The organism is Minwuia sp. (assembly GCF_048263705.1).
GTDB lineage: Bacteria > Pseudomonadota > Alphaproteobacteria > Minwuiales > Minwuiaceae > Minwuia.
On record NZ_JBLXDV010000003.1, the window covers coordinates 169,273 to 398,149 of the forward strand.

Annotated in this window: 211 protein-coding genes, 4 tRNA genes and 1 riboswitch (2 of these 216 running past the window's edge); of the genes, 78 read left to right on the forward strand and 137 right to left on the reverse strand. The window is 63.6% G+C overall.

Going from position 1 to position 228,877, the window contains the following annotated elements; all coding sequences use genetic code 11:
* Both gltX (ACN0X7_RS05650) and ACN0X7_RS05655 read right to left on the reverse strand, forming a co-directional pair.
* Window positions 1–832 carry the 5' portion of a glutamate--tRNA ligase gene (gene gltX, locus ACN0X7_RS05650; RefSeq protein ID WP_417515003.1) on the reverse strand. Its footprint begins 503 nt before the window's first position, so the window shows 832 of its 1,335 coding nt (coding positions 1–832); it begins with the start codon at window positions 830–832; its stop codon lies off the left edge, out of view.
* On the reverse strand, window positions 829–2,490 hold the full coding sequence (locus ACN0X7_RS05655; protein ID WP_417515005.1) for an NAD+ synthase: 1,662 nt from the start codon (window positions 2,488–2,490) through the stop codon (window positions 829–831). Before ACN0X7_RS05655 ends, gltX (ACN0X7_RS05650) begins: the two co-directional genes overlap by 4 nt.
* Before the next feature lie 147 nt (window positions 2,491–2,637).
* On the opposite strand from ACN0X7_RS05655, the gene ACN0X7_RS05660 reads away from it, so the two are divergent.
* Window positions 2,638–4,527, forward strand: a complete 1,890-nt coding sequence (locus ACN0X7_RS05660; RefSeq protein ID WP_417515007.1) for a PhoX family protein — start codon at window positions 2,638–2,640, stop codon at window positions 4,525–4,527.
* A gap of 168 nt (window positions 4,528–4,695) precedes the next feature.
* Here ACN0X7_RS05660 and ACN0X7_RS05665 read toward each other — a convergent pair whose 3' ends face one another.
* The 6 genes from ACN0X7_RS05665 to epsC are packed head-to-tail and all read right to left on the reverse strand — an operon-like array spanning window position 4,696 to window position 9,569.
* Entirely contained in the window at window positions 4,696–5,502 is an 807-nt protein-coding gene (locus ACN0X7_RS05665; RefSeq protein ID WP_417515009.1) for an alpha/beta fold hydrolase, read from the reverse strand.
* A gap of 20 nt (window positions 5,503–5,522) precedes the next feature.
* Entirely contained in the window at window positions 5,523–6,185 is a 663-nt protein-coding gene (tenA, locus tag ACN0X7_RS05670; RefSeq protein ID WP_417515011.1) for a thiaminase II, read from the reverse strand.
* Entirely contained in the window at window positions 6,182–6,514 is a 333-nt protein-coding gene (locus tag ACN0X7_RS05675) for a ferredoxin family 2Fe-2S iron-sulfur cluster binding protein (protein ID WP_417515013.1), read from the reverse strand. Before ACN0X7_RS05675 ends, tenA begins: the two co-directional genes overlap by 4 nt.
* Entirely contained in the window at window positions 6,511–7,653 is a 1,143-nt protein-coding gene (locus ACN0X7_RS05680) for a cysteine desulfurase family protein (RefSeq protein WP_417515015.1), read from the reverse strand. The genes ACN0X7_RS05675 and ACN0X7_RS05680 overlap by 4 nt, the downstream gene beginning before the upstream one ends.
* A complete protein-coding gene (locus ACN0X7_RS05685; protein WP_417515017.1) occupies window positions 7,650–8,768 on the reverse strand; it encodes a cysteine desulfurase family protein in 1,119 nt (372 codons plus the stop codon). The genes ACN0X7_RS05680 and ACN0X7_RS05685 overlap by 4 nt, the downstream gene beginning before the upstream one ends.
* 12 nt (window positions 8,769–8,780) lie before the next feature.
* Complete coding sequence (epsC, locus tag ACN0X7_RS05690; RefSeq protein ID WP_417515578.1) at window positions 8,781–9,569, reverse strand: serine O-acetyltransferase EpsC; 789 nt, start codon at window positions 9,567–9,569, stop codon at window positions 8,781–8,783.
* A 131-nt stretch (window positions 9,570–9,700) separates the two neighbouring features.
* On the opposite strand from epsC, the gene ACN0X7_RS05695 reads away from it, so the two are divergent.
* The gene (locus tag ACN0X7_RS05695; protein ID WP_417515019.1) at window positions 9,701–10,354 is read left to right on the forward strand and encodes an alpha/beta hydrolase; all 654 of its coding nucleotides are present in this window, start codon (window positions 9,701–9,703) and stop codon (window positions 10,352–10,354) included.
* Here ACN0X7_RS05695 and ACN0X7_RS05700 read toward each other — a convergent pair.
* Window positions 10,315–11,382, reverse strand: coding sequence for an anhydro-N-acetylmuramic acid kinase (locus ACN0X7_RS05700; RefSeq protein ID WP_417515021.1), 1,068 nt, complete (start codon window positions 11,380–11,382; stop codon window positions 10,315–10,317). The two genes, ACN0X7_RS05695 and ACN0X7_RS05700, sit on opposite strands and share 40 nt — an antisense overlap.
* Window positions 11,383–11,485: 103 nt before the next feature.
* On the opposite strand from ACN0X7_RS05700, the gene tyrS reads away from it, so the two are divergent.
* Both tyrS and ACN0X7_RS05710 read left to right on the forward strand, forming a co-directional pair.
* Entirely contained in the window at window positions 11,486–12,739 is a 1,254-nt protein-coding gene (tyrS, locus tag ACN0X7_RS05705) for a tyrosine--tRNA ligase (protein ID WP_417515023.1), read from the forward strand.
* Window positions 12,740–12,846: 107 nt separating this feature from the next.
* Window positions 12,847–13,734 carry a hypothetical protein gene (locus tag ACN0X7_RS05710; RefSeq protein WP_417515025.1) on the forward strand — a complete coding sequence of 296 codons (888 nt, stop codon included), beginning with the start codon at window positions 12,847–12,849 and terminating at the stop codon, window positions 13,732–13,734.
* Here ACN0X7_RS05710 and ACN0X7_RS05715 read toward each other — a convergent pair.
* The gene (locus ACN0X7_RS05715; protein WP_417515027.1) at window positions 13,704–14,189 is read right to left on the reverse strand and encodes an acyl-CoA thioesterase; all 486 of its coding nucleotides are present in this window, start codon (window positions 14,187–14,189) and stop codon (window positions 13,704–13,706) included. The genes ACN0X7_RS05710 and ACN0X7_RS05715 overlap by 31 nt on opposite strands.
* 218 nt (window positions 14,190–14,407) lie before the next feature.
* On the opposite strand from ACN0X7_RS05715, the gene betB reads away from it, so the two are divergent.
* Window positions 14,408–15,895, forward strand: a complete 1,488-nt coding sequence (gene betB, locus ACN0X7_RS05720) for a betaine-aldehyde dehydrogenase (protein ID WP_417515029.1) — start codon at window positions 14,408–14,410, stop codon at window positions 15,893–15,895.
* Window positions 15,896–16,133: 238 nt separating this feature from the next.
* Here the strand turns inward: betB and ACN0X7_RS05725 are convergent, their stop codons facing one another.
* On the reverse strand, window positions 16,134–17,960 hold the full coding sequence (locus ACN0X7_RS05725; protein WP_417515031.1) for an ABCB family ABC transporter ATP-binding protein/permease: 1,827 nt from the start codon (window positions 17,958–17,960) through the stop codon (window positions 16,134–16,136).
* Between the two features lie 190 nt (window positions 17,961–18,150).
* Here ACN0X7_RS05725 and ACN0X7_RS05730 point away from each other — a divergent pair, with 190 nt between their 5' ends.
* Window positions 18,151–19,344, forward strand: a complete 1,194-nt coding sequence (locus tag ACN0X7_RS05730; RefSeq protein ID WP_417515033.1) for an aromatic ring-hydroxylating oxygenase subunit alpha — start codon at window positions 18,151–18,153, stop codon at window positions 19,342–19,344.
* 9 nt (window positions 19,345–19,353) lie between these two features.
* Here ACN0X7_RS05730 and ACN0X7_RS05735 read toward each other — a convergent pair whose 3' ends face one another.
* A complete protein-coding gene (locus ACN0X7_RS05735; protein ID WP_417515034.1) occupies window positions 19,354–20,139 on the reverse strand; it encodes an enoyl-CoA hydratase/isomerase family protein in 786 nt (261 codons plus the stop codon).
* 67 nt (window positions 20,140–20,206) lie between these two features.
* Here ACN0X7_RS05735 and ACN0X7_RS05740 point away from each other — a divergent pair, with 67 nt between their 5' ends.
* Window positions 20,207–20,494 (forward strand): DUF1330 domain-containing protein, encoded by a 288-nt coding sequence (locus tag ACN0X7_RS05740; RefSeq protein ID WP_417515036.1) that lies wholly within the window; start codon window positions 20,207–20,209, stop codon window positions 20,492–20,494.
* Between the two features lie 3 nt (window positions 20,495–20,497).
* Entirely contained in the window at window positions 20,498–21,493 is a 996-nt protein-coding gene (locus tag ACN0X7_RS05745; RefSeq protein WP_417515038.1) for an NAD-dependent epimerase/dehydratase family protein, read from the forward strand.
* Here the strand turns inward: ACN0X7_RS05745 and ACN0X7_RS05750 are convergent.
* A complete protein-coding gene (locus tag ACN0X7_RS05750) occupies window positions 21,481–21,963 on the reverse strand; it encodes a MarR family winged helix-turn-helix transcriptional regulator (protein WP_417515040.1) in 483 nt (160 codons plus the stop codon). The genes ACN0X7_RS05745 and ACN0X7_RS05750 overlap by 13 nt on opposite strands.
* Before the next feature lie 82 nt (window positions 21,964–22,045).
* Between ACN0X7_RS05750 and panB the strand changes: the two genes are divergently transcribed.
* From panB to ACN0X7_RS05770, 4 genes are read left to right on the forward strand one after another with little or no spacing between them, the layout of a single operon-like run.
* Window positions 22,046–22,912: a 3-methyl-2-oxobutanoate hydroxymethyltransferase gene (panB, locus tag ACN0X7_RS05755; protein WP_417515042.1), complete on the forward strand. Its 867-nt coding sequence runs from the start codon at window positions 22,046–22,048 to the stop codon at window positions 22,910–22,912.
* Complete coding sequence (locus ACN0X7_RS05760) at window positions 22,909–23,745, forward strand: phytanoyl-CoA dioxygenase family protein (RefSeq protein ID WP_417515044.1); 837 nt, start codon at window positions 22,909–22,911, stop codon at window positions 23,743–23,745. The genes panB and ACN0X7_RS05760 overlap by 4 nt, the downstream gene beginning before the upstream one ends.
* A gap of 27 nt (window positions 23,746–23,772) precedes the next feature.
* Window positions 23,773–24,669: a phytanoyl-CoA dioxygenase family protein gene (locus ACN0X7_RS05765; protein WP_417515046.1), complete on the forward strand. Its 897-nt coding sequence runs from the start codon at window positions 23,773–23,775 to the stop codon at window positions 24,667–24,669.
* Complete coding sequence (locus ACN0X7_RS05770; protein ID WP_417515048.1) at window positions 24,666–25,520, forward strand: HpcH/HpaI aldolase/citrate lyase family protein; 855 nt, start codon at window positions 24,666–24,668, stop codon at window positions 25,518–25,520. The genes ACN0X7_RS05765 and ACN0X7_RS05770 overlap by 4 nt, the downstream gene beginning before the upstream one ends.
* 3 nt (window positions 25,521–25,523) lie before the next feature.
* Here the strand turns inward: ACN0X7_RS05770 and ACN0X7_RS05775 are convergent, their stop codons facing one another.
* Window positions 25,524–27,989: a vitamin K epoxide reductase family protein gene (locus ACN0X7_RS05775; protein ID WP_417515050.1), complete on the reverse strand. Its 2,466-nt coding sequence runs from the start codon at window positions 27,987–27,989 to the stop codon at window positions 25,524–25,526.
* A gap of 190 nt (window positions 27,990–28,179) precedes the next feature.
* On the opposite strand from ACN0X7_RS05775, the gene fumC reads away from it, so the two are divergent.
* Window positions 28,180–29,583 carry a class II fumarate hydratase gene (gene fumC, locus ACN0X7_RS05780; RefSeq protein ID WP_417515052.1) on the forward strand — a complete coding sequence of 468 codons (1,404 nt, stop codon included), beginning with the start codon at window positions 28,180–28,182 and terminating at the stop codon, window positions 29,581–29,583.
* Window positions 29,584–29,825: 242 nt separating this feature from the next.
* Window positions 29,826–31,025, forward strand: coding sequence for a mandelate racemase/muconate lactonizing enzyme family protein (locus ACN0X7_RS05785; RefSeq protein WP_417515054.1), 1,200 nt, complete (start codon window positions 29,826–29,828; stop codon window positions 31,023–31,025).
* Window positions 31,026–31,040: 15 nt separating this feature from the next.
* Here ACN0X7_RS05785 and ACN0X7_RS05790 read toward each other — a convergent pair whose 3' ends face one another.
* Entirely contained in the window at window positions 31,041–31,505 is a 465-nt protein-coding gene (locus tag ACN0X7_RS05790; RefSeq protein WP_417515056.1) for a PAS domain-containing protein, read from the reverse strand.
* Between the two features lie 151 nt (window positions 31,506–31,656).
* Between ACN0X7_RS05790 and ACN0X7_RS05795 the strand changes: the two genes are divergently transcribed.
* The 3 genes from ACN0X7_RS05795 to ACN0X7_RS05805 are packed head-to-tail and all read left to right on the forward strand — an operon-like array spanning window position 31,657 to window position 36,585.
* Window positions 31,657–32,193: a PadR family transcriptional regulator gene (locus ACN0X7_RS05795; protein ID WP_417515058.1), complete on the forward strand. Its 537-nt coding sequence runs from the start codon at window positions 31,657–31,659 to the stop codon at window positions 32,191–32,193.
* Window positions 32,194–32,216: 23 nt separating this feature from the next.
* On the forward strand, window positions 32,217–33,374 hold the full coding sequence (locus tag ACN0X7_RS05800; RefSeq protein WP_417515060.1) for an efflux RND transporter periplasmic adaptor subunit: 1,158 nt from the start codon (window positions 32,217–32,219) through the stop codon (window positions 33,372–33,374).
* 31 nt (window positions 33,375–33,405) lie between these two features.
* Window positions 33,406–36,585, forward strand: a complete 3,180-nt coding sequence (locus ACN0X7_RS05805; RefSeq protein ID WP_417515062.1) for an efflux RND transporter permease subunit — start codon at window positions 33,406–33,408, stop codon at window positions 36,583–36,585.
* A 72-nt stretch (window positions 36,586–36,657) separates the two neighbouring features.
* Here the strand turns inward: ACN0X7_RS05805 and ACN0X7_RS05810 are convergent, their stop codons facing one another.
* Together ACN0X7_RS05810 and ACN0X7_RS05815 are read right to left on the reverse strand one after the other, a co-directional pair.
* On the reverse strand, window positions 36,658–37,476 hold the full coding sequence (locus ACN0X7_RS05810) for a flagellin (RefSeq protein WP_417515064.1): 819 nt from the start codon (window positions 37,474–37,476) through the stop codon (window positions 36,658–36,660).
* 251 nt (window positions 37,477–37,727) lie between these two features.
* Window positions 37,728–38,789, reverse strand: a complete 1,062-nt coding sequence (locus ACN0X7_RS05815) for a phosphotransferase (protein WP_417515066.1) — start codon at window positions 38,787–38,789, stop codon at window positions 37,728–37,730.
* 114 nt (window positions 38,790–38,903) lie between these two features.
* Between ACN0X7_RS05815 and ACN0X7_RS05820 the strand changes: the two genes are divergently transcribed.
* Genes ACN0X7_RS05820 through ACN0X7_RS05830 form a run of 3 tightly spaced genes read left to right on the forward strand, consistent with a single transcriptional unit; the run spans window position 38,904 to window position 40,054 of the window.
* The gene (locus tag ACN0X7_RS05820) at window positions 38,904–39,401 is read left to right on the forward strand and encodes a GNAT family N-acetyltransferase (protein ID WP_417515068.1); all 498 of its coding nucleotides are present in this window, start codon (window positions 38,904–38,906) and stop codon (window positions 39,399–39,401) included.
* A 48-nt stretch (window positions 39,402–39,449) separates the two neighbouring features.
* A complete protein-coding gene (locus tag ACN0X7_RS05825; RefSeq protein ID WP_417515070.1) occupies window positions 39,450–39,644 on the forward strand; it encodes a type II toxin-antitoxin system HicA family toxin in 195 nt (64 codons plus the stop codon).
* A complete protein-coding gene (locus ACN0X7_RS05830) occupies window positions 39,641–40,054 on the forward strand; it encodes a type II toxin-antitoxin system HicB family antitoxin (protein ID WP_417515072.1) in 414 nt (137 codons plus the stop codon). Before ACN0X7_RS05825 ends, ACN0X7_RS05830 begins: the two co-directional genes overlap by 4 nt.
* Window positions 40,055–40,228: 174 nt before the next feature.
* Here the strand turns inward: ACN0X7_RS05830 and ACN0X7_RS05835 are convergent, their stop codons facing one another.
* The 3 genes from ACN0X7_RS05835 to ACN0X7_RS05845 form a co-directional block, all read right to left on the reverse strand.
* Window positions 40,229–41,434: a cytochrome P450 gene (locus tag ACN0X7_RS05835; protein ID WP_417515074.1), complete on the reverse strand. Its 1,206-nt coding sequence runs from the start codon at window positions 41,432–41,434 to the stop codon at window positions 40,229–40,231.
* Between the two features lie 3 nt (window positions 41,435–41,437).
* Entirely contained in the window at window positions 41,438–41,635 is a 198-nt protein-coding gene (locus ACN0X7_RS05840; protein WP_417515076.1) for a ferredoxin, read from the reverse strand.
* A 63-nt stretch (window positions 41,636–41,698) separates the two neighbouring features.
* Window positions 41,699–42,502 carry an enoyl-CoA hydratase/isomerase family protein gene (locus tag ACN0X7_RS05845; protein WP_417515078.1) on the reverse strand — a complete coding sequence of 268 codons (804 nt, stop codon included), beginning with the start codon at window positions 42,500–42,502 and terminating at the stop codon, window positions 41,699–41,701.
* A gap of 72 nt (window positions 42,503–42,574) precedes the next feature.
* Between ACN0X7_RS05845 and ACN0X7_RS05850 the strand changes: the two genes are divergently transcribed.
* A complete protein-coding gene (locus tag ACN0X7_RS05850) occupies window positions 42,575–43,447 on the forward strand; it encodes an alpha/beta fold hydrolase (protein ID WP_417515080.1) in 873 nt (290 codons plus the stop codon).
* A 210-nt stretch (window positions 43,448–43,657) separates the two neighbouring features.
* A riboswitch (FMN riboswitch) is annotated at window positions 43,658–43,815 on the forward strand.
* 119 nt (window positions 43,816–43,934) lie between these two features.
* Window positions 43,935–44,612 carry a 3,4-dihydroxy-2-butanone-4-phosphate synthase gene (ribB, locus tag ACN0X7_RS05855; protein WP_417515082.1) on the forward strand — a complete coding sequence of 226 codons (678 nt, stop codon included), beginning with the start codon at window positions 43,935–43,937 and terminating at the stop codon, window positions 44,610–44,612.
* Here the strand turns inward: ribB and ACN0X7_RS05860 are convergent.
* Window positions 44,609–45,226, reverse strand: coding sequence for an Asp/Glu racemase (locus ACN0X7_RS05860; protein ID WP_417515084.1), 618 nt, complete (start codon window positions 45,224–45,226; stop codon window positions 44,609–44,611). The genes ribB and ACN0X7_RS05860 overlap by 4 nt on opposite strands.
* Window positions 45,227–45,258: 32 nt before the next feature.
* Between ACN0X7_RS05860 and ACN0X7_RS05865 the strand changes: the two genes are divergently transcribed.
* From ACN0X7_RS05865 to ACN0X7_RS05875, 3 genes are read left to right on the forward strand one after another with little or no spacing between them, the layout of a single operon-like run.
* Window positions 45,259–46,140, forward strand: coding sequence for a DMT family transporter (locus ACN0X7_RS05865; RefSeq protein WP_417515086.1), 882 nt, complete (start codon window positions 45,259–45,261; stop codon window positions 46,138–46,140).
* Between the two features lie 12 nt (window positions 46,141–46,152).
* Window positions 46,153–46,947: a class I SAM-dependent methyltransferase gene (locus ACN0X7_RS05870; protein WP_417515088.1), complete on the forward strand. Its 795-nt coding sequence runs from the start codon at window positions 46,153–46,155 to the stop codon at window positions 46,945–46,947.
* Window positions 46,929–47,768 carry a TauD/TfdA dioxygenase family protein gene (locus ACN0X7_RS05875; RefSeq protein WP_417515090.1) on the forward strand — a complete coding sequence of 280 codons (840 nt, stop codon included), beginning with the start codon at window positions 46,929–46,931 and terminating at the stop codon, window positions 47,766–47,768. Before ACN0X7_RS05870 ends, ACN0X7_RS05875 begins: the two co-directional genes overlap by 19 nt.
* On the opposite strand, the gene ACN0X7_RS05880 is transcribed toward ACN0X7_RS05875, so the two are convergent.
* The 9 genes from ACN0X7_RS05880 to ACN0X7_RS05920 form a co-directional block, all read right to left on the reverse strand.
* A complete protein-coding gene (locus ACN0X7_RS05880; RefSeq protein ID WP_417515092.1) occupies window positions 47,746–48,795 on the reverse strand; it encodes a VanZ family protein in 1,050 nt (349 codons plus the stop codon). The genes ACN0X7_RS05875 and ACN0X7_RS05880 overlap by 23 nt on opposite strands.
* A 4-nt stretch (window positions 48,796–48,799) precedes the next feature.
* Window positions 48,800–50,002: a glycosyltransferase family 4 protein gene (locus tag ACN0X7_RS05885; RefSeq protein WP_417515094.1), complete on the reverse strand. Its 1,203-nt coding sequence runs from the start codon at window positions 50,000–50,002 to the stop codon at window positions 48,800–48,802.
* A gap of 133 nt (window positions 50,003–50,135) precedes the next feature.
* Entirely contained in the window at window positions 50,136–50,708 is a 573-nt protein-coding gene (locus ACN0X7_RS05890; protein ID WP_417515096.1) for a hypothetical protein, read from the reverse strand.
* 94 nt (window positions 50,709–50,802) lie between these two features.
* Window positions 50,803–51,369, reverse strand: a complete 567-nt coding sequence (locus ACN0X7_RS05895) for a hypothetical protein (protein WP_417515098.1) — start codon at window positions 51,367–51,369, stop codon at window positions 50,803–50,805.
* 165 nt (window positions 51,370–51,534) lie between these two features.
* A complete protein-coding gene (locus ACN0X7_RS05900; RefSeq protein ID WP_417515100.1) occupies window positions 51,535–52,179 on the reverse strand; it encodes a hypothetical protein in 645 nt (214 codons plus the stop codon).
* 110 nt (window positions 52,180–52,289) lie between these two features.
* Window positions 52,290–52,556 (reverse strand): hypothetical protein, encoded by a 267-nt coding sequence (locus tag ACN0X7_RS05905; RefSeq protein ID WP_417515101.1) that lies wholly within the window; start codon window positions 52,554–52,556, stop codon window positions 52,290–52,292.
* Window positions 52,557–52,598: 42 nt separating this feature from the next.
* Window positions 52,599–52,814, reverse strand: coding sequence for a hypothetical protein (locus tag ACN0X7_RS05910; protein WP_417515103.1), 216 nt, complete (start codon window positions 52,812–52,814; stop codon window positions 52,599–52,601).
* 89 nt (window positions 52,815–52,903) lie between these two features.
* Entirely contained in the window at window positions 52,904–54,262 is a 1,359-nt protein-coding gene (locus ACN0X7_RS05915; RefSeq protein WP_417515105.1) for an HlyD family type I secretion periplasmic adaptor subunit, read from the reverse strand.
* Window positions 54,259–55,956, reverse strand: coding sequence for a type I secretion system permease/ATPase (locus tag ACN0X7_RS05920; RefSeq protein WP_417515107.1), 1,698 nt, complete (start codon window positions 55,954–55,956; stop codon window positions 54,259–54,261). The genes ACN0X7_RS05915 and ACN0X7_RS05920 overlap by 4 nt, the downstream gene beginning before the upstream one ends.
* A gap of 214 nt (window positions 55,957–56,170) precedes the next feature.
* On the opposite strand from ACN0X7_RS05920, the gene ACN0X7_RS05925 reads away from it, so the two are divergent.
* Both ACN0X7_RS05925 and ACN0X7_RS05930 read left to right on the forward strand, forming a co-directional pair.
* The gene (locus tag ACN0X7_RS05925) at window positions 56,171–57,568 is read left to right on the forward strand and encodes an L-serine ammonia-lyase (protein WP_417515109.1); all 1,398 of its coding nucleotides are present in this window, start codon (window positions 56,171–56,173) and stop codon (window positions 57,566–57,568) included.
* 71 nt (window positions 57,569–57,639) lie between these two features.
* Window positions 57,640–58,050 (forward strand): DUF805 domain-containing protein, encoded by a 411-nt coding sequence (locus ACN0X7_RS05930; RefSeq protein WP_417515111.1) that lies wholly within the window; start codon window positions 57,640–57,642, stop codon window positions 58,048–58,050.
* Between the two features lie 18 nt (window positions 58,051–58,068).
* Here the strand turns inward: ACN0X7_RS05930 and ACN0X7_RS05935 are convergent, their stop codons facing one another.
* On the reverse strand, window positions 58,069–59,616 hold the full coding sequence (locus ACN0X7_RS05935) for an AMP-binding protein (protein WP_417515113.1): 1,548 nt from the start codon (window positions 59,614–59,616) through the stop codon (window positions 58,069–58,071).
* A 73-nt stretch (window positions 59,617–59,689) separates the two neighbouring features.
* Between ACN0X7_RS05935 and ACN0X7_RS05940 the strand changes: the two genes are divergently transcribed.
* On the forward strand, window positions 59,690–60,295 hold the full coding sequence (locus tag ACN0X7_RS05940; RefSeq protein ID WP_417515115.1) for a 2-hydroxychromene-2-carboxylate isomerase: 606 nt from the start codon (window positions 59,690–59,692) through the stop codon (window positions 60,293–60,295).
* A gap of 6 nt (window positions 60,296–60,301) precedes the next feature.
* On the opposite strand, the gene ACN0X7_RS05945 is transcribed toward ACN0X7_RS05940, so the two are convergent.
* Together ACN0X7_RS05945 and ACN0X7_RS05950 are read right to left on the reverse strand one after the other, a co-directional pair.
* Window positions 60,302–61,294 carry an NAD-dependent epimerase/dehydratase family protein gene (locus ACN0X7_RS05945; protein WP_417515117.1) on the reverse strand — a complete coding sequence of 331 codons (993 nt, stop codon included), beginning with the start codon at window positions 61,292–61,294 and terminating at the stop codon, window positions 60,302–60,304.
* Between the two features lie 41 nt (window positions 61,295–61,335).
* Window positions 61,336–62,562 carry a DUF2336 domain-containing protein gene (locus ACN0X7_RS05950; RefSeq protein ID WP_417515119.1) on the reverse strand — a complete coding sequence of 409 codons (1,227 nt, stop codon included), beginning with the start codon at window positions 62,560–62,562 and terminating at the stop codon, window positions 61,336–61,338.
* A 106-nt stretch (window positions 62,563–62,668) separates the two neighbouring features.
* Between ACN0X7_RS05950 and ACN0X7_RS05955 the strand changes: the two genes are divergently transcribed.
* Window positions 62,669–63,376, forward strand: coding sequence for a pyrimidine 5'-nucleotidase (locus ACN0X7_RS05955; RefSeq protein WP_417515121.1), 708 nt, complete (start codon window positions 62,669–62,671; stop codon window positions 63,374–63,376).
* Between the two features lie 13 nt (window positions 63,377–63,389).
* Window positions 63,390–64,895: a M81 family metallopeptidase gene (locus tag ACN0X7_RS05960; RefSeq protein ID WP_417515123.1), complete on the forward strand. Its 1,506-nt coding sequence runs from the start codon at window positions 63,390–63,392 to the stop codon at window positions 64,893–64,895.
* A gap of 3 nt (window positions 64,896–64,898) precedes the next feature.
* Here the strand turns inward: ACN0X7_RS05960 and ACN0X7_RS05965 are convergent, their stop codons facing one another.
* From ACN0X7_RS05965 to ACN0X7_RS05995, 7 genes are all read right to left on the reverse strand, one after another.
* The gene (locus ACN0X7_RS05965) at window positions 64,899–66,908 is read right to left on the reverse strand and encodes an acetyl/propionyl/methylcrotonyl-CoA carboxylase subunit alpha (RefSeq protein WP_417515580.1); all 2,010 of its coding nucleotides are present in this window, start codon (window positions 66,906–66,908) and stop codon (window positions 64,899–64,901) included.
* A 15-nt stretch (window positions 66,909–66,923) separates the two neighbouring features.
* Complete coding sequence (locus tag ACN0X7_RS05970) at window positions 66,924–68,531, reverse strand: carboxyl transferase domain-containing protein (protein WP_417515125.1); 1,608 nt, start codon at window positions 68,529–68,531, stop codon at window positions 66,924–66,926.
* 72 nt (window positions 68,532–68,603) lie between these two features.
* Complete coding sequence (locus ACN0X7_RS05975) at window positions 68,604–69,008, reverse strand: type II toxin-antitoxin system VapC family toxin (protein ID WP_417515127.1); 405 nt, start codon at window positions 69,006–69,008, stop codon at window positions 68,604–68,606.
* On the reverse strand, window positions 69,005–69,259 hold the full coding sequence (locus ACN0X7_RS05980) for a type II toxin-antitoxin system Phd/YefM family antitoxin (protein WP_417515129.1): 255 nt from the start codon (window positions 69,257–69,259) through the stop codon (window positions 69,005–69,007). The genes ACN0X7_RS05975 and ACN0X7_RS05980 overlap by 4 nt, the downstream gene beginning before the upstream one ends.
* A 57-nt stretch (window positions 69,260–69,316) precedes the next feature.
* Window positions 69,317–69,763: a nuclear transport factor 2 family protein gene (locus ACN0X7_RS05985; protein WP_417515131.1), complete on the reverse strand. Its 447-nt coding sequence runs from the start codon at window positions 69,761–69,763 to the stop codon at window positions 69,317–69,319.
* Window positions 69,760–70,467, reverse strand: a complete 708-nt coding sequence (locus ACN0X7_RS05990) for an SDR family NAD(P)-dependent oxidoreductase (RefSeq protein ID WP_417515133.1) — start codon at window positions 70,465–70,467, stop codon at window positions 69,760–69,762. Before ACN0X7_RS05990 ends, ACN0X7_RS05985 begins: the two co-directional genes overlap by 4 nt.
* Window positions 70,464–71,834, reverse strand: coding sequence for an aspartate aminotransferase family protein (locus ACN0X7_RS05995; RefSeq protein ID WP_417515135.1), 1,371 nt, complete (start codon window positions 71,832–71,834; stop codon window positions 70,464–70,466). The genes ACN0X7_RS05990 and ACN0X7_RS05995 overlap by 4 nt, the downstream gene beginning before the upstream one ends.
* 130 nt (window positions 71,835–71,964) lie before the next feature.
* Here ACN0X7_RS05995 and ACN0X7_RS06000 point away from each other — a divergent pair, with 130 nt between their 5' ends.
* Complete coding sequence (locus ACN0X7_RS06000; protein WP_417515137.1) at window positions 71,965–73,323, forward strand: YjgN family protein; 1,359 nt, start codon at window positions 71,965–71,967, stop codon at window positions 73,321–73,323.
* Window positions 73,324–73,327: 4 nt separating this feature from the next.
* Window positions 73,328–74,446 (forward strand): M48 family metallopeptidase, encoded by a 1,119-nt coding sequence (locus tag ACN0X7_RS06005; RefSeq protein ID WP_417515139.1) that lies wholly within the window; start codon window positions 73,328–73,330, stop codon window positions 74,444–74,446.
* Window positions 74,447–74,450: 4 nt separating this feature from the next.
* Here ACN0X7_RS06005 and ACN0X7_RS06010 read toward each other — a convergent pair whose 3' ends face one another.
* From ACN0X7_RS06010 to ACN0X7_RS06030, 5 genes are read right to left on the reverse strand one after another with little or no spacing between them, the layout of a single operon-like run.
* Window positions 74,451–75,635 (reverse strand): CaiB/BaiF CoA transferase family protein, encoded by a 1,185-nt coding sequence (locus tag ACN0X7_RS06010; RefSeq protein WP_417515141.1) that lies wholly within the window; start codon window positions 75,633–75,635, stop codon window positions 74,451–74,453.
* Between the two features lie 25 nt (window positions 75,636–75,660).
* Complete coding sequence (locus ACN0X7_RS06015; protein WP_417515143.1) at window positions 75,661–77,040, reverse strand: cytochrome P450; 1,380 nt, start codon at window positions 77,038–77,040, stop codon at window positions 75,661–75,663.
* A complete protein-coding gene (der, locus tag ACN0X7_RS06020) occupies window positions 77,037–78,389 on the reverse strand; it encodes a ribosome biogenesis GTPase Der (RefSeq protein WP_417515145.1) in 1,353 nt (450 codons plus the stop codon). The genes ACN0X7_RS06015 and der overlap by 4 nt, the downstream gene beginning before the upstream one ends.
* Window positions 78,390–78,403: 14 nt before the next feature.
* Window positions 78,404–79,741 carry a PQQ-binding-like beta-propeller repeat protein gene (locus tag ACN0X7_RS06025; RefSeq protein ID WP_417515147.1) on the reverse strand — a complete coding sequence of 446 codons (1,338 nt, stop codon included), beginning with the start codon at window positions 79,739–79,741 and terminating at the stop codon, window positions 78,404–78,406.
* Window positions 79,741–80,391 (reverse strand): tetratricopeptide repeat protein, encoded by a 651-nt coding sequence (locus ACN0X7_RS06030; protein ID WP_417515149.1) that lies wholly within the window; start codon window positions 80,389–80,391, stop codon window positions 79,741–79,743. The genes ACN0X7_RS06025 and ACN0X7_RS06030 overlap by 1 nt, the downstream gene beginning before the upstream one ends.
* Window positions 80,392–80,597: 206 nt before the next feature.
* On the opposite strand from ACN0X7_RS06030, the gene ACN0X7_RS06035 reads away from it, so the two are divergent.
* The 6 genes from ACN0X7_RS06035 to lexA all read left to right on the forward strand — a co-directional run bounded on the left by ACN0X7_RS06035 (window position 80,598) and on the right by lexA (window position 85,517).
* A complete protein-coding gene (locus ACN0X7_RS06035) occupies window positions 80,598–81,176 on the forward strand; it encodes an anthranilate synthase component II (RefSeq protein WP_417515151.1) in 579 nt (192 codons plus the stop codon).
* Window positions 81,177–81,181: 5 nt separating this feature from the next.
* Window positions 81,182–82,207, forward strand: coding sequence for an anthranilate phosphoribosyltransferase (trpD, locus tag ACN0X7_RS06040; RefSeq protein ID WP_417515582.1), 1,026 nt, complete (start codon window positions 81,182–81,184; stop codon window positions 82,205–82,207).
* The gene (gene trpC / locus ACN0X7_RS06045) at window positions 82,207–83,022 is read left to right on the forward strand and encodes an indole-3-glycerol phosphate synthase TrpC (RefSeq protein ID WP_417515153.1); all 816 of its coding nucleotides are present in this window, start codon (window positions 82,207–82,209) and stop codon (window positions 83,020–83,022) included. The genes trpD and trpC overlap by 1 nt, the downstream gene beginning before the upstream one ends.
* Before the next feature lies 1 nt (window position 83,023).
* Entirely contained in the window at window positions 83,024–83,500 is a 477-nt protein-coding gene (gene moaC / locus ACN0X7_RS06050) for a cyclic pyranopterin monophosphate synthase MoaC (protein WP_417515155.1), read from the forward strand.
* Window positions 83,497–84,702: a gephyrin-like molybdotransferase Glp gene (gene glp, locus ACN0X7_RS06055; protein ID WP_417515157.1), complete on the forward strand. Its 1,206-nt coding sequence runs from the start codon at window positions 83,497–83,499 to the stop codon at window positions 84,700–84,702. Before moaC ends, glp begins: the two co-directional genes overlap by 4 nt.
* Before the next feature lie 98 nt (window positions 84,703–84,800).
* Window positions 84,801–85,517: a transcriptional repressor LexA gene (gene lexA / locus ACN0X7_RS06060; RefSeq protein ID WP_417515159.1), complete on the forward strand. Its 717-nt coding sequence runs from the start codon at window positions 84,801–84,803 to the stop codon at window positions 85,515–85,517.
* On the opposite strand, the gene ACN0X7_RS06065 is transcribed toward lexA, so the two are convergent.
* Window positions 85,481–87,646, reverse strand: a complete 2,166-nt coding sequence (locus tag ACN0X7_RS06065) for a ComEC/Rec2 family competence protein (protein ID WP_417515161.1) — start codon at window positions 87,644–87,646, stop codon at window positions 85,481–85,483. The two genes, lexA and ACN0X7_RS06065, sit on opposite strands and share 37 nt — an antisense overlap.
* A gap of 54 nt (window positions 87,647–87,700) precedes the next feature.
* Here ACN0X7_RS06065 and gltX (ACN0X7_RS06070) point away from each other — a divergent pair, with 54 nt between their 5' ends.
* Together gltX (ACN0X7_RS06070) and gltA are read left to right on the forward strand one after the other, a co-directional pair.
* Window positions 87,701–89,104: a glutamate--tRNA ligase gene (gene gltX / locus ACN0X7_RS06070; protein ID WP_417515163.1), complete on the forward strand. Its 1,404-nt coding sequence runs from the start codon at window positions 87,701–87,703 to the stop codon at window positions 89,102–89,104.
* 116 nt (window positions 89,105–89,220) lie between these two features.
* Window positions 89,221–90,531, forward strand: a complete 1,311-nt coding sequence (gltA, locus tag ACN0X7_RS06075; RefSeq protein WP_417515165.1) for a citrate synthase — start codon at window positions 89,221–89,223, stop codon at window positions 90,529–90,531.
* 80 nt (window positions 90,532–90,611) lie between these two features.
* On the opposite strand, the gene gloA is transcribed toward gltA, so the two are convergent.
* The 23 genes from gloA to alr all read right to left on the reverse strand — a co-directional run bounded on the left by gloA (window position 90,612) and on the right by alr (window position 115,565).
* Window positions 90,612–91,013, reverse strand: coding sequence for a lactoylglutathione lyase (gloA, locus tag ACN0X7_RS06080; RefSeq protein WP_417515167.1), 402 nt, complete (start codon window positions 91,011–91,013; stop codon window positions 90,612–90,614).
* Window positions 91,010–92,179: a lipid-A-disaccharide synthase gene (gene lpxB / locus ACN0X7_RS06085; RefSeq protein WP_417515169.1), complete on the reverse strand. Its 1,170-nt coding sequence runs from the start codon at window positions 92,177–92,179 to the stop codon at window positions 91,010–91,012. Before lpxB ends, gloA begins: the two co-directional genes overlap by 4 nt.
* A 1-nt stretch (window position 92,180) precedes the next feature.
* A complete protein-coding gene (locus tag ACN0X7_RS06090; RefSeq protein ID WP_417515171.1) occupies window positions 92,181–93,062 on the reverse strand; it encodes an LpxI family protein in 882 nt (293 codons plus the stop codon).
* Entirely contained in the window at window positions 93,013–93,813 is an 801-nt protein-coding gene (gene lpxA, locus ACN0X7_RS06095) for an acyl-ACP--UDP-N-acetylglucosamine O-acyltransferase (protein WP_417515173.1), read from the reverse strand. Before lpxA ends, ACN0X7_RS06090 begins: the two co-directional genes overlap by 50 nt.
* A gap of 1 nt (window position 93,814) precedes the next feature.
* The gene (gene fabZ / locus ACN0X7_RS06100) at window positions 93,815–94,288 is read right to left on the reverse strand and encodes a 3-hydroxyacyl-ACP dehydratase FabZ (protein WP_417515175.1); all 474 of its coding nucleotides are present in this window, start codon (window positions 94,286–94,288) and stop codon (window positions 93,815–93,817) included.
* Window positions 94,288–95,316, reverse strand: a complete 1,029-nt coding sequence (gene lpxD, locus ACN0X7_RS06105) for a UDP-3-O-(3-hydroxymyristoyl)glucosamine N-acyltransferase (RefSeq protein WP_417515177.1) — start codon at window positions 95,314–95,316, stop codon at window positions 94,288–94,290. Before lpxD ends, fabZ begins: the two co-directional genes overlap by 1 nt.
* Window positions 95,316–95,876: an OmpH family outer membrane protein gene (locus ACN0X7_RS06110; protein WP_417515179.1), complete on the reverse strand. Its 561-nt coding sequence runs from the start codon at window positions 95,874–95,876 to the stop codon at window positions 95,316–95,318. Before ACN0X7_RS06110 ends, lpxD begins: the two co-directional genes overlap by 1 nt.
* Before the next feature lie 9 nt (window positions 95,877–95,885).
* A complete protein-coding gene (gene bamA / locus ACN0X7_RS06115; RefSeq protein WP_417515181.1) occupies window positions 95,886–98,141 on the reverse strand; it encodes an outer membrane protein assembly factor BamA in 2,256 nt (751 codons plus the stop codon).
* Between the two features lie 41 nt (window positions 98,142–98,182).
* Window positions 98,183–99,304 (reverse strand): RIP metalloprotease RseP, encoded by a 1,122-nt coding sequence (rseP, locus tag ACN0X7_RS06120; RefSeq protein WP_417515183.1) that lies wholly within the window; start codon window positions 99,302–99,304, stop codon window positions 98,183–98,185.
* Entirely contained in the window at window positions 99,301–100,512 is a 1,212-nt protein-coding gene (locus ACN0X7_RS06125) for a 1-deoxy-D-xylulose-5-phosphate reductoisomerase (protein WP_417515185.1), read from the reverse strand. The genes rseP and ACN0X7_RS06125 overlap by 4 nt, the downstream gene beginning before the upstream one ends.
* Window positions 100,509–101,309 (reverse strand): phosphatidate cytidylyltransferase, encoded by an 801-nt coding sequence (locus tag ACN0X7_RS06130; protein ID WP_417515187.1) that lies wholly within the window; start codon window positions 101,307–101,309, stop codon window positions 100,509–100,511. The genes ACN0X7_RS06125 and ACN0X7_RS06130 overlap by 4 nt, the downstream gene beginning before the upstream one ends.
* Window positions 101,302–102,036: an isoprenyl transferase gene (locus ACN0X7_RS06135; RefSeq protein ID WP_417515189.1), complete on the reverse strand. Its 735-nt coding sequence runs from the start codon at window positions 102,034–102,036 to the stop codon at window positions 101,302–101,304. The genes ACN0X7_RS06130 and ACN0X7_RS06135 overlap by 8 nt, the downstream gene beginning before the upstream one ends.
* Complete coding sequence (gene frr, locus ACN0X7_RS06140) at window positions 102,036–102,596, reverse strand: ribosome recycling factor (protein WP_417515191.1); 561 nt, start codon at window positions 102,594–102,596, stop codon at window positions 102,036–102,038. Before frr ends, ACN0X7_RS06135 begins: the two co-directional genes overlap by 1 nt.
* Before the next feature lie 43 nt (window positions 102,597–102,639).
* On the reverse strand, window positions 102,640–103,362 hold the full coding sequence (gene pyrH / locus ACN0X7_RS06145) for a UMP kinase (protein ID WP_417515193.1): 723 nt from the start codon (window positions 103,360–103,362) through the stop codon (window positions 102,640–102,642).
* Between the two features lie 25 nt (window positions 103,363–103,387).
* Window positions 103,388–104,314 carry a translation elongation factor Ts gene (tsf, locus tag ACN0X7_RS06150; protein ID WP_417515195.1) on the reverse strand — a complete coding sequence of 309 codons (927 nt, stop codon included), beginning with the start codon at window positions 104,312–104,314 and terminating at the stop codon, window positions 103,388–103,390.
* 72 nt (window positions 104,315–104,386) lie between these two features.
* Complete coding sequence (gene rpsB, locus ACN0X7_RS06155) at window positions 104,387–105,340, reverse strand: 30S ribosomal protein S2 (RefSeq protein ID WP_417515197.1); 954 nt, start codon at window positions 105,338–105,340, stop codon at window positions 104,387–104,389.
* 177 nt (window positions 105,341–105,517) lie between these two features.
* Entirely contained in the window at window positions 105,518–108,985 is a 3,468-nt protein-coding gene (gene dnaE, locus ACN0X7_RS06160) for a DNA polymerase III subunit alpha (RefSeq protein ID WP_417515199.1), read from the reverse strand.
* 312 nt (window positions 108,986–109,297) lie between these two features.
* Window positions 109,298–110,845 (reverse strand): amidophosphoribosyltransferase, encoded by a 1,548-nt coding sequence (purF, locus tag ACN0X7_RS06165; protein ID WP_417515201.1) that lies wholly within the window; start codon window positions 110,843–110,845, stop codon window positions 109,298–109,300.
* Between the two features lie 5 nt (window positions 110,846–110,850).
* Complete coding sequence (locus ACN0X7_RS06170; protein WP_417515203.1) at window positions 110,851–111,507, reverse strand: CvpA family protein; 657 nt, start codon at window positions 111,505–111,507, stop codon at window positions 110,851–110,853.
* Window positions 111,507–112,874, reverse strand: a complete 1,368-nt coding sequence (gene radA / locus ACN0X7_RS06175; protein ID WP_417515205.1) for a DNA repair protein RadA — start codon at window positions 112,872–112,874, stop codon at window positions 111,507–111,509. The genes ACN0X7_RS06170 and radA overlap by 1 nt, the downstream gene beginning before the upstream one ends.
* The gene (locus ACN0X7_RS06180; protein ID WP_417515207.1) at window positions 112,874–113,650 is read right to left on the reverse strand and encodes an ABC transporter ATP-binding protein; all 777 of its coding nucleotides are present in this window, start codon (window positions 113,648–113,650) and stop codon (window positions 112,874–112,876) included. The genes radA and ACN0X7_RS06180 overlap by 1 nt, the downstream gene beginning before the upstream one ends.
* On the reverse strand, window positions 113,647–114,432 hold the full coding sequence (locus ACN0X7_RS06185; protein ID WP_417515209.1) for an MlaE family ABC transporter permease: 786 nt from the start codon (window positions 114,430–114,432) through the stop codon (window positions 113,647–113,649). Before ACN0X7_RS06185 ends, ACN0X7_RS06180 begins: the two co-directional genes overlap by 4 nt.
* Window positions 114,429–115,565: an alanine racemase gene (gene alr / locus ACN0X7_RS06190; protein ID WP_417515211.1), complete on the reverse strand. Its 1,137-nt coding sequence runs from the start codon at window positions 115,563–115,565 to the stop codon at window positions 114,429–114,431. The genes ACN0X7_RS06185 and alr overlap by 4 nt, the downstream gene beginning before the upstream one ends.
* Window positions 115,566–115,681: 116 nt before the next feature.
* Here alr and ACN0X7_RS06195 point away from each other — a divergent pair, with 116 nt between their 5' ends.
* Complete coding sequence (locus tag ACN0X7_RS06195; protein WP_417515213.1) at window positions 115,682–116,434, forward strand: SDR family NAD(P)-dependent oxidoreductase; 753 nt, start codon at window positions 115,682–115,684, stop codon at window positions 116,432–116,434.
* Between the two features lie 73 nt (window positions 116,435–116,507).
* The gene (locus tag ACN0X7_RS06200) at window positions 116,508–117,533 is read left to right on the forward strand and encodes an NADP-dependent oxidoreductase (protein ID WP_417515215.1); all 1,026 of its coding nucleotides are present in this window, start codon (window positions 116,508–116,510) and stop codon (window positions 117,531–117,533) included.
* 43 nt (window positions 117,534–117,576) lie between these two features.
* Here ACN0X7_RS06200 and ACN0X7_RS06205 read toward each other — a convergent pair whose 3' ends face one another.
* The 33 genes from ACN0X7_RS06205 to ACN0X7_RS06365 form a co-directional block, all read right to left on the reverse strand.
* Window positions 117,577–118,368 carry an MBL fold metallo-hydrolase gene (locus ACN0X7_RS06205; RefSeq protein WP_417515584.1) on the reverse strand — a complete coding sequence of 264 codons (792 nt, stop codon included), beginning with the start codon at window positions 118,366–118,368 and terminating at the stop codon, window positions 117,577–117,579.
* Between the two features lie 88 nt (window positions 118,369–118,456).
* Entirely contained in the window at window positions 118,457–118,729 is a 273-nt protein-coding gene (locus ACN0X7_RS06210; protein WP_417515217.1) for a DUF1467 family protein, read from the reverse strand.
* Window positions 118,730–118,732: 3 nt separating this feature from the next.
* Entirely contained in the window at window positions 118,733–119,137 is a 405-nt protein-coding gene (mce, locus tag ACN0X7_RS06215) for a methylmalonyl-CoA epimerase (RefSeq protein WP_417515219.1), read from the reverse strand.
* Window positions 119,137–120,852, reverse strand: coding sequence for a ribonuclease J (locus ACN0X7_RS06220; protein WP_417515221.1), 1,716 nt, complete (start codon window positions 120,850–120,852; stop codon window positions 119,137–119,139). The genes mce and ACN0X7_RS06220 overlap by 1 nt, the downstream gene beginning before the upstream one ends.
* Window positions 120,849–121,628 carry a type III pantothenate kinase gene (locus tag ACN0X7_RS06225; protein WP_417515223.1) on the reverse strand — a complete coding sequence of 260 codons (780 nt, stop codon included), beginning with the start codon at window positions 121,626–121,628 and terminating at the stop codon, window positions 120,849–120,851. Before ACN0X7_RS06225 ends, ACN0X7_RS06220 begins: the two co-directional genes overlap by 4 nt.
* 9 nt (window positions 121,629–121,637) lie before the next feature.
* On the reverse strand, window positions 121,638–122,399 hold the full coding sequence (locus ACN0X7_RS06230; RefSeq protein WP_417515225.1) for a biotin--[acetyl-CoA-carboxylase] ligase: 762 nt from the start codon (window positions 122,397–122,399) through the stop codon (window positions 121,638–121,640).
* Window positions 122,399–122,881, reverse strand: coding sequence for a GNAT family N-acetyltransferase (locus ACN0X7_RS06235; RefSeq protein ID WP_417515227.1), 483 nt, complete (start codon window positions 122,879–122,881; stop codon window positions 122,399–122,401). The genes ACN0X7_RS06230 and ACN0X7_RS06235 overlap by 1 nt, the downstream gene beginning before the upstream one ends.
* On the reverse strand, window positions 122,881–124,320 hold the full coding sequence (nuoN, locus tag ACN0X7_RS06240) for an NADH-quinone oxidoreductase subunit NuoN (RefSeq protein WP_417515229.1): 1,440 nt from the start codon (window positions 124,318–124,320) through the stop codon (window positions 122,881–122,883). Before nuoN ends, ACN0X7_RS06235 begins: the two co-directional genes overlap by 1 nt.
* Window positions 124,320–125,879 (reverse strand): NADH-quinone oxidoreductase subunit M, encoded by a 1,560-nt coding sequence (locus tag ACN0X7_RS06245; RefSeq protein WP_417515231.1) that lies wholly within the window; start codon window positions 125,877–125,879, stop codon window positions 124,320–124,322. Before ACN0X7_RS06245 ends, nuoN begins: the two co-directional genes overlap by 1 nt.
* Window positions 125,880–125,884: 5 nt before the next feature.
* Entirely contained in the window at window positions 125,885–127,852 is a 1,968-nt protein-coding gene (gene nuoL / locus ACN0X7_RS06250; RefSeq protein WP_417515233.1) for an NADH-quinone oxidoreductase subunit L, read from the reverse strand.
* Window positions 127,853–127,862: 10 nt separating this feature from the next.
* Window positions 127,863–128,171 (reverse strand): NADH-quinone oxidoreductase subunit NuoK, encoded by a 309-nt coding sequence (nuoK, locus tag ACN0X7_RS06255; RefSeq protein ID WP_417515235.1) that lies wholly within the window; start codon window positions 128,169–128,171, stop codon window positions 127,863–127,865.
* A gap of 20 nt (window positions 128,172–128,191) precedes the next feature.
* Window positions 128,192–128,806, reverse strand: coding sequence for an NADH-quinone oxidoreductase subunit J (locus ACN0X7_RS06260; RefSeq protein WP_417515237.1), 615 nt, complete (start codon window positions 128,804–128,806; stop codon window positions 128,192–128,194).
* A gap of 45 nt (window positions 128,807–128,851) precedes the next feature.
* Window positions 128,852–129,340, reverse strand: coding sequence for an NADH-quinone oxidoreductase subunit NuoI (gene nuoI, locus ACN0X7_RS06265; RefSeq protein ID WP_417515239.1), 489 nt, complete (start codon window positions 129,338–129,340; stop codon window positions 128,852–128,854).
* 13 nt (window positions 129,341–129,353) lie between these two features.
* A complete protein-coding gene (nuoH, locus tag ACN0X7_RS06270; protein ID WP_417515241.1) occupies window positions 129,354–130,412 on the reverse strand; it encodes an NADH-quinone oxidoreductase subunit NuoH in 1,059 nt (352 codons plus the stop codon).
* Complete coding sequence (gene nuoG, locus ACN0X7_RS06275; protein ID WP_417515243.1) at window positions 130,405–132,477, reverse strand: NADH-quinone oxidoreductase subunit NuoG; 2,073 nt, start codon at window positions 132,475–132,477, stop codon at window positions 130,405–130,407. The genes nuoH and nuoG overlap by 8 nt, the downstream gene beginning before the upstream one ends.
* Window positions 132,478–132,527: 50 nt before the next feature.
* A complete protein-coding gene (gene nuoF, locus ACN0X7_RS06280) occupies window positions 132,528–133,805 on the reverse strand; it encodes an NADH-quinone oxidoreductase subunit NuoF (RefSeq protein ID WP_417515245.1) in 1,278 nt (425 codons plus the stop codon).
* Window positions 133,805–134,422, reverse strand: coding sequence for an NADH-quinone oxidoreductase subunit NuoE (gene nuoE, locus ACN0X7_RS06285; RefSeq protein WP_417515247.1), 618 nt, complete (start codon window positions 134,420–134,422; stop codon window positions 133,805–133,807). The genes nuoF and nuoE overlap by 1 nt, the downstream gene beginning before the upstream one ends.
* Window positions 134,419–135,594: an NADH-quinone oxidoreductase subunit D gene (locus ACN0X7_RS06290; RefSeq protein ID WP_417515249.1), complete on the reverse strand. Its 1,176-nt coding sequence runs from the start codon at window positions 135,592–135,594 to the stop codon at window positions 134,419–134,421. Before ACN0X7_RS06290 ends, nuoE begins: the two co-directional genes overlap by 4 nt.
* A 2-nt stretch (window positions 135,595–135,596) precedes the next feature.
* The gene (locus tag ACN0X7_RS06295; RefSeq protein ID WP_417515251.1) at window positions 135,597–136,217 is read right to left on the reverse strand and encodes an NADH-quinone oxidoreductase subunit C; all 621 of its coding nucleotides are present in this window, start codon (window positions 136,215–136,217) and stop codon (window positions 135,597–135,599) included.
* 28 nt (window positions 136,218–136,245) lie between these two features.
* Window positions 136,246–136,812, reverse strand: a complete 567-nt coding sequence (locus ACN0X7_RS06300; protein ID WP_417515253.1) for a NuoB/complex I 20 kDa subunit family protein — start codon at window positions 136,810–136,812, stop codon at window positions 136,246–136,248.
* The gene (locus ACN0X7_RS06305) at window positions 136,782–137,156 is read right to left on the reverse strand and encodes an NADH-quinone oxidoreductase subunit A (RefSeq protein ID WP_417515255.1); all 375 of its coding nucleotides are present in this window, start codon (window positions 137,154–137,156) and stop codon (window positions 136,782–136,784) included. Before ACN0X7_RS06305 ends, ACN0X7_RS06300 begins: the two co-directional genes overlap by 31 nt.
* Window positions 137,157–137,309: 153 nt before the next feature.
* Window positions 137,310–137,386: transfer RNA gene (locus ACN0X7_RS06310), tRNA-Asp, on the reverse strand.
* A gap of 141 nt (window positions 137,387–137,527) precedes the next feature.
* Window positions 137,528–137,603 (reverse strand) — tRNA-Val (locus tag ACN0X7_RS06315).
* Between the two features lie 104 nt (window positions 137,604–137,707).
* Window positions 137,708–137,983 (reverse strand): HU family DNA-binding protein, encoded by a 276-nt coding sequence (locus ACN0X7_RS06320; RefSeq protein WP_417515257.1) that lies wholly within the window; start codon window positions 137,981–137,983, stop codon window positions 137,708–137,710.
* Between the two features lie 148 nt (window positions 137,984–138,131).
* Window positions 138,132–140,543, reverse strand: coding sequence for an endopeptidase La (gene lon, locus ACN0X7_RS06325; protein ID WP_417515259.1), 2,412 nt, complete (start codon window positions 140,541–140,543; stop codon window positions 138,132–138,134).
* Window positions 140,544–140,673: 130 nt separating this feature from the next.
* Window positions 140,674–141,939 carry an ATP-dependent Clp protease ATP-binding subunit ClpX gene (gene clpX, locus ACN0X7_RS06330; RefSeq protein ID WP_417515261.1) on the reverse strand — a complete coding sequence of 422 codons (1,266 nt, stop codon included), beginning with the start codon at window positions 141,937–141,939 and terminating at the stop codon, window positions 140,674–140,676.
* A gap of 153 nt (window positions 141,940–142,092) precedes the next feature.
* Window positions 142,093–142,737 carry an ATP-dependent Clp endopeptidase proteolytic subunit ClpP gene (gene clpP / locus ACN0X7_RS06335; protein ID WP_417515263.1) on the reverse strand — a complete coding sequence of 215 codons (645 nt, stop codon included), beginning with the start codon at window positions 142,735–142,737 and terminating at the stop codon, window positions 142,093–142,095.
* Between the two features lie 113 nt (window positions 142,738–142,850).
* Complete coding sequence (gene tig, locus ACN0X7_RS06340; RefSeq protein WP_417515265.1) at window positions 142,851–144,245, reverse strand: trigger factor; 1,395 nt, start codon at window positions 144,243–144,245, stop codon at window positions 142,851–142,853.
* Window positions 144,246–144,367: 122 nt separating this feature from the next.
* Window positions 144,368–144,452: transfer RNA gene (locus ACN0X7_RS06345), tRNA-Leu, on the reverse strand.
* A 129-nt stretch (window positions 144,453–144,581) separates the two neighbouring features.
* Window positions 144,582–144,827: a hypothetical protein gene (locus ACN0X7_RS06350; RefSeq protein WP_417515267.1), complete on the reverse strand. Its 246-nt coding sequence runs from the start codon at window positions 144,825–144,827 to the stop codon at window positions 144,582–144,584.
* A gap of 111 nt (window positions 144,828–144,938) precedes the next feature.
* A complete protein-coding gene (locus ACN0X7_RS06355; RefSeq protein WP_417515269.1) occupies window positions 144,939–146,351 on the reverse strand; it encodes a malonyl-CoA decarboxylase domain-containing protein in 1,413 nt (470 codons plus the stop codon).
* 22 nt (window positions 146,352–146,373) lie between these two features.
* Window positions 146,374–147,843, reverse strand: a complete 1,470-nt coding sequence (locus ACN0X7_RS06360) for an NAD(P)H-hydrate dehydratase (RefSeq protein WP_417515271.1) — start codon at window positions 147,841–147,843, stop codon at window positions 146,374–146,376.
* 2 nt (window positions 147,844–147,845) lie between these two features.
* On the reverse strand, window positions 147,846–149,252 hold the full coding sequence (locus ACN0X7_RS06365; protein ID WP_417515273.1) for an amidase: 1,407 nt from the start codon (window positions 149,250–149,252) through the stop codon (window positions 147,846–147,848).
* Between the two features lie 122 nt (window positions 149,253–149,374).
* Between ACN0X7_RS06365 and ACN0X7_RS06370 the strand changes: the two genes are divergently transcribed.
* The 4 genes from ACN0X7_RS06370 to ACN0X7_RS06385 all read left to right on the forward strand — a co-directional run bounded on the left by ACN0X7_RS06370 (window position 149,375) and on the right by ACN0X7_RS06385 (window position 153,310).
* Window positions 149,375–149,818 carry a methyltransferase family protein gene (locus ACN0X7_RS06370; protein WP_417515275.1) on the forward strand — a complete coding sequence of 148 codons (444 nt, stop codon included), beginning with the start codon at window positions 149,375–149,377 and terminating at the stop codon, window positions 149,816–149,818.
* Between the two features lie 62 nt (window positions 149,819–149,880).
* On the forward strand, window positions 149,881–151,020 hold the full coding sequence (locus ACN0X7_RS06375; RefSeq protein ID WP_417515277.1) for an NAD(P)/FAD-dependent oxidoreductase: 1,140 nt from the start codon (window positions 149,881–149,883) through the stop codon (window positions 151,018–151,020).
* A gap of 22 nt (window positions 151,021–151,042) precedes the next feature.
* Window positions 151,043–152,077 (forward strand): cyclase family protein, encoded by a 1,035-nt coding sequence (locus tag ACN0X7_RS06380; RefSeq protein ID WP_417515279.1) that lies wholly within the window; start codon window positions 151,043–151,045, stop codon window positions 152,075–152,077.
* Window positions 152,078–152,245: 168 nt separating this feature from the next.
* The gene (locus tag ACN0X7_RS06385) at window positions 152,246–153,310 is read left to right on the forward strand and encodes an NAD-dependent epimerase/dehydratase family protein (protein ID WP_417515281.1); all 1,065 of its coding nucleotides are present in this window, start codon (window positions 152,246–152,248) and stop codon (window positions 153,308–153,310) included.
* Between the two features lie 6 nt (window positions 153,311–153,316).
* On the opposite strand, the gene ACN0X7_RS06390 is transcribed toward ACN0X7_RS06385, so the two are convergent.
* On the reverse strand, window positions 153,317–157,153 hold the full coding sequence (locus ACN0X7_RS06390; protein ID WP_417515283.1) for a molybdopterin-dependent oxidoreductase: 3,837 nt from the start codon (window positions 157,151–157,153) through the stop codon (window positions 153,317–153,319).
* A gap of 208 nt (window positions 157,154–157,361) precedes the next feature.
* Between ACN0X7_RS06390 and rimO the strand changes: the two genes are divergently transcribed.
* The 4 genes from rimO (at window position 157,362) to ACN0X7_RS06410 (ending at window position 160,756) form a co-directional block, all read left to right on the forward strand.
* Window positions 157,362–158,678, forward strand: coding sequence for a 30S ribosomal protein S12 methylthiotransferase RimO (gene rimO / locus ACN0X7_RS06395; RefSeq protein ID WP_417515285.1), 1,317 nt, complete (start codon window positions 157,362–157,364; stop codon window positions 158,676–158,678).
* On the forward strand, window positions 158,671–159,312 hold the full coding sequence (locus tag ACN0X7_RS06400) for a ferredoxin (RefSeq protein ID WP_417515287.1): 642 nt from the start codon (window positions 158,671–158,673) through the stop codon (window positions 159,310–159,312). The genes rimO and ACN0X7_RS06400 overlap by 8 nt, the downstream gene beginning before the upstream one ends.
* Window positions 159,313–159,589: 277 nt before the next feature.
* On the forward strand, window positions 159,590–160,192 hold the full coding sequence (locus ACN0X7_RS06405; protein ID WP_417515289.1) for a PRC-barrel domain-containing protein: 603 nt from the start codon (window positions 159,590–159,592) through the stop codon (window positions 160,190–160,192).
* 195 nt (window positions 160,193–160,387) lie between these two features.
* Window positions 160,388–160,756: a hypothetical protein gene (locus ACN0X7_RS06410; RefSeq protein WP_417515290.1), complete on the forward strand. Its 369-nt coding sequence runs from the start codon at window positions 160,388–160,390 to the stop codon at window positions 160,754–160,756.
* A 219-nt stretch (window positions 160,757–160,975) separates the two neighbouring features.
* Here ACN0X7_RS06410 and ACN0X7_RS06415 read toward each other — a convergent pair whose 3' ends face one another.
* From ACN0X7_RS06415 to ACN0X7_RS06440, 6 genes are read right to left on the reverse strand one after another with little or no spacing between them, the layout of a single operon-like run.
* Complete coding sequence (locus ACN0X7_RS06415; RefSeq protein ID WP_417515292.1) at window positions 160,976–161,791, reverse strand: 23S rRNA (adenine(2030)-N(6))-methyltransferase RlmJ; 816 nt, start codon at window positions 161,789–161,791, stop codon at window positions 160,976–160,978.
* A 9-nt stretch (window positions 161,792–161,800) separates the two neighbouring features.
* Window positions 161,801–162,571, reverse strand: a complete 771-nt coding sequence (locus tag ACN0X7_RS06420) for a polyphosphate kinase 2 family protein (protein WP_417515294.1) — start codon at window positions 162,569–162,571, stop codon at window positions 161,801–161,803.
* Window positions 162,572–162,587: 16 nt separating this feature from the next.
* A complete protein-coding gene (locus ACN0X7_RS06425; RefSeq protein ID WP_417515296.1) occupies window positions 162,588–162,902 on the reverse strand; it encodes a 2Fe-2S iron-sulfur cluster-binding protein in 315 nt (104 codons plus the stop codon).
* A gap of 38 nt (window positions 162,903–162,940) precedes the next feature.
* The gene (locus ACN0X7_RS06430; RefSeq protein ID WP_417515298.1) at window positions 162,941–164,152 is read right to left on the reverse strand and encodes an NAD(P)/FAD-dependent oxidoreductase; all 1,212 of its coding nucleotides are present in this window, start codon (window positions 164,150–164,152) and stop codon (window positions 162,941–162,943) included.
* Window positions 164,153–164,206: 54 nt separating this feature from the next.
* Window positions 164,207–165,208, reverse strand: coding sequence for a nickel/cobalt transporter (locus ACN0X7_RS06435; RefSeq protein ID WP_417515300.1), 1,002 nt, complete (start codon window positions 165,206–165,208; stop codon window positions 164,207–164,209).
* Window positions 165,196–165,837 (reverse strand): DUF1007 family protein, encoded by a 642-nt coding sequence (locus ACN0X7_RS06440; RefSeq protein WP_417515302.1) that lies wholly within the window; start codon window positions 165,835–165,837, stop codon window positions 165,196–165,198. The genes ACN0X7_RS06435 and ACN0X7_RS06440 overlap by 13 nt, the downstream gene beginning before the upstream one ends.
* Before the next feature lie 249 nt (window positions 165,838–166,086).
* Here ACN0X7_RS06440 and wrbA point away from each other — a divergent pair, with 249 nt between their 5' ends.
* The gene (wrbA, locus tag ACN0X7_RS06445) at window positions 166,087–166,689 is read left to right on the forward strand and encodes an NAD(P)H:quinone oxidoreductase (RefSeq protein WP_417515304.1); all 603 of its coding nucleotides are present in this window, start codon (window positions 166,087–166,089) and stop codon (window positions 166,687–166,689) included.
* A gap of 12 nt (window positions 166,690–166,701) precedes the next feature.
* On the opposite strand, the gene ACN0X7_RS06450 is transcribed toward wrbA, so the two are convergent.
* A complete protein-coding gene (locus ACN0X7_RS06450) occupies window positions 166,702–167,142 on the reverse strand; it encodes a hypothetical protein (protein WP_417515306.1) in 441 nt (146 codons plus the stop codon).
* A gap of 53 nt (window positions 167,143–167,195) precedes the next feature.
* Here ACN0X7_RS06450 and ACN0X7_RS06455 point away from each other — a divergent pair, with 53 nt between their 5' ends.
* Entirely contained in the window at window positions 167,196–168,221 is a 1,026-nt protein-coding gene (locus ACN0X7_RS06455) for a hydroxyacid dehydrogenase (RefSeq protein ID WP_417515308.1), read from the forward strand.
* A gap of 34 nt (window positions 168,222–168,255) precedes the next feature.
* Entirely contained in the window at window positions 168,256–168,738 is a 483-nt protein-coding gene (locus ACN0X7_RS06460) for a nuclear transport factor 2 family protein (protein WP_417515310.1), read from the forward strand.
* 174 nt (window positions 168,739–168,912) lie between these two features.
* On the opposite strand, the gene ACN0X7_RS06465 is transcribed toward ACN0X7_RS06460, so the two are convergent.
* The 3 genes from ACN0X7_RS06465 to purD are packed head-to-tail and all read right to left on the reverse strand — an operon-like array spanning window position 168,913 to window position 172,964.
* A complete protein-coding gene (locus ACN0X7_RS06465) occupies window positions 168,913–170,517 on the reverse strand; it encodes a gamma-glutamyltransferase family protein (RefSeq protein WP_417515312.1) in 1,605 nt (534 codons plus the stop codon).
* Between the two features lie 56 nt (window positions 170,518–170,573).
* Window positions 170,574–171,650 carry a phosphotransferase family protein gene (locus tag ACN0X7_RS06470; protein WP_417515314.1) on the reverse strand — a complete coding sequence of 359 codons (1,077 nt, stop codon included), beginning with the start codon at window positions 171,648–171,650 and terminating at the stop codon, window positions 170,574–170,576.
* A gap of 33 nt (window positions 171,651–171,683) precedes the next feature.
* On the reverse strand, window positions 171,684–172,964 hold the full coding sequence (gene purD, locus ACN0X7_RS06475) for a phosphoribosylamine--glycine ligase (RefSeq protein WP_417515316.1): 1,281 nt from the start codon (window positions 172,962–172,964) through the stop codon (window positions 171,684–171,686).
* A gap of 155 nt (window positions 172,965–173,119) precedes the next feature.
* Between purD and ACN0X7_RS06480 the strand changes: the two genes are divergently transcribed.
* Both ACN0X7_RS06480 and ACN0X7_RS06485 read left to right on the forward strand, forming a co-directional pair.
* Window positions 173,120–173,431: a hypothetical protein gene (locus ACN0X7_RS06480; protein WP_417515318.1), complete on the forward strand. Its 312-nt coding sequence runs from the start codon at window positions 173,120–173,122 to the stop codon at window positions 173,429–173,431.
* Window positions 173,432–173,624: 193 nt separating this feature from the next.
* Window positions 173,625–174,065, forward strand: coding sequence for a glyoxalase superfamily protein (locus ACN0X7_RS06485; RefSeq protein ID WP_417515320.1), 441 nt, complete (start codon window positions 173,625–173,627; stop codon window positions 174,063–174,065).
* 20 nt (window positions 174,066–174,085) lie between these two features.
* Here the strand turns inward: ACN0X7_RS06485 and ACN0X7_RS06490 are convergent, their stop codons facing one another.
* Window positions 174,086–175,345, reverse strand: coding sequence for an alkyl sulfatase dimerization domain-containing protein (locus ACN0X7_RS06490; protein ID WP_417515322.1), 1,260 nt, complete (start codon window positions 175,343–175,345; stop codon window positions 174,086–174,088).
* Between the two features lie 72 nt (window positions 175,346–175,417).
* Window positions 175,418–176,182: a sulfite exporter TauE/SafE family protein gene (locus ACN0X7_RS06495; RefSeq protein WP_417515324.1), complete on the reverse strand. Its 765-nt coding sequence runs from the start codon at window positions 176,180–176,182 to the stop codon at window positions 175,418–175,420.
* Window positions 176,183–176,287: 105 nt separating this feature from the next.
* On the opposite strand from ACN0X7_RS06495, the gene ACN0X7_RS06500 reads away from it, so the two are divergent.
* From ACN0X7_RS06500 to ACN0X7_RS06545, 10 genes are all read left to right on the forward strand, one after another.
* On the forward strand, window positions 176,288–177,481 hold the full coding sequence (locus tag ACN0X7_RS06500; RefSeq protein ID WP_417515326.1) for a M24 family metallopeptidase: 1,194 nt from the start codon (window positions 176,288–176,290) through the stop codon (window positions 177,479–177,481).
* The gene (gene argE, locus ACN0X7_RS06505) at window positions 177,478–178,638 is read left to right on the forward strand and encodes an acetylornithine deacetylase (RefSeq protein ID WP_417515328.1); all 1,161 of its coding nucleotides are present in this window, start codon (window positions 177,478–177,480) and stop codon (window positions 178,636–178,638) included. The genes ACN0X7_RS06500 and argE overlap by 4 nt, the downstream gene beginning before the upstream one ends.
* Window positions 178,639–178,675: 37 nt before the next feature.
* Window positions 178,676–179,083: a cupin domain-containing protein gene (locus tag ACN0X7_RS06510; RefSeq protein WP_417515330.1), complete on the forward strand. Its 408-nt coding sequence runs from the start codon at window positions 178,676–178,678 to the stop codon at window positions 179,081–179,083.
* A 77-nt stretch (window positions 179,084–179,160) separates the two neighbouring features.
* Window positions 179,161–179,790 carry a carbonic anhydrase gene (locus ACN0X7_RS06515; protein WP_417515332.1) on the forward strand — a complete coding sequence of 210 codons (630 nt, stop codon included), beginning with the start codon at window positions 179,161–179,163 and terminating at the stop codon, window positions 179,788–179,790.
* A 110-nt stretch (window positions 179,791–179,900) separates the two neighbouring features.
* Window positions 179,901–180,251 (forward strand): YciI family protein, encoded by a 351-nt coding sequence (locus ACN0X7_RS06520; RefSeq protein ID WP_417515334.1) that lies wholly within the window; start codon window positions 179,901–179,903, stop codon window positions 180,249–180,251.
* Complete coding sequence (locus tag ACN0X7_RS06525) at window positions 180,251–181,492, forward strand: RNA polymerase sigma factor (RefSeq protein ID WP_417515336.1); 1,242 nt, start codon at window positions 180,251–180,253, stop codon at window positions 181,490–181,492. The genes ACN0X7_RS06520 and ACN0X7_RS06525 overlap by 1 nt, the downstream gene beginning before the upstream one ends.
* Window positions 181,493–181,544: 52 nt before the next feature.
* Window positions 181,545–182,384 carry a helix-turn-helix domain-containing protein gene (locus ACN0X7_RS06530; RefSeq protein ID WP_417515338.1) on the forward strand — a complete coding sequence of 280 codons (840 nt, stop codon included), beginning with the start codon at window positions 181,545–181,547 and terminating at the stop codon, window positions 182,382–182,384.
* A gap of 48 nt (window positions 182,385–182,432) precedes the next feature.
* Window positions 182,433–182,864, forward strand: a complete 432-nt coding sequence (locus tag ACN0X7_RS06535) for a VOC family protein (RefSeq protein ID WP_417515340.1) — start codon at window positions 182,433–182,435, stop codon at window positions 182,862–182,864.
* A gap of 63 nt (window positions 182,865–182,927) precedes the next feature.
* Window positions 182,928–184,088, forward strand: coding sequence for an aromatic ring-hydroxylating oxygenase subunit alpha (locus ACN0X7_RS06540; RefSeq protein ID WP_417515342.1), 1,161 nt, complete (start codon window positions 182,928–182,930; stop codon window positions 184,086–184,088).
* Between the two features lies 1 nt (window position 184,089).
* Entirely contained in the window at window positions 184,090–185,220 is a 1,131-nt protein-coding gene (locus ACN0X7_RS06545; protein ID WP_417515345.1) for an aromatic ring-hydroxylating oxygenase subunit alpha, read from the forward strand.
* Window positions 185,221–185,228: 8 nt separating this feature from the next.
* Here ACN0X7_RS06545 and ACN0X7_RS06550 read toward each other — a convergent pair whose 3' ends face one another.
* The 4 genes from ACN0X7_RS06550 to ACN0X7_RS06565 are packed head-to-tail and all read right to left on the reverse strand — an operon-like array spanning window position 185,229 to window position 191,290.
* The gene (locus tag ACN0X7_RS06550) at window positions 185,229–185,981 is read right to left on the reverse strand and encodes an Asp/Glu racemase (protein WP_417515347.1); all 753 of its coding nucleotides are present in this window, start codon (window positions 185,979–185,981) and stop codon (window positions 185,229–185,231) included.
* The gene (locus ACN0X7_RS06555) at window positions 185,978–187,114 is read right to left on the reverse strand and encodes a M24 family metallopeptidase (RefSeq protein WP_417515349.1); all 1,137 of its coding nucleotides are present in this window, start codon (window positions 187,112–187,114) and stop codon (window positions 185,978–185,980) included. The genes ACN0X7_RS06550 and ACN0X7_RS06555 overlap by 4 nt, the downstream gene beginning before the upstream one ends.
* Window positions 187,101–188,168, reverse strand: coding sequence for a pyridoxal-phosphate dependent enzyme (locus ACN0X7_RS06560; RefSeq protein WP_417515351.1), 1,068 nt, complete (start codon window positions 188,166–188,168; stop codon window positions 187,101–187,103). The genes ACN0X7_RS06555 and ACN0X7_RS06560 overlap by 14 nt, the downstream gene beginning before the upstream one ends.
* Window positions 188,165–191,290, reverse strand: coding sequence for an AsmA-like C-terminal domain-containing protein (locus ACN0X7_RS06565; protein ID WP_417515353.1), 3,126 nt, complete (start codon window positions 191,288–191,290; stop codon window positions 188,165–188,167). Before ACN0X7_RS06565 ends, ACN0X7_RS06560 begins: the two co-directional genes overlap by 4 nt.
* 91 nt (window positions 191,291–191,381) lie before the next feature.
* Here ACN0X7_RS06565 and ACN0X7_RS06570 point away from each other — a divergent pair, with 91 nt between their 5' ends.
* The 8 genes from ACN0X7_RS06570 (at window position 191,382) to polA (ending at window position 202,381) form a co-directional block, all read left to right on the forward strand.
* Entirely contained in the window at window positions 191,382–194,324 is a 2,943-nt protein-coding gene (locus tag ACN0X7_RS06570; RefSeq protein WP_417515355.1) for a bifunctional [glutamine synthetase] adenylyltransferase/[glutamine synthetase]-adenylyl-L-tyrosine phosphorylase, read from the forward strand.
* A gap of 20 nt (window positions 194,325–194,344) precedes the next feature.
* Complete coding sequence (locus ACN0X7_RS06575; protein WP_417515357.1) at window positions 194,345–194,815, forward strand: peroxiredoxin; 471 nt, start codon at window positions 194,345–194,347, stop codon at window positions 194,813–194,815.
* The gene (locus ACN0X7_RS06580) at window positions 194,812–195,636 is read left to right on the forward strand and encodes a ferritin-like domain-containing protein (protein ID WP_417515359.1); all 825 of its coding nucleotides are present in this window, start codon (window positions 194,812–194,814) and stop codon (window positions 195,634–195,636) included. The genes ACN0X7_RS06575 and ACN0X7_RS06580 overlap by 4 nt, the downstream gene beginning before the upstream one ends.
* 218 nt (window positions 195,637–195,854) lie before the next feature.
* Entirely contained in the window at window positions 195,855–197,399 is a 1,545-nt protein-coding gene (locus ACN0X7_RS06585; protein WP_417515361.1) for a peptidoglycan DD-metalloendopeptidase family protein, read from the forward strand.
* Complete coding sequence (locus ACN0X7_RS06590; RefSeq protein ID WP_417515363.1) at window positions 197,368–197,844, forward strand: bactofilin family protein; 477 nt, start codon at window positions 197,368–197,370, stop codon at window positions 197,842–197,844. Before ACN0X7_RS06585 ends, ACN0X7_RS06590 begins: the two co-directional genes overlap by 32 nt.
* Before the next feature lie 12 nt (window positions 197,845–197,856).
* Entirely contained in the window at window positions 197,857–198,714 is an 858-nt protein-coding gene (gene panC / locus ACN0X7_RS06595; RefSeq protein WP_417515365.1) for a pantoate--beta-alanine ligase, read from the forward strand.
* A complete protein-coding gene (locus tag ACN0X7_RS06600) occupies window positions 198,711–199,514 on the forward strand; it encodes an alpha/beta fold hydrolase (RefSeq protein WP_417515367.1) in 804 nt (267 codons plus the stop codon). The genes panC and ACN0X7_RS06600 overlap by 4 nt, the downstream gene beginning before the upstream one ends.
* Before the next feature lie 77 nt (window positions 199,515–199,591).
* Window positions 199,592–202,381: a DNA polymerase I gene (gene polA / locus ACN0X7_RS06605; protein ID WP_417515369.1), complete on the forward strand. Its 2,790-nt coding sequence runs from the start codon at window positions 199,592–199,594 to the stop codon at window positions 202,379–202,381.
* A gap of 14 nt (window positions 202,382–202,395) precedes the next feature.
* Here polA and ACN0X7_RS06610 read toward each other — a convergent pair whose 3' ends face one another.
* Both ACN0X7_RS06610 and ACN0X7_RS06615 read right to left on the reverse strand, forming a co-directional pair.
* Window positions 202,396–203,346, reverse strand: a complete 951-nt coding sequence (locus tag ACN0X7_RS06610; RefSeq protein ID WP_417515371.1) for a 2OG-Fe(II) oxygenase family protein — start codon at window positions 203,344–203,346, stop codon at window positions 202,396–202,398.
* Between the two features lie 85 nt (window positions 203,347–203,431).
* Window positions 203,432–204,325, reverse strand: a complete 894-nt coding sequence (locus ACN0X7_RS06615; protein ID WP_417515373.1) for an alpha/beta hydrolase — start codon at window positions 204,323–204,325, stop codon at window positions 203,432–203,434.
* Between the two features lie 329 nt (window positions 204,326–204,654).
* On the opposite strand from ACN0X7_RS06615, the gene ACN0X7_RS06620 reads away from it, so the two are divergent.
* Together ACN0X7_RS06620 and ACN0X7_RS06625 are read left to right on the forward strand one after the other, a co-directional pair.
* Window positions 204,655–205,947, forward strand: a complete 1,293-nt coding sequence (locus ACN0X7_RS06620) for an O-acetylhomoserine aminocarboxypropyltransferase/cysteine synthase family protein (protein ID WP_417515375.1) — start codon at window positions 204,655–204,657, stop codon at window positions 205,945–205,947.
* 78 nt (window positions 205,948–206,025) lie between these two features.
* A tRNA-Ala gene (locus ACN0X7_RS06625) sits at window positions 206,026–206,101 on the forward strand.
* 312 nt (window positions 206,102–206,413) lie between these two features.
* Here the strand turns inward: ACN0X7_RS06625 and ACN0X7_RS06630 are convergent.
* The 10 genes from ACN0X7_RS06630 to ACN0X7_RS06675 all read right to left on the reverse strand — a co-directional run bounded on the left by ACN0X7_RS06630 (window position 206,414) and on the right by ACN0X7_RS06675 (window position 217,433).
* Window positions 206,414–207,601, reverse strand: coding sequence for an NnrS family protein (locus ACN0X7_RS06630; RefSeq protein WP_417515377.1), 1,188 nt, complete (start codon window positions 207,599–207,601; stop codon window positions 206,414–206,416).
* A 99-nt stretch (window positions 207,602–207,700) separates the two neighbouring features.
* A complete protein-coding gene (locus ACN0X7_RS06635) occupies window positions 207,701–208,426 on the reverse strand; it encodes an SIMPL domain-containing protein (RefSeq protein WP_417515379.1) in 726 nt (241 codons plus the stop codon).
* A gap of 119 nt (window positions 208,427–208,545) precedes the next feature.
* Entirely contained in the window at window positions 208,546–209,853 is a 1,308-nt protein-coding gene (locus tag ACN0X7_RS06640; protein WP_417515381.1) for a TRAP transporter large permease, read from the reverse strand.
* On the reverse strand, window positions 209,850–210,380 hold the full coding sequence (locus ACN0X7_RS06645) for a TRAP transporter small permease (RefSeq protein ID WP_417515383.1): 531 nt from the start codon (window positions 210,378–210,380) through the stop codon (window positions 209,850–209,852). The genes ACN0X7_RS06640 and ACN0X7_RS06645 overlap by 4 nt, the downstream gene beginning before the upstream one ends.
* Window positions 210,381–210,479: 99 nt before the next feature.
* Window positions 210,480–211,613 (reverse strand): C4-dicarboxylate TRAP transporter substrate-binding protein, encoded by a 1,134-nt coding sequence (locus ACN0X7_RS06650; protein WP_417515385.1) that lies wholly within the window; start codon window positions 211,611–211,613, stop codon window positions 210,480–210,482.
* A 76-nt stretch (window positions 211,614–211,689) separates the two neighbouring features.
* Window positions 211,690–213,228: an acyl-CoA carboxylase subunit beta gene (locus tag ACN0X7_RS06655; protein WP_417515387.1), complete on the reverse strand. Its 1,539-nt coding sequence runs from the start codon at window positions 213,226–213,228 to the stop codon at window positions 211,690–211,692.
* A 28-nt stretch (window positions 213,229–213,256) separates the two neighbouring features.
* On the reverse strand, window positions 213,257–214,894 hold the full coding sequence (locus tag ACN0X7_RS06660) for an AMP-binding protein (protein ID WP_417515389.1): 1,638 nt from the start codon (window positions 214,892–214,894) through the stop codon (window positions 213,257–213,259).
* A 76-nt stretch (window positions 214,895–214,970) separates the two neighbouring features.
* The gene (locus ACN0X7_RS06665; protein WP_417515391.1) at window positions 214,971–216,536 is read right to left on the reverse strand and encodes an acyl-CoA carboxylase subunit beta; all 1,566 of its coding nucleotides are present in this window, start codon (window positions 216,534–216,536) and stop codon (window positions 214,971–214,973) included.
* Between the two features lie 2 nt (window positions 216,537–216,538).
* Entirely contained in the window at window positions 216,539–216,751 is a 213-nt protein-coding gene (locus tag ACN0X7_RS06670) for an acetyl-CoA carboxylase biotin carboxyl carrier protein subunit (RefSeq protein ID WP_417515393.1), read from the reverse strand.
* 43 nt (window positions 216,752–216,794) lie between these two features.
* Entirely contained in the window at window positions 216,795–217,433 is a 639-nt protein-coding gene (locus tag ACN0X7_RS06675; protein WP_417515395.1) for a TetR/AcrR family transcriptional regulator, read from the reverse strand.
* A gap of 255 nt (window positions 217,434–217,688) precedes the next feature.
* Here ACN0X7_RS06675 and ACN0X7_RS06680 point away from each other — a divergent pair, with 255 nt between their 5' ends.
* Entirely contained in the window at window positions 217,689–218,891 is a 1,203-nt protein-coding gene (locus ACN0X7_RS06680) for a CaiB/BaiF CoA transferase family protein (RefSeq protein ID WP_417515397.1), read from the forward strand.
* Window positions 218,892–218,895: 4 nt separating this feature from the next.
* Here the strand turns inward: ACN0X7_RS06680 and ACN0X7_RS06685 are convergent, their stop codons facing one another.
* From ACN0X7_RS06685 to ACN0X7_RS06705, 5 genes are all read right to left on the reverse strand, one after another.
* Entirely contained in the window at window positions 218,896–219,969 is a 1,074-nt protein-coding gene (locus tag ACN0X7_RS06685; protein WP_417515399.1) for a DUF1513 domain-containing protein, read from the reverse strand.
* Between the two features lie 2 nt (window positions 219,970–219,971).
* On the reverse strand, window positions 219,972–221,063 hold the full coding sequence (locus ACN0X7_RS06690) for an imelysin family protein (protein ID WP_417515401.1): 1,092 nt from the start codon (window positions 221,061–221,063) through the stop codon (window positions 219,972–219,974).
* 2 nt (window positions 221,064–221,065) lie between these two features.
* The gene (locus ACN0X7_RS06695) at window positions 221,066–222,553 is read right to left on the reverse strand and encodes a di-heme oxidoredictase family protein (RefSeq protein ID WP_417515402.1); all 1,488 of its coding nucleotides are present in this window, start codon (window positions 222,551–222,553) and stop codon (window positions 221,066–221,068) included.
* Between the two features lie 111 nt (window positions 222,554–222,664).
* On the reverse strand, window positions 222,665–223,954 hold the full coding sequence (locus tag ACN0X7_RS06700) for an imelysin family protein (RefSeq protein WP_417515404.1): 1,290 nt from the start codon (window positions 223,952–223,954) through the stop codon (window positions 222,665–222,667).
* Window positions 223,955–224,001: 47 nt separating this feature from the next.
* Entirely contained in the window at window positions 224,002–225,090 is a 1,089-nt protein-coding gene (locus tag ACN0X7_RS06705) for a hypothetical protein (RefSeq protein ID WP_417515406.1), read from the reverse strand.
* Between the two features lie 226 nt (window positions 225,091–225,316).
* Here ACN0X7_RS06705 and ACN0X7_RS06710 point away from each other — a divergent pair, with 226 nt between their 5' ends.
* Both ACN0X7_RS06710 and ACN0X7_RS06715 read left to right on the forward strand, forming a co-directional pair.
* On the forward strand, window positions 225,317–226,597 hold the full coding sequence (locus tag ACN0X7_RS06710; RefSeq protein ID WP_417515408.1) for a beta-ketoacyl-[acyl-carrier-protein] synthase family protein: 1,281 nt from the start codon (window positions 225,317–225,319) through the stop codon (window positions 226,595–226,597).
* 12 nt (window positions 226,598–226,609) lie between these two features.
* Window positions 226,610–228,103 carry a class I adenylate-forming enzyme family protein gene (locus ACN0X7_RS06715; protein ID WP_417515410.1) on the forward strand — a complete coding sequence of 498 codons (1,494 nt, stop codon included), beginning with the start codon at window positions 226,610–226,612 and terminating at the stop codon, window positions 228,101–228,103.
* Window positions 228,104–228,109: 6 nt separating this feature from the next.
* Here the strand turns inward: ACN0X7_RS06715 and ACN0X7_RS06720 are convergent, their stop codons facing one another.
* Window positions 228,110–228,877, reverse strand: partial view of a polysaccharide deacetylase family protein gene (locus ACN0X7_RS06720; protein WP_417515412.1) — the 3' portion only. Its footprint extends 153 nt past the window's final position; the window shows 768 of its 921 coding nt (coding positions 154–921); its start codon lies off the right edge, out of view; it ends in the stop codon at window positions 228,110–228,112.

Genomic DNA, 228,877 nt, shown 5'->3' on the forward strand with positions numbered 1-228,877 from the left:
GTTCGACCGGCTGCGACGTGCCCAGCCGTGCGAGCAGGCTGACGATCGCCTGAGGCTCGATCTCCCGGTCGCGGAAGTGTTCGACGGTCAGACTGCCGGCCCGCTTCGACAGCGGTGCGCCGTCGGCATCGACGATCAGCGGAAAGTGCCCGAAGACTGGCACGGGATGGCCGAGCGCCTGAAACAGGTGCACCTGGGCGGCCGTGTTGGCGACGTGATCCTCACCGCGGATGATGTGACTGACGCCGAGTTCGCCGTCATCGACCACCGAAGTCAGCGTGTAGAGCGGCCGTCCATCGGCGCGAATCAGAACCGGATCGGAAAGCGAAGCTGCATCGATCTCCTGATGCCCCCGGATCAGGTCGTCCCAGACCACCCGCTCCGCCCTCAGCCTGAACCGCCAGTGGGGTTTTCGGCCCTCGGCCTCGTAGGCGGTACGCTGTTCATCGGACAGGTTCAGCCCGGCCCGATCATAAACCGGGGGACGCCCGGCTGCGCGCTGCAGGCCGCGTTTCCGCTCAAGTTCTTCCGGGGTCTCGTAACAGGCATAGAGGTGCCCGTCAGATTTCAGCTTTTCGATGGCTGCTTCATAGCGGTCGTTGCGATCCGACTGGCGCGCAAACCGGTCCCAGTCCAGTCCCAGCCAGGTCAGATCGCGCAGGATCGCGTCCTCGAAGGCCTTCGTCGAACGGTCCGCGTCCGTGTCGTCGATCCGCAGCAGGAACGCCGCGCCGGTCTTGCGGGCATACAGCCAGTTGATCACCGCCGCCTTGATGTTCCCCAGATGCAACAGCCCGGTCGGGCTGGGCGCAAAGCGGACGAGACCGGTCACACCGCGTCCCGGAAGCGGTTCGTGATCGGGTAGCGGCGGTCGCGGCCGAAACTCCGGGACGTGATCTTCACCCCCGGGGGCGCCTGACGACGCTTGTACTCGGCGATATAGAGCAGATGCTCGATCCGCTTCACGGTCGCCGGATCGTGCCCGCGGGCCAGAATGTCCTCGAACGCCATTTCCTTCTCGATCAGGGATTCCAGAATGTCGTCCAGCACCTCGTAGGGCGGCAGGCTGTCCTCGTCCTTCTGATCGGGGCGCAGTTCGGCGCTCGGCGGCTTCGTGATGATATTCTGCGGCATCACCGGCCCGTCCGGACCCAGCCCGTCCGACGGCCTGTGCTTGTTCCGCCAGTCCGACAGCGCAAACACCGTCATCTTGTAGAGGTCCTTCAGCACCGAATAACCGCCCGCCATGTCGCCGTAGATCGTGGCGTAGCCGACCGACATCTCGGACTTGTTACCGGTCGTCAGCAGCATGTGACCGAACTTGTTGGAGATCGCCATCAGCAGCAGGCCGCGCGCACGGGACTGGATGTTCTCTTCCGTGATGTCGGGCTGTTTCTCGGCAAACACGTCGCCCAGCGCGCCCTCCAGCGCATCGACGCTTTCGGCGATCGATACCGTATCCAGCTTCGCCCCCATCATGCGCGAGGCCTCGGCAGCATCGTCCAGGCTTTCCTGACCGGTGTATTTCGACGGCAGCATCACGCACCAGACCCGGTCCGGCCCCAGCGCATCCACAGCCATCGCCGCGCTCAGGGCGCTGTCGATGCCACCCGACATGCCCAGCACCACGCCGGGAAAGCCGTTCTTGTTCACGTAATCCCTTAGGCCCAGCATGCAGGCGCGGTAGATACCTTCCAGCCGGCTGCGCGGTGGCACGTCCTGCCCCTTCGCGCAGACCCAGCCGTCGTCGCCGCGCTGCCACTCGGTCATGGTCAGCGCGCTTTCGAACTCCGGCATATGGATGGCAACGGTCCGGTCAGCATTCAGCACGAACGAGCCGCCGTCGAACACCAGTTCGTCCTGGGCTCCGACCTGATTGAGATAGATCATCGGCAGGCCGCATTCGGAAACCCGCGAGACCACATGGTTCAGGCGCACGTCGGACTTGTCGACCTCATAGGGCGAGGCGTTCGGCACGATGATGATCTCCGCGCCGGTCTCTTCCAGACACTCGACGACATCCGGCTTCCAGATGTCCTCGCAAATCGGCACACCAAGCCGCACGCCCCGGAAATTGATCGGTCCCGGCAGCGGTCCCTGCGCGAACAGCCGCTTCTCGTCGAAGACGCCATAGTTCGGCAGGTCGTGCTTGTGGCGGGCCGCCTGGACCTTGCCCTGATCCAGCAGCAGCGCCGAATTGTACAGCTTCCCGCCCTCCCGCCAGCAGGTGGAGATCAGCATCGCCGGCCCGTTGTCGGCGGTTTCCGTCGCCAGCGTCTGCGCCGCCTTGATGGCGTCGTTCTGAAACGCCTGTTTCAGGACCAGGTCCTCGGGCGGATAGCCGATCAGGAACAGTTCCGGGAACACGACGAGGTCGGCGCCCATCGTCTGGGCTTCAGCGCGGAGCTGCCGGGCCAGAGCCATGTTGCCGACCACATCCCCAACCGTCGGGTTGGCCTGTGCCAGCACTATGCGAAGCGTGTCAGTCATGCGGTCTCTTTAGCCACAGCGGTGAGAGCCAGCAAGGGGACATGCTGTCATTCAACTGAAGCAATGGCGTTGTAGGACGCGCGTCATGCCTGCGAGGATGGGGATCCGCCGCGGCGTCACATACAGAAGCATCTTCAGGAGACCACCATGTCGGATGTTGCCAGCAGCGAGTTGTCGTTCGACGAATTCGACGAGATCACCCGCCCGCCTGCCGAAACCACAGACTTCGACCGCGTCGTTGAGCGCCGCATGAGCCGGCGCGGATTTCTGGGCGGTGCGGTAACGTTCGGCGCGACGGCGTTTGTCATGGGGTCGACTTCCCTGACACGCCCGGCGCATTCGGCAGCGCGTCTGGGGTTCGAACCTGTGGCGGCCAACAGCCGCGACACGGTCACCTTGCCGGACGGCTATCGCTGGCACACAGTGGTCCGCTGGGGCGATCCGATGTTTTCGGACGTGGCCGAGTTCGACCCACAGACCCGCAGCACACCGGACAGTCAGGCGCACTCCTTCGGCGACAACAACGACGGCATGGCCATGTTCGTGAAGGACGGTCGCACGGTGCTGGCGGTGAACAACGAATATACCAACCGCGGGATCATGTTCGGCAACAACGCGAGCGGCAAGCCGGAGACCGTGGACGACGCGAAGAAGGGCATGATGGCGCACGGCGTGTCGATCATCGAGGTTGCCCGCCGCGACGGCCGGTGGGCGATGGTGAAGGATGCCGACGTCAACCGTCGCATCACGCCGATGACCGAAATGCAGATCACCGGTCCCGCGGCAGGCCACGATCTGCTGAAGACCGAAGCAGACCCGACGGGCACGAAATCGTTCGGCACCTGGAACAACTGCGGCAACGGGCGCACACCCTGGGGCACCTATCTGACCTGCGAGGAAAACTTCAACGGCTACTTCTCCACCGCCGACGAAGGCTTCGAACCCACTGCCGCCATGAAACGATATGGCATCGGTGCCAGGGACTGGGGCTACGGCTGGGCCATGGCCGATGAACGCTTCGATGTCGCGAAGCACCCGAACGAGGCGAACCGCGCCGGCTACATCGTCGAGATCGATCCCTTCGATCCGGCCTCAACACCTAAGAAGCGTACCGCGCTGGGCCGCTTCAAGCACGAGAACGCCGAGCTGGTAATTGCGAACAACGGTCATGTCGTCGTCTACCTGGGCGATGACGAGCGCGGCGAGTTTCTCTATCGCTTCATTTCGGAAGGAAAATATTCGGTCGGCGGCGACAATGCTGACCTGCTGGAGAACGGCAGACTGTCCGTCGCAAAGTTCAACGACGATGGCCGGGGCACCTGGATCGACCTCGATCCCGACACCACGGGCATGACCGACGCCGAAGTCCGCATCCATACGCGGATGGCCGCCTCGAAGGTCGGCGCGACGACGATGGACCGCCCGGAATGGGTCGCGGCCAACCCGAACAGGGTCGAGGCCTACTGCTGTCTGACCAACAACAAGAACCGGGGCAAGAAACCAAACGCCGGCGGCGACGCGACACCTGTAAACGGTCCCAACCCGCGCGAGGCGAACAATTATGGTCAGATCGTGCGCTGGGCCGCGGACGACGATGACCATACCGCCGAAGGCTTCGCCTGGGATCTGTATGTCGTCGCAGGAAACCCGACCGTGCACGATGACGCCTATGCCGGTTCGGACAACATCACGCCCGACAACATGTTCAATTCACCCGACGGGCTTGCCTTCGACAGTACCGGCCTGCTTTGGATCCAGACCGACGGCAAATACTCGAACGAGGGCGATTTCGCCGGCATGGGCAACAACCAGATGCTGATCGGCAATCCTGCGACCGGCGAGATCCGCCGCTTCATGGTCGGGCCGAACGAATGCGAAGTCACGGGGCTCACCTTTTCGCCCGACCGCCGTACGATGTTCGTCGGCATCCAGCACCCCGGCGAAAAGGGCAACAGCCACTGGCCCGGCGGCGGCGATTCCCTGCCCCGCTCCGCCGTGATCGCGATCGACCGTGAAGACGGCGGCGTGATCGGATAGAGCCGTCCCGTCTTTCGCTGAATCACCGGCTCCCGGACGGTCGCCCCCGTCCCGTGCGTTTGGCCGCTTCAATCAAATGCCGGAGCGTTCTAGAATACGGATTCGTAGCGTGGCCGGGGCCGGGCAGTCGAGGGGGGCTGTCCGGCCCCGACGCTTGCGTCGCCGGGATCAGCTCGCCTTGAAGAACGCGATCAGGTCGTCATAGGCCTCCGGCACCTGAATGAAGAACATGTGCCCGCCGTCGTAGAGCCTGAGTTCCGCATTCGGCATGCGTTCGGCCAGGTTCCGCATGGCCTCCGGCGTCGCGATGTCGTCGTTCGTCCCGCCACCGCACAGTGCGGGCGTGTCTATCCCGGCCAGTGCCTCCCAGCAGTCATGGTGCTTCCGCGCCTGGATCTGCATCGCCATGCCGTGCTGGTAGTTGTGCTCGCCATAGAACTCGGTCTTGTCGGCGCGCTTCCTCAGCACTTCGACCTTCTCGACATCCTTCTCGAACCAGTCGTCGGTGACCCGGTTGTCCGACAGCTTGATCATGGTGCGGAACTTCTCTTCCTGCGTCAGATCCGGCGAGAGCGTATCCAGCGGATAGGACGCCCCGCCCGCCCCGCCAGGCGACGTGCACCACAGCGCCGCGCGGCTGACCTTGCCGGGATGCCGGGCCATCAGGTTCTGCAGCACCATGCCGCCGAACGAGATACCCAGCACCGGGCAGGGTGCAAGTTCCAGCGCATCCATGATCGCAGCCGCGTCATCGGCGTAGGCTTCCATGGTGTAGCCGTCGTCGGGCTTGCTGGTCTGCCCCAGGCCGCGCTGGTCGTAGGTCGTGACCCGGAAATGTTTCGTCAGCGGGCTGTCCAGCGGAGTCGGCGGACGGCGCAGATCGCTGCCCGTGCCGGTGATGACCAGAACATCCGGCCCTTCGCCCTTCTGATCGTAGTAGACCTGATCCAGATCCCGGATTTTGAGTGTTGGCATGTGTTCCTCCCCGAACCGTCCTATGCCGCGTCCAGCCCCATCTGCCAGAACGCCGTTTCCAGCCGTGTGGCCTGCGAAAATATCCGTGTCAGCCTTTCAAACCGCGCGTCGGTCAACCGGCCTTCGGCCAGCACGTCCAGATGCGACAGCGCACCCTGCATCACATCAGCATACTCGTCGCCCGCATACATCTCGATCCATGAAAGGTAGGGGTTGCCATCCCGCTTCGTTGCGGCGTCCGCCGCCAGCCGCGCACCAATCTCGCCATAGCCGATCACGCACGGTGCGAGCGCCACATGCAGGTCCAGCACATCGCCCGCCAGCCCGGTTTCCAGCACATAGCGCGTGTAGGCCATGGTGGCGACGTCTTCGGGGGCGGCTTCCATTTCCGCCGGTCCGATGCCGAATCCCGCGCAATAGTCGATGTGCAGCTTCATCTCGACGTTCAGGATGCCGTTCACGACCTCGGATGCGGCACGCATATCGACCAGATTGTCAGCCTTGTAGACGGCCAGCGCCCAGGCCCGCGCGAAGTGGATCAGGAACAGGTAGTCCTGGACCAGATAATGGCGGAAGGCCGGTTCCGGCAGGCTTCCGTCCGCCAACCCGGCAACGAAGCGATGGCCGACATAGTCCTGCCAGTCGGTGCCGGCGGCTTCTTTCAGGCGATTGAACAGCTTCATCCGATCAGCAGGTTCCGTGTGTTGCGCGGCAACTGGAACTCGATCCCGTCGAGTTCCTCGGTCAGATTGATCTGGCAGCCCAGCCGCGACGTCTCCTGCAGGTCGAAGGCGAGGTCCAGCATGTCGTCCTCTTCCTCACGCGAGTCCGGCAGCTTGTCGAACCAGGGATCAAGCACGATCACATGGCAGGTTGAACAGGCCATGGATCCTTCGCAAGCCCCCTCGATGTCGATGTCGTGCCGGTTGGCGACGTCCAGCACGGAATCGCCCGGTTTGGCATCCACCGTCTGACGCTCGCCCTTAGGACTGATGAAATGGACCGTGATCATGCCCTCGCCTTTCCGATCGCCCGCGCGATGGCCTCGACCGCCGTCGCGATGTCTTCCTCGTTGTTCATGCGCCCGATGCCGATGCGTATCGACGATCGTATCTCCGGTTCGCTCAAGCCGATGGCCTGAAGCACATGAGATGGTGACGAAGATACCGATGAACAGGCCGAACCCGTCGAGACGGCAATTTCCGACGCCTCGCGTATCACATCGTCCGCATCCACACCGTCGATACGGAAATTGATGTTGCCCGGCAGGCGCATGATCTCCGATCCGTTCAGATGCACACCGTCCACGCGGACCCGCAGGCCGGTCCAGAAAAGGTCGCGCAGTGTCGCCAGATGGCGGCGCTCGTCCACCAGAATCGCACCCGCCTTGCGGGCCGCCGCGCCGAACCCGACGGCCAGCGGCGTGGGAACCGTACCCGATCGCAGACCCTCCTGCTGTCCGCCGCCATGGATCAGGGGCGGCAGGATGGCCCGCGCGCGTTCACCTACGACAAGTGCGCCGATTCCTTTCGGGCCGTGGAACTTGTGCGCCGTCAGGCTCATGAGGTCGGCGCCCAGCCGCGCGAAACTGACCGGTATGCGACCGACCGCCTGTGCGGCGTCGCAGTGCAACAATGCATCCGTCTCCCGCACCATCCGCCCGATGGCGGCAACGGGTTCGATGGTGCCGATCTCGTTGTTCGCCAGCATGACCGACACCAGGCCGACATCACCTTTTTCCAGTTCGGCGCGTACGGCATCGGGACCGACCCCGCCGCCGGCATCGACCGGCAGGATCGTCACCGGACGACCGGTCGCCGCCGCACTTTCCAGCACACAAGGGTGTTCGATGGCCGACACCACGATGCGGGACCGGCGGGCATCCAGCACACTGGCGATACCCTTGATGGCCCAGTTGTTGGATTCCGTTGCACCGCTGGTGAAAAAGACATCGTCTTCGGACGCATCGATCAGGGCTGCGATCTCGGACCGCGCCAGATCGACGGCGGCTTCCGCGGACCAGCCATGTTCATGGTGGCGCGAATGCGGATTGCCCGGCTGCTCGGTGAACCAGGGCAACATCTCGGCCAGCACGTCCGGATCGACTGGCGTTGTGGCGTGATTGTCCAGATAGATCGAGTTGCGGATCATGCGGCCCGTTTCCGCCGCCACAGGGCGGTCCAGGCATCGATGCAGGCGTCGACATCGGCATCCGTGGTGTTCCAGCCGAGCGAGATGCGGATCGCCTCCCCCGCTGCCCTCCTGCCGACCCCCATGGCCAGCAGGACGTGAGACGCGGTGACCTTGCCCGAACTGCACGCAGACCCGGCGCTGACCGAAACACCCGCGAGATCGAGCGCCATGACCTGGGTCTCGGCGGCGACACCCGGCATCCGGATGCACGTGGTGTTCGGTGCGCGAGAGACATCCTGCCCGAACACTTCCGCATCTTTGTCACGAGCGCACAAAGCGCTTTCCAGGCGATCGCGCAGTTCCGACAGGCGGCTGCGCTCCGAGCGGCCTTCCTGCGAGACCGCCTCCGCCGCGGCACCGAAGCCGGCGATGCCGATCAGGTTCTCCGTTCCCGCGCGCCTGCGCTGTTCCTGTCCGCCGCCACGGATCAGGGGGTCCGGGTCCAGCGCCCCCATGACCAGCAGGGCACCGCATCCCGCCGGTCCGCCCAGCTTATGGGCGGAGAGGCTGATCAGATCGGCCAACGCCGCGATGGATTCGGGATCGATCTTGCCCGGTGCCTGCACCGCATCGACGTGCAGCAGCACATCGTGCCTGCGGCATATCGCGGAGATTTCCTCAAGCGGCTGGATCACGCCGGTTTCATTGTTCACGGCCATCACCGAAACCAGCGTGGCATTGCGATTCGTGATCAGGCGGGACAGTTCATGCATGTCGACCAGCCCGTTGCCATCGACGGGAAGACCGATGATCTCATTGTCGGCATTCAGGGTTGAATCGTGCGATGTGGCCGCCACGAGTTTGCCGCCCGCAACGGCCGAAAGCGCCCAGTTGTTGGCCTCCGTGCCGCTGGCGGTGAAATGCACGGTCGACGGTCGGACCTTCATCAGATCGGCAACCTGACGCCGTGATGCGTCCACCAGGGCACGGGCGGTACGGCCCTCCGCATGCACGCTCGACGCGTTTCCGGTGATGTCCATCGCATCCCGCATCGCGGCCTTCGCTTCGGGACGCAGCGGTGCCGTCGCGTTGCAGTCTAGATAATGACGGATCGGCGGTGTCTTGGCCTGCATGGGGCCGGTGTATCAGTCCTCGCCGCCGGAGACGACCCTGACTTTGGGTTCCCTGTCGGCAAGCTTCTGTTCCAGTTCCGCGATCCGGCCCTGCATCTGCTCCATGTCGTGGAGCATCTCGCTCATCCGGACGTGCAGCGGATTGGACACACCGTCCTGCGGCATGCCGTAGGCGGCAAAGGCGCGCCCGATGTTCTCGGCGCTGTCGACCAGGCGCGGTCTGGACTTGCCAACCACCTCGGCGGGAATGCCGACCACCGTCGCGCCCGGCGGAACTTCCTTCACGACCACCGCGTTCGCGCCGACCCGCCCGCCGGCACGCACGGTGATGGGACCAAGTACCTGAGCGCCCGAACCGACGATCACGTCATCCTCCAGTGTCGGGTGCCGCTTCTGCCCGACCTGGGAAGCGGAATCCACCGAGGGCGCGACGCCACCAAGCGTGACGTCGTGATACAGCGTTACATTGTTGCCGATCTCGGCGGTCTCGCCGATCACCACACCCATGCCGTGATCGATGAAAAAGCGCTTGCCGATCTTCGCGCCGGGATGAATCTCGATCCCGGTCATGAAGCGGCCAATCTGCGAGATATAACGTCCGGCCAGGAAGAACTTCCGCCGCCACAGCGCGTTCGACAGGCGATAGAACAGCACGGCATGGAAGCTGGGATAGCAGAGCACGATTTCCAGCGTGGACTTTGCTGCCGGGTCGCGTTCCTTGACCGCTTCGATATCGTCTTTCAGTGCCTGCCACATGCCGGTTTCTCCCTGAGTCCGGTGGCTGATGTTGCTAGTGAATATATTTCACATGGAAAAAGCGTCAATAAGGCCACGCCCTACAAATACTGGCGCGAGAGGCAATATAACTATATGTACACGCCGGAACCGGTCGCCGGTGCCCGCCTCAGCTTCAAACATTCAGTCGAGAAATCATGCCCGAAGTCATCTTCAACGGACCCGATGGGCGGCTGGAAGGCCGCTACCACCATGTCGAGGACGAGAATGCTCCGATCGCGCTGATCCTGCATCCGCATCCGCAGTTCGGCGGGAACATGAACCACAAGCTGGTCTATAATCTGTTCCAGCTCTTCAAGGACCGCGGTTTTGCGGTGCTGCGGTTCAACTTCCGTGGCGTGGGCCGCAGCCAGGGCGAGTTCGACCAGGGCGTCGGTGAACTTTCCGATGCGGCTTCGGCACTGGACTGGATGCAGCAGATCAAGCCGGATGCGCAGGCATGCTGGATTGCCGGCTATTCGTTCGGTGCCTGGATCGGGATGCAGCTTCTGATGCGCCGCCCGGAAGTCGAGGGCTTCATCTCCGTCTCACCGCCCGCCAACATGTTCGATTTTACCTTCCTGGCGCCCTGCCCGTCATCGGGCATCATCGTGCATGGTACCGACGACGATGTGGTCCCGGAAGCCGACGTGCAGAAGCTGGTCGACAAGCTGAAGTCGCAGAAGGGTATCGTCATCGACTATCAGCAGATCGAAGGTGCCAGCCATTTCTACGAGAAGGAAATGGACGAGGTGCACCAGATCACGGGCGACTATGTGGACCGCCGCCGCGCCGAAATACTCGCCGGCTGAACCAGCACGCCGCCCGTCATCGGTTCAGGCACGTTCGTCGTCGATGGCAGGCTGAGCGGCAGCCCGTCCAGCGACCGCACGGCAAGCCAGGCGAAAGCCTGAGCCTCCAGTGCATCGCCCTGCCATCCGGCGGCCTCGACCGGCTCGACCGTTGCACGCAGTTCCTGACCCAGCCTGCGCATCAGGTGCGCATTGTGCCGCCCACCGCCGGTAACCAGCCAGCGTGCGGGCCTTGCCGGCATGTGTTCCAGCGCGCGCACCACCGACAGGATCGTGAATTCCGCCAGGGTCGCCGCACCGTCCGCCACATTCATGCCCTCGACCGAAACAACAAAATCGTTCCGGTCCAGAGACTTGGGCGGCTCCTTCGAGAAGTAATCCTGTTCGAGCCATTCGGAAACGCGCGTCCGGTCCGCCGTGCCCGACGCCGCCGTCGCGCCATCGCGGTCAAAGGGCTCGCCGGTCCGGGCAAGCATCCAGTCGTCCATCAGGGCACTGGCCGGTCCCGTGTCGAACGCAAGAACCGCGTCATCATCCCCGATCCAGGTGACATTGCCGACCCCGCCCAGATTCAGCACGCAGAGCGGTTTCGGCAGATCGGCCGCCAGCGCGACGTGGTAGAGCGACGCGAACGGTGCGCCCTCTCCACCCGCCGCGACGTCCGCCGAGCGGAAGTCATGCACCACCGGGATCGAAAAGCGATCGGCCAGATACGCGGCATCGCCGATCTGCACCGTGATCCGGTTCGCCGGGTCGTGAAAAATGGTCTGCCCGTGAAAACCGATCAGGTCGAGGTTCTCGCGCAGGCCCTCGTGCGACGCGAGGAACCGGTCAATCGCGCGCGCATGCGCCGCCGTCACGGCACTCACCGCCGTATCGTCCGCCTGCCGCTGTCCCAGCACCGCGCGCACCGCCTCACGTTCGTCCGGTTGATAGGGATACCCGCCCGCAGGGCCCGCCTCGATACGGGAACGGCCATCCGTCCGCAGCCAGGCCACATCGACGGCATCCATCGAAGTGCCGCTCATCAACCCGATCACGTTCCTGATCATGCCTGCCAAACCTTGCCCTTCCTGACCAGTGTGCTACACGCCGCGCGCTGATCCCAATCGCTTTCCAGAAGCCTGTCCCATGACCGACACACGCTCAGAATTCCTCACAACTCTCTACGAACGCGGGTTCGTGCACCAGTGCACAGATGTCGCCGCGCTGGACGACACGCTCGGCAAGGGTGTGGTCACGGCCTATATCGGGTTCGACTGCACGGCGGACAGCCTGCATGTTGGCAGCCTGCTGCCGATCATGATCCTGCGCTGGCTGCAGAAGACCGGCCACAAGCCGGTCGTCCTGATGGGCGGCGGCACCACCAAGGTCGGCGATCCGTCGGGCAAGGACGCCGCACGGCAGCTGCTGACCGACGAGATCATCGAACAGAACATGGCCGGCATCCGCACCGTCTTCGAGAAGTTCCTGACCTTCGGCGACGGACCGACCGACGCCATCATGGTTAACAATGCCGACTGGCTGGACGAACTGGCCTATATCCCGTTCCTGCGTGACATGGGGCGGCATTTCTCGGTCAACCGCATGCTCAGCTTCGATTCCGTGAAGCTGCGCCTTGACCGGGAACAGAACCTGTCGTTCCTCGAATTCAACTACATGATCCTGCAGGCGTATGATTTCCTTGAACTTTCACGCCGGATGGATTGCAGGCTGCAGATGGGCGGTTCGGACCAGTGGGGCAATATCGTCAACGGTGTCGAACTGGGACGCCGGGTGGACGGGACCGAGCTGTTCGGCCTGACGTCCCCGTTGCTGACGACCGCCAGCGGCCAGAAGATGGGCAAGACCCATGACGGCGCGGTCTGGCTGAACGCTGATCGGCTGAGCGCCTATGACTATTGGCAGTTCTGGCGCAACACCGCCGACGCCGACGTGGGCCGGTTCCTGCGGCTGTTCACCGAACTGCCGCTGGACGAGATCGAACGTCTGGAAGCGCTGGACGGTCAGGAGATCAACGAGGCCAAGAAGGTGCTGGCCGACGCGGCCACCGCGATGGCACATGGCGCGGAAGCCGCGCGGGTGGCGGCAGAGACCTCCCGGAAGGCCTTCGAAGAGGGTGCCGCCGCCGAAGGTCTGCCCGTCGTCCGGATCGACGCGGCTGAGCTGTCCGGTGGTATCGGTATCCTCGACGCCTTCGTGCGTTCCGGGCTTGCGAAGTCCAATTCCGAGGCGCGCAAGCTGATCCAGAACGGCGGGGCGCGGTTGAACGACGAAAAGGTCAGCGATCCCAGGGCGATGCTGACATCAGCGGATCTGGTTCAGGACGGCGCGGCGAAACTCTCGTCCGGCAAGAAGAAGCACGTCCTGCTGCGGGCACGATAGTCCCCCGGAAAACGTACCGAACGCACCCGACGGTCAGATCTGCCCTTCCGCTCGGCTTCCGGTCACCTATCTAACGCCAATGCCATTTCGGCAATTGGAGTAGTTTGATGATCAGATCCCTCGTTCTTGCCGGCCTTGTGCTGGGCGCATCGCCCGCGCTGGCGCAATCCCTGCCCGATCTGGAACGCACCGCCACGAGCACGGTCGAGCTTTCCAACCCGCACGATCTGAAGCTGTCGCCCGACGCCAGCTATCTGGCCGTTTCGGACGTGGGCAACAATCGCGTGGTGCTGCTTGATCCGGTCACGCTAGAGCTGCTCGGCAGTTTCGGAACCGACGAGCAGTCCGGCACGCACGACATCGACTTCGATGCCGAGGGCCGCATGTATGTCGCCGACACCCACAATCACCGCATCGCGATCTACGAGATGAACGGTGTCGAGGCCCGGTTCGAGGGCGAGATTGCCGGGCTGTTCACCAAGCCCGAGGGCGTTCTGGTGCATCCCGACGGTATCGTGTTCGTCGCGGGTGCCGGATCCGACAATGTCGTGGCGTTCCGGGATGGCGAGGCCATTGCCGAACTGAAAGGCCTCAATTCACCGCACGATCTGGAACTCGCGCCGGACGGTACGATCTGGCTGGCGGACGCGGGCAACGATCGCCTGCTGCAGCTTTCGACCGACCTGGAAATCATGAACGAACTGTCGGGATCGCCCTATGATTTCAATGGTGTACGTTACCTGGATATCCTGCCCAATGGCACGATCATCGCCGCCGACAAATATACCCACAGCGTCAAGTTCATCGCCCCTGACGGCAGTCTTCTGAAGGTTCTCGGCGACGGCACCGCGGGCAGCGAGAACGGGCGATTCAGGACCCCCGAAGGCGTCGAAAGCTGGGGCGAACTGCTCTGGCTGGCCGACTCCGGAAACAACCGGATCGTGAAGTTCCAGATGGCATTTCCTCAGCCGATGGGCGGAAAACTGGAAGAATAGTCCTCCAGCAGGGGTCGCCAGTCGTCGGGGATGCCGGCGGCGCTGATCCTGCCGGGCCCGTCGTGGTTGATGAAGACACCGATCAGCTTGCCGGTAAAGCAGACGTCACCGTGCTCATCCAGGGAACGGAACTGCAGCGTAAAGGACGATCTGCCGACCTCCGGCACGAAAAGCTGGATGCTGATCGGCCGGCCCGCCTCCACCGGTTTCTGGAAATCCATCGAGGCGTGCACCATCGGCGTACCGGTGCCGCGCGTGGTCTGCATGTCACGCCAGTGGATTCCGGTCAGATGAACGAAGAAATCCTCCGCTGTTTCAACCATGTAGTCCAGATACGCGCCGGTATAGATGATGCCTGCGGGATCGGAATCGCCCCAGCGCACCAGACGCCCCACGGTGAAGGGGCCGGTTCCGGTGACGTTGGGCAGGCGCGGGTCTGGAGCGTTCTCGTTCACAATACTGGCTTCCGGTTGCTGTCCGACTTCCCGATCCTAGTGCGGAAAGGCGTCCTTTGGAATCGACAAGCACTGTTTCAGGACAGGCGCGGCCGAAGCGGGTTGCGCTGCGGAAGATCGGTGCGCTTCAGTCATGCGATGGAATGCCGTGGAGCGTCGGGAAATTAGGTGCTATCGACGGCTGGAGCGCGGAACAGACAACAGAATCGGAATCCGGCATGGCCGAGACCTACAACCGTGACAGCGTGCTGCCTGTGCAGCGCCTTCATATCGACGGCTCCCATTACAATGCGTCGTCGGAAGAGACATTCCAGAACATCAATCCGGCCACGAACAATGCGATCTGCGATGTTCAAGTGGCCAACGAGGCCGACATCGATGTCGCCGTCGCTGCGGCGACCAAGGCCTTTCAGACATGGTCACGCACCCCGGCGCGAGAGCGGGCCCGGATCATGCTGCGGGCAGCGGCGATCCTGCGCGAGCGCAACGACGAACTGGCGGCGCTGGAGACCCTCGACACCGGCAAGCCCATCGCCGAGACCTCGACGGTGGATGTCATTTCCGGCGCGGAAGTCCTCGAATATTACGCCGGCCTCGCGCCGTCCCTGCATGGCGAACACTTCGACCTGCCGCCGGATGCCTTCGCCATCGTACGCCGCGAACCCCTTGGTGTCTGCGCCGGTATCGGCGCGTGGAACTACCCGATCCAGATCGCCCTCTGGAAATCCGCGCCGGCCATTGCCTGCGGCAACACGATGATCTTCAAGCCCGCGGAACTGACCCCGCTCACGGCGCTGAAACTGGCCGAGATCTACACCGAAGCCGGACTGCCCGACGGCGTCTTCAACGTCGTGCAGGGCGACGGCAGGACCGGCCAGATGCTGGTGAAACACCTCGGCATCGCCAAGGTCAGCCTCACAGGTGAAGTGGGCACCGGCAGGAAGATCATGGCCGACGCCGCCGAGACCTTGAAGCACGTAACGTTCGAACTGGGCGGCAAGTCACCGCTGATCATCTTCGCCGATGCGGATTTCGACAGCGCCGTGAACGCGGCACTGAACGCGAACTTCTATTCCGGCGGCGAGATCTGCTCCAACGGCACGCGGGTCTTCGTCGAACGTCCGATCTACAACAAGTTCCTGAAGCAGATGGAGGCGCGCGTGCCCGCCATCCGCGTCGGCGACCCGTTCGACCCCGAAACCCGGATCGGCGCCCTGATCAACACCGCGCACATGAAAAAGGTCCTGGGCTATATCGATCTGGCGCTGGAATCGAACGCGCTGCATGTGGTCGGCGGTACCATTCCGACCGATCCTGCCCTTCAGGACGGCAACTTCCTGCATCCGGCGGTCTTTGCCGACTGCACCGACGACATGCCGTTCGTGCGCGAGGAAATCTTCGGTGCGATGATGGCCGTGCTGCCTTTCGAGAGTGAGGAAGAAGTCCTGAAACGCGCCAACGATACGATCTACGGACTCTCGGGCGCGGTTTTCACGCAGGACTTCGCCCGTGCGCACCGCGTGGCCAACGCCATCCAGGCCGGATCGGTCTGGATCAACGAATACAACATCACGCCGCCCGAGGTGCCGTTCGGCGGTCAGAAGCAGTCGGGCATCGGGCGCGAGAACGGGCTGGAAACCATCAACCAGTTCACCCAGTCCAAGACGATCTACGCCAGCATGGCACCCGTCGAGCCGTATTTTTGACTCGACGCGAGGTTCCATCGATCCGGCCATGTGGACCGGCTGTCACCCCCCGGTTTTGTCCCGCTGCTGTCAGGTCAGGACTGTGCACCCGTCCACAACTCACTGACGGGACCAGTCTTCGCATTGCCTTGGTCAGGTGAACACGGGTAGCGACAAATCCACGGACCGTTCCGGGACTTGATCCCGGAACGCAGCAGCGACACAGGTCATTCCGGCTCGACCCACGTCCGGGAACCGTCTACTCCGCCGCTTCGATCACCGGCGCTTCGGCTTTCTCTTTCTCGGCCTGCTGGCGCTGCCACATCTGCGCATAGACGCCGTTCGCCGCGACAAGGTCGGCATGGCGTCCGCGCTCGACGATGCGCCCCTCCGACAGCACGACGATCTCGTCGGCATCGACGACGGTCGACAGCCGATGCGCGATGATCAGGGTGGTGCGGCCTTCGGAAACGGCGTTCAGCGCCTTCTGGATCTCGCGCTCGGTGGCGGTATCCAGCGCCGACGTCGCCTCGTCGAAGATCATGATGCCGGGGTTCTTCAGCATCATGCGCGCGATGGCGACACGCTGTTTCTCGCCGCCGGAAAGCTTCAGCCCGCGCTCGCCCACCATCGACTTCAGGCCGTCCGGCAGATTGCCGATCAGGGGGCGAAGCTGCGCGCTGTCGATGGCGGCGTTGAGCTGTTCATCGCTCGTCTCCAGATCGCCATAGCGGATGTTGTGCTCCAGCGTGTCGTTGAACAGCACGACGTCCTGGGGCACGACACCCAGCGTCGCCTTCAGCGATGCCTGCGTGACGTCGCGGATGTCCTGCCCGTCGATGCGGATCGCACCGCCGGTCACATCGAAGAAGCGGAACAGCAGGCGCGTGATGGTGGACTTGCCGCCGCCGGATCCGCCGACGACCGCTATCGTCTTGCCCCGCGGCACGGTGAAACTGATGCCCTGAATGACCTCCCGGCGCGGGTCATAGCCGAAGCGCACATCGTCGAAGACGATTTCCCCGCCATCGAACGCCAGCGCCTTGGCGTCTGGCTTGTCCTCGACCTCGACCTCCCGGTCCAGCAGCGCGAACATCTTCTGCATGTCGGCAAGGCTCTGCTTGACCTCGCGATAGACCATGCCGAGCAGGTTCAGCGGCTGATAGAGCTGGATCAGGAAGGCATTCACCAGCACGAAGTCGCCGATGGTCATGGTGCCGTCCGCAACGCCATAGGCCGCCATGGCCATGACGATGACCAGTCCGGCGGACACGATCACGCCTTGCCCGGTGTTCAGGAATGCGAGGCTGACCTGCGACTTCACGGCGGCCTTCTCGTAGCGCGCGAGACGCTGGTCGAAACGGTCTGTCTCATAGGGTTCATTGCCGAAATAACGGACCGTCTCGAAGTTCAGCAGGCTGTCGATGGACGACGCATTCGCCTGCTCGTCGCGCTTGTTCATCTCGCGGCGGATGCCGATGCGCCATTCGGTGACGATGAAGGTGAAGGCGATGTAGCCGACGACCGTGCCCAGCGTGGCCACGGCAAACCAGGGATCGTATTCCAGCAGCAGGATCACGCAGAAGATCAAGGCCTGAGCGACCACGGGTATGACGTTGAAAAGCGCCATCCTGAGCAGGAAGTCGATGGCCTTCGCGCCGCGGTCGATGACCTGATGCAGCGCGCCCGTGCGGCGTTCGGTATGGAAGCGGTAGGAAAGCTCGTGCAGCCGTTCGAACACGCGGCGCGCGACCAGCCGGGCCGCCCGCTGTCCGACGGCGGAAAACACCGCGTCCCGCGCCTGTGCCAGTCCCTGCTGCAGCACCCGGCCCGCGCCATAGGCCAGCACGAAGGCGATGGCCACACCGATGGCGATGGTCTCGGCACCGTCCAGCGCGTCGACCGCATACTTCAGCAGGAACGGCACCGCGGCACCCGCCGCGATGGAAGCCGCCAGACATCCAGCGGCTATGAAGATCCTGATCTTCGGTGCCCAGTTGTCCTTCGGCCACATGTAGGGCCACAGGCGACGGAGCACCGCCCAGTCGGCGGGTCCGGCGGGTTCGCTGGATGTGAAACTTCTCAAGTAATGCGATCCTCGCAGGCTGTCTGTCTTTGGCGTTCAGACGTCTAAAGAGAGTGTCGTGTCGCGTCCGGTCAAGCACAATACGCCACTTTCGCCAGCCCGGATCGTCGGCATCGACCCGCAATGGCTTTCGGGAACTAGTACGCTAGTGTACTGTCTCAATCTCAAATATCCGTTCGGGAGAGGCACCATGAAACAGCCGCGAGACCTTCAGGAACGCCTGTTTCGCGAGGCCATCAAGCGGATCGAGACCCGGTCGCCACCGCTGGCGCAATCGTCGGCGCAGGTCAGCGCCGAACGCTACGTCAGCCCGGATTTCCTTGACCGCGAACTTGCAACGATCTTCCGGCAGAATCCGGTCTATTGCGGCCTGACCGGCGAAGTGCCGGAGCCGGGCGACTATCTCACCCGCGAGTTGCCCGGCCTGTCGCTGCTGATCGTCCGCGGGCAGGACCAAACGGTACGGGCCTTCCGCAACCGCTGCCGCCACCGTGGCACGCGTGTCGCCGAGGGCGCGGGTAATGCCCGGCACTTCGTCTGCCCCTATCACGCGTGGACATATGGCACGGACGGCGTTCTCTCCGCCGTTGCGGAAGCAGACGCATTCCCGGATGTCGAGGTGGGCCGCGACGGCCTGTGTCCGGTTCCCCTGATCGAATGGGGCGGGCTTCTGTTCGTGCAACCGACCGATGTCAGCGCGGCGCAGGCCCGCGACATGCTGCGGCCCATCATGGAAGAGCTTGAGGGGTTCGCGTTTGCCGACTATCGCGTCCGCCGCACCTTCGAATGCGAGAAGCCGACCAACTGGAAGATGGGCGTCGACACGTTCCTTGAAGCCTACCATGTGCCGGTGCTGCATTCGGCCACCATCGGGCGGACGCTGATTGGCGGTTTTGCCCTGTACGAACCGTTGCGCCCGCACGCCCGGCTGGTGGCGCCCCGGCGTCCGATCATGAAGCTGACCGATGCGCAGATCGCCGCCGATCCGCTGCACCGCCATGCGATCATCGTATACCGGCTGTTCCCCAACACGGTCTTCGTGTCGATGGAGACCCATGTCGAAATCCACCGCTTCGATCCGGTGCCTGGCAAGCCGAACCGCATGCGCTGGAGCCTGGTGGTGGCAGCTTCTCCCCTGGGACAATCGCAGGAACCGGACTGGGACCAGATCCTCGATCTCGCCGCTGGAGTGGTCGAGCGGGAGGATCTGGTGATGATGGCGCAGATCCAGAAGAATCTGGACGACGAAGGCCCGGATGCGCCGGTCATCTTCGGCCGGAACGAACCGGCGCTGCAGGATTTCCACGCCGAGATCGATATCGCCATGGGTGCGCAGAAGCCCCTGCGCCGTCCGGAAGCACCGCTCGCCGAGGCTGCCGAATAAGTACTGCGGTCAGCGTCCCTTGTAGACGGCCGGGCGTTTCTCAAGGAAGGACTGCACACCTTCCCGGTAATCCTCCGAGGTCTGCGACAGCAGGAACTGATCGGTATCCATGAAACTGGTGGCGTGGTTCAGCGCCTTGGCGGCCATGTCTACATCCTTCTTGCACATGCGCACCTGAACGGGCGGCATCGCGGCGATCCGCTCGGCCAGTTCCATGGCCTTCGCGACCGCCCCACCCTTCGGCGCGATCTCGTCGGCCAGGCCCCATTCCTTCGCCAGTGCCGCGTCGACCTTCTCGGCCATTACGACCACGCGCTTGGTCCGCGCCGGACCGCACAGATTGACGAAGCGCGGTACCGAGTTCCACGACATGTTCATGCCGCGCTCGATCTCTGAGACATACAGTGTCGCGCCTTCGCCCATCACGCGCAGGTCCAGCGCCGTGGCCAGGGCTACGCCGCCGCCGACGCACCAGCCCTCGATGGCGCAGATGGTCATCTGTTCCAGTTCTTCCCACGCCTTGCACAACCGGGGCCCGCGCTGGATGGCGCGGCGTTTCTGCATCAGGCCCGCGTCCGGGTCGCGGCCCTCCTTCAGGTCGAAACCCATGGAGAAATTGTCGGCACGGCCCGTCAGCACGATCACCGACGTCTCCAGATCCTCGTCCAGCCAGCGCGCGACGTCGGTCAGTTCCTTCATCAGCGCGTCCGACATTGGGTTGGCCGGCATCCCCCGATCGAAGCTGACGGTGACGATGCGGCCCTGCTTTTCGACGGTGCAGAATTCCCAATCCATGATGTCCTCCCCGGAATCTTTCGTTAACGTGGCCACAGACTAGAGCTTATTGGGGAGGATAGAAGCCATGACCGCCTATGTGATCGCCCGCGTGAACGTCACCGATCCGGACAAGTACGAGAACTACAAGGCACTGGCGCCCGCCGCGATCAAGAAATACGGCGGCGAGTATCTGGCACGTGGTGGCGCTGTGGAACTGCTGGAAGGTCCCGACGAGACGCGCCGCGTGGTGATATTGAGTTTCCCCGACATGGACGCCGCGCGCGGCTTCTACAACTCGCCCGAATATCAGGCTGCAAAGAAGGAGCGTGAAGGCGCAGCGGAAGGTCAGTTCCTGATTGTCGAAGGGCTGTAGGTCTTGGCAAGAACGGTCTGCGTCGCCGGGGTCAGCGGGCTGGTCGGCGCGAACATCACCAAAGCGCTTCTGGCCGGGGGCTATCGCGTCAACGGCGTGATGCGCGACGCGGACGATCCCCGGAAAGCCCCCTTCCTGCGCGCCCTGCCCGGCGCGGCGGAGCGGCTGACCCTGTTCAGCGCCGACATGGCGGATGACGGAAGCTTCGACACGGCGGTGCATGGCTGCGATGCGGTCTTCATCGCCTGCCTGATCCCGACCTATGTCGGCCCGTCCGGCGTCCGGGCGACCGAGATGGACGACGCACAGGGTTATGCCGAGATCATCATGCCCACCGTCAACGGCTGCCTGAACATCATGCGGTCGGCGGCGAAGGCCGAGGTGCCGAACGTGCTGATCTGTTCCAGTACCAGCAGCACGAACCCGGTTCCGCCGGTCGAGAACAAGAATGAGGTCGATCACTGGTCCGATCCCGATCAGCAATGCGCGCAGAAGAAATATACCTCGGCCACCAAGGCTGTGATGGAGAAGGCGGCGATGGCCTGCGCCGCCGAGAACGGCATGCGGCTGTGCATCTTCCTGCCGACCCTGATGCTGGGTCCGATGGTCCTGCCCACGCACATGGACGAAGGCTTCATGGCAGTGCTGCGCCGCCTCACCCGCGGCGAGAAGGGCCGCCATGACAGGGTACCGAACGATTCCACCTCCATGGCGCACATCGACGACGTCGCAGCGCTGTTTCTCGCGGCCTATGAGAACCCCGAGGCGCAGGGCCGCTATTTCGCCATGAAGGAAAGCTGGCCCTGGCAGGACATCTATGCCGAGCTTCAGAAACTGATCCCCGACATGGTGATGCCGGAACCGCTGAACGAACCTGCGAAACCGGCTACCACCTTCGATTTCACCCGCCGCGACAGTCTGGGCGTGCAGATGCGCAGCGTTCCGGAAATCCTGGAAGCGGCTGTGCGTTTCGCCCGGAACCCGATCTACGGTGCATGAGCTGACGCCAGGGTGGCGCTGTAGAGCTTGTCCAGAAGGGCGTCGAGCTGACGCCTTTCACCCACATTCAGGACGCCGAGAAGCTGTTCCTGACGTGCCTCGAACAGTGGCAGGATTTCCCGGACCAGATTCCGCCCTGAGTCGGTGATCGTCAGGGTGGCCTGCCGTCCGTCATCCGGATCGGGGACACGCCGGACATACCCGCCTTCCACCATCCGGTGAACCGCGCGCGAGATGGAATTGCGGGGCCGCCCGCTCATCCGCGCCACTTCCTGCGCCGTCATTTCCGGCACGATCGACAGCGAATGGATCAGCAGATACTCACCGCGGTTCAAACCATGGCGGCGCTTGATCTGCTCATAGACCGGCAGGACCAGAGAGTTGGCCATGAAGGAAATGCGGAACGTGTCGCCAATGGGCCGCTGGGTGTAGATCGCGCCCAGATCGCTGGTCCTCTGATCGTCAGCCATACCGTCCCTGAAATCCTGTTGCGTGGGCCATTTCGTTCAGGTATTTTGTTCCAAATGGAACAATAATGCAATCGGGATGGACATGGCTGACCAGGCCCCGCGACAGAAACTGACGATCCCCGATCTGGCGCGGAAGAAAGCGGCGGGTGAGCGGCTGGTGATGGTCGCCGTCGGCGAATATCTGTCGGCGCAATGGGCGGAACGCGGCGGCGTCGATATCGTCGGCGTCGGCGACAGTCTGGGCATGACGCTGTATGGCCACGAGACCACGCTTCCGATGACCGTCGAGCAGATGATCGAGCATACGAAGGCCGTGCGCCGTGGCGCGCCGAACACCTTCTGCCTCGTATCCATGCCGTATGGATCCTATGCGACGAAGGACATCGCGGTCACCAACGCGGTGAAGATGATGAAGGAGTCCGGTGCCGATGCCCTGAAGATGCAGGGCGGGCGCGAGATGTTCGATATCATCAGGGCCGTTGCCGATGCGGGCGTGCCGATCATGAGCCACGTCGGCCTGACGCCGCACTTCGTGCACAAGCTCGGCGGCTTCAGGATGCAGGGCCGCACGGCGGACGAAGCCCTGAAGATCATCGACAATGCGAAAGCCATCGAGGAAGCCGGTGCCATCGGTCTGGAGATCGAGGCCCTGCCCTATCTGGTCGGCAAGGCGGTGGAGGAGGCCGTGAGCATCTTCACCTTCTCCATCGGCGCGGGCGCGGCAGGCACGTGCCAGTTGCTCAATGGCTACGACCTGATCGGCGGATTCGACACCTTCAAGCCGAAATTCGCCAAACGCTATGGCAATGTGAACGAGGTCGCGGTCAAGGCGTTCACCGACTACGCGGCGGACGTGCGTGCCGGGGCCTTCCCAGACGACGACCACACCTACAAGATGAATGCCGAGGAAGCGCGCAAGCTGAGAGAAGCACTGGAGGCCGGACAATGAATGTACAGGCATCGAACCCGATCAACGACGCCTATCAACGCGACGGGTTCTACTTCCCCGTCCGGGCCATGAGCGCCGAGGATGCCGCAGTCTATCGCGCGAAACTGGAAACTTTCGAGAGGGCCAACGGCGGACCGCTGAAGTCGGCCATGCGCACGGACGTGCATCTGCTGTTCACCTGGGCCGACGAACTGATCCGCAACGAGAAGATACTGGATGCGGTCGAGGCCGTGATCGGTCCGAATATCCTCTGCTGGATCACCAACTTCTTTATCAAGGAACCGAAGGACGGCAACTTCGTGAGCTGGCATCAGGACGCGACCTACTGGGGTCTGGAGCCGCACGATCAGGTGCTGACGGCCTGGCTCGCGCTCTCCGACGCACCCGTCGAAAGCGGTGCCATGAAGTTCCTCGCGGGCAGCCATCGCGGAGGCCTGCACGACCACGCCGACACATTCCACAAGTCGAACCTGCTGAGCCGGGGCCAGGAGATCCAGGTCGAGGTCAACGAGGCCGACGCAACCGACATCCCGCTGAAGGCAGGTGAGTTCTCCTTGCATCATGTACTGACGGCCCACGGCTCGCATCCGAACACGACCGACGACCGCCGGATCGGCCTCGCCATCCGCTACATCCCGACGACCGTGCGCCAGACCAAGGTGCGGGATACGGCGGTGCTGGTGCGTGGCGTGGACGAATACGGCCATTTCGACCTGCTGGACGGCCCCGACGCGGACATGAGCGAAACCGCGCTCGCCACCCACAAGGACGCGAACGAGCGGCTGGTGAAAGCCCTGCTGAGTGGCACCGACAAGCAGCAATTGAGAGACTGAACGTCGAAATCTTCAGGGAGGAAAACCATGACACCCGAAGACATCCTCAAGGAACCCGCCCGGGCGCTGACCCAGTCCCAGCGGGAATTCTATTTCGAGCAGGGCTACCTGTGCATCGAAAGCTTCGTGCCCAGGGAAACCGTAGCCGAGATGGTTGCGATCACCGATGCCTTCGTCGAGGCCAGTCGCAGGGAAACAGAACCCGGCAGCACCTTCGACATCGCGCCGAACCACACCGCTGAACATCCGGTCGTGCGGCGCATCAAGCGACCCGACGACCAGCACGAAGGCTACTGGGATTTCGCGAAGGGCCTGATCGCCGACGTCGCCGCGGACCTGCTGGGACCGGACGTGCTGTTCCATCATTCGAAGCTGAACTTCAAATGGCCGGACGCGACCAGCGAGGTGAAGTGGCACCAGGACATCCAGTTCTACCCGCACACCAACTACAATGTGCTCGCGATCGGCTGTTATCTCGCGGATACGGACATGAGCAACGGTGCCGTCGGCGTCCTGCCCGGCAGCCACAACGGGCCGCTGTACGACCAGTATGATGCGAACGGCAACTGGACCGGCATGCTGAACGATGCCGACAACGCCGCCATCGACATGTCCAAGGCCCGCTACATGACGGGCCCCGCCGGCTCGATCACCATCCACAACTGCCGGACCGTGCATTATTCGGTCGCCAGCAAATCGCCGAACCCCCGCCCCCTGCTGCTCAACAGCTATTCCTCGGCGGATGCGAAGGCCTACACGCCGCACCCGGACCCGTCCTCACACGCCTACGAGGTCGTGCGCGGCCAGACATCGCGATGGGCCGCCCACGACCCCCGACCCTGCCAGATTCCGCCGGACTGGTCGGGTGGCTATACCTCGATCTTCGCGGCCCAGGCCGGTGAGAACGAGGGGAAGGCAGCGTGAGTGAACGTGTAATCCGCCCGCGTCGCAGCTTTATCTTCTCGCCGGGGCTCAGGCCCGACATGTATCCGAAGGCGCTGAAATCCGGCACGGACATCGTCTGCGTGGAACTGGAAGACGGCATTGCGCCGAAGGACAAGGACGAGGCCCGGCAGAAAGGTCTTGCGCTGTTTGCCAAACCGCAGGCCGACGATGGCGTGGAACGCATAGTCCGCATCAACTGCCTGCGCGAGGCGTTCGGGCTGGCGGACGTGCAGGCCGTGCTTGCGACAGGCACGCCACCGCCTGCCCTGATGCTGCCCAAGGTCCGCACGCCGGAGGAAGTGATCTGGCTGGACGACCTGTTGACCGAGCGCGGGCACGACACGCGCCTGCACATCATCATCGAGACCAATCCGGCCCTGGAAGCCGCCTACGAGATCGCGCAATGCAGCCCGCGCATCGACGCGCTGTTCTTCGGCGGTGTCGATATGGCCGCCGAGCTTCGCTGCGTGAACACCTGGGAGAACATGCTCTACGCGCGCAGCCGGGTGGTCCACGCCGCCGCCGCAGCCGGTATCGACGCCATCGACGTGCCCTGGCTGGATCTGGAGGATATGGACGGTCTGAAACGCGCTGCCGAGCAGGCCCGCGATCTGGGCTTCTCGGGCAAGGGCTCGATCCACCCGAAGCAGATTCCGGTCATCAACGCCGTCTTCACGCCGTCGGAAGAAGCCGTCGCGCGCGCCCGCCGCATCGTCGATGCCTTCGCCGAAGCCGACACCGGGCTGGTCGTGATCGACGGCAAGCTGATCGAGAAACCCGTGCTGCGCGACATGCACCGGATCATTGCGGTCGCGGAAAGGGCCAGTTGACGGCTATCGGATGAACCGGTCCCACGAGCCGTAGGACTGGTCCACATGCCCCCTGCGCACCGAGAAGATCATCAGCACCAGCGCGCTGCCAACGCTCGACAGCGTCCCTGCCAGGCCTGCATCCGCCATGAAGGGCGCGGCCAGCAGGCAGACCGCGAATATCCAGTTCAGGAAACGAGCAAGGCGGGCAACGACGGCGAAGGCCGTGACGGTGACGGTGAGGACAAGCGCGCCGATGAGATGGCTGACATCCGCCATTACGCCTTCAAGCCCCAGTGTCAGCGGAGTCGCCATCAGCCACACGCCGGTCAGCAGGCAGAGCGCGAGATTCCACGGAATGGACACGCCGCCGCCCAGCATGTCCGCGACAATGGCGCGTGGGGGCTGTTCGAAATCGTCCGTATCCTTCCGGTTGTCGCCGTCGTCGGTATCACCGGTGAAGAAGATGCGCAGAACCGGCGCGCCGGCCCGCTTGCGGCGGGCGAGGAACTGACCGGTCGCCACCAGTTCGTCCAGCGAATAGGGAATCTGGATCAGCATCGCCGCCGCGGCCAGCAGGCAGAGCGCGCAGTAGGTGCCCAGCATGATCGGCTGGATGATGATGAAGAAGATCGACACGGCACCCAGCGGCACGATCATCACGCCGAAGACCACCACCAGCCAGGGCATCGTGCGCCAGCGCCGCGTGGAGCCGATCAGGCCGACCAGAATCTCCAGGGCATAGGTCAGCGCACCCAGCCCCGCGTCCGGGACCGGCCAGGCCTCGGAGACGCGGGAGGTGATGATCGATTCCGTACCGTTCTTGCCGGGCTCCGTTCCGGGAAAGAACGGATCCCAGACGCCGGGAATGCTCTCCAGCTGATAGGCCGTCAGATAGCGCGACACCAGCAGGCCGACCACGGCAAGCACGATGATCGGAATTCTCTGGAACCAGCTTGACGGACTGAAGGCCCATCCCTTCGGAATGTCCGGGCCGGTGCGTGCGGCAACGGGCGAAACGCCCGGCGCCGGCGGCAGGGCGACGGCAAACCCGGCGATCAGCAGGCCGACCAGCGTACCGTTCAGATAGGCCGTTCCGGTCGGCGCCCAGAAGACCAGCGGCGCGAACATGACCCAGACGCCCAGTCCGGCTGTCAGCCAGCGGACCACGCCGATTCGCCACGAAAGGCAGAGAAACGAAAGCATCAGCAGCAGGCCGCCGGAAATCACGTCGCTCCACATCATCAGCGGATCGGCGTATCCCAGCAGTGGTGGCGACGTCATCAGCCACAGCGCGAGGCCCATGTTGGCCCAGTGGCTCCACAGACCCCTGCGGTGGGCCCTCCGGTACTCGGCTTCATGATCCGCCCTGATGCTGTCGGCATCGTCGGACTTGCGATCCGCCTCTTCCAGCCAGTGGGGCTTGAGGATGCCGTTGCGATCGTACCAGCCGGCAGGATCGTCCTTCAGACTGTCGATCAGCTTCGGCAGTTCGTCGCGTATCCGTCGTTTCGCGCGCCAGCCCAGCAGGTCGAATGCCTTCTCGGTATTCAACATGAAATGATCGCTGGCCATCTCCACCATGAACGGGCGGATGAAGGGCGGTTCGCCCTGATCGAAATCGTCGGGCACGATGGGTTCCGATTTCACCTCGACCCAGGCACCGGCCTTCGCCACCGCACCGGGTACGGTCAGGGTCGCCCAGTCGGCCTCGCCGTGGATCTGTTCACCGATCTCCTTCTGCAGGTCGGCATAGCTCATGACTTCGGTTTCGCCGGCCAGTATCGGGCACCATGCGGGCAGGTCGCCGCGGTGTGCCACCGTCAGGCGGGTCAGTTCGATCAGGTCTTCCTCGTGGATCAGGGCCTGTCCGGCGCGCTGATCGCCGGCGTACAGGTGGCTCTTGGGATCGCGCTCATAGATCCGCGCGATCTGATGCGACAGGGTCGGTATGGCCGACTCCGGCCCGTAAAGGCCGGCCAACCTCAACAGCACGACAGGAATGTCGCCACGGGTTTCGGCGATGGCTTCCTCGGCTTCGGCCTTCGAGATCGGATACGCCCAGCCGGGCTCGATCGGTGACTGCTCGTCGATCATCGCACCCAGCTCGCAGGGCGCATGCACCAGCATCGTGCTGAAATAGACGAACTGATCGACCTCGAAGTCCCGAAGCGCCTTGAGCACGCGCCGCGTCCCATCAACGTTCACCGCGTCGTAGAGCGGGTTTTTCTCCCCCGTAAAATCGAAATAGGCCGCCAGATGGATGACGGATGCGATGCGATCGCCATGCCTTTCACGAAATCTATCGAAAGCATCCGAAACCGACACGTCATCGGTCAGATCGATACCGATCAGCGACGTGCCCCGGACCAGATCGGGCAGATCCATGCCGACGACATGGTATGCGTCGGACATGGCGTCGGACAGGGCGGATCCGATGCCGCCCGCTGCCCCGGTAATCAGGATGACCGGCTTGTCGTTCTTGTTCATTCGTCTCACCCACGCTTCGGGATCAGGCACGCGATCATCGCCCCCAACTGAGGTCCCGCGCCACGATTTTGAATGCGAGGAACCGACGCAGATGACAGATTCTGCTGGGCTGCCACCGCATGCAAACCTTGTATCCGGCATGCAAAGCCCGAACTTAAGTCAATCGGGCGCGTGAGAGAGGACATGGAAAATGACCGGTACCAGACGCACGGAATCCGACTCCTTCGGGGATATCGAAGTTCCTTCGGATCGATACTGGGGCGCCCAGACGCAGCGCAGCCTGCAGAATTTCGCGATTGGAGACGAACGGTTTCCCGCGCCGTTCATCCGGGCGCTGGGCCTGGTGAAATGGGCCGCCGCACAGACCAACATGGATTTCGACCTGCTGGAACCCGATGTCGGCAGTGCGATCATCACGGCGGCGCAGGAAGTCGCCGAAAACAGGTGGGACGATCATTTTCCGCTGGTCGTCTGGCAGACGGGGTCGGGCACGCAGACCAACATGAACGCCAACGAGGTGATCGCGAACCGCGCGATCGAGTTGCTGGGCGGGACCATCGGCTCCAAGGATCCGGTGCACCCCAACGACCACGTCAACCGCTCCCAGTCTTCGAACGACACGATCCCGACCGCCATGCACGTCGCGGCCGTCGAGCAGGCGCGGCGCGCCCTGATCCCGGCGCTGGGTGTGCTGCAACAGGCACTGGCGGACAAGGCGAAGGAATTCAGGGAGATCGTGAAGATCGGCCGGACCCATGTCCAGGACGCCACACCGATGACGCTGGGGCAGGAATTTTCGGGCTATGCCGCACAGGTGGAACTAGGCCTGGACCGCGTCCGTGCCGCCCTGCCCCGCCTGTACCCGCTGGCACAGGGCGGCACGGCGGTCGGCACCGGCCTCAACAGTCCGCAGGGCTTTGGCGAGAACTTCTCGGCGCGCATGGCCGAGATCACCTATCTGCCGTTCGACACCGCGCGCAACAAGTTCGAGGCGCTGGCCACCCACGACGCGCTGGTGGAATTCTCCGGCGTGCTGAACACGATTGCCGTCGGTCTGTTCAAGATCGCCCAGGACATCCGCTTCCTCGGCTCCGGACCCCGCTCGGGTCTCGGCGAGTTGCTGCTGCCGCAGAACGAGCCGGGCTCATCGATCATGCCGGGGAAGGTCAACCCGACCCAGTGCGAAGCGCTGACCATGGTCTGCACACAGGTGATGGGCAACCACACCGCCGTCACGGTCGCGGGCTCTCAGGGCAACTTCGAACTGAATGTCTTCAAGCCGGTCATCGCCCACAATGTGCTGCAGTCGATCCGGCTGCTGACGGACGCCGCCCGTTCGTTCACCGACCATTGCGTCGTCGGGATCGAACCCGACCGGGAACGCATCAGCCAGTTGATGGAGCAGTCGCTGATGCTGGTGACTGCCCTGGCACCGCATATCGGCTACGACGCGGCCGCGAAGATCGCGAAACGGGCGCACGAAAGCGGCTCCACGCTGCGGGAAGCCGCAATCGAGAGCGGCAAGGTGACAGAGGAAGAGTTCGAGCGATGGGTGAATCCGATCGCGATGACGCGCGCCGATCCCGTCGACTGAGCGCTCAACCGGTCAACGCCTGAACGCCATCAGATCCCCGTTCGACGAGAAAGGCAGCACCTCGAAACCGGTGCGTCACGGGAGCCCCGCCGGGTGTCGATCAACAGGTCCTGCGCGAAGGCGCATGGCGAGAAGATAGCTTGTCTCCGAGGCCGTCAGCCGACATCGTTGGGGAAGCATGTGCATCGTTCGAACGCGTGGCCGAAATTTGACGTGCACCATCGATTGCGAGGGGGAATGCAATGAGGATCGCACGGATCGAGACGCTCCGGCTGGAGGAATTTCCCAACCTGTTCTGGGTCCGTCTCACCGCAGATGATGGCACCGAAGGCGTCGGCGAAGCCTTCTACGGATCTCGCGCGGCAGTCGCCTACATCCACGAGACCGCAGCCGACATCATTCTCGGACGCGACCCGCGCCGGATCAACGCCATCAACCGCGATATCACACCCTATGTCGGCTATTCGGGATCGGGCGCGGAGACGCGCGGACGATCCGCCATCGACATGGCACTCTACGATCTTGTCGGCCGGGCTACCGGCCAGCCCATGCACGATCTGCTGGGTGGCCTCTCGCGACCGTCGATACGGGTCTACAACACCTGCGCCGGATACCGCTACGTCCGCGAGTCGCCGATGCAGGAGACCGCGAACTGGGGCCTGAAAGGCGACGACGAGGGGCCGTATGAGGACCTTGATGCCTTCCTGAACAATGCCGGCGAACTGGCCGAGAGCCTGGTGGACATGGGTGTCACCGGGATGAAGATCTGGCCCTTCGACTTTGCCGCCGAACGGACGAACGGTTTCGACATTTCACCGGACGAGATGCAGCGCGCCATCGAACCCTTCGCGAAGATCCGGGACGCTGTCGGCGATCGCATCGATATCATGTGCGAATTGCACGGCCTCTGGTCCCCGCCCGTCGCCGCACGCATCGCCGAAGCGCTCAAACCCTACAGTCCGTTCTGGATCGAGGACTCGGTGCGGGCCGACAATTTCGAGGGCCTTGCACGCCTGCGCCATGCCACCAATGCCCAGATCACCGCATCGGAGACGGTCGGCGGCCTGCGTGACTGGACGCGGCTGCTGAACAGCGGACTGGTCGATATCGCGATGCCAGACCTGGGATGGTGCGGCGGCCTGACGGAAGCGTGCAAGATCGCGGCCGTCGCCGAAGCACACGGCATTCCGATGGCACCGCACGACTGCACGGGACCGCTGCAGTTCGCGGCTTCGGTCCAGTTCGTGTTGGCCACGCCGAACGCGCTGATCCAGGAGTTCGTGCGGGCGTTCTATTTCGGCTGGTACAACGAGATCGCCGAAAACCTGCCCGAAGTCGTCAACGGGACTGTGTCGCCCCCTTCCGGACATGGTCTCGGCACCCGGCTGAAGCACGGCGTGTTCGATCGCGCGGATGCGGAGGTGCGGTCCCAGTCGCTCTGAGGCAACTCGGTCACGTCAGTCACGCGCGATGGCCGCCCCAAGCAGCATGTCGACCGAGGTACCGTCGGCGGCGAGCGGCAGCAGAAGACGGCTGTAGGAGTACCTCTGTCCGCTGGGTTCCAGCAGAACGCTGTTCACGGTGAGACATGGGCGCTTCCTGTCGATCACATAGCGGTAGTCTTTCAGAACGTCATCCCAGTCACGGCCGGCATAGGCATTCGAGACCAGTTGACCGGTCATGTCGTAGCCCATCTCCTCGACGATCGCAGTGCCGACGAGCCGATAACGGAACCCGCCTTCACCGTGCACGTCGATCAGGAACACCCAGGGCAGCACCGGCTTGAGCTCCTCCGGCTCAATCATCATGCGCGACGGCAGTGCGTGTCCGTCACACAGCCCGCGCCAGTAGCTCCACAGGGCGACCATGCGGGCATCGCCCAGTTCCGCTTCAGACGGATGATGAAAGACTTCCAGACTCACGACTTTTCGGCTCTGGGTTGCATCACGGGTAGACCATAACCCGCTTTCATTGATATTTCTTTAACACTATGGCAATGCAAGCCTTCGCACTTGCGAGATTATATCAGATCTATATATATCGGTTTGGAATTTTCGATGAGACGAGACGAGTATGGATATCCGCACGCTTTGCCTGGGCATTCTGACCATGTCGGATGCCACGGGCTATGAGATCAAGAAGACCTTCGAACAGGATCTCAGCCATTTCTACGACGCCAGTTTCGGTTCGATCTATCCCGCGCTCACGAAAATGACCGACGAGGGGCTGATGACCTGCACCGAGCAGTCGCAGGAAGGCCGCCCCGACAAGAAAATCTATTCGATCACCGCTGCGGGCCGGATCGCCTTCATGGATGCGCTTTCGGCCAAGCCGCGGAAGGACCGGATACGGTCGGAGTTCCTGGCGATGCTGATGTTCTCCGACCTGCTTTCGCCGGCGCGGGTCGCACAGCTGATCGACGACCGTATGAAGGAACTGGATGACGAGATCGACAACCTGCAGAACTGCAGCGAGTCCGAAACATCCAACGCCCAGAAGTTCATGCGCGGTTTCGGGATCGCGATCTATCGCGCCGAGCAGGAATATCTGACCGAGAACCGCCATCTGCTGGAAGCCGAGGCGCTTCTGGCCCGTGCTGCGGCTCACTGAAGCCGGACCGAAGGAGACACGCCGTGAACCGTTCGATCATCATTGCCATCGTCATTGCCGTTCTGGCGGTGGGCTGGCTCGCGTCAGGTGTCTTCAAGGAAGAAATCGCACAGATCATCGGCGGATCCCAGGGCAACGCTGCCGAAAGCGAGGCCGAGACCGTCAGCACCGTCAGTGAGCCCGCAGCGGAGCCGGCACGCAAACCTTCGTCCGAAGCGACCGAGCATCGCGACACGATGAAGGTGCAGACCGAGGTCTTCCGTGCCCAGCCGCGCTCGGTGGATATCGTGCTGCGCGGCCGGACGGATTCCGTGCGTACGGTCGAACTGATGGCCGAGACCAGCGGGACGGTGGTCGACCTCTACAAGAAGAAGGGCGAGACCGTGAAACGCGGTGACCGGATCGCACGCCTCAGCGTGCAGGACCGCGAGGCGCGCCGCCTGGAAGCCGTCGCCCTGGTGAAGCAGCGGGAGATCGAGCATGAAGGGGCCGTGAAGCTCGCGGCCAAGGGTTTCAAGTCCGAAACCGCGGTTGCCGCGGCCGCCGCGCTGCTCGATGCCGCGCGCGCCGCGCGGAAGCGGGTCGAGGTGGAGATCGCCCAGTTGACCCTGCGCGCACCGTTCGACGGAACCATCGCAAAACGCCATGTTCAGTTGGGTACATTCGTCGGGATCGGCGATCCCGTGGCCACCATCGTCGATCTTGACCCGATCCTGGTCGTCGGCAACGTCTCCGAGCGGGAGATCGGCCAGATCGCCGTCGGCGCCCCGGCCCGCGCGGTCCTGGTCGGCGGCACCGAGGTGACCGGCACGGTCCGCTTCATCGCGCCGACCGCCGAAGCAGCGACACGCACCTTCCGCGTGGAGGTCGAGGTCGACAATCCGGACGGTGCGATCCGCGACGGCATCACCGCAGAGATCATGCTGCGCGCGGGCGAAGCGCCGGCACATCTGCTGTCGCCCGCCATACTGACCCTGAACAGCGCCGGTGAAGTCGGTGTCCGCGTCATCGACCATCGTGGCATCGTCCAGTTCATGCCGGTGAACATTCTGGCGGACGGCTCGGATGGTGTCTGGGTGACCGGCCTGCCCTCAGAAATCGAGGTGATCACGGTCGGCCAGGAGTTCGTGCGCGAAGGCGAACCCGTCGAGGTCGCCCGGGCTCCGGATACAGACCAGTGAGTCGGACCAGCAACAGAAACGGACCGCCATCATGAACGCCCTGATTGATGCTGCCATCAGCCGTGCCAGAACGGTCATTGCAACCCTGCTGCTGATCCTGCTGGCAGGCGCGGCCGCCTATGTGGCGATCCCCAAGGAGTCCGACCCGGATATCAACATTCCGATCATCTATGTGTCGATGACCCACGAGGGCATCAGCCCCGAGGATGCCTCCCGGCTGCTGATCCGGCCCATGGAGCAGGAACTGCAGGGCATCGAGGGGCTGAAGGAGATGCGCTCGATCGCGGCGGACGGGTTCGGCTCGGTCGTTCTTGAATTCGATGCCGGCTTCGATGCCGACGAGGCCCTGGACGACGTGCGCGAGAAGGTTGACCTGGGCAAGACCGAACTGCCGGAAGATACCGACGAACCGCAGGTCAATGAAGTGAACTTCAGCCTGTTCCCGGTGCTTGTCGTGACCCTGTCGGGTGATATCCCCGAACGCGCCCTGTTCAAGCTGTCGCGCGATCTGCAGGACAGGATCGAAGGCCTGCCCAACGTGCTGGGCGTCGATATGGCCGGCGACCGCGACGAGATGCTGGAAATCCAGATCGATCCGTCGAAGCTGGAAAGCTATCAGATCGACCAGCAGCAGCTGATCCAGACCATGACGCTGAACAACCGGGTCGCGGCCGTCGGCGCGCTGGACACCGGCAAGGGCCGCAACCCGATCAAGATCCCCGCCCTGTTCAAGACCGCCAAGGACGTGCTGACGCTGCCGATCAAGACCGACGGCGACGCGGTGGTCACGCTGGCCGACGTCTCGACGATCAGGCGCACATTCAAGGATGTCGAGAACTTCGCCCGCCTGGATGGCAAGCCCGCCGTCGCGCTGGAGGTCAAGAAGCGGCTGGGTGCCAACATCATCGACACGATCGATCAGGTCCGGACCCTGGTGGACGCCACATCGACGCAGTGGCCCGCCGGTGTCGAGGTCTCGTTCAGCCAGGACCGCTCGGAACAGATCCGGACCATGCTGACCGACCTGCAGAACAACGTGATCTCCGCCGTTCTTCTGGTGATGATCGTCGTCGTTGCCGCGCTGGGTCTGCGCTCCGCCCTGCTCGTGGGCGTCGCCATCCCCGGCTCTTTCCTGATCGGGATCCTGTACCTGTACCTGTTCGGGTTCACGATCAACATCGTGGTCCTGTTCGCCCTGATCCTTGCCGTCGGAATGCTGGTCGACGGTGCCATCGTCGTCACCGAGTTCGCCGACCGGAAGATGGCCGAGGGCGAGCACCGCCGAAAGGCCTACGCCCTGGCCGCGAAGCGCATGGCCTGGCCGATCATCGCCTCCACCGCAACGACCCTGGCAGCCTTCATGCCGCTGCTGTTCTGGCCCGGCGTCGTCGGCGAGTTCATGCAGTTCCTGCCCCTGACCCTGATCACGACGCTGTCGGGGTCGCTGCTGATGGCGCTGATTTTCGTGCCGACGCTGGGATCTCTGTTCGGCAAGAGTACGGCTGGCGCGAACAGCGCGGTGGCCGCTGCCGAGACCGGCTCGATCAAGGAAATCCCCGGCCTGACCGGCGTGTACGCCCGCTTCCTTGCCCGGCTGCTCAAGCGTCCGATCCTCTGGCCGTCCGTCGTGGTGCTGATCGCGGTGACGTCGCTGATCGGTGCGAACATGGCGTACGGCACCTTCGGCAAGGGTGTCGAGTTCTTCCCCGATGTCGAGCCGGAACAGGCGCTCGTCTACGTCCACGCGCGCGGCAACCTGTCGGTCGTCGAACAGGACGCACTGGTGAAGCGGGTCGAGAAGCGCATCCTCGCATTCGACGATTTCGAATCCGTCTACACCCGATCAGGAAAACGCAACAATGACGGGTCGGATATCTCGGAAGATGTCATCGGCATCATTCAGCTTGAGCTGAAGGACTGGGAAGACCGCCGTCCGGTGGACGAGATCTTCCCGAACATCCGCGCGGCAACGGCCGATATCGCCGGCATCATCGTGGAACCGCGCAAGCCGGAAGCCGGCCCGCCGACGGGCAAGGCGATTCAGGTTCAGGTGACCTCGGTCTATCGCGAGAAGCTCGAACCCGTCGCTGCCGCAATCCGCGAACATCTGGAAACCGTGGACGGTCTGCAGGATATCGAGGACTCGCGGCCCCTGCCCGGCATCCAGTGGGAATATATCGTCGATCGTGCGCAGGCCGGCCGCTTCGGCACCGATGTCGCCTCCATCGGTGCCATGATCCAGTTCGTGACCAACGGCGTGCTGGTCGATGACTACCTGCCCGACGATGCCGAGGAAGACGTCGATATCCGTGTCCGTTTCCCGCTGGAGTACCGCAACCTCGACCAGCTTGACGATCTGACGATCAACACGCCGAACGGCATGGTGCCGCTCTCGAACTTCGTCACCCGGAAGGCCGAGCCGAAAGTCGGATCGATCGAACGTGTCGACGGCAAGTTCAGGCTGATGGTGAAGGCGAACGTCGCCGAAGGTCTGCTGGTCGATGACAAGGTCCAGGAAATCAAGGGCTGGCTGGATGACCAGACATTCGATCCGAACGTCGAGATCACCTTCCGGGGCGCGGACGAGGAACAGGCCAAGTCGATGGCATTCCTGGTGCAGGCTTTCGTCATCGCGCTGTTCGTCATGGGTATCATTCTGGTCACCCAGTTCAACAGCTTCTACCGGGCGTTCCTGATCCTGACGGCGGTGATCATGTCGACCATCGGCGTCATGCTGGGGCTGCTGATCATGGGACAGCCGTTCGGCGTGGTCATGACGGGAGTCGGCGTGATTTCTCTCGCCGGCATCGTCGTGAACAACAACATCGTGCTGATCGATACCTACGCACATCTGGAAAAACAGGGCATGGACCGCTACGAAGCGATCGTCCGCACCGGCGCGCAGCGTCTGCGTCCCGTTCTGCTGACCACCGTGACGACGATCTGCGGGCTGATGCCGATGGTGTTCCAGGCGAACATCGACTTCTTCAGCCGCACGATCTCGGTCGGCGCGCCGTCGACGCAATGGTGGGTCCAGCTTGCCAGCGCGGTGGCCTTCGGTCTCAGTTTCGCGACCCTCCTGACGCTGATCGTGACGCCGTGCCTTCTGGCGCTCGGCGCGGCGGTCGGCCAGAAGGTCTTCGGTACCGGCGAGAAGCGCAAGAAGGAAAGCTCCGCAACCCCTGAAATGGATCTGGCACCCTCCGAGTAGACGGTCGCTGAATCACAAAAGCCCCCGGATTTCTCCGGGGGCTCAGGTGAACCTTGGACTTGCTGGAAGGCGTTAGCCGAACAGTGACAGGATGGTCTGCGGTGCCTGGTTGGCAATCGACAGGGCCTGCGTACCGAGCTGCTGCTTGATCTGAAGGGCCTGCAATCTGGCGCTTTCCTTGGCCAGATCGGCATCCACCAGGTTGCCCACGCCGGTCGTCAGACTGTCGATCAGCTTGTCGACGAACCCGTTGTGGATTTCCAGTGTCTTGGCACGGGTACCCAGCACTGCGAGCTGCTGATTGGCGGTGTCAATCGCGGCATCGATGCCCGACCGGGCAGCCGCCGCGTTGGTGGCCGTGGCCAGCGACAGCGCGCTGATATCCAGACCCGCCGTACCGGTCGCCATGTTCTGGCTGCTGACGGTGATGGTGTCGCCATCGGGGTTGGAGAGCACGGCCAGCGATGACGAGGAACCGTCCAGAATATTGAAGCCGTTGAATTCCGTATTGGAGACGATCGTCGAAATCTGATCACGCAGAGCGAGGAAATCGTTCTGCAGTGCGTTTCGGCTGGAGGTTTCCAGGCTCTGGTCGAGCGCGGCAACCGCCTTCTCCTTCATCTCGATCAGCAGATCCGAGATCGACTGACCGGCGGCCAGGCCGACATCGACGACGCTGACGGCATTGTCCAGGGCGGTCTTCACCGCCTCGAAGCCCGCGATCTCGCCGCGCATGTTCTGCGCAATGGCATAGACCGCGCCATTGTCCTTGGGACCGGCGACCTTCAGGCCGGTGCTGATGCGTGTCTGGACCTCGGTCAGGTCCCGATTGGTGGCGTTGAGCTGCTGCAAGGCAATCATCGCGCCTGTATTGGTGTTTACCGAAAGCATTTCTTTCTCCTGTTCAGACGGGCTGCCTTCATGAGCCCTGCGGTTCACCCACAAACGCCGCTGGGGCGCAGCCAGAACAACTCAATGGCTGTGCCAGTTTCCCGAAACAGGATTAACTTGTTGAAAATAAAGTATTTTACGAAAAGCCTTCCAGGAAGACCCATCGGGGACCGGCAGCTTTTACCGGCCCGGTGCGCGCCGACGCATGGTTAACAGGTCACTTATTGCCGGGTACGGGGGCCAGTGGCCGGTCAGACCACACCCGCCCTGCGCAACACGTCCATGCCCCATCTGGCGCGCTGGGCGGCAAAGCCCGCGAAGTTCTTCGCCGCGTCCGAACTGGCGTTGCCATCCAGGCCGCGCTTGTAGACGCCCTGCACGATGGCAGCCGACCGGAACATCGTGTAGGCGATGTAGAAGGGCCAGTTCTCGATGGCGCCCTGCCCCGTGATCTCGGCATAGCGCTTCAGGAACTGCTGCTCGTTGGGAATGCCGATGGTGGTGGGGTCGATATCGGCAAATCCGCCTTCCGCCGCATGTCCGTAATATTCCTGTGCGACATAGGCGACGTCGGCCAGCGGATGGCCCAGCGTCGACAGTTCCCAGTCCAGCACGGCCACGATCTTCGGTTCCGTCGGGTGCAGCACGCAGTTCCCGATCCGATAGTCGCCATGCACGATGCTGACCTCTTCGGCGTCCGGCGTGTTGGCCGGCAGCCATTCCATCAGGAAATCCATGTCCGGGATCTCTTCGGTGACCGACGCGACATACTGCTTCGACCAGCGCGATATCTGCCGGGCGTAATAGTTACCGGGCCGTCCGAAATCGCCGAGCCCGACGGCCTCGTGATCGACCATATGCAGATGCGCCAGCACCTCGGTGAAATGGTCGTAGAGTTTCGTGCGCTCGTCATTCGACATCGACGGCACCGCCGGGTCGATCAGCACGCGCCCGTCGACATGCTCCATCACGTAGAACGCCTGTCCGATCACCTCGTCGTCCATGCACAGGCACAGCATCTCGGGCACCGGCACCGGCGTATCAGCCAGCGCCTGCATCACACGGTGTTCGCGATCGACCTGATGCGCGGATTTGAGCAGTTCGCCCGGCGGCTTCTTGCGCATGACGTAGCGTCGGGAAGGCGTATCCAGAAAGAACGTCGGATTGGACATGCCGCCCTGGAACTGGCGGATGGTCAACGGTCCCCTGAAACCGTCCACGTTCGCGGTCAGATAGGCTTCCAGTGCCTTCTCGTCGAAACGATGATGCGGACGCACGTCGCCAATTTCGACGTCGGATACAATTTCGGTCACAGCGCTGATCCCTCCCCGGATGACAGGCCGAGTATAGTCAGCCCCGACAAGCTGACAAACCCTGCCGAACCGACAGGTGTTCCGCAATGCACCTTTCAGACCTATCCTTCATGCATGGAGATCAGGACGGAACAGCCCGGCGAAGCAGCCGCCATTCACCGGCTGACACGAGAGGCTTTCGCGACCATGCCGTTCAGCAACGGCTCGGAAGCGCCGATCATTGATCGACTGAGAGAAGATGGCGATCTTGTCCTGTCGCTGGTCGCGGTGGATGGCGACGCGATTGTCGGACATATCGCCTTTTCGCCCGTGACCGTCGGCGAGAGCGACGCTGGCTGGTACGGGCTCGGCCCCGTCTCCGTGCGCCCCGATCTGCAACGGCGCGGCATCGGCAGTCATCTTGTAACGGAAGGTCTGGACCGGATCCGCAAGATGGGCGCGAAGGGCTGTGTGCTGGTCGGAGACCCGGCCTACTACAGCCGCTTCGGATTCCGCAGCGATGGCGATCTGACGTATGCCGATGTGCCAGCCGAATATGTGCAGTGGATGGCCTTCGGCACGCACCGGGCGCGTGGCGCGCTGAAATACGCGCCAGCGTTCGAGAGTGCCTGATCGACGCCAACTTGAAAGACGGTGAAGTGTGTATTATTATGCTTACCAGTGCCGCATTTCGAAAAAGACAGCCGGAAGATCAGATCGCTTCTTATCAAAGACGGGTTTGAGTTGGTCGGCAGTCGCGGATCCCATCAGAAGTTTCGGAAGGACGGCAGAACCGTTGTCCTTCCGCACCCGAAGAAGGATCTTCCGCACGGCACCGTTCGAAGCATCTATCGTCAGGCGGGGTGGATCAAATGACCAGGCGCGCGAGACTTTATATTGGCGTTGTACACCATGATGGAGACGCCTACGGGGTGCATTTCCCCGACCTGCCCGGTTGCTTCTCAGCTGCCGACGAACAGGAAAACCTGATCGCCGAGTGTCATGAGGCGATTGCGCTGCGTCTGGAAGACACGGACGAATGGCCTGAATCCCGAGCCTTGAAAGAACTTCGCAGCGATCCTGACGTGGCGCGTGATCTGTCAGAAGGCGCGTTCCTGATCGCCGTGCCGTTTGCGGGTCACGAAGGCCGCACGCGTCGCCTCAACATCAGCATGGACGCGGCACTGGTGGATGCGATGGACATGCTGGCCGAACAGCGAAACCTCACCCGTTCGGCGCTGCTCGCCGATCTGGCCCGAAAGGAACTCTCCGGCCAGACCGGCTGAAAAGGTTCGCCCCGTTCCGTCTTTGGCTGAGTCGCCGATTCCCGCACTGTCACCCCCGGTTTGTCCGGGGGACCTTCCTGAATGGCGGCGTTCGCTGGGACCTCCGTTGCCCTCGCACGGCGGCGGGGATGACGCCCCATACATTTGGCCGTTTCAATCCAAAGCTGGCAAACCCTAGAACCGCACCGGCACCGTGCGCGGGCCGCGGACCTGGCCGCCGGCCCATGTGACCTTCTCCGGATCGGACAGTTCGAATTCCGGCATCCGCTCGAACCAGACCCGCAGCGCGACGTCCATTTCCATACGGGCCAGGTTTGAGCCAGCGCAGCGGTGAATGCCCGCACCGAAGGCGATATGGCGGTTCTTCTGGCGGTCGATGACCACCTTGTCCGCATCCTCGAACATGTCCGGATCGTGGCAGGCACCGGGAAAGTTCATCAGAACCTTGTCGCCTTCCTTGATGGTGACGCCCTTGTATTCGATGTCCTCGGTCGCGACGCGCGCCATGGTGACCGGCGCGTAATAGCGCAGCATTTCCTCGATGGCTGTCGGGAACAGGCTGTGGTCTGCGGAAAGACGCTTGCGGTCGTCTTCATGGGCCGCAAAGTGCCAGAGCGCGGCGCCGATGGAACTCCAGGTCGTGTCGATCCCGGCGACCAGCAGCAGGTTGCACATGGACACGATCTGGTTGTCGTCCAGCTTCCGGCCATCGACCTCGGACAGGATCAGCTTCGAGATCAGATCCTCGTCGCCCATGTTCTTCCGGCGATCGGCCACGGTCTCGAAGAAGAAGTCACGGATCACCACGCGATATTTCATGCGCAGGTCGATATCTGTCAGGCCGAACTCCAGCACATTGCGCACCCACTGGGTGAACTCGTCGGTACGGTTCGGATCGATCCCCAGCATGTGCCCGATCACGCGCGGCGGGATCTGTTGCGCGTAGTCGGCGGCAGCATCGGCCTTGCCGGTGTTGTGGAAGCGGTTGATCAGGTCATGGCACAGGTCTTCGGTGAACTGGCGGTGCTTGGCAACCGCCTTGACCGTGAAGAAGGGCAGGATCGCACGGCGATAGGCGTTCTGCTGCGGCGGGTCTGCAGTGATGGGCGGCGCGCCGCCATCGGCACCGCGTTCCTCGTCGGAAATATCCATGGGCGGCACGACGATGGGGTCCTTGGACGACAGCGCCGGCACCATGCCGACGAACGCCTGCAGATCCTCGAACTTCGTCGGCAACCAGGATCCCTCCATCCGCTCGGTATGGGCGATGGGACACTTGTCGCGAAGCTCGGCCCAGACCTCGGTCGGATTCTCGACATAATGCTTGTCGAAGATGTCGTAGTCGGTGGCCCAGTCGGTGACGGGCTTGCGTTCCTGCATGACCTATTCCTCCACGATTTCGATGGCGAATTCAGGGCAGTTGTCGATGGCGAGCTTCGCATCGTCCTTCATGTCGTCAGGCACCACGCCTCCGTTTGCCGCCGATGCATTGCCAACGTCGTCAACCTCGAACAGGTCCGGTGCCACGGCGTAGCAGCGATTGTGTCCCTGGCACTTGTCAGGATTAACCCGAATTTTCATGCGATCTCTCCCCTGTCACGCGCGCAGCATACCTCAAACGCGCACAATTCTGAATTCATATTCTTATTTCATGGCATCCCAGTCGTACAGGCGCGGTTCCTTCTCCACGAACCGGCGCACGGCCTCCTTGTGGAAATCGGTCGTGAACATCAGCGCCTGACCGTTGGCTTCGGCATCGACCAGATCGCGATAGCTCATCTCGTAGGATCCGTTGACCGTGCGCTTGGTGATCGCCATGGCGGCCTTCGATCCCTTCGCCAGGCGTGCGGCGAAACTCTCGGCCGCGCCCATCAGGTCCGCCGAGGCATAGATCGAATGCACGATCCCCATGTCCTTCGCCTCGTCCGCATCGAAGCTGCGGGCCGTGTACATCAGCTCTTTCGCGGTCGCCATGCCGACAATGCGCGGCAGCGTGTACAGCACGCCCAGGTCAGGCATCAGGCCGATCCGACCGAACACACAACAGAACCGCGCCTTCGGGCTGGCCATCACGAAATCCGCCAGCAGACAGAAGGACAGGCCGCCGCCGAAGGCCAGACCATCGACCGCGGCGATCACCGGGCAGTCCATGTTGTAGAGCCGCTCGACCCACTCATGCGCAGACACCAGCCGGTTCCGCGACGCATGCGCATCGAACGTGCGGTTCACCATGCCCTTCACGTTGCCGCCGGCCGAGAACGCCCTGCCTTCGCCGGCCATGATCAGCGCCCGCACGTCCGGATTGCCCTGTACGCGGTCCACCAGCGTGTTGAAGTCGCTGTTCAGGTCGTCTGTCAGCGGGTTCATGATCTCCGGACAAGTCATGGTCCAGATCGCCACGCCATTGTCCGCCAGCTCGAACTTCGAGGCTTTCCACTGTTCGGTCATCGTCTATCCTCCCCTTCGCGATCTCGGCTGCCTGCAGTATGAAGGAAGTCGAGACGCTTTGGGGAGACAAACATGAGCAACTGGCGTGAGAGCGCGCCCGACTGGTTTATCCAGGCGGTCGACAGCCCGTGGGAGCAACGCTTTGCGGAAAGCGGCGGCGCGAAGATTCACTATCGGGTGCGCGGCGAGGAAGGCGCGCCCGGCATCGTGCTCTGTCACGGCAATGCGGCGCACAGCGGCTGGTGGGATTTCATCGCGCCTGCGCTGGCCGAAGACTACCGCGTCGCGGCGCTGGACTTCGCGGGCATGGGCGATTCGGAAGAACGGCAGCTGGTGACACCTGACGGGTTCGCCAACGACATCGTCGCCGTCATCAGGGACATGGGTTTCGACAGCCCGCCGCTGCTGATCGGGCACAGTTTCGGGGGCGGCATGTCGATGCGTGTCGCCGTCGATCATCCCGACCTGATCCGGGGCCTCGTGATGGTGGATTCGCCGGTCTACCGCCCCGACACCGACCGCCCCGGCCCGCCCCGCGTCGCCAAGCGCGCCTACCCGTCGATGGAGATCGCGCTGGAGCGGTTCCGGCTAATCCCGGAACAGCCGGTCGTCACGCCCTACGCGGTCGCCTACATCGCCGAGACCGGCGTCATGGAAACCCGCAAGGGCTGGACCTGGAAGGCGCGCACCAACATCTTTGGCCACCCCGCGTTCGCCAAGCATTTCTGGGAGGAGCAAGCAGGTTACTTCCCGCGTATCGAGATTCCGGCGACCAAGCTCTGGGGCAGTCTCAGCGCACTGTGCACGCCCGAGACGATGGCCTTCATGCAGGAGATCGCGCCGTCGCACGTGACGTTCGTCGAGATGGAAGACGCCTATCACCACCTGCTGCTCGACCGCCCGCAGGAAACGATCAGGGTGCTGAAGGAAATCGCGGCGACGTAGAGAAACGTCATCCCCGTCAGCGCATCGCGCTGCGCGGGGATCGGGCTGAACCAGCCACTTCCTGAAACCGATCCCCGTGTTTGCTGCGCAAAACGGGGATGACACTTTCACCGGCATGCAATGTCGTGATGTCGAAAGCGCAGTTGACGAAAACGCTCTGTCGCATCATTTCTGGGGCGCGGCTTTCGAGTCGCGAAATTCGAATAGGTGACGCTTTCTCAGGGCAGGGTGAAATTCCTGACCGGCGGTAACGGGGTTCGCCCCGAAGCCCGCGAGCGCCTCGGCGGTTCTTCGGAACCGCCTTGGGTCAAGCAGATCTGGTGAAATTCCAGAGCCGACGGTTAAAGTCCGGATGGGAGAGAGAGCGATGCAAGCCACACCGCAAGGCGTGGTGCGCGTTGAATGCAGCCGTCTGTCGGCTGTACGCCCTGAGCATGAGTCTCCGCAATGACATCTGCGGGAGGACAACATGCAGACCGAGACTTCAATGAGAAATTCCATAGGCCACGAGTCCCTGCTGGCGCAGTTCGGCACACCCGTCGAGCGCGTCGAGAAGGCGCTTGAAGCCTTCCGGCTGGGCAACGGCGTGCTGGTGGTCGATGACGAGGACCGGGAGAACGAAGGCGATCTGATCTTCGCCGCCGAAACCGTCAGCGAGCGGCAGATGGCGACGCTGATCCGGGAATGCAGCGGCATCGTCTGCCTGCCGATGCGGGGCGACCTGCTCGACCGCCTCGACCTGCCGCCGATGGTCGCCGACAACACCTCGTCGATGGGCACCGCCTTCACGGTCTCCATCGAGGCCCGCGAAGGCGTGACGACCGGCGTTTCGGCCACGGATCGGGTGACGACGGTCCGGGCAGCCATCGCGCCACAGGCCCGCGCTGCCGATCTGGCACGTCCGGGGCACATCTTCCCGTTGCGAGCGTCGGAAGGCGGCGTGCTGGCCCGGCGCGGCCACACGGAAGCCAGCGTCGACCTGGCCACGATGGCCGGGTTCAAGCCCGCCGCGGTGCTGTGCGAAGTCACAAACCCGGATGGCACCATGGCGCGCCTGCCGGAGATCTGCGCCTTCGGAAGGGCCAATGGCTATCCCGTGCTGTCGATCGAGGATCTGGTGGCCTATCGCCTGCAGGACTCAGCTGAGATGAAACGCGCGGGTTAGCCCTTCATCCGCGCGAAGACCGCGCCCGGCGACGTCAGCACCTTGCGCTGGCAGAGCCGGGCGGCGGGTGCCATCGACGCCTGTGCCAATGCGATCGCATCGAAGCCGGAATCGAGCGCGGCCGCCCGATCGGCAATCGCCTGAAAATAACCGTCGGCATCGCCCGCCCTGAACTTTTCCCAGGCACCTGCAACGTGCACCATCTCGATGGAGGCTCGCGGGTTCATCTGCTCTGCGACGCGCTCGAACAGATCGCGGGTCGGCCCCTCTGTCGTTTCGACCGCGAACAGCACCGCGACACGGGATGCCCCTTTCACCGCCGCCTCTGCCAGCGCCCTGTCGACACGGACCACGTCCATCCCCTCGGCGCTCAGATCGTCTGCGCCGGGCCCGATGGTCGAACATGTGCACACCAGCGCACCGGTCAGTTCCCGACGCATCGCATCTGCGGAACGCTGCCGGATTTCATCCGTCAGGCCACCGGCATCTTCAGCGGCCCTCAGCAGGTCCGCCCGCACGACATGACGCATCGACCGACCAAATCCCGCCGCCTGCGCCGCCGCATCGAACACCGCGACATTGCTTTCGGCGGTATGAAATAGGACAAGTGTCATTCGATCTCTCTCCAGAAGGCTCGGGCGACAGAATGACGGCGAACCGCTCCCGCGCAACCCTGATCGGCATCGGTGCCATCCTGCTCTGGGCATTACTGGCGCTGTTCACCGCCGCGACGGGCGACGTCCCGCCCCTGCAGCTGACAGCGATGAGTTTCCTCGTCGCCTTCGTCATTGCGCTGGGCATCTGGATCGCGCGTGGCGAGAACCCGCTGCGCAGACTCCGGCATCCGGCGGGTGCCTGGATTCTGGGTGTCGCCGGGCTGTTCGGCTATCACGCCATGTACTTCGTGGCGCTGCGCAACGCGCCGGTCGTGGATGCCAGCCTGATTGCCTATCTCTGGCCCCTGCTGATCGTGCTGTTTTCGGCACTGCTTCCGGGCGAGCGGTTGCGCTGGTTTCATGTCCTCGGCGCGCTGTCGGGGTTTGCCGGGGCTGTCCTGATCGTTGCAGCCAAGGGGGTCAGCTTTGCCAGCCTGTCATCGGGCTATTTCGCCGCCATGGCCTGCGCCCTGATCTGGTCGGGGTATTCGGTCCTGAACCGGCGCTACAAGAATGTCCCGACGGACGCGGTCGGCGGATTCTGCGGTGTGACGGCCATCCTCGCCTTCGTTCTGCACCTCATGCTGGAGCAGACGGTCTGGCCGGACGGCATCCTGGAATGGCTGTCCGTGCTCGCGCTGGGCCTCGGCCCGGTCGGCGGTGCGTTCTTCCTCTGGGATCACGGCACCAAGCACGGCGACATCCGGGTGCTGGGCGCCGCCGCCTATCTGGCACCGCTGCTGTCGACCATCGTGCTGGTTCTGGCGGGCAAGGCGATGCTGACATGGATCATCGCAATCGCCTGTCTGCTGATCACCGGCGGCGCGCTGCTGGCGGCCAAGGAAATGCTGCGGCCCCGTCTGAAAACATGATAAAAAAGCGTCATGTGGCGTCCTGACATCGTCGATCTTGGCCAGTTCTATCAAAGCCATCTGGGGCAGGTGACAAGCCGTCATCTGACAACGGACATCCGGGCGTTCTGGCCGAACGTGTCCGGACAGCGCGTGCTGGGCATCGGCTATGCCACACCGTTCCTGCGCCCTTATCTGGACGAGGCCGAACGCGTGGTCGCGCTGATGCCCGCCAATCAGGGTGTCCGGTTCTGGCCACGCGAGGGGCCGAACCGCGTGCTGCTGGCCGACGAACTGGAACTGCCGCTGACCGACCAGAGTTTCGAACGCATCCTGGTCGTGCACGCCCTTGAGACCAGCGAGACCGTGCGCCCGTTCCTGCGCGAGATCTGGCGAGTGCTGAACGCCGGCGGCAGCGCCCTGTTCATCGTGCCCAACCGGCGCGGCCTGTGGAGCCGGGCGGAGGCAACACCCTTCGGACACGGCCATCCCTATTCGCAGGGGCAGATGATCCGTCTGCTGCGGTCGAGCATGTTTCAGTCCGATCGCGTGGAAAGCGGATTGCATTTTCCGCCGGTCGGCTGGCGCCCGATCCTGCGGGCCAGCCGGGTGATGGAACGGGTCGGCACCCGGCTCTGGCCCGGGTTTGCCGGCGTGACCATGATCGAGGCACAGAAACAGATCTACGCGGCCACGCCCATTGCCGAACCGAAACGGCGCAGGCGCAGAAGCACTGCCAGGGCTGGTGTTGCCGCCTCGGCGCGAAGCGAATATGCCAGAGAGGCACAGAAGAACGCGGGAGAGACCCCATGCAGACTCGCGACCTGACCCCGGTCATCGGCACGGAGATCTCGGGCATCGACGTGAGCGCCCTCGAAGATGCCGACTTCGCCCGGATCCGGCAGGCCTGGCTGGACCGCTGTCTGATCGTTATCCGGGACCAGCACCTGACACCCGAACAGCTCTGCGATTTCAGCCGCCGCTTCGGCGAACTGGAACCGCCGCCCGCGAGCGAGGCCCGCAAGCGCGACGAAGAAGCCGCCGAGATGTGGGTGATCTCCAACGTGGTCGAGAACGGCAAGCCCATCGGCGCGCTCGGCAGCGGTGAGGCCGAATGGCACACGGACATGTCCTACATCCCTGCCCCGCCCTCGGCCTCGGTGCTGTATGGCCGCGAGGTCGTGACCGATGGCGGCAACACATGGTTCGGCAACATGTACGTCGCGCTGGAAGAATTGCCGGCTGACCTGCGCGATGCGATTGCGGGGCGTCAGGTCAACCATGATTCCACCTACACGTCGGCAGGCGATCTGCGCAAGGGCATGTCTGAGGTGGTCGATGTGACCAGGGCCCCCGGCGCCCGCCACCAGATCATCCGCAAGCATCCCGTCACCGGTCGCGACGCCCTTTATCTGGGGCGCCGGACCAACGGCTGGGTGGTCGGCCTGGATGTCGAGGCAAGCGACCGGCTGCTGGACGATCTGTGGGCCTGGTGCACACAGGACCGGTTCACCTACGCGCACACCTGGTCACCGGACGATCTGCTGGTGTGGGACAATCGCTCCACCATTCACCGCCGCGAGTCCTTCGACGCCTCCGCGCGCCGGGTGATGTGGCGCTGTCAGGTCAGGGACGAAATCGCGGCCTGAGAACAGGTATCCGAAGCAGCACCCAGGACAGGCCGAAACCGGCCGTCGCGCTGACGCTGTTCAGCATCAGGTCGAACCCGGCGGGGGCCCGGTTGGGGCTGTAGAGCTGCAGCATCTCGCACAGACATGCGTAGCCGACCGCAAGCAGCCATATCCCGACCGTGGAAGACCGTCCGCGCGCCAGTCCGATCGCGAAGCCGACGCCGAGGAACATGATCACATGACCCAGCTTGGCGATGGAGAACATGTTGCTGGATACGGCGGCGGTCTTCTCCTGCACCGTCGCGGTTTCACTGGCCACCAGATCCACAGCCTTGACCGCGACCGCCCCGGCCGCAGCAGTGGTGTCCGCAGGCAGCACGCTGAGGATCAGGACGGGCGCACAGACCAGCCACGCCAGTCCGGTCAGCCATCGCCCCCGGCGAACGCGCCGCCAGACCCACCAGCTTGCGCCAAGTCCGAGCGCGATCCATCCGGCCAGAAGCGCGTTCAGCGCCGCGCGGAAACCATGCGCCTCCCGCATCGGGGTAGCCGTCAGGCTGTAGACCTTCAGCGTTCCGGTCGCCTTCAGCAGTTCGAGACGCGCGGTGAGCGCCGAGGCCTCGCGGTCGCTGCGGAAGATCTCGGTGAACGTCCACCTGACGGGATTGCCCTTCAACAGGGCGACGACATGCGGCAGGTCCCAGATGTGGCGGCCCTGCGGGTCGCTGCGCAGAAAGACGATCCGCCCCCGGTGCCAGGCGCGACCGCCGGGTACGATGTCGAAACCCTCGGCGACGGCTGTCAGACGAATGAACTGCATATCGGGATCCAGCGGCACCGGAAACTCACGCCGCGCGATTCCATCCGGCGCGTCATTGGTCAGAACCACGCCCCCGGCCGGCAGCACCGACACCGTGCCGCCTGCGACGGCGTACCGGTCCAGCACGAAGAAATTCAGGACTGTCAGCAAGGTCAACAGCACCGCCGCTGCGATCAGGACCGGGCCAAGGATGTCCGGCTGCCGTGCCGCGACCGCCCGCGCCAAGGCGCTACCTTCCTTCGAAAAGCTGGTCGTAGGCGGCCAGCAGCCTCGGCACCTCGTGATCCCAGCTCAGGACGTCGACCACGCGCTGACGCCCGACGCGGCCCATTTCCGCCCGCTTCTCCGGATCGGCGAGCAGTTCCAGGATCTTGGCCGCCAGGTCCTTCGGATCGTTCTTCGCCGCATAGAGCGAGGCGTCCTGCGCCGAGAAGCGTCCCTCGGTCAGGTCGAACTGCACGATGGGTTTGCCCAGCGCCATATATTCCACGATCTTGTTCATCGTGGACTTGTCGTTCATCTCGTTCCAGGTGTCGGGATTTACGCAGACCTCCGCCGTGTTCAGCATCTCCAGCAGTTCCTGATCCGGCGCGCGACCGGTGAAGGTCACGAAGTCGGCGATATCGAGATCGATGGCCATCCGTTTCAGCTCGTCCAGCTCGGGCCCGCCGCCGACCAGCCCGAACTGAATGTCCGTGCGGCCCAGATCGTGAACGATGTGGCGGACGGCTTCCAGCAACAGGTCCAGCCCCTCCTGCGCGCCCATCACGCCGACATAGCCGACCAGATACGCCCGGCCCTTCTTCAGTTCCGGCACGGGGTCGATGATCCGCATGCGCTCCAGCGACGGACCGGACCGCACGACATGGACACGGTCCGGGTCCATGCCGCCGCGCTCGATGGCGATCTTCCTGTAGCTCTCGTTCGTGGCGATCGAGACGTCGGCGGTGCGGAAGGTCCAGCGCTCCCACGCCAGCATCACCCTGTAGAAGAAGTCGCGCCGTCCGAACTTGGCTTCATAGAGTTCCGGATTGATGTCGTGGTGATCGAACAGGAACTTCCGGCGGAACAGCAGTTTGAAGAACCCGCCGATCAGAAAGATGTTGTCGGGCGGGTTGCAGGCGTGGATCGCATCGAAGCCCCGCGTCAGGAAGACCCGCCACGCCAGCACGAACTCCCAGAACAGCGCCGCCGAATATTCGACCGCATAGCCCTTCGCTCCCTTGGCATCCAGCGGCAGGTTGTGGCGATAGATATGGATGCCGTCGATCAGTTCGTATTTCTGCTCGTAGCCCTTGCCGGTCGGGCAGATGATCGAGACCTCATAGCCATGCTGCTGCAACGTCGTCGCTTCCTGCCAGACGCGCCGGTCGAACGGACTCGGCAGGTTCTCGACGATGAACAATACACGGCGTGTCTTCGGCGCAGTCATTCCGGGGTTCTTCCCTCAAACGGATCCTGCAAGAGACCTAGCCTCATTGCGCACGCGGGGAAAGTGTTCCGGTTCGGTTGCCGAATGGACAGCCCGACCGATCCCACCGCACGGACTGCCAAACGATCAATCATCACCCCATAACGAATATGATGATCAGGAACAGATAATAGTAGAGTGGCACGATCAGCACGGCCACCAGCACATATCGATACAGAAAGCCGTAAGGCCATAGCCTGGGGCCGTTGGGCATGAACCATCTGAACGAACAGAGCAGAAGAGCCGTCACCACATGAAAACCGATCGCAAGCGCTTCATTCAAGTTCGGGGACTCAAAAGGCCGCGCTCGCGCATAGAAGAACTCGACGACCGGTTCACCCGGCAGGCTCCAGTCGTATAACCCCACCAGAACGAGCGGGCCCATGACGATGATGAACCCGGCCAGCAGCGCCTTGTCGAAGCGATGCCAGGGTCGGAATTTTGGATAGTCGAGAAGAACGGCGAAGATCCCGGCGGTCGTCAGGACCGCCCAGGCCAGCGGAATCAGATACCAGAACCCCGGACGCTCGTGAAATGGCGTAGGAAATCTTTCATGTGGAAATGCGCTGCTTAACACCGCATGGAGTGCAAAGGACAAGAGCAGCACTGATGCGAGCCCAGCCGCAAAGCGCAGCACAGCGAAAAGAACCCGCAGCCAGAACGACATCAATCGGCCTCCCGATGCTGCCAACAGCCATGATCAACCCGGCGTGGCATGAACAGCAAACCTGACAATACCGGTAAAAATATATATTTACCGGTTATCGACCCATGACGAAAATGATGGTCAGGTAAAGATAGCTATAGAGAAGTACAACCAGCACGGCCACCAGCACGTATCGATACAGAAAGCCGTAGGGCCAGAGCCTGGGACCATTGGGCATGAACCATCTGAACGAACAGAGCAGAAGAGCCGTCACCACATGAAAACCGATCGCAAGCGCGTGATTGAGGCTGGCAGATTCAAAAAATCGCACCCGTGCGCGAAAGAAGGACACGACCGGTTCACCCGGCAGGCTCCAGTCGTATAACCCCACCAGAACGAGCGGGCCCATGACGATGATGAACCCGGCCAGCAGCGCTTTGTCGAAGCGATGCCAGGGTCGGAATTTTGGATAGTCGAGAATGACCGCGAAAACGAATGAGGTCGTCAGGACCGCCCAGGCCAGAGGGATCAGATACCAGAGCCCGGGCCATTCAACATATGGCCTGGGTGGAAAAGGTTTCTCCAACTCCGGCAGGTCAGAAAGGTAGTGCACAAGCATCGACGCCGCGAATGCGAAGAACAGGAAGATCAGGAACCGCAGCGTCGCAACCAACTTGCCCATCCACGCAATGTCATGAACCGTCAACGAGGATAAAAACATGACTACTTTGGAACAAAATGAATATCAACCCGGAATTTATCCGGAAATATATCACGCGAATCCGCGATCATATACCTGAGAAAGGATACATGAGCGCGAATGAAAAAACTCAGGTGCCGGATGAGGTTAGCCCTCAGATGATGGCGGAGTTTGAGGCTCTGTTCGATCGGTGGGCAAGTTCGTTTCCGACGTGTGATCTTCTTGAGATGGGGACAGGAGACCTGCCAGCCCTAGCGGGTGCGTGTCTGGATTGGGCGCGAACCGCAGCAACGCCCCAGCAAGAGAATTCCGGGGAATGATGGCGACCTTTTCGCCCATCTCGATCAAGAGGTCGGTTGCGTCCACGATCTCGCGATATTTTGTATGGAACTCAGATGTGTCCCATCGTGTTTCGGGGAATTTGAGGTCGCCTTTCGCTTTGGTTACAAGAAATTCAACAATCAGGTCTTCCTGATCCAGCGGCCCAAACGCATTGTGTGCGAGCATATTGCGCCAGACCGCTTGATCTTTGATCTTGTTCAATCGTTTCTGGAAGTGGGTGCGTTGATCATTATCCAGGAACGGAGCGACTGATACCGTGGTCTTTGCGATATAGATCTTGTCGGCAAATTTCAGGTTTGCGCAGATGATTGCTTCGGCCATCTGTTCAAGTTTGAGGGCTTTGCCGATCAGGGAGTTGAGTTGGAGTTCCATGCCAGCCCAGTGATAGAAATACGTGCCCACTTGGCGGCAGGCTTCGGGCAGATGCTGCATTTCATAGCTGAGAGTCATGTCTGACAAATCCGATGATGAGAAACGAGACGAAGTGTTGAGGCGGATGCTTGAGACGCCGCCGAAGCCGCACAAGCCTATCAACCCGGATGGCCGGGACAAACCGCCGTCTAAGGAAGACTGAGAACTATGGCAACCACAGCCGCAATAGCAGCAATCATCGCCGCGATCGCCGCCGTCCATGCGGCGTTTTTCGCGCTTCGTGCGATGCGCCTTTGTTCAAAGCTGTCCGCATCATTGCGGGATGCTTCTTGACTGCGGAGCCATTCTTGAGCGGCTACGAGGTTTCTGCCCGCATATGCCTTCATCACTATGCGCTTGCGCACAGCTTCCTCGCCTAGTTCATCGAACTTTAACCAGATTTCCGGATCGCTCATTGCTTCCTCCGACGCCATCGTAAGAAGCGGCGCGCTTTCTGCCTAGGCAGCTTGGGCTTCGTCAGTCCGCCGATAGGTCAGGCGCTTGCCGCCGATGCCCTTGAGGGTCTGCATGGCGCGTTCCTGATCGGTGACCTTGCGGGTCGACGGCGACTTCGGACCCAGGACGCAGAAGCGCGCCCGCGATACGCTTGCCAGGTTCGGCAGCCAGCCGCTGATCGGCGAAACGGCGCGCGCCCTTGACGACGAAAAGGACAACACACCCGGTTTCAGCGGTTCAGACGTCGCGGCGCCCGATTTTCCGACAGCGTTCCCGGTGTGAGGCGGACATCCGGCTCACTTCACGCTCAACTCTCCCGCATGGCGCGGCGCAGCGAAATGCGGATGGGTTCCAGCAGATATTGAAGCGGCGTCTGTTCGCCGGTGACGATCATGACCTCGGCGGCCATGCCGGGCTGAAGCTCCGCGCCCTCAGGCAGCGGCGACAGGTCCGACAGCTCGATCCGCGCGACGTAGAAGGACTCGCCGGTGCGCTCGTCGGTCAGCGCATCCGCCGATACGGTCCGGACGACACCGTCCAGAATGGGGTTCTCCGCGATCTTGAAGGCCGAGATCCGTACCTGCGCGGGCAGCCCCGCGTGCACGACATCGATGTCTCCCGGCAGGACGCGCGCCTCCACGGTCAGCCCACCCGCCGCCGGGACAATATCCAGCAGCGGCTGGCCGGGCGAGATCACGCCGCCGGTCGTGTTCACCTGAATGTTGACGACAATGCCGCGTACCGGAGAGACCACCGCGGTCCGCCGGATGACGTCATCGGCGGCGGACAGCCGGTCCCGCAGATCGGCGATTTCACCCTGCACCTGCTGCAACTGGCCGACGACCTCGTTCAGGAAGCGGGTGCGCACGTCCAGGATGGTCAGCTCGGTCTCGCCGATCTGCTGCTGCGCCCGGGCGATGGCCGCCTTGTTGCGCGCCAGATCGCCATTCAGGTTCGCCTGCTGGCGCTGCAGTTCCAGAAGCTGCGGCTTCCGGGCCAGCCCCTTCTCCACCAGGCTGGAAAGCCCCCTCTCCTCCTCACCGATCAGGTCGAGTTGGCGGTTCAGGGCGACAACCTCCTCGCGCAGCCCGGTGATCTCGGAACGCAACTGGGCAATGCGCTGACGGTTGATGCTGGTCTGGCTGTCCAGGAAATTGCGGCGTTCCTCGAACACCGTCATCTCGCCTTCCAGCAGTGACAGACGTTCTTCCTCGTCGGGGATCATGCGGTCGATCTCCGCCGGAAACGCCACGCCGTCAGCCCCGTCACGTTCTGCGGCCAGTCGTGCGCGCGTCACCAGCGCAGCCCCCATCCGGCCGCGCAGCAGATTCACGTCCGAGCGCGCGCGGATGTCGTCCAGAACGATCAGCACCTCACCCTGCTCGACGACCTGTCCTTCCTTCACCGGGATCTCGCGCACGATTCCGCCTTCCAGATGCTGGATGGTCTTGCGACGGCCGTCGACCGTCACCGTCCCCTGCGCGATCGCCGCGCTTTTCAGCGGCACGAAGGTGGCCCATCCGCCAAGTCCCAGGAAGAATGCGGCGATGATCAGCCCGCCGATCAGGGTCAGACGCCCGATCCCCAGTTTCGGATCGCGGTCCAGCGGGCCGGGTTCGGGTGCTGCGCCCCTCGCCGGTTCGATCTGCCCGAGCGCCATGCTCATGGCTTCGGCTCAGCCGGATGAACCTGCCGGATCGCCGGTTTCTGCGCGGCGGTCCCGAACTTGGCCATGACCTCCTTGGCGTCGCCGAAATCGCTGACCTGGCCGTTCTGCATCACCATGATCATGTCGACGGCCGACAGCAGGCTGGGTTTGTGAGAGATCAGCAGGATGGTGTGGCCCGCCTGTTTCAGGTCGGTCACCGCCTTGACCAGCGCATCCTCGCCCTCGGCGTCCAGATTGGCGTTCGGTTCGTCGAGCACGATCAGGCGCGGTCGCCGGAAGACGGCCCGGGCCAGCCCGATACGCTGCCGCTGGCCGCCCGAGAGCGCGGCACCGCGTTCGCCGATCGGCGTCTCATAGGCCTGCGGCAGTTTCAGGATCATGTCGTGCACGCCTGCCAGCTGGGCTGCCTCGATGACCTCGGCATCCTCGGCTTCGCCCAGGCGCGCGATGTTCTCTTTCACGGTGCCGTCGAACAGTTCGATGTCCTGCGGCAGATATCCGACATGCCGCCCGCGATCCAGCGGGTCCCAGACCGAGACATCCGCGTTGTCCAGCCGTATCGCACCACGCTGCGGCATGCGTGTGCCGACAATGGCCCGCGCGAGGGTGGTCTTGCCGGAACCGGTCGGCCCGATGATCCCGACAGCCGTCCCCGCAGGGATGCGGAAACTGATACCGCGCAGGATGGGTTCGGCGGCCCCCTTGGGCTGATAGATCACGCCATCGGCGACCAGTTCGCCCTTGGGTTCGGGCAGGTGTGTCCCCTCACCCAGGGCCGGGCGGTTCGCGAGCAGATCCTTCAGACGACGCCAGGCCGCCTGTGCGTTCACCAGCCCCTGCCAGGCCGAGATCGCCTGTTCGACAGGGGCGAGCGCGCGCGACATCATGATCGAGGCGGCAATCATCATGCCCGGGGTCAGTTCGCCACGCAGCACCAGCCAGGCCCCCGCCCCCAGAATGACCGACTGCAGCAGCAGCCTGAGCCCCTTCGCCGACGCGCCCAGCATGCCCGACCGCCCGCCCGCGCGCAGTTGCAGCATCCGCCAGCGTTCCGCCGAGTCGTCGATGCGGCGGGCCAGCGCCGGCATCATCGCCATTGCGGCAATGACATCGGCATTGCGCACCGCGGCGTCGGCGGCGTTGAAGGTCTTCGAAGAAGCACCCGACGCCTGCTGCAGGGCCTTGCGTGTCACCAGTTCATTCGCCAGCGCAATCAGGAACAGGATCACCGCGCCGGCGGTCGCGATGATGCCCAGCAAGGGATGCATGATGAACAGGATCAGCAGGAAGAAGGGCGCGATCGGCGCATCGAACAGCGGAAAAATCGCCGGAGACGCCAGATAGCTGCGCACGGCGGTGACATCGCGCAGGCCCTGCGCCGATGCGGCCTCGCCGTTCAGCGCGTTCGCGATGCCGCCGGCCAGTGCCGGTCCGAAAAGCTTCCGGTCGAGCCAGACGCCAACCCGCTGCGCCACCAGCGTCCGCAGTCCCTCCAGCAAGGCAAAGACGCCCAGCGCCAGCACCAGCATGGCCGAGATCGCAATCAGCGTATCGACATTGCCCGTATTGATGACCCGGTCGTAGATCTGCAGCATGTAAAGCGGGCCGGCCAGCATCAGCAGGCTGGTACAGACACTGAAAACGCCGATCACCACGAAGCTCTTCACGAAGACGGATCGCGTCTGTTCCATCAGTGACGGCTGTTGTGACACGGTTTTTTCTGCGGCTCCTGATTAGGATCTGTCGTGCGCTTTGATCGGGAAAACCTGAATAGCACACGCAGAAAGTGGTTAACATGTCGTTTTCCCGTGCCTTCTCCGACGCAGATTTCGCGTCAGGGAAATGCGCCAGCGGCTACAAGTCGGTGGCGACACGACGTCCGGAGAACATGAAAGGGAAACAGACATGGCGATCAGCGTATTCGATCTGTTCAAGGTCGGTATCGGGCCATCCAGTTCCCATACGGTCGGGCCGATGTGGGCGGCCCATCGGTTTCTCAGCCGGTTGCAGGATCACGGCGTTCTGGACCTGGTCGCACGCATCCGCGTTGACCTTTACGGATCGCTGGCGCTGACGGGTCTGGGCCACGCGACCGACAAGGCATTGATTCTGGGACTGGCCGGCGAGATCCCCGACACCGTCAGGCCCGAAACCGCGGACACGCTGGTCTTCAACGTCCGCCAATACAAAAAACTGCTCCTGAACGGCGGTCGCGAGATCGATTTCGATCCCCGCACCGATCTCGACTTTCTGGTCAACGAGATGCTGCCGGAACATCCCAACGGCATGATCTTCCACGCCTTCGATGTCGACGGCGCGAAGCTGGCGGAGGAGACGCTGTTCTCGGTCGGGGGCGGCTTCGTGCAGGATCAGGCCGAGATGCAGGGCGACGCGCCGCCTCTGGCCGGACACAACGTCAAGGTGCCCTACGAGTTCGCCAGCGCGGCGGAACTGCTGGCGCACTGTCTGGCAGACGACATTCCCATCTCGGAAGCCATGCGGCTGAACGAACGCGCCCTCAACCCCGATGGTGCCGTGCGCGAGCGGCTGGTGGGCATCTGGAACATCATGGAGGACGCGATCGAGCGCGGCTGCCGCGAAGGCGGTCTGCTGCCCGGTGCCCTGAAAGTGCGCCGCCGCGCCAAGGCGATCCGCGAGAGCCTGATCGAAAAGCCGGAAGCTTCACTCCGCGATCCGCTGACCGTGATGGACTGGATCAACCTCTACGCATTGGCCGTGAACGAGGAGAATGCTGCGGGCGGGCGCGTCGTGACGGCACCGACGAACGGCGCGGCGGGCGTCATTCCCGCCGTCCTCGCCTATTACGTCCGCTTCGTGCCGGGCGCGAATGACGAAGGCATCGCACGGTTCCTGCTGACGGCCGCCGCCATCGGCGCGCTCTACAAGATGAATGCCTCGATCTCGGCGGCCGAGGTCGGATGCCAGGGCGAGGTGGGTGTTGCCTGTTCGATGGCCGCCGGCGCGCTGACCGAAGTCCTGGGCGGCAACGTCAAGCAGGTGGAGAACGCCGCTGAGATCGGCATGGAGCACAATCTGGGCCTGACCTGCGATCCCATCGGCGGCCTGGTGCAGGTGCCCTGCATCGAACGCAACACCATGGGCGCGGTAAAGGCGATCAACGCCGCACGGCTGGCGCTGAAGGGCGACGGCGAACACTTCGTCAGCCTGGATCAGGTCATCGACACCATGCGCGAGACCGGGCGCGACATGATGGCGACCTACAAGGAGACCTCGAAAGGCGGACTTGCGCTGCAGATCCCGGTAACCGTGCCGGAATGCTGACGCGCACCGCAGGTTGCAAAACCCCGGAAAGCGCGTAGCATTTTCGCTCTGTCTCGATTCAGGAGGTCACGATGAACTGGTATCTGATGGCTTGGAAGAAGTTCGCGGTCTTCAGCGGACGTTCGCGTCGGAAGGAATACTGGATGTTCGTGCTGATCAATTTGATCATCAGCTTCATCCTGACCTTCATCGACCGGATGCTGGGATTCGGCACCATCGACCCCAACGGTGTCCCGACACAGCCGATCCTCAGTTCGATCTATTCGCTTGCCATACTGGTCCCGTCGATTGCCGTGACCGTGCGGCGTCTGCACGACATCGGAAAATCCGGCTGGTGGATCCTGATCGGCCTGATCCCGCTGATTGGTATGGTCGTCCTGATCGTCTTCGCCTGCTTCGACAGCGAGGAAGGCGACAACAGGTTCGGCCCCAACCCGAAGACCGGTGCCCCGCAGCCCGGATCGGGTCCGCTGCCTGTCTGACGCCGGGAGGAAGCCGGATCAGATGATCCGGCTGTCCTTCTTGCCCCAGTAACGGTCCTTCAGCAGGCGCTTGTAGAGCTTGCCGTTGGCGTGGCGCGGCAGTTCGTCCATGAAGTCGATGCTTTTCGGTGTCTTGATGGCGCTGAGTTCGGCGCGGCACCAGGCGATCAGCTTCTCCGCCATTGCGTCGCCCGCGTGCGTGGTGTTCTTCAGTTGCACCACACCCTTGACGGCCTCGCCGAAATCCTTGTCCGGAACGCCGATGACCGCCGCATCCATCACGTCAGGATGGGTGATCAGCCGGTCCTCGATCTCCTGGGGATAGATGTTCACGCCGCCGGAGATGATCATGAACGCCTTGCGGTCAGTCAGGTGCAGGAAGCCATCGTCGGTCAGATATCCGATGTCACCGAGTGTCGTCCAGCCTTTGGAATTCCGGCTTTCGGCAGTCTTCTGCGCGTCATTGTGGTAGGCAAAGGCGGGTCCGTTGGCGAAGAAGATCTGACCGATCTCGCCCTGCGGCACCTCGATCTCGGGATTGTCCTGATCCATGATCTTCAGCTCACCGACGATCGCGCGCCCGACGGTGCCCGGATGCGCGAGCCATTCCTGCGGATTGGCGGCGACGAAGCCCGAACCTTCCGTGCCCGCGTAATATTCGTAGATCACCGGTCCCCACCAGTCCATCATCGCCTGCTTGACCTCGACAGGGCACGGCGCGGCGGCGTGGATGGCCACCTTCATCGACGACACATCGTATTTTGCGCGGACCTCCTCGGGCAGTTTCATGAAGCGCACGAACATGGTCGGCACCCACTGGCTGTGGGTGACCCGGTGCTCCTCGATCAGTTGCAGTGCCCGTTCCGGGTCGAAGCGTTCCATGATGATCGTCGTCGCGCCCACCCGGTTCATCAGCAGGTTGTAGCGCAGCGGGGCCGCGTGATAGAGCGGCGCGGGCGAGAGGTAGATGGTCTCCTCGCTGATGCCGTAGAGCGCCATGATCGCCTGCATCGACGGGCGCACCTCGCCCAGTTTCCGGTTCTCCAGATCGATCTTGATGCCCTTCGGTCGTCCGGTCGTGCCGGATGAGTAGAGCATGTCGTGCCCTTCCCATTCATCGGCGATGGGCGTGTCCGGCATGTCGGCGATGGCGGCGTCCCAGTCCTCGAATCCCTCGATCGGGTCACCGACCATCAGGCAGGTATGGATATTCGGCGTCTGGACCGGCACGTCCTTCGCGACATCCGCCTTTGCGACCGACGAGATGAAGACCTGTGCCGCGCAGTCGTTGACGATATAGGCGACTTCCGGTGCGGTCAGGTACGACGACGTGCACGCGTAGTAGAGCCCGGCGCGATGCGCCGCCCAGCAGATCTCAAGGAAGTGCCGGTTGTTCTCCATGCAGATCGCGATGGCGTCGCCGTGCTGCAAACCCAGAGACCGGAAATAGTGCGCGCCCTTGTTCGACCGCCTGTCCAGATCGCCATGGGTCACCACCTCACCGGTGGATGCCATGATGTAGGCCGGTTTGTCGGGCCGCTCGGCACCGTTGATCCCTGGATGCATATTCTGGTCTCCTCCCCTGTAACGTCGCGCTAGAATAGTGAGAATCCGTTGCAGCAAAAGGGGAGGTTTGCAGATGGCCAGGCTTGAGGTGTTTTTCGACTGTTCGTCACCGTGGACATATCTGGCGATCGCGAAGATCGGCGATGTCGCACGCAGGCACGACGCCGAGCTGGTCTGGCGTCCGATCCTGGTCGGCGGCGTGTTCAATCAGGTGAACAAGCAGGTTTATGAGAACCGCGCCAATCCGGACCATCCCAAATACCGCTACATGCGCAAGGACCTGATGAACTGGGCCGCCTACCATGAAGTGACGATCAACTGGCCGTCGATCTTTCCGGTCAACTCGGTGAAGGCCATGCGTGCCTGCATCGCGGCGCTGGACGACGGCAAGGTCGAACCGTTCGCAATCGAGATCTGCGATGCCTACTGGGGCCGCGATCTGGATATCAGCCAGGAGGACGTGGTGGCGCAATGCGCCGAGGCGGTCGGTCTGGACGCCGCGTCCGTGGTCGAACGTTGCGCCGATCCCGGCATCAAGCAGCGGCTGAAGAACTACACGCAGGAAGTGATCGACCGGGGCGGATTCGGCAGCCCGACCATGTTCATCAACGACGCGGACATGTATTTCGGTCAGGACCGGCTGCCGCTGATCGACGACGCGCTGAAACGCGCCGGATGAGAACGGTCACCTGATCAGGTTCACCTTCATCAGCCATTTGTAGCAATCGTTGACGGCGGTTCTGAGGGACGACGGCGCGTAGTCGAGTTCGTCCTCCGCCCTGCTCGAGGCAATGGTCACGCGGCTGCAGACCATCTCGACGGCCTCAGGCGTGACCTGGGGCTGGCGCCCCGTGAAGGCGGCGACGCTCTCCTCGATGCGCCCCATCGTGCGCAGCATGAAGGCGGGTGTCGGGGAGCGCGGCACCTTCGGCTGCCCGGCCAGACCGGCGACCAGGTGAACCAGTTCCAGGAACGTCGCATGCGGTCCACCCAGCAGGTAATTCTCGCCGGACCTGCCTTTTTCCACGGCCGCGATGTGCGCCCGCGCCACGGCCTCGCCATGGGCGAAGTCGCCCGCGCCCGGCGGCACCCCGGGCAGCCGTCCCATGGCCGCCATCGCCACCAGCCGGGCCCAGTTGTGGCGGTCGTGGCGGCCCAGAATATGGCTCGGGTTCAGGATCACCGCATCAAGACCGTCGTTTGCAACCGCGTCCAGAACGACCTCTTCGGCCTCATGCTTGGTCCGGTTGTAGCTGATCCAGGATGATGTCCCCGCCTTGGGCGTCTCTTCCGAGATCCGTTCATCCGACCAGTCATAGACGTTCCAGGTCGAGGTATGGACCAGCCGTCCCGCCCCGCGTTTCAGCGCCGCGTGCACGACACTCGCTGTCCCGTCGACATTGACCGCCTTCTGTTCGGCGGCCTGCTTCTTCCACATGGATGTCATGGCAGCGACGTGAAACACGGCATCGCACCCGTCGGGCATGGCCGCGACGATCGAGTCCCGGTCGGTCACATCGCCCGCTACCAGATCGACGTCGTGTGCTTCCAGGAAAGCTGTGTCCGCATCGGGACGGTGAAGGGCCGTGATCTGCCAGCCCGCGTCGGCGAGCTGCTCGATCAGGTTCTGTCCCAGAAATCCGGTGCCACCGGTCACGAAGGCTTTGCGATCCGTCATCATCCGAGTTTCAGGCAGCGCGGACCGCCGATCAACGGATTTCAGTCGGTGATGTGCGCGATCTGGATATCCATCTCGTCCGGCGTCATCGGGAAATCGACCCCATTGCGCGCAGGCACGATCTGGCTGGGCGAGACCTTGGCAATCCGCTGCTGCATCAGCAGCGCCGTACGCATCGACAGTCCGGCCTGATAGACCAGCGCGGTGGTCGCCTTGCCGTTGCGCATCTTCAGGATCTTCTCGACCCCGGCGTCCGACCGTTCGGACATCAGAGCGAGCGCATGGACCACGAAGCTGCGCCGGTTCTTCTCGATGGCCCCCTGGATCACCTCATCGTTCAGCTTGCCCTGCGAGGCCAGGTGATCGGCGAAGTCGGCGTCCAGTTTCGTGTCGGCATCGCGATCTTCGGCCAGCCGTTCGCTGACGGCCTCGGCGATCACGCGCCGCGTGCGGTTGTCCAGACCGCCCCGGTCGGAAAGCTGGTTCAGCAGCGCGCGGGAAATGAAGCTGGAGATGCGGCGCATGGCCCGTTGCGACAGTTCCGGTCGCACGGTCAGCGGCTCATGCAGTTCCTCGATCTTCTCCGCATCGAAGGCCACGCCGTCCAGGGTCTCTTCCTGGATTTTCGCAGACTTGTTGCGCAGCAGCGCCGCGATGGACGGCATGTCGGCACTGGCAACGACCGCGTCGCTCACCGCTTCGCCGATGCCGTGCCGGCGCGCGATCGCAGGCAACGCACCCAGCGTGACACCCGCGGCCATCAGTTCCACCAGATCGGCATCGTTCAGCAGCGGCGAATATTCGAGCACGGGCGCGGAGACGATCTCCTCCACGTCGCGCGCGAGTTGCAGGATCACATCCTTCGGCACATCGGGCATCGCCTTGATGGTCTCGGACAGGGCCGCGCGCACCACGGGCAGTTGATCCTCGGCGAGTCGCTCCAGCGCCTGAATGGTCATTTCACGCAGTTTGGTCTGCCGGGTCTGTTTCAGACCGGGCATCAGCCGCCCGATCTTGCGCGCCAGTTCCACGCGAACCTCGTCGTCCTCATCCTCGACAAGGATGAGGTTGGCCTGCCCGGGCGTCGATTCATTGCCCGCGACCGCCAGCCGGACGTGCTGGTCTTCATCGTCGACCAGATAGTAGAGCACCTCCGGCTGCGTATCCGGATTGGTGGCCAGGGCCTGCCGTGCGGCGGCATCGGTGCTGCTCAGCACGGGCGCAGCGGCGCTGTAGTCAGGGTTGGCAGTGCGCTTGTCGTCGGCCACAGGCAGACTCCGTTGCTTCCACAGAGAGATCGCAACGGTCGCAGAAATTGCCTAATCGACGGTTAATCGTTGCCCTCGCCCCACCCGCCTCGGCTATAACGGCCAGATGCAGAAACGTACCAGCACCGCGCCCGATCTTCGCCACATCGATACCTGGGTCTTCGATCTCGACAACACGCTCTATCCGGCCAGTTCGGACCTGTTCTCACAGGTTTCGGACCGGATGCGCTATTTCATCTGCGATCTGCTGAAGGTCGAGGAGGATGAGGCGCACCGGCTGCAGAAGGGATATTTCATGTCCCACGGCACGACGCTGAAGGGTCTGATCGACCATCACGGCATCGATCCGAAGGACTTTCTCGACTATGTCCACAAGATCGACCTGTCGCCGATCCCCCCCAATCCCGAACTGCCCGTGATACTGGAACGGCTGCCGGGCCGCCGCCTGATCTTCACCAACGGCTCGGTCGATCACGCCATGAACATCATGACCCATCTGGGCATCGACAAATGCTTCGAAGGCATCTTCGACATCGTGCATTCCGATTACATGCCCAAGAAGCACGTCGAGCCATACCACCAGTTCGTCGAGAAGCACGACATACAGCCGAAGAGCGCCGCCATGTTCGAGGACATGGCCCGCAACCTGGCACCCGCCCACGAGATCGGCATGACCACGGTCTGGATTCCCGGCATTTCGGAGTGGAGCTTCGAAGCGTCCGAAGGGGAACACATCCACCACGTCGCCGAAGACCTGAACAGTTTCCTGCTCGCCGCCCTCGATGTCATCGAAGGCCGCACCGAACCCGCCTGAGGAGTCCTGCCCCATGGCCAGAATCGCCATCGCCGGTTTCATGCATGAAACCAACACGTTCGCCCCGGTCCTGACCACCTATGAACATTTCGCCCGCAGCGAGGGCTGGCCCGGGCTGACCGCCGGTGAGGCGATGCTGACGGTCTTCCCGCCGATCAACATCGGCACGGGCGGCTTCATCACCGAGGCGCAGAAGCAGGGCCACGACCTGGTGCCGGTCTGCTGGTCTGCCGCGGTGCCTGCTGGATACGTCACCGAGGACGCCTACGAGCGGATCACGAAGATGATCGTCGACGGCATCGGCGCTGCGGCCGACAGCGGGATCGATGCGGTCTATCTGGACCTGCACGGCGCGATGGTCGCCGAGCACCATGAGGACGGCGAAGGCGAACTGCTGGAGCGGCTGCGCGCCCGGATCGGCGGCGACATCCCCGTTGTCGTCAGCCTGGACCTGCATGTGAACATCACCGAACGCATGGTGGCACTTTCGGACGCGCTGATCGCCTACCGCACCTATCCGCACATCGACATGGCCGAGACCGGGCGGCGCTCGGCGCAGCATCTCGACCGCATGCTGAACGGCCTGCCGAAGCAGGCGAAGGCCTTCATCAAGCTGGATTTCCTGCCGCCGCTCACCGGTCAGTGCACGATGGTCGAGCCATCGAAGTCCGTCTACGAACTGGTGGCGAAGCTCGAAACCGGCAATGTGTCATCGACCAGCTACACACCCGGCTTTCACCCCGCCGACATCCATGAATGCGGGCCCGCCATCGTGGCCTATGCCGACGATCAGGAAAGCGCGGACGCTGCCGCCCGCGAGATCGCCGACTATGTGCTGTCGCGCGAGGGCGAATTCGCTGAACCGATGCTGGAACCCGGCGCGGCGGTGGCCGAGGCACGGCGGCTGTCCAACTCGGCGACCAAAACCATCGTGCTGTGCGATGCACAGGACAATTCGGGCGCGGGCGGCACCTCGGACACGACCGGCCTGCTGCGCGCCCTGGTCGAGGGCGAGGCGCGCGGTGCCGTGCTCGGCCATCTGACCGATCCCGAGGCCGCACAGGCCGCGCACGAGGCGGGCGTCGGCGCCACCCTGCGGCTGGCGCTGGGCGGCAAACTGTTCACGGCAGGCGATCCGCCCTTCGAGGCCGATTACACGGTCGTCGCCCTGTCCGACGGCAAGTTCCTGTGCACCGGACCGTTCTACGGCGGCACGAACGCCAATCTGGGCCTGACCGCCGTTCTGGAAACCGGCGGCGTGCGCGTGGTGGTCTGCGAGAACCGGATGCAGGCCGCCGACAAGGAAATGTTTCGCCACATCGGCATCGAACCCGAGGAGGTGAAGATCCTGGGCCTGAAGTCATCGGTGCACTTCCGGGGCGATTTCACGGACATCGCCGAGACGATCATCATCGCCGAAGCGCCCGGTGCCTTCATCGATCGCCCGATCAAGAACCCCTACCGCAACCTGCGCGCGGGGGTCCGCCTTGGCCCGCTGGGGCCGGAGCATCAGCCCTGAGGACTACGCCGTCTCCAGCGCGATGAGGGTCGTGCCCTCTTCCACCTGATCGCCTTCGGCGAAGTTGACTTCCGCCACCTTGCCCGCGGTCGAGGCCGAGATGGTGTGTTCCATCTTCATGGCTTCGAGGATCATCAGCGGATCGCCCTTCTTCACGTCGTCGCCGGGCTTGACCGAAACCTTGATGATCTTGCCCGGCAGCGGTGCCGTGATCGCCCCACCCACCCCTTCGTCGCCCATGTCGGCTTCCATCGGATCAACGACATGGAACGCCAGCAGCGCGCCGTCGTGGATCAGGGTCAGTGACGGCGCATTCAGGTGATAGGCCAGTGCCGCGCGGTCGCCGTTCAAGGTCGCCGTCAGCTCACCGCGCTGCTGACGCGCGAAGCTCGCCTGCCAGCTCTCGCCGCCCGCATCGACCTTCAGACCGCCACCCGCCTGATAGTGCACGAGGACATCGGTCTCCGTCTCGCCATGGCGCAGTTTGACGACCTCCCGGCCCTCGTCGTTCAGCCGCCAGCCGTCGATGGCATCCCACGGGCTGAAGGGATCGCCGTCATGGGATGCCGTATGCGCGGCCTGCCGCTCGGCGAGGATCGCCAGCACCCCCAGCGCCATCGAACGGGCATCGGGTTCGGCCTTCGGCGGAATCAGGTCCGCCTCGAACCGTTCGATGAAGCCGGTATCCAGATCCGCCCTGTCGAAGGCCGCATGGGTGATGACCTTCTTCAGGAAGAACACGTTGGTCGTCAGTCCGATCACGCGGGTCCGGTCGAGCATCCCGGCCAGCTTGCGGTTGGCCTCGGCGCGGTCGCGGCCATGCGCGATCAGCTTGGCGATCATCGGGTCGTAGAACGGCGTGACGCTGTCGCCTTCCCGCACGCCGGTGTCCACGCGCACGCCCTCGCCCTCATCGGGGAAGCGGAGCATATCCAGCCGTCCGGTGGCGGGCAGGAACATGCGCTGCGGATTTTCCGCATAGAGACGTGCCTCGACCGCATGACCGTTGATGGCGAGATCTTCCTGCGCCAGGGGCAGCTTCTCGCCCGCCGCGACCCGGATCTGCCATTCCACCAGATCCTGACCCGAGATCATCTCGGAAACCGGATGTTCCACTTGAAGACGGGTGTTCATCTCCATGAAATAGAAGCGATCTTCTCTCAACCCTTCGGAAACGTCAGCGATGAATTCGATGGTGCCCGCGCCGCGATAATCGATGGCACGTGCGGCCGCGACTGCCGCCTCACCCATGGCCTTGCGCATCGCGTCCGTCATGCCGGGTGCCGGGGCTTCCTCGATCACCTTCTGGTGGCGGCGCTGGATCGAACAGTCGCGCTCGAACACGTAGACCGCGTTGCCGTGGGTGTCGCCGAAGACCTGCACCTCGATATGGCGCGGCTTGACCAGATACTTCTCGATCAGCACCCGTTCCTCACCGAAGGCGTTCTTCGCCTCACGCTGCGCGCCTTCCAGCGCCTTCTGGAAGTCCTTGGCCGCATCGACACGGCGCATGCCCTTGCCGCCACCGCCCGCGACCGCCTTGATCAGCACGGGATAGCCGATCCGTTCGGCTTCCTTCGCCAGTTCCGCGGGGTCCTGCCCGTCACCGTGATAGCCGGGCACGACGGGCACATTGGCCTCTTCCATGATGGCCTTGGCGGCGTCCTTCAGGCCCATCCGGCGGATGGAATCAGCCGTCGGGCCGATGAAAGTCAGCCCGGCCTTCTCCACCGCCTCGGCGAACTTCGCATTCTCCGACAGGAAGCCATAACCGGGATGGATGGCCTCCGCGCCGGTGCGCCTTGCCGCCTCCAGGATGACGTCGCCCAGCAGATAGCTCTTCGTCACTTCAGCCTCGCCGATGCGGCAGGCTTCGTCCGCCATCTGCACGTGCATGGCGTTGGCGTCGGCGTCCGAGTGGACCGCGACGGTGCGGATGCCCATACGGCGGGCCGTACGGATGACGCGACAGGCGATCTCGCCCCGGTTCGCGATCAGGATTTTTTCAAACAGAGCCATGGTACCGCCTCACATCCTGAACACGCCGAATTTCGTATCCTCGACGGGCCGGTTCAGCGCCGCCGAGATCGCAAGCCCGAGGGTCATGCGCGCATCGACCGGGTCGAGCAGCCCGTCGTCCCACAGCCGCGAGGTCGCGAAATACGGGTCCGACTGCTCCTCGAACTGGTCGATGATGGGCTGCTTGAACTCGGCCTCTTCCGCCGCCGACCAGTCCTTGCCCTGGCGTTCGTAGTTGGCGCGGGTGACCGTCGCCAGCACGCCCGCCGCCTGCTCGGGGCCCATCAGGGCCAGCCGCGCGCTGGGCCACATCCAGAGGAACCGCGGTCCGTAGGCACGGCCGCACATGCCATAGTTGCCCGCCCCGTAGGAGCCGCCGACGACCATGGTGAACTTGGGCACCTTCGTGGTGGAGACGGCCGTCACCAGCTTGGCGCCGTCCTTGGCGATCCCGCCGGCCTCATACTTTCGTCCGACCATGAAGCCGGAGATGTTCTGCAGGAAGATCAGCGGGATATGACGCTGGCTGCACAGTTCGATGAAATGCGCGCCCTTCTGGGCCGATTCCGAGAACAGGATGCCGTTGTTGGCGACGATGCCCACGGGATAGCCCAGAATGCGGGCAAAGCCGCAGACCAGAGTCTGACCGAACAGCTTCTTGAACTCGTCGAATTCGGACCCGTCGACCATGCGTGCGATCAGTTCGCGCACATCGTAGGGCTGCCGCACATCCTTCGGCAGCACGCCGTAGAGTTCCGTCGGATCGTAGGCTGGCGCGACAGGTGCCTCCAACTTGATCGAGGCCGGCTTCACCCGGTTCAGGTTGGCGACGATGTTGCGGGCGATGGCCAGCGCATGGGCGTCGTTCATGGCGTAGTGGTCGGTCACGCCGGAGGTGCGCGAATGCACATCCGCGCCACCCAGATCCTCTGCCGAGACGACTTCACCCGTCGCGGCCTTCACCAGCGGCGGCCCGCCCAGGAAGATCGTGCCCTGCTGGCGAACGATGATCGCGTCGTCGGACATGGCGGGCACATAGGCACCACCCGCAGTGCAACTGCCCATGACCACGGCGATCTGAGGGATGCCGGCGGCGGACATGTTCGCCTGATTGTAGAAGATGCGCCCGAAATGCTCCTTGTCGGGGAAGACATCGGGCCACTGCGGCAGGTTCGCACCGCCCGAATCGACCAGATAGACGCACGGCAGACCGTTCTCCATGGCGACTTCCTGCGCCCGGATGTGCTTCTTCACGGTCTCGCGGTAGTAGGTGCCGCCCTTCACCGTCGCGTCGTTGCAGACGATGACGCATTCCAGTCCCGAGACGCGCCCGATACCGGTGATGACGCCGCCGGAAGGCACCTCCCCGTCGTACTGACCGAAGGCCGCAAGCTGGCTGAACTCCAGGAACGGCGCACCCGGATCGACCAGCGCGCGGATGCGGTCGCGGGGCAGCATCTTGCCGCGTTCCAGATGCCGCTGCCGGGACCGTTCACCGCCGCCCAGCTTGATCTCCGCCACGCGGTCCTTCAGCCGCGCGACTTCGCCCCGCCAGAATTCGGCATTGCCCTTGAACGCGTCGGATCGCGTGTTGAGTTCGGATTTCAGTACCGGCATGCGGTGCGGCTCCCCTGACCGTTCTTCGTTGCACTGAAATTGAGCATGTTTGGCGACGCCGGGGAAGCCCGCTCAGGCGAACAATGCCACGCCTGCCCCCGATGCGGCATCGGCAAGCCGCCGGTCCAGCGTTGCCAGCGGCAGTTTCTCGCGCAGGGCAAGATCAACATATGCGGCATCATAGAATGAAAGGTCGCAGGTTCGGCAGATGCGGATGATTTCGTTCAGGCTTCCGTTCTTTCCCTCAACGATGGGCAGATTCGTCAGCATGGCGACCGCCTGCGGCGTTTCTTCATCCGTCAAACGCCCTCGCCTGAACGATGACCGGATGAGATTGCCAACTTCGTAGAACCAGATCGCCGGCACTGTGGCCTCAAGGTCTTCGAGCATGCCCAGAACCCTGATCGACAGATCGTTCTCTTCATCGCTCAGTATCCAGGGACCAACGACGGACGTATCAATCACCAGCCCCGTCAAACCCGGCGACCCTCATCGCGCATCTCAAGAATATCGGCGACGGAGACACGCTGGGATGGCTTGTGGCGCATGAAGGCGCGCACGGCTTCGACAGCTGCCTGGCGTCCGGAAGCCGATTCATCACCGTTCTGAGGCACCAAGGTGGCGACCACCTTTCCGTGCCGTGTGATCTGCACCTTCTCTCCGCGTTCGACATCGGAAAGAAGTTCCGAGAATCTGGCCTTCGCTTCGGTCGCGCTAACGTGCTTCATCATCATTCCAGTCATTTTGACCGGTCAGAATGTATCATCCGGCCAGATTGCCTGCAATCAGGCTCCGCGTGAAAAGTCCACACCGATCTCGCGGCGGCTGAACCGCCATCCGTCATCGGTCCGGACGAATGTGTCACGGTATTCACCGACGATTTCGGGCACTTCGGACGGCCGGACCGACGCGTCAGCCTTGTCGTCATGACGGTAGAGCGTGAGATAGACCACGCCCGTCGCCGTCCCGGCATCCTGCACGTCGATCAGAAGATTGGTGCAGACATGACGCGATCTGCGATGCGTGGCATTCTGACGACGCTGAAATCCTGCCCGGATCTCATCGATGCCGGTCATGGTGTTGTCGGGCGACGTCCAGACACCATCTTCGGTGAACAGGTCGGCAATCCGGACCGCCTCGCCGCGATCGACGAAGTGGCAATATTGCTGGACCAGCCGGTCGCAGGCGCGCTCGATCAGCATGCGGTCGACGTCTGTCAGGATCTCGGTCATCGGGGTCTTACCTCACGGTCGAATGCGACGTTCTCTTCATCAAAAATCCGGTATTCCTGTTCGTTCCAGAACACGCGCCCCGTCGGGCCATCCGGTTTGAAACCGGCCATCCACCGAGCGGTCGGATAGACATCCGCAGGATCCTGCGGCGCTTTCGGGTTCATGCCCGATTTCGTCGGTCCCGGAATCAGCCCGTTGACCAGAACGCCGGCATCCATGGCCTCGCGCGCGGCGCTGCGGGTCAGCGTGTACAGCGCAGCTTTCGAGGCACCATAGGCCGCAAAGCCCTTGCCGCCCACTTCGGCTGCCCGCGACAGCGTGTTGACGATATGCCCGCCGCCCTGGTTGCGCATGATCGGCAGGGCCGCGCGGATGCCATAATAGGGACCGAACAGGTTGACCCGGATCAGGTGCTCGAACTGGTCTTCCGCATAGTCCTCGATGCCCGCACAAATCCCCAGCCCCGCGTTGTTGAACAGCATGTCCAGGCGTCCGTAGGTCTGCGCCACACTGCGGACGAGGCCGGCGATCTCGGTCTTTATCGATACGTCGCACATCTGCATCTCGAACGGCCAGTCGTTGCCCTGGCCGGATACATCCGCGCCGACAATGATCGCGCCGTCGCGATGGAAACCGTCCGCCAGGGCGCGGCCAATGCCGCTCGCCGCCCCCGTGATCAGGATGACCTTCCCCTTCACACTCATGGCATTGCCGTCCGCGCGGTCGGCGCAAAATCCGACAGCCCCTGTCGCAGCAGGTCGATGATCAGATCGATCTCCTCCGACGTGACGTTCAGCGGCGGCGTGACCAGAAAATGATCGCCCCGCGCACCGCCGAGCATGCGCCTGGAATAGATGATCAGCCCCCGGTCGTAGCAGGCCTGCGCGATGGCATGGCCCGCATTCAGTTCAGGCGGCAGCGGGATGCGCTTCTTCCGGTCCGCCATGACGTCGAAGCCCAGCATCAGGCCACGCCCCCGCACCTCGCCGATGAAGGGAAATTCGTCCATCAGGCGTTCCAGTTTCGCCTTCAGGATCTGGCCTTTCGCCGCAGCGTTGGCGATCAGGTCGTTCTGGAACAACACGTCCATCACGGCCAGCCCCGCAGCACAGGCCAGCGGTCCCGCCGAGTAGGTGTGGCCGTGAGCATAGCCGCCAGCGTCATCGACAGCCTGCACGATGTCACCCCGCGCCAGCACCGCCCCCAGCGGCACGTAGCCCGCCGCCAGCCCCTTGGCCATGGCAATGATGTCCGGTTTCGCATTCCAGTGTTCGGCGGCAAGATATTTACCCGTCCGCCCCGACCCGCACATCACCTCGTCATAGATCAGCAGCAGACCGTAGCGGTCGCAGATCTCGCGCACCTTCTCGTAATAGATGTCAGGCGCGACCAGTCCGCCGGTCGCGGCACCGCCCACCGGCTCGACGATGAAGGCCAGCACTGTCTCGGCACCCTGCGCGATGATCGCATCTTCCAGCATGAGCGCGTAGCGGAGCGCCGCCGCGTCTTCGCTCTCGCCGTCCGGCCGTTCGATCACGAAGGGCGCGGGAATCTTCGGATGGGTCTGCATCATGGGCGCGAACGGGCCGAACATCTGAGGGTCGCCCGTCAGCGACAGCGCCCCCAGGGTCGAACCGTGATAGGACGGCAGCCGTGAGATGATCTTGTAGCGCGTCGCCTCACCCTTCGCGATCGCGTACTGACGGGCCAGTTTGATGGCTCCCTCGACGGCCTCCGAACCGCCGGAACAGAAGAACGCACGCGTCAGACCCAGGTCTGCGCCCAGATCGGCCAGACGGTCGGCCAGCCGCTCCGCCGGACCGTTCTTGAAGTGGGAGCGGAAGGCAAAGCAGATGTCATCCATCTGCGCCCGCATGGCCGCGACGACATAGCGGTTGTTGTGCCCGATATTGGTGGTCTGCGGTCCGCAGGAGGCATCGACATAGCGCCGCCCCTCGTCGTCCCAGATGAAGATGCCCTCACCGCGCGCCGCCATCGGTCTGTCCTCGGTCGGCCAGAAGAACATGGATGACGGTTCGTTGCGCCCGTGACGCGGTGACTGATCGTTCATCGAGACCTCCCCAAGCTGGTCTGCAACCCTACGTCGATTGAGACTGTACGAAAAGCGCCACCCTGTGCCAGTAGTGATGCCGTAACCCGGTGCGATAGAATTGCGATACACGATCTTTGGGGGCAAGGGGATGCAGGACGACAAACCCGCCGACTTCTCGAACGGCATGATCCAGGTCGATCCGGCTGCCGCGCCCCCGGCCGAAACACTGCCGCCCGAGTCCGTCGAGGAAACCCCGGACGAAGGCATCGAACTCACCTATCAGGGACGCTGGCAGGACGTCGCCTCGCTGGCGCTGACCAATGCGCTTCTCAGTTTCATCACCTTCGGCATCTATTCGTTCTGGGGGCGCACGCGGATCCGGCGCTATCTGTGGTCGCACACCTCGGCGAACGGTTCGCCGCTGGAATATCACGGCACCGGCGGGCAGATATTCCTCGGCTTCATCATCATCACCGTGATCTTCGGCATCATCAACGCGATCTTCCAGTTCGTTCAGACAGCCCTGGTCAACGCCGCCGTCAGCGCCGGAGATCCTGCCGTGATCGGCGTCATCTTCGCGGTCTCGTCCTTTGTCTTCATGGTCTTCTATCTGACCTTCTTCGCCTACATCACCTATTCGGTGCGTCGCTACTGGCTGGCCGTGACCTCTTGGCGGGGCATCCGGCTGTGGCAGGGCGGAACACGCGGCACCTTGCTGCGCATGGCGTTCCCCCGATCCCTGCTGACGGTGGTCACTGCCGGGCTGTGCTATCCGTGGCTGATCCTGAAGACCGAGGGCTATGCCTACAGCCAGAGCCACGTCGGCGACCAGCAGTTCAGCTTCGGCGCGAAAGCAGGCCCGCTGCTCCGGGGCTGGCTGCCGCTCTGGGCCAGCTATTTCCTGCTGGTGCTGGGCCCGATCGCCGCGCTCTTCCTGTTCAGCTTCACGGCAGCGATGTCCGGTGACGCGGAGGCCGCGAGCGACATCTTCCCGTCCTGGATCGCCGACATGGGGAAAGCGGGCGCTATCGCGTTCGCAACGGGGTTCGGCGTGGCCATACTCATCGCCGCTGCGGCATACGGCTTCTGGCGCGCGCGGCTGTTCAACGTCGCCGTCAGCGGCATTTCGATCGGCAATCTGCGCTTCATTGGCCGGATTCGCACCATGACCTTCATATCCGCCTACGTCCGCGCGTTCCTGCTGGCAGGCATCATCATCGCCGTCCCCGGGATGCTGATCGCCACAATGCTGGGGGCCTTTTCCGTCGGCAGCGGAAGCCCCTTTGCCGGCTTCTTCAGCTTCCTGCTGATTTTCCTGCTGTTCTTCGTGGTCTGGGGCTTCGTGCGCAACGTCATCATCGTGCACGGGCTCTGGAAGGCGCGGGTCGAGGCGACCAGCACCGAGGGCACTGTCAACGTCGGCATCATCCGACAGGCCCAGGTCCGGCGGATGCGCCAGGGCGAAGGCTTCGGCATGGCGTTCGATGCCGGATTCGGCGAGGCCTGATCGCTTGACGGAAACCCTCAACGCCCGCTTCTCCGACGGTCAGACCGCACTTGAACACCGGATCGAGGTTCGCGTGTCGAACACCGGGCTGGCTTTCGCGGCAGCCGGCATGAACCACATCTGGCCCGCCGAAGGGCTTCTGCTGCTGGAGCGTGCCGCAGACCGTCCGCGCGTGGCCCACGAAAGCTTCGGGGAAGCGCGGATCGTCTTCGACGATGCGCAGGCAGGGGCTGTCCTGAACCGGCACCTGCCCGACATCATGAGCAGGAGCCAGGATCGGCTCTCGCTGGACCTGCGCCGGTTTGCGATGTTCGGGGGGACGGCACTGGCGCTGGCGGTCGTCGTCTTCCTCAGCCTCAACGCCATTGCCGGTCTGCTCACGACACTCGTTCCCCTATCCTACGAGAAGGAACTGGGGGAGCAGACACTCACAACCCTGGACGGCTTTCTGGATGGCGTCTCGGAACGATGCGAAACGCCTGAGGGACTGGCGGCACTGGACAGGATGACAACCCGTCTGACGGGCGATCGGGAGTTGCGCGTCCCCGTCGAGGTCCGCGTGGTCCCGGTCGACATGGTCAACGCCATCGCCCTGCCCGGGGGTTTCGTGCTGATCTTCGAAGGCCTGCTGAAACAGGCCGGCAGCGCCGAAGAAGTCGCAGGCGTGCTGGCGCATGAGATCGGCCACACGCAGTACCGGCACGGCATGCAGCGGCTGATCTGGAGCGAAGGTCTGGCGATCCTGATCAATATCGTCTCGCCCGGCGACCTGGGCCGTATCGGCCGGGACGCGGGCGCGCTGCTGCTGTCGCTGTCCTACAGCCGAGACGCCGAACGCGAAGCCGACGATTATGCCATCGACAATCTGAACCGGATCGGTGTCACCAGCGCGGGCATGGCGGAATTCTTCGAGCGCGCGGGCGGCCTGCATGAGGCCGGGGAAACGGATGCCGAAGGGAATTCGGATGTCGCGGCACTGCTGAAGTATCTGTCCACTCATCCGGATTCCGCCGAACGGGTCGCGACGATCCGCGCCGAGGGTAAGGGCACCGGCACGATCCTGAGCGATCCCGAATGGGATGCGCTCAGGACGATATGCGGTCCGGACGACGCCGAAGAGTGATCGGTCAGACGATCCGTTTCTCGCGCAGTTCCGCGATGCGGGCCTTGTCGATCCCGAGTTCGTTCAGGATTTCGTCCGTGTGCTCGCCCAGAACCGGCGCGCGGTGGCGGATACCGCCCGGTGTGCCGGTCAGGTTGATCGGCGCGGACGCCACCGGCGCGGGGTGCGGCAGGTTCGGGAAATCGACCGGCTCCAGGAAGCCCATCGCCTTGATGTGCTCGTCGTCCAGCGCCTGCTGCGGACTGAGCAGCGCGCTCGACGGGACCGACGCGGCGGCGTAATCGGCCAGCACCTCGTCCGTGCTCTTGTCCTTCGCGTGCTCGCGGGCGATTTCGGACAGGATCTCGCTGTTGTCGCCGCGATCCAGATCGGATGTGAAACGCGGATCGTCCTTCAGTTCCGGCCGCCCCATCATGTCGCACCAGCGCTCGAACAGTGGCCGTCCGACCACCTGCACGATGACCCAGCCGTCCTTCGTCGGGATGATGTCGGACGGTCCGGCCGTCTGCCCGCGGTTCATGGTCGGCTTGCGGTTGATCTGGGTCATCGCCTGTTCGATCAGGGCAGCATTGCCGATGGTCAGCGCCGAACGCACCAGCGCGCCTTCGACCATCTGGCCCTCGCCCGTTTCCTTGCGGTGCATCAGCGCGACCAGCGTGCCGATGGCCGACATCATCGCCGTCGTGAAATCCACCCACGGCGCGGCGAACTTCACCGGCTGATCCTCGGAGCCCGACATGTAGGTGCTGCCCGACATGACCTGGCCGATCCCGTCGAAGCCGACACGGTCGCTGTAGGGACCGCCGTGGCCGTAGGCTGAAACGGTCGTCAGAATGATGTCTTTCTTGATCTTGCGCAGGCTCTCCAGGTCCAGACCCATCGCCTTCAGGCCCTGCGGCGGCAGGTTGGCGACCACGACATCAGCCGTTTCGACCAGCCTGGCCACGATCTCCCGGCCTTCGGGCTTCATGGGGTTCAGGGTCATGCCGCGCTTGTTGCGGTTGATCTGCAGGAACAGCGCGCCGATGCCGTCGTCGTTCACCGGTGTGGTCCAGCGGTCTTCCGACCCGGCCAGCTTCTCGATGCGGATCACATCCGCGCCGAACTCGGCCAGCAACGTGGCGCAATACGGCCCGGCGATATAACGCCCGAAATCCAGAACCCGATAGCCGCTCAATACTCCCGACATGCTTCCCTCCCCCGGAATCGTCAGATCATCTTTTCTCTATACGCATTTTCATACCGAAGCGCGGACGCAACGTCACCCTTCCCTGCGGCTGCACAGGGTGGCCCTGCTTCAGACGCAGGCGGTAGCGCTGCCCGATCACGGCCATGGCCATGCGGCCTTCGGTCTGCGCAAAGCCCGAGCCGATGCAGATGCGCTGCCCGGCACCGAACGGGAAATAGGCGTGCTTGTGGCGCTCGTGCACTTCGTGATCGGCGAACCGTTCGGGATCGAACCGGTCGGGCTCGGGCCACAGCTTCGGATTGCGGTGCGTGATGTAGGGCGTGGCCGAGACGATGGCCCCTTTCGGAACCGCCAGTTCGTCACACAGCCGATCCGCCTTCTCCGCCGTCCGGCTGATCGAAAAGGCCGGCGGAAACAGGCGCAGCGTCTCGTCAAAGATCATCCGCGTTCGCTCCAGCGTCCGCATATCGTCGAACGTGGGACGTCGTCCGGCCAGAACCGTGTCCAGTTCCGCATGGAACCGGGCTTCCTCGTCCGGGTGCTGGGACAGCAGATAGAACGCCCACGTCAGCGCCTGCGCCGTCGTCTCGTGTCCCGCCGCGAAAAGCGTCAGCACCTCGTCGCGCAACTGCCGGTCGGTCATGGCTTCCCCGGTTTCCGGGTCGCGGGCATCCAGCAGCATCTGCAGCAGGTCCTCGCGCGCGCCCGCGCCCTCGCCCCGGCGCTGCTCGATGATGCCGAAGATCATCTCGTCCAGTGTCTTCAAGGCCTGCTTCACCCGCGGATCGCGGAAGCGCGGCATCCATTCGGGCAGACCCAGCAGATCGACCGCCGACATGCGGCCCAGATGCTCGATCAGGATACCGACCGCATCCCCCAGTTCGTCGATCCGCTGGCGCAGATCGGACGAAAACAGCGTCCGCGCCACGATCTCCATCGTCAGGCGCATCATCTCGTGGGCGATATCGATATGGCGTCCGGTATCCGCGTGCGATTCCCAGCGGTCGGCCAGCTCGCAGGCGCAGTCGGTCATCGCCTCGGCCAGCAGCTGCAGCTTGCGGAAATGGAAGGCCGGGGCGGCGATGCGCCTCTGCCTGCGCCAGAAAGCCCCTTCCGAGGTCAGCAGCCCGTTGCCCAGCGCCGGACCGAGGATCTGACGGTTCAGACGCCCCTTGCTGTAGATGTCGGTCTTATCGACCAGCATCTCCCGGATCATGTCGGGACGGTTGATGATGATGAAGGTCTGGAACGCGAACCGCCGGATCGAATAGTCCTTGTCGAAGATGTACGGCGGATACAGCGCGACGACGTTGTCCTGCATCGTGCGAAAGCTCTCGATCAGGCCCATCCGCCGTTCCGGTCCGAGGTGGGGATGCAGCGGTTCCTGATCGTCGGCAATGCTCATTTGCGCCTGTTGCTCCTGCCCTCGTAGGGGTTCTTGCTCTTCCGCAGGTTGATGCGCACGGGCACGCCCTTCAACCCGAAATGATCCCGCAGGCCATTGATCAGATAGCGTTCATAGCTTTCCGGCAGTTCCCCGCCGGAGGATGTGAACAGCGCAAAGGTCGGCGGGCGCGCCTTGGCTTGCGTCATGTAGCGGATCTTGAAGCGGCGGCCCGCCACCAGCGGCGGCGGGTGCTTTGCGACCATCTCCTCCAGCCACTCGTTGATGCGGGCGGTCGGCACGCGCAGGTTCCAGGCGTGATCGGCTTTCAGGACGGCGGGCATCAGCTTGTCGATGCCCCGACCCGTGATTGCCGACAGGGTTACGATGGGTACGCCCCGCGCCTGCGCGAGCTGATGCTCCAGGCGGTAGCGAATGCCCTTCAGCAGTTCGGTGCCGTTCTCGACCAGATCCCACTTGTTGATACCGATGACCAGCGCGCGGCCTTCATCGAAGGTCTGACGCGCAATGGCCAGATCCTGCTTCTCCAGCGGCTGAAGCGCATCGACCAGCAGAACGACGACCTCGGCGAACTGCAGCGCGCGACGTCCGTCGGCCACCGCCAGTTTCTCCAGCTTCTTGTCCACCTTCGCGCGCCGGCGCATGCCTGCCGTGTCGAACAGCCGGATCGCCCGGTCGCGATAGGTCCAGTTGATCGAGATGGCGTCGCGCGTGATCCCGGCTTCGGGGCCGGTCAGCAGGCGATCCTGTCCGATCAGCCGGTTGATCAGCGTCGACTTGCCCGCGTTCGGACGGCCGACAACGGCCAGCATCAGCGGCTTTTCGGTCTCTTCCTCACGCCACGCATCTGAATCCGGCGGTACCGCCGCCTCGATCGCATCGCAGAGATCGAGCAGACCCATGCCGTGTTCGGCGGAAATGCCGATCGGCTCGCCCAGTCCGAGTTCGTAGGCTTCGAGGCGCCCGTTCTCCCCGACATTGCCTTCGCACTTGTTGGCACAGAGGATCACCGGCGTCGTCTGTTCACGCAGCCAGCCGGAGAAATGCTTGTCCAGCGGGGTGACGCCGGCCCGGGCATCGACCAGCATCAGGGCGACGTCCGCTTCGGCCAGCGCGGCCTCGGTCTGCTGGCGCATGCGGGCTTCGAGACTGTCATCGAAGGCTTCCTCCAGCCCCGCCGTATCGATCACGCGGAAGGTCAGGTCGCCGATGTGCCCCTCGCCCTCCCGGCGGTCGCGTGTCACACCGGGCAGATCATCGACCAGCGCCAGTCGCTTGCCCACAAGCCGATTGAAAAGCGTCGACTTGCCGACGTTGGGACGGCCCAGAATGGCAACGGTCATGGTCATGCGTTTGCGATCTATCAGCGGTAGGCGATCAGGTCGCCGTCATCGGTCAGGACATAGAGGCCGTTGTTCACGACAATCGGCGCGACGCTGATGCCGGCATCAAGCTTCACCTGACCCAGTGTCGTGCCGTCATAGGGCGATATCGACCAGAGCGACCCTTCGCTGCCGCCGATGATCAGACGGTCGCCCGCCAGTACCGGACCGACCCAGGTAACCCGGTCGCCCTCGTCGTTCGGCTTGGTGTATTTCGGCATCTGGGTCACCCAGCGGATGCCGCCGTCCAGCGCCGAGAGGCAGACCAGTTCGGATTCCGATGTCATCAGATAGAGGAAGTCGCCCGCGATCCAGGGCGTTTCCCGGCCCGCCATGTCCTGATCCCAGACCCGGTTGCCGCGCCTCAGATCGATCGAGGCCAGAAACCCGCCCTGGCTGATGACATAGACCCGTTCGCCGTCGATGACCGGCATTCCGTCGACATCATTGATCGAGCCCAGCGGCGTGATGCGGCGGGCACGCACGAGCTGATCGGACCAGATCGACTGGCCTGTATCGGCACGCAGTGCATAGATCTCACCGGAGGAATAAGGTGCCAGAATGAACGGCCCGCTGGAGGTCGGGCTGGGTGCGCCGATCAGTTCCGCCGATTCGAGCAGACCCTGATGGGTCCAGATTTCTTCGCCCGTGCGCAGGTCCAGCGCCTTCAGCCGGTTCTCGGAGGCGAGAAAATAGACGCGGTCGTTGGCAACCAGCGGCGCACCCCGGATCGGTCCGTCGATATCGACGCGCCAGAAATACTGGCCGCTGGCGGGGTCGATGGCATAGACCTCGCCGTAGGCCGTGGTGGCCACCAGCACGCCGCTGCCCACCGCAAGACCGCCGCCGATCTCGCCCAGTTCCTCGCCCCGGCGCGCCAGTCCGACGCGCCAGCGGCGTTCGCCCGTTGTCTGGTCGAAGGCCGAAACCAGCGCGCGGCTGTCCATGGTGTAGATCGTGCCGCCGGCCGCGACAGGCCGCGCGACGATCTTTTCCTCGTCATCGGCGCCTTCGCCGATGTCCGAACGCCAGACCTCGTTGATCGACGCCGGCAGCGCCGTGTGCTGCATGGCAGCCGTCGGCGCGCCACCGGCCTGCGGCCATTCGGTGTTCACATAGGGTTCGGGCAGGGCCACGGTCAGATCCTGGACGGACTGATCGGGCTCCAGCTTGCTTTCAAGCTCAAGCACCGAGATCCGTTCGCCGGGCAGCTTCGGTTTCTCGCTCTCGAACCAGCCGTTGATCGTGTCGCAACCCGCCAGCAGAAAGACCGACGCCACGACAGTTGCCCCTATGCGAAAGCCTGCGGCCACGGTCATCAGCCTCCGAGAGACAGAAGGAAACGGCTGACCCGGTCGCGCTGGGCGGCGGTCGCGGTTTCATCCTCGGCGATCGCCCTGAGCGCGGAGATGGCGCCCTCGCGGTCCCCGCTGGCCAGCAGCGCGGTGGCGCGGATTTCGCGCGCCGCATTGCGGAAGACACTGTTTCCGTCCGGCAGATCGCCGAGGCGCTGGATGGCGGCGTCGCTGCCCTCGACCTCCAGCGCAAGCAGCGCTGCTTTCATGCGGATGATGTCCTGCTGACGCTCCGTGCCCAGGCCCGTCTCGATCATGCGGTCGTAGGCCGAAAGGGCCGCCTCGCCCTCACCGGCCTTCGCGCGCGCAGCGGCTGCCTGAATGGTGGCCAGAACTTCGTAGCCGTCATTGCCCTCGGCGGCGAGCTGTTCGAACGCGGCTGCGCCTTCGGCGAACTGCTCCTGCTCGACCAGGGCAAGCGCGGCCTCGAAGCGGGCACCCTGCTCCTCGCGTTCGGTCTTCTGGTAATCCTTCCAGTAGACCGAGCCGGCAACGATGGCGACGATCAGAACGGCAATGCCAAGCGCCAGACCGCCATAGCGTTTCCAGACAGCTTCCATGCGTTCGCGACGGACGTCCTCGTCCACCTCGCGGAATATCAGATCGTCACTCACACCAGCATATCCGTCGTTGAGGTCTGCGGCGGCTCTTACCGGGACCGGTTGAAATCAGACGTCTAGATAGACCCTGATGCCGGTGGATGCAAACCAACCGGACGTGTTTGACAACGGAATCGCATGCATCCTTCGCTTGACGGTTGCCGGGCACGCTGTTTTGTTGCCGCCGCATATCAATCTGCCCGAAGGGTGGCGCGCCTCCGATGATCCTGCTGATCGATAATTACGACAGTTTCACCTACAATCTGGTCCACTATCTGGGCGAGTTGGGTGCGGATGTGACCGTGCGGCGCAACGACGTCCTGAGCGTCGATGAGGCGCTGGCGATGAAGCCGGATGCGATCGTGCTCTCACCCGGCCCCGGACGCCCGGAAACCGCCGGAATCTCGCTGGATCTGCTGGCCAGGGCACCCGAGGACCTGCCGGTCTTCGGGGTATGTCTGGGCCATCAGACCATCGGCCAGGCTTTCGGCGGCAAGGTCGTGCTGGCCAGTGAACTGATGCATGGCAAGACGTCCGGCATCCGGCACACCGATGGCGGGGTGTTTGAAGGGCTGCCTGAGGGTTTCGAGGCCACCCGTTATCATTCGCTGACCGTCGAGCGGGGATCATTGCCTGACGAACTGATGATCACCGCCGAAACCGAAGACGGACACATCATGGGGCTGCGGCACCGTTCACGCCCCGTGTTCGGCGTGCAGTTTCATCCCGAAAGCATCGCTTCCGAGCACGGGCATGCGCTGCTCAAGAACTTCCTGAAGATCGCCGGACTGACGCAATGAACGACATGGACACCTTCAAGGCCCTGATCGGCCGGGTCGCCGACGGCGAGCACCTGCCCGTCCAGGACGCACAGACCGCCTTCGAGATCATGATGTCCGGCAACGCGACGCCCTCGCAGATGGGGGCGTTCCTGATGGCGTTGCGTGTCCGGGGTGAGACCGTCGAGGAGATCACCGGCGGCGCCATGGCCATGCGTGCCAAGGCCGATGCGGTCAGGGCACCGGCGAACGCGATCGACACCTGCGGCACGGGCGGCGACGCCAAGGGGACGTGGAATGTCTCGACCGCCGCCGCGCTGGTACTTGCGGCCAACGGGATTCCGGTCGCCAAGCACGGCAACCGCGCGCTGTCATCCAAGACCGGTGCCGCGGACGTGCTGGGCGCGCTGGGCGTGAATATCGACTGTCCCTTCAGCCTGATCGAGAAAGCCCTCAACGAAGCGAATATCGGTTTTCTGATGGCGCCGCGTCATCACGGTGCCATGCGCCATGTCGGACCGACCCGCGTCGAACTGGGCACCCGTACGATCTTCAACCTGCTGGGCCCCCTGTCCAATCCGGCGGGCGCAAAACGCCAGCTGATCGGGGTCTTTGCGGACCGCTGGGTCGAGCCGCTGGCCCACGTGCTGAAGGCGCTGGGTGCCGAGAAGGTCTGGATCGTCCACGGGTCCGACGGCATGGACGAACTGACCACGACAGGTCCGTCGCACGTGGCGGAACTCGCCAACGGCGAAGTCCGCTCGTTCGAGGTCAGCCCAGCCGACGCGGGCCTGCCGATCGCCGCCCCCGAAGACCTGCTCGGCGGCGCACCGGAAGAGAACGCGAAGGCGCTGCGTGCGGTTCTGGATGGCGAACGGAACGCATTCCGCGATATCGTCATCCTGAACACGGCCGCCGGACTGATCGTGGCCGACAAGGCCGGGTCGCTGGCCGAAGGTGCCGAGATGGCAGCGGCTTCGCTGGACAATGGCAGCGCCGCGGCGACACTGGCCGATCTGGCCCGCATCACCAACGAGGGGACGACAGCCTGATGGGCACGGTTCTCGACAGGATCTGCGACGACAAGCGCGAACATATCGCGCGCTGCAAGGCCGAGCGAGCGCTCGCGCAGGTCGAGGCGGCGGCACGGGCCCAGAGCGCACCGCGCGGGTTCGTGAAGGCACTTCGGGCGCACCAGGACGCTGGCCGCTACGGTCTGATCACCGAGATCAAGAAGGCGTCGCCCTCAAAGGGGCTGATCCGCGAGGATTTCGATCCGCCTTCGCTGGCACGCGCCTACGAGGCCGGCGGGGCGAGTTGCCTTTCCGTGCTCACCGATATCCCCTATTTCCAGGGGGCTGACGGCTACATGGTCGCCGCGCGCACAGCCGTGGATATTCCGGTCCTGCGCAAGGACTTCATGCTGGATCCCTATCAGATCGTCGAGTCGCGCGCGCTGGGTGCCGACTGTATCCTGCTGATCATGGCTGCGCTCTCCGATGCGCAGGCTGTGGAACTCGAAGACACTGCCCTCGTCTATGGCATGGACGTGCTGATCGAAGTCCATGATCTCGACGAGCTTGAGCGGGCAAAGTCTCATCTCAAAAGTCAACTGATCGGCGTAAACAACAGAAATCTAAAAACCCTTGATGTCGATCTGGCAACGACCGAAGCCTGCGCCGCCGCATTGCCGGACGATGCCGTCACCGTCAGCGAAAGCGGCCTGTACGACCGCAACGATCTGGACCGGATGGCCCGCGCGGGCTGCCGCAGCTTTCTGATCGGCGAGAGTCTGATGCGGCAGGACGACGTCGAGGGCGCGGTACGTGCCCTGCTCGAACCCGCCGGTCTGAAGGCCGCGTCCTGACATGGCCGGCTTCACCCATTTCGACGAGAGTGGCAGCGCGCGCATGGTCGATGTGGGGGACAAGGAAGCGACCAGCCGTGTCGCCACAGCCGAGGCCCGCATTCTGATGAGCGCCGAGACCCTGGCGCTGATCGTCGAGGGCCGGGCAAAAAAGGGTGACGTGCTGGGGGTTGCCCGGCTGGCCGGGATCATGGGTGCGAAGAAGACGCCCGACCTGATCCCGCTGTGCCATCCATTGGCGCTCAACAATGTGGAGATCGACCTGCAGCCGGTTTCCGATCCGCCCTCCATCGTCATCCAGGCAACCTGCAAGGTGACCGGAAAGACGGGCGTCGAGATGGAAGCCCTGACCGCCGCATCGATTGCCGCCCTTACCGTCTACGACATGTGCAAGGCGGTCCAGCGGGACATGGTGATCAGCGACGTGCGGCTGGTCATGAAGGACGGCGGCAAGTCGGGCCGCTTCGAGAACCCGTGATCCCGGTTTCAGAGGCGCGGGACCGCATCCTCGCAGCGTTGCACGAGATGCCACCGGAATGGGTCGGCCTGGAAAACGCGCGCGACCGCGTGCTCGCCGACGACGCGAAGGCGGCCCGGACGCAGCCGCCCGCGGACCTGTCCGCCATGGACGGCTATGCGGTGCGGGCGGAAGACACGGCTTCCGGTTCGGCACCCCTGCGCATGATCGGTGAATCGGCTGCCGGACATGGGTTCGACGGCGCGATGGGCGCGGGCGAGACCGTGCGCATCTTCACCGGTGCCCCCCTGCCCGAAGGCGCGGACGCGATCCTGATCCAGGAAGACGCCGAGGCGACTGGCGACCGGATCGTACCGAAGGACCCCGTCGCGTCCGGGATCTACGTGCGAAAGGCCGGTCTCGACTTCAGCGCGGGCGATATCGGCCTTCCCTCCGGCAGCATCCTCAGCCCCAGGCGCATCGGGCTGCTGGCCGCGATGAACGTTCCGTGGGTGCCGGTGCGTCGCAGGCCGCGCATTGCACTGCTTTCAACCGGCGATGAGCTGGTGCGTCCCGGCGAACATGTGGGCCGGGACCAGATCATTTCCTCGAACGCCCTGTCTGTCGCAGGCGTGGTGCGCCTGGCCGGCGGGGAGCCCGTGGACCTCGGTATCGCCCCCGACGAACCCGACGCCCTCGCCCGGGCGGCGGACGGGGCCAGTGGCTGCGACATGCTCGTCACGCTGGGCGGCGCATCGGTCGGCGATCACGATCTGGTGCAGGACGTTCTGGCCGACCGGGGACTGGCGCTCGACTTCTGGCGCATCGCCATGCGGCCCGGCAAGCCGCTGATGTTCGGCAGGTTCGGCGAGGTTCCCCTGCTCGGTCTGCCGGGCAATCCGGTCTCCGCACTGGTCTGCGCCGTGATCTTCCTCCGTCCCGCCATCCGGCACATGCTCGGGCTGGAAGACACCCACCCCGAGATCCGGCGGGGTGTGCTCGCGACCGGTCTCAACCAGAACGACCGGCGCGAGGATTACCTGCGCAGCAGCTTCCGCACGGACGAAGACGGGATCGCCACGCTCACACCGTTCTCACGGCAGGACTCCTCCATGCTGTCGGTTCTGGGCCAGGCCAACGCGCTCGCCATCCGCCCGCCGCATGCGCCGGAAGCAAAGCCCGGCGACCCGATAGAATTCATCGCACTCGACGGTGTCGCCTGACCGTTCCGGCACCGAACGCAGCAGAACAATTGACGATTCTTCGGAACTTATTTAGAACATAAAGCGATTCGTTTACAACCAATGGGGTGCGACGCGCCATGCTGACCCGGAAACAACACCAGCTACTGCTGTATGTGCATGAATATCTGAAGGACAATGGAGTCTCTCCGTCCTTCGATGAAATGAAGGATGCGCTGGATCTGAAATCGAAGTCCGGCATTCACCGGCTGATCATGGCCCTGGAGGAGCGCGGATTCATTCGGCGCCTGCCGCATCGCGCACGTGCCCTGGAAGTGGTCAAGCTGCCGGGCTCCGCAACCCCCGAAGGCCGCCGCGACATGGCCGAGAAGCAGAATGCGTTTCAACCGCAACTGGTCTCCAACCAGAACTTCCCGACCAGCCCGCCGCCCCCGCCCTCATCGGGTGCCAACGACATGGTCACGCTGCCGCTCTATGGCCAGATCGCGGCTGGTACGCCGATCGAGGCCCTGCGTGATCACAACAACTACGTCGATATACCGTCCCATGTTCTGGGACGCGGCGAACATTACGCGCTGGAAGTCGCGGGCGACTCCATGATCAACGCGGGCATTCTGGATGGCGACACGGTCGTGATCGAACGCTCGGACACGGCGGAGAACGGTTCCATCGTCGTCGCCCTGGTCGAAGGCGAGGAAGTCACCCTCAAGCGGTTGCGCCGCAAGGGGAATTCCATCGCGCTGGAAGCCGAAAATCCCGACTATGAAACCCGCATCTACCGGGAAGATCAGGTGAAGATTCAGGGACGGCTGGCTGCGCTCTTCCGCCAGTACTGATCCTTTCGCGGTACCGGATCCGGCGTCCAGGGGCGTGTGCCCCGGACGCCGTCCGCAGACCGGATCGAAGGTCCCGACTGCGGGTCCAGCCACAGCGCATGCGCACCGTCGCGCCACAGGTCGAAGCGGTCGATCACATATCGCGCGGAAGGGCAGCGCCCGCGCACCGGTTCCAGACTGATGACCACATCGGCGCGTCTGCAGTCCTCCTGCAGCGCCGCCGGACCTGCGGGCAACGCGATCATCCAGCCCTCGACGCGCAGGATGCAGCCCGCGCTGTCGCACCTCAGACGCCCGTCCGCGCTGACGCCCGCTGCTGGCCAGGCTGTGCCGGCAGCCACTCCATCCCGCGCCAGCCATTGCCGGGCGGTGAACTTCTCACGCCGTGTCGATGACAGCATGGTACCGCCGCTCGCCGTGCGGACAGCAAGGATCCTGCCGTCCGCATCCACCCGCACCAGCGGGCGCTCGGCGATGTGCGGGGAAAGCAACCCCAGCGCGACGACGGCCAGCCCCCAATAGCGCCAGCCCCGGGACATCAGGCACAGCCACAGACCGCCGAGCGTCACCGCGATCAGCCCCCACAGCGGCATGGCGGGAACCAGGCGCACCGCGCCGGGCAGATCGGCGACGGCATAGGCGATGGCCATGACCCCCTCGATGCCCTGTCCCATCATCCACAACGGCACGCCTTCGAGTCCCAGCGGCATCAGCAGCGCGCCGACGGTCGCCCAGGGCATCACCCAGAATGCGACCAGCGGTATGGCTGCGAGGTTTCCCAGAATCCCGTAGTCGGCAAAGCGACCGAAATGATAGATCGCAAACGGTCCCGTCGCCGCCCCCGCGATCAGGGTCGTCACGCCCACACCGACGAGATAGCGGACAATCCGTCTCGGCAGCCCGCCCTGCCCCACGCCGACGCGCCAGCTTTCGCCGAAGCGTTCGTACAGCGCCACCAGCGCCGTCACTGCCGCGAACGACATCTGGAAGCCCGGCTCCACCAGCGCCTCCGGGGTGATCGCCAGCACAAGAAGCGCCGCGATGGCCACCGTGCGCAACGAAATGGCACGCCGGTCGACCAGAACGGCAAGCATCACCAGCGCGACCATGACATAGGCCCTGACCGTGGTCACCGAGCCGCCGGTCAGCACGAGATAACCGAAACCGCCTGACAGGGCCGCGACCGCCGCCCACTTCTTGATCGGCCAGCGGAGGGCCACCCCCGGGAACAGGGCCAGGCCCGCGCGCAGTCCGAAGAACAGGAACCCCGTCACCAGTCCCATGTGCAGGCCGGAAATGGCGAGCAGGTGGGCGAGTCCCGAATCCCTGAGCGCCTGCTGCTGTTCTTCGGTGATGCGGCTGCGATCGCCGGTGATCAGGGCGGCGGCAATACCGCCCGACGGCATCCCCATGACATCGGCAATGCGCGCCGCCAGCCGGTCCCGGAACCGGCTGAAGCGTGCCTCGGCCGGGTTCGTGGACAGGACTTCCGCCGACCCGAGTGCGAAACCATATCCGCCGATGCCCCGATAGAAGGCGTAGCGCTGGAAATCGAACGCGCCAGGTTCGGCAGGCGACGACGGAGGCTGCGCGGAAGCCAGGACCCTGATCCGGTCGCCGGGCTGTACCGGTCCATCCATGGAGCGGACGGAGATACGCAGCGTGCTGGGCAGGTCCTGCGTCCGCAGGCCGCCGAACGATTCCGGCCGGATGACCAGGCGCAGCGCATTGGGGCGGCGCTCGACCTTCCGGACAAGGCCTTCCAGTTGGGCCGGACCGACCTGGGCCGGCAGGATGGGCGCGCGGACCCGCTCTGTCTGCAGCGTCGCCAGCGAAAGCCCGCACGAGGCCAGCAGAAGGGCCATGCAGGCCGGGCGCAACACCGTATGCCTGAGCATCGCAAAGGCGAACAGGCTGAAGCCGGCCGCCGCCAGCACCGCCCCAATCGGCGGTTCGAACGGCAGGGCGAAGTAGAACGCGATCCCCGCCCCGAACAGCACCGGCGCGAAATAGAAGAAGCGTGCGCGCTCGGCCTGCAGCGCACCGAGCAGCAGCCCAAACGGGTCCCGCAGCATCGCCAGAACGGCAATGCCGACCCGTCTCGTCAGCCGCGCGGGGATGTGATACATCGACGCCTCCTCATACGATGCTACGGCATTCCCGACTGAACGGAGAGATTTTCCATGGCCGAACAGGGCGTTGTCACGCGCTTCGCACCGTCACCAACCGGCTTCCTGCATATCGGAGGCGCCAGAACCGCCCTGTTCAACTGGCTGTTCGCCCGCGCCAACGGCGGCACCTACCTGCTCCGGATCGAGGACACCGACCGCAAACGCTCCACCGACGCAGCCATCGACGCCATCTTCGACGGCCTGAACTGGCTGGGGCTGCAGTCCGACGAGGAACCGGTGTTCCAGTTCTCACGCCTTTCCCGTCATGCCGAGGTCGCCCAGGCGCTGCTGGACAGCGGGCACGCCTATCATTGCTACGCGACGCCCGACGAACTGAACGAGATGCGCGAACAGCAGCGCGCCGAAGGCAAGCCGGTGCGCTATGATGGACGCTGGCGGGACCGCGACCCTGCCGAGGCACCGGCGGATGTGAAGCCCGCGGTCCGCCTGAAAGCCCCGCAGGACGGCGAAACCATTGTGCGCGATCTGGTTCAGGGGGATGTCACCTTCCGGAACGACCAGCTGGACGACATGATCCTGTTGCGCGCCGACGGCACGCCGACCTACATGCTGTCGGTCGTCGTCGATGACCATGACATGAACATCACCCATATCATCCGGGGCGACGATCATCTGGTGAACGCGGCGCGCCAGAGCCTGATCTTTCAGGCGATGCAATGGACGATTCCCGCCTTTGCGCACATCCCGCTGATCCACGGACCGGATGGTGCGAAGCTGTCGAAGCGGCACGGCGCGCTGGGTGTCGATACCTATCGGGACATGGGCTATCTGCCCGAAGCCATGCGCAACTATCTGGTCCGTCTGGGCTGGTCGCATGGCGACGAGGAGATATTCACGACCGAGCAGGCGATCGCATGGTTCGGGCTGGACAGCGTCGGCAAGGGTGCCGCGCGCTTCGATTTCCAGAAGCTGGAACATCTCAACGGGCATTATGTGCGCGAGGCGGACGATTCCAGACTGACGGATCTTGTCTGCGAACGGCTGCAGACCGAGGGCGAAACGATATCCGAAACCGGTCGCGAACGGATAGGCGCCCTGATGCCGGGACTGAAGGAACGTGCGAAGACAATCGTCGAACTGGCTGACAGCGCCAGATTTCTGCTAAAGTCGAGGCCGCTGACACCGGATGCGAAAGCTGCCAAGCTGCTGTCCGGCGACGCGCCACAGATACTGGCCGGACTGCGCGAGAAGCTCGCCGGACTGGAACAATGGTCGGTGGAGAGCATTGAAGGCGCGGTGCGAGACCATGCCGACGCGCATGAGCTGAAGCTGGGCAAGGTCGCACAGCCGTTGCGCGCCGCGCTGACCGGCACGAACACATCACCCGGCATCTTCGATGTCCTGGCCGTTCTGGGCCGTGAGGAGACGCTGGGCCGACTGGACGACTGCGTCTGACGCAGGGCATCACCGGATTTTAACCGGAACCGTTTTGGCTATACTGCCAGCCGGATTTGGGGAACAACGCTGCTGCCCGTGACGGCGCAGCCAACTGCAAGTGGAAGGGGATCAGAATGTCTGAAGCAAAAACCAACGGAAAAGCGGGGATTTCCGTCAAGGGGTCCAAGACCGATATCGAAGTCGATGTGCTCTCGGGCACGGTCGGGCCCGACGTCATCGACATCCGCAAGCTTTACGGCGATACGGGCTATTTCACCTATGATCCCGGCTTCACCGCCACGGCGAGCTGCCAGTCCGCAATCTCCTACATCGACGGCGATGAGGGCATCCTGCTGCATCGCGGCTACGCCATCGACGAACTGGCCGAGCATTCCGACTACATGGAGGTCTGCTATCTGCTGCTGAACGGTGAACTGCCGTCAGCGGAAGAGAAGACGAAGTTCGTGGACACCGTCACGCGGCACACGATGCTGCATGACCAGATGAACAACTTCTTCCGCGGGTTCCGCCGCGACGCGCACCCGATGGCCATCATGGTCGGCGTCGTCGGCGCCATGAGCGCCTTCTACCACGACTCGACCGACATCGATGACCCCTTCCAGCGCACGGTCGCGTCCTATCGCCTGGTCGCCAAGATGCCGACCATCGCCGCCTGGGCCTACAAGTACTCGATCGGACAGCCCTTCGTGTATCCGAAGAACGACCTGTCCTATTCCGAGCGCTTCCTGGACATGATGTTCGCCGTCCCGGCCGAGAAATACCGGGTCGATCCGATCCTGGCCAAGGCCATGGACCGCATCTTCATCCTGCACGCCGATCACGAGCAGAACGCATCGACATCGACGGTGCGGCTGGCCGGTTCCTCCGGTGCCAACCCCTTCGCCTGCATCGCCGCCGGTATCGCCAGCCTATGGGGCCCCGCCCACGGCGGCGCCAACGAGGCCGTGCTGAAGATGCTTGAGGAGATCGGGTCGGCGGATCGCGTCGGCGAATATGTGAAGAAGGCGCAGGACAAGGACGATCCGTTCCGCCTGATGGGCTTCGGTCACCGGGTCTACAAGAACTACGACCCGCGCGCCAAGGTCATGCAGGTCACCTGCCACGAGGTTCTGGACCAGCTCGGCATCAAGGACGATCCGCTGCTTGAAATCGCCATGAAACTGGAGAAGGTCGCGCTCGAAGACGATTATTTCGTCGAGAAGAAGCTGTATCCGAACGTCGATTTCTACTCCGGCATCATCCTGAAAGCCATGGGCTTCCCGGTGGACATGTTCACCGTTCTGTTCGCGCTCGCCCGGACGGTCGGCTGGGTCGCCCAGTGGAACGAGATGATCCAGGATCCGCACCAGAAGATCGGTCGCCCGCGTCAGCTCTACACGGGCCCGGCGCAGCGTCCCTATGTGCCGATCCACAAACGCGACTGAACGACGGCTTCACGACCCACGAAAAAGGGCTGCGGCGCACTCTGTGCCGCAGCCCTTTTTTCATGACGCCCGAGGAAACCTCAGCCGTTCTTGCGCTCGATCAGTTCGATCTTGTATCCGTCCGGATCCTCGATGAAGGCAATCACCGAACCGCCGTGCTTCATCGGGCCGGGCGAGCGCGGGATCGGCACGCCTTCCTTCTCCAGCACCTCGCATGTGCCGTAGATGTCCGGCACGCCGATGGCGAGATGCCCGAAACCATTGCCGAGGTCATAATCCTCTTCCTGCCCCCAGTTGTGGGTCAGTTCGATCACCGTGCTGTTCTTCTCATCGCCGTAGCCGACAAATGCCAGGGTGAAATCCCCGGTGGGGAAATCCTGCTTGCGCAGCTGGTTCATGCCCAGCAGGCGCGTGTAGAAGTCCAGCGACTTGTCGAGATCCTTCACCCGGATCATCGTGTGCAACAACCGCGCGTCTTTCATGAGCGTTCTCCCGCTTTCTGGTCTGCCAGGTTCAGTATCACACGGGCCGCCTTCGCCGAAGGCCAAAGCGAACCCGGCTTGAGCATCTGCCTGACCACGTTCCCCGCCTCGATCTGCTGATCGCGATGTATCGGATCGCTCAGCACCTGTTCCAGCGTGTGCGCGATTTCCCCCGCGTTGCAGCGGTCTTGGATCAGTTCGGGCACGACAGGCTTATCCAGCAGGATATTGATCAGATTGGCATATTCGATCCGGATCAGGCGCTTGGCGATCATCGCGGTCAGTCCGTTCAGCCGGTAGGCAACCACCGTCGGCAGGCCCGCTATCCCGGTTTCAAGCGCGACCGTGCCGGATGCTGCGATCGCGGCATCGGCGGCGTGAAAGCTGTCCATCTTCGCTTCGGGACCGACGACCGTCGCAGGCATGGGCTGCCCGGCCAGCAGGCGCTCCACGTCGGCACGCAGATGCGGCAGCGTCGGCGAGATGACCCGGGCACCGGGCACTTTCCCGTCCAGCCGCCGCAAAGCATCGACGAAGGTCGGCCCCAGCCTTTTCACCTCCCCCCTGCGGCTGCCGAAAAGCACGTTGATCAGCGGCGCATGCGAAGGAATGTCGAGCGACGTGCGGAAAGCGCGCGGATCGCCGTCATATCGCTTCTCGGCCTCCACGGCGGGATGTCCGACGAACGTCGCGGCCAGCCCCTCCTTCTCGAACAGCGGCGGCTCGAACGGCAGCAGGGTCAGCAGGTGATCGAACAGCTGCGCCATCACCTCGGCCCTCTTCGGCCGCCACGCCCAGACGCTGGGGGCCACATAGTGCACCTTGACGGTATCCAGATCCTGCAGGCGCCTGATCAGCCGCTTGTTGAACCCCGGTGAATCGATGGTGAGGATCAGATCGGGACCCGTCGATCTGGCGAACGCCTCGGCCTGACGCAGACATCGCAGGATCGCGGGCGCACGCGGTGCGACCTCGAACAGTCCCATCACCGAAAGGGTCGAGATCGGGAAAAGGGTGTCCAGGCCCTCCGCGATCATCTGGTCCCCGCCGATGCCGACCAGCTTCACGCGGTCCCCGGCCAGCGCCCTGATAGCCCGCATCAGGTGCGCGCCCAGCACATCGCCCGACGGTTCTCCCGCAACCAGCATGATCGTGCGTGACGTCATGTCAGCCGCCTGCCGGGCGCTCGACCCCGACGATGAAGATGCCCGCGCGATCCGCTGCGGCGATGGTGCTGCCGCGGTCGATGACCAGCGCCGCCCCCGCCTCGACGGCAATGCCGTTCAGGCCCGCCCGTGCGGCACCTTCAACCGTGGTCACGCCGATGGTCGGCAGATCGATCCGGTGATCCTGGCCCGGCTTGGTCAGCTTCACCAGCACGCCGCCGTGGCCCTTCACCAGCCCGACACAGCGTTCCAGCATCAGGTCCGTGCCTTCGGCAGCCTCCACAGCCAGCACCAGCCCCTGCTGGACGACGGCCCCCTGGCCGATGTCCAGCCCGCCGATCGCATCGACCACCTCGATCCCCTTTGTGATGTCGATGTCATCGGCCAGCGTCGGCCTGCACGATCCCAGCACGCCGGCCTCGACCAGCACATCACCGGCGATCTCATGGGCACCGAGGACCCGGAATCCCTTCTTCTGAAAGAAATCGACCAGCACCTGCAGCAGCGCGTCATCCCCCTGCGAGGCGGCCTTGATCACTTTCGGCAGCAGGCTGATGCCCGCAAGATCAGGACGCAGCTTGCCGAAGTCCGGGCGCGCGACCTTGCCGACCATGCAGACGCTGTCGCAACGGTTCTTCTTCAGGGCGTCGACGGTACCACCGACCTTGTCGAAACGTATGAAACTGTGCGGGAAGCGCGCCAGCAGATCTGCATCCGTGACCCCTTCGAAGGCCAGGACATGGACGTCCATTCCGGCCTCGACCGCGGCATCGGCGACGTTTCCCGGCACATCGCCACCGCCGGCGATCAGGCCCAGTCGTTCCGGTGGCTGTTCAGGCGGCATCCAGAGCCGGCGTGCAAAGACCGCGGGAGCCGCTCTCACGAACGAACTCGAGAACCTCGCTTACGCCTTCCTCCCCGGAAAAGAGCTTCTCGGCATCCACCAGTTTCTCTTCCATCGTGCCTTCGGGGCCGAACAGGAAGCGGTAGGCACGGCGCAACGTCTGGATCTGGTCACGGCTGAAATTCCGGCGCCGCAGCCCGATCAGGTTGAGCCCGTCGAGAACGGCCAGATTGCCCCGCGCCAGGCCATAGGGAATGACATCGCCACCCAGCGCCGAGGCCCCGCCGATCATCGCGTGGCGTCCGACCTTCACGAACTGGTGGACCGCCGTCATGCCGCCCACGATCGCCCAGTCGCCGATCTCGACATGGCCGCCCAGGGTCACATTGTTCACCAGAATGCAGTCGCTGCCGATCTGGCAATCGTGCGCGATGTGCGTGCCGATCATGACGAGGGTCCGGTCGCCAACCCGCGTGTGCAGACCGCCGCTCTCGGTACCCGGATTCATTGTCACATGCTCACGGACCACGCAGTTCTCGCCGATCTCCAGATAGGAGACCTCGCCGCCGAACTTCTGGTCCTGGGGCTCATGCCCGATCGATGCGAAGGGAAATATCCGGGTGCCGGCACCGACCTTCGTATGACCGGCGATCGAGACATGTGATTTCAATTCCACGCCGTCGCCGATGTGGACCTGCCCCTCAAGCACGCAGAACGGCCCGATCCGGACGTCGTCTCCCAGCGTCACATCCGGGCCAACGATGGCTGAGGCGTGAATGTCAGCGGCCATCTCAGATGTTTTCCTGGATCATGGCCGCGAATTCGGCTTCCGCAGCAAGGTGTTCATCGACATATGCCTCGCCCTTCATGCGCCAGATCAGGGTGCCCCTGCCCCGCAGCTTCCTGACGTGGACCTTCAACTGGTCGCCGGGCACCACCGGACGCCTGAACCGGCAATTGTCGATCGTCATGAAGTAGACGACCTTGCCTTCCATCTCCTTGCCCAGGGTCTCGGCGAACAGGACGGCCGACGTCTGCGCCATTGATTCGATGATCAGCACGCCCGGCATCACGGGAGAGACCGGAAAATGGCCGACGAAATGCGGTTCGTTCACCGTCACGTTCTTGGTACCGACGGCGCTGACATCGGGGATGATGTCGCTCACCCGATCTACCATCAGCATCGGATAGCGATGCGGTATCATCTCCATGATCCGGTTGATTCCGACAGGCCCCACTTCGGCAACAGCATCCGCTTGAGACATTAGGCTTTCCCCTTCCTCGATCCGAGCCGGCGGATCGCAGCAAGCTGACGCCAGAACTCCTTCACCGGTATCGCGGGCTGTCCGATGACAGTTGCACCGCTCTCCAGATCCCCCATGACACCCGACTTCGCGCCGATACGCACCTGATCGCCAACCGTGATGTGTCCGGCCAGTCCCGACTGCCCGCCCATCTGCACGAACCGGCCGATCTTCGCCGATCCCGCGATCCCGACCTGTCCCACCAGGATCGAGCCGTCGCCGATCTCCACGTTGTGCGCAACCTGTACAAGATTGTCGATCCAGACGTTGCGGCCAAGCACCGTGTCATGCCCGGAACCGCATGCAATGCATGTGTTCGCACCGATATGGCAGTCGTCGCCGATCAACACCCGGCCAAGCTGCGGCACGACCTGATGCCTTTCCGGATGCGGCGCGAAGCCGAAGCCGGGCATGCCGATCGCAGCGCCGGCCTGTACGTCGACGCGGTCCCCCAGGATACATGTTTCAAGCGATACGTTGGCGGCAATCCTGCAGGACTTCCCGACCACCACATTCCGTCCGATCGTCGCGTTCGCGCCTACGCGGGTTCCGTCGCCCACTTTGGCGCCCGCTTCGACGACGGCGTTTGCGCCGATCTCCACCCCGTTGCCCAGCTTGGCCGACGGATCGACGGATGCCGTCGCATGCACACCACCGGAAACATCCCGTCCGGGGTAGAAGGCCTGTGCGATCAGGGCATAGGCCAGATACGGATGCGGGGTCGGCAAAGCGATCATGCCTTCAGGTGCACGATCCGCCATCTCGGGTTCCAGCACACAGAAGCCCGCTGCGCTTTCGCCCAACTGCGGCAGATACTTGCGATTCTCCAGGAAGCTCAGGTCGTCGGCTGTCGCACTTTCCAGGGGTGCGACATCGCTGACCACGCGAGCCGGATCGACGCCCTCGGGTATGCCGAACAGGCCGGTCTGCTGCGCCAGATCGCCAATGGTGAACGGCCCCTGCCGATGATGAAACCGGCTGTCCGCCATCAGGTGCCCTCGGGGCGCGAGACCTTCACCGAAGGCAGCCGCTTGTCCAGACGGCGCACGATCTCCTGCGTGATGTCCAGTTCGGGCGACACCCACGAATAGGAGGACCGGTCCAGCACCAGATTGAACTTCCGTTCCTTCTGAAGCTCTTCGATGATCTCCAGAATCTGCGCCTTGATCACTTCGAGGGCCTGCTGCCTGGACTTGTCGATCGCGATGCGCCGGTCCTGGACCATCCGCTGGGCGTCGTTGAAATTCTTCTGCAGTTCAAGGCGGCGCTGCTCAAGGGCTTCGGGTGCCAGAATCGCGCTCTGCTTGCGCAATTCCTGCTGGCGCTTGCGAAGGCTTTCCTCCTCGCGCTTCAGGACACCCTGGAAGCCGTCGATGAATCCCTTGATCTGCTTGGCGACGCTTTGTCCGGCCTTGGCATCGCGCAGGATCCGCTGGCTGTCCATCACGGCAATCACGGCGGGCGGATTGGCCTGGGCCAGCGCTGCGGTCTGTACCGATACGGTCAGGATCGCAATCGCCGAAAGGAGAAGTGTCAGAGTACGCAACATGGGATACCTCTAGAAACGTGTGCCGAAGCTGAAGCGGAAAACTTCGGTTTCATCGAAATCGTTCTTGATCACCGCCTGCGAAAGATCGAACAGCATCGGTCCGAACGGAGACTTCCACGTTATGCCGACACCGACCGCGAGCCGGGGTGCCGGATCATCTTCCACGCCACCGTTGGCCACCACACCGAAGGCGGTACCGTAGTCGGCGAAAATGCGACCGGACAACCCGAGTTCCTCGGGCAGACCGACGGGAAAGCGGAGTTCGGTCGTGCCGACGGCGAAGAACTCGCCGCCCAATGCGTCGCCGGTGGCGACGTCACGCGGCCCGACGCCGCTGGCTGCGAAACCGCGGAAGGAGTCGCCGCCGACGAAGAAACGGCGATTGATCCTGAGATCCTTGCCGATCCCGACAATGGCACCGCCACGACCCGAGACCTGCAGGACGACATCGTCCCAGAGACTGAGGAAGTGAGCGTGCCGGACCTGCGTCTTCAGATCCCGCACATTGCCGCCAAGGCCGGCAAATTCCTGTTCGAACGTTGTGACGAACCCTTCGTTCGGCGTGATCGGATCGTCCGTCGCGTCATAGCGCAGCGTGTAACCGGTCGATGAGATCACGGCGACGCCCTGTTGCTGCTTGATGAACAGCGAAGCGTTGTTGCCGACGTTCTTGATGTTGTCGCGACGCAACTGATAGTTGACGTTCAGCCGCAGCTTTTCGCTGAGCGACAGGCCGCTGCGCAGCTTGAAGCCGGTCGTGTTCTGGTCAAACGAGGATTCATCCTGGAAATCCAGGTTCGTGTTGAAGATATCGAAGCCGGCGGCAATCGGCATGTCGAGGAAATAGGGCTCGGTAAAGGCCAGGTCGATCTCCCGGCGGCGCAGCGAGAGCGACAGTCCCAGCTTGATATCCTGCCCCCGGCCCAGCAGGTTCCGCTCGCGGATCGAGATGTCGCCGATCAGTGCCTCGCTCGTCGAGAAGCCCGCGCCCAGCGACAGTTCACCGGTCGGCTGTTCCTCGACCGCGATCTTGACGACCGCCCGGTCCTCACGCGTGCCCTGTTCGGGCTTGATGTCGATGCTGGAGAAGTAATCGATCGCCCGCAGCCGCCGGCGCGACTGTTCCAGTTTCGCGGTGTCGAAGGCATCGCCCTCGATCAGGCGCATCTCTCGGCGAATGACCGAGTCCAGCGTCCGCGTGTTGCCTTCGATATCGATACGCTCGACATAGACCCTGCGGCCTTCGCTGATGCTGTAGGTCAGGTCGATGGTGCGCTCTTCCCGGTTGCGCTTGGTACGCGGACGCACCTCGACGAAGGCAAAGCCCTGCTCGCCCAGTGCAAACTTGATATCCTGAACCGCCTCCTCGACGCCCCGGGCGCTGTAAATCTCACCAGCCTGGTCGGCGACCTTGGCCCGCATCTCCTCGGGATCGACATTTCGCAGGTCCACCTGCACGTCGGCTGAGGCGATCTTGTACTGCTCGCCCTCATCCACCGTGAAGGTGATGAAGAAATCCTTCCGGTCGGGCGTCAGCTCTGCAACCGCGGAAAGCACCCGGAAATCGACGTAGCCCTCGTTCAGGTAGTGCTGGCGCAGCCGCTCGCGATCGAGCGCGAGCAGGTCGGGGTCATAGTGATCCGTGGTGGAGAAAATCCGGTACCACGCGCTTTCCTCGGTGGCGACGACCTTGCGGAGGTCTGCGTCATCGAACACGCGGTTGCCGAGAAAGCGAATGGCGCGCACGCTGGTCGGCGCGCCCTCCTCGATCTCGAAGACCAGATTGATGCGGTTCTGGGGCAACTGGATGATCTTCGGCTCGATCACCGCGGCGAAGCGGCCGCTCGCCCGATAGAGCTGCAACAGGCGCTGCACGTCGCTCTGCACTCGGGAGCGCGTGTAGACGATGCGGGGGCGAAGCTGCACCTCGGAATCGAGCGTGTCGTCGTCGATCGCCTTGTTCCCCTCGAAGGCGATCTGATTGATGATCGGGTTTTCGACGATGCTGACGACCAGCACATCGGCCTGGCGGCGGAAGGTGACATCCGCGAACAGGCCGGTGTCATAGAGGCGCTTCAGCGCCTGATCCAGTTCGCTCAGTTCGAATGCGGTTCCCGGTTCGACGCGCATGTAGGAGCGCACGGTCTCCGCCGAGATCCGCTGGTTGCCCTCGACCGCGATGTCCTGGATGAAGACCTGCTGGGCCGACACACTGAACGGCAGCAGAACCGCAAACGAGATGATAATGGCAAGCCGACGTAACACGTTCTGTGTCTCACTCCTTCGCGACAACCGGCGCAAACCGGTCAGGAAAACAGACCACCGACAAATGTGCCCAGCCAGGTCTGTTCAAAGTCGTTGAATGTCGCGACGACCATCAGCGTGACAACCAGGCCCAGACCGATGCGATAGCCGATCTCCTGGGTCGATTCACGCAGTGGTCGCCCGCGCACCGCCTCGACGGCATAAAACAATAGATGTCCGCCGTCCAGCATGGGGATCGGAAACAGGTTGATCAGACCCAGACTGATGGAAAGAAATGCAGCAAGGTTGATGAGCGGCACAGTTCCCAGTTCGGCCACCTCTCCGGTCAACTGGACGATGCCGACGGGCCCGCGCAGTTCGGCCACCGAACGATCGCCGACGATCATGTCGCCAATCGCGATCAGCGAGCCGGTCAGCGTCTCCCAGACCTGTTCGACGGCCTCGACCGTCGCCGCCACAAGGCCGAGCTGCCTGAACTCCCGCTCGGGCACCGGCGTCACGCCGATCCGCCCGATCCGGCTGCTGCGCCCAAAACCGTCATCCTGCTCGATCACTTCCGGCCGCAGGCCGATGCTCACCGCCTGCGCATCACGTTCGACAATCAGTTGCAGTTCGCGATCCAGATTGAGCGCGACAACGCGGCGCAGATCGCTGAAGCCGTCAATGCGCTCGCCATTCGCCTCGACAATCAGGTCACCGGACTGAAGACCGGCGACCGCAGCGGGACTGTCGGGCAGCACCTTGTCGACGCGGGCGGGCATGTGGGGCTGCCCCAGCGTCAGGAACATCGTCATGAAGATGGCGATCGCCAGCAGGAAGTTGGCGGCGGGGCCTGCAAAGACAACCGCCGCGCGCTGCCAGAGCGGCTTGTTCTGGAACATCGTCGGATCTGCGGCATCGATCCGGTCGAAATCCGGCGTGCTGGCCGCGTTCGCATCGCCGGCAAACTTTACGTAGCCACCGAACGGCAGCCAGGCGACACGCCAGCGGGTGCCCGACCTGTCGTTCCAGCCGAAGACCTCACGACCGAAGCCGATCGAGAAGGTCTCGACCGCGACACCGCACCAGCGCGCCACCAGATAGTGGCCCATCTCGTGGATGAAGATCAGCACCGTCATGATCACGATGACGGAGAAGATATTGTTGACCAGGACGTCGATCATGATGCGATTTTTCCAGTCTTGATCAGGTCTGCGGTGATCCGGCGGGCCTCGGCGTCGAGCGCGAACACATCATCCAGCGTCGTCGTGGACCAGCCGGATATGGTCTCGAGTGCCAGCTCTACAACCGTCGCGATCTGCAGAAAACCCAGCCGCCGCGCCAGAAATGCGGCGACAGCGATTTCGTTGGCGGCATTCAGGACCGTCGCGGCCTCGCTGCCCGCTTCCAGGCAGTGACGCGCCAGCCGCAGGGCGGGAAACCTGCTTTCGTCCGGACGTTCGAACGTCAGTTGTCCCAGTTCGGCCAGATCCAGCTTGGGCGACGGTGCGGAAATCCGCTCGGGCCAGGCCAGGCAGCTTGCGATCGGTGTCCGCATGTCCGGACTGCCAAGCTGCGCCAGCGTCGACCCGTCGATATATTCCACCATCGAATGGATCACCGACTGCGGGTGAACCAGCACATCGACCTGCGAGGGCGAGACGGGGAACAGGTGGTAGGCCTCGATCATCTCCAGGCCCTTGTTCATCATGGTGGCCGAATCCACCGAGATTTTCGCGCCCATCGACCAGTTGGGGTGCGCGACCGCGGCCTCGGGTGTCGCGGACGCCATGGCGTCCCGGGTCCAGGTCCGGAAAGGCCCGCCCGACGCGGTCAGCACGATGCGCGCCACACTGTCCGCGCGTGCCTCGTCGAAGACCTGGAAGATCGCGTTGTGCTCGGAATCGACCGGCAACAGGTGTCCGCCCGACCGCGCGACCTCGGCCATCACGATATCGCCCGCGCAGACCAGGCATTCCTTGTTGGCCAGTCCGACGTCGGCGCCGCGCCGGATGGCTGCCATGGTCGGTGCCAGGCCGGCTGATCCGACGATGCCGGCCATCACGAAGTCCGCATCGCCCATCGCAGCCTCGACGAGCGCGTCAGGTCCGGCAGAAACGGCGATGCCGGTCCCTCGGAGCGCGGCTTTCAAGTCATCGTAGAGCGACGCGTCGGAGATGACCGCACGCGCCGCCCCGTGCTGCACTGCCAGCTTCGCAAGATCGGCGACGTTGGTGTGCGCGGTCAGGGCGTCGATCGAGAACCGGTCCGGATGACGGCCGACCAGATCAAGCGTGCTGAGCCCGATCGAGCCGGTGGCACCGAGAACGGAGATACGCTTGCTTTCCCCGGCCGCCGGGCGCGTCGGGACGGAGGCTGTTGCACTCTTCAAAATGTCACCCTTTCGAACACGACGAGCCCCCAAAGAACCAGAGATGCCGAAACCAGACTGTCGAGCCGATCCATAACACCGCCGTGGCCCGGTATGATACTGCCCGTGTCCTTAACATTGAAATGACGTTTCCATGCCGATTCAGCCAGATCGCCCAATTGTCCCGAAACGGACACAAGCAACGAGATCAGGACCAGAGCCGGAAGCGCATCGGGCACGTCGAACAGCCGCAGCACCAGGGCACCCGCGAGGGAGCCGACAACCGCTCCGCCCAGTGCACCGGACCACGTCTTGTTCGGACTGACACTTGGCCAGAGTTTGGGGCCGCGAAGCTGGCTGCCCACGAAATAGGCCCCTGTATCGGTGGCCCAGATCACAAGGAACATCCACACGATGATCTCGAACCCCTGCTCCCGCAGGGCGACAAGGGCCAGCGCCGGCGCAATGACATAGAGCGTACCGGCGACCGACCAGACAACCGAACGCCCGCGCCATAGCGGCAGGAGGGCTGCCGCCAGAAGCGAGGCGGCGAAGAATATCCAGGCGACGGGCTGCGCATCCAGCCATGCCGCCACGATGGCCACCCAGCCCAGGCCCAGCAGAATGAAGGAGAGCGGCATCGGCGGTGCCTGCGTGATCCGGTGCAACTCCCGATGAACCAGCGCCGTGAAGATCAGCACCAGCGCGAGGAAGGCCAGCCCGCCCATCACGGTTGCCAGCAGCGCGGCGATGATCAGTACGATCGCCGAGAATATCCTGAGTCCGATCGTGCGCCTGCGGCCCTTGAGATCAGCCAACTTGTCCGCCGAAGCGCCGTTCGCGGCCGCAGAAGGTGGCGATGGCCTTCTCCAGATTCCGACCGTCGAAATCGGGCCACAGCACATCGTCGAAGACCAGCTCGGAATAGGCACACTGCCAGAGCATGAAATTGCTCAGACGCTGTTCGCCGCTGGTACGCAACAGCAGTTCGGGCACGGGAATATCGGGGGCGTAGAGGTGATCGGAGATCGCGTCTTCATCGATATCCTCGACCTTGATCTCGCCGGCCAGCGCGCGCGCCGCAAGACGCCGTGCCGCCGACGCGATCTCCGCCTGTCCCCCGTAGTTCAGTGCGATGATCAGCGTGATGCGCCGGTTGTCCCGGGTGGTCGTCTCCGCCTGCTGGATCAGGGCGCGGATATCGTCGGCGAGGCCGTCGCGCTCACCAATGACACGGACCCGCACGCCGTTGCCGTGGAGTTCCGCCAGTTCACGTCGCAGATAAAGCCGCAACAGCCCCATGAGGTCGTCGACTTCCTGCAGCGGGCGGTTCCAGTTCTCGGAGGAAAAGGCAAACAGCGTCAGATATTCGATCCCCAGTTCGCCAGCGGCCTTCACGGTCGCGCGCACGGCCTCGGCACCGCGCCGATGCCCCTCGACGCGCGGCATGTTCCGCTGGCGTGCCCAGCGCCTGTTGCCATCCATGATGATGGCAACATGGCGCGGCGGTGCTGCCGACTGCTGCTGGGGTTCGGCGTGTGCCATCAGACCTGCATGATCTCCGCCTGCTTCTGTTCCAGCAGGCTGTCGATTTCCTTGATCGTGCGGTCGGTCATCTCCTGGACCTCGTCGCCGTACAGACGCTGGTCATCCTGGCTGATCTCGCCGGCCTTTTCCTGCTTCTTCAGTTCGTCCATCGCATGCCGGCGAATGTTGCGCACGGCGATGCGGCCGTTTTCCGCATAGTTTCCGGCCACCTTCGTGTAGTCGCGGCGCCGTTCTTCGGTCAGGTCGGGAATGGGCACGCGAATCAGGCTGCCTTCCGCCGCCGGGTTCAGGCCCAGACCGGAATTGCGGATCGCCTTCTCGGCGGCCGATGTGTTGTTGCTGTCCCAGACCTGAACCGAAATCAGCCGGGCCTCGGGCACGCTGACGGTCGCGATCTGGTTCAGCGGCATGTCGGCACCGTAGACGTTGACCGTCACGGTATCGAGCATGCCGGGAGAGGCACGACCGGTCCTCAGACCGGAGAGTTCCTTGCGCAGCGCATCGACCGCGCCATCCATGCGTCGCTGCAGATCGTCGAGATCCAGTTCTTCAGCCATCTCACCTACCCCTTGAGCGTCCGTTCTCGGTCGCGTGCCGTCGTCAATCGTCCGTGATCGTTGTCGACAGACCCCGGCCCGTCAATGCCGCAGCGAAGCCGCCCTGCTGATGTAAGTCGAAAACCATGACCGGAATGTGGTTTTCGCGCGTCAAGGCGATGGCGGCAGTGTCCATGACCTCCAGTCCGCGCCGCAGGACTTCCCCGTGGCTCAGCCGGTCAAACCGGGTCGCCGACGGATCCTTCTTCGGATCGGCGCTGTAGACGCCATCGACCTGCGTCCCCTTCGCCAGCAGGTCGCAGCCCAGTTCCGCGGCGCGCAGCGCGGCCGCCGTATCCGTGGTGAAGAAGGGATTGCCCGTCCCGCCCGTCGAGATCACGACTTGCCCGGCCGCCAGCGCAGCCATCGCATCGCGCCGCGTGTAGGAAGGACAGACGGTCGGCATCGGAATGGCCGACATCGACACGGCATCCGTGCCGCCACGTTTCAGCGCGTCCGCCAGCGCGAGGCCGTTCATCACGGTGGCGAGCATGCCCAACGAATCGGCGCTTGGCCGGTCCATGCCACTGGCCGCCGTGCGTACCCCGCGAAACAGATTGCCGCCGCCGACGACGACGCCGACCTGGACACCCGAGGCCGCAACCTCGGCAATGTCACCGGCGATACGTTCCAGCGCGGCGAAATCGATGCCGAACGCCCCGTCGCCCATCAACGCCTCTCCCGAACACTTCAGGAGAACACGTTTCCAGGGGCTGGCGTCCGGCATCTTGTCGGTTCCCTCGAAGCGCCGGTCAGCCCGACGTGGCCGCGGCAACCTCGGCGGCGAAATCGGATTCTTCGCGTTCGATTCCCTCGCCCAGCGCGAAGCGGACGAACCCCTTTACCGCGACCGGCGCACCGATGCCGGCCTCTGCGTTCTTCACCGCCTTCTTCACAACGGTCTCGCCGTCGATCACGAAGGTCTGCTCCATCAGGACAACTTCCTGGTAGAACTTCCGGATCCGCCCTTCGACCATCTTGTCGACGATCTCGGCCGGCTTGCCCGAGGCCAGCGCCTGATCGCGCAGCACCGTGCGCTCGCGCTCGACCGTATCCTGATCCATGTCCTCGGCGGAAATGGCCTGGGGGTTGGCCGCCGCGACATGCATGGCCAGCTGCTTGCCAAGTTCGTCCAGCTTGGCCTGATCGCCGGTGGATTCCAGCGCCACCAGCACACCCATCTTGCCAAGACCGTCGGCCACCGCGTTATGCACATAGCTGGACACGACACCGCTGGACACCGACAGGCCCGCCGCGCGGCGCAGGGACATGTTCTCGCCGATGGTCGCAATGGCGTTGGTCAGTTCTTCCTCGACATTGCGGTCCGAACCCGGATAGGCGGCGGCCTTGACCGCGGCCAGGTCACCGTCGTTCTTCAGGGCGATCGCCGTCAGGTTATTGACGATGTTCTGGAACTTGTCGTTCCGGGCCACGAAGTCCGTTTCCGAATTCAGTTCGACCATCGCGCCCCTGGTACCCTCGGTGGCGACGCCGATCAGGCCCTCTGCCGCCGTGCGGCCGGCCTTCTTCGCAGCCGCCGCCAGGCCCTTCTTGCGCAGCCAGTCTACCGCCGCCTCCAGGTCGCCGTCCGTTTCCTGCAGCGCCTTCTTGCAATCCATCATGCCGCCACCGGTCTTCTCGCGAAGTTCCTTGACCAGCCCTGCTGTGATCTGAGCCATGATCAGCTCCTCCAACTCGTATCAATCATATTGTGCCGAAGCCGCGCCCGCCGATGTGACGGGCGGTGCGCCTCAGGCCTTGCTGTCAGCTTCGCCTTCGGTCGGGCTGACCTCGGCCACGTCGCCGGCCGGTGTCGGCTCGGCGGCTTCAGCGGCCTTCACGGCCTCTTCCGCAGCTGCGGCGTCCGACGAAACCGGGGCGGCCTGTTCAGGCGCCTCGGGCTCGGCACTTGCGGGTTCGGTACTTTCGGGTTCGGCCGCTGCCGCGACTTCCGCCTCGGCAGGGACATCGATGATGGGCTCTTCCATCTCACCCATGTCCTGGTCGCTGCCCCCCATCTCGGCCTGGATGCCATCCAGAACCGCCTGGCTGAACAGCTCGCAATACAGGTTGATGGCGCGCAGCGCGTCATCGTTCGCCGGGATCGGGAAATCGATGTGGGTCGGATCGGCGTTCGTGTCGCAGATGCCGACGACCGGGATGCCCAGCTTCTTGGCTTCGGCGACCGCGATCTTCTCCTTGCCGGTGTCGATCACGATCATGACGTCCGGCAGGCCGCCCATTTCCTTGATCCCGCCCAGCGAGCGGTCCAGCTTGTCGCGTTCGCGCGTCAGCTGCAGCAGTTCCTTCTTGGTCAGACCGGTCTCGTCCTTGACCAGCAGCTCTTCCAGTTCACGCAGGCGGCGGATCGAATTCGAAACCGTCTTCCAGTTCGTCAGCGTGCCGCCCAGCCAGCGGTGATTGACATAGAACTGCGCGCACCGCTTCGACGAATCGGCGACGGCCTGCGACGCCTGACGCTTGGTGCCGACGAACAGCACGCGTCCGCCGCCGGCGACGATGTCGCGGACGATCTTCAGGGACTGATGCAGCAGGGGTGCCGTCTGGGACAGGTCGATGACGTGAACGCCATTGCGTGCGCCAAAGATGTATTGCCCCATGCGGGGGTTCCAGCGCTGTGTCTGGTGGCCGAAATGAACACCAGCTTCGAGCAGCTGACGCATTGAAAAATCAGGCAATGCCATGGCCTGTAACTCCTATTGATCCGGTTTCGCCTCCGCGGGTACGTCGGTCCATGCCTCAGCAGGGACACCGGAATGGAGTGCGGGGCTTTTTATCCGCAGCCCTGACCCGCGTGTGTGATCGCGGCGGGGAATACGCCCCTGCGCATATAAAAGCAACCCTTCGCGTCGCGCGGGCGGTCAGATTTCGGCCACGTCCACCACGCCGGGCATGGATTTCAGCGACTGGCGCAGCGCGCGATCGACCTTGAACGTCTCGACGGGGTCGATCTCGATCTCACGGGTCTGGCCGTGCGGGCGCAGCACCAGCCGGATCAGTCCCCGCCCCTCGCCCGCCAGATCCAGCACCTTGCGCACCGGCTGCAGCGCCTCCGGTTCGGACAGCACGATGCGCGCGCCCGCCTCGGCGTCCGCGACATAGCTGTCGAGATCCCGGAAATCGGTCAGCACCAGCGTCGGCTCCTCCCGGTCGCGCATGATATCGACATAGAAGACGGCGTTTCGTCCTGCTTCCAGATCATCGCGGAACCGGTTGAGCACCTCGGAAAAACAAAGGCATTCGCATTCGCCGCTGGGGTCGGACAGGCCTATGAAGGCGTAGGAGTTGCCCTTCGCATTGCGGCGGATCTGGACCGCCGAAATGGTTCCCGCCAGCCCGATGTTCGCCTTCTGCTGGCCGACCGCCTCGGCGAGGTTCTCGATACGCGTGATGCCTTTCTGCGCCAGACGCTTCTGATAGTCGTCCAGCGGATGGCCCGACAGATAGAACCCGATCGCCGCGCGTTCCTCGGCCAGCCGTTCCAGATCGTCGAACGGGGCCACCACGGGCAGCGGCGGACGGTCGCCGCCGCCATCCTCATCGCCGCCGCCGAACAGGCCCATCTGGCCGCTGGCCCGGTCGGCGGCCTGCTGCTGTGCATAGCGGCCCAGAATATCCACCGATGCCAGCACCCGGCGCCGGTTGGCGTCCAGCCCGTCCAGCGCCCCCGCGCGCGTCAGATTCTCGAACTGGCGCTTGTTCAGGCCCGAGCCGCCGGTCCGCAACGCGAAGTCGAACAGATCGGCAAAGTCGCCGCCTTCCTGCCGCGCCCGGACGATGCCGGCCATCGCGTCGCGCCCCACGTTCTTGATCGCGGCGAGCGCATAGCGGATACCGGCGACGTCGCCCGCATCGTCACGTTCGACATTGAAGCTGACCTCGGACCGGTTCACATCCGGCGGCAACAGCGGGATGGCGAGCCGTTTCATCTCGCGCTTGAACACATCCAGCTTGTCGGTGTTCCCCATGTCCAGCGTCATGGAGGCGGCCAGGAATTCTGCGGGGAAGTTGGCTTTCAGCCAGGCGGTCTGCCAGGCAATCAGGGCATAGGCGGCGGCGTGCGACTTGTTGAAGCCATAGCCGGCAAACTTGCCGATCAGATCGAAGATCTGGTTGGCCTGTTCGGCCGGCACGTCGTTCTCCGCCGCACCCTCGACGAAGCGCGCCCGCTGGGCGTCCATCTCGGACTGGATCTTCTTGCCCATGGCCCGCCGCAGCAGGTCGGCCTCGCCCAGGCTGTAGCCCGACAGGACCTGGGCCATCTGCATGACCTGTTCCTGGTAGACCGGGATACCGTAGGTCTCGGCCAGGATCGGTTCCAGCATCGGGTGCGGATAGGTCGCCTGCTCACGCCCGTGCTTGGTCGAGATGTAGGTCGGGATGTTGTCCATCGGACCGGGCCGGTAGAGCGCCACGATGGCGATGATGTCCTCGAACTTGTCGGGCTTCATCTGCCGCAGCACATCGCGCATGCCCGAACTTTCCAGCTGGAACACGCCCACCGTATCCCCCTTGCCGAGCATCTCGAAGGTCAGGTCGTCGCCTTCGGGAATCTGCGCCAGATCGAAATCGGGCAGCGGTCCCTGCCGCACGAAGGCGACGGCCCGGTCCAGCACCGTGAGGGTCTTCAGGCCCAGGAAGTCGAACTTCACCAGCCCGGCGGACTCGACGTACTTCATCGAAAACTGGGTGACCGGCATGTCCGACTTCGGATCGCGATAGAGCGGCACGAGCTGTTCCAGAGGACGGTCGCCGATCACCACACCGGCGGCGTGGGTCGAGGCGTGGCGGTACAGCCCCTCCAGCTGCAGGGCCAGATCGATCAGGTGCTTGACCGCCGGTTCGTCCCGATATTCGTGCCCCAGCCGCGGTTCGCTTTCCAGCGCCTGTTTCAGCGTGACCGGATTGGCCGGGTTGTTCGGTACCAGCTTGGAGATGCGGTCGACCTGGCCGTAGGGCATCTGCAGCACGCGCCCGACATCGCGCAGGACCGCGCGCGCCTGAAGCTTCCCGAACGTGATGATCTGGGCCACCTTGTCGTGACCGTACTTGTCCTGAACATAGCCGATCACGGCATCCCGCCGGTCCTGGCAGAAGTCGATGTCGAAGTCGGGCATGGACACGCGTTCGGGATTGAGAAACCGCTCGAAAAGAAGCCCGTAACGTATTGGATCGAGGTCGGTAATCGTCAAAGCATAGGCGACCAGGGAGCCTGCGCCCGACCCGCGTCCCGGCCCCACGGGAATGCCCTGCGCCTTGGTCCACTGGATGAAGTCGGCGACGATCAGGAAATAGCCCGGGAAATCCATCTGGATGATGATGTCGAGCTCGAGGCGCAACCGGTCGCGGTAGACCTGCTCATCCGGATCCTGACCTTTCGAACGCAGGAACGCTAGCCGCTCGGTCAGTCCGTCTTCGGACATCACGCGCAGTTCGTCGGCTTCGGTACGGCCTTCCGTCGTTGGAAAACGCGGCAGGATGGGTCCCCGTCGCGGCGCCGCAAAGCCGCACCGGCGTGCGATCGCCAGCGTGTTGGAGATCGCTTCCGGCAGATCGGCGAACAGCGTCTTCATCTCCTCGGCGGACTTGAAGCGGTGCTCGCGGGTCAGCCGTCGCCGCTCGTCCTGCGCAACGTAGGCCCCTTCCGCGACACAGATCAGCGCATCGTGCGCCTCATGCATCGCCTCATCCAGGAAATAGCAGTCATTGGTGGCGACCAGCGGCAGGTCCATCTCGTAGGCGAGGTCGATCATCGCCGCCTCGACGCGATCCTCTTCCGCCAGACCGTGCCGGTAGATCTCCACGTACAGCCGGTCCCCGAACCCCGCCTTCATGTCCTGCAGCCACTGCCGTGCCGCCGCCGTCTCGCCATCAGCGAGCAGACGGCCAAGCGGTCCCGACGCCCCGCCGGTCAGTGCGATCACACCGTCGCAATGGTTCTCCATCCTGCCGGTGGGCAGATAGGTCGCGAAGGCCGGGTCGGACTGCAGAAAGGCCGCCGAAACCAGCCCCATCAGATTCGCGTAGCCGGCCTCGTTCTGCGCCAGCAGCACGACCGGCGCGAACAGCGGGCGCACGGTGCCGGCGGGGGCCCGGCTGTCGTTGCCGAACTGGACGTCGAGCTGGCAGCCGATGATGGGCTGCACGCCGGCACCGCCCATCGCAGGGCCGAACTCCATCGCACCGAACATGTTGTTGGTATCGGTCATGGCGACCGCCGGCATGGCCGCCTTCGCCGCCGCCTTCGCCAGATCGCCGATGCGGATCGCCCCTTCGGACAGCGAATAGGCGGTGTGAAGCCTCAGATGAACGAAATCGGCGTGTGACATGAGATGCCCCCAAAACTGGCCCGGCCCCGATCAGCGCAGCGGAATCGCCGGTCCATCCCATTCTCTCAGAGGTAGCCCCTCATGTCCGCCGGGCGGTGCCAGAAATCTGTGGATAACCTGTTCTCAACCCACCATGCCCAGCACACCGACAACCTGCGTCCAGGCGATCAGTACGCCCCAGCATCCGACAAGCGCCAGCAGCGCACCCGCATCCTTCAACCAGTCCATCACAACCTCCTGCCTGTTTGCAGGAAGTATGTTCTTTTATTGTTCTATTATTGTCAACACATGTTCTCATCACAGGAACATCGTTCAGTTCCCAAATTCGCGGAAGAGGTCCTTCTGCTTGGAGTCCGTGATGGAATTATCAACCAGCTCAATGGGATAGCTGCCGGTGAAGCAGGCGTCGCAGTAGCCCGCCCGCGCCCCGCACTCGCTCTCGTCCTCGGGGATGTCCTGCTGCCCGACGGCGCGGTACATGCCAGGCACCGACAGATAGCGCAGGCTGTCGACGCCCAGATGCCGTTCCATCTGTTCGATCGTCGCGTACTGGTTGTAGATCAGTTCGCCCTTGGAAGGCGTATCGACACCATAGTAGCAGGGGCTTTTCGTCGGCGGGCTGGCGATCCGCATGTGCACCTCCCGCACGCCGGCGTCACGGAACATGCGGACCAGAATCTTCGAGGTCGTGCCGCGCACGATGGAATCGTCGACCAGAACCACGCGCTTGCCGCGCACCATGTCGCGGTTCACGTTCAGCTTGCGCCGGACCACCTGCTCGCGGCTTTCCTGATCGGGCTCGATGAAGCTGCGTCCGGCAAGCTGGCTTCGCGTGACCGCCAGTTCGAACGGAATGCCGCTCTGCCGGGCATAGCCGATGGCGGCGGGCGTACCCGAGTCGGGCACCGGCACCACCATGTCGGCGCTGTGGGTCTCCTCGCGTGCCAGTTCCTGACCGATCGCCTGCCGGATGGCATAGACGTTGTTGCCTTCGACGAAGGAATCCGGGCGCGAGAAATAGATGTATTCGAAAATGCAGAACCGGTGCGGCGCGGGTGCGAAGGGCCGGAACGTCTGCAGACCGTCCTCGTCGATCACCACCATCTCGCCGGGATCGATGTCGCGCACATAGGTGGCCCCGACAATGTCCAGCGCACAGGTTTCCGAGCAGATGATCCAGGCATTGTCCAGCCGGCCCAGCACCAGCGGACGCACACCCGAAGGATCGCGTACGCCGATCAGCTTCTTGGCGGACAGGCCGACGATGGAATAGGCGCCGACCACCCGGCTGAGCGCGTCGATCAGGCGGCTGGCCAGCCGCCGTTCGCGGCTGCGCGCCATCAGGTCCAGGATAACCTCGGTATCGACCGTGGACTGGAACCGCCGCCCTTCAGCCCGCAGGTCGGCCTTCAGCGTGTTCGCATTGGTCAGATTGCCGTTGTGCGCCAGCGCAAATCCGCCGGTTTCGTCCAGATCGGTCCAGAGGGGCTGGATGTTGCGGATCGGTGCCGGCCCCTCGCCCTTGCCGGAGGTCGCGTAGCGCGTATGCCCGATGGCCGCGTCACCCGTCAGCCGCAGCAGCGGGCCCGAGCGCCCGTCGTCCGCCTTGCCCTTGCCGAAAACGTCGCCGACCAGCCCGATGGCCCGATGCACCAGAAACCGACCCTGATTGAAGGCCACGATGCCGCAGGCTTCCTGCCCGCGATGCTGCAGCGCGTGCAGCCCGGTCGCCGTGATCGTGGCCGCCTTGGAAGGTTCGTCTTCGTCCGCGTCGGCGCCCCAGATACCGAAGACGGCGCATTCCTCGTGGAAATGATCGTCATGGGACTGAAACGGATGTGTTGTCTGCAGGTCGAACATGGGGTCTAGCGATCCTCGGTCGTATTCTCGATCATGCGTTCAAGCTGGCGGCTGTCTTCCGCCCTGTAGCCCTTCTCCTCGTCGCCGTCCTGTCCGCGAAGCCGCTGACCCGCGTCGAGCATGTCCCGCGCCGCGCCGGCCTTGTCAGACGTTCCGTCCGCAGTCGAACGGGCGCGATCACGCAGGGCCTGGGGAACTTTCGAAAGCACGAAGGCGGCAGCTTCCTTCACATAGGGCAGCGAACGGGAGTCCCGCACGGTCGCGGGCGGGTCCCTGGGCGCGGCATAGTCGATCACCAGCCAGATGGCAATGACCACAAGCGCGCCGCGCGCCGCGCCGAACAGCAGTCCCAGAACACGGTCGGCGATGCTGATGGCACCGTTGCGGCGGACCCGCGACGAAATCATCTGGGTCAGGATCATCAGGACGACCAGAGCGGCGATGAAGAGCACCAACGCGGTGATGATGTCGCTGGCCAGCCCGTAGCCGAGATGCTCCTCGACAAAGGGGCTGACGTATGGAAATCCGAAATAGGCGGCCAGCCCCGCCCCGATCCAGCTGCTGAAGAACAGCACCTCCCAGACGAAGCCGAAGAAGAAGCTGAACAGGATCGAGACCCCGATGATCCCGAAGACGATGATATCGGCGAAGGTGAATTCCATCAGCGGTCGTCCAGCGGGAACAGGCTGAGCAGTTTTTCAAGCCCGCCGACCTCGGTCGTCCGGATCAGGTCCTTGCCTTCGGAACCGGCGGGAACGATGGCGTGCTCGAATCCGAGTTTGGAGGACTCCTTCAGCCGCGCCTCGGAACGGGCGACACGGCGCACGGCACCGGACAGGCCGACCTCGCCGAAGATGACGGTCGCCGGGGCCACCGAATGTCCGCTCAGCGACGACAACAGCGCTGCGGCCACCGCCAGATCGGCAGCCGGTTCGGAAATGCGCAGCCCGCCGGCCACGTTCAGGTAAACCTCGTTCTGCCCCAGCGAGAGGCCCAGCCGGGTGTCCAGGACCGCAAGGATCATCGCCAGACGTCCGCTGTCCCAGCCGACGACGGCGCGGCGTGGCGTGGCCAGCGGAGACGGCGCGACCAGCGCCTGTATCTCGACCAGGATCGGGCGCGACCCCTCCATGCCGGCAAAGATCGCCGCGCCGGGCACCGGTTCGTCGCGGTCCCCCAGAAACAGGGCGGACGGATTGGGTGTCTCGATCAGCCCCTGCTCCGCCATCTCGAAGACCCCGATCTCGTCGGCAGACCCGAAGCGGTTCTTGACCGACCGCAGGATGCGGAAGTGATGGCTGCGATCGCCTTCGAAATAGAGCACCGTATCGACCATATGCTCCAGGACGCGCGGACCGGCGATCTGCCCGTCCTTCGTCACATGTCCGACCAGGAAAACGGCGGCCCCGGACTGCTTGGCGTATTGCACCAGTTCATGACCGCAGGCGCGCACCTGCGCCACCGTCCCCGGCGCACTGTCCAGATTCTCGGAAAACACGGTCTGGATGGAATCGATGATCAGCAGATCGGGCGGCGGACCGGCATCCAGCGCGGCCATGATCTCCCCCAGCGCGTTGGCGTTGGCGACCTGCACGGCGGCACCGTCGACGCCCAGCCGGCGCGCGCGCATGGCGATCTGCGCGGTGGCTTCCTCGCCCGACACATAGACGACCCGCCCGCCTGTTCCGGCCAGCCGCGCCGCGGCCTGCAGCAGCAATGTCGACTTGCCAATCCCGGGATCACCACCGATCAGGACCGCGGAATTGCGCACCAGTCCGCCACCCAGCACGCGGTCCAGTTCGTCCATCCCGCTCGACCGGCGCGGCTCGTCCAGCGTCTGGACCGACAGATCGCTCATCACGGCGGGTTTTGACTTGCCGCCCTGCACAACACCGAACGCCTTGGGGCGCACGGCGAAGACTTCTTCCTCGATGGAATCGGCGGTGCCGCATGCATCACAGAAACCGCGCCATTTTGGAAAGCTCGCGCCGCACTCACGGCAGACATATCGGCGCGTCGCCTTGGCCATCAGGTCTTCAGCACCTGCATCTGGATTGGACCCTCAGCCCGTCCGTGGACGAACTGATCGACATGGTCGTTGCCCGGGTCGTCGATCTGGGACGCCGGGCCGGACCAGATGATACGCCCCTCATAGATCATGGCGATCCGGTCCGCGATCTTGCGCGCGGAGGCCATGTCGTGGGTGATCGACAGCGTCGTCGCGCCCAGTTCCTTGGTGCATTTGACGATCAGGTCGTTGATCACATCGGCCATGATCGGATCCAGACCGGTGGTGGGCTCGTCGAAGAAGATGATCTCGGGGTCCGTTGCGATGGCGCGCGCCAGACCGACACGCTTCTGCATGCCGCCCGACAGCTCGGCCGGGAAAAGATCCGCGACGTCTTCGCTCAGGCCGACCTGGCCCAGTTTGGTGATCGCCACCTCATGGGCCTCATCGCGGCCCATGTGCTTGCCCTGCATCAGGCCGAACGACACGTTCTCCCAGACCTTCAGGCTGTCGAACAGGGCACCGCCCTGGAACAGCATGCCCATCTTCGACAGCTGTTCGGCACGCTCCCCCGCACTGGCTTTCAGCATGTCCTGTCCGTCGATCAGGATCGCGCCCTCCTCAGGCTTCACGATACCCAGGATCGATTTCAGCATCACCGACTTGCCGCTGCCCGATCCCCCGATGACCACCAGCGACTCGCCGGGTGCCACCTCCAGATCGATGCCGCGGAGCACTTCCTTGCGGCCGAACCGCTTCTTCACACCCTGCATGGCGATTTTGGGCTGTCCGGTCATGTCGCGAAAAACAACTCCGTCACGATGTAGTTGGCCACCAGGATCAGGATCGACGCGGTCACGACGGCATTCGTCGTCGCACGGCCCACGCCCTGGGCACCGCCCTTGCTCATGAAGCCGTGGTAACAGCCCATCAGCGAAATAATGAACCCGAAGATCGACGCTTTCACCAGCCCCGAGACCACGTCATCGGTGTGCAGGAAATCGATCGTGCTGTTGATGTAGTTGCCGGGATTGAAACCCAGCTTGGACGTGCCCACGACGAAACCGCCAAAGACGCCGATGATGTCGGCAACCAGCACCAGCAGCGGCAGCATGGTCGCGCCCGCGATCAGGCGCGGCGCGACCAGATACTTGAACGGATTGGTCGACAGGGTCGTCAGCGCGTCGATCTGCTCGGTCACGCGCATGGTGCCAATCTCGGCAGCCATGGCGGCGCTGACACGGCCCGCGACCATCAGGCCGCCGATGACGGGACCCAGTTCCCGCGTGATGCCCAGCACGACGATGGACGAGACCAGGCTTTCGGCATTGAAGCGGTTGCCGCCGATATAGATCTGCAGCGCCAGCACCGCGCCCGTGAAGAAGGCGGTCAGACCGATCACCGGCAGCGAGAAATAGCCGATCTGGATCATCTGACGCAGCAGCAGCCGCGGATACCAGGGAGGCGTCACGCAATGACGCAGGCCCTGCCCCATGAAAACACAGAGTCGACCGATGGCGGCGAGAAATTCGAGGATAACCCGTCCGACCAGCGCAACTGGATTCAGACCAATGTTCAAGCCGCAACTCCATTGAGATATCGACGCGCGAACCGGTTTCCGAGACCGGTCAGCAGTTCATAAGCGATCGTGCCGCCCAATGCAGCAAGTTCATCTATATCAACGCCGCCGCCGATGATCGATATCTCACTTTCGGGGCCGATATCATGTTCCGGCACGTCCGTGATGTCGAACGTGATCAGGTCCATGGAAACCCGTCCCACCAGCGGCACCCGGTGCCCGGCGAGCATGCCATAGCCCAGATTGCTGAGCGATCGCATGTATCCGTCGGCGTAACCGACACCGCAGGTCGCGATCCGTCGCCCGACGGGAACCGGATGCGTTGCGCCATAGCCGACGAAGCGGGGACGATCGATATCATGAACCTGCAGGATACGGGCGCTCAGGTGGACCACTTCGTCCATCGGCGCACCCGTCATCGCGTCCGGATTGGATCCGTAGAGCGCGATGCCCGGCCGGCACAGGTCCATGTGCCAGTCCGGTCCCAGGAAGATTCCCGCCGAATTGGCGAAACTGAGCCGCGCCGCAGGCAGACCGGCAACGCGCGCCAGAAACAGGCTCCGTTGTTCCTGATTCAGCGGATGGTCGGGATGATCGGCACAGGACGGATGCGTGATCCACAACTGAACGTCCAGCCCGTCCAGCAGATCGGGCGATTCGGTCAGGCGTTCGACATCCCGGCCCAGCAGCCCCAGCCGGGTCATGCCCGTATCGATCTGGATGGCGCAGGGCAACCGTCTGCCCCGCGCTTTCGCATGCGCTCGCCAGCGTTCGATCTGTCCCGGTTCACAGAGAACCGGGCGCAGCCCGTGGGCCTCATAGTCCCGTGCAGCCCCGTGCGGCAATCCGTTCAGCACATAGATATCGCTGCCAGTCTGAACGTCCCGCGCGGTACATTCCGTCAGAGCCGCACGTGCGGCAATCCCCTCGGACGGATGCGCAACGAAGAAGGTCCTGCACCCCGCGCCGTGCAACGCGTTCACGGCCGGCCCGATGCCGATGCCGTATGCGTTCGCCTTGACCGCGGCCCCGGTCTCCGCCGCGCCGGTCATGGCGTCCAGCCGCTGCCAGTTGCGCGCCAGTGCCGCGACATCAATCGACAGCGTGGATGTGAAAAACGAAGGCGACAGCATAGGCAACGCATCGCACTGCAATCGGGCAAATTCAAGACAGCGGCTTTGCTTTCGCCCAAGAGTCGGGCAAACCTGCATTTTCCAGATTCCGGCGGACAGACAGAGGTGCCCCTCGCATGACCGAAACCCCGACACTGAAACGGCTTGAAGGTCGAATCGCCCTTGTCACCGGCGCATCGAAAGGCATCGGACGCAGCATCGCCAGGCGCTATGCCGCCGAGGGCGCACATGTGATCGCCGTGGCCCGCGGCACCGGCAAGCTGGAGGAACTGGACGACGAGATATCCGGTCTGGGGGGCTCGGCAACGCTGGTCCCGCTCGACCTGGAGAAGTGGGAGAGCATCGACGGGCTGGCCGCGCCGCTGGCGGAACGGTTCGGCAAGCTGGACATTCTGGTCGGCAATGCCGCGATCCTGGGCACGCTGACGCCCGTCCAGGACATCGATCCGAAGGAATGGGAACGCGCCTTCCGGATCAACGTGCATGCGAACTGGCGGCTGCTGCGGGCGCTCGACCCGCTGCTTCGACGGTCGGACGCTGGGCGGGTCATGTTCGTGACATCCGGCATCACCCGGCGGTCCGCACCCTATTGGGGCGTCTATGCCACGACAAAGGCCGCGCTGGAGAAAATGGCGGAGACCTATGCCGCGGAGGTCCAGAAGACGAATGTCCGCGTCAACGTGATCAATCCGGGTGCCACCCGGACCGGGATGCGGGCCAGTGCCTTTCCCGGCGAGGATCCGGAAACGCTGCCGCATCCGGACCAGATCATGGAGGCGTTCGTGGCGGCGGCGGAAGCCGGCTTCGATGGCCATGCGCTCTGGATCGCAGCCGACGAAACCGCCCGGAACGCCGCACCGGGCAACTGAAGCGTTCGCTTTGACTTGCGCGACCGGTCCACTACCCTTCGCGCCGGATCATCTTTCAGGACAGGAAACAACCATGACCGATCAAAACCGCCGCGTACTCTTCGCCAAACGCCCGGAAGGCTGGGTCGATGACAGCTGCTTCAAGATCGAGGACGCCCCGATCCCGGCGCTGGAGGACGGGGACATTCTGGTCCGCAACATCTACATGTCCGTCGATCCCTACATGCGCGGGCGCATGAACGACGCCAAGTCCTACGCCGCCGGTTTCGAGCTGGGCAAGGTGATGCAGTGCGGTGCCATCGGCGAGGTCGTGCAGTCGAAGAACGACAAGATCCCCGAAGGTACCGTCGTCACCGGCATGCTGAACTGGGAAACGCATACGCTGGTAAAGGGCGGTGCCGGCGTGATGCCGGTCGATCCGAAGGCCGCACCACTGGCCTATTACATCAGCGTCCTCGGCATGCCCGGATTCACCGGCTGGTACGGTCTGACCAAGATCGGTGCGCCGAAGGAAGGCGAGACGGTCTATGTCTCCGCTGCATCGGGTGCCGTCGGCCAGGTGGTCGGTCAGGTGGCCAAGCTGAAAGGCGCGCGGGTGATCGGTTCAGCCGGTTCCGATGAGAAATGCGAGTACGTCGTCGACAAGTGCGGCTATGACGCCTGCTTTAACTACAAGAATGTCGACAGCTACGCCAAGGCCATTCACGAGCACTGCCCCGACGGCATCGATGTCTATTTCGAGAATGTCGGCGGCAAGATGCTGGACGCCGTGCTCACGGCGCTCAACCAGCACAGCCGTATCGCGCTGTGCGGCCTGATCAGCCAGTACAACCTGACCAAGCCCGAGGGCATCCACAACATCGCCAGCCTGCTGATCAACAAGGTGAAGCTGCAGGGCTTCATCATCTCCGACCACTACGATGTCTACCCCGAGTTCGTCTCGGAAGTCGCCGGGTGGCTGAAGGAAGGCAAGATGAACTACCGCATCGACGTGGCCGAAGGCATCGACAACGCACCGTCGGCGTTCATCGGCATGCTGAAGGGCGAGAACTTCGGCAAGCAGGTCATCAAACTGGGCGACGATCCCTACGCCAGCTGATCTTCCACTTCAGGGTGTCGCAGAATCCGGGATCGGCTGAGGTTCAGCCGGTCCCGATCTGCATCAGGTCGTGCGAGACCAGAATTTCGCCATCGAAAACATCCCGCGCGTCGGCCGCCCATTCCTCTTCGCGACCGGGCGGCGGCGGCGGCACGAAGTGATTGAGCACCAGTTTGCGCACATCGTTCCGCGCAGCGGTCTCTCCCGCCTGCTTCACGTCCGAATGATAATCGATCACGTCCCGGATGCGCCGGCCCCGCGCATTCGCGATGATATCGCTGCGGATCACGGTCTGCACATAGACATCGGCGTTCTTGCAGATACGGTCGAGCCCCTCGCAGGGCACAGTGTCGCCTGCGATCGCGACAGCCTTTCCGCCGAACTCTATCCGGTAACCCAGCGTCGGATGGACCGGGCTGTGATCGGTAGGCGCGCAGGTGATGCGGACACCGTCCTCCTCCAGAACCAGGCCGTCGCCGTGTTCAAAGACGGCAACGGCAGGCGGCTCGGTCAGGTCGTCGTGGTGTGCAATGCGGTAACCGATATCCTGATCCAGCGCGGCCAGCGTCGCATCCGTGAATTTCCGTGTCCCGACAGGGCCATGCACCTGAAGCGGATTCGGTTGGGGGCTCATGATCCAGCGGGTGGTGATGACATCGTTGAAGTCTGTGGTGTGATCGCTGTGCAGATGGGTAAGGAACTGCGCTGTCAGTCCGGGCGCTGTCATATCAACCGACATTGCCCGCATCAGCACGCCCCGGCCACAGTCGAACAGAAAATCCTTCCCGGCGACGCGAACAAGGGTCGCCGGTCCGGCTCGGTCGGGTTGCGGCATGGGCGAACCGCTGCCCAGAATGATCACTTCGATGGTCAAACCGGTGTCTCCTCGGTCATGCCGTGGTCAGCGGGGGGACCGTTCCCGCTCAGGTCATTTCGGCAATGTCGTACATCAGTTGCCGCCAGTTCACCCAGCCGAAATAGTCGCTGGCCCAGATCAGACCGAAGATTCCGGTGGTGATGGCGGTCGTCAGCCCGAACTTGTAGAGGATGCGGGGCTGCACGGGGGCCCCGTCCGCCTGGCCCGGGACCATCTCCACACCTTCCTCGTACGAGTTGCGGACGCCGATGGGCAGCACCGTGAACAGCACCACCCACCAGACGATCACATAGATGACGATCCCGCCCGCGACAGACATGGGTCAGACCTGCTCCAGTTCGACCAGTGTGCCGCAGAAGTCCTTCGGGTGCAGGAACAGGACCGGCTTGCCGTGCGCGCCGATCTTCGGCTCTCCGCTGCCGAGCACGCGCGCCCCCTCGCTCTTCAGCTGATCGCGGGCCGCGATGATGTCCTCGACCTCGTAGCAGACATGGTGCATGCCGCCAGACGGGTTGTTCTTCAGGAAATTCTCGATCGGCGAATCCGCGCCCAGCGGATGCAGCAGTTCGACCTTGGTGTTGCCCAGATCGACGAAGACCACCGTCACGCCATTGTCAGGCTCCGGCTGCGGGTCCGAAACCCTGGCCCCGAGCGTCTCGCGATAGGTTTTCGATGCCGCTTCCAGATCGGGTACGGCAATGGCGACATGGTTCAAGCGTCCGATCATCAGACGGCCTCCTTCCAGCTTTCGTTGGCAGTTTTCTCGCCCTCTTCCAGGCGTACGACTTCGACTTCCGTCAACGGCCGGCGGCTGGTGACCTGCTTGACGACACGGCGGGCGGCACGCGAGGCGGCCTCGGCCAATGCATCGTCTCCGGCGGGCCTGCGCCCGTTCACCTTGCCCAGCTCCCGCTCGATCGCGACGGCCACATCATTGGTCAGGGCGGCCATCTCGCGGCCTTCGGCAACACCGGCCAGCATGATCCGCGGATCTTCCACCAGTTCGCTGTCGGCATCCACGACCAGCACGATCATCATCACGCCGTTGCCCGCCAGCTTTCGCCGGTGCTGCAGCATGGCCGCGGCCATCACCACCAGTCCGGCGGGATCGACCGCCAGCCGTCCGACCGGCACCTCCGACACGATCTCGGGTTCACCGGGTGCCAGCCGCAGCACATCTCCGTTCAGGATGACCTGGGCGGCCGGCATGCCGCCTTCCTCGACCGCGAACCGGGCCTGCTCGATCAGGTGCCGGGCCTCGCCGTGCACGGGCACGACCAGTTCAGGCCTCACCAGTTCGTACATGCGCTTCAGTTCCTCGCGGGCGGGATGTCCGGAAACATGTACGAAGTGGTCCTTCTCGCTGATCACCTCGATATCGTTCAGCGCCATCGCATTGTGCATGCGGTAGAGCGTCTTCTCGTTTCCGGGAATGATCTTGGAGGAAAAGATGACGGTGTCGCCGGGCCTGAGGTCGATGTTCGGATGATCGTCCATGGCCACGCGTGCCATCGCGCCGCGCGGCTCACCCTGGCACCCCGTACACAGCAGCAGCGTCTTGTTGCGCGGCATTCGCGCCGCATCCTTGTCCGTCAGGGGCGGCTTGATCGTATCCAGATAGCCGACCGCGCGCGCGGCCTGATAGAACTTCCAGAGTGACCGCCCGACCAGCACGAAGGCGCGTCCCGAGGCTTCGGCCGCGCGCGCAACGCTTTCCAGACGCGCCACGTTGGATGCGAAAGTGGTCACGACGATGCGGTTGTCCGGACGCTCCTTCACCAGGTCGATCAGCGCGCGGCGAACGTCCGACTCCGATCCGGATGTGCCCGGATCGAACACATTGGTCGAGTCACAGACCAAGGCCAGAACGCCCTTGTCACCCCAGGCCTTCAGCGCCGCCTCATCCGAGGTCGGCCCCATCAGAGGATCCTTGTCCAGTTTCCAGTCGCCGGTGTGCATGACCGTGCCGTGCCGCGTCTCGATCGCCAGCGCCTTCATTTCCAGCGTCGAGTGCGTCAGGCCGATCGGCGTGATGCGGAACGGATCGAGGTCGATCGCGTCATCGTTCTCGAACACATGCACGGGCACGTCACCCCGCAACCCCGCCTCGTCCAGCTTGGCATTCAGCGACTGCTCGGCAAACGGCGTCACATAGACCGGGCAGCGGAACCGCTCCCAGAGGTGATGGACCGCGCCGATGTGATCTTCATGCGCATGGGTGATGACCAGGCCGACCAGATCCTTCGCCTCGGATTCGATGAAGGTCGGATCGGGCACGATCAGATCAACGCCCGGCAATGATTCGTCGGCGAAGGTCATGCCGCAATCGACCATCAGCCACTTGCCCGCCACTCCGTAGAGCGTGAGGTTCATGCCGATCTCACCACACCCTCCCAGCGGGACGATCACCAGTCCATCACGATGCGGGTGGGTTTTGCTCAAAGCGTTGTCCTCGGGTTGCGGCGGCTGATCTCCAGCAGGCCCCTCATGGTCAGGTCACGATCGATGCTGTCCAGCGCGTCCGTCCCGTCGGAGAACATGACCGCGAGTCCGCCGGTGGCAATCACCTTCATCGGCTTGCCGAAATCCTGCTTGATCCGCGTGACCAGGCCTTCGATCAGACCGACATATCCGTAGTAGACGCCCGACAGCATGGCGGATTCGGTGTCGTCGCCAATCACCTTCGTCGGGCGCTCGATGGCAATGCGCGGCAGTTTCGCCGCCGCCATGTGCAGCGCCTGCAGGCTGAGGTTGATACCGGGCGCGATGACACCGCCGTGGTAGTTGCCGCTCTCGTCGATCACATCGAAAGTGGTTGCCGTTCCGAAGTCCAGAATGATGGCAGGGCCGCCATAGTGGATGTGCGCGCCGACGGCGTTCACAAGTCGGTCCGCACCGACATCGCGGGATTTCTCGATCAGCACCTTGATCCCGATATCGACGTCCGGATCGCCGACGACGATGGGTTCGCAACTGCAATATCGACGACAGAGCGTGCGCAGATTGAACAGGCTCTGCGGGACCACGCTGGCGATGATCGCCGCGTCGATCTTGTCGAAGCCGATATCGACCAGGTTCATCAGGCTGGAGAGCCAGACGGCATATTCGTCAGCCGTCCGCGCCGAGTTCGTGCCGGCACGCCATTCGCCGATGATCTCCTCGCCGTCGAACACGGCGAAGGTCGTATTTGTGTTGCCCGCATCAATGGCGAGAAGCATGCGACTTTCCTATTCCTGCGGATTCGGGCGGAACACGTCCGCAGCGGCGATGCGTACCACGTCCCCCCCTCCGGTTTCCAGCACCAGCGCACCGTCTTCTGCAAGGCCTGCAAAGATGCCATGTACTTCGCGATCCGGCAAACGCGCGACGACTGGTTCTCCCATACCGTCGGCGCGCGCCAGCCATGCTTTCCGGATCGCCTGAAAACCTTCCGATTGCCAGACGGCCACCCAGTCCCGCAGGTGGCCGGACAGCCCCGCCAGCACCGTCTCGACCGCAATGCCGTCAACCAGATCGCCCAACGCCACCGCGGGATAGGGCGTGTCGGCCGGTTTCGATGCGATATTGACGCCGATGCCGACAATCACCGCCAGACGACCGGCTTCCATGGCGGCGGTCTCCAGCAGTATCCCCGAGAGCTTTGCACCATCGATCAGAACATCGTTTGGCCATTTACAGCGCACGGCTCCCGGATCAGGGACATAGTCCCGCGCCATGTCGCACACGGCCAGGGCAGCCACGAAAGAAAGCTCGGGCAATTCACCAACGGGCCTGGCCGGATCGAATGCGAACGACGCATAGAGATTGCCTGGCGGACTGATCCAGTCGCGCCCGCGCCGCCCCCTGCCCTGCAACTGGCGCTCCGCCGTGACGACGAAGGCATGCTCCGCCACATCCGCGATCCGCGATCGGGCCTCGTCGTTCGTCGATCCGGTGTCTTTCAGTGCGATCCGCCGGAAGGTCATGCTGTTTCGGTCGTCGTGAACCATCAGTCCAGCACCCGCATCATGAAGACGCTGTTGGGGTCGGACACATAATCTCCGAACGGTCCGCATTCGTGAAAGCCGTGGCTCAGATAAAGTGCGCGCGCCGCCGCATAGCCATCCATCGTGCCGGTTTCCAGGCGGACGCGTCGAAAACCCCGCCTGCGGGCTTCCGACAGGGCGTGCGCAAGCATTGCCCGCGCGACGCCGCGTCCGCGATGCGCGGTGGCCGTGAACATGGATTTGAGTTCGGCTTCATCCCCGTCCAGCGCTTTCAGGGCACCGCAACCGACAATCTCGCCCGCATCGCGGACCGTCCAGAAGGTCATGCCGGGTTGCGCAAGCTTTTCCGCGTCCAGCGTATGATTGCTGGTCTCCGGGGTCTGCACCCAGGAGTGTGCCAGGTGAGCCGCGAGCAAGGCGCGCGCGGCTGGCGTGCCGGGATCGTCGGGGACAATGTTGAAGTTGGCGCGCCCTGGGGCGTCCATCAGTCGAACAGCGCCTGCGCGGCAGCCGTAGCACTCTGCAGGACCCAGCCGGGCACGATGACGAACACCGCGACCAGTATGGCCGTCGCCCCCATGACCAGCCCCAGATCGGACCCGACCGGCTTGGACAGCGGTTCATCGGCCTCGTCGAAATACATGAACTTGATCAGGCGGAGGTAATAGAAGGCTCCCACCACACTGGCCAGAACACCGATGACAGACAGCACGATCAGGCCGGCATTGATCGCCGCCATGAAGACATAGAACTTGCCGAAGAAACCGGCGAGCGGCGGAATGCCGGCGAGCGAGAACATGAAGATCGCGAGCGCCAGCGCCATACCGGGATGGGTCTTCGCCAGACCTTTCAGATCGGTGATCTTCTCCACCGGCTGCTCCCCGCGCCGCATCGCCAGGATGCAGGCGAAGGTTCCCAGATTCATCACCAGATAGATGACCAGATAGATCAGGACTCCGCGAACCCCTTCGGGCGTCGCCGCAGCCAGTCCGACCAGCGCGTAGCCGACATGACCGATCGAGGAATAGGCCATCAGCCGCTTGATGTTGGTCTGCCCGATGGCGGCGAACGCACCCAGGACCATCGACAGCGCCGCGATCAGCCAGATGATCTGGGTCCAGCTGCTTTCCAGTCCGCCGAACGGTTCCAGCATCGCCCGGATGAACAGCACCAGCGCGGCCACTTTCGGGGCGGTGGCGAAGAAGGTCGTCACCGGCGTCGGCGCGCCTTCGTAGACGTCCGGCGTCCACATGTGAAACGGGACGGCCGAAACCTTGAAGGCCAGCCCCGCGGTCAGGAACACGATGCCGACCACCAGCCCCAGGCCGGCGGTCTCGGAGCCGGCCAGCGCCGCCGCGATTCCCGGAAAGCTGGTTGCCCCCGTGAAGCCGTAGATCATGGAGCAGCCATACAGCAGCATGCCCGACGACAGGGCGCCGAGGACGAAATACTTCAGACCGGCTTCGGTGGCGCGGGTCGAGTCGCGCCGGAAGGCCGCCAGGACGTAGAGCGGCAGGCTCTGCAGTTCGATGCCCATGTAGAGCGACATCAGATCGTTGGCGGAGACCATCATCATCATGCCAAGCGCGGCGATGGTCATCAGCACGGGGAACTCGAAGCGGTTCATCTGATGCGCCGCGTTGAAGCGGATCGACATGATGATCGACAACGCCGTGCCGATCAGGATCAGGACCTTGGCGAAACTGGAGAAGTCGTCCGAGACGAACATGCCTTCGAACGTGACGCCGCTGTCCGTCGCCGTGACCACCAGAATGATGGCAACGATCATCACGACCACCGCCATCCATGCCGTGTTGCGTGCCGCGTTCTCGCCTTTCGAGAAGACGCCGAACATCAGCATCACCATGGAGGCGATGGCGACGAAGATCTCGGGGGTCGCGAGGGCGTAATCGTGCGCGTTCATCAGTTCGTCTCCGCCGGCTGGGCCGCCAGATCGCCAGCCTCACTCATTACTTCCGCCGCCAGCATCGCCTTGTCATGGTTTTCCAGCAGATGCATCACCGACGGCTCCATGATGTCCAGGAACACGGACGGATAGATACCCATCCAGAGCACGGCCACGACCAGCGGGGCGAAGATGGCGATCTCCCGCGGGCTGAGATCCAGCATCTTTTTCAGATCTTCCTTCTCCAGCGCACCGAACACGACACGGCGATAGAGCCACAGCGCATAGGCCGCGCCCAGTATCACGCCGGTGGTCATCAACATGGCCACCCAGGTATTGGCCTCGAAGGCCCCGACGATGACCAGGAACTCGCCCACGAAACCTGCGGTGCCCGGCAACCCGATCGAGGCCATCGTCATCAGCAGGAACACGAACGCGTAGCGCGGCATGGTCTCGACCAGCCCGCCGTACCGGGCGATCTCGCGGGTGTGCAGACGGTCGTAGATCACGCCCACGCACAGGAACAGCGCGCCTGAAATCAACCCGTGCGCCAGCATGACGAAGATCGCGCCTTCGATGCCCTGCGGGTTGAAGGTGAACAGCCCGATGGTGACGAAACCCATGTGCGCGACGGATGAATAGGCGATCAGCTTCTTCATGTCCTGCTGCATCAGCGCGACCAGCGAGGTGTAGATCACCGCGATGACCGACAGCGCGAAGATCAGCGGCGTGAAATCGACCGAGGCGACCGGGAACATCGGCAGGCTGAAACGGATGAAACCGTAACCGCCCAGCTTCAGCAGCACACCGGCCAGGATGACCGAACCGGCGGTCGGCGCTTCCACGTGGGCGTCCGGCAGCCAGGTGTGAACCGGCCACATCGGCATCTTCACGGCGAAGGAGGCGAAGAACGCCAGCCACAGCCAGGTCTGAACGCTGGCCGGTATCGCGGTCTCGGGCGCGGTCGCCCGCGCGATCAGTTCCGGAATGCTGGTGGTCTCGGCGTAGAAGTACATCCACAGGATCGCCAGCAGCATCAGCACCGAACCGGCCAGCGTGTAGAGGAAGAACTTGAACGTCGCATAGATGCGCCGCTGCCCGCCCCAGATGCCGATGATCAGGAACATCGGGATCAGTCCGCCCTCGAAGAACAGGTAGAACAGCACCAGGTCCAGCGCGCAGAACACGCCGATCATCAGCGTTTCCATCAGCAGGAAGGCGACCATGTATTCCTTCACGCGGGTCTGGATCGATTCCCAGCTCGCCAGGATGCAGAGCGGCATCAGGAATGTGGTCAGCATGACCAGCGGCATCGAGATGCCGTCCAGTCCCATCCGGTAGGTGATGCCGAACCCGATCCAGTCGCTTTCCTCGACGAACTGATACTCGTGCGTCGTGCTGTCGAACTGGAACCAGACCACCAGCGACAGGACGAAGGTCGCCCCTGTGGTCCACAGCGCCGCCCAGCGGTAGTTCTTGTTCACGCTCTCATCGTCGCCGCGGATCAGCAGCAGGATGATCAGCGCCCCCGCCAGCGGCGCGAAGGTCAGGATACTGAGAAGAGGAAAGTCGGTCATCTCACTCAAACCCCGATGGCGTAGAAGTAAAAGGTCACCAGCGCGGCCACGCCGATCAGCATGGCAAAGGCATAGTGATAGACGTAGCCGGTCTGCACCGACATCACGCGGCGGGTGGCCTTCAGCACGGTCGACGAGATGCCGTCAGGTCCCAGGCGGTCGATGATCCAGCCGTCCCCGCCCTTCCACAGGATCGTGCCCAGCGCCTTCGCGGGACGAACGAAGATCCAGTCGTACAGTTCGTCGAAATACCACTTGTTCAGCAGGAACAGGTACAGCGGGCGATGGGTCCGCGCTGCGCCCTCGGGCAGATCGGTATTCCGGATGTAGAACAGCCAGGCCAGCGCGATGCCGATCAGCGACATCACCAGCGGCGAGATCTTCACCCAGAACGGCACGCTGTGGGCGGCTTCCATCGCGCCGTGCTCCGGCAGGATCAGGATCGCATCGCCCCAGAAGTCATGCCAGTGGTGCCCGGCCATCGGGGCGGCGAACAGGATGCCCGAGAACACGGCACCGATGCCCAGAATATAGAGCGGGATCATCATCACCGGCGGCGAGTCATGGATGTGCTCCATCGTCTCACGCGGCGCGCGCGGCTTGCCGTGGAAGGTCATGAACAGCAGACGCCAGGAATAGAACGCCGTCATCACCGCCGCCGCCAGCCCCATGATCATGGCGAACTGCCCCAGCGCGTTGCCGGCGCCAAACGCGGACTCGATGATCAGGTCCTTGGAATAGAACCCGGCAAAGCCGAAGACGTATGGAATACCGATACCGGCCAGCGCCAGCGATCCGATCCACATCAGGACGTAGGTCTTGCGGATGTGGCGCGCCAGTCCGCCCATGCGGCGCATGTCCTGCTCGTCGGCGACGGCGTGGATCACCGATCCGGCCCCCAGGAACAGCAGCGCCTTGAAGAAGGCGTGCGTGAACAGGTGGAAGATCGCGATCGGATAGGCCGACAGACCGGCAGCGAAGAACATGTAGCCCAGCTGGGAGCAGGTCGAATAGGCGATGACGCGCTTGATGTCAGTCTGCACCAGCCCGACCGTTGCCGCGAAGAACGCCGTACAGGCTCCGATCACGGTCACGACCGCCAGCGCATCGGGCGAATATTCGAACATGGGCGAGCACCGGGCCACCAGGAAGACACCCGCTGTCACCATGGTCGCGGCGTGGATCAGCGCCGACACCGGCGTCGGCCCTTCCATCGCGTCCGGCAGCCAGGTGTGCAGCGGCAACTGCGCCGACTTGCCCATCGCCCCCATGAACAGCAGCAGACAGATCGTGGTCAGGATATCGACCTGATAGCCCAGGAACTCGAACGTCTGGCCGACCTGATCGGGCGTGGCCGCAAACACCCCGGCGAATGTCACATCGTCATAGACGAGGAAGATTCCGGCAATGCCCAGCGCGAACCCGAAGTCGCCGACGCGGTTGACGATGAAGGCCTTCATGGCCGCGGCATTGGCCGACGGCTTCTTGTACCAGAACCCGATCAGCAGATAGGACGCCAGCCCGACGCCTTCCCAGCCGAAATAGAGCTGCACGAAGTTGTCACTGGTCACCAGCATCAGCATCGCGAACGTGAACAGCGACAGATACGAGAAGAACCGCGCGCGATGCGGATCGTGGCTCATGTAGCCGATCGAGTACCAGTGCACCAGGCAGGACACGGTGTTCACCACGATCAGCATGACGGCCGTCAGACTGTCGATCTGCAGCGCCCAGTTGACCTCGAAATCGCCGGAACGGATCCACGAAAGCAGATCGACCTGTGCGGCGTGGGCGTGCCCGTCCGACGACAGGATCGCGGTGATGTCGAAGAAGACGATCCACGAAAGCACGGCGGCCAGCGTCATCAGTCCGCAGGTCACATACATGGACGCGCGGTCGCCGAGCATCCGCCCGAACAGGCCTGCGAGAATGGCCCCGATCAGAGGCGCGAAGACGATCAGAACATAGATCATGGGATCCGCCTCAGCCCTTCATCATGTTGATGTCTTCAACCGCGATGGAACCGCGGTTGCGGAAATAGACCACAAGGATGGCCAGGCCGATCGCCGCCTCGCCGGCCGCCACCGTGAGCACGAACATCGCGAAGATCTGTCCGACCATGTCGTTCAGATGCGTCGAGAAGGCGACCAGATTGATGTTCACCGCCAGCAGCATCAATTCGACCGACATCAGGATGATGATGACGTTCTTCCGGTTCAGGAAGATGCCGAAAACGCCCAGCGTGAACAGGATCGCCGCAACCGTCAGATAATGTCCGAGACCGATTTCCATAGACTTCCCCTCCGCCCCTCTCAGATGCCCTGACCGGGACGGATTTTCTTGAGTTCGACCGAATCGGACCGGGCACGGCCAACCTGATCGGAGATACGCTGCTTCTTGACGCCGGGCCGGGTGCGCAGCGTCAGCACGATGGCGCCGATCATCGCCACCAGCAGGATCATGCCGGCCGCCTGGAACAGGTAGATGTAGTTCGTGTAGATCAGATCGCCGAGCGCCTTGGTGTTCTCGCGCACGTCCGGCGGGGGCGTTGCCGCCACCGGATTGGCCACGATCTCCGGCGAGATCACCCAGGCTCCGACGACCAGCAGGATTTCCACCAGCAGGATCACGCCGACCAGGAGACCGACCGGCAGGTACTGGATAAAGCCCTGGCGCAGTTCGACGAAATTGATGTCCAGCATCATCACGACGAACATGAACAGCACCGCAACCGCACCGACGTAGACAATCACCAGGATCATCGCCAGGAACTCGGCCCCCATCAGCACGAACAGGCCCGCCGAATTGAAGAAGGCGAGGATCAGGAACAGCACGGAATGTACCGGGTTGCGCGAGACAATGACCATGCACCCGCAGGCCACGGTCATGAACGCGAACAGATAAAATGCGATCGACGGCAAAATCACCGGCCGGTCCCCTCTACAGTTGGTCTCGTCAGCATCCCCGACCGTCTAGCGGTAGGGCGCATCCGCCGCCAGATTGGCAGCAATCTCCCTCTCCCAACGGTCACCGTTCGCAAGCAGCTTGTCCTTGTCGTAGAAAAGCTCCTCGCGAGTTTCCGTCGCGAATTCATAGTTCGGCCCCTCGACAATCGCATCCACCGGACAGGCTTCCTGACAGAAGCCGCAGTAGATGCATTTGGTCATGTCGATGTCATAGCGTGTGGTGCGGCGGCTGCCGTCATCGCGCGGTTCGGCCTCGATCGTGATGGCCAGCGCCGGACAGATCGCCTCGCACAGCTTGCAGGCGATGCAGCGTTCCTCGCCGTTGGCGTAGCGGCGCAGCGCGTGCTCGCCACGGAAGCGCGGGCTCAGCGGGCCTTTCTCATACGGATAGTTCAGCGTCGCCTTCGGCTTGAACATGTATTTCAATGTCAGCCAGAATCCGGCGCGCAGATCCGTCAACAGAATGGAGCGTGCGGTACGATCAAAGACACCCATCGTCCAGCCTCCCTCAGCCTTCCATGCCGGGCAGCCACCCGGCATAGAGCAACACGCCGGCGTAGAATGCGACGGCGAACAGTGAAATCGGCAGGAATACCTTCCAGCCCAGACGCATCAGCTGGTCATAGCGATAGCGCGGCAGCGTCGCGCGCGCCCAGATGAAGACGAACAGCAGCATGCTGATCTTCAGCGCGAACCAGATGATGCCCGGCACGACCGTCTCTCCGGGTATCGGCGAATGCCAGCCCCCCAGGAACAGGATGACGGTCAGGCCGCTCATCAGGATCATGTTCATGTATTCGCCCAGGAAGAAAAGGGCGAAGGTCATCGACGAATATTCGACCTGATAGCCCGCGACCAGTTCGGCTTCCGCCTCCGGCAGGTCGAACGGATGACGGTTGGTCTCCGCCAGTGTCGAGATGAAGAAGATCACGAACATCGGAAACAGCGGGATGAAGTACCAGCCCAGGATACCGCCGTTTTCCAGCCCCAGCAGATGCGCCACGCCGGCATTCGACTGCGCCTCGACAATCCCGGACAGGTTCAGCGTCCCGGCGCACAGCAGCACGGTGACGATCACGAAACCGATCGAGACCTCATAGGAAACCATCTGGGCCGCCGACCGCATGGCCCCCAGGAAGGCGTAGCGTGAATTCGACGCCCAGCCCGCCATGACGATGCCGTAAACGCCCAGCGAGGACACGGCGAACAGGTACAGCACGCCGACATTGATGTCGGCCAGCACCCACCCCTGATCGAAGGGAATCACGGCCCAGCCGATCAGCGCCAGAATGAAGGTCAGCATCGGCGCGATGATGAAGACGGTCTTGTCCGATCCGGTCGGTATGACCGTTTCCTTGAAGAACAGCTTCGCGCCGTCCGCCAGCGGCTGCAGCAACCCGAAGGGGCCTACGACGTTCGGTCCGCGCCGCAGCATGATCCAGCCCATGACCTTGCGCTCGGCCAGGGTCAGATAGGCCATGGCCAGCAGCATCGGTACCGTGATCAGCAGCACCTTGCCCAGAATGATCAGGCCGGGCAGCGCATATCCGCTCCAGAACTCAGCCATCGGTGCCCGTCGCCTCCGTGGTCTGCGCCTTGCCGACCGAATAGAGCGCCGAGCACTCCGCCATGGTCTCGCTGGCGCGCGCGATCGGGTTGGTCAGATAGAAGTCCCCGACCGACGACACGAACGGCGCATCCGACATTTCACCGCCGGCGTGCTCTCCGGTCGCGCCCGGACGCGGGACATCGACCATGTCGATCTCATCGACGATCTGCTTCATGCGGTCGCGCAACCCGCCGATATCGTCGTAGGGCAAGGGATCACCCAGCAAGGTCGACAGCGCGCGGAAGATCTTCCAGTCCTCCCGTGCCTCTCCCGGGGGATGCACGGCGAAGTCCGACATCTGGATCCGGCCTTCGGTATTGATGTAGGTCGCCGATTTCTCGGTATAGGCCGCGCCCGGCAGGATCACATCCGCCGCGTGGGCACCGGCATCGCCATGGCTGCCCTGATAGACCACGAACGCCTTGTCGAGCGACGACATATCGAGTTCGTCGGCACCGAGCAGCCAGACCAGTTCGATCTCTCCGGACGCTGCGGCGGCCAGTATCTCGCGCGTGCCCTTGCCGCCGTCGCCCGGCAGAATGCCGAGTTCAAGCCCGGCAACGCGTGAGGCGGCAGACTGCAGCACGCACAGGCCGTTCCATTCATCACCGATCGCGTCCGCGCCGGTTGCGACCTTTCTGGCGGCATCGAGGACGGCCAGACCGTCTTCGCGCGCCAGTGCGCCCGCGCCGACGATGATCAGCGGGCGCTCGGCCTGCTTCAGGACGTCGGCAAAACTGTGCGAACCGCCCGCGACTTCGGTCAGCGTCTGCGGTCCGGCACCCAGATATTCCGTCGGATAGGTCAGATCCGCGTCCTCGCCGATCACGCCGATCTTCAGCGTGCCGTGAGACTGGACCCAGGCCTTGCGGATGCGCGCGTTCAGCACGGCGGCTTCCTTGCGCGGGTTCGTGCCGATCAGCAGGATCGCGTCGGCATCCTCGACGCCGGCCAGCGTCGCGTTGAACAGGTAATCGCCCCGCGCTCCGCCGCCCACCGGCGAACCGTCCTGACGGCAGTCCACGTTGGCCGACCCGATCGCGGTCATCATATCCTTCATGGCGACCATCTCTTCGGCACCGCAGAGATCGCCGGCAATCGCGGCGACCTTCGCACCGTCGATACCATCGAGCTTCGCCTTGATCGCCTCGAAGGCCTCGGCCCAGCTCGCCGGCTTCAGCTTGCCATCGCCGCGGACGTAGGGACGGTCAAGCCGCTGACGGCCCAGACCGTCGCAGGCATAGCGCGTCTTGTCGGAAATCCATTCCTCGTTCACGTCGTCGTTCAGTCTCGGCAGAACGCGCAGCACTTCCCGGCCCCGCGCATCGACGCGGATGTTCGACCCGACCGCGTCCATCACATCGATGGTCTCGGTCTTGCGCAGTTCCCAGGGGCGCGCTTCGAAGGCGTAGGGGCGCGATGTCAGCGCGCCGACCGGGCACAGATCGATCACATTGCCCGAAAGTTCCGAATCGACCACCTGCTCCAGTGCGGTGATCTCCATGTTCTCGCCACGGAAGACGGCACCGATTTCCGGCACGCCGGCCACTTCCTCGACGAACCGGATGCAACGCGTGCAATGGATGCAGCGCGTCATGATCGTCTTGATCAGCGGTCCCATGTATTTCTCGGGCACGGCACGCTTGTTTTCTTCATAGCGGCTGCCGCCACGGCCGAATGCCATCGCCTGGTCCTGCAGGTCGCACTCGCCGCCCTGATCGCAGATCGGGCAGTCCAGCGGATGGTTGATCAGCAGGAATTCCATCACGCCCTCACGGGCCTTCTTCACGGTCTCCGTCTTGGTGTGGATGACCATGTTGTCGCCTGCGGGCATCGCACAGCTCGCGATCGGCTTGGGCGAGCGTTCCATCTCCACCAGGCACATCCGGCAGTTGCCTGCGATGGACAGGCGCTCGTGATAGCAGAAGCGCGGAATCTCGGCCCCCGCCGCCTCGCAGGCCTGCAGCACCGTCGCCCCCGCCGGGACTTCCACTTCTATTCCGTCAACCGTCAGTTTCGGCATGATATTCCGCCGTTCCCCTCAATAATCCGCTCAGTCATCCGACGCCCCGCTCAGGCCGCCTGCTTGCGAAAATCGATGATCCGCTGCTCCAGCTCCGGCCGGAAATGCCGGATCAGACCCTGGATCGGCCATGCCGCAGCATCGCCCAGCGCACAGATCGTGTGACCTTCCACCTGTTTCGTCACGTCATACAGCTTGTCGATCTCATCGACCGACGCGGCACCGCGCACCATCCGCATCATCACGCGATACATCCAGCCCGTGCCTTCCCGGCAGGGGGTACACTGTCCGCAGCTTTCGTGCATGTAGAAATGTGCGAGATTGGCAATCGCGGCCACGACGTCGGTGGACTTGTCCATCACGATGACGGCGGCCGTGCCCAGACCGGACTGCACTTCCTTCAGGCTGTCGAAGTCCATCAACTGCTCGTCGCAGATCGATTTCGGAATCAGCGGCACCGACGACCCGCCCGGAATCACCGCCAGCAGGTTGTCCCAGCCGCCGCGCACGCCACCGCAATGCTTTTCGAGCAGTTCCTTCAGGGGAATGCCCATCTCTTCCTCGACGTTGCAGGGTGTATTCACGTGTCCCGAAACGCAGAAAAGCTTGGTGCCCGCGTTGTTGGGGCGGCCGAGACCGGCGAACCATTCAGGCCCACGCTTCAGAATTTCGGGCGCAACGGCGATGGATTCGACATTGTTGACCGTCGACGGACAGCCGTAGAGGCCGACGGCAGCCGGGAACGGCGGCTTCAGGCGCGGCTGCCCCTTTTTGCCTTCCAGGCTCTCGATCAGTGCGGTTTCCTCGCCGCAGATGTAGGCACCGGCGCCGCGGTGCAGCACGATGTCGTAGTCATAGCCGGACCCGCAGGCGTTCTTGCCGATCAGCCCGGCGTCGTAGGCTTCATCGATGGCGGCCTGCAGAATTCGGGCTTCCATGACGAATTCGCCGCGGATGTAGATATAGGCCGCCGATGCGTGCATCGCGAAGCCGGCCACCAGGCAGCCCTCCAGAAGCCGGTGCGGATCATTGCGCATGATCTCGCGGTCCTTGCAGGTACCGGGCTCGGATTCATCGGCGTTCACAACCAGGTAGGACGGACGTCCGTCCGATTCCTTGGGCATGAAGGACCATTTCAGGCCGGTCGGAAATCCGGCGCCGCCACGTCCGCGCAGGCCCGATTCCTTGATCTGGTCGATGATCTTGTCCGATCCCATATCCAGCAGACCCTTCGTGCCTTCCCAGACACCGCGCTTGCGGGCATCGGGCAGGTTCCAGGGCTGGTCGCCGTAGACGTTCGTGAAGATGCGATCCTTGTCCTGCAGCATCAGGAGGCCTCCCCGGCCTGTTCCAGCAGGGTCTTGCGACCCTCAGCCGGCGCTGAAAATTTCCGGTCGATGGTCGGGCCGGGCTCGACGGTCTCGCCCGCTGCCAGCTTGTCCAGCAGCGTGACGCAACGGTCGTAGTCCAGATCCTCGTAGAAATCATCGTTGATCTGGATCATGGGTGCGTTGCAGCAGGCACCCAGACATTCGACCTCGACCAGCGAGAACTTGCCGTCATCGCTGGTCCCCGCGACCTCCAGACCGGTGCGGTCCTTGATCGCGCGGCGCAGATCGTCGGCCCCGCGCAGCCAGCAGGGCGTGGTCCGGCAGAGCTGCAGATGGAACTCGCCGACCGGTGCCAGATTGTACATCGTGTAGAAGGTCGCGACCTCGTAGGCGCGGATGAACGGCATGCCCAGCTTGTCGGCAATCGTCCGCACCGCCGCTTTCGGAATCCAGCCATGCTGCCGCTGCGCCAGATCCAGCAGCGGCATCACCGCGCTCTGCTGGCGACCTTCGGGATAGCGGGCGATGATCTTCTCGGCCTCGGCCCACACGTCCGGTTCGAATTCGAAGGATTCGGGCTGCTGTTCATCCGGTGCGACAGGACGCGCGCTCATCGGTCAATCTCCCCGAAAACAACGTCGAGCGAGCCGACGATGGCGACCGTATCGGCCAGCAGATAGCCCTTCGACATGAAATCGGTCGCCTGGAGGTGCCTGAAGCCGGGTGCGGAAATCTTGCATTTGTAGGGCTTGTTGGAGCCGTCCGAGATCAGATAGACGCCAAATTCCCCCTTCGGCGCCTCGACGGCCACGTAGGTTTCGCCTTCGGGCACGTGAAAGCCTTCGGTGTAAAGCTTGAAGTGGTGGATCAGGGCTTCCATCGATGTCTTCATGTCACCACGCCGCGGCGGGGTTACCTTCTTGTCGATCGAGGCGTGCGGGCCGTCCGGCAGGGTCTCGATGACCTGGCGGATGATCTCGATCGACTGCCGCATCTCCTCGACCCGGCAGAGGTAGCGGTCGAAACAGTCACCTGTCTTGCCGACCGGGATGTCGAAATCGTATTTCTCGTAGCCGTCATAAGGCTGAGACTTGCGCAGATCCCACGGCACGCCCGACCCGCGCAGCATCACGCCGGTAAACCCCCAGTCGATCGCATCGTCGGCGGAGATATTGCCGATATCCACATTCCGCTGGCGGAAAATCCGGTTCTCGGTCAGCAGTTCCTCGATATCGTCCAGGAAGGTCAGCTTGTCGGCCCAGTCCAGGATCAATTCAGGCAATTGCGCCGGAATATCCTGATGCACGCCACCGGGGCGGAAATAGGCCGCGTGCATCCGCGCACCCGACGCCATCTCGTAGAACTCCATCAGCTTCTCGCGTTCCTCGAAGCCCCAGAGCGTCGGCGTCATCGCGCCCACATCCATGGCCTGCGTGGTGCAGTTCAGCAGGTGGTTCAGCAGCCGCCCGATCTCGGCGAACAGAACGCGCAGCGCCTGACCGCGCGCGGGCACTTCCAGGCCCAGCAGCTTTTCCGTCGCCAGGCAGAAGGCATGCTCCTGATTCATCGGCGCCACATAGTCCAGCCGGTCGAAATAGGGCATCGCCTGCAGATAGGTCTTGTGCTCGATCAGCTTCTCGGTGCCGCGATGAAGCAGTCCGATGTGCGGATCCGCGCGCTCGACGATCTCGCCGTCCAGTTCCAGCACCAGGCGCAGCACGCCATGCGCCGCCGGATGCTGCGGCCCGAAGTTCATCATGTAGTTCTTGATCTCGACCTCGGCCATGATCAGGACGCTCCTTCAGCCGCATCATCGGCTTTCTCGTCGCCGGGAAGGATGTATTCCGCGCCTTCCCACGGGCTCATGTAGTCGAAGCGGCGGAACTCCTGGACCAGCTTGACGGGCTCGTAAACGACGCGCTTCTGCTCGTCGTCGTAGCGCACCTCGACATAGCCGGTCAGCGGGAAATCCTTGCGCAGCGGATGCCCCTCGAACCCGTAGTCGGACAGGATCCGGCGCAGATCGGGATGGCCCGAGAACATCACGCCGTACATGTCCCACACCTCGCGCTCGAACCAGTTCGCCGCACTGTAGATGTCACAGATGCTCGGCACCGGCGTTTCCTCGTCGGTCCGGATCACGATGCGCACCCGCAGATTGTGCCGGATCGAGAGCAGGTGATAGACCACGTCGAAGCGCGGGCTGCGGCCCGGCCAGTCGACGGCCGTGATATCCATCAGCAACTGGAACATGCAGGACGGATCATCGCGCAGGAACGACATCACCCGCTCCACATGATCGGCGCGAACCCGCAGCGTCAGTTCACCGAGCGATTCGGACCGTTCGATCAGCGAATCGCCGATCGCGCCCTCGATCAGGTCTGCGGTGTCTTTGAGTGCTTCATCCATGATCGATGTCAGGGCCTTACAGTGGAAATCAACGGGCGATGGTACCGGTGCGGCGGATCTTGCGCTGCAGCTGCAGGATGCCATAGACCAGCGCCTCGGCTGTCGGCGGGCATCCCGGTACGTAAATGTCGACCGGCACGATCCGGTCGCACCCGCGCACGACCGAATAGGAATAGTGGTAGTAGCCGCCGCCGTTGGCGCAACTGCCCATCGAGATCACGTACCGCGGCTCTGACATCTGGTCGTAGACCTTCCGCAGGGCCGGTGCCATCTTGTTGGTGAGCGTACCCGCGACGATCATCACGTCGGACTGGCGCGGACTGGCACGCGGCACGACGCCGAACCTGTCCAGATCGTAGCGCGGCATGTAGGCGTGGATCATCTCGACACCGCAGCAGGCCAGACCGAACGTCATCGGCCAGAGGGAGCCGGTACGCGCCCAGTTGACCAGCTTGTCGACCTGGCTGACCACGAAACCCTTTTCCGAGATCTCCTCGCCGACGTCGCGGTAGAAGGCGTCCTGGTCACCGTGCGTCACAGGTGCCGTGCCCGTCGCTCTGGGTTCTACTCCCATTCGAGAGCCCCCTTCTTCCATTCGTAGACAAAACCGATCGTCAGGATGCCGAGGAAGATCATCATTGACCAGAAGCCGAAGGTGCCGATCTCCGCCAGGCTGATGGCCCAAGGAAACAGGAACGCGACTTCGAGATCGAAGATGATGAACAGGATCGCGACCAGGTAGAAGCGGACGTCGAACTGGCGGCGCGCATCGCCGAACGGCTCGAACCCGCATTCATAGGTCGACAGCTTCTCGGCGTCCGGCCGCTGGCGTGCGACGATCAGGGACGCGATCACCATGATGGACGCGAGCCCGATGGCGACGCCCAGGAAAATCATGATCGGCAGGTATTCCACCAGCAGATTGTCGATGCCGGACATGGCGGCTCCTCAAGTGATCCCCTCAGATTCTGGCGCGGAGTATAGGAGCATGCCCCGGCATCCGAAAGCGCCAAACAGCCGCAATCTCAGGAAAAAAATCCGAAATCCGCGGCGATACGCGTGCTGCAATGTCAATCATGCAAAGGGATAAAGTGGCGGGAGTGACGGGACTCGAACCCGCGGCCTCTGGCGTGACAGGCCAGCGCTCTAACCAACTGAGCTACACCCCCGCAATTGGATGAAGCGAGGCGGGAAATACGCGTCCCGACCGCCCCCTGTCAAGCACCGAAACCCAAAACATCCGAATGACATGACAGTTTTGCGGGAATTGTCGATAAATCCCCGGCCAGCACCTGAAGACCGGCCTTGAATGGTGGGCGGTGACAGGCTCGAACTGCCGACCCTCTCGGTGTAAACGAGATGCTCTACCAACTGAGCTAACCGCCCGGCACGCTATTCATCCAGGGGCCGCGCTCGACGACGACAGCCCCGAAAACAGAAACACCGGCCACTCTTGCGAACGGCCGGTGTTCCAGATCCTGAAGCAGGAATCAGCTGTTCACAGCGTCCTTCAGGCCCTTGCCGGCCTTGAATTTCGGCTGGATCGAGGCCGGAATATCAATCTCGGCACCCGTCTGCGGATTGCGGCCCTTCGAGGCAGCGCGCTGGCTGACCGAGAACGTGCCAAATCCGACCAGCCGGACTTCGTCCGACGCCTTCAGGGCGCCCGTGGTTGCGTCGAAAACAGCGTCGACGGCATCGCCCGAGTCGCTTTTCGAAAGACCGGCCTTCTCGGCCACGGCAGCTACCAGCTCGTTCTTGTTCACGTGAAATCCCCTTTTTTGACTGCTTATCTCATCGCCTTCGGTCGGCGTCTGATTCCGCCGCAACCTTATGCACCGCGCCGCGTGCCGTCAAAAGAAAAGCCGCCCTGACGGCGGCTTTTCCCCAAGTTTCGTGACGTCTCTCTCAGGATCAGTGCGTGACGACATCTCCGCGATCCGTATCGCCGCGCGACGCGGCAAGACGCTCCGCCTCATAGGCCGCTTCGTCCCACTCCACCGCCGTCAGCGGACCGGTCAGGGCACGCGGCAACACGTCATCGACGGTGGCCACCGGTACGATCTCGATATCCCTCTTCACGTTGTCGGGGATATCCTGAAGATCCTTCTCGTTGTCGCGCGGGATCAGAACCATCTTGATTCCGGCCCGGTGTGCGGCAAGCAGCTTCTCCTTCAGACCGCCGATCGGCAACACCCTGCCACGCAGGGTCACCTCGCCCGTCATGGCAATGTCGCGACGCACCGGTATCTGTGTCAATACCGAAACAATCGACGTGACCATTGCGATACCGGCCGAGGGACCGTCCTTGGGCGTGGCGCCCTCCGGTACGTGGATGTGAATATCGCGCTTGTCGAAGGTCGGCGGAATGACACCGAATTCGAGTGAGCGTGCGCGCACGAAGGACTTCGCGGCCTGGATGGATTCCTGCATCACGTCGCCCAGCTTGCCGGTGATCGTCATGCGTCCCTTGCCCGGCAGCGTCAGCGCCTCGATCGACAGCAGTTCGCCACCGACCTCGGTCCAGGCCAGCCCGGTGGTCACACCGATCAGGTCTTCCTCTTCCATCATGCCGTAGCGGAAGCGCTTCACGCCCGCGTACTTCTCCACATTCTGGACAGTGACCTTGATCCTCTCGGACTCGCCGCTGACGATCTCCTTCACGGCCTTGCGTACCAGGTTCGCCATTTCGCGTTCCAGGTTACGGACGCCCGCCTCCCGCGTGTAATAGCGGACCACATCGCGAATCGCGTTGTCGGAGATCTCCCACTCGCCCTTCTTCAGACCGTGGTCCTTGACCTGCTTCGGCACCAGGTGCCGCTTGGCGATCTCGATCTTCTCGTCTTCGGTGTAGCCGGACAGACGGATGATCTCCATGCGGTCCAGCAGGGGCTGCGGCATCCGCAAGGTGTTCGCCGTGCAGATGAACATCACGTCCGACAGGTCGTAATCGACCTCCAGATAGTGATCGCTGAAGCTGTTGTTCTGTTCCGGGTCGAGCACTTCCAGCAGGGCCGACGACGGGTCGCCGCGGAAGTCCGCGCCCAGCTTGTCCACCTCGTCCAGCAGGAACAGCGGATTGCTCTTCTTCGCCTTCTTCATCGACTGGATGATCTTGCCGGGCATCGAGCCGATATAGGTCCGCCGATGGCCGCGGATTTCGGCCTCGTCACGCACACCACCCAGTGAAAGGCGCACATATTCGCGCCCCGTCGCATGGGCGATCGATTTGGCCAGCGAGGTCTTGCCCACACCCGGCGGGCCGACGAGGCAGAGAATCGGGCCTTTCAGTTTCTTGGCGCGCTGCTGCACGGCAAGATACTCAAGGATGCGTTCCTTGACCTTCTCGAGTCCGAAATGGTCGTCGTTCAGCACGTTCTCGGCGGCAACAATATCCTTCTTCACCCGGCTGCGCTGGCTCCAGGGGATCGACAGCAGCCAGTCGAGGTAGTTGCGGATGACGGTCGCCTCGGCCGACATCGGGCTCATGGCCTTCAGCTTCTTCAGCTCGGCATCCGCCTTTTCGCGCGCTTCCTTGGTGAACTTGGTCTTCTTGATGCGCTCTTCCAGCTCATCAAGCTCATTGCCACCCTCTTCGCCGTCGCCCAGTTCCCGCTGGATCGCCTTCATCTGCTCGTTCAGATAATACTCGCGCTGGGTCTTCTCCATCTGACGCTTCACGCGTCCGCGGATCTTCTTCTCGACCTGGATGACATCCAGTTCGCCGTCCATCTTGGCCAGGATCTGCTCCAGACGCTCCTGAACACTGAGCTTCTCCAGCAATTCCTGCTTGTCGGACAGTTTGAGCTGCAGGTGCTGCGCGACCGTATCGGCCAGCTTGCCCGGCTCCTCGATCTTCTCGACCGTGGCCAGAACCTCGTTCGGCACCTTGCGGGAAACCTTCACATACTGCTCGAACTGCTCGCGCAGCGAGCGCACGAGCGCCTCCACCGAGTTCGCATCGCCGGGCTCTTCCTCCAGCTGATCGGCAACGGCCTCGAAATAGTCGGGATTGTCGACAAAGTCGGTGATGAGCGCGCGGCGGCGTCCCTCGACCAGCACCTTCACGGTATCATCGGGCAACTTCAGCAGCTGAAGTACGGTGGAAACCGCGCCGTAGCGATAGATGTCGTCCGGCCCCGGGTCATCGACCGCGGCGTCCTTCTGCGCCACCAGCAGGATTTCCTTGTTGCCCTGCATGACGGCTTCAAGCGCGCGCACCGATTTCTCGCGGCCCACGAACAGCGGCACGATCATGTTGGGGAAGACCACGATATCGCGCAACGGCAATACGGGAAGGGCCTGAGAATTTACAGGATCAGACAAAGCAGCCTCCTTCAAACGCGGCGTCAGGACCTCTCATGAGCATCCGGTCCGCTTCGCTTGATCTATACGACAAAAAACAAGCTTCAAGGTTTCGAGCCGAAACCGTGATCGATTCGGTGCGATTCAGCGGTCAGGCCGAGGAATCGAGTTCACCGGAACGGTCTGCGTACAGCTTGAGCGGACTGGCATTGCCTTCAACGACCTCGCCATTGACCACGACCTGTTCGACGCCATCCATGGACGGCAGTTCGTACATCGAATCCAGCAGGATGCTCTCCAGGATCGACCGCAGGCCGCGGGCACCGGTCTTGCGCTGGATGGCGCGCCGGGCGATGGCCTTCAGCGCATCATCGTTGAAGGTCAGTCCGACGTCTTCCATCTCGAACAGGCGCTGATACTGCTTCACCAGGGCGTTCTTCGGCTGGGTCAGAATCTGCACCAGCGCGTCCTCGTCCAGATCACGCAGCGTCGCCAGCACGGGCAGACGACCGACAAATTCCGGGATCAGGCCGAATTTCAGCAGGTCCTCGGGTTCGACTTCCTGCAGGATCTCACCGGTTCCCCTGTCATCGGGTGAGCGAACATCGGCGCCGAAGCCGATGGAGGTGCCCTGCCCGCGCGCGGAGATGATCTTGTCCAGGCCGGCGAACGCGCCGCCGCAGATGAACAGGATGTTGGTCGTGTCCACCTGCAGGAATTCCTGCTGCGGATGCTTGCGCCCGCCCTGGGGCGGCACGCTTGCGACGGTGCCTTCCATGATCTTCAGCAGCGCCTGCTGCACGCCCTCGCCGGAGACATCGCGCGTGATCGAGGGGTTGTCGGACTTGCGGCTGATCTTGTCGACCTCGTCGATGTAGACGATGCCGCGCTGCGCACGCTCGACGTTGTAGTCCGCCGACTGCAGCAGCTTGAGGATGATGTTCTCGACATCCTCACCAACGTATCCCGCCTCTGTCAGCGTGGTCGCGTCGGCCATCGTGAAGGGCACATCCAGGATCCGAGCCAGGGTCTGCGCCAGCAGGGTCTTGCCGCAACCGGTCGGCCCCATCAGCAGGATGTTGGACTTCGCCAGTTCGACGTCACCGTTCTTGGTGCTGTGATTGAGCCGTTTGTAATGGTTGTGGACCGCGACCGAGAGCACCCGCTTCGCATCGAACTGTCCGATCACGTAATCATCCAGGACCGAGCAGATCTCGGCCGGCGTCGGGATGCCGTCACGGGTCTTGACCAGGGACCCCTTGTTCTCCTCACGGATGATATCCATGCACAGCTCGACACACTCATCGCAGATGAAAACGGTCGGGCCTGCAATCAGTTTGCGCACCTCGTGCTGGCTCTTGCCGCAAAACGAGCAATACAGCGTGTTTTTCGAGTCGCCGCCGCTAAGTTTGGTCATATCCGCTCCGATTCCTCATAGTCCCGGCATTCTAGACGAGCGTCTTGCGTCACGTACAGTCCATTACGCTTCACAAAAGGCGCAGATCACACAGCACGGTGCAGGACCGCACTGTAGACCGGTGCCTTCAACTTTGGGTTAACGCCGGGAGTCTCAACTGTCCGCGCCGTCCTTGCCGTCACCGATGACCGGCCGGGTCGCCACGACCTCATCGATCAGGCCAAAGTCCTTCGCCTGCTCCGGCGTCATGAAATTGTCGCGATCCATCGAGTTTTCAATGGTCTTCATGTCCGTGCCCGTGTGCTTCACGTAGATTTCGTTCAGCCGCTGGCGCAGGGCGATGATCTCCCGGGCATGGATTTCGATGTCCGCGGCCTGGCCCTGGAATCCGCCGGACGGCTGATGGATCATGATGCGCGAGTTCGGCAGGCTGAACCTCATGCCTTTCTCGCCGGCGCACAGCAGCAGGGATCCCATGGAAGCGGCCTGGCCGATACAAAGCGTGGCCACCTTGGGGCGGATATACTGCATCGTGTCGTACATCGCGAGACCGGAGGTCACGACGCCACCCGGTGAATTGATGTAGATCGAGATTTCCTTGGTCGGGTTCTCGGCTTCGAGAAACAGCAACTGGGCGGTCACCAGCGATGACACACCGTCATGCACCGGCCCGACGATGAAGATGATCCGTTCCTTCAGCAGCCGTGAATAGATATCGTAGGCACGTTCACCACGGTTGGTCTGCTCGACCACCATCGGAACCAGGGTATTCATGTAGACTTCGCGCGGATCGTGCATCTCGACTCCTTGATCGGCAAGGGAAAGGCGGACGTGAATCACGCCCGCCATCTGGGTGGGTCCATACTATATGGCGCTGTTCGCCGCCGACGCAAAGCCCCGACGGCGCAGGCTCAGCTTTCCGCCGCTTCCTCGGTCTCCGCGTCCGGGTCGGCCGCCAGTTCCTCCGGGCTGACCGAGCGTTCGGAGACCTTGGCCATCTCGGCGATGAAATCGATCACCTTGTCTTCGAAGATCGGCGCGCGCAGGTTCTGCATTGCCTGCGGGTTCTGCTGATAGAACTCCAGAACCTGGCGTTCCTGTCCGGGGAAGTTCCGGGCCATCTTCATGACCTCGCGATTCACCTCGTCGGGGCTGACTTCCAGATTGTTCTCGCGGCCGATCTCGGCAAGCACCAGCCCGAGGCGCACGCGGCGGGTGGCGATGTCGCGATATTCCTGCTTCTTGTCCTCGTCCAGACCTTCGTCCACGGGCTTTTCCTCATGCTCGTGGTCATGGTCATGGTCGTGGTCATGGTCATGGTCGTGGGCCGCCTCTTCGCCCTCGTTGCCTTTGGCTTCGCGGACAATCTGACCGTATTCGGCCTCGACCATGCCGGGCGGCACCTCGAAATCGTGCTTCTCGGCCAGCGCGTCCAGCACTTCGCGCTTCAGACGCATGCGCGTGATCTCGCCATACTCCTCCGAGATGCGCCCCTTCATGGTTTCCTTCAGGGCGGCGAGATCCTCCAGGCCCAACTGCTTGGCGAACTCATCGTTGATCTCGGGATCCTTCGCGGCCCGGATCTCGTGAACCTTCACGTCGAAGGTCGCGTCCTTGCCGGCCAGATTCTCGGCACCGTACTCAGCCGGGAACGTCACCTTGACCTCGACCTCGTCGCCCGCCTTCTTGCCGACCAGCTGTTCCTCGAAACCGGGAATGAACTGGTTCGATCCCAGAACCAGCTGATGACCTTCGCCGGCCCCGCCTTCGAACGGCTCGCCATCGACCTTGCCGAGGAAATCGATCAGCAGCGCATCGCCGTCTTCGGAGGCCCGGTCTTCCTCGATCTTCTCATAGTTCTTCTGATCCTGCGCCAGCCGGCCCAGCGCCTCGTCGACCGTCTCATCGGCAACGTCAGCGACCAGACGCTCGACTTCCAGCGCGCTGAGATCGGTGATCTCGAACTGCGGCAGGATCTCCAGCGACATCTTGTATTCGAGGGCGTCGCCCTCTTCGAATTTCTCGATCTCGATGGACGGCTGCACGGCCGGGCGCACATCATTGTCTTCCAGCGCCTTCTGGCTGGTTTCATTGATGGTCTCTTCCAGAACCTCGCCCATCACGTTCTTGCCGTACATCTGACGGATCAGCTTCGGCGGCACCTTGCCGGGACGGAAGCCCTTCATCTGAACCTGCTGGCTCAGCTCCTTGAGCTTTGCGGAGACTTTTTCTTCAACCTCGTCAGCGGTGACAACAATCTTGTATTCCCGCTTCAGACCTTCCGAGACCAGCTGTTCGACCTGCATCGACGCCACTTCCTTCCTTACATCGCCCGTGTTCCAGGGCCTGACTGCCGTTCGGGGAACGGCGAATTCGAATAACCGGGTTCACCGTGATCCCGTTCGAGGGACACGGTGTCCAGAACTGCTGGTACGGGCGGAGGGACTCGAACCCCCACGACTTTCGTCACCAGGACCTAAACCTGGCGCGTCTACCAATTCCGCCACGCCCGCGAATTCCGGCACGGTGCCTGCCATGCGTGAGGCGCGGCAGGCGACCCTTAACCGCGGCGGAGCCATACGCGGACAGCGATGAGCCGTCAAGCGGGTGAGGATGCAAATGAAGTGCGAAGCGGACTTGGGTCAGGCGGCCTGATCGAGCCGGCGGAACTGCTCCAGGAAACACGACAGCGCCAGAACCCTCAACTCGCCGCTGCTTTCACGGCTGCTGTGGAGGTGGGTCAGGCGGTAGTGGACGTGTGGAATACCCATCCCGTCGACCGCAACTTCGATAACTTCCGCCTTCTCGATCGCACGTCCGGAAATCGTCCTGACGTGGCGCGATCCACATTCGGGCTCGGCCTTCGCGCGCTTGCGTGAAAAGAACATGGCAGCTTTCGCCTCCAGGATGAAACTTGCCTGTGATCAATGCGCCACAGATTCCAGAAACCATCTGCCATGTAAAGCCCGAGAGGTTAATAATTTACCAATACTGGAATACTACGTTTCCTTCGCGAGCTTGCGCACCTCAGCCGAGACGAAAACCTGCCCTGTCCCGCGATAGGCCTCGTGATTCTGCTCGATCTCGCTGAGCTTGTAGAGATAGTTGACCATCAGCCCCGCCGACGCCTTCATGCCCGCGGCCGACCGGTTGCCCATCCAGTTGATCCGTTCGATCCGGGCACCGTTGTTGAGGTGGAACCTGGCGACGGGATCGACGGGCCTGCCGCGATCGTCCTTGGCGACCGCCAGGTAGCGGGCACCGGCCCGCATCAGGGGCATTCTGGCCGCTTCCGCCTTCGCATCGTCCGACGGCCAGTCGGGATCATCGACGATCGCCCTCAGCGCCTCGGCGCCACTGTCGGCACCCGACAACGCAGTCAGCGCCTTCTGTTCGCCATCGGTCAGCATGACGGTCTTCTCCTCCAGCTCCGCATCGAGCCAGCGCCGGAAACCGGGCATGGGCGAGAGCGTGGCGAAGTGCTTCAGATTGGGCAGCCGCTGGCTCAATCGGTCCACGACCCGCTTGATCAGGAAATCGCCGAAGCCGACGCCGGCCAGGCCCTTCTGGCAGTTGGAAATGGAGTAGAAAATGGCCGTATCGGCCGTTTCCGGATCGGCGCGGGGCGCGTCCTCATCCAGCAGCGACTGGACATTGCCGGCCATGCCGCTGACCAGGGCGACCTCGACGAAGATCAGCGGCTCCTCGGGCATGTTGGGATGCACGAACGAGAAGCAGCGGCGATCGGAATCGAGCCTGTTCTTCAGGTCGGTCCAGGACTTGATCTCATGCACGGCCTCATACTCGATCAGCTTCTCCAGCAGCGAGGCCGGCGCATTGAAGGTAATCTGCGCCATCTCCAGGAAGCCGATGTCAAACCAGCTTCTCAGCAATTGCTGCAGGTCTTCCTCCAGCGCCCTGAGGCCGGAATGTTCCGGCAGCACCTCCAGCAGATCCGCGCGCATGTCGACCAGGAACTTCACGCCCCGGTCCAGGCTGTTGAACTGCGTCAGCAGATGCACGCGCGGCGCAACCAGCGCGGTTCGCAGACGGCGTCTCGCACGGCGGCGGTCGTCCTCGCCCTCGGCAGCGGACAGGGCGGCACTGGCCTTCGCCACCTCGTCATGATCGACATCATAGTGGCGGGCCAGCACGTTGAAGAACTGAATGCGCCCCGTCGCGTTCAGGTTCAGATAGGCCCGCCCGAGTTCAGCTGCACGCAAACGCGCCGAAACCGCGCCGCCCTTGTGTGCAAGACAGGCATCTATCTGCTGGCGCAGGCGCGGAATTTCGCTGTCGGGCAGATCGGGAGACACCTCCACCGGGCCGATCGGACCGACCGTATTGCCCCGCCAGTTGCGCAGCCGGTCCAGTGTCTGTGTCAGAAATCCACGTTGTGTCGGGGTTGCCATGTCGTCTCCTGCGGAACCGGCTTCAGACTGCCGTCAGTGTCTTGATAACGTCCCGCAAAGCTGGCGGCAGATCTTCCGCGATCAATCCCGGGCCGACGTGACGCGCCGCCGCACCATGCATCCAGACCGCCATGCAGGCGGCCTCGAACGCGGGCACGCCCTGCGCCAGCAGGCCGAGCGCGATCCCTGCCAGAACATCGCCCGACCCGGCCGTCGCCAGCCAGGGTGGTGCATTGTCGTTGATCGCCGCCAGGCCATCGGGTGACGCGATGACGGTATCGGGCCCCTTCAGCACCACGACCGCGCTGCTCTGTGCGGCTGCGGCCCGGGCGATCGAGAGCCTGTCGCCGTCGGTGTCGAACAGTCTGGCGAACTCCCCGGCGTGAGGGGTGAGGATGCAGGGCCCGGCAATCGCCGAGAACAGGGCTTCCGGATCATCCTTGAAGACCGTCAGCGCGTCGGCATCCAGCACGACGGCGCGCCCGGTCGACAGCGCAGCCAGAACGAAGTCCCTGGTGCGCTCACCGGTCCCGTTTCCCGGTCCGGCACAGATCGCGTTGAGACGCTGATCAGCCAGCATATCCTGCCATGCGTCCCGGTCCGCGATGGAGCGGAGCATGATGGCGGTCAGATGGCTGGCATAGACGATGGCCGCCGACGGCGGAACAGCGCAGGTGACCAGCCCCGCCCCCGCGCGCAGCGCCGCCATTGCCGTCAACCGTCCGGCACCGGACGCGGAGATGCCGCCGCCGGCAACGACGGCGTGGCCCCGGCTGTACTTGTGACCCGCTTCGTCCGCCTGCGGGAAGGCGTCCGCCCACAATTGCGGACTGTTGCGCCAGACGCGCACATCGTTCTGCGAAAGCGCTTCCCGGGGGATGCCGATATCGACAATGACCGTCTCGCCGCAGAGCATGCGTCCCGGCATCAGCAGGTGGGCCGGTTTCCGGGCGAAGAAAGATACGGTCAGATCGGCCTGAAAGACCGCCCCCCGATGTTGCCCGGTGTCTCCGTTCAGGCCGCTCGGCACATCGACCGAGACGACCGTCCGATCCTCCGTCACAGCTGCCAGCTCCGCAGCCGCGCCCGACAGGGGCCGCGACAGGCCTGCGCCGAACAGCGCATCTACGACCAGCGTCGCATCGCCGATGCAGTCGGCGGTCAGCGCCTCGATGCCACCCTGCCACCGGTCACGCATGATCGCCGCGTCGCCGTCCAGCCCTTCCGGTTCGCCCAGCAGCGCCAGACGCACCGGCCAGCCCGCCTCCGAGAGCAGCCGCGCCACCACAAAACCGTCACCGCCGTTGTTTCCCGGACCACACAGCACCACAGTCGGTTGATTGGCAAAGCGCTGGCGGATGACGTCTGCCGTGCGCTCTCCCGCAGTCTGCATCAGTTGCGCACCAGGGATGCCGTTGCGCACGGCGAACGCGTCCGCGGCATACATCTGCCGGACGGTGAGCACCGCGTCTGGAGCGGACGGTCGTCTCATGCTCAGAGACCGGGACGCCGTGATGTGGCGACGGGATTGGCCTCCTCGAACGCCAATGCAATCCGAAGCACCGAAACGTCGTCGAACATGCGGCCCACGATCTGCAACCCAACCGGCAGGCCGCCTTCGGTGAACCCGCACGGGATCGAACAGGCCGGCTGCTGGGTGAGGTTGAAGGGATAGCTGAACGGCGTCCACGCGATCCAGCCATTGGTGCTGTTCTCGTCCCATCCCTCCGGCACAAGGCGTCCGACTTCAAACGCCGGTACCGCGAGTGCGGGCGTCAGCAAGGCATCATATCCGGTCATGAACTGCTTCATGGCGCTGCCGTACAGCGCACGCTCCCGCGTCGCGTCCATGTAGTCGCCCAGCGGAATCTTCTCGGCCTGTATCAGGATATCCAGCAGGCCCGGCTCCAGGTCCGCCTTCTGGGCATCGCTGAAATTGCGGAACGCTCCGTGTGCGCCCGACCACCAGTGCAGATTGAAGATGTCCACCGGATCGCCCATGCCGGGGTCGGTCTCGACGATCTCGGCTCCCAGATCTGCCAGCGTCTCCGCTGCCGCACGGACGGACGCCGCCACTTCGGGATCGACCTTCGCATACCCGAGATCCGGGCTGTAGGCGATCTTCATGCCCTTGACCCCGCCAGCAATGGCGCGGCCCTGGATGGGTTCCGAGCGGATCGTCGTCCAGTCCGTCGCATCTTCGCCCATCATGACGTTCAGCATCGAAAGCGCGTCCGAAACGGTACGCGTCATCGGCCCGCCATGAGACAAGGTTCCCATCGGGCTGGGCGGATAGTAGGGCACACGGCCGAAGTGCGGCTTGTGACCGAAGATTCCGGCGAACGCGGCCGGGATGCGGATTGAGCCGCCGCCGTCCGACCCCAGATGCAGCGGCCCCATGCCCGCTGCACAGGCCGCCGACGCACCGCCGGATGACCCACCCGGCGTGGTGTCCGTGTTCCAGGGGTTGCGGGTGATGCCGGTCAGCGGGCTGTCGGTGATGCCCTTCCAGCCGAACTCCGGTGTGTTGGTCTTGCCCGTCAGGACCGCCCCGGCGGCGCGCAACCGTGCCACGGCGGGCGCGTCATGATCCAGCGGTGCCGGCTCCGTGGTCTTCGATCCCTTCCGGCTGGCCATATCCTTCATGTCGAACAGGTCCTTGATCGACGTCGGCACGCCATCGATGGGCGACAGCGGCTCGCCCGCCTTCCAGCGCGCAGCCGACTCGCCGGCGGCCTTCAGCGCCCGCTCCTGGTCCAGTTCACGGAAGCAGTTCAGGGTCCCGTCGACGGCATCTATCCGGGCGTAGACGGCCTCGGCGGCCTCGACGGGCGTGAAATCGCCCTTCTCGAAACCGCGCACCATGTCGGCTGCGCTCATCCAGCTCAGTTCGTCGCTCATCGGATCCTCCCCCATATGGTGCGAGCATCTTAAGGCACCGGCGCACATATTTCATTATCGCGATGCACGCGGATTGCGGCAGGATGCCCCGGATAGTGGTTCACGAAAGGGGCCTCTCGACAATGCGATGGTTTCTGCCGCCCCACCTGTTCGCAGCCTGCGTAATCGTGATGATCGCCTTCGACCGGTTCCTGCTGCCCGGCGACTTCATCCTTTACCCCTGGAAATACGCAGGCATCCTTTTCGTGCTCGGCGGTCTGGCCCTGAACGTCACGGCGGCGGTGACGTTCAAGCGGCTGAAGACGAATATCATCCCGTTCCGCGATCCCGACAGGCTGGTCGACGAGGGTCCTTTCAGGCACACCCGCAATCCGATGTATCTGGGCTTCAGCGTGATTCTTTTCGGGATTGCCATCTATCTGGGCTCGATCGGGCCTTTTCTGGCGGTGCCGGTTTTCGTGGCGATTGCCGACCGCTGGTACATTCCGGACGAAGAGAAGCGCATGAAAGCACTCTTCGGTGCGCAGTATGATGCGTATCGCGCCCGCGTCAGACGCTGGGTCTGACGGGACCGATTGCGAAACCGCGTCTCCACCCGTCATAGTGCGGGCGAGCGAACGGGGGAAACATGTCCAGCTTTGACATCGCAATCATCGGAGGCGGCATCGCAGGTCTGTCTGCGGCGTGCTTCCTGGCAGAAGACCGGGGCGACGGCAGCCGGATCGCCGTGATCGAACGGGAAAGCCAGCCGGGCTACCACACCACCGGACGTTCGGCGGCGATGTACACGGAGGTCTATGGCAACGCGACGATCCGGGCGATGGTGAAGGCTGGCCGCCCCTTCCTGAAGACACCCCACGCGCGCTATTGCGACCGTTCCTTCCTGAGTCCGCGCGGCGCGCTGATGATCGCGCGGGACGATCAGGTACACCGGGTCGGCGAATTCCTGCGCGAGATGAACCGGCCGGATGTGCTCGAACAGGTCGACCGGGACAGGTGCCTGCAGATCAGCCCTGCCCTGGACCCGGACTATGTCGCGGGCGGCGTCCATGAGCCGGATGCCATGGACATTGATGTCCACGCCCTGCTGCAGGGATATGTCAGGGTTTTCCGGGGACTCGGCGGGCAGATCATCGCCGACGCGGAGGTCCGGTCGATCACGCGCCGCAACGGCGTGTTCGCGATCGACGCAGGTGCCGGTCAGATCGAAGCCCCGTTGCTGATCAATGCAGCCGGCGCATGGGGCGACGTCATCGCCGGGATGGCCGGTGCCGCACCGGTGGGCCTCGTGCCGAAGCGCAGGACTGCGATCACGTTCGACGCGCCCGCCGGCACGAACCCGGGGAACTGGCCCCTGACCTTCGATCTGGACGAGCAATGGTATTTCAAACCGGACGCGGGCCGCATTCTGGCATCCCCGGCGGACCAGACGCCGTCCGAGCCCTGTGACGCACAGCCCGAGGAGCTGGACATCGCCATCTGCATCGACCGCATCGAAACCGCCAGCACGCTTGAGGTCCGCCGCCCGGCGAGCAAATGGGCCGGACTGCGCTGTTTCGTGGACGACCACAGCCCGGTCAACGGCTTCGACGACCGGATCGAAGGTCTCTACTGGCTGGTCGGTCAGGGCGGATACGGGATCAAGACATCACCCGTCATGGCACGGATCGCCGTTTCGCAGATCGCGGGACGGCCCATCGATGACGACATTCTGGCGCACGGACTGAGACCCGCGAATCTGGGCGTCGAACGCCTGCGCGGACAATAAGCACCCTGGGGAGGGAATAAGAATGACGGATCGATGGAAGAACCGGCCGGAAGGCTCGGAATGGGGCGAGCACGGTGCCGATGACGAACTGGGCCGCGTCAACCTGATCACGCCAGAGAAGGTGCTGCAGGGTGTCGCCGAAGTGAAGGAAGGCCGCACCTTCAGCCTGAGCCTGCCGCTGGACTACCCGGGCGGTAACATCCTGAACGTGCGCCGCCATCCGCCGCGCTGGGAGCCCACCTATCTGGACGGGCAGCCCTACATCAACTTCCCGCTGAAGCGCCTCGACGGCCAGAACACGGATGTCGTGAGCGATGATCAGGTCACGATCTGCCTGCAGTACTCGACCCAATGGGATGCGTTGAGTCACGTCGGCAGCTTCTTCGATGCCGACAGCGACGGCACGGACGAGAAGGTCTACTTCAACGGCTATCGCGCCGGTGAACATGTGATCGGCCCGCGCTCCTATGACGGTGAGGCAACCACAGACAGTCAGAATGCCGCCCAGCGCCTGGGCATCCAGAACTTCGCACGGCACGGGATGCAGGGCCGCGGCGTCCTGATCGACCTGGAAGCGCATGTCGGGCGCGCGCGAACCTACGTCGGGTTCGACCAGTTGTCCGAGATCATGCAGGCCGACGGCGTCGAGGTGGAACGTGGCGACATGGTGGTTTTCCGTACCGGCTTTGCCGACGAGATCCTGTCGATGAACCGCACGCCGTCCAAGGAGCGCCTGGAGAACAGCTGCGCCGTGCTGGACGGTCGCGACGAACGCCTGCTGGAGTGGGTGTCCGACAGCGGTGCCGCCGCGCTGATCGCGGACAATTACGCCGTCGAAGGCATCCCGCCGCGCCCGAAGGACGGCCCGCGACCGATGCTGCCGCTGCACCATCACTGCCTGTTCAAGCTGGGGCTGCCGCTGGCGGAGCTCTGGTACCTGTCGGAACTGGCGAACTGGTTGCGCGAGAACCGGCGCAATCGCTTCCTGCTGACCGCACCGCCGCTGAACCTGCCGGGCGCTGTCGGCAGCCCGGCAACGCCGGTCGCCACCGTCTGAACGGATCGAATACGGCACACGCCCGGTCGACATGCCCGTCACCGATCAGCTCTTCCCTCCGGAAGACCTGCGAGAACCCGACTTTCCCTGACGCCGCCTTGATCGGGGGCGGACAAAAGCCACATGCAGAGTCCGATAACGGAAAGCTCAGGAAGCGGGATCGACAACATGCTGGATATCGACACGAGCAGGCCTGTCATGCTGTCCGGTGCCACCGGCTATCTGGGCAGCTGGATCACGAAGACGCTGCTGGATCAGGGCCTGACCGTGCACGCGGCCATCCGCAGTCCGGATGACACCTCGAAGACCCGTCACCTCACCGAACTGGCGGACGCCAGCGATGGCACGATCCGCTTCTTCGCCGCGGACCTGCTGGACGAAGGCTCCTATGCCGAGGCCATGGCGGGCTGCAGCGTCGTGTTTCACGCCGCCTCGCCGTTCACGAGTGAATTCGACGATGCGCAGAAGGAGCTTGTGGATCCCGCGCTGAATGGCACTCGCAATGTGCTGAAACAGGTCAATGAGACGCCTGGTGTCGAACGCGTCGTGCTGACCAGTTCATGTGCCGCCGTCTACGGCGACAACATCGACCTGAAGAAAAAGGACAAGGGCCGGTTCACCGAGGATGACTGGAACGAAACCTCGTCGCTTGAGCACCGCGCCTACAGCTATTCGAAGACGGTCGCCGAACGCGAGGCCTGGAAGATTGCCGGTTCGCAGGACCGCTGGAAGCTGGTCACCATCAATCCGTCCTTCATCATGGGGCCGGGCATCAAGGTCGATCTGAGTTCCGAGAGCTTCTCGGTCATGAAACAGTTCGGCGACGGCACCTTCAAGGCGGGCGCCCCGCGCTGGGGAATCGGGGTAGTGGACGTGCGCGACGTCGCCGAAGCGCATCTGCGCGCCGGGTTCATCCCCGAGGCATCGGGCCGCCACATCATTTCCGGCACCAACAGCAGTTTCATCGAGCTGGGGGAGTCGCTCGCCGAGAAGTATGGCGACGATTATCCCCTGCCGAAGCGCGCCCTGCCCAAGCCTCTGCTGTGGCTGGTGGGACCGTTCGTGAACAAGAACATGACCCGCAAGGCGGTATCGCGGAATGTCGGCTACCCCTGGAAAGCCGACAACAGCAAGAGCGTCGAGAAGCTGGGCCTTTCCTATCGCCCCATGAAGACCACCACCCAGGAGATGTTCCAGCAACTGATCGACGCAGGCGTCCTGAAACCTGCCTGATCCCGCTCAGGCGGCGGGCGCCTTCAGTTCGGCAACTTCCCTGTCACGCGGCTTTGCCCGATGGACGACGCGCTGGATTCCCGGAATGGCGAGCAGCGTGGGCTTGACGATCTGTTCCATCGACAACAGCGAATACGGGCAGTTGGCGCATGAACCGACGAAGCGGATGCGCAGTTCGCCGATAGGCTCGTCGATTTCCAGCACATCCAGACGTCCGCCATCGTTGGCCAGCACCGGTGCGATGATCTGTTCGACCACACGATCCACACGTTCCTGCAGGGTGCCTTCATAGAGTTTCTCGTCGTTGAAGGCTGCAGGCGGTGGCGTATCGGTATCCTCGCACGTACGGATCGCTTCAAGCGCAGCCATGTCCTTGGTCTCATCGAGAATCCCGAGACCGACGAAGGCGTCGGCCAGATGTTTCGAAATCCGCTGGTGGACCAGATATTTCACGAAGCCGGACTTGTTGGCCGGCGAGAACGAGAGCTTCTTGCGGTATTCGTCCCAGTCCAGGTCCACAGGCCCCGAAATCTCGAAGTTCTCGTCGCCGGTCCGGACATAATCGACGATCAGCTCGCCCAGCCGGTCGAAGAAGCGGCAATGATCATGCGCGGTCGCAGCCCGCTTGCGGTTGATCACCTTGCCGCGCAACTGCGTCAGTTCCTTGTCCTTCGGCAGAACCCCGGTGACGACATTGATCCGCACCGCCCGATTGGTCTTGCGGTCCACCATCAGAAGCGCGCTGTTGCCGATGGCGCGCGAATGCACCAGCAGCGCCGATCCAATATCGGCAGGCGAGATACCCAGGAAATGCGCCGGCACGTCACCCGCGCATGGGATGGCAACGCCGCTGACGAACGCCAGGTCGTCGCGCGCGATCACGGCACCCTCTCCGAACAGCAAGTCGATGCCGCGCTTGGCAGCGACGAACAACTGGATCGCGACGATCTCTTCCTTGAACTCCAGCACAGCACTCTTGTGCGCCGTCAGCAGATCCAGTTCCTCGATCACACCATCCGCATCGACGACCTTCACCGGGCCGACAAAGTCGGCAAGTATCATGTGCATCACCGACTGATAGTCGAGACGTCGCAACAGCGGCAGGAAGACCCGCAGGAAGCGGTCTCGCTGCCCGTCATCCAGCCCACGCAGGATGTCACCGGCAGCGGCCTTGTAGCCGTCACTGGATGAATAGCGCTGGAAGAACGCCGTCAGCGCGCCGACGGCTTCGCTCAGGGCACGGTCCGCATCGGTCTTCGGATCGCGCAGCTGGTCGGAGAACAGCCAGTTGATCTCGTGGCGCGCGTCGCCGCGCTGGGTATCCACCCAGTCGGTGTCTTCAGGATAGACGCGTCGGTATTCGGCATGGACCAGATCGGTTGCGCGCATCAGGACCTCCGCATCGGGTGCAGTCCAGAGCGCTTCCTCCATCGGACGAAGGCCGTTCAGCGTCACCGGCGTACGCTTGATCAGGCTCTGATGGGTGTGCGCGTCCGCGTCCTTGTAGTCGGTCAGGCGATTGACCTCGCCCGGCACGAAATCGATGAAGGCTGTTCCCCGCGCGATGCGATCGTTCAGGGCCACGTTGGCGATCACGGCACCATGGCCGGCGATCATCTGCACCGCGTCGCCTTCCGACAGGCCACGTTCGGCGGCCTCATCAGGATGGATCTCGACAAAATGATCTTCCGGATCGAGGCCATAGATCGGCAGGGTCTTGATGCCGGAATTGTAGCGTCCCCTGCCCCTTATCGCCTGTCGGCCAGGACGGCCACGACCGGAAATCAGCGACAGCGTACCCGGCGGCAGGGGTGCTTCCAGCTTCGCCATGAAGTCGTCCGGCGGACAGACCAGCTTCGCCAGTTTCGTATCGGTGCGTCGCACGCCGGGGAATTCCGCATCCTTGCCCGCCTCGGTCGAGTAACGGCCATTGCCGCCCCATTGGACGCCCATCCCGGCGTTGCTGCGCAGCATGTCATGGCTGATCGGTTCGCCATCCTGGTTTTCCAGCCGGCAGTACATGTCCAGTTCGCGGCTGGTCTCGACGATATGGTCGAAGACCCTGGCGGGCATGATCCGCTCTTCATTGTCCAGATAGCGGGCGAAGGTGCGATGCACGACATCGGCGTCCAGATCGTTCAGCGCCGCCGTGTCCGGATTGCGCAGTCGCTCGGCGATCTTCAGTGCCAGCCGGGCGAGGATCTGTTCGTCGGCCCAGGCCTTCTCGGGCGGTGTCGAAAGCTGCTGCTGCAGCTGCATGGTGCGATCACCGCGCTGGATGACGCCGGTTTTCTCGACATAGGTCAGCGAAGGCAGCAGCACGTCGGCATGGTCGAGAACGCCCTCGCCCAGGAAACTGTCGATGACGATGTTGAAGGCCCGACCCATGCGGCGCGACCAGTGGCCCACGCGCGGCATGTTCTTGGTCATCTGCGTGCCGACGAAGATGAAGCAGTAAATATGATCGTCCGACGCCATCTGCGCCACAGGCGTTCCGGCATGCTGCGGAATGTTCCCTTCCGGCAAATCAAGCACCTTCGCCAGTGCTGCGCGGTGTTCGGGATTGGCCGGATCATGATTGAAGACCAGTTTGCGGCCGTTGAAACCCATCATCAGTTCGCTGGTCGCGTTCGACTGACCGGCGATGCGCATCGATCCGGCACCCCGGCGTCCGACATTGCCCGTCAACAGCAACAGGTTGAGGTTGGTCGAGAAGCCGACCGAACCTGTCGACTGGTTGATCCCCATTGAGGAAACGAAGGCGGGCTTGGGCCGCACACCGTCGACTGGCCTGGCGATCAGTTCGGCATAGGCCCGTATGGTATCGGCCAGTTCGGCAGCATCCTGATCCGGCAGCGCGATCCGTCGGGCAACGGCATCAGGTGCGCATCGGTCCTGCATGACCAGATCCCGGAACGTCTCGTAGCTCCCGGGGTCGATCCGCGCCGCAATGCTGGCGTCATCCTGCCAGCCCTGCTCCAGCACATGGCGCGCCACCGCCAGATTGAACATGACATCGCCGCCCTGCCGAAAGCGGATGTGCAGGGTGCGCGGATCGGACTCCAGAAGGTCGCTGGCCGTGTCGCTGGTCGTCGGATCGATGACGACCTTCACCGCGCGGGTGTTGCGTTTGATCTTCTCGTAGGCCTGCGGGAAGGTCACGAAGGGGTTGGTGCCGTGCATGATCGCGACATCGCATTCCAGCAGTTCGTCGAACTGCCGCCAGGTGAAACTTGCCTCGTTGCCGAAGTTCAACGCATGGGCCGCGCCCGCACTGGTCAGGCAATGTTCAGAATTCGCGCCGATCGTCGGCAGCTTGAACACCAGCTTGTACAGACTGGCCATCCAGATCGCCTCGATGGTCTTCTGGCCGTTGCCATAGATCGCGCAGGCGTCAGGCCCGACCCATTCGCGGGCATGCAGGAACAACCAGGCAGCGCGATCCAGTGCCTCATCCCAGGAGACTTCCTTCATCTTGCCATCATGGCCGCGGATCATCGGCGCGCGGATCCGGTCATCGGCCAGACCGCGGCGCGCCATGCGCTTGACCCGTTCACCGTCAGAACCGGTCATCAGGGATGTCTTGCCCTTCACGCACAGACCCAGCGGCGACATGGGCACCACGCGGTCCACGCCTTTCGCATCCGGTTCCACGCTGTAGGGACAGCCGACGCCGCAGTAGCTGCACACGCTGGAGCGATCCTGCAGCGCCTTGTGCCGCGCCCGCACGGCTTCATCCGAAGACAGGTCCGGATTGGCGGCGATGGCCTCGACCATTTCACTGGCCGGCAGTTGCAGTGCATCTGCGGCGCTTACCGTCGATCTGAGTGAATCTGCGGCCATGGACCTGCCCCCCGGCGTATCGATTCTCTTGAAAATACTGAGAATTAACTGGCGAATAATTACATAATTACGAATTCGATACAAACTATACTGTCGAAATATAATATTCATTCTCATTAACATGATATATGAGAATGAAAATCAAAATCATTGCTACAGTTCGGCTTTCCACCTTCCCTTCGCGAAAGACTTCGCCTACATCGCGCGCATGGAAACAAATGCCCCCAAGATCGGCATCGTCAGCCTCGGCTGTCCGAAGGCCCTGGTTGATTCCGAGCGGATCATCACCTCGCTTCGTGCCGAAGGTTACGATCTGTCACCCGACTACCAGGGTGCCGACGCCGTCATCGTGAATACCTGCGGGTTTCTGGATACGGCCAAGGCCGAGAGCCTGGATGCCATCGGCGAGGCCATGCGCGAGAACGGCAGGGTCATCGTCACGGGCTGCATGGGTGTCGACGAAGCCGCCATTCGCGAAACGCACCCCGGCGTGCTGGCGGTGACCGGCCCGCATCAGTACGAGCAGGTGGTCGAAGCCGTCCACGCCCACGCGCCGCCGCCGCCCGAACCCTTCATCCAGCTTGTCCCCGAGGCCGGCCTGAAGCTGACGCCGCGCCACTACGCCTATCTGAAGATCTCAGAGGGCTGCAATCATTCCTGCCAGTTCTGCATCATCCCGTCGATGCGCGGCAAGCTGGCGAGCCGACCTGCAGCCAAGGTGATGTACGAGGCCGAGCGACTGGTCGAGGCCGGGGTGCAGGAACTGCTGGTGATTTCGCAGGACACATCGGCCTACGGCGTTGATCTGAAACACGCGGCGACGCCCTATCGCGGCGCGCCGGTCCGTGCGCACATCACCGATCTGGCCGAGGCGCTGGGACGTCTGGGGGTCTGGGTACGGCTGCATTACGTCTACCCCTACCCGCATGTGGACAGCCTGATCCCGCTGATGGCCGAGGACAAGATTCTTCCCTACATCGACATCCCGTTCCAGCACGCCAGCCCGTCCGTGCTGAAGTCCATGCGCCGTCCGGCCCATCAGGAAAAGACACTGCATCGCATTGCCGACTGGCGGCACCAGGTCCCCGACCTGACGATCCGGTCCACGTTCATCGTCGGCTTTCCGGGTGAGACGGAAGAAGACTTCCAGTATCTGCTGGACTGGCTGAAAGAAGCCCAGTTGGATCGGGTCGGCTGCTTCAAGTTCGAACCCGTCGCGGGTGCCGCGGCCAACACCCTGCCGAACCCGGTGCCTGAAGAGGTCAAGGAGGAACGCTGGCATCGTTTCATGGCCGCTCAGGCAGAAATCTCTGAAGCCCGGATGAAGGAAAAGATCGGCTGGGAGATCGACGTCCTGATCGACGAAGTGGATGAGGACGGTGCCATCGGGCGTTCGAAAGCCGACGCGCCGGAGATCGACGGTTGCGTCTTCCTGAACGGCGAAACCGAACTCGAACCCGGTGACATGGTCCGCGCCGAAGTCGTTGAGGCCGATCACTACGATCTCTGGGCCACCCTTGCGTGATCTCGACCTCAGGCTCGTGCGGCTTGGCCTGACGGTCATCGGCGGCTTTCACCCCGATCCGGGCGAACACGGCGAGGCGCGGACGATCATCCTGGTCGGCAACGCGGGTTCGGCAATGTGGGACCGCTTCGATCCGAAGCCCGGGCGACCTGCCGAACACAGGATCGACCACTGGTGCAGATCGACGCTATCTCCCATCGCCGCCGAAAACGGTGCATCCGTCGTCTTTCCGTTCGACGGTCCACCCTATGCGCCGTTCGTTTCCTGGAGCTTCAGAACCGGACGCTGCTTCAAGTCCCCGCTGGGGATGGCGATCCATGACACGTTCGGCCTCTGGTTCGCCCTGCGCGGCGCGTTGATGTTCAGGGAAGTGATCGATCTGGAACCCTATCGATCCCGATCGGACGTCTCGCCCTGCGAGACATGCAGCGCGAAGCCCTGTCTGCAGGCCTGTCCCGTGGACGCGTTCGAAGGCGAAACCTACGATCACGCTGCCTGCCGTGATCATGTCCGGGACCGGCCCAACGCATGTGCGTCCCAGGGGTGCGCCGCGCGCCGTGCCTGCCCCTTGGCCCGGGCGTTCATCTACCGTCCGGCGCATGCCGCTTACCACATGCGGTCGTTCGCACCCTGAACGGCCCCGTGCCGACGATGTCAGCTCTGTGGCAGCCGTGGCCAAACTGTGTCCAGATACCACACCTGAGACATTGTATTCAGAAAAAATTTCGTTCTTTCAAATAGTTGAGCGACATCCTCATTCGCTCAGCACCCACCCGTTCTCCCGGCCTGCCGGGGGGAGGGTTCAAAACCGGAGGACCATGCCCATTTGTCGATCAGCGGCGGAAAGAAAGACGCAAAAAACGAAACGCCGCATCATCAAACGGGTGAAAACCCAGCAAAGGAGCACAGTAATGTTACGCAAGACTCTGATTACCGCCCCGATCCTTCTCGCCATGTCCGGCGCAGCCCTGGCAGCCGACGTGAAGATCAACAACGACACGGAAGCCAAGGCGAAGGTCGGTACCGAAACGCAGGCCGGGGCCAGCGAGGCGCGCCAGCCCGGCGCCAAGGTCGATGGCGACGCAGGGATGAGCATCGACTCCTCCACCGGTGTGGATGCGCAGACCGAAAACAACAGCGGTGCCGTGCCGACCGAAACGACCGAGAAGATGAAGAACGACACCGAAGGCGCGGTTGATTCAGCCGTCGGCACTGTCGGCAACACCGCTGACTCAGCGGTCGGCGCTGTCGGCACCACCGCCGCAAGCGCGGCCAACGCCGTCGGTTCGGCTGCCATGAACCTGGAAGGCGAGAAGATCGGCGAAGTGGTGAAACTGGTCGAGACGGCGGACGGCAAGCTTGAGTCCGTTGTCGTGGAAACCAGCGGTCTGCTGCTCGGTATCGGTGGCCGCGAAGTCGCCATCCCCGCCGAGTCGGTCAAGCTGGATGGTGAGGCAACCATCATCACCATGACGAACGCACAGATCGAGGCACTGCCCGACTACAAGGGCTGATCCTGACCAAACCCTTCCGCCCGCCGGTCGCAACCGGCGGGCGGTTTTGTGTCGGGAGTGCGCTCCATGCGACAGAACGACCGATTTAACTCGCAGGGCACGCCTCCATATCAACTGTGTTGGATTGCCGGACCAAAGGTGATCGAGCGAACGCAGGGTCTTCGGCCCTGACTCAAATAAAAAACGGAGAACAACATGACCCGCATAGCAATGATTTCCGCAGCAGCCCTGATCGCAATGACAGGTGTTGCTGGCGCAGCCGCCCACAAAGCGAAGAAGATGGACGACGGGGCGATGATGCATCATCACGGCACCGTGGTGAACCAGGATCCGTACTATGCCTCGCGCATGGGCGGTGCCCTGCTCAGCGGTGCCGGCGACAGCGCTTCCGGTGCGATGATCGACAGCCGCTTTGACATCCGCGGCACCCGCACCAGCGCCGGCGTCACGCACGACGATGCAGTGGCGAACGAGAACTTGGTCGTTCCCTACATCCCGGTCGACGGCAAGCGTCCCGACGTGAGGGGCACGAAGACCAACGCCGGTGTCACGCACAGCAACTGATCACATCGGTCAGACGCATTATGGAAGGCGGTCCTCACGGGCCGCCTTCTTTCGTTTGCCGCACGCCATCCAGATGGCAGTTTCTGTCGTTGTGGAACGTTCCGCCATTTGATCGAAAAGGCCAAACGCACAAGCCGTCACCCCTGCCAGCGTGCGGGGCAACCGACGATCAGGCGAAAGACAGGACAGCTCCGGTTCACTTCATCGGCGCAGGGCGGGCTACTCGGGCACGATCCATTCGAACTTCGGCTGTCCACCGATCAGTTCGCCGAACCGCGGCAACGCTTCCTCCGCCAGATCCGGCAGGCGCCACGGCGGGTTGATGATCAGCAGCCCGCTGGCGGTCATGCCGTGGTCGTCGTCATCGGGGCGCACAGCGAGTTCGATACGATACTGGTTGCGGATACCGCTGTCGGCCAGCCCGCTGATCATCGCCTCGGTTCTTGCCCGGTCCACCACAGGATACCAGATCAGATAGGTGCCGGTGGAGAACCGCCGATGCGCAGCGATCACGGCATCGGCCACATCGTCATAGTCCCGTTTGATTTCATAGCTCGGATCGATCAGTGCGATGCCGCGCCGTTCCTTCGGCGGCGACGCCTTGATCAGCGCCTGCAGTCCATCCGTCCGACGCGCAACATGCCCGATGTGTGCATCAAGGTCTGCCTGGTCGGCCGGATGCAGTTCGCAAAGCAGCAGGCGGTCAGCGGGCCGCAACAACCGTGCAGCGATCTCGGGGGATCCCGGATAGGTGCGAAGATCGCCGTCTGGATTCATCCCCTTCAGAATCTTCGTGAACGGGTGGAACAGTTCCGGGAGGTCCTGGTCCCATATCTTCAGGACACCGTCGCGCCATTCGCCCGTCTTCCCCGACATCTCCGAGGTCAGGTCATAGATCCCCGCGCCGGCATGGGTATCGATGGCCGCGAATGGCTTGGGCTTCGCCAGCATGTAGTCGAGGCAGAACGCGTAGACCGCATGTTTCAGGACATCCGCATGATTACCCGCATGAAACCCGTGACGGTATGAGAGCATCGACTCGTCCTACGAGAACCGCTGCCGCGCCAGCTCTGCGACGTCGGGATCGACATCCGGCGGGTTCAGATCGACGCCCCGGCCAAGGCAATCGGCCACATGTGTCAGGGCATCGATGCGCGCATACCGTTTCTGCTCGCCCGGAACCACATGCCAGGGAGCCCGCACACTCGACGTCCGCGCCAGCATGTCATCGATGGCAGTTTCATAGGGTTCCCGTCGTGCGCTGTTGCGGAAATCCTCCACCGTCAGCTTCCATCGCTTCCAGGGATCGTCCAGGCGCGCCTTGAAACGCGCGGCCTGCTCGTCCTCCGAAATATGAATGAACAGCTTCACGATGCGCACATCGTCGGCGGTGAGCATGCTTTCGAAGCCGTTGATCTCGTCATAGGCGCGCCGCCATTCGTCTTCCGTCGCGAGGCCCTCGACGCGTTCGACAAGCACCCGTCCGTACCATGACCGGTCGAAGATCGACAGAATGCCGGGTTCCGGCAGGCGGGACCAGAAACGCTCAAGATAATGCCGTCCCTGAAACTGCGGCCTGGGAGCCGCGATCGGCCAGACCTGGAAACCGCGCGGGTCCATCTCGGCCACCAGCCGACGGATCGTTCCGCCCTTGCCTGCGGCGTCCCACCCCTCGAACACGATCAGCGCGCGCAGCCCGTCACGGCGATAGGCCAGTTCAATGGTACGCAGCCGATGCTGAAGCGCGGACAGTTGTTCCCTGTAAACGTCTTTCGAGATTTTCAGGGAAAGGTCGACGTCCGACAGCTTCACCATTCACGCCGCTCCCGGCTCAGGCCTCGGGCGCGATCGTCAGGGTCAGCCCGTCCAGTGCATCGGTCATCTCGATCTGACACGAAAGACGCGATGTCGGCTGGTAGGTCGGTTCGTCGGTCACCAGCCCCTCTTCGTCGGCTTCCTGTGGCGGCAGACGATCCATCCAGGCGGGATCGATATAGACGTGACATGTTGCACAGGCACACGATCCGCCGCAGATCGCCTCGACCTCGTAATCATTGTCGCGAAGGTTCTCCATGACCGAGATGCCGGTATCAGCCTCGAACGTCGTTTGCGCGCCGGCGCGATTGGTCACGTGAATCTTTGGCATGAGGCCCCTCTTGAGATTTGATGTGCGAACCGGACGGTTCAGACTTCCTTGATCGGAATGGATGTATCAGCAAGGCGTGACGGGTCAACCACCCGTCCCTCTCCGATCCACTTGCGGCCGCGCACATAATCGCCGCCGGTATTGACGGCGTTCACGCCGGTAACCTTGCCGTCGCGCAGATAGAACAGCGAAAATCCCTCGTCCGAAGGCACCCCGCGCACAATCACGTCATCGGTCGCTTCGGGCATGCCCGCCATCTGCAGCTTCAGATCGAACTGGTCCGACCAGAACCAGGGCACCTCGGCGTAGTCTGCACCCTTGCCCTGCCATTCGTTGGCGATACAGCGCGCCTGATCCACGGCGTTCTGGACCGACTCCAGGCGGACGCTGTGCCCGATGATGGCGTTGGGATGCAGCGTGCAGTCGCCGGCGGCGTAGATCGCGGGATCGGATGTCTGGGCGCGTGCGTTCACCACGATGCCGCTGTCGGTTTCCAGCCCCGCCGCGACCGCGAGTTCGATGTCCTGAATCACCCCGATCCCCACGATGACCAGATCACATGCATGGTGCGTCCCGTCTGCATCGACCACACCGTCGATGTGACCCTGGCCGGAAAATTCAGCGACCCCGGTGTTCAGCATTATCTCGACGCCCCGCGCCCGATGGGCGCTCTCGTAGAAGCGTGAAAGGGGTTCGGCGACCGAACGGGCCATCACCCGGTCCATCATCTCAATGACTTTCACCGCGCATCCAGCCTTCGTCAGCGCCGCTGCCGCCTCCAGCCCGATGTATCCGCCGCCGATGACGACCACCTTCGCACCGGGCCTTGCCTCGGCCCGGATGGCCAATGTGTCGTCGATGCCGCGGATATAGTGAATACCCGCCAGATCAGCGCCCGGTATGGTCAGCCGGCGAAGCTGCGCGCCCGTGCACAGGGCCAGCCTGTCGTAGGGAAGCTGGGATCCGTCGGACAGCGACACCGTCTTCGCGTCCCGGTTGATCGCCGTGGCCCTGGTGCCAAGCCGCAGCCTGATGCCCTTCTTCTCATAGAAGTCAGAGGGACGCAGGAAGGTCTTCTCTTTCTCGATATCGCCCATCAACAGCTGCTTCGACAGCGGCGGCCGTTCATAGGGCGGCCAGCTCTCCTCGCCGATCAGCGTGATATCGAACGCATCGCCCGCGCGGGACAGTTGCTGTGCCAGAATACCGCCGGCATGCCCGGCACCGATGATGATGACTTTCTCGCTCATGGATACGTTCTACCCCGAAGACAGCGCGTCACGAAAGTCGAAGATCATGCGCCGTCACACGCCGAACGGCGCGCGCGGCTGTTCCAGCGATGCCAGCAGGAACAGCAGGCCGAACGCGATCAGCGCCAGCGCGCCGAAGACCTTCAGTCCCTTCTCCACCCTGCCGACCCAGACGAGATCACGGCCCGCCAGCCGCATCGCGGTGTTTTTGGACACCAGGGTCAGCACCGCCAGCACCGACACGGTTGCGGCCGTGCCCATCGACATCGCGAAAGTGGCAATAATGCCTGCCATATAAAGACTGTTCGCTATCGCGAAGACCAGGACAATCAGTGCCCCGCCGCAGGGACGGATCCCGACCGCGAAGATGATCGGCAATGCCCGTCGCACGGTCAGCGGTTCCGCCACCAGTGCAGAGACGTCGGGACCATGATGGTGGTGATGGTGATCGTGGTCATCATGCGCATGATCGTGATCGTGATCGTGCGCCTCATGGTGGTGATGCCCGCGTCCGGTTAGCACCTGCCAGAGCAGGAACAGACCGATCAGTGCGATCAGCCCGAAGCTGAGCTGTTCCATCGACCAGGCCGCATCCATCAGGCGCTGGCCCGCCAGTCCGGCGACCCACGCGCCCCCGAACACCAGCACCACCGCGCTGATGCCCTGTGCCAGCGACGACAGCACTGCGAGCAGGATGCCCTGTTTCACCGCGCGTTCGTTGGCGAGCAGATAGGAGGAAATCACGGCCTTGCCGTGTCCCGGCCCGACCGCGTGGAACACGCCGTACAGCAGGCTGATCGCGATCAGCGCCCAGGCGGTCCCGATGCTGTAGTCCTGTTTCAGTGCCTTCACGGCCCCCGCCAGTTGCCGGTAGAGCTGGGCCTGCACGACCCTGACTTCGTTCATCAGCCAGTCGAAGAACCCCGGTTCGCCCTGCGGCTCGGTCTGAACCGGGCCGCGCTGGAACGGATTCGGAGACTGCGCATCGGCGGGTTGTACCGCCAGACAGGTCAATGTCAGAAACAGCACCAGGCCGAGGCGGCTCAGCCACCGCATGAGAGGCTCATGACCGGGGCAAAGGCAGCGGCCCAGCCGACGTTGCCCGTCTGGGCGGCCAGTTCCGCGTCGGAAACATTCTCGGGCCGGTCGCCGGCGGCCATGCTGGTTGCCACGCAGGTGTCCGGTGCGGGTCCGACAAGCTCAATCGGTTGAGCCGGATCGGTGTCGAAGGCGACATAGTAGCTGGGATCGAACGAGCGGAACCGCAGCGGCACCTTCGTCGGATCGACCGCAAATTCCAGCGGCAGATCGTACCAGAGCACCAGCGTGCCATCCTCGTTGCGGGTCCCGTAGTTCGTGACCTTGCCGTAATGCGCGTCCGCCGTGCCCACCTTCAGTTCAGTGAAATAGCGCCATTCGGCCAGGAACTCGACATTGCCGTCGGCCAGCGCGTCGAGTTCGGCCTGGGTGGTTTCGCCGTCCTGATCGGTATCCGCGCCCTGAATGGCAAACGCCGAATAGAGCTCGTCGAAATGCCAGATGATGCGGATGGCACTGACCGAACCCCGATCGTCGAACAGGAATGCCGCGCGCGTATCCACCCACACATGCGGATGCGCGAGCAGCGGTGCGGGAACACAGAAAACGACAGCGGCAAGCAGCCATCTACGAACGGCATGAAACATGTGGGAACTCCCGTACGCTCAACGATGGCTGACCGTAGCACAGAGCCTTTCCGATGACACCCTCAAGCGTACAGATCGGAAGCTACGGAACAATACTGTTTCGAAACAGAAACACTTTTGAAATCAGATAGATAAACGATTTCTGGCTTCAATATGGCTGCGCCGGAACCGGGCGGTCTGGAAACCGGAACCGGTCCGCCCATTTCGATAACAGCACGAACAGACCCACCCAAAAAAAGGAATGCTTCAATGACCAAGGTACTCGTCCTCTATTACAGCTCGTATGGCCACATCGAAACCATGGCAAACGCCATCGCCGAAGGCGCGGGCGGCGTCGACGGCGTGGAGGTGACCGTGAAGCGCGTGCCGGAACTGGTGCCCGAAGAAGCGGCGAAGAATGCGGGGATCAAGCTGGATCAGGCGGCGCCGGTCGCCGATCCGAAGGAACTGGCCGACTATGACGCGATCATCTTCGGCACCCCCACACGCTTCGGCATGATGGCGGCACAGATGCGCAACTTCCTGGACCAGACCGGCGGCCTGTGGATGGAAGGCAAGCTGGTGGGCAAGGTCGGCGGTGTCTTCACCTCCTCCGCGACCCAGCACGGCGGGCAGGAAAGCACCATCCTGTCGTTCCACACCACGCTGCTGCATCAGGGCATGCTGATCGCCGGGCTGCCCTACAGCTTCCAGGGCCAGATGGGCGTGGATGAGGTCATGGGCGGCTCACCCTACGGCGCGACGACCATCGCCGGCGGCGACGGCTCCCGGCAACCGTCAGAGATCGAACTGGAAGGCGCGCGGTTCCAGGGACGCCACATCGCGGAGATCGCTGCGAAACTGCACGGATAGGGCTTCCCGGACTCAGTTTCGGGGGCGTTCAGGCGGCGGCGGCGGTGCGTTCAGAATGCGCACGTCGCCGTCGTCGGTTTCATCGCACAGGACAGCCTGTGGCGGATCGAGTCGCTGCCCGTCGTAGGTGATATATCCGGTCTCCACGTCCACCAGCAGCAGCCCGGCATCGACCTCAATGAAGTCGGTAAACGGCGGTGGCGTGTTCAGCAACTGATTCAGCGGAATGGTGACCGGAATGGGGACAAAGCGCGGTGTGCGGACCGCGTTCCCGCCCCCCAGATCGGCGGGTGCTACCGCGTTGCCGTTCACATCGACTCCCGGCCGATAGGCTACATCTGCATCGGGGACATGGATATCGACAACCCGGCAGCGACCGTCCTCGACGACGATGGTCTGGGCCTGTACCCCGAGAGCCGCGGCGCAGCAGATGACGAGAAAAAGCATTCGCATGCTGTCAGTCTGCACCGCTATCTTTGGAAAATCGTTAACTCCGGAAGCCCTTCATGCCCAAGCTCGTCTACCTCGACGCCTTCCCCGCGCCCAACGCCCTCGACATCCTGGCACCGCACAAGAGCATCGACGTCGTCCGCATCGACCGCTACGACCCGTTCGAGACCAGCTTCTTCGCCCTGCGGGACGCGCATGCCTATCAATGTGTGCCTGCGCGCGATGAGGTGCCGGAACCGCTGCGCATCCATGCCGACTTCCTGAAGCAGACGCCGAACCTGCTTGTGGTGTCGTCGGGCGGGTCGGGCGTGGACACGTTCGACATCGACGCCTGCACCGAAGCCGGGGTTCTGGTGGTCAATCAGGCGGGCGGCAACGCCGAGGCTGTGGCCGAACATGCGCTGGGCATGATTCTGACCCTGCTGAAGCGGGTGCCCGAGGCGGACCGGGCCCTGCGACGCGGCTGGAACGGTCCACGCACCGATCTGCGCGGCCGCGATCTGCTGGGCAAGACCGTCGGCATTGTCGGGCTGGGCCATATCGGGCGGCGGCTGGCATGGCTGTGCAGGCACGGGTTCCAGTGCGAGGTACTGGCTTTCGATCCCTATCTGGAAGACAGCGATTTCGTTGAACGCGACGCGCAGAAGACGACGCTTGAAGACCTGCTGGAACGCTCGGATGTGGTCAGTGTCCACACCCCGCTGACAGGTGAGACACGTGGCATGTTCGCGGGCGACGCCTTCAGCCGGATGAAGCAGAACGCCCTGTTCATCGCGACCGCCCGCGGGTCGATCCACGATGAACCCGCGCTGGCCGAGGCGCTGGCTTCCGGGCATCTGGGCGGCGCCGGGCTGGATGTCTGGGAAGAGGAACCGCCCGCGCCCGATCACCCGCTGCTGAACATGGACAACGTGATCTGCAGCCCGCACACCGCCGGTGTGACAAAGGACAGCCGCGAGCGCATGGCCGCCTTTGCCGCGACACAACTGATCGACCTGTTCGCGGGCAAGGATCCCGCTCGGCCGATCAATCCGGAGGTACTGCCGCGCTATCGCGAGCGTTTCCGGGCGATTCTGGGTTAGACTGAACTGCGTCACATTCCGGGGAGGACATCAGATGACCGATGCAACACTGACCGAGGTCGCCGAGCGGTTCGCCATCAGCGATATCCTTTATCGCTATGCCACGGCCATCGACACCAAGAATTTCGATCTGCTGAACGACGTCTTCGATGCCGAGGTGGAGACCGATTTCACCTCGTTCGGCGGCAGGAAGGTGAAGGTCAGCCGCGACGAGTGGATCGACACGGTGCGCAAGACCATCATCGGGCTGGACATGACCCAGCATCTGACCGGCAATCACGTGCATCGCATCGACGGCGACAGGGCGAACCTGATCGCCTACCTGCAGGCCTTCCATCGCTACAGCGGGTCGCCCGGGGAGACCGACTATTTCATCGGCGGCTATTACGACATCGATCTGGTGAAACGCCCCGAGGGCTGGCGTGTCGTGAAATACGCGCTGGAAACCACCTGGCAGCGCGGCAACCGCGAGATCATCCGCGAAGCCCACCGGGCCCACAAGAACCGCGCAGCGTAAAGCGTTCCAGCGAACCCCGCGCGTGCCGGATATTCTGGACGGCCCCCGGATAAACCGGCGGTGACAGTCCGGGAGTCGACAGTTCAGTCAACGACGGGACGGCTCCCGTGTTTGCCGGTCCGTGCCCCGAGATCTCGGGCGCAGCTCAATCCGGGTCGTCGCACGACGCCCTGATCAGGTCGCCATGGCCATGCCGTCGCCAGACGGATCCGCGCCGCCATCCAGCTTCCCGTCCACCAGCCGGATCGCGTGCACGATGGGCATCATGTAGCTGTAGGGATGGCGCATGGTCGGATAGCCCCGGCGCTGCAGCTCACGCTCGGTCGAACGCAGGATGCGGTTGGTCAGTTCGATGGTGTTCGATGTCGTGGTGAAGCGCGGCGCGAAGACCGCCTGCTGTGCATCCATCCCGAAGTCGATGACGTTCAGGATGGCCTGAAGGTTGCCCATGGTGATGGTGGTGCCGCCCGGCGCGCCGACCAGCAGGAACGGCTTGTCATCCCGGAAGACGATGGTGGGCGACAGCGCTGTGAACCGGGCCTTGCCGGGGGCCAGCGATCCGGCATTCCCGGGCCGCGGATCGAAGACCATCATGCAGTTGTTGTACATGAAGCCGAGCCCTTCGGTGATCACGCCGCCCGACGAGCCCAGCGAATGGGTCATGGTCACGCAGTTGCCTTCGGTGTCGGCAACGCAGATGTGGGTCGTCTCCTTCGGATCGGCACCGCTGTTCAGCCGGGGCACATCCTGTTTCTCGCCGCGTCGGATGCGCTCGGCGCAGGCCTTCGCGTAGTCTTCCGACAGCAGTTCATCGAACGGAATTTCGACGAAGGCCGGATCGCCCATCCGCGTGTCCTTCTCGAAGGTCGCGATCTTCATCGCCTCCGAGACCGTCGCGATGTAGTCGGGCGAATTGTGCCCCATCCCCGCCAGGTCGAACTGCTGCAGGATGTTCAGCATCACCGCGATGACCAGCCCGCCGCCCGGCGGCTGGTTGGTGGCGACACGATGGCCGCGATAGGTGATCCAGAGCGGCTCCGTCTCGACCGTCTGGCAGGCCGCGAGATCGTCCAGGGTGATCAGGCCGCCGTTGGCCGCCATGTCATCGGCGATCCGGCGCGCGATCTCGCCGTGATAGAAGTCCTCGACGCCCTTTTCGGCGATGCGGCGGTAGGTGCGCCCCATGTCCGGATTGCGCAGGATGTCGCCGATCCCGAGCAGGGTCTTCCCGTCGCTGGTGTAGATCTTCGCGACCGACGGATCCTCGGTCATGCCGCGGTAGCGCGCCATGCGCCCCGCAACTTCCGGCGTGTTCCAGAAGTTCCAGACGTGCGGGCGGACGGCAAACCCGTCCTCGCAGTAGGCGATGGCAGGATCGAGTGCCTGCGCCAGCGTGTGCGTGCCGAAGCGGCCCAGCACCTCGTCGAAGGCCTTGATGGTCATCGGCGTGGTCATGCACTGATAGCCGACCTCGTTCACCTGACCCTTCAGCAGAAAGCCGAAACCGTCGTCGCACTCGCCTTCGATCAGGTGCTCCCACATGTCCGGCCTGGTGGCCAGCGGTGCGCGACCATGGAAATCGATCAGCGTGTGCGTGCCGTCGGCCAGATGCACATGACACGATCCGAAGCCCGCGATGCCGCACATCTGCGGGTCCACGACCGTCTGCACCAGCGCCGCCCCGATGGCCGCGTCGACAACATTCCCGCCACTGCGGAGAATATCCAGCCCCGCCTCCACCGCTTCCGGCTGCGGTGCCGACACCATGCCCTTGGTCATTGAGAATGCTCCATCAGTCGGTTCGCTCTTCGCGCCGTGAGTGGAAGGGAGGCGACCTACCCGGTCTTCATGACCTTCTCGGCCTGCGCCCAGGCGTACTGGGCCAGCGGCTTGATGCGGTCGACCTGGCCCTTGGCATGATCCGAGGCGGCAGTGCCGTCGCGCACGCGGCCCGCAATACCCTGCAGAATGGCCGCGATGCGGAACATGTTGTAGGCGAGGTAATAGTCCCAGTTGTCGATCCGCTCGCGCCCTGTCCGCTTGCAGTAGGCGGCGACATATTCTTCCTCGTGCGGGATGCCCAGCGCATCGAGATCCTCGCCGCCGATGCCGCGGAACAGCTTGTTCGGCAGACGCCAGCTCATCACGTGATAGGCGAAGTCGGCCAGCGGATCGCCCAGCGTCGACAGTTCCCAGTCCAGCACGGCCATCACGCGCGGCTCGGTGGGGTGGAAGATCATGTTGTCCATGCGGTAGTCGCCGTGGATGACCGTCGTCGCATCCGAATCCGGGATGTTCTCCGGCAGCCACTCCATCAGCCGGTCCATCTCCTCGATCTTGTCGGTCTCGGAGAGCTTGTACTGCTTCGACCAGCGACCGACCTGACGGGCGACGTAGGACCCCGGCTTGCCGAAATCCTCCAGACCGACCGCCTTGTAGTCGACGTTGTGCAGCCGGGCGATGACGTCGTTCATGGCGTCATAGTATTTGTGGCGCTCGGACTTCTCGACATCGGCGAGGCTCTGGTCCCAGATCACGCGGCCATCGACCAGATCCATCACGTAGAACATGGTACCGATGACGCTTTCGTCCTCGCACAGTCCCCAGGTCTTCGCGACCGGCACATCGGAGTGCCGCCCCAGCGCGGTCAGCACCTTGTATTCACGGTCCACGGCATGGGCCGACGGCAGCAGCTTGCCGGGCGGCTTGCGGCGCAGGACATATTCCTTCTGCCCCGATTTCAGCGCATAGGTGGGGTTGGACTGGCCGCCCTTGAACTGGCGCACCTGAAGCCCGCCGGCGAAGTCATCGACGTTCTCGCGCATCCAGGATTCCAGTGCGCCCTCGTCGAAGCGAAAGCGCTCGTCGACTTCCTTGGTGCCTGAAAAAAGCGCGCTGTTCTCATCAGCCATTCTGTGGTCCCTCCCCGGACGAAACTTCTGGATTCAAGTCTTAGACTCTCGCGCGACGGCACGCCAGCCTATGTCGCGGCGGCAGAAACCCTGCGGCCAGTCGATCCGGTCCACAGCGGTATAGGCCCGCTTCTGCGCCTCTGTCACGGTCGCACCGCTGGCCGTCACGCCCAGCACGCGGCCGCCGTTCGCCAGCACCCGATCGCCGTCGCGCTTTGTGCCCGCATGAAACACGGTCACGCCATCGACCGCCCAGGCATCGGCGAGTCCCCTGATCTCGCTGCCCTTGACGACGTCCCCCGGATAGCCTTCCGCGGCCATCACGACGACCATGGCCGGATCGTCATGCCAGCGCATATCGACGTTCTTCAGGACGCCATCCATGCAGGCGACCAGCGCCAGCAGCAGGTCCGACTTCAGCCGGGTCATCAGCACCTGGCATTCGGGATCGCCGAAGCGGATGTTGTATTCGATCAGCTTCGGACCGTCGGCACCGATCATCAGCCCGGCGAACAGGATGCCCCTGAACGGCATGCCCTCGGCGGCCATGCCGCGCACTGTCGGTTCGATGATTTCCTTCATCGTCCGCTCGATCATGTCGGGCGTCATCACCGGCGCAGGCGAATAGGCACCCATGCCCCCAGTGTTGGGGCCGGTATCGCCCTCGCCGACAGCCTTGTGGTCCTGCGCCGTGGCCAGCGGTATGATCGTCTCACCGTCCGTCAGGCAGAAGAAGCTTGCTTCCTCGCCTTCCAGAAACGCTTCAATGACAATCTCCGCACCGGCCTCGCCGAACCGCCCGCCGAACGCTTCGTCGATGGCGGCATGCGCCTCGACCACGGTCATGGCGACGGTGACGCCCTTGCCCGCGGCCAGACCGTCGGCCTTCACGACGATCGGCGCACCCTGCTCGACCACATAGGCCCTCGCGGTTTCCGCATCCGTGAACCGCCGGTAGGCACCGGTGGGAATGTTGTGGCGGGCACAGAGATCCTTCGTGAATCCCTTCGAGGCTTCAAGCTGTGACGCCCGCTTCGACGGACCAAACGCCCTGATCCCGGCCGCTTCCAGGTCATCGACCATGCCCTCGACCAGCGGCGCCTCCGGCCCGACGATCACAAGGTCGATCCTGCGCTCGGTACAGAAATCGATGACCGCGCCATGATCTGCGATGTCAAGCGCGACACATTCCGCCTCGTCGGCGATGCCGCCGTTGCCCGGTGCGCAATAGAGGCTCGTCAGGATCGGCGATGCGGCGAGCTTCCAGCAGAGCGCGTGTTCGCGTCCGCCCGATCCGATGACCAGAATGTTCATGCGTCTGCCCTGCCTTCCAAGCCCGGTTGAGCGCCTGTCTTAGACCAGATTCACGGTCGGACAAATGCGCAGAAATGCAGCAGCGTTGACAGGCAGGTTGATGGCTTGCGATTCTGGAATTCACCAAATGCGTTCGTTTCCGGAGTTCACCCGACATGATCATTGTGCGTCTCATCGGCTATATCCTGCTGCTGGCAGGGCTCGTGGCGCTCGGCGCGGAAGTGCTCGTGTCGCTGGAAGCCGGCAGCTGGACGCCGATCTCGCTGGGTCAGCGCTGGGCGGAATTCTTCGGTTTCGACAGCATCCTGGCGATCCAGAACGGTCTGCAACGCTATCTGCATCCGTTTCTCTGGGATCCGCTGCTGCAAAGCGTCTTCGAAGCGCCCGCCTGGCTGCCCCTTGTCGTACTCGGCCTGCTGATCCTGCTGGTCTCCCGCCGCCGGCGCACGCGGCGCATGTTCAGCTGAACCGGCCCACCGAACGTGCAGCCATTGACATCACACGTCAGCGGTCCTATCTGCGCTCTCGGTCGATGGCACCTGCCGCTCGCAATCCGGTGAAGCCATTTTTCTGAACTGACACCGACTCCCGTTATTCTGCGGCTGAACGGCAACGCGAGCTCCCTTTCTGTCCCGCAGAACGAACCGGACGAGGTCTGTCATGACTCACGCAATCACCCTGCCTTCCATCGCGGAGGCGAAATCCCAGGCCAGGCGCCTGCGCAGCGATCTGGAAGCATCGGGCACACCGATCAGCTACAGCCGGGCGCTGGAGCTTGTGGCGCATCAGCATGGCCAGCGCGACTGGAACACGCTGCACGCGATGATCGGCAACCGGCAGCCCGGACCGCCGGTCGCCGTCGGCCAGACGGTCAGGGGTCTCTATCTCGGAAAGCCCTTCAGTGCCGAGGTGCTTGGTGTGCGCAGCATGGCTCAGGCCGAGAAGTTCCGGATCACCATCCGTTTCGATGAGCCGGTCAATGTCTCCGGCTTCGAGAGCTTCGAGGTTCTGCGTCGCCAGGTTTCGGCGAACATCGACCGCAACGGCACCACGGCTGAACGGACATCCAACGGACAGCCGCAGCTCAGCCTGCATATCTGACCGAGCGGGTCGGGAGCGCCCTACTGCGCTTCCGACCATCGCCGCTTGCCATTTTCCAGCAGGTCGGCGGATGTCGCGTAAAGCGCCTTCGAGACATAGGGCCGAACCTGCCCGGCCCTCTCACGACACAGTTCGGCCTTCATGGTGCGGGCTTCGACCACGGCGTCTTCGTCTCCGGGGGCCAGCGCCAGCAGATCGATGACATGCAGCGCAAGCTGCGTCTCGCCCTGGTCGACCAGGGCGCGGGCCTTGTCCAGTACGGTCTGCGGGTCGCCGATGGCATCCAGTATCGCCGCCCCTGCCGCGTCGGGATGGGACGGGTGCAGGTTCGTCGGATTGCGATCCCACCAGCCGTTCTCCTCGCGATAGATGTCACGGACGATGTATTCGACCGCGCCATAGCGTTCGCGCATCCACTTCTGATCGAACAGGTCCGGCGGGCATTCGATGTCGTGGATGATCTCCAGATCGTTCATGCCCCGGTTCATGCGTTCGACGACCGCGGCCCGCAGCCAGCGCAGCGCCTTCGCCGTGCCGGACAGGCGCTGGTCGACCGCTTCCGCACCCTCGATCACCGGCCCGAATTCCTGAATCAGGGTCTCGGCACCCAGCGCCGCCAGCCGCTCCAGCGTCTCGGCCCAGCGGATGGTCAGCCGCAGGGTCCGAAGCGGCGTGCCGACATTGGGCAGAGTCGTGCCGGGAAAGGATGCGCCTGCGTAGAGGATCTTCTCCTCCGGCAGCCACAGCGCCAGCACGTCGTCGGTTTCGGACGGCGCCCAGAACAGCTCGACCCGGCTGCCGGCCTCGTTCAGCACCAGATGGTCGTCGAACGTTACCGTCGGATCGACCAGTTTCGACCCGGCGGGTGCCAGCTTGAACTGCGGAAACTGCATCCGGTTCAGATTGTCCTGCAGACCAGCCGTTTCACGATAGCGGTCGTAGCGCGGCTTGACATTGGCATGGCCGACCAGCGCGGGCGGCTCTTCGCCGCGTGCCTTCGCATGTTCGATCCAGTCGGAAACGCCATCATTATATCCGGCATGACCGTGGCTGTAGCATATGGCCGTGACGGGCAGATCGCTCCAGTCGCGCAGGATGCCGATCATCTTCTGGGTGGCCCCCCGGCCCGCACCTGAATCGACCAGCACGATCCCCTCGCCCGCCTTTACCGCCAGCGCGTTGCCCTGCGCCGGCAGAATCAGGACGTTCTCCGTCAGTTGCCGGGTGCCTTCCGCACCGGCCAGAATATTCTTGGCTGTCGCATCTGCCTCGTCCTGCATCGGTCACTTCCCCTGTGTCTAGAATTGATGCACTTGCATTAAATCTGAAATGCGCCGGCAGGGGAAGCCTGTTCAGGTCATACCTGACACCCCGAGAACGCCGTCATGGAGCAACTTGCAGCCGATCAGGAAAACGAACACGTAGCAGATCAGGTAGAACGGCCGTTCCGGAATGCGTCTGTGCAGCCAGACTCCGGAAAGCATCGCGATCGGGCATATCGGGGCCAGCACCAGTGCAGTCAGCAGGTTCTCCGCCGTCAACAGTCCCAGATAGCTGTAGGGCACCAGCTTCACGTAGTTCACGGCCATAAAGAAGACTGTGGTGGTGCCCACGAACACGGTCTTGTCGAGTTTCAGCGGCAGCAGATAGACCTGCAGCGGCGGCCCGCCCGCGTGCCCGATGAAGCTGGTGAAGCCCGCGACCGCCGACCAGAAAATGCCCTTCGTCCTGTTTTCCGGGCGCTGAACGTCCCGGTTCCTGCCGCCCAGCCAGTAGTTCAGCGCGAACAGCACCGCAATTCCGCCGACGATCAGCTTGATCATGTGTTCGTCGACGTAGCCCGCCAGCAGCGTCGCGATCCCGATTCCGACAATCGCCCCGGGGCCGAGATAGAGCATCAGTTTCCGGCTCCATTCGCGGCGGTAGGACCAGACCCCGAAGATGTCCATCAGGCACAGGATCGGCAGCATGATCGCCACCGCCTGCAGGGGCGGGATGACCAGCGAGAGCGTCGGCACGGCGACGATTCCGACGCCCGCGCCGAAGCCGCCCTTGGAAATCCCGGTCAGCATCAGGACCGGCACGGCGACGGCGTAGAAAACCGGATTGTCGATCAAGGGAGGACCGCCTGGGTGGAATTCGGATGCCGCGTCATAGCAAAACAGATTGACTCATGTCGCCGAATATCGGGACGCTGCGTCACTCATGTTGCGGAGGCGACCATGCCCGATATCCCCCTGCCCTTCAGTCGAACCGAATATGCGGACCGTCTCGCGAAGGTGCGGGCAGCGATGGACAGGGCCGGGATCGAGGTCCTGTTCACCTGCGATCCGTCGAACATGGCGTGGTTGACCGGCTATGACGGCTGGAGCTTCTACGTGCATCAGGGTGTGCTGATCGGGCCGGAAGGCGACCCCGTCTTCTGGGGCCGCCGGATGGACGCCGCGGGCGCCATGCGCACCTGCTACATGGATGAGGACGACATCCACGGTTATTCCGACGACTACGTCATGTCGACCGAGCGTCATGCGATGCAGCATCTGGCCGACCTGATCCGCGCCCGCGGCTGGTCGGAAAAGCGCTTCGGTGTCGAGATGGAGAACTATTACTACTCGGCGAAGGCCCACGCGGTTCTGGTCGCCGAACTGGGCAGCGAACCCGCCGATGCAACGGCGCTGGTGAACTGGCAACGCGCCGTGAAGTCGCAAACCGAGATCGGCTACATGCGGCGCGCGGCGCGGATCGTGGAAAAGATGCATGCACGCATCTTCGAGATCATGGAACCGGGCAAACGCCGCAACGAGGTCGCCGCCGAAATCTACAAGACCGGCATCTGGGGGGCCGAGCATGAGGGCGTCAGCTTCGGCGGCGACTATCCGGCCATCGCGCCGCTGATGCCGACCGGGCTGGACGCGACGGCAGCGCACCTCACATGGGACGACAGACCGTTCGAGACCGGCGCGGGCACCTTCTTCGAGATCGCGGGCTGCTATCGCCGCTATCACGCGCCGCTCTGCCGGACGGTCTATCTCGGCACCCCGCCCGACGACTTGTTGCGCGCCGAGGAAGCCGTTCTGGAGGGAATCGAGGCGGGCGTGAACGCGGCTAGGCCGGGCAACACCGCAGGCGATGTGGCACAGGCGTTCTATGCCATTCTGGAGAAACGCGGGATCGCGCGGGAGGGCCGTTGCGGCTATCCGATCGGCCTCTCCTACCCGCCGGACTGGGGCGAACGGACCTTCTCGATCCGCCCCACCGACAAGACGGTTCTGCAGCCCGACATGACCTTCCATTTCATGCCCGCGCTGTGGATGGACACATGGGGGCTGGAGATCACCGAACCGCTGCTGATCCGTGACAGCGGGCCTGCCGAATTCCTGGCCGATGTGCCGCGCAACCTGTTCGTGAAGCCATGACAGACCTTAAACAGGCCACAGCCATTCTGGATGATCTGATCGGTTTTCCGACCGTGTCGTCCGACAGCAATCTGGATCTGATCGCCTATGCCAACGAGCGGCTGGACCGGATCGGCGCGCGCACCAATCTGACGCTGAACGCCGAAGGCACCAAGGCCAACCTGTTCGTCACCATCGGCCCGGACGTGGACGGCGGCGTGATCCTGTCCGGACACACGGACGTCGTGCCGGTCGAGGGACAGGACTGGTCCGGCGACCCGTTCCGCGCCCGTCATACCGACGATCTGATCTTCGGGCGCGGTTCGTGCGACATGAAGGGTTTCATCGCCTGCGCGCTGGCCATGGCCCCCGCCTTCGCAGAAGCGCGGCTGGCCCGTCCGCTGCACCTCGCCCTGACCTATGACGAGGAAACCGGCTGCCTTGGCGCCCCCGTCCTGCTGAAGGCGCTGGCGGAGTCGGGCCGGAAACCGTCGGCCTGCATCATCGGCGAACCGACGGGCATGAAGGTCATCCAGGGCCACAAGGGCTGTTTCGAATATACGACCCGCTTCGAGGGTCTGGAAGGCCATGGCGCGAAACCGGACAAGGGGGTCAACGCCGTCGAATATGCGGTGCGTTATGTCAGCGAGATGATCGCGACGGGACAGGATCTGAAGCCTCGCGCACCGACGGACAGCCCCTTCGACCCGCCCTGGACCACGATCTCCGTCGGCGGGATGCACGGCGGCATCGCACACAATGTCATCCCGAACAGCTGCGCCGTGGACTGGGAGTTCCGGCCCGTGAACCGCGCCGATGCCGACTATGTACGCGACCGCCTGCGCAATCACGCCGAGCGTACCCTGCTGCCCGCGATGCGCGCCGTCCATCCGGACGCCGCGATTCACCTGGAAACCATCGGTGAAGTCGGCGGGCTGGAACCGATGCCGGGATCGGAAGCCATTGCGCTGGCACGCGCCCTCACCGGCGACGACGATATCGACGTCGTCAGTTTCGGCACCGAGGCCGGGCTGTTTCAGGAGATGGATATCCCGACCGTCGTCTGCGGCCCCGGATCCATCGATCAGGCGCACAAGCCCGACGAATTCATCGCGCTGGAACAGGTGCAGCACTGTCTCGACATGATCGGGAATCTGCGGTCTCGGCTTGTGGAATGAGCGATGATATAGTGCGCAGATCATTTGGGAGGATGGCATGAACGATCAATCGAACGCTCCGAAAGTCGGCAGGATGGTCCACGTGGACCCGAAGACGGCACCGAAGACAGAAGGCCGCCGCGCCTTTTTCAGCTACACTGATCTGGGTGTGACCGAGGCGACCGCGGGCATGATGCGTGCGCAGCTGACCACCGCCGACAAGGGCATGACCGAATCCACCGGCTGGCACTATCACGAGTGCGAGGCGCAGTTCGTCTATTGCACCAGCGGCTGGGTCGATCTGGAGTTCGAGACCGGCGAGACGGTCCGCGTCAACGCCGGCGAATCGATCTTCATCCCCGGCGGCATGAAGCACAACGAACTGCAGACATCGGACGATTTCCAGATTCTGGAAGTGTCCGTTCCCGCCGACATGGGCACCGTCGCCTGTGACAAGCCTGCCTGACGGTTGGCGACGTTCTGCTCTGGACAATGTGAAAGCATCATGAAAAACCTCGGACCATCAAGAACCGAGGAAAAATCATGCCGACGAAAACACCCCAAGACCTGCTGAGCGACAACAAGAGCTGGGCCGCTGGGCATGTGGAAGAGGACTCACGCTATTTCCGGCGTCTGTCGGAGCTTCAGACGCCGGAATTCCTGTGGATCGGCTGTGCGGACAGCCGCGTGCCTGCGAATGTGATTGCCGGCCTGGAACCGGGCGAGATCTTCGTTCACCGCAACGTCGCCAACATCGTCTACGCGTCCGACATCAATTGCATGTCGGTGGTGCAGTACGCTGTCGAGAACCTGAAGGTGAAACACATCATCGTCTGCGGCCACTACGGCTGTGGCGGCGTCAAGGCCGTGCTGGACCGGGCAGCGGAAGGGCTGGTCGAACACTGGCTGGACACCGTCGCGGACCTGAAACGCTTCAACCAGGAGGAACTGGACGGACTGCCGGACGATCAGTCGCGGCTGGATCGGCTGTGCGAACTGAATGTCCAGGCGCAGGTCGCCAAACTCTGCCACTCGCCGATCCTGATCCGCGCCTGGGAGAACGGTCAGGATCTCAGCGTGCTGGGGTGGATATACGGTCTGAAAGACGGTCTGCTGCGCGATCTGGAATGTGGCAGCACCGGCCTTAACGACCTGCCCGACCTGATGCTCTGAGCGCGGCCACAGAAAAAAACGCAAGCGCCTGTCGCATTCTGCGGGCAGCATTCGTCTTCGGTGGTGAAGGACGCGAAACGGTCGGGTCCATCGAAACCGGAGATAACGAGATGAAACAGTTCATTCTGCTGCTGCACGAGAAGGCTGGTCTGGACGACGCCATGTCGCCCGACGAGATGCAGTCCGTCATTCAGGAATATGTCGCCTGGTCGAACGAGATGGGCGAGCGTGGCTTGCTGGTGAGCGGAGAACGACTCGACAGTGACGGCGGCCGGGTCATCCGGCCCGCCACGGGAGAGATGATCGTCTCCGACGGGCCCTATGCCGAGACCAAGGACATCGTCAGCGGCTTCTTCATCGTGAAGAGCGAGACACTCCACGGTGCCATCGAACTGGCGAAGACCTGCCCCCACGCCGTGCGGGGTCATCCCATCGAAGTTCGGCTGCTGCCCGACGCGTGATGACACAATCCAGGATCAGCACCGGAGAAGTCGGCCCCCTCGTGGACCGGCTTTTCCGGCATGAGGCGGGACGCATGACGGCCTATTTCGTCAGGCACCTGGGACCCGCCCATGTCGATCAGGCCGAGGACATCGTCCAGGAAGCGCTGTTCAGAGCCTTGAAGACATGGCCGTTCAAGGGGGTACCGGACCATGCGCGCGCCTGGCTGTGGCGGGTTGCCCGCAATGTGGCCACCGACAGGTTTCGTCAGTACAGGCCAACGGACCCGCTGGAGGACGTTGACGCCGCCACGGAACCGCTGCCCCCGTCCCGGCTGCATGACGCGGAACTCGATCTGCTGTTCCTGTGCGCGGACCCGGATCTGCGCCGCGACGCGGCCATTCCGCTCACCCTGAAACTGGCGTGCGGGTTCGGCACTGCCGAAATCGCCGGTGCCCTGTCCGTACCCGAGGCCACCATCCGGCAGCGCATTGTGCGGGCGAAGAAGCGCTGGCGCACCGACCAACCGTCCCTCGACCTCGACGCCGCCCAGATCGGCACGCGCATCGATGGCGTCATGAATGTGATCTACCTGATGCTCAACGAGGGGTACGGCGGACATCACCCCGACCACTGGCAACGGGCCGAACTCTGTCGCGAGGCAGCGCGGCTGGCGGAACTGCTTGCGATGCATGAGCGTACCGAACGCCGGGACGCGGCGGCGCTGGCGGCACTGTGCCTGTTTCAGCTTGCCCGGCTGCCGGCGCGTCTGGATGGCGAGGGCGACATCATCCTGATGGAGGATCAGGACCGGACGCTCTGGGATGGGGCACTCACCGCGCGCGCCTTTCGCTGGCTCCGGGTCGCGGGCAAGGGAAACGATCTCAGCACCTATCATCTGCTGGCCGGCATCGCCGCCGCCCATGCCGCCGCACCGGATTACGCCGGAACCGACTGGCCGCAGGTGCGCCGCTACTACGATCTGCTGCTTGAGCGTGATCCCTCATCCCCCTTTCATGTCCTGAACCGCGCCGTCGCGGTGGCCGAGACCGACGGTTCCGCCTCCGCGCTGGAAACCATCGAGGGTCTGTCCCGCAACCCCCTGCTGGGACGTTCCTACCTGCTGCCGGCAACACGGGCCTGGCTGCTGGCCCGGGCCGGCCAGCGTGCCGAAGCGAAACGGGACCTGATCAGGGCCGTGGACCTCGCCCCCTCGCCGCAACTGCGGCGCCAGTTGCAGCGGCGGCTCGAAACGATGTGACGCCGGATGATCGCGATTCAATCGTCCGGCAGAACGCTGTAGGCTGCGGGACATGGCTTTCGTTCCGCCCTTCAGTCAGATCAGCGATCTCGGCACGCCCGGCGTGAACGAGGTCTGGGAAGCGACACCGGCATCCGATCTGCAGGGTCTCGTGCTGCGCTATCAGGGATATCGCGAGATCACGCCCTCGTACTTCTTTCACAAGATGCCCGCCGACCTGTTCTTTCCCGTGATCATCAACTTCGGTTCCCGCTGGCAGATATCCGACCGGGATGGCCGGGAGACCGGCTTCGACAGCTTCGTCTCCGGTCTGCAGGCCCGCTTCGTGACGGTGCGTGCCGACGCGGGTGCCTGCTGTCTGCAGGTTGATCTGACCCCGGCGGGGGCACGCGCCTTCTTCGATCTGCCACTGAGCGAACTGACCTCACAGTCGGTCGACCTGTTCGATCTGCTCGGCCCGGCTGGCGTCCGGCTTGCCGAGCAACTGGAAGCGCTCACGCGATGGCCGGATCGGCTGGCCCACGTTGATCGTTTCGTGCGGCAGCGTCTGGCGACGGGCAAAGCCCTGCCGACACCGATCCAGTTCGCCTGGTCCCGGTTGCGGCGAGATGCGGGCCAGGTGCGCATCCCCGAGATCGCCGCCGAACTGGGCTGGTCGCGGGAACATTTCTCCCGGCGTTTCTCCGCCGAGTTCGGACTGCGACCCAAGTCGGTGGCGCGCATCATGCGGTTTCAGCAGGTGCTCGACAGGGCGCAGCACGGCAAGCGGAACTGGGCCGCCATCGCCCACGAGGCCGGATACGCCGATCAGGCGCATCTGGTACGGGAATTCAGGGCGCTGTCCGGCGAGACACCCACCGCATTTTTCGCATCACAAAACTTCAATACCTGATCGCGCGTCGCGGCCATGATGTGCCGGCAACAGTTTCAGGAGCACCTCATGAACCAGACAATCGAAGCCCCCCGCATTTTCGTGACACGCCGCTACAGAAACTCGAAAGCCATGATCGACTGGCTGGAAAAGGCTTTCGGCTTCGCGCGCCACTATGTCGTGGATGACGGCAAGGGCGGTGTCGCACATGCGCAGATCGCCTTCGGGTCCGCGATGATGATGCTGGGCGACCACCATGATGACGACTTCAGCAAGTCAGTCGGTGCGCCCGGCGAGAACGCGGGCGGCCAGTCGATCTATCTGGCCGTCGACGACATCGACGCCCTCTATGCCCGCGCCAGAGAAGCGGGTGCCGTTATCGAACGGGAACTGGAAGACACGGACTATGGCAGCCGCGAATTCGGATGCCGTGATCCCGAGGGCCAGTTCTGGAATTTCGGCACCTACTGGCCGAAGGTCACCGACACACCGGAATCTTGACTTCGACGCCCCGGCGAGAGATAGTACGCTAGTGTACTAATATTTCGCCGGGGAGATCAGAACATGCGCAGGGACAAGCAGCTGGACCTGATGCGTCGTCTGATGAAGCATCTGGATGAGGGGTCGACCGCGACCACCGACAAGGTCTTCATCAACGAGATGTCAAGCTATCAGGATGCCGAGCGACATGCGCGCGAGCGGCAGACGTTCTTCCGCGATCGACCGGTCTTCATGGCCATGTCGCCGCGCATCGCCAGTCCCGGTGACTATTATGCCGACAGCATCGACGGCGTGCCGCTGGTGCTGGTGCGCGGCAAGGACGGGATCGCCCGGTGTTTCGTGAACGTATGCCGTCACCGCGGCGCGCGACTGGTCGAGGGCGAAGGCTGTGGCATGAAGATGTTCTCCTGCCCCTACCACGCCTGGACCTACACGCTGGAAGGCGCCCTGAAAGGCATCCCGGATGCCCGCAGCTTCGAGGGTGTCGACAAGGAAACGCACGGCCTGCGCGAGATACCGGTCACCGAAGAACACGGCCTGATCTGGGTCGGGCCGATCAATCCGGATGCGCCTGCGGTCGATTCACCGATTGCACCGATGGCGGATGAAATCGGCGACTGGGATTTCCAGAACTACCACTACTTCGACAGCATCCGGATCACGCGGCCGATGAACTGGAAATTCGTGCTGGATACCTTCATGGAGACCTATCACATCTCCACGCTGCACCGGGCGACCATCGATCCCATCATCCATTCCAACCTGACGACCTTCGATGCATTCGGCGATCATCATCGCATGGTGATCGCCCGCAAGACGCTGAGCGAGCTTCAGGGCGTCGACATGAACGATGTGGATGTCTTCCCCTATATCGGATTCGTGTACGGCCTTTTCGCCAATGCGACGCTGATCATCCAGGGGTCGCTGCAGGCTGAGGTCTGGCGTGTCAGCCCGTCCGGCGACAATCCCGGCGAAGCCGAGATCGAACTGTCGATGTGCGTGCCCGAAAAGCCGACCTCCGAAAAGGCGGAAAAATTCTGGCGCAAGAACTTCAATCTCGCGATGAAGACCGTCGAAAGCGAGGATTTCCCGCTCGGCGCGCTGATTCAGCAGAACGTCGCATCAGGCATGCAGGACCGCGTCTATTACGGCAGGAACGAGCCGACGCTGGCCCACTTCCACGGCCGCATTCGCAAACATCTCGGCCTGCCGGAGTTGACCTGACATGCGCCATGACGATCAGGTGCAGATGGTACGCCGGCTGTTCGACCACATCGACGACGGCACGACGACCTATGCGGACAAGATTCATCGCAACCCGGTCAGCAGCTACACCTGCCCCGATCGTCTGGCGCGGGAAGTTGAAACTGCCTTCCGGCAATGGCCTGTTCTGATCGGCATGAGCAACCGCATCGCCTCTGCCGGCGATTACGTCACCGAGGACATCGCCGGTGTTCCAACACTGATCTGCCGGGACCGCGAGGGCGCGGTTCGGGCCTTTGTGAACATCTGCAGTCACCGCGGCGCGCGGCTGGTCGACGGTTGCGGCAGTGCGCGGCGGTTTACCTGCCCCTATCACGCCTGGACCTACACACTGGACGGCAAGCTGCAGACGATCCCCTCGGGCAGGGACTTCGAGAGCGTCGACAAGGCAGCACATGGTCTGAAAGAACTCCATGCCATCGAGAAATACGGTCTGATCTTCGTGCAGCCCGAAGGCGCGATGGACATCGATGCGGCGCTGGGCGGCATGCAGCGCGATCTGGCCGCCTACGGTTTCGAGGGCTTTCACCACTATCGCAGCCTCACGATCCGACGGCAGATGAACTGGAAGCTCAGCCCCGAGACCTTCATGGAAGGCTACCACCTTCAGTACCTGCACCGGGATTCGGTCGGACCGATCTTCTTTTCCAACCTGATGGCCTTCGACGCATTCGGCCGCAATTCCCGGCTGACCCTGCCGCGCCGCCGGATCTTGGAGTTGAAAGACCGCGCGCCGGACGACTGGCGTCTGATCCCGGAAACAGCGATCATCTACACCTTCTTCCCGAATGTGACCTTCGTCGTGCAGGCGGGTCATGTGGAGATGTGGCGCGCCTATCCCGATGGCGCACCGGACCGGTGCCGCGTTGAAATCTCGGTCTATACGCCCGAGCCTGTCGTCAGCGAGAAGGCGAAGGCCTATTACGAGAAGAACATCGATCTGGCGATCCTGACCGTCGATGGTGAGGACTTCCCGTTGAGTGAAGGCATTCAGCACGGCCACATGTCGGCGATGCAGGATCATGTGACCTATGGGCGCAACGAGCCGGCACTGATCCATTTCTGCACAACGATGAATTCAGCGATCAGTTGAATAGTACGTCACAAGTGTTTGAAAAGGTTACCTGGCCCAACACATGAGATATCCTGCCCACCCAGGGTCAGCATGTGCCAGGCCAGGGCCTGATTGCTGGTGATCACGGGCTTGCCGAGTCGTTTCTCCGCCTCTTCGATGATGCCGAAGCTGCGCAGGTTGGTGCAGGACGCGAAGACGGCTTCAACCTCATCCGGGGCACCGATCCGGCAGATGGCTTCCAGCAGCGAACGTTCGGTAATCCGGGCCACCGTCGCCTCGTTCTCCTGCTCGAAGGATCCGAACGCCGCGATCTCGAAACCGTTGCTCTCCAGCAGGCTGCGCATGGCTGCCGACACTTCGGCCACATAAGGCGTCAGGAATCCGATCCGGCGCACTTTCACCGTTTCCAGCGCAGCCATCGCCGCCGTGATCGGATTGGTGACCCGTGTTGTCGGATGAATGTCGCGGACCGCCGCCTCCACCTGCTCCGGACCGATGATCGTTGCACCGGAGGTGCAGGCATAGGCGATCACGTCCAGCCCGCCCGTCGCCGGAAACAGACTGGCACCGCGCGGCAGTTCCTGCTTCATCGCGGCAAGGGAAGCGGGCGACACGTCCGGCGCACTCGGAATCCGCGCATGATAGAGCGCGACGCCCGCCCGTTCGAAGACCGGCCGGAACTCGACCTCCATGGTCTCGTCGGACTGCAGGACAATCAGACCGAAAGCGCCGTTGGCCCCGGCACCCCCGTCGGTTTCGAAAGCCAGCGGTTCGGTCATGACAGGATCGGCAGTTCAGCCGGCGCACGCCGCGAAAGCAATTGCGGCGCGCCCGACCGGATCACGATGTTCTCTTCGTGCACCATGATGCGATCTCCCTCCACGACCATGCTGGGTTCCAGCGTCAGCACCATGTTCTCCCGCAGCACGGTCCGGTCGAAATCGATGTGCGAAGGCGCTTCGGTCAGTTGCATCCCCAGCCCGTGTCCGAACCGACCGACATCGCTGCCGCCCTGACCGATGACCTGTTGCATCGCCAGGAATAGATCACGGCAGGTGGCCCCGGGCCGGGCCACATCCAGCGCGGCGTTCGTCGCCCTGTAAAGCGTGGCGTAGGCGCGTTTCGCCGCGTCACTCGCATGACCGAAGGCCCAGTTCCGGTCGAAATCGCAATAGTACCCCTTCAGCGTCGCCCCGGTATCCAGCATCAGGACATCGCCCGCGCGCAGCGGTGTGTCATCCGGCGGGGAAATGACGTCCGCATAGCCGCCCTGTCCCGCGCCGCCCACCAGATAGGGCACATCGTCGGCACCCTGGCGGATCAGGTCGATGCGGAAGGCGCGAAAGGCATCCTCCAGGGACTGGCCCACATGAAACAGATTGGCCGCATTCTCGAAACCCGAGGAAGCGATCCCGCAGATCGCCGAGATGATCTCGATCTCCGCTTCGGACTTCACCATGCGCAGCGCCTGGACCAGTGGCGTCGCATCGACCGGATCGAAACCGGCCTGCTCTCGCAGCCGCTCGAAATCAGCCGGCGGCATGCGCAACGTCGCTTCGCGTCCCATCGGCATGCCGACCGTGCCGGACGCCGACAGCACCTCTACCAGCAGGCTGATGCCGTCGTCCTGCTCCGCCGGGGAGGACCAGGTGCGGATATCATCCAGCCAGGTCGCCCGCATAAGCGCCCGCCCGATCTCCGGAATGATGGCTATCGGCTTGCCCGCGCGCGGCACGATCAGGAACCAGGGCCGCGTCGGGCTTTGCCAGAACAGCGTCCTGAATCCGGTGAAATAGCGGATCTCCGCCTCGGTGGTCAGGAACAGGGCGTCCATTCCGGCGGCGGCCATGGCCCGCTGGGCCTTCTCGGTACGCGCCTCGAACTCGGCCTGCGGGAAATCAGCCATCACCATCCTGCGCCCCCTCGGAAACATAGGCGAGAACGTGGGATTGAGCGCCGATATCCAGCGCCTGTGCGGCCGCACGCAGACCCGCCACGCCGGCGGCACCGGACGGACTTGTCACAACGCCGTGCCCCGACAGCCATGTCACCGTGTCGGCACATTCCTGCTCGGTGATCAGCATGAAGTGATCGGCCTCGCGCGCCAGATATTTCAGCGCGACATGCGACGGTTCCTTGCAGTCCAGCCGGCCCATCGCGGAAACGCCACCCGAGGTGGCGACGGGCGCGCCCGCCAGGATGCTTTCGTACAGCGCGGGCGCACGATCCGGTTCGACGACGATGATCTGCGGTCCCGTCCCCCAGGCGGCGCGCGCGGACGCGGCACATGCGGCTGCCAGTCCACCCACCCCGGCCTGCAGGAAAATGTGGGTCGGCGCACACGGAACCTGGCGCACCACTTCCGCCCCCATAATCAGATAGCCCTCCATGACATCCACCGCGGGCGTGCTGTAACCCGGCCATGTGCTGTCGGAGAGCAGGTGCCATCCGTTCGCCGCCGCCGCATCGACCGCTGCGGCCATGCTGTCCTCGTAGACCGCACCCGACCGGATCACCTTGGCGCCTTTCCGGCGCAGCCGCGCGGCGAAGCTCTCGGGCACCGTGTCCGAGAGGAAGACCACCGAATCTGCGCCGAACAGGGACGCTCCCGCGGCCATCGACAGACCGTGATTGCCCGCGCTTGCACATACGAAGGTCTGCCCTGAAAGCGCGCTGGCCATATCGTCCGCACCGGTCGCCGCGGCGCGCTTGGCGATCGCATAGGCCGCCCCAAGTGCCTTGAAACTGCCGAGCCCGAGGCGATCCCGTTCGTCTTTCAGGAACAGGCCTGCAATACCCAGATCACGGGCCGCCGGATCGCAGTCGAGCAGCGGCGTCTCATGGGCGATCGGGCATTGCGCCATCAGCCGCACCGGTATGTCTGCATCCCGCAGAACCTCGCCATCGGCGATTCCCTCTACCGGGCCCAGTCCCGGGCCGCGCCATCGGTTTTCCAGCAGTTTCATCGCGATCCCTGTACCTCGTTCGACGGCGGAAATTCGATCGGCTTCTCGTCGACCGGTTCCAGGAACATGCGCCTCAGGATACCCGGCGCCAGCGCCGACAGCGGATTCACCTTCACCACCGGGCTGCCGGCAGTCCCCTCGACGACATAGGTCACGCCGAACAGACCCTGATCGCCACCCAGGATCGATCCGAGCAGCGGTATCGCGCCCAGTACGCTTGAGATCGAATAGGCGGGAATGAGATTGCCGACAAACCTCAGTTCATCATTGTCAAACCGATAGTAACCCTCGGCAGTCAGGCCGACGGACGGTCCTGCCATACGGCCCTTGCGCACATTCAGCCGCTGGTCGTGATAGGCAAAAGGCATCTCGGCGCGCGAGAACGAGAGGCCACGGCCCGAAAGCGCCTCTCCGATCCCGGTGAACGAGGCAAGCGAAAACATCCTGGCGAACGTCGGGGTTTCCGAAAGCGTGAAGTCCTCGATTGTCGCCATGCCCTGAAAGGCTGCCGCGGACTGGGCGCTCCCCCGAACGCGCAGGCGCCCGTTCCGGATCGCGTTTCCCAGCCCCAGCCCGGTCAGGACCGCTCCGGCATCGGCGGACGAAAGGTTGAACTGCCAGATGCCGGCCTCGACCGACGTGTTGAGCTGGACGGCTGCCGCATTGTTGAACACCCCGCGCAGGTCGCCGGTCGGCAGCGGGTCGCCCAGCACCAGATTTCCAACCGCATCCTTCAGAACAACACCATCGGACAGGATGAGTTCGTCGACCGCGAGATCCAGCGAGGAGCCGTCGAACCCCGCCCCCGCCGTATCCTGTTGCTCGATGCGCGCCAGCCAGGGCCGCAGATCGAATCTCGGACCAGTGGCCTGAACCTGCCACTGCCCCTCGCCGACCGTGCGGACGACAAGCGAAAGCTGGCTGTTGCTCAGATTGACCTGCTCCAGGCGCGTGCTGCGCAGCTCGCCGGCATTGTTGAGCGACAGGTCACCGCGCACCAGCAAGCCCGGCAGATCGGCCCGCAACCCGGCAATCTCGATCTCGCCGGAAGCCGACCGGGTGACGTTGAAATCCATCGTCCCCGGTTCGCCCGCCCCCTTCAGGAAGCCGAGTGCGGGCACGGACACGGCTGTGCCGGACAGCTCTGCGTTCAGTGTGGCCTCGACGGACCCGTCAGGGGCTTCGCGAACCACCCCCTTGGCGGCAAGAACTCCAGAAAGGTATTTCGCGACTTCGGGGCCGAATGCCGCGATATCCTCGACATCGACGTTGCCTGAAAAGCCGATCTGACGGGCCACGGGATCGGACCGGCTGAAGTGTTCGATCCACTGGACATCCGCCCAGGAGCGTTCGCTGCGGACCGTTCCTTCCAGTTCAAGGTGACGGTCGTCCAGTTTCAGCACCAGCGATTGCGCCCGCAGCGGAAGCCTGCCCAGGACGCCATCGGCCACCACATCGGTCAGATTGGCACTGGCTGCGAACTGTGCCTGATCCAACCTCGTGTTCGCCGACAGTGGCAGCCCGATCTGGATGCGCGCGGCCGCGGTACCGCCGATCCCCAGCACCGTATCCGCATCCGGAACCGCAGCGGCCAGCGGGCCGCGCAGAAAGGCTTCGGCAGTTTCGGCGATCGAACCCCGGGTGACGAAATCGGAACGCAGCCAGGCCGGACTCTTCGAGAAGTCTTCGATGGTAACCGTGCCATCGGACAGCGCGAGTTCCCCGAAGCGTCCCGCGATCGTTTCGATCGACAGGGACCTGCCATCGACATGAAGCCGCCCGGAGGCATCCGTGAAGTGCTCGAAGGGATCCAGCAGACGTATGCGGGCACCATCGAAAGCAAAGGAAACATCGAACGCATCCGGCTGCGGATCTGGCAGACGCCAGGTTTCAGGCGTCAGATTGAGTGTCGCCGACACCTCCCTGGCCGTCCCGGCTTTCATGTTCTGGTCCAGCCACGTGCGCACGTTTCTGGCGTGCTGGGTCGGCCAGAAGGCGGTCACGCGGGCCATCGGAACCGCTTCGCTTCTGATCGCAAGCGCAATCGACGGCCCCTGCTCACTCATGCCTATGGTGCCGCTGGCCTCGGCGACGAAATCTCCCGCATCATAGCTGAGCGCCGAAATATCAAGACTTCTGTCCCCGGCATGCAGCGTGGCGCTGAGCGAGGCAGCCCGAACCGGCAGGGCGGCTGCGAACAGGCCCGTCAGATCAAACTCTCCCGCACCCGCTTGCAGGTCGAGCTCCAGAGGGGCAAGCCCCGTATCCGCCGTCATGGTGAAGCGCACCGTGCCCGAGACCGGAAAATCCAGCCCTTCCATCGCGGTCGGACCATCGAACGCCTTCGCGAGCCGGGGCAACGACAGTTGCTCGAATCCGACAACGCCCGTCACCGCCTCGCCGTCCGGCCGGTAGACCAGATCCGCACGCATGGGTACGGACAGGTCGCGTGTCCTGAAGTCGGCATCCGCAACGATACCGATGCCGGTTTCACCACCCCGCATCGCAATCCGCCGCGCATCCAGTTCATACACGCGATCGACCACATCATCGACGATCAGGATCCGGGTCTCGCGCAGGACCAGCACCCGCAACCGGCCCAGCAATCCCGAACGCCGACCGTCCAGTCCGACCGGCCCGAACAGTTCCGATGCGCGCGCTGTCATCGCCGCATCATCCGTATCCCGGGGCCGGGTTTCGGCCACGCGTCCGATACCCAGCCGCCAGAAGCCTGCTTCGCCGCGCGTCAGCACCAGGTTGACGTCCCTGGCAATGATGTCGCGCGGCTCGATCTGTCCGCGCAGCAGTGCGTCGCCGTGGATCGAGAAGCCGACATCCGGGATCGAGAGCACGCGCTGCCGGTTCTCGTTGATGAAGCCGACATCCTTCGCGCGGATCAGAAGATTGTTTTCCTCACCCTCCCAGTCGACGAAGGTCTCGCCGACATCCAGCGTCCAGCCTTCGGGCAGCCCGGTGATGCCGGACTGGATATAGGGGGTCAGGAAACTGACGGGCAGCGGGCCTTCGGAGAGCCGCCAGCCCGCGACGACGGCCAGGATGGCGACGCTGGCAAAGAGCGCACCGATGGCATAGAGAGGAATCCTGATCAGGACGCGTGTCACACGCGCACCTTTGCGCCCCGCGGATGAACCGTCTTGACCCGCCCGGTCCGACACCGCAGGTTCGATATCATCCTCTGATTTTGTGATTGCCGTGTCCTCTTTTGCCGACCTGATCAAGACCACCCCGGAACCCGCGGACCTGACGGCGATTGATCGCGCCTGGGACAAGTGGCGGACGACACGTGCCCGCGAAACGCAGGACCAGGCCGGGAACGATAGCGGGCCGTACGATCACGACCGTTTCCGATCATTGCTTGATGGCGTGTTCGCTGGAAGCCCTTATTTGACCAATCTGGTGATGCGTGAGAGCGATCTGGTCTGTTCGCTGATGGATCGCGATCCCGATCAGGCGATGGCCGAAGTCTTCGCAGAGCTTTCCGCGCGACCTGATGCGACAGCATCCAGCAGGGCCGTGTCGACGCAGTTGCGCCGTGCCAAGCGCCGGGCGGCACTGCTGATCGCGCTGGCCGACCTGGGCGGCGTGCATGACCTGCACTGGGTGACACGCAATCTTGCCGATCTCGCCGCGATGGCCGTCGAGACCGCGCTCGGCTATCTGCTGGCCCAGTCAGCCGCCAAGGGCGAGATGGTCCTTCCCGATCCGGCCAATCCGACGACGGGCTGCGGCGTCGCCATACTGGCGATGGGCAAGATGGGCGCGTTCGAACTGAACTACTCCAGCGATATCGACCTTATCGTGATCTATGATCCCGACCGGATCGAATACACCGGAAAGCGCAACCTGCAGGATCATCTGTCGCGCATGGTGCGCACGCTGATGCAACTGATGCAGGAGCGCACCGGCGACGGGTATGTCTTCCGGACCGACCTGCGGCTGCGCCCTGACCCCTCCGTCTCCCCGCTCGCCGTCGCGCTGGAGACTGCGCTGAGCTATTACGAGACCCTGGCCCAGAACTGGGAGCGGGCCGCCATGATCAAGGCACGCGCGGCCGCCGGCGATCTAGAACTCGGGGAATGGTTTCTGGAGGAACTCCAGCCCTTCATCTGGCGGAAATCGCTGGATTTCGCGGCCATCGCCGATATCCAGTCGATCAAGCGCCAGATCCACGCGACCAAGGGGCACGACCGGCTGGCCGTCGCAGGACACGATATCAAGGTGGGTCGCGGGGGCATCCGGGAGATCGAGTTCTTCGCCCAGACGCAGCAGTTGATCGCCGGTGGACGGGACCCGCGCCTGCGCAGACCGGCGACGCTCGACGCCATCGACGCCCTGGTGGAAACCGAACGGGTCGAACCGCAGGTGGCCGACGATCTGAAGAAGGCATATGTGCACCTGCGGAACATCGAACACCGGTTGCAGATGCTGGATGACGCGCAGACGCAGAAGCTGCCGGAGAGCGATGAAGGGCTCGAACGGCTGGCCAGGTTCTCGGGCTTCCCGGACAGGCAGGCTTTCGGCGATGCGCTGACCGATCACATGCGGCGGGTCGCGGAACATTATGCCGAACTGTTCGCCGAACAGCCCAGCCTGGCGTCGGACCACGGCAATCTGGTCTTTACCGGTACCGACGATGACCCCGGCACCATCGAGACGCTGACCAAACTCGGCTTCAGTACGCCGTCCGGCGTCATCTCGACCGTGCGAAACTGGCACGCGGGCCGGCACCGGGCCATGCGCACGACCCGCGCGCGCCAGATGCTGACCAACCTCGCCCCGTCGATCCTGACGGCGATGTCCGAGACAGCCAGTCCGGATACCGCACTGGCGAACTTCGATCGCTTTCTGGGACGGCTGCCGACGGGCATCCAGTTCATGTCGCTGCTGAATGCCAATCCGGAACTGCTGCATCTGCTGGCACGCATCATGGGCGGTGCGCCGGCGCTGGCCGAAACGCTGGGCCGCAACGTCAGCCTGCTGGATACGCTGCTGGAACCCGGCGAAGAGGCCGCCGACGATCCCGACGACATTCAGGTCCACTGCGACCGGGAAATGTCGATGGCCGAGGACTACGAAGGCGTGCTGGATGCCGTGCGCCGCTTCGCGAACGATCGCAAGTTCGACATCGGCGTGGGCCTGCTGACGCGGCAGCTGGACTTCGACCGGACCGGCGAAGGTCTGACCGCCGTCGCAGAAACATCCCTGCGCGCGCTGCTGCCCGAGGTCGAAAAGCAGGTCGCACAGCGGCACGGATGGATACCCGGCAGCGGCATGGCCGTGATCGCAATGGGCAAGCTGGGCGCGCGGGAACTCACGTTCGGATCCGATCTCGATCTGATCTTCGTCTACGACGACACCACCGAGCATCGTGCCTCCGACGGAGACGCGAGCCTGCAGATCGGCCCGTATTTCACGCGTCTGAGCCAGCGGTTCATCTCCGCGATCACCACCCTGACCAGCGAAGGCCAGCTCTACGAAGTCGACATGCGGCTGCGCCCTTCGGGCAACAAGGGCGCGGTCGCCGTGCCACTGACGGCCTACGCGACCTACATGCAGAACGACGCATGGACCTGGGAGATCATGGCGGCCACCCGCGCGCGGGTCGTCGCGGGACCGCAGGGGCTGCAGCAGCGGTTGACCGACGTGCTGTGCGGCATCATCGAGAAGCCGCGCGATCCTGACGAGCTGGCCACCGCCGTGCGCGACATGCGCCAGAAGATCGACATGCAGCACCGGACCAGGGATATCTGGTCGCTGAAACACGTTCGGGGCGGGCTGGTCGATCTTGAGTTCCTGATCCAGTTCCTGATCCTGGCGCATGCGGACCAGCATCACGCGATCGTTCGCGGGCATGTCGTTGAGGCACTGGACAACCTGCACCGTTGCGGACTGCTGGATGACCGCGACCACGCGGCACTGCGTGACGCCTACCGGCATCTCAAGGGTGCGCAGACGCTGTTGAGGCTGTGCCACAGCCATCGCTTCGTCGAAGATCAGGCATCAGCCGACTTCCGGCGTCTGCTGGCGTCGAGCCTGAACCATTCCGATTTCGCTGACGTAAGAAATGCTGTTATCAAGGCGCAGGCTGACATCCGGGACTGTTTCGACCGGATCGTCGGCGACAGCGCCACCTGAACGCAGAGGAGAGCAGACAGATGAACAACGGACCCGTGGAAGGCAATCAGGCCCCGTCATTTGACATGCCGACGGATGGCGGCGGCTCGGTCAGCCTGAAGGATCTCGCCGGCAAGTATGTGGTGCTCTATTTCTACCCGCGCGACGACACGCCGGGCTGCACGAAGGAAGCGATCGCCTTCACCGGGCTGGCCGCCGACTTCAAGAAGGCCAACGCGGTGGTCGTCGGCGTCTCGAAGGACACCGTCGCCAAGCACGACAAGTTCAAGGCCAAGCATGATCTGGGGATCATTCTCGGTTCCGACGAGGACGGTCAGGTGTGCGAAGACTATGGCGTGTGGGTCGAGAAGAACATGTACGGCAAGAAGTCGATGGGTATCGAACGCTCGACCTACCTGATCAGCCCGGAAGGCAAGATCCAGCAGGTCTGGCGCAAGGTGAAGGTGCCAGGCCACGCCGAGGCCGTTCTGGAAGCCATCCACAACGCATGAGCGGCACGCCGCAGACCTTCACGCAGGCTGCGCGTCAGGTTCTGGGGACAGCAGATCCCGTCCGCAAGGCGTCATGTGCCCGTCAACTCGCCGATGACTGGAACAATGGTGCACTGAGCGCCCTCGGCGATACGGCGATGGCCGCGCGACCGGGCCGCCCCGATCGACCGCGCCTGCTGGCACCGCGCGACATGCCAAGGCGGCGCAAGGGCGGTGCCTTGCACAACCGCATCGCACTGCTGCATGCGATCGCTCATATCGAGCTGAATGCGATCGATCTGGCGGTCGATATCGCCGGACGGTTCGGGGCCGCCATCGGACCCGCATTCGTGACCGACTGGCTTTCGGTGGCGGCCGATGAGGCCCGGCATTTCATGCTGCTCCAGGACCGGCTCACGGACCTCGGATCGACCTATGGCGACCTCCCCGCACATGATGGCCTCTGGGAGGCGGCAGACCGTACCGCGCATGATCCGTGCGCGCGGCTCGCCGTCGCCCACATGGTGCTGGAGGCCCGCGGGCTGGACGTCACCCTGCCGATGATCGAGCGGCTGCGACGGCACCGGGATGATCGCAGCGCCGACATTCTGCAGATCATATACAACGACGAAATCGGGCATGTCCGGCTGGGCAGCATCTGGTTCCGCAGGCTCGCGGAACAGAAGTGTACCAACGTCGATGCATACTGGCGCGAACTGGTCACCCGGAACTTCGACGGCAACCTGAAAAGGCCGTTCAACACGTTGGCGCGACAGCAGGCGCTGATGCCCCCCTCACTCTACGAACCGCTCGCCCGTGCTGCGACCGCCGGATCTTCCTGACAGAGGTCCGATACCGGTGTTTTCGTGAAGAAGTCTCGATTCATCGTTGAAATCAAACATGTTTTGAGGTTCTATCCGCCGCGATGACGAGAGGGCGCGGCGCAACGTCCGGCAACCGGGCAGTTGGCCAATTTTTCACTTTAAATAAACGGCTTAAGAAATTGTCATTTAATAATTTTCGCAGAAGAATTCTGCAGGAACGTGAGCTATTCGTACGCGTGGACGGACGCGTCAGGTTCGTACGGCTCAGGACCGCAGTCCAGGCTGGCGCGCTCGCCCTGATGGTCGGGGCAGCGGGCTGGACGGTCTTCGCTTCCATCCAGATGCAGTCGCGCGGCAGCGTGATCGAGGCACAGCAGCAGAAGATCGCCGGACTTGACCGCGAACGTCGGCGTCTGGGCGGCGAACTGGCCGCCACCCGCGCCTACTATTCCAACGCGGCATCCGAGATGTCACGGCAGGTCGTCGCGCTGCAGCGGCTGGCCTCCGCGCGCGGCAGCCTGGAAAGCCAGTTGCTGAGCACACAGGCACAGCTCGCCGAGGTCGAGGCGACCTATCAGCAGACGCGCCGGCAGTCGAAGGATCTGAACCAGCAGGTCGCCTTCCTGCGCGATCGCCTGCGCAACCGCGAGGTCGCGAACCATCTGCTTTCGACACGGCTGGTCGAGACCGGATCCGCACTGGCCGGCGCTCAGGAAGGACGCCGTCGCGCCATACAGGAGCGCCGAGAGCGCGAGGCGCAGCTCCGGTTCCTGGAATCGGATCTGCAGACCACGGCGTCGCTCAATCAGAGTGTGCGCATGAAGCTCGATACGCAGCGGCACGAGATGATGCAGATCGTCGAAGCCCGCGAACTGGCGACCACGGAAGTCCGTCGGCTCTCGTCTCAGATTGCCGCGCTGAACAGCGACCTGGATGAAGCCTACCGGACGAATTCGTCGCTGCGCCGCCGCCTTGCCGCAACTTCGGATGCGCTGACGCAGACGCACGCACACCAGGTGGTCGCCGAGCAGCGCGGACAGTCGCTGGCGCGCACGGTCGGCTCGCTGGAAGACCGGCTGGATCAGGTGCGCAAGACGCAGCTTGAACTGCTGGGCGGCATCCGCGAGAAGGCGCGCAAGAACATCGCCACCTTGGAAGCAACGCTGTCGCGCACCGGCATTTCGACCGCCAGCCTGCTGAACGCGACGATCCGCCGGAGCTCGGGACTGGGCGGGCCGCTGGTGGCGCTTGACGATGATCTGGCGAATGAGACCGAAGACTCCTTTGAAGGTCTGGTCAGCCGGCTGGAGGCAGAGCTGCTGCAATGGGAATCGATGCAGACGCTGATGGGCCATATCCCGCTGACCCGTCCCACCATGTCGGGATATGTCTCAAGCAACTATGGCAAGCGGCGCGACCCCATCGCCGGTCGATCGGCCTTTCACAAGGGTGTCGATATCGCCGCCCCGCCCCGCACGCCGATCTTCGCGACCGCCGGCGGGGTCGTTACCTTTGCCGGCACCAGGACGGCCTACGGCAAGATGGTGGAGATCGATCACGGTTTCGGATTCGTCACCAGGTATGCCCATCTGCGCAAGATCCTGGTCAAGAAGGGACAGCGGGTGAAATTCCACGAGCAGGTTGCTACAATGGGTTCCTCCGGGCGCAGCACCGGCAGTCATGTCCACTACGAAGTGCTGTACGAGGGCAAGCAGACAGACCCCGCCAACTTCTTTGAGGCCGGACGTTATGTTTTCAAAATCCAGAACGCCAGCGACTAGACCCGCTGCGAAGGTCCCTGCGACCCCGTCGCTGATCAGTCACGGTCTGGCCATCACCGGCGACCTTTACAGTGATGGCGAAATACAGATCGACGGGTCGGTCACGGGAGACATCGACTGCCAGAGGCTGGTGATCGGTGAACAGGCCGTCGTCAAGGGCGAGGTGGTTGCCGAAACAGTTGTCGTGAGGGGAACCATCGAGGGCCGCGTGCGCGGCAGCGACGTGAGCCTGTCGAAGTCGGCACGGGTCATCGGCGACATCATGCACCGTTCCCTGTCGATGGAAGCCGGCGCGCATCTGGAAGGCCAAGTCAAGCGGGTGGACGATCCCCGCGCGCTGGAATCGACTGCGATGCCGAAGCTGCTGCAGACCGGCAAGCCGACACGTCTGGAAGCGCACGATGGCGGCGCGGATCGTAAACCCGATGTGGCCGCGGGGCTCTGAACCGGTTCCGTCATGAACACACTGAAGATCATCCGTACCCTGCGGGAACTGCGCGCGTGCACCGCCGAGTGGCGCGCGGCGGGCGAGACGGTCGGACTGGTGCCGACCATGGGCGCGCTGCATGACGGGCACCTGTCCCTGGTGCGCAATTCGAAGGCCCAGAACGACCGCACCATCGTCTCGATCTTCGTGAACCCGAAGCAGTTCAATCAGGCGTCCGATCTGGAAGCCTATCCGCGCGACGAGGCGGCGGATGCGGCCAAGCTGGAACAGGCCGACGTCGATGTGCTGTGGGCCCCGGACGCCGACGAGATGTATCCACCCGGCTTTGCCACCACGGTGGATGTGGGGGGCATCACGGACTGCCTGTGCGGTGCGACACGACCCGGCCATTTCGCGGGTGTCGCGCTGGTGGTTACCAAGCTGCTGCTGCAGAGCCTGCCCGACCGTGCCTATTTCGGGCGGAAGGATTTCCAGCAGTTGCAGGTCGTGCGGCGCATGGCACGGGATCTGGACATCCCCGTCGAGATCCGGGGCATCGACACGGTGCGCGAGCGCGACGGTCTGGCGATGTCCTCGCGCAACTGGTACCTGACCGAAGAAGAGAGGGCCGCCGCGCCCATTCTTTTCCGGGTGCTCACCGACATGGCCGAGACCGCCAGCCAGGGCGGCGACGTCGAACGCGTGATCGCCCGGGGCCGGCAGAAGCTTGCGGACAAGGGGTTCGCCGGGATCGACTACCTTGAAATACGCGACGTCGAGACCTTCGAGCTCGTCCGCCGCCCTGTCCGGCCGGCGCGGGCCTTCGCAGCGGCATTCCTGGGCAAGGCGCGACTGATCGACAATGTGCCCGTCGATCCGGTCGCATGAGCCGGGACACACGACGGCTCAGCGGCAGTTTCGGTGAGATCGCGTATTTCGACGTCGGCGGCGACAGGCGCCCGCTACTGATGCTGCATGCGTCGGGAACCGGTCCGGCGACTCTGCTGAAACTGGCCGAAGCGGCGGTCGAAGCGGGTCGGCGCGTCATCATCCCCGGTTTTGACGGCTACGGCGGCACCCACATCGAAAACGGCGACGACGCCATCGCACGGCATCGGACTGTCGTGGAAACCATGCTTGATCATATGGCAGAGCCGGTGGATGTCTTCGGACATTCCATGGGCGGACTGCTGTCGCTGACGGTCGCGCGGACCGTGCATCCCCTGATCCGTTCGGTGACCGCGGTCGAGCCGGTCGCCATCGGCGTTCTGAGAGCGCACCCGGACGATGCCGAAGCGCTCGCCGCCGACGTCGATGCCGTCAGCAGGATTGGCCCGGCGATGGATGCAGGCCGGCCCGAAGACGCGCTGCGTGATTTCATCGGTCTCTGGAACGGGCAGGACTGGGACACGATTCCGCCCCGGATGCGAGAAGGCATTCTGCGCTTGGCACCTCAGATCAGGAACGACACATCATCGGTCAGTTTCCTGATGGTCGGCGCCGACGCCTATCGCACCATCTCCTGCCCCGTGCACCTGATTGCAACCGGTCGCGGTCCGGAAACGGCGAAAGCCGTCATCCGCAGATTGAGGGAAGCCAACCCGGCCTGGACATCCTCGATCGTCGAGGAAGCCGGTCACATGGGACCAATCGAGGTTCCCGGGCATTTCGCAGCTTTCATACGCTGACACTTGCTCATTTGTTCTAGACTGCGGAGAGCCGACTCGGACAGCGCGACGGATCACGACAGGAAGCGGACGACATCATGGCAAATGACGAAAACCATCTGGTCTATCTGGTAGACGGCTCCGGCTACATTTTCCGCGCCTACCACGCGTTGCCTCCGCTCACCCGCTCGGACGGGACGCCCATCGGCGCTGTCGCCGGTTTCTGCAACATGCTCTACAAGCTGATCGACGGCCTGCTGCAGGCGGACATGGCCACCCATTTCGCCGTCGTCTTCGATGCGAAGGGCAAGACCTTCCGCAGCGACATCTACCCCGCATACAAGGCCAATCGCCCGGACGCGCCCGAAGATCTGGTCCCGCAGTTCCCCATGTTCCGGCAGGCGGTGAAGGCGTTCGGCGTGCCGTCGATCGAACTGGAAGGCTTCGAGGCCGACGACATCATCGCGACCTACGCCGAACACGCGCGCGAGGCCGGACACAAGGTCATCATCGTCTCCTCGGACAAGGACCTGATGCAACTCGTCGATGACAACATCACCATGCTGGACCCGATGAAGAACCGCCCGATCGGTATCGCCGAAGTGCATGAGAAGTTCTTCGTCCATCCCGAGAAGGTAGTCGATATCCAGTCACTCGCCGGGGACTCGGTCGACAATGTGCCGGGCGTGCCAGGCATCGGCATCAAGACAGCAGCGCAACTGATCGACGCGTACGGCGATCTCGACACGCTGCTGGACCGTGCCGAGGAGATCAAGCAACCCAAGCGACGCCAGAACCTGATCGAATTTGCCGAACAGGCTCGGATCAGCCGCGACCTGGTGCGCCTGAAGCGCGATGTGCCACTGGAAGACAGCCTGAACGATTTCCTGATCGGGCCGCCCGACGCCGAGAAGCTGGTCAGCTTCCTGGAGGAATGCGAGTTCAAGACCCTGACGGCAAAGGTCCGCGCGCGCTTCGGCGTCGAGGGATCGACCGCGGCCCCCACCCCCGCCCCGGCGGAAGATGCGGCGCTGGATGAGGCGAGCTACGAACTCGTCACGACCCGCGAAGCGCTGGATCGCTGGATCGACGACATCCATCGGACCGGCCATGTCGCCATCGACACCGAGACGACCTCGCTGGACGCGGTCGCTGCGGAACTGGTCGGCATCTCCATGAGCACCCGGCCCGGAAACGGCTGCTACATCCCGCTGCGGCACAAGGGCTCGGCCCCCGCAGGCGAACTGGACCTTGGTGCGAAAGCGGACGAGGTGCCCGACCAGTTGCCTGTCGATCAGGTCATGGATGCCCTGAAGCCCGTGCTGCGCGATCCAGGCATCCTGAAGATCGGCCAGAACATCAAGTACGACCGCACGATCCTCGAGCGCGCCGGAGGGGGTGTCACGGTAACGCCGATCGATGACACGATGCTGCTGTCCTTCGTGCTGGACGCGGGGTCGCACAATCACGGCATGGACGAACTGTCCCAGCGCTATCTGGACCACACGCCGATTCCGTTCAAGGAAGTCGCCGGCACCGGCAAGTCACAGGTCACGTTCGACTATGTGCCGCTGGACAAGGCCCTGGGCTACGCCGCCGAGGACGCCGACATCACGCTCAGGCTCTGGATGAAGCTGAAACCGCGTCTGGCGCTGGAGAAGATGACGACGGTCTATGAGACCATCGAGCGCCCGCTGGTCCCGGTGATTTCGGAGATGGAGCAGGCGGGGATCAGGGTGGACGCCGATATCCTGCGCGAACTGTCGAACGACTTTGCCGAACGCGCGGTGAAGCTGGAGGCCGAGGTCCACGAACTGGCCGGCGAGAAATTCAACCTCGGCAGCCCGAAACAGCTCGGCGAGATCCTGTTCGACAAGATGGGGCTGGACGGCGGCAAGAAGACGAAGACCGGCGCCTACGCGACCGGCGCGGATATCCTGGAAGACCTGGCCGTGCAGGGCCACGACCTGCCCCGCCGCCTGCTGGACTGGCGGCAACTGACCAAGCTGAAATCCACCTACACCGATGCGCTGCAGAAGGAGATCGACGCGAAGACGGGACGCGTGCACACCGCCTATCACATGGCGGGCGCGTCCACCGGGCGGCTGGCCTCATCGGATCCGAACCTGCAGAACATCCCGATCCGCACCGAGGAAGGCCGCAAGATCCGCCGCGCCTTCGTCGCCGAGAAAGGGCACAAGCTGATCTCGGCGGACTACAGCCAGATCGAGTTGCGCATCCTCGCCCACATCGCCGATATCGAAGCGCTGAAACAGGCGTTCGAAGATGGCGCGGACATCCACGCCCTGACCGCGTCCGAGGTCTTCGACGTACCGATGGCCGACATGGACGGAGACACGCGGCGCAAGGCCAAGGCGATCAATTTCGGGATCATCTATGGCATCTCCGCCTTCGGGCTGGCGCGTCAGCTCGCGATTCCGCAAGGCCAGGCGAAGGCTTTCATCGATGCCTATTTCGAGCGCTATCCCGGCGTGAAGGCCTACATGGATCAGGCGAAGGCACAGGCCAAGGAGCACGGCTTCGTCGAAACGCTGTATGGACGCCGCATCCATCTGGCAGGGATCAAGGACAAGAACCCCGCCCGGCGCAGCTTTTCGGAACGTGCGGCGATCAATGCCCCGATCCAGGGCTCGGCAGCAGACGTCATCAAGCGCGCCATGATCCGCATCCCCGATGCGCTGAAGGACGCGGGCCTGAAGACGCGGATGCTGCTGCAGGTGCACGATGAACTGATCTTCGAAGCGCCCGACGACGAGGTGGACGCGACGGTCGATCTGGTGAAGACCGTCATGGAAGGTGCCGCAAGCCTGTCGGTGCCGCTGACCGTCGAAGCCGGGGTCGGCGAAAGCTGGGCCGATGCGCACTGACCCTGCCTGCGGCCCTATGGATCGGGGATGAAGTCGCCGATTCCGTCATAGGTGCGCAGCCGTCTGAGCAGGTGGGCCGCGTAGGTATTCGAAGGATCTTCCGCATCGGCACGTGCAGGCTTCAGCGGTGCGCCGAGCGCCGGCTCCAGAAAGAAGCCGATCGACCGCCGCGGCGTGCCGGAGGCCAGCACACGGTGCGGCGTTGCCGGGATCGCGCCGTCGGTCACCGCCTCAAGCACATCGCCGAGATGGACCGAAACGCTGTCGGATACGGACGGCACATCCCGCCAGACGCCATCGGGTCCTTCCACCTGCAGGCCCGGTTCACCCTGCCAGAGCAGCGACAGGCCCGCGCCATCGGTATGCCGTCCGGCTGCCAGCGCTTCGCCATCCGCCACATCCTCCGGATAGTTCAGCAGCCGAAGGGTCGAGTTGCCGTCCTGAAACAGCGGGCCCAGCGTTGCGGCATCAACACCGGTCGCCTTGGCGACGGCGAACATGACCGCCAGCCCGACATGGCGCATCTGCACGTACCAGCCCAGCATCGCGGCGCGCCAGCCGGCATGCGGCATCTCGGCCGGCCAGGCATTCCGCTCTCTCAGGATCTCGATCCCGGGCATGCGCGGTCCCGACACCGGCGTCGCCGGGCCGATGTCGAACATCTCGTTGCGGGCAAAGCTCCCACCGTCCAGCAGTGAAACGTAGCCGCGATAGATGTTGGCATTGTCCGGATTGGTCGCGCGAGTCGCACAGGCCATGCGCACGGACGGCGGCAGGTCGAAGAATTCGAGCATCCGCCGCCCGCGTTCATCCAGCCCCTGTGCATCGGGAAAACCGCTGACGACAAACCCGCCCGCCCGCGTCAACGCATCGTCAATGGCTTCTACGACAGTATCGATCCGGTCTCCCTCGAACAGGGGTCCCAGATCGACGGTCGGCACCGGCTCGACGGACGGGTCGGCCATGACAGCTCCTTTTCGAACGGGATCACGGCACCAGCGGTCTCAACCGTGTCCGGGCACCACCATGGATGGTCCGTAAGCTTCGGTATCAGCCGACCGCATGGGTTTTCATGAAGGCCCCCGCGCGGTCGATGGCGTCGCGGCCCTCGGACAGCATCGGCGCGAACAGATGCCAGACATGGACCATGCCGCCGGCCTCTTCCAGCGAGGAGATCACGCCATCCGCCAGCGCCTTCTCATGCAGCCGGCGCGCATCGTCCAGCAAGGTCTCGCGTGTACCGACCTGGATGAGCAGGGGCGGCAGACCGCTGAGGTCGGCGTGCATCGGGGAGACCAGTGGATCGCGGTAATCCGCGTCCCCGACATAGAACGCCGCCATCCGGTCCAGTCCGGCTTTCTGCACCATCGGATCGACATCGTGCTTCGAGGTCATGCTGTCACCGACGCCTTCCAGATCGACCCAGGGCGACATCGGCACCGCGCAGGCGGGCAGATCGATCTTCCGGTCGCGCAGGCTGACCAGCGTTGCCATCGTCAGCCCGCCGCCCGCGGAGTCGCCGGCGATTGCGATGTTCGACGGGCTGGTCCCCTGCCCCAGCAGCCACCGGTAAGCGGCCACGGCGTCCTCGACGGCGGCCGGGTAGGGATGTTCCGGTGCAAGCCGGTAATCGACCACAAGCACGCGCGCATCCGCGGCCTTCGAGAAATCATAGGCCAGCCGCCGATGCGTCGTGACCGATCCGATGACATAGCCACCGCCGTGCAGATAGAAGATCACGCGATCCCCGGACACGCCCGGCGCAGACACCCACTCGGAAGGCACGCCCCCGGCATCGACCGCCGTGACCTGCGCGTCGTTGGGCAGTGGCAGGAACTGCGCCAGCTTGTCGAAGCGCTCGCGCATCTCACCCGGTGTCGGGTTCTCCGGCTGCGGGCGCGCGGTCAACAGTTCGATCAGGCCATCAAGTTCCTGTACGGTCATCTCATCCTCCCCAGATATACCGGACCGGAGTGTGCCGGATCGTGCCGGGTCACTCAATCCATGTTCCGCGGGCAGCATCGCTTGACAGGGATCGCAGGCCGCCATAGCTTCCTGCCCGGAAGCGCCGATTTGAGCCAGCTTGCGGGCGCTTGGCCGGGAAACCGGACAGAAATACAGCTAAAGAGGTGGTCTGCTCTTGGACCGAGCGCCGCCCCGGGTTCAGCCTGACGTGCGGAGCAGTTTCCGCCCATCGCTGAACTTTCAGGAACGCGCCGATGCATTTTCGGCCCCTCCGCTGGCTTCTTTTTAGACCTGAAGGAGCCTCAAAGATGAGCGTCGAAAGCAAGAATCCCGAAACCATCGCCCTGCACGCCGGACATCGCGCCGACCCGACCACGGGCGCAGTCGCCGTGCCGATCTATCAGACCACATCGTATCAGTTCCAGAACACCGAGCACGCCTCGAACCTGTTCGCACTGAAGGAACTGGGCAACATCTACACCCGCATCATGAACCCGACCTGCGATGCGCTGGAACAGCGTGTGACCGCGCTGGAAGGTGGCGTGGCCGCCCTCGCCGTCGCGTCGGGTCAGGCTGCCAGCGCCATGGCGATCCAGAATCTCGCCCGCTCCGGCGACAACATCGTCTCGTCGACCGATCTGTACGGCGGCACCTGGAACCTGTTCGCGAACACGCTGAAGGATCAGGGCATCGAGGTCCGCTTCGTCGACCCGTCCGACCCCCAGAACTTCGCCAACGCCACAGACGAGCGTACCCGCGCCTATTACGCGGAAACCCTGCCGAACCCGAAGCTGTCGGTCTTCCCGATCAAGGAAGTCGCAGACATCGGCCGGCCGCTGGGCATCCCACTGATCATGGACAATACCGCGGCACCGATCCTGTGCCGTCCGTTCGACCATGGGGCGGCGGTGATCGTCTATTCGACGACCAAGTACATCGGCGGTCACGGCACCTCGATCGGCGGGCTGATCGTCGACAGCGGCACCTTCGAATGGGACGCGATTCCCGAACGCCAGCCCGCGCTGAACACGCCGGACCCCAGCTATCACGGCGCGGTCTGGAGCGAGGCGGTGAAGCCGCTCGGCCCCATCGCCTACATCATCAAGGCACGGGTGACCCTGTTGCGCGACCTGGGTGCCGCCATGAGCCCGTTCAACGCCTTCCAGTTCATCCAGGGACTGGAAACCCTGCCGCTGCGTATGCGGGCCCACTGCGAGAATGCCATCAAGGTCGCCGACTATCTCAAGGGTCACGACAAGGTGGAGAAGGTGATCTTCGCAGGCCTGCAGGAAGGCGAGGCCAAACGCCGGTCGGAAACCTATCTGAAAGGCGGCTTCGGCGGTCTGCTGGGTTTCGAGATCAAGGGCGGCAAGGAAGCCGGTGCGGCCTTCATCAACGCGCTGGAACTGTTCTACCACGTCGCCAATATCGGCGATGCGCGCAGCCTGGCCATCCATCCGGCAACCACCACCCACAGCCAGCTGACGGCTGAGGAGCAGATCGCCTCGGGCGTATCGGATTCCTATGTCCGCCTGTCGATCGGCATCGAGCATATCGACGACATCATCGCCGATCTGGAACAGGCACTGGCCAAGGCCTGAACCGCAAGAAACGCGGCTTGACAGTTTGCCGGGTCCGCCCCTATAGACGGGCGGCCCGGCGCACGCGTCCGGGCGTGTGGGGCCGTAGCTCAGATGGGAGAGCGTCGCGTTCGCAATGCGAAGGTCAGGGGTTCGATTCCCCTCGGCTCCACCAACGTCTTTTCACGCAGTGAAACGACGGAAGTTCGCTCAAATTTTGGTGTTGCGGCAATCGTTTCGTCGAAACGACGAGAGCAGCCAGCGTTCAAACGAACATCGCTAAGCTCCACCAACGTCTTTTCACGCAGTGAAACGACGTAAGTTCGCCGCGGTCGCGGCTTGTTGATGTCCTGAAAGACACATCGTTTCGAGCCACCGACCACTTTTGGCAAAGCGAAAGGCGGGCAACCTGCTCACTGGCCCATGCTGCCGGCATTCCCTCACCTGGCGAGCGAAAGCGTTCCTTTGTCAGAATCCGCGTGAACCGTCACGGCTCACTCCTGCGCGGACGGACCAGAACCGTCCAGTACGAAATCACGAACGTCGCGAAGGCCGCGATCCAGAAGCCGGCAGAGAGATGCAGCAGAAGGTCGGAATTCGCTCCGAGACCGTAAGCGAACCGGGCCACCACCGCGCCGAGCAGTAGCAGATATGCGACCTGCGTCATCGGCGTCGCCGTCATCGGCCGGCCGCCGTGTCCCAGGCTCGCACGGGTCATGACGGCCATCGTCATCACCCCGATCGCGCCGGCCATCCAGACATGCAGCGCGGTCCCGGGCGTGAGCCAGCCGACCGCCGCCGCGGCGGTCGAGAGAAAGCCCAGCGGCACGAACAGATATCCCACATGCAGTATCCAGACGAGAGGCTCCGCCACCGTGCGATGCCCGTGCCACCTTGAAAGGCGCCAGAGGTGGGCAATCCCGGCCGGAACGAGGGCGATGGCCGTCGCCTGGTGGACAGGGAGAGCGATCCAGAGCATCAGTGCGGCAAGGCTGTACAGCAGTATCGCCCGGTCCACCGGGCTGAACGGCACCGGACGGTACCGGCTTCCCCGCTTTGCCAGCCAGTTGCCGGTGAAACTCGGCACGATGCGCCCGCCGATCAGCGCGATCATCATCACGGCCACCGAGATGCCCAGCCGGAACCCCAGGCCCTCGGCGGCAAACTCTCCCTGGAAGGCCGACAGGTGATACAGCAGGTTCCCGGCAACAAAGCCGGCAAGCAAGGCCAGCACCGGAAGATTCCGGATGTTCCGGCCCGCAATGACTTCACGCCCGATCACCAGGGCCAGTGAAAGCGGGAAGGCCATATCCACGACCGCCGCGGCAACGGGATCGTAACCGGAGAGGGCGACCGCCAGACGCCCCGCCAGCCAGGTCAGGACCAGACAAGCCAGCGGCCAGCCAACAACCGGCAGCCGACCTGTCCAGTTCGGCACCGCCGTCATAAGGAATCCGGCGAACACCGCCCCCAGATATCCGAACAGCATTTCATGCGCGTGCCACGACACCGCATCGAAAGCGGTCGGCAATGCGATCCCGCCGCTGAGGAAAAGGACCCACAGGACCATCGCCAGAGCGGCCCAGATTCCGGCCAGCAGGAAGAACGGACGAAACCCGAAACTGAGTATCGTCGGCCCCGTCCAGGACCGGATCTGTTGCGCGGTCGTCGCCATGTCACCTTCCTCCCGGGGCTAAGCCAAAGACCGGTCGCAGGGGGCACTCATTGCCCCGCCCCTGCTTCCGCGTCACACCGTCGGCTCGCGGACAAAGCCTCAGTCGAGGATCTGATAAACCGCGTTCAGGCTGACGCTGACTTCGGATTCGCCGGGCGCAACGGGTGTCGAAGACTTCATCGACTCCGCGCGATCGGCATACATCATCGGCTGCGGCGGGCGATGGCCGCCCCCTTCCGACAGGCTGACAAGTCCGCCCAGTTCCAGTCCACCGACCTCGACATAGAAATCATGCCGCTTCTTCAGTTCGGCAATGGCGGCAGCGCGGGCCTTCTCGACCAGTTCCGTCTGCTTTGAAAAGCCGAACGAGACCTGCCCGATGTCGTTGGCACCGGCAGCCACCAGTGCGTCCAGCCCGGCCCCAACCTTTGTCAGGTCCCGGATCGTGACGTTGACGCGGTTGGTCACGCGATAGCCGTCAATACGGGGCGCGGACGACCGGTTTTCATTGCGCGTATAAATGGGCGAGAGATTGATGCCCGACGTCTGGATATCCCGATCCTCGACACCCGCATCCCGAATGGCGGCAAGGACACGGTTCATGCGGTCCCGCTGATCGGCCATGGCTTCGGATGCGGTCTTGGCCTCGGCCACGACACCGGCGGACAGGTGCGCCAGATCAGGCGTCGCGCTGGCGGTGCCCTGAACGGCGATATGCAGCTGTCCAGGGGTTGCTTCGTGGGCTTGGACGGCGGCGATGGGCGCGACCGTCAGGGCGACCAGGGCCAGCCCTGCGGCCAAGCTGCGCAGATGGATCAATTGCATGACGTACTCCTTTGTTTCTGGGCCGCAACGGCGGCTGCGGCCCTCCAGATGGACATGCAACGTGAATGTGCCCCGAACGGGGCGCTTTCAAGGCGGGGCGGTTTGACGCGGCCCCGACATCAGTAGAGCAGTTCCGGCAATGCCAGCGTGATTTCCGGGAACCCGATCAGCAGCGCCAGCGTGATCAGGTCAGCCACCACGAACCAGAGAATCCCCTTGAAGATGACCTCTGTCTTGATGGCATCGCCGACGATCCCCTTAATGACAAAGACATTCAGACCCACCGGCGGTGTGATCAGTCCGATCTCCAGGTACTTCACGATCAGGATACCGAACCAGATCAGGTTGATGTCCAGCGATTCCACAACAGGCAGGAAGATCGGCAGGGTCAGCAGCATGATGCCCAGCGGATCCAGGAACATGCCCAGCACCAGATAGACGACGGAAATGCCGAGGATCAGGGCAATCTGGCTGATCCCTTCCGCCAGAACCATTTCGGCGAGGAAATCCGACACGCCGGCGAAGGCCAGGAAACGGGTCAGCAGGTTGGCACCGATGGCGATGATGAAGATCGCGGCCGTGCTCTGCATCGCCTCGGCGGTGGCATCGCGCAGCCGGGGCCAGTTCAGATCGCCCTTCAGAAAGGCGATCACGATGGAGAGCGCCGCGCCGACAGCGCCGGCTTCGGTGGGCGTGAAGACGCCGCCGAACAGGCCACCGAAGACGCCGATCACCAGCAGGATGACCGGCCAGGTGTCATAGAAGGCGGTGAACCGGTCGCGCCATGACACCTCTTCATGCACCGAGGGGGCGAGCGTCGGTGTGATCTTCACCCGCACATAGATCATTAGCACGAACATCAGCGCGGTCAGCACACCGGGCAGAAACCCGCCCACGAACAGCTTGCCGATCGGCACCTCGGCGAAGATGCCGAAGATCAGCAGCAGGATGCTGGGCGGGATCAGCGATCCGATGGTCCCGGCGGCCGCGACCGATCCGGCGGCCAGCCCCTTGTCGTACTTGGCCTTCATCATCTCGGGCACGGCGATGCGGCCCATGGCAGCGGCGCAGGCGACCGATGATCCTGTCACCGCAGAGAACCCGGCGGCACCCCCGACGGACGCGATGGCCAGGCCGCCCGGCAGGGCCGATAACCAGAGCCGGGCAAGCCTGAACAGCCCTTCGGTCAGGTTGGCGTGATAGCAGACGTACCCCATCAGCAGGAACATGGGCACGGAACTCAGCGTCCAGTGCGCGACAAGTTCATAGGGCACTGCGGTGACGATGCCGAGCATCGGCTTCAGTCCCAGCAGGATGTAGATGCCGACGAGTGAAACACTGCCTAGCGCAATGCCAACGGGCACGCGCCCGAGCAGCAGCAGGATGAGGACCGCGATCCCGGCCCCGCCGATCTGGAGGTCGGTCATCGGCTGCCATCCAGTTCGATGGTTTCACTGCCCTCGTGCACCAGACGCTCCGCACCGCGCAGCACCATGACGGCTTTCCAGAAGAGGATGATGGCGAGCAGGCCGCAGCCCAGCGGCACGAAGAACCGGGTCTGCCATATCTCCAGCGGAACCGTGCCGTAGAGATATTCACCGATCTCGTACTTATTCACGGCATCATGCCAGGTCCGCGCGGTCAGAATGGCGAAATAGATGACGCCGAGCAGCGAGACAATGGCGACAAGCATGCGCCGGATGCGGGGTTTCAGATACTGGGAGATGATCTCGACGGAGATGTGTCCGTTGCGCAGTTCGACCGCGGCCAGCGGAAAGAACACAACGGCGACCATGTAATAGTGAGCGGTCATCTCGATGGTGACGGGCAACGGCATGCCCAGCAGCCACTTCCCGGCCACATCCAGCGTGACATGCAGCAGCATTGCGAACATACCCACCATGCCGATCAGCCCGAATATGCGGGCCAGCATGCGTAACAGTTTCTCGATCATCGTGATGCCCCTCTCCAGCCGGCGCGCGTCCGGGCGGACAGAACCTCTGCTGCCCACCCGAACGGCCGGTTTCGTGGCTGTCAGTGACAGCCGATCCGACTACATGCCGTACTTGGATACGTCGATCTTCGAGATGACGTCGGCCTTGAAGCGCGCCTTCATCGCTTCGACATCGCCGCCGACCTCCTCGTGAATCCTCGTCCACTTGTCGACCAGTTCGCTCATCTTCTCGATCAGCGGCTCGGGATTGGCGACACCGCGGGTCTCCTTGCCCTTGGTGACCAGACCGGCCTTTTCGCTGGCGACATAGTCGGCACGGATCGCCTTGAAGGCATCGGAGATCTTCTGCACGCGGATGCCCTTGGCTTCGCTCTCCTCAAGCGCCTGCTGATCCGTCCTGACGTAACCGGCAGCAATGCCGAAATTGGCATCCGATGCGGCTTCCAGAATGATGCGGCGCTGATCGTCGGTCAGATCGGCCCAGCTGGACGGGTTGAACGCGAACGTGTTGATCGCACGGTAGGCCCCGACGTCGACCAGCAGGACGTCCTTGGTCATGTCCCAGAGGCCATAGGTCTTCAGCGACGCGGCCACGTGGAACGACGCATCGACAACGCCACGGCTCATGGCTTCATACTGTTCCGATGACGGCACATTGACCGGCGTCGCGCCGACCGCATTCACGAAATTGTCCCAGGCCGCACCCGCCGAGCGGATCTTCAAGCCTTTGATGTCTTCCGGGCTGTCGATCATCCTGGTGGACATGATGACCATCGGCGGCACGGCGTAGGTGCCGGTGTAGACGTTGCCGCGTGCCTTGTATTCGGCCAGACAGGGCGCGCACGCTGTCATGATCAGTTCGGTGGTCGCCGCGGTCACGATGACGGCGTCGGTGCCGATGGCGGCCATGTCGTTGATGAAGGCGGAATGCGCAAACTCGGCCGGATGATAGCCGGTGATCACATAGCCCAGATCGACGACACCATCGCGGATGCCTTCGGACGCCGCCTTCGGACCCAGCAGCGAACCGCCCAGGAACAGCTTGACGGTGACCTCACCGTTGGTCTGTTCCTCGACCTGTTTGGCAAACGGCTCCCAGCCGTCGGCAACCGTATTGTTCTTCGGCGGCAGATGGACACTCGCCTTCAGTTCCTTGGCGGCGGCACCGCCGACGGATCCGGCCACCAGACCGGCACCCAGCGCGAGTGCAGCGAGTTGTTTCATGTAGCTCATCAGTTTTCTCCCCAGTCTTCGAAAATGCCCCCGGAACCTCCTCCGTCCCGGAAACGTGGTTGCCCAAGTCCGATCGTCAGATCGGCTCGATCGTCCGCTTCTTGGTCGTGCGCTCAGGCGGTCGCGGAAAGGTGCCAAGCGTGCGGATCAGGATGCCGCGCGTGTCCGCCGGATCGATGACATCATCGAAACCGAAGCGTTCGCCGACGCGCAGCGATGTGTTGTAGGCCTTCAGGTCGTCGGTATAGGCGCGGTGCGCTGCCGCGCGTTCCGCCGTATCCTCGATGGCGGCCAGTTCGCGCTGGAAGATGATGCTCGCCGCACCCTCCAGGCCCATGCCGCCGAACTCGGCGGTCGGCCAGGCCAGCAGGATCGCCGGTGTCAACGGGCGCGATCCCATGATGTAGTAGCCAAGCCCGTAGGCCTTGCGCAGCACCAGCGTCATCAGCGGCACGGTCGCATTGGCAAGTGCCGACAGCAGCCGGGCACTGCGACGGACGAGGCAGGCCGCCTCCATGTCCGGTCCGACCATCAGACCGGGCGTGTCGCACATCAGCAGTATCGGGATGTCGTAGGCGTCGCAAATCTGGACGAAGCGGGCCGCCTTCTCGCAAGCGGGGCCATCCATGGCACCGGCCAGGAACATCGGCTGATTGGCGATCACGCCAACCGTCTGGCCGCCCATCCGGGTCAGCGCGGTGACCATCGCACGGCCATAGGCCGGTTTCAGCTCCAGCATGCTGTCGCCGTCGGCCAGCCCCTCGATCACCTTCCGCACGTCGTAGGCGCGGCGCGGGTTCTCGGGCACGAGATCCCGTAGCTTCACCTGATCGGGAGCGTCGACGGGTTCGACAGGGCCGCTGAAGAACGAGAGATATTTCTTCGCCAGCGCGCAGGCTTCGGCATCATCCTCGGCCAGCAGATCAATCGCGCCGGACTTGTAGTGAACCTCCGCCGGGCCGATCTCCTCAGGCGTCAGCTTCACGCCCAGCGCCGCCTCGACCAGCGGCGGTCCGGCCATCCCCATGGACGCATTCTTCGTGGCAATGGCCACGTCGCACAGGCCTGCCAGATTGGCATGGCCCGCAAAGGCGCGTCCGGGCACGATGCCGATGGTCGGCGCCAGCCCGGACAACCGGGCGAACGTCACGAACGTCGGCGAGCCGAGCCGGTTGGGCACAAACATGTCGTGGGGCCGCGCGCCCCCGCCATCCAGCCAGCAGATGACCGGCAGCCGGTGCTGCTCGGCATATTCGAACATCCGGCTGATCTTTGAATGGTTCACCGCGCTCTGGGTGCCCGCGTAGACCGTGTAGTCATAGGCCACCATCGCGACCGGGCGGCCTTCGACCGTGCCCGTTCCCATCACCAGCCCGTCCGCGGCACCGGTCATGCCCTCGGTTGCCGGCTTCGCCAGTCCGCCATATTCAACCAGGCTGCCTTCATCCAGCATGCCGGCGATGCCTTCGCGCGCCGTCCAGCGGCCGCGTGCGTGCTGTTTCTCGACCGCGACCTGGCGCGACTCATCCAGCGTCGCACGGCGCGCATCCAGAATCTGCTGCAGCGCTTCGCGGATCTCGCCCGACTCTCCGGGCATTGCATCGGATCGACTCATTGTTTCAGGTCCCATTTTCTGTTGCCCATCACGATGCGCTGCCGATCTTCTCGCGCCGGATCTTCACACCCGCCGCCTCCCGGTCCCACGTATCCGCGGTCGTGCCCTCGCCCCGCAGCAGATGCTTCTGCACCTTCTGCGTCGGGGTCTTCGGCAGATCGTCCATCACACGGATGAAACGCGGGATCATGAAATGCGCCATGCGCGGCTGCAGGAATGCCAGCAACTCCGCAGGATCGATGGTCCGGCCTGGGACCGGCGCGACCACGACCAGCAGTTCGTCCTCGCTGAATTCACTCGGCACACCCAGTGCCGCGCTCTCGCGCACGTCCGGGTGGGCGTTGACCTCGTTCTCGACCTCGAACGAGGAAATGTTCTCGCCACGGCGGCGGATGGCATCCTTCGCGCGATCGACGAAGTAGAAGGTGCCGTCGGCATCCTTGCGGAACAGGTCTCCGGTATGGAACCAGCCGTTGCGCCAGGCTTTCGCGGTCGCTTCCGGATTGTTGTTGTAGCCGTGATTGAGGCCCCACGGACGCTCATCCCGCACGATCATCTCGCCGATCTCGCCGACCGGGACCTCGCAGTCGTTGGCATCGACCAGCCGCACTTCCGCGCCGGGGCGGACAGTGCCGCAGGATCCGACCTTCTTCGGGTTCTTCTCGGACATCAGCTGGCAACTGATCTCGGTCATGTTGAAGGTGGTGTAGATGTCCAGCCCGAAGCGGCTGGTAAAGGCGGTCACATCCTCGGACAGGGGCACCATGAACACGGTGCGCAGCGGATGATCGCGGTCGCCCGGCCCCGCCGGTGCCTTCATCAGAAACGGCGTCATCGCACCCAGCAGCGTGACACACGTCGAGCCGGACTCGCGCACCGTGTCCCAGAAGGTATCCGTCTTGAAGGAGTCCACCAGCGCGATGGACCCGCCCTTGGCGAGCATGCCGTATGTGTTGCCCGTCCCGCCCGCGTGGAACAGCGGCAGGTTGATCAGCCGCCGGTCGGTGTGATCCAGCATGTCCCGCGAGCTGGTCGACATGGTGAACAGGTGCAGATAGGACGACAGCACACCCTTCGACGGTCCTGTCGTGCCCGATGTGTAGATGATCGATTGCAGATCCCAGGGATCGACCGGCCGGTCCAGCGGTGCCGGTTCGTCGCCCGGCCTGCCGAGCGCTTCGATCCCCAGAACCGGCAGCCGGTCGAAATCCGTATCCCCCTCGACGACGATCAGCTTCTCAAGCTGCGCCGTGTCGATGTCGGCCAGGCGGTCGGCCAGATCGGCGTGCACGATCATCAGCCGCGCGTCGGAGTTTCGCACGACATGTTCCAGCAGGCTGCCGCGATAAGCCGTGTTGATGGGTACATAGGCCGCGCCGATGTAGTTGATCCCGAACCAGCAGCGCAGCATCAGCGGCCCGTTCGGCAGCCAGACCAGCACCCGGTCGTCGCGCCCGATCCCGGTGTTCTGCAGGCCTGCGCCGGTGCGGGCCGCCTCGGCGCGCATGGTCGCGTAATCCCACGTGTCGCCGCCCTCGAACCAGACGAACGGACGGTCGGGCGTCTCCGACGCCAGCCGGTCCAGGATGTGGCGGAGCACGCACCGGTCGCGGGGCGGAATCCGGGGATCCGCAAACTCGGTCGCTTCGACAGTCGCATCGTTCATGGCGTCCTCCCCTTCCTGTGTTCCCTGGCCGGACCAGCACCTCCCCGCGCGGACCGGCGATCTCTCTTCCGTCAGCTCATATCGGCGAAATCGACCTGACCTTCGGCGGCAGATGGTTCTCCCGGCGCGCGGGTGCGCGGTCCAGGATCTCGATCAGCCGCTGGCGGGTATCCTGCGGGGCGACGATGTCGTCCACCCCGAACCCTTCGGCACCGCGCAGCGCACTGACGCGCGACCGCATCTCGGCGATCAGTTCCCGACGCCGGGCGTCTGGATCATCGGCCTGTTCGATCTGCTTGCGATAGGCGACGTTGGCCGCGCCCTCCAGCGACATGGCGCAGATCTCGGACGTCGGCCAGGCGAGGCATGCATCGGCGTCGAAACTGCGACCGCCGCACATCGCTATGTAGCCGAGGCCATATCCCTTGCGCAGCACGACCGAGATCCGCGGCACGGTCGCGTGTCCCAGTTCATAGATCATGCGCGCGCTGCGTCGCCCGAGCTGCGACTTCTCCGCCGACGACCCGATTGAAAAACCGGGCACGTCGATCAGGTACACCAGCGGCAGACCGTAGGCATCGCAGATGGCCACGAAGTGCGAGATCTTCTCGCAGGCGGGCGATGTCAGCATACCGCCCAGCTGCATCGGCTGATTGGCGATCACCCCTGCCGGACGACCGTTCAGGCGAACGAATGCGGTGACAGCGTTCTTCGCGTAGGTCGGCTTGATCTCGAACACGCTGCCCGTGTCGGCGAAACCCCTGATCACGCGCCGGACATCGTAGGCCTTGCGTGTATCCGCCGGAACCAGCCCTTCCAGCTTCGATTGATCCCCGGCCTCGACAGTGTTCGCCACGGGCGGGCGCTGCTGCGCATTGTCGGGCAGATAGGACAGATAGGAACGGACGGCATCCAGCGCTTCGGTCTCGCTGTCGACGCCCAGGTCCGCCAGGCCGTGCCTGTCCACCTGCGCCGCCGCGCCGCCCAGGGACTGGATGTCGATCTCCTCGCCTGTCCCGGCCTTGACCAGCGCCGGCCCTGCCAGCCCCATGCAGGATTGATCGCGCACCATGACGACGAAGTCAGACATGCCGGCGTAGTTCGTCGGACCGGCAAATCCGGCCCCCAGCATGGCCGAGACGACCGGCACCCAGCCGGAAATCCGCGCCATGTTGTGAAACATCGGCGATCCGTTGGCGAAGTGCCGGGAATCCTGTCCGTCCTGAATGCGATGACCGCCGCCATCCAGCAGGAAGATCATCGGGCACCCCTCGCGGATCGCCCCCTCCACCGCGCGGCGCATCTTGGCGCTGCCCAGAATACCGCTGCTGCCGCCATGAACGGTGAAGTCCTGCGCGGCAATCATGACGGGCCGGCCGTCGATCCGGGCCGTGCCCGTCACCACGCCGTCAGCCGGGCGCGAGGCGCGATCGCCGCCATCGTCACAGACCAGCCCGCCGACTTCGCGGAAACTGTTGTCATCGGTCAGGTAGCTGACGCGCTCGCGCGCCGTCATCGCGGCTCGCTTGTGCTGCCTCTCGACAGCATCGGGACGGGCATCGTCCAGCAGGGCCCGCCGCGCCTCGGCAATTTCATCTGGCGCGATGACCGACGGGTCAGAGCTCATTTGCGATCCGGACAAGATCAGGCCTCCAGCCGGACCACGACCTGGTCCTCCTGAACGCTGTCGGCTTCGGCGACCAGAATCTCGGCGATCCGGCCGGCCGCCGGTGCGACCACGGGAATCTCCATCTTCATGGATTCCAGAATCAGGATTTCGTCGTCTTCCTCGACCGCATCGCCGACGGCGGCGACAACCTTCCAGACCTTGCCTGCGATTTCAGATTTCACGTCCATTTCTTCCTCCCCAGCGGTGCGCGCCTACCCGCGCACCGGAAACTCAGGCGGCCCGATCAGCCGCCACTGACAATGTCTGCCGGAACATCAGGATCAGATCCTTCTCGACCTGGCCGAGATCCGTGCTTCCGCCGTTCACCAGCGCCTGAATGATGACCCCGCGCACGGCGCCGAGAATGATCGTGGCGAAACGATCCGCATCGATGCCTGCCCGCAGTTCACCGGCCTCCCGCGCCTCCAGCAGGTGCCTGCGAAACCCCTGACGATAGCTTTCCCCCAGCGCAGTCATGCGCGGTTTCAGATCAGATGCCGCCCCCATGGATTCGACATAGAGCTGATAGACGGCGATCGCCGCCGGTGAACTGTCCCTCGCGCCGGCCAGATGCGCTCCGATCCGCACGAACAGCGCCTCCAGTCCGGTTCTGTCGCCCAGCTCGCGTTCCAGACGCCGTTGAAACCAGGCTTCGCTGGTATCGATCACCGCTTCGAGAAGGCCCAGTTTGGTGCCGAAGCGTGCCACGGGAAGTCCGCGACTGTATCCGGCATCGACACCGATCTTCGCCAGGCTGCACCCCGCCGACCCGTGCTCGGCGATCAGGTCCAGCGCCGCACTGATCATGCGGCTGTCCGACTCCGCGCGTCGTTCCACCTGCGTCCGGCTCTGCGCAGCATTCTGAAGCATGGTTCACTTAGTTACTAGTTGACTAGCAACTAAATACCCGCCGGTGGATGCTTGCGCAACGACTGTTTTTTCCGATGGGGCGTTTTCCGCCATCACCCGCAGCCCTGCGGTCAAGCGCACAGGCCTATGACATGTTGGGACTGGACGGTGGTGGCGACTTTGCTAGAACGGAGCCGCTTTCCGGAAGGGAAGCTTTGTTCCGATGACAGGTCTGGGATCTGCACCGGGAAACGACAGTACGCAGAGGAACCGCCGATGAGCACCGAACCCCGCGCCTTCGAAGGCATCAATGTTCTCGACTTCTCGCAGGGGGTGGCGGGGCCGCACTCGACGATGCTGCTGGCGCAGCACGGCGCGAACGTGATCAAGATCGAACCGCCCGAGGGCGACTGGGGACGCGGTCTCGGGGCCACCTACGGCGATCAGTGCGCGCACTCCATCGCCTTCAACCGGGGCAAGCGATCACTCGCCATGGACATGAAACAGCCCGACGCACAGGCCGTTGCGCGCCGGATCGCGGAAAAGGCGGATGTGATCGTCGAGGCCTTCCGGCCCGGCGTCATGGCGAAGTTCGGCCTGTCGTATGCGCAGGTGAAGGAATTCAATCCGGACGTGATCTATCTGTCCGTGACCGGGTTCGGCCAGTCGGGACCGAATTCGAAGCTGCCGGTGACCGATGCCGTGATCCAGGCCTATTCCGGCCTGATGACCGTCAACCGCGACAAGGACGGCCTGCCCCAGCGCCTGAACATGATTCCGATCGACGTGACCACCGGCCTGTATGCGTTCCAGTCCATCTCGACGGCGCTGATGCGCAAGTTCCGCTATGGCACCGGCTGCTACATCGACAACAACCTGATGCAGTGCGCCGCCGCGTTCCAGGCTGCCAAGATCATGGAGTTCTATCTGGAAAAGGGTGAAAGCCAGCCGCTGTATGTGCCCGTCGGCACCATGCAGACGACGGATGGTTTCATCAACATCACGGCCATGCGCGAGGCCCACTACCAGAGTCTCTGTGACGTGATGGGCAAACCGGAATGGAAGGACGATCCGCGCTTCAATTCCCGCGAAAAGCGCCTGGAGAACGAACGGATCCTGATGCCGATGATCCGGGAAGTCTTTGCCACCCGTTCCACCGATGCCTGGGCCACGGCGCTGACCGAGGCCGGTGTCATGAACGCGCCGGTCCAGACCTATGCCGACATGATGGGGCATGCCCACACCAAGGCCGTGGACGCCGTGGCCTATCTGGAGCACACCGAAACGGGCACGGTCCCCATGCCACACATTCCTGGCCAGGTGCGGATCGAGGGTGCCGACCGGTTCACGCACGCGCCCGGTCTGGGTGAGCATTCCGACGAGATCCTGTCCGAATGGGGCTATTCGCAGGCCGACATCGACAACATGAAGTCCAACGGTGCTGTGAGATATCCCGGACTGGCGGCGGCGGCAGAATAGGCGGTCAGACGGCCTGCAGCGGCACCAGATGATTGTCCCAGGCACCCGCCGACTGCCCCGTCATCTGCCCGTCGATCCAGCACCGTCCCTGCCCGTCCGAGAACAGGAACCCGTCATCTGACGGGGCAATACCGCAGACGTCCCGGATCTGCCACGTCTGGCGCGCGCGACGGTCGGCCACCGACCAGATCTGGGCGACATCCCCGCGCGGGCTGGTGATCGCGACCTCGCGCCGGTTACGGCTCGTCGCTATGGATCCGATATAGCCGTTGAGAGCCGGGTCAGCCGAGCCGGGAATCACCGAGAGCGCTTCGCCCGGTCGATAGACCCCCATCAGCGGACGCCCGATGCCGTCACCGCTCTGGTCCTGACAGGCGTACCAGACGTCCGGCCCGACGCGCACCAGATGCCGGATCGAGAGCATCCGGTGTGCCTCGTCTGGCCGAGCCAGATCCAGAAGCTCGCCGGTTCCGAGACGGATCGTCACCAGAGACGGTTCCATCGTCGGCAGGTTCAGTTTCTTGCGGGGCCAGTCGGGATGGGTTTCGATGCCGCCGTTGGCGACGATTGCCGTGCCGGGCGCGGGACCGGCGACGATCTCGTGCGGGCCGATGCCCGAGGTCTGCCATTCACCGATCCTGCGAAAGCCACGCCCGCTGTCATAAATGCCCAGCACACCGCGTGCTGCGTCAAAATCATTCTCGGTCGCGTACAGCAGACCGGTATCCGGATCGAAGATGCCATGTCCGTAGAAGTGACGGCCCGCCGGCGGCGCAAACCGGATCGGGGCCCGCTCGCCGCGAAGGTCGAATGCAACCGCGAACCAGCCGGGGCGCCGGGCGAACAGCACCGCCCATCTGTCCGGAAGCACGGCACCCGAATGACCGCGTGCCGGCAGGGATACAGACTGTCGAATCCGGCCAGCCTGATCCAGAACAGCGGCCTCATACCCCTCAGGCGTGCTGATCGCGCCCATGAAAAGCGGTGTTCCGGCATCCGGGGGCGTCTCGACCCCCGCGCAACCCGCGAGTGCCACCGCGCCAAGGCCTGCCAGAAACTGCCGCCTGTCTGTCGCCACTGTCAGTCTCCATCGAGTGCGTTGAAACCCGCGATCAGCCCGAAGGCACCGGGCAGGCTTTCCGAGAGGACGTCCAACGCACCGCCCAGAGGAATGACAGCATATTCCAGCAGTTCACGCGCCTGCGCCAGCTCATATGCGGATCCCTGTCCGTCGGCGATATGGCGGGCTCTCACGATGGCATCCCGTGCGCTTCCCAGTTCGATCAGCAGCGAACCGATCAACACATCCGCCGCCCGATTGTCCGAGCGCGTCTCGTCATCCGATTTCAGCGACGCAAACAGGGCGATAAGCCCCTCGATATTGGCAATCACCGAAGGCAGGTCGTTTCCCGAACGCCAAAGCGGCGCACGCTTCGGTCGTGCCCTCTCGATGGACTCGCCGAGCGGTCTCGCGAGCTTTCCGTCAATGACGAGTTGCAGTTGCTCCCGACCGGCGTCCAGCAGCGTGCGCAGCACCTCTGCCTGCGATCTGTAGACGGCGTTGTCGCCGGCTGGAGCCGCCATGCGCGCGCGATGACCGTCCGGCGCAATCCAGTCCGCCTGCAGCGCCCCCGCGACATTCACGACATTGGCTGCGATCGCCAGCGCATAGCGGCATCGCAACGGATCCCCCGCGCGGCCGAGTTGCCCGGCACCCTCACCGAACAGGACGTATTCCAGGGCAGGCAATCCCTGCACGGCCACGCTCTTCTCGTAGAGGGATGCGCCGGACAAAGCCCCGGCGTCTGCCGCCTTCAACAGGGCCTGAACCTGCTTCAGCCCCCGCCCGCGCCGGTCGGGCCAGAAGAACAGGCGCTCGGCCCGGAAATCCGTTCGCGCCGGACCGAAACGGATGAACTCGATCCGGCTGAACGCCGCGACCAGCCCGTCGAAGTCCGCCCGCGCGCGCTCCAGCGTGTCTGTGCCGGGCATTGCGCAGAGTGCCTCGACGGACTGCTGCTGGTTCGACGCGGCTTCGATCAGGACCGCATGACCGGGCAGGATGACCTGATCGACTGCAGTCAGGGAGCGGCCTTGCTCGCCGCCCGAAGCTGCGAATGCCGGAGGAACAGTCAGCAGGGCAAGGCACAGGGCGATCCATCGAACGCACATGGTCAGAGCGACTCCAGGAACTTCAGAAGGGCGGCGCGTTCGCCGGCGGACAGGTCGGCGAACCGGTTCTTCGCGGCCTCGGCCTCGCCACCGTGCCAGAGGATGGCTTCGGTCAGATTTCGGGCCCGGCCATCATGCAGGAATCGCGTGTGTCCGTTGACCGTTTCGGTGAGGCCGATGCCCCAGAGCGGCGGCGTGCGCCATTCGCGCCCGTCCGCGCGACCGTCGGGACGGTTGTCGGCCAGCCCCTCCCCCATATCGTGCAGCAGAAGGTCCGTGTAGGGCCAGATCAGCTGTCCGGCGAGCGCCCTGTCGGGCCAGTCCGAGCGGGTCGCATGCTTGGGCGTATGGCACCCGATGCAGCCTGCCCCGTAGAACAGTGCCTTGCCCTGCAGCACCAAGGGGTCGTCCACATCCCGGCGGGCGGGCACGGCAAGATGGCGGCTGTAGAAGAACACCGGATCCATGATCTCGGCGCCGGCTTCCAGCCCGTCCCCGGTAGCGCCATGCGGCGCATTCCTGCAGGCCGGCTGTCGCGCCGTGCATTCCCCCCAGGCCGCGCGCGACAGCGGGTTGGAGACACCGATGTCGCCTGCCATCGCACCGGACGACTGATCGTCTATCGTCGGTTTTGCCGCCTTCCATCCGAAGCGGCCGAGCATCATCTGCTGTCGGGCATCGCTCCATACGCGGTTGGCACGCCCTGAAATGCCGTCGCCATCCCGGTCGTCGGGATCTTCAGCGGCAAGAATATCGGCTTCCGGGATGGCCTCCAGCAGACCCAGACCGATCATCGGCGGGGCGATACGCGGGCTGATCCGCATGTCGGGATCGAACGCGCCGTAGCCCGGATTCAGGATGTTGTAATGCGGCCGCTGCAGCACCACCCTGGTGCCGTCGTCCAGCTTAACCGGATGATCGCTGTAGGTGACGCGGACCCGACCTTCGGGTGGCACGCCCGGCACGGCCAGATCCTGCAGCTGCTCCCCATACGTCGGCTCGGGGATGACGTTGGCGCGACCGGAGGCGAGCTGCGCACGTTCCGCGTCGTTGCGGGCCGGCACCGACAGCTTGATCAGCATCGACACCGCACTGTCGTCGGGCCCGGCGGGGGGATGGCCGCGCCCGTCCTTCAGGTGACAGCGCTGACACGCCCGCGCGTTGTAGACCGGCCCGAGGCCATCCGCCGATGTCGTCGAACTCGGCGAACTGACCCACAGACGCCTGAAGATGCCGTTGCCGACGAAGAAATCGGCGCGGGCGGTGAAGCTCATGCTGGCGCTGGGCAGGGAAAACGCCTCGCCATCGAAGCGCGTCCGGTTGGTCGCGCTGCCGCCGGAGAGGTCTTCCCAGCGCTCGGCCTGTGTGAAATCGCTGGTCGGCGCAAGGATCGCCTGGCGGCGTTCGGCGGCGTCCGACGCCACGTCCGCCAGCACGGACGTGGACGATGCGATCAGCGCCAGACCTGTCAGGGCGGAAAGAAGTTTCATGATCGGACAACATTTCGCAAAATGGAGGGGGCCGGTCCGTCCTGAGGCGAGACGAACCGGCCCTGATCCGAAGGCCAACAGTTCCCCGGGAGATTGGGGATCACAAGGGAACTATTGAAAGACGGCCTTCGGATTATCGAGACTGTCGGAGCCTTCGAAGTCGATCTGGCCGAGTTCGAGCGCGGCGACAATGCGTTCGATGGAGCGGGTCTGGGTCACCAGGGCATCGATGGCCTTCTGGACCATGGCGTTGCCCGCGGCATTCCCCTCTCCAATCATCTGGTCGTAGGACATGGTGCGGCTGTCGGCGGCAGTCTTCATCGCCCGCATGGCCTCGACCGTCGCACCGATGTCCGCCGCCAGGGTGGCGGCCAGTTTGCTGTTCTTCGCCGCGGCGAGGTCTTCCAGCGACGGCCCTTCGACCACCGAACCGTCAATCCGCACATAGCGCCCCTGATAGACGTTCATGATGCCCAGCGCGTCGTAGAAATGGGAGTTGTGGGTGTTGTCGGAGAAGCAGTCGTGCTCTTCCTCAGGATCGTGCAGCAGCAGACCAAGCTTCATCCGCTCGCCCGCCAGTTCGCCATACGACAGGCTGCCCATGCCGGTCAGGATCATCGACAGGCCCTGATTTTCGCCGTTGGCGGTCAGGGCGGCGCGTGCGGCACCCCCGTCGGCCCAGTTGGCGACCATCTCCTCGAGCTCGGAGATCAGTAGTTCCGTGGCGACCTTCAGGTAGGCCCCGCGGCGGTCACAGTTTCCGTTCGTGCAGGCATCGCCCCTGCCGAAGTCGGTCCAGGGACGGTTTCCGGCACCGGCTTCGGTCCCGTTCAGGTCCTGCCCCCAGAGCAGGAACTCGATGGCGTGATAGCCGGTCGCGACATTGGCCTCGATCTCGTCGATCTCGTGCAGCCGCTGCAGCAGTCCCGCATCGATCTTCGACGCATCCAGGGCGGCACCGCCAGCGGTCAGCTGCGGATTCGCGATCACATTGACCGCATAGAAGGCGTTCTGGTCGTTTTCCGATCCGTAGGCGCCCTGATCCACATAGTCGATCAGCCCCTCGTCCAGCGGCCAGGCATTCACCTTGCCTTCCCAGTCATCGACGATCGGATTGCCGAAGCGGTACACCTCGGTCTGCTGGTACGGCACGCGCGCGGTCAGCCAGGCGGCCTTCGCAGCGCGCATGGCTTCGGCGGACGGGTCGTCGATCAGCCGGTTGACGGCCATCGACAGCGTGCGGGCCGTGGCCAGCGAGTCCCCGTAGGTGGCCTGGGCGATATCGGCATAGGTATCCAGCACGGCAGCCGGCGTTGCCTCGGCGGCATGCGCCAGCGGCGGTGCGGCCAGTGTGGCCAGCCCGACCGCCGCGACGGCGAGCTTCAGACGCAGGGCATTCATATGCTTCCCTCCTGATTGTGTTCGGGAAAATTGATCCGTGTTCAGGCTCAGAATTCGAAGCCGTAGCTCACCAGCGCGCCGACGGTCTGTGTGGCGATCCCGGCGGTGCGGTTGTGCTTGTAGCCGACGTCGATCCCGATGCCGTTGTCGAAGGCATAACCCACCGAAAACTGGATCTGATCGTCGTAGGTATCCCCGTTGCCCGCGCCCGAGATCGTGACGATCTTGCCGGTGTAGGCCAGCGCCGCGTTCCAGGGTCCGAATTCGGCCCCGAGCGATCCCGTCAGGTAGTTCCGGGATTCATTGGCGTTGGAGCCCGCATTCTGGAAGTGCACATATTCGGCCAGCGGGGTCAGGACCACGCCGTTGTCCATCTCGAACGACCATTCGCCGGCGACGGCAAACCGGTGCTCGGTCGCGGCATTGTCCGCGGAAAGCAACGCGTAGCCCACGTGATAGCGAAACCCTTCCATGCCCGGTACGGCCTCGCCATCGATCGCCAGCGCGAACGACTCGGGGGATTCCGTGTTGCCCGGCTCACCGGCTGCCTGGCGCGTCCGTCCCCGGTTGGTGATGAAGCTTTCGCTCAGGATCGTCGTGTCCAGCGCGAAGACGCTGGCCGATGCCGTCATGGCACCAATCGGCGTCTCGTCGAACGTCAGCGACCCGCCGACTCCGAGAAACTCGGCCAGTTCGATGTCATCTTCGGAAATATCGGTTCCATAGAGCCCTGCCGCGGCGTCGTAGGCCATGGAAAAGTTGGGGCCGAACTTGCCGATATAGACACCGAACCGGTCGGTCTCGTAGTTCAGCGTCAGCACCTCGGCGAAGATGCCGTGGTCCTGGAAGACCCGGTCTTCCTGAGGTCCCGGATCGCGGACGGCCTCGAACGTCAGGCCGGCGTTGATGAAGACATGATCGGTGAAGTGCAGGAACAGGTTGGGTTCGATGGTAGCCCCAAGCTCGTTCTGCTCTGCCGCAGGATCGTCGGAATCAAAGGTGAAATCGTTCTGCACCTCGATGCCGACCTCGCCCGAAATCTTCGGGAACGCGTCTTCGGCATGCGCCGAGCCGCAGGTTCCAGCCGCGGCGAACATGGCTGCCAGTACCGGAAGCCGTCCCCTCTTGCCCATCATCTGAATAACCCCGTTCCTGTATTTGCGAATGATTATCATCATTAGTACCAAACAAGATCGGGTTGCAAGCACATATTTCGGCTTTCCGCGCCTGGTGACCCGCCGCACATGACTGGTGCCCATCGTGCGCGTTTGCCCTGCCCGGCAGTCCCGTGCCACCATTTCCAGTCAGAGAGATCGTATTTCCAGTCAGAGAGATCGTGTCGTGATGCTTGGGGAGGTGATCATGGAACCGATAGCCATAACGGGGACCGGAATCGTTTCGGCTCTGGGGAGCAACGTCGAGCGTTTTCACAGGCGCATGCTGGCCGGCGACAGCGGCATCGGTCTGGCCCCCTGGAACGACCCGGAACGGGACGGACGAAAAATCTGGTGGGGCACCGTCACCGAGTTCGATCCGCTGGACTGGATGTCCGACAAGGTGGTCGATGGCACCGACAGTTTCGCGCAGTTCGCGCTTTCCGCCGCACGTCAGGCCATGCAGCAGGCCGGACTGGACGCGGACGGCGCGCTGGACGGGATGGACATGGAACGGCTTGGCGTGGTGCACGGCACTTCCGGCGGCGGTGTCCGGGCCTTCCAGAAAGCCCAGTACATGCTGGATACCGAGGGCCCCGGTGCCGTACCGCGCAAGACCCAGCTTCAGGTCTGGGCCAACATGGCCGCCGCTCAGGTGGCGCTGCATTACAAGCTGCACGGACCCAACCTGACGGTGACGACCGCCTGCGCCAGTTCGCTGGACGCCATCGGGACGGCGGCCTCACTGATCCGCGCGGGGGAAGCCGATGTGATCGTCGCAGGCGCAACCGAGGGCGGCCTCAGCCAGCCCGGCGGCGCTGTCGATGGCGCGTTCGTGCCCGCCATGTACTACGCAGGCGGCGCCTACGGTATGGAAGCGCCGATCGAGGATGCGCGCCGCGCCATGCTGCCCTTCGATGTGAACCGCAAGGGCATCGTCGTCGGCGAGGGCTCGGCCATGCTGGTGCTGGAGCGCGAATCCCACGCGAAGGCGCGCGGTGCGACAATCCTTGGCTATCTGCGCGGCTATGGCTCCCTGGCCGACAGCTATCACCCGTCCTCGCCCGACCCCAGCGGCCGATGGGAAGCCCGCGCCATGGAAAAGGCGCTGAAGGCGGCGGGTGTGGCACCGGACGAGGTCGGTGCGCTCTACCCCCACGCAACGGCGACACCCAAGGGCGACACCGCCGAAATTGCCGCCATCAATCTCGTGCATGGCAAGGGCCGGTCGGCTCCCCTGCCCATCTGTGCCGTGAAGGGGCACATCGGGCATTCCGGCGCGTCTTCCGGCGGCATGGCCATCATCGAGGCGCTGTACGGCATGGCCGACGGCGTGGTCTGCCACACCAACAACACGACCGATCCGGACCCGCAGGCACAGTTCGAAATCGTCATCGGCAAGCCGAAGAAGCACGCCTTCGACGTCGCACAGATCAACTCCTTCGGCTTCGGCGGGCAGAATGCGTCCGTCATCGTCTCGCGCACCTGAGGGAGGCCCGTCATGCGTCTGACCATCGCCGAAGCCATCGCCGCGCGGGCCATGAACCAGCCCGACCGGGTCGCCATCGAGGTCCTGCAGGGCGGCCCGACGCTGACCTATGCCGAACTGTGGCGGCGCGTCGAAGCCCTCGCGCAACAGATCAAGGACGCACCGGCAGGCAAACATGGCCGCATGGTCGGGCAGTTGATGGGCAATCACCACGACCACGTGATCACCTATCTGGCCTGCCAGCGTGTCGGGGCAGCCGCCGTGCCCGTCAACAGCCGCCTTGCGGCACCGGAAATGCAGTTCGTGATCGAGGACTCCGACGCGCAGGTCCTGTTCGCGGGCGCGCCGTATCTGGCCGAAGCAGCCGAAATCCAGGCGGCCACCGGCGTGCGCCTGATCAACATCGACGAGATCGAGACACCTGAGACCGGCATCCGGCCCGTCATCGGCGAAGACGATTTCGGCGATCTGCCGGCTGTCGTCGGCTACACGTCCGGCACGACCGGGTTCCCGAAGGGCGCGCCCTATTCCAACGATCACTACATGACGCAGATCATGCGCTGGGGCTGGGAGTACGGCCTGTCAGCCGAGGATGTGATGCTGGTGCCGGGACCGCTGTTTCATCTGTCCTATACGGGGCTCGCCTTTGCGGCACTCTGCATCGGCGCGCGGCTCAGGATCATGCAGACGTTCGAGTCCGATCTCGCCGTGGACGAACTCTCGGAACATGCGACGTTCGCGTTTCTGGTGCCGTCCATGAGCACGATGATTGCAGAGGTCTGGCGCGCGCGCGGAAAGCCGCCCATCGGCAAGCTGCGCTACATGATCTCCTCAGGCGCGCCCGGACCGATCGCCCTGACCGAGACCTGTTTCGAGATGTTCCCGAACGCCACGATCACCGAAGCCTACGGCTGGACCGAAGGCGGCTGGACGAACTTCGAGATCAAGGACCGCGACAACCTGCTGGCGCATTCGGTCGGCTGGCCCACCTTCGGCAACGAGGTGCAGGTCTTCCGCGAGGACGGTACGCCTGCCGATGTCGGCGAACCGGGCGAGGTCGGCGTGAAGGCGCTGACCCACTTCTCCGGCTATCTGGGACGGCCCGACGCGACCGAGGCGGCCTGGCAGAACGGTTATGTCATGTCCGGCGATGTCGGCATCTGGCAGCCGGACGGACGGCTCTGCATCGTCGATCGCAAGAAGGACATGATCATCTCGGGCGGCGAGAACATCTACACCGCCGAGGTCGAACGCATCCTGCACGAACATCCCGATGTCGTGGAAGCCGCCGTGGTTGGCCTGCCCGACGACCGCTGGGGCGAAATCGTCACCGCGATGATCGTCAGCCGGGATCCCGCACTTTCATCCGATGACCTGATCGGCTTCTGTCGCGAACGGCTGGCCGGCTACAAGGTCCCCCGTCGCGTGGAGCTGGTCGGCGAACTGCCGCGCAATCCGATGGGCAAGGTGCAGAAGTTCAGGATCATCGAAGACCTGACCGGCTGATCCTGCCTATGCCGCCGGATGTGTGGCGATCCAGTGCCGTGCGATCTCCTCCCCGGTACAGACCCAGGCATCTTCGTGGCGCAGCACGTGGTCGAGGAACCGCATGAGCCCGCCGATCCGTCCCGGTCGTCCGATCAGCCGGTCATGCAGCCCGACCGACATCATCCGCGGCTGTCCGGCACGGCCCTCCGCCAGCAGCACGTCGAATGCATCGCGCATGTAGCAGAAGAAATCGTCGGCAGTGCTGAAGCCACTGTTCTCGTTGAAGCGGTTGTCGTTGGTTTCATAGGAATAGGGGATCACCAGATGCGATCCGTCCGCATCCGAGATCCAGTAGGGCAGTTCATCGTTCAGGGCATCACGGTCGTAGAGGAAACCGCCTTCCTGCCGCAGCAACAGCCGCGTGTTCGGGCTCGGGCGGCCGGTCATCCAGCCGACCGGCGCACGGCCCGACAGCGTCTCAATCGCGGTCTTCGCCAGATGGATGTGCTCGCGCTCCACGGCTTCGGGCACATGCTGGTAGTCGATCCAGCGCCAGCCGTGGCTGACCAGTTCATGACCGCCCGCCACGCAGGCATCGACAACTTCCGGATTGTGGCCCAGACCGCTCGCCACTGTCAGGACGCTGGTCGCCAGGCCGCGCTGTTCGAATGCATCCAGCAGACGCCAGATCCCACGGCGGCTTCCGTATTCGAACGATGATTCGGCCAGCATGGAGCGCGCGCCGGTCACTTCGGGAAAACCGATATCGGTCAGCATGACTTCGGAAACATC

What these genes read in the sequence shown, in the direction of transcription:
- ACN0X7_RS05655 (WP_417515005.1), bottom strand. Translation starts at nt 2,490, where the DNA reads ATGACTGACACGCTTCGCATAGTGCTGGCACAGGCCAACCCGACGGTT.
- ACN0X7_RS05660 (WP_417515007.1), top strand. Translation starts at nt 2,638, where the DNA reads ATGTCGGATGTTGCCAGCAGCGAGTTGTCGTTCGACGAATTCGACGAG.
- ACN0X7_RS05665 (WP_417515009.1), bottom strand. Translation starts at nt 5,502, where the DNA reads ATGCCAACACTCAAAATCCGGGATCTGGATCAGGTCTACTACGATCAG.
- tenA (WP_417515011.1), bottom strand. Translation starts at nt 6,185, where the DNA reads ATGAAGCTGTTCAATCGCCTGAAAGAAGCCGCCGGCACCGACTGGCAG.
- ACN0X7_RS05675 (WP_417515013.1), bottom strand. Translation starts at nt 6,514, where the DNA reads ATGATCACGGTCCATTTCATCAGTCCTAAGGGCGAGCGTCAGACGGTG.
- ACN0X7_RS05680 (WP_417515015.1), bottom strand. Translation starts at nt 7,653, where the DNA reads ATGATCCGCAACTCGATCTATCTGGACAATCACGCCACAACGCCAGTC.
- ACN0X7_RS05685 (WP_417515017.1), bottom strand. Translation starts at nt 8,768, where the DNA reads ATGCAGGCCAAGACACCGCCGATCCGTCATTATCTAGACTGCAACGCG.
- ACN0X7_RS05695 (WP_417515019.1), top strand. Translation starts at nt 9,701, where the DNA reads ATGCCCGAAGTCATCTTCAACGGACCCGATGGGCGGCTGGAAGGCCGC.
- ACN0X7_RS05700 (WP_417515021.1), bottom strand. Translation starts at nt 11,382, where the DNA reads ATGAGCGGCACTTCGATGGATGCCGTCGATGTGGCCTGGCTGCGGACG.
- tyrS (WP_417515023.1), top strand. Translation starts at nt 11,486, where the DNA reads ATGACCGACACACGCTCAGAATTCCTCACAACTCTCTACGAACGCGGG.
- ACN0X7_RS05710 (WP_417515025.1), top strand. Translation starts at nt 12,847, where the DNA reads ATGATCAGATCCCTCGTTCTTGCCGGCCTTGTGCTGGGCGCATCGCCC.
- betB (WP_417515029.1), top strand. Translation starts at nt 14,408, where the DNA reads ATGGCCGAGACCTACAACCGTGACAGCGTGCTGCCTGTGCAGCGCCTT.
- ACN0X7_RS05730 (WP_417515033.1), top strand. Translation starts at nt 18,151, where the DNA reads ATGAAACAGCCGCGAGACCTTCAGGAACGCCTGTTTCGCGAGGCCATC.
- ACN0X7_RS05735 (WP_417515034.1), bottom strand. Translation starts at nt 20,139, where the DNA reads ATGGATTGGGAATTCTGCACCGTCGAAAAGCAGGGCCGCATCGTCACC.
- ACN0X7_RS05740 (WP_417515036.1), top strand. Translation starts at nt 20,207, where the DNA reads ATGACCGCCTATGTGATCGCCCGCGTGAACGTCACCGATCCGGACAAG.
- ACN0X7_RS05750 (WP_417515040.1), bottom strand. Translation starts at nt 21,963, where the DNA reads ATGGCTGACGATCAGAGGACCAGCGATCTGGGCGCGATCTACACCCAG.
- panB (WP_417515042.1), top strand. Translation starts at nt 22,046, where the DNA reads ATGGCTGACCAGGCCCCGCGACAGAAACTGACGATCCCCGATCTGGCG.
- ACN0X7_RS05760 (WP_417515044.1), top strand. Translation starts at nt 22,909, where the DNA reads ATGAATGTACAGGCATCGAACCCGATCAACGACGCCTATCAACGCGAC.
- ACN0X7_RS05765 (WP_417515046.1), top strand. Translation starts at nt 23,773, where the DNA reads ATGACACCCGAAGACATCCTCAAGGAACCCGCCCGGGCGCTGACCCAG.
- ACN0X7_RS05775 (WP_417515050.1), bottom strand. Translation starts at nt 27,989, where the DNA reads ATGAACAAGAACGACAAGCCGGTCATCCTGATTACCGGGGCAGCGGGC.
- fumC (WP_417515052.1), top strand. Translation starts at nt 28,180, where the DNA reads ATGACCGGTACCAGACGCACGGAATCCGACTCCTTCGGGGATATCGAA.
- ACN0X7_RS05785 (WP_417515054.1), top strand. Translation starts at nt 29,826, where the DNA reads ATGAGGATCGCACGGATCGAGACGCTCCGGCTGGAGGAATTTCCCAAC.
- ACN0X7_RS05795 (WP_417515058.1), top strand. Translation starts at nt 31,657, where the DNA reads ATGGATATCCGCACGCTTTGCCTGGGCATTCTGACCATGTCGGATGCC.
- ACN0X7_RS05805 (WP_417515062.1), top strand. Translation starts at nt 33,406, where the DNA reads ATGAACGCCCTGATTGATGCTGCCATCAGCCGTGCCAGAACGGTCATT.
- ACN0X7_RS05810 (WP_417515064.1), bottom strand. Translation starts at nt 37,476, where the DNA reads ATGCTTTCGGTAAACACCAATACAGGCGCGATGATTGCCTTGCAGCAG.
- ACN0X7_RS05820 (WP_417515068.1), top strand. Translation starts at nt 38,904, where the DNA reads ATGGAGATCAGGACGGAACAGCCCGGCGAAGCAGCCGCCATTCACCGG.
- ACN0X7_RS05830 (WP_417515072.1), top strand. Translation starts at nt 39,641, where the DNA reads ATGACCAGGCGCGCGAGACTTTATATTGGCGTTGTACACCATGATGGA.
- ACN0X7_RS05835 (WP_417515074.1), bottom strand. Translation starts at nt 41,434, where the DNA reads ATGCAGGAACGCAAGCCCGTCACCGACTGGGCCACCGACTACGACATC.
- ACN0X7_RS05840 (WP_417515076.1), bottom strand. Translation starts at nt 41,635, where the DNA reads ATGAAAATTCGGGTTAATCCTGACAAGTGCCAGGGACACAATCGCTGC.
- ACN0X7_RS05845 (WP_417515078.1), bottom strand. Translation starts at nt 42,502, where the DNA reads ATGACCGAACAGTGGAAAGCCTCGAAGTTCGAGCTGGCGGACAATGGC.
- ACN0X7_RS05850 (WP_417515080.1), top strand. Translation starts at nt 42,575, where the DNA reads ATGAGCAACTGGCGTGAGAGCGCGCCCGACTGGTTTATCCAGGCGGTC.
- ribB (WP_417515082.1), top strand. Translation starts at nt 43,935, where the DNA reads ATGAGAAATTCCATAGGCCACGAGTCCCTGCTGGCGCAGTTCGGCACA.
- ACN0X7_RS05860 (WP_417515084.1), bottom strand. Translation starts at nt 45,226, where the DNA reads ATGACACTTGTCCTATTTCATACCGCCGAAAGCAATGTCGCGGTGTTC.
- ACN0X7_RS05865 (WP_417515086.1), top strand. Translation starts at nt 45,259, where the DNA reads ATGACGGCGAACCGCTCCCGCGCAACCCTGATCGGCATCGGTGCCATC.
- ACN0X7_RS05870 (WP_417515088.1), top strand. Translation starts at nt 46,153, where the DNA reads ATGTGGCGTCCTGACATCGTCGATCTTGGCCAGTTCTATCAAAGCCAT.
- ACN0X7_RS05875 (WP_417515090.1), top strand. Translation starts at nt 46,929, where the DNA reads ATGCAGACTCGCGACCTGACCCCGGTCATCGGCACGGAGATCTCGGGC.
- ACN0X7_RS05885 (WP_417515094.1), bottom strand. Translation starts at nt 50,002, where the DNA reads ATGACTGCGCCGAAGACACGCCGTGTATTGTTCATCGTCGAGAACCTG.
- ACN0X7_RS05890 (WP_417515096.1), bottom strand. Translation starts at nt 50,708, where the DNA reads ATGTCGTTCTGGCTGCGGGTTCTTTTCGCTGTGCTGCGCTTTGCGGCT.
- ACN0X7_RS05895 (WP_417515098.1), bottom strand. Translation starts at nt 51,369, where the DNA reads ATGGGCAAGTTGGTTGCGACGCTGCGGTTCCTGATCTTCCTGTTCTTC.
- ACN0X7_RS05900 (WP_417515100.1), bottom strand. Translation starts at nt 52,179, where the DNA reads ATGACTCTCAGCTATGAAATGCAGCATCTGCCCGAAGCCTGCCGCCAA.
- ACN0X7_RS05905 (WP_417515101.1), bottom strand. Translation starts at nt 52,556, where the DNA reads ATGAGCGATCCGGAAATCTGGTTAAAGTTCGATGAACTAGGCGAGGAA.
- ACN0X7_RS05915 (WP_417515105.1), bottom strand. Translation starts at nt 54,262, where the DNA reads ATGAGCATGGCGCTCGGGCAGATCGAACCGGCGAGGGGCGCAGCACCC.
- ACN0X7_RS05920 (WP_417515107.1), bottom strand. Translation starts at nt 55,956, where the DNA reads ATGGAACAGACGCGATCCGTCTTCGTGAAGAGCTTCGTGGTGATCGGC.
- ACN0X7_RS05925 (WP_417515109.1), top strand. Translation starts at nt 56,171, where the DNA reads ATGGCGATCAGCGTATTCGATCTGTTCAAGGTCGGTATCGGGCCATCC.
- ACN0X7_RS05930 (WP_417515111.1), top strand. Translation starts at nt 57,640, where the DNA reads ATGAACTGGTATCTGATGGCTTGGAAGAAGTTCGCGGTCTTCAGCGGA.
- ACN0X7_RS05935 (WP_417515113.1), bottom strand. Translation starts at nt 59,616, where the DNA reads ATGCATCCAGGGATCAACGGTGCCGAGCGGCCCGACAAACCGGCCTAC.
- ACN0X7_RS05940 (WP_417515115.1), top strand. Translation starts at nt 59,690, where the DNA reads ATGGCCAGGCTTGAGGTGTTTTTCGACTGTTCGTCACCGTGGACATAT.
- ACN0X7_RS05945 (WP_417515117.1), bottom strand. Translation starts at nt 61,294, where the DNA reads ATGACGGATCGCAAAGCCTTCGTGACCGGTGGCACCGGATTTCTGGGA.
- ACN0X7_RS05955 (WP_417515121.1), top strand. Translation starts at nt 62,669, where the DNA reads ATGCAGAAACGTACCAGCACCGCGCCCGATCTTCGCCACATCGATACC.
- ACN0X7_RS05960 (WP_417515123.1), top strand. Translation starts at nt 63,390, where the DNA reads ATGGCCAGAATCGCCATCGCCGGTTTCATGCATGAAACCAACACGTTC.
- ACN0X7_RS05970 (WP_417515125.1), bottom strand. Translation starts at nt 68,531, where the DNA reads ATGCCGGTACTGAAATCCGAACTCAACACGCGATCCGACGCGTTCAAG.
- ACN0X7_RS05980 (WP_417515129.1), bottom strand. Translation starts at nt 69,259, where the DNA reads ATGAAGCACGTTAGCGCGACCGAAGCGAAGGCCAGATTCTCGGAACTT.
- ACN0X7_RS05985 (WP_417515131.1), bottom strand. Translation starts at nt 69,763, where the DNA reads ATGACCGAGATCCTGACAGACGTCGACCGCATGCTGATCGAGCGCGCC.
- ACN0X7_RS05990 (WP_417515133.1), bottom strand. Translation starts at nt 70,467, where the DNA reads ATGAGTGTGAAGGGGAAGGTCATCCTGATCACGGGGGCGGCGAGCGGC.
- ACN0X7_RS05995 (WP_417515135.1), bottom strand. Translation starts at nt 71,834, where the DNA reads ATGAACGATCAGTCACCGCGTCACGGGCGCAACGAACCGTCATCCATG.
- ACN0X7_RS06000 (WP_417515137.1), top strand. Translation starts at nt 71,965, where the DNA reads ATGCAGGACGACAAACCCGCCGACTTCTCGAACGGCATGATCCAGGTC.
- ACN0X7_RS06010 (WP_417515141.1), bottom strand. Translation starts at nt 75,635, where the DNA reads ATGTCGGGAGTATTGAGCGGCTATCGGGTTCTGGATTTCGGGCGTTAT.
- ACN0X7_RS06015 (WP_417515143.1), bottom strand. Translation starts at nt 77,040, where the DNA reads ATGAGCATTGCCGACGATCAGGAACCGCTGCATCCCCACCTCGGACCG.
- der (WP_417515145.1), bottom strand. Translation starts at nt 78,389, where the DNA reads ATGACCATGACCGTTGCCATTCTGGGCCGTCCCAACGTCGGCAAGTCG.
- ACN0X7_RS06025 (WP_417515147.1), bottom strand. Translation starts at nt 79,741, where the DNA reads ATGACCGTGGCCGCAGGCTTTCGCATAGGGGCAACTGTCGTGGCGTCG.
- ACN0X7_RS06035 (WP_417515151.1), top strand. Translation starts at nt 80,598, where the DNA reads ATGATCCTGCTGATCGATAATTACGACAGTTTCACCTACAATCTGGTC.
- trpD (WP_417515582.1), top strand. Translation starts at nt 81,182, where the DNA reads ATGGACACCTTCAAGGCCCTGATCGGCCGGGTCGCCGACGGCGAGCAC.
- trpC (WP_417515153.1), top strand. Translation starts at nt 82,207, where the DNA reads ATGGGCACGGTTCTCGACAGGATCTGCGACGACAAGCGCGAACATATC.
- moaC (WP_417515155.1), top strand. Translation starts at nt 83,024, where the DNA reads ATGGCCGGCTTCACCCATTTCGACGAGAGTGGCAGCGCGCGCATGGTC.
- lexA (WP_417515159.1), top strand. Translation starts at nt 84,801, where the DNA reads ATGCTGACCCGGAAACAACACCAGCTACTGCTGTATGTGCATGAATAT.
- ACN0X7_RS06065 (WP_417515161.1), bottom strand. Translation starts at nt 87,646, where the DNA reads ATGTATCACATCCCCGCGCGGCTGACGAGACGGGTCGGCATTGCCGTT.
- gltX (WP_417515163.1), top strand. Translation starts at nt 87,701, where the DNA reads ATGGCCGAACAGGGCGTTGTCACGCGCTTCGCACCGTCACCAACCGGC.
- gltA (WP_417515165.1), top strand. Translation starts at nt 89,221, where the DNA reads ATGTCTGAAGCAAAAACCAACGGAAAAGCGGGGATTTCCGTCAAGGGG.
- gloA (WP_417515167.1), bottom strand. Translation starts at nt 91,013, where the DNA reads ATGAAAGACGCGCGGTTGTTGCACACGATGATCCGGGTGAAGGATCTC.
- lpxB (WP_417515169.1), bottom strand. Translation starts at nt 92,179, where the DNA reads ATGACGTCACGCACGATCATGCTGGTTGCGGGAGAACCGTCGGGCGAT.
- lpxA (WP_417515173.1), bottom strand. Translation starts at nt 93,813, where the DNA reads ATGGCCGCTGACATTCACGCCTCAGCCATCGTTGGCCCGGATGTGACG.
- fabZ (WP_417515175.1), bottom strand. Translation starts at nt 94,288, where the DNA reads ATGTCTCAAGCGGATGCTGTTGCCGAAGTGGGGCCTGTCGGAATCAAC.
- lpxD (WP_417515177.1), bottom strand. Translation starts at nt 95,316, where the DNA reads ATGGCGGACAGCCGGTTTCATCATCGGCAGGGGCCGTTCACCATTGGC.
- ACN0X7_RS06110 (WP_417515179.1), bottom strand. Translation starts at nt 95,876, where the DNA reads ATGTTGCGTACTCTGACACTTCTCCTTTCGGCGATTGCGATCCTGACC.
- rseP (WP_417515183.1), bottom strand. Translation starts at nt 99,304, where the DNA reads ATGATCGACGTCCTGGTCAACAATATCTTCTCCGTCATCGTGATCATG.
- ACN0X7_RS06135 (WP_417515189.1), bottom strand. Translation starts at nt 102,036, where the DNA reads ATGGCACACGCCGAACCCCAGCAGCAGTCGGCAGCACCGCCGCGCCAT.
- frr (WP_417515191.1), bottom strand. Translation starts at nt 102,596, where the DNA reads ATGGCTGAAGAACTGGATCTCGACGATCTGCAGCGACGCATGGATGGC.
- pyrH (WP_417515193.1), bottom strand. Translation starts at nt 103,362, where the DNA reads ATGCCGGACGCCAGCCCCTGGAAACGTGTTCTCCTGAAGTGTTCGGGA.
- tsf (WP_417515195.1), bottom strand. Translation starts at nt 104,314, where the DNA reads ATGGCTCAGATCACAGCAGGGCTGGTCAAGGAACTTCGCGAGAAGACC.
- rpsB (WP_417515197.1), bottom strand. Translation starts at nt 105,340, where the DNA reads ATGGCATTGCCTGATTTTTCAATGCGTCAGCTGCTCGAAGCTGGTGTT.
- dnaE (WP_417515199.1), bottom strand. Translation starts at nt 108,985, where the DNA reads ATGTCACACGCCGATTTCGTTCATCTGAGGCTTCACACCGCCTATTCG.
- purF (WP_417515201.1), bottom strand. Translation starts at nt 110,845, where the DNA reads ATGTTCGACCTGCAGACAACACATCCGTTTCAGTCCCATGACGATCAT.
- ACN0X7_RS06170 (WP_417515203.1), bottom strand. Translation starts at nt 111,507, where the DNA reads ATGGAATTCACCTTCGCCGATATCATCGTCTTCGGGATCATCGGGGTC.
- radA (WP_417515205.1), bottom strand. Translation starts at nt 112,874, where the DNA reads ATGGCCAAGGCGACGCGCCGATATGTCTGCCGTGAGTGCGGCGCGAGC.
- ACN0X7_RS06180 (WP_417515207.1), bottom strand. Translation starts at nt 113,650, where the DNA reads ATGACCGGACAGCCCAAAATCGCCATGCAGGGTGTGAAGAAGCGGTTC.
- alr (WP_417515211.1), bottom strand. Translation starts at nt 115,565, where the DNA reads ATGCTGTCGCCTTCGTTTTTCACATCCACGCTGTCGATTGATGTCGCG.
- ACN0X7_RS06195 (WP_417515213.1), top strand. Translation starts at nt 115,682, where the DNA reads ATGACCGAAACCCCGACACTGAAACGGCTTGAAGGTCGAATCGCCCTT.
- ACN0X7_RS06200 (WP_417515215.1), top strand. Translation starts at nt 116,508, where the DNA reads ATGACCGATCAAAACCGCCGCGTACTCTTCGCCAAACGCCCGGAAGGC.
- ACN0X7_RS06205 (WP_417515584.1), bottom strand. Translation starts at nt 118,368, where the DNA reads ATGCCGCAACCCGACCGAGCCGGACCGGCGACCCTTGTTCGCGTCGCC.
- ACN0X7_RS06210 (WP_417515217.1), bottom strand. Translation starts at nt 118,729, where the DNA reads ATGTCTGTCGCGGGCGGGATCGTCATCTATGTGATCGTCTGGTGGGTG.
- mce (WP_417515219.1), bottom strand. Translation starts at nt 119,137, where the DNA reads ATGATCGGACGCTTGAACCATGTCGCCATTGCCGTACCCGATCTGGAA.
- ACN0X7_RS06225 (WP_417515223.1), bottom strand. Translation starts at nt 121,628, where the DNA reads ATGCTTCTCGCCATTGATGCGGGCAACACAAATACGACCTTCGCCGTG.
- ACN0X7_RS06230 (WP_417515225.1), bottom strand. Translation starts at nt 122,399, where the DNA reads ATGGTTCACGACGACCGAAACAGCATGACCTTCCGGCGGATCGCACTG.
- ACN0X7_RS06235 (WP_417515227.1), bottom strand. Translation starts at nt 122,881, where the DNA reads ATGGACGCCCCAGGGCGCGCCAACTTCAACATTGTCCCCGACGATCCC.
- nuoN (WP_417515229.1), bottom strand. Translation starts at nt 124,320, where the DNA reads ATGAACGCGCACGATTACGCCCTCGCGACCCCCGAGATCTTCGTCGCC.
- ACN0X7_RS06245 (WP_417515231.1), bottom strand. Translation starts at nt 125,879, where the DNA reads ATGACCGACTTTCCTCTTCTCAGTATCCTGACCTTCGCGCCGCTGGCG.
- nuoL (WP_417515233.1), bottom strand. Translation starts at nt 127,852, where the DNA reads ATGATCTATGTTCTGATCGTCTTCGCGCCTCTGATCGGGGCCATTCTC.
- nuoK (WP_417515235.1), bottom strand. Translation starts at nt 128,171, where the DNA reads ATGGAAATCGGTCTCGGACATTATCTGACGGTTGCGGCGATCCTGTTC.
- nuoI (WP_417515239.1), bottom strand. Translation starts at nt 129,340, where the DNA reads ATGGGTGTCTTTGATCGTACCGCACGCTCCATTCTGTTGACGGATCTG.
- nuoH (WP_417515241.1), bottom strand. Translation starts at nt 130,412, where the DNA reads ATGGCTGAGTTCTGGAGCGGATATGCGCTGCCCGGCCTGATCATTCTG.
- nuoG (WP_417515243.1), bottom strand. Translation starts at nt 132,477, where the DNA reads ATGCCGAAACTGACGGTTGACGGAATAGAAGTGGAAGTCCCGGCGGGG.
- nuoF (WP_417515245.1), bottom strand. Translation starts at nt 133,805, where the DNA reads ATGCTGCAGGACAAGGATCGCATCTTCACGAACGTCTACGGCGACCAG.
- nuoE (WP_417515247.1), bottom strand. Translation starts at nt 134,422, where the DNA reads ATGAGCGCGCGTCCTGTCGCACCGGATGAACAGCAGCCCGAATCCTTC.
- ACN0X7_RS06290 (WP_417515249.1), bottom strand. Translation starts at nt 135,594, where the DNA reads ATGGCCGAGGTCGAGATCAAGAACTACATGATGAACTTCGGGCCGCAG.
- ACN0X7_RS06295 (WP_417515251.1), bottom strand. Translation starts at nt 136,217, where the DNA reads ATGGATGAAGCACTCAAAGACACCGCAGACCTGATCGAGGGCGCGATC.
- ACN0X7_RS06300 (WP_417515253.1), bottom strand. Translation starts at nt 136,812, where the DNA reads ATGGAAGAAGGGGGCTCTCGAATGGGAGTAGAACCCAGAGCGACGGGC.
- ACN0X7_RS06305 (WP_417515255.1), bottom strand. Translation starts at nt 137,156, where the DNA reads ATGTCCGGCATCGACAATCTGCTGGTGGAATACCTGCCGATCATGATT.
- clpX (WP_417515261.1), bottom strand. Translation starts at nt 141,939, where the DNA reads ATGACCAAACTTAGCGGCGGCGACTCGAAAAACACGCTGTATTGCTCG.
- clpP (WP_417515263.1), bottom strand. Translation starts at nt 142,737, where the DNA reads ATGCACGATCCGCGCGAAGTCTACATGAATACCCTGGTTCCGATGGTG.
- tig (WP_417515265.1), bottom strand. Translation starts at nt 144,245, where the DNA reads ATGCAGGTCGAACAGCTGGTCTCGGAAGGTCTGAAGCGGGAATACAAG.
- ACN0X7_RS06350 (WP_417515267.1), bottom strand. Translation starts at nt 144,827, where the DNA reads ATGTTCTTTTCACGCAAGCGCGCGAAGGCCGAGCCCGAATGTGGATCG.
- ACN0X7_RS06355 (WP_417515269.1), bottom strand. Translation starts at nt 146,351, where the DNA reads ATGGCAACCCCGACACAACGTGGATTTCTGACACAGACACTGGACCGG.
- ACN0X7_RS06360 (WP_417515271.1), bottom strand. Translation starts at nt 147,843, where the DNA reads ATGAGACGACCGTCCGCTCCAGACGCGGTGCTCACCGTCCGGCAGATG.
- ACN0X7_RS06365 (WP_417515273.1), bottom strand. Translation starts at nt 149,252, where the DNA reads ATGAGCGACGAACTGAGCTGGATGAGCGCAGCCGACATGGTGCGCGGT.
- ACN0X7_RS06370 (WP_417515275.1), top strand. Translation starts at nt 149,375, where the DNA reads ATGCGATGGTTTCTGCCGCCCCACCTGTTCGCAGCCTGCGTAATCGTG.
- ACN0X7_RS06375 (WP_417515277.1), top strand. Translation starts at nt 149,881, where the DNA reads ATGTCCAGCTTTGACATCGCAATCATCGGAGGCGGCATCGCAGGTCTG.
- ACN0X7_RS06380 (WP_417515279.1), top strand. Translation starts at nt 151,043, where the DNA reads ATGACGGATCGATGGAAGAACCGGCCGGAAGGCTCGGAATGGGGCGAG.
- ACN0X7_RS06385 (WP_417515281.1), top strand. Translation starts at nt 152,246, where the DNA reads ATGCTGGATATCGACACGAGCAGGCCTGTCATGCTGTCCGGTGCCACC.
- ACN0X7_RS06390 (WP_417515283.1), bottom strand. Translation starts at nt 157,153, where the DNA reads ATGGCCGCAGATTCACTCAGATCGACGGTAAGCGCCGCAGATGCACTG.
- rimO (WP_417515285.1), top strand. Translation starts at nt 157,362, where the DNA reads ATGGAAACAAATGCCCCCAAGATCGGCATCGTCAGCCTCGGCTGTCCG.
- ACN0X7_RS06405 (WP_417515289.1), top strand. Translation starts at nt 159,590, where the DNA reads ATGTTACGCAAGACTCTGATTACCGCCCCGATCCTTCTCGCCATGTCC.
- ACN0X7_RS06410 (WP_417515290.1), top strand. Translation starts at nt 160,388, where the DNA reads ATGACCCGCATAGCAATGATTTCCGCAGCAGCCCTGATCGCAATGACA.
- ACN0X7_RS06415 (WP_417515292.1), bottom strand. Translation starts at nt 161,791, where the DNA reads ATGCTCTCATACCGTCACGGGTTTCATGCGGGTAATCATGCGGATGTC.
- ACN0X7_RS06420 (WP_417515294.1), bottom strand. Translation starts at nt 162,571, where the DNA reads ATGGTGAAGCTGTCGGACGTCGACCTTTCCCTGAAAATCTCGAAAGAC.
- ACN0X7_RS06425 (WP_417515296.1), bottom strand. Translation starts at nt 162,902, where the DNA reads ATGCCAAAGATTCACGTGACCAATCGCGCCGGCGCGCAAACGACGTTC.
- ACN0X7_RS06430 (WP_417515298.1), bottom strand. Translation starts at nt 164,152, where the DNA reads ATGAGCGAGAAAGTCATCATCATCGGTGCCGGGCATGCCGGCGGTATT.
- ACN0X7_RS06435 (WP_417515300.1), bottom strand. Translation starts at nt 165,208, where the DNA reads ATGCGGTGGCTGAGCCGCCTCGGCCTGGTGCTGTTTCTGACATTGACC.
- ACN0X7_RS06440 (WP_417515302.1), bottom strand. Translation starts at nt 165,837, where the DNA reads ATGTTTCATGCCGTTCGTAGATGGCTGCTTGCCGCTGTCGTTTTCTGT.
- wrbA (WP_417515304.1), top strand. Translation starts at nt 166,087, where the DNA reads ATGACCAAGGTACTCGTCCTCTATTACAGCTCGTATGGCCACATCGAA.
- ACN0X7_RS06450 (WP_417515306.1), bottom strand. Translation starts at nt 167,142, where the DNA reads ATGCGAATGCTTTTTCTCGTCATCTGCTGCGCCGCGGCTCTCGGGGTA.
- ACN0X7_RS06455 (WP_417515308.1), top strand. Translation starts at nt 167,196, where the DNA reads ATGCCCAAGCTCGTCTACCTCGACGCCTTCCCCGCGCCCAACGCCCTC.
- ACN0X7_RS06460 (WP_417515310.1), top strand. Translation starts at nt 168,256, where the DNA reads ATGACCGATGCAACACTGACCGAGGTCGCCGAGCGGTTCGCCATCAGC.
- ACN0X7_RS06465 (WP_417515312.1), bottom strand. Translation starts at nt 170,517, where the DNA reads ATGACCAAGGGCATGGTGTCGGCACCGCAGCCGGAAGCGGTGGAGGCG.
- ACN0X7_RS06470 (WP_417515314.1), bottom strand. Translation starts at nt 171,650, where the DNA reads ATGGCTGATGAGAACAGCGCGCTTTTTTCAGGCACCAAGGAAGTCGAC.
- purD (WP_417515316.1), bottom strand. Translation starts at nt 172,964, where the DNA reads ATGAACATTCTGGTCATCGGATCGGGCGGACGCGAACACGCGCTCTGC.
- ACN0X7_RS06480 (WP_417515318.1), top strand. Translation starts at nt 173,120, where the DNA reads ATGATCATTGTGCGTCTCATCGGCTATATCCTGCTGCTGGCAGGGCTC.
- ACN0X7_RS06485 (WP_417515320.1), top strand. Translation starts at nt 173,625, where the DNA reads ATGACTCACGCAATCACCCTGCCTTCCATCGCGGAGGCGAAATCCCAG.
- ACN0X7_RS06490 (WP_417515322.1), bottom strand. Translation starts at nt 175,345, where the DNA reads ATGCAGGACGAGGCAGATGCGACAGCCAAGAATATTCTGGCCGGTGCG.
- ACN0X7_RS06500 (WP_417515326.1), top strand. Translation starts at nt 176,288, where the DNA reads ATGCCCGATATCCCCCTGCCCTTCAGTCGAACCGAATATGCGGACCGT.
- argE (WP_417515328.1), top strand. Translation starts at nt 177,478, where the DNA reads ATGACAGACCTTAAACAGGCCACAGCCATTCTGGATGATCTGATCGGT.
- ACN0X7_RS06510 (WP_417515330.1), top strand. Translation starts at nt 178,676, where the DNA reads ATGAACGATCAATCGAACGCTCCGAAAGTCGGCAGGATGGTCCACGTG.
- ACN0X7_RS06515 (WP_417515332.1), top strand. Translation starts at nt 179,161, where the DNA reads ATGCCGACGAAAACACCCCAAGACCTGCTGAGCGACAACAAGAGCTGG.
- ACN0X7_RS06520 (WP_417515334.1), top strand. Translation starts at nt 179,901, where the DNA reads ATGAAACAGTTCATTCTGCTGCTGCACGAGAAGGCTGGTCTGGACGAC.
- ACN0X7_RS06525 (WP_417515336.1), top strand. Translation starts at nt 180,251, where the DNA reads ATGACACAATCCAGGATCAGCACCGGAGAAGTCGGCCCCCTCGTGGAC.
- ACN0X7_RS06530 (WP_417515338.1), top strand. Translation starts at nt 181,545, where the DNA reads ATGGCTTTCGTTCCGCCCTTCAGTCAGATCAGCGATCTCGGCACGCCC.
- ACN0X7_RS06535 (WP_417515340.1), top strand. Translation starts at nt 182,433, where the DNA reads ATGAACCAGACAATCGAAGCCCCCCGCATTTTCGTGACACGCCGCTAC.
- ACN0X7_RS06540 (WP_417515342.1), top strand. Translation starts at nt 182,928, where the DNA reads ATGCGCAGGGACAAGCAGCTGGACCTGATGCGTCGTCTGATGAAGCAT.
- ACN0X7_RS06545 (WP_417515345.1), top strand. Translation starts at nt 184,090, where the DNA reads ATGCGCCATGACGATCAGGTGCAGATGGTACGCCGGCTGTTCGACCAC.
- ACN0X7_RS06550 (WP_417515347.1), bottom strand. Translation starts at nt 185,981, where the DNA reads ATGACCGAACCGCTGGCTTTCGAAACCGACGGGGGTGCCGGGGCCAAC.
- ACN0X7_RS06555 (WP_417515349.1), bottom strand. Translation starts at nt 187,114, where the DNA reads ATGGTGATGGCTGATTTCCCGCAGGCCGAGTTCGAGGCGCGTACCGAG.
- ACN0X7_RS06560 (WP_417515351.1), bottom strand. Translation starts at nt 188,168, where the DNA reads ATGAAACTGCTGGAAAACCGATGGCGCGGCCCGGGACTGGGCCCGGTA.
- ACN0X7_RS06575 (WP_417515357.1), top strand. Translation starts at nt 194,345, where the DNA reads ATGAACAACGGACCCGTGGAAGGCAATCAGGCCCCGTCATTTGACATG.
- ACN0X7_RS06580 (WP_417515359.1), top strand. Translation starts at nt 194,812, where the DNA reads ATGAGCGGCACGCCGCAGACCTTCACGCAGGCTGCGCGTCAGGTTCTG.
- ACN0X7_RS06590 (WP_417515363.1), top strand. Translation starts at nt 197,368, where the DNA reads ATGTTTTCAAAATCCAGAACGCCAGCGACTAGACCCGCTGCGAAGGTC.
- panC (WP_417515365.1), top strand. Translation starts at nt 197,857, where the DNA reads ATGAACACACTGAAGATCATCCGTACCCTGCGGGAACTGCGCGCGTGC.
- ACN0X7_RS06600 (WP_417515367.1), top strand. Translation starts at nt 198,711, where the DNA reads ATGAGCCGGGACACACGACGGCTCAGCGGCAGTTTCGGTGAGATCGCG.
- polA (WP_417515369.1), top strand. Translation starts at nt 199,592, where the DNA reads ATGGCAAATGACGAAAACCATCTGGTCTATCTGGTAGACGGCTCCGGC.
- ACN0X7_RS06610 (WP_417515371.1), bottom strand. Translation starts at nt 203,346, where the DNA reads ATGGCCGACCCGTCCGTCGAGCCGGTGCCGACCGTCGATCTGGGACCC.
- ACN0X7_RS06615 (WP_417515373.1), bottom strand. Translation starts at nt 204,325, where the DNA reads ATGACCGTACAGGAACTTGATGGCCTGATCGAACTGTTGACCGCGCGC.
- ACN0X7_RS06620 (WP_417515375.1), top strand. Translation starts at nt 204,655, where the DNA reads ATGAGCGTCGAAAGCAAGAATCCCGAAACCATCGCCCTGCACGCCGGA.
- ACN0X7_RS06630 (WP_417515377.1), bottom strand. Translation starts at nt 207,601, where the DNA reads ATGGCGACGACCGCGCAACAGATCCGGTCCTGGACGGGGCCGACGATA.
- ACN0X7_RS06635 (WP_417515379.1), bottom strand. Translation starts at nt 208,426, where the DNA reads ATGCAATTGATCCATCTGCGCAGCTTGGCCGCAGGGCTGGCCCTGGTC.
- ACN0X7_RS06640 (WP_417515381.1), bottom strand. Translation starts at nt 209,853, where the DNA reads ATGACCGACCTCCAGATCGGCGGGGCCGGGATCGCGGTCCTCATCCTG.
- ACN0X7_RS06645 (WP_417515383.1), bottom strand. Translation starts at nt 210,380, where the DNA reads ATGATCGAGAAACTGTTACGCATGCTGGCCCGCATATTCGGGCTGATC.
- ACN0X7_RS06650 (WP_417515385.1), bottom strand. Translation starts at nt 211,613, where the DNA reads ATGAGCTACATGAAACAACTCGCTGCACTCGCGCTGGGTGCCGGTCTG.
- ACN0X7_RS06655 (WP_417515387.1), bottom strand. Translation starts at nt 213,228, where the DNA reads ATGAGTCGATCCGATGCAATGCCCGGAGAGTCGGGCGAGATCCGCGAA.
- ACN0X7_RS06660 (WP_417515389.1), bottom strand. Translation starts at nt 214,894, where the DNA reads ATGAACGATGCGACTGTCGAAGCGACCGAGTTTGCGGATCCCCGGATT.
- ACN0X7_RS06670 (WP_417515393.1), bottom strand. Translation starts at nt 216,751, where the DNA reads ATGGACGTGAAATCTGAAATCGCAGGCAAGGTCTGGAAGGTTGTCGCC.
- ACN0X7_RS06675 (WP_417515395.1), bottom strand. Translation starts at nt 217,433, where the DNA reads ATGCTTCAGAATGCTGCGCAGAGCCGGACGCAGGTGGAACGACGCGCG.
- ACN0X7_RS06680 (WP_417515397.1), top strand. Translation starts at nt 217,689, where the DNA reads ATGAGCACCGAACCCCGCGCCTTCGAAGGCATCAATGTTCTCGACTTC.
- ACN0X7_RS06690 (WP_417515401.1), bottom strand. Translation starts at nt 221,063, where the DNA reads ATGTGCGTTCGATGGATCGCCCTGTGCCTTGCCCTGCTGACTGTTCCT.
- ACN0X7_RS06695 (WP_417515402.1), bottom strand. Translation starts at nt 222,553, where the DNA reads ATGAAACTTCTTTCCGCCCTGACAGGTCTGGCGCTGATCGCATCGTCC.
- ACN0X7_RS06700 (WP_417515404.1), bottom strand. Translation starts at nt 223,954, where the DNA reads ATGAATGCCCTGCGTCTGAAGCTCGCCGTCGCGGCGGTCGGGCTGGCC.
- ACN0X7_RS06705 (WP_417515406.1), bottom strand. Translation starts at nt 225,090, where the DNA reads ATGATGGGCAAGAGGGGACGGCTTCCGGTACTGGCAGCCATGTTCGCC.
- ACN0X7_RS06710 (WP_417515408.1), top strand. Translation starts at nt 225,317, where the DNA reads ATGGAACCGATAGCCATAACGGGGACCGGAATCGTTTCGGCTCTGGGG.
- ACN0X7_RS06715 (WP_417515410.1), top strand. Translation starts at nt 226,610, where the DNA reads ATGCGTCTGACCATCGCCGAAGCCATCGCCGCGCGGGCCATGAACCAG.